General features: G+C 55.8%; 202 protein-coding genes, 8 tRNA genes and 1 pseudogene (2 of these 211 only partly in view). 64 read left to right on the top strand and 147 right to left on the bottom strand.

The window, feature by feature from the left end:
• Positions 1-932, bottom strand: the 5' portion of a protein-coding gene (locus F6Y09_RS12490; RefSeq protein WP_152207260.1) for an ATP-binding protein. The gene continues 142 nt to the left of window position 1, outside the view; only the first 932 of its 1,074 coding nucleotides appear in the window; it begins with the start codon at positions 930-932; its stop codon lies off the left edge, out of view.
• A 1,577-nt stretch (positions 933-2,509) separates the two neighbouring features.
• Here F6Y09_RS12490 and F6Y09_RS12485 point away from each other — a divergent pair.
• Both F6Y09_RS12485 and F6Y09_RS12480 read left to right on the top strand, forming a co-directional pair.
• Positions 2,510-3,457, top strand: coding sequence for an AEC family transporter (locus F6Y09_RS12485; RefSeq protein ID WP_152207259.1), 948 nt, complete (start codon positions 2,510-2,512; stop codon positions 3,455-3,457).
• A 68-nt stretch (positions 3,458-3,525) separates the two neighbouring features.
• Positions 3,526-4,125: a DUF938 domain-containing protein gene (locus F6Y09_RS12480; RefSeq protein WP_152207258.1), complete on the top strand. Its 600-nt coding sequence runs from the start codon at positions 3,526-3,528 to the stop codon at positions 4,123-4,125.
• 63 nt (positions 4,126-4,188) lie between these two features.
• Here the strand turns inward: F6Y09_RS12480 and F6Y09_RS12475 are convergent, their stop codons facing one another.
• Positions 4,189-4,725 (bottom strand): lipocalin family protein, encoded by a 537-nt coding sequence (locus tag F6Y09_RS12475; RefSeq protein ID WP_218944150.1) that lies wholly within the window; start codon positions 4,723-4,725, stop codon positions 4,189-4,191.
• A gap of 142 nt (positions 4,726-4,867) precedes the next feature.
• On the opposite strand from F6Y09_RS12475, the gene F6Y09_RS12470 reads away from it, so the two are divergent.
• Entirely contained in the window at positions 4,868-5,518 is a 651-nt protein-coding gene (locus F6Y09_RS12470) for a cupin domain-containing protein (RefSeq protein WP_152207257.1), read from the top strand.
• Positions 5,519-5,539: 21 nt separating this feature from the next.
• On the opposite strand, the gene F6Y09_RS12465 is transcribed toward F6Y09_RS12470, so the two are convergent.
• Together F6Y09_RS12465 and F6Y09_RS12460 are read right to left on the bottom strand one after the other, a co-directional pair.
• The gene (locus F6Y09_RS12465; protein ID WP_152207256.1) at positions 5,540-6,370 is read right to left on the bottom strand and encodes a CheR family methyltransferase; all 831 of its coding nucleotides are present in this window, start codon (positions 6,368-6,370) and stop codon (positions 5,540-5,542) included.
• Between the two features lie 43 nt (positions 6,371-6,413).
• On the bottom strand, positions 6,414-7,346 hold the full coding sequence (locus F6Y09_RS12460; RefSeq protein ID WP_152207255.1) for a chemotaxis protein CheV: 933 nt from the start codon (positions 7,344-7,346) through the stop codon (positions 6,414-6,416).
• A gap of 181 nt (positions 7,347-7,527) precedes the next feature.
• On the opposite strand from F6Y09_RS12460, the gene flgA reads away from it, so the two are divergent.
• The 6 genes from flgA (at position 7,528) to F6Y09_RS12430 (ending at position 12,722) form a co-directional block, all read left to right on the top strand.
• The gene (gene flgA / locus F6Y09_RS12455; protein WP_152207254.1) at positions 7,528-8,232 is read left to right on the top strand and encodes a flagellar basal body P-ring formation chaperone FlgA; all 705 of its coding nucleotides are present in this window, start codon (positions 7,528-7,530) and stop codon (positions 8,230-8,232) included.
• Between the two features lie 194 nt (positions 8,233-8,426).
• A complete protein-coding gene (gene flgM, locus F6Y09_RS12450) occupies positions 8,427-8,747 on the top strand; it encodes a flagellar biosynthesis anti-sigma factor FlgM (RefSeq protein ID WP_152207253.1) in 321 nt (106 codons plus the stop codon).
• 6 nt (positions 8,748-8,753) lie between these two features.
• Positions 8,754-9,224 (top strand): flagella synthesis protein FlgN, encoded by a 471-nt coding sequence (locus tag F6Y09_RS12445; RefSeq protein WP_152207252.1) that lies wholly within the window; start codon positions 8,754-8,756, stop codon positions 9,222-9,224.
• A 286-nt stretch (positions 9,225-9,510) separates the two neighbouring features.
• Positions 9,511-10,071, top strand: coding sequence for a peptidylprolyl isomerase (locus F6Y09_RS12440; protein WP_152207443.1), 561 nt, complete (start codon positions 9,511-9,513; stop codon positions 10,069-10,071).
• Between the two features lie 5 nt (positions 10,072-10,076).
• On the top strand, positions 10,077-11,987 hold the full coding sequence (gene mnmC1, locus F6Y09_RS12435; protein WP_152207251.1) for an FAD-dependent 5-carboxymethylaminomethyl-2-thiouridine(34) oxidoreductase MnmC1: 1,911 nt from the start codon (positions 10,077-10,079) through the stop codon (positions 11,985-11,987).
• A gap of 102 nt (positions 11,988-12,089) precedes the next feature.
• The gene (locus F6Y09_RS12430) at positions 12,090-12,722 is read left to right on the top strand and encodes a CBS domain-containing protein (RefSeq protein WP_152207250.1); all 633 of its coding nucleotides are present in this window, start codon (positions 12,090-12,092) and stop codon (positions 12,720-12,722) included.
• 70 nt (positions 12,723-12,792) lie between these two features.
• Here the strand turns inward: F6Y09_RS12430 and ligA are convergent, their stop codons facing one another.
• The 4 genes from ligA to F6Y09_RS12410 form a co-directional block, all read right to left on the bottom strand.
• Positions 12,793-14,835, bottom strand: a complete 2,043-nt coding sequence (ligA, locus tag F6Y09_RS12425; RefSeq protein WP_152207249.1) for an NAD-dependent DNA ligase LigA — start codon at positions 14,833-14,835, stop codon at positions 12,793-12,795.
• A gap of 73 nt (positions 14,836-14,908) precedes the next feature.
• Positions 14,909-16,006 carry a cell division protein ZipA gene (gene zipA, locus F6Y09_RS12420; protein WP_152207248.1) on the bottom strand — a complete coding sequence of 366 codons (1,098 nt, stop codon included), beginning with the start codon at positions 16,004-16,006 and terminating at the stop codon, positions 14,909-14,911.
• 142 nt (positions 16,007-16,148) lie between these two features.
• Positions 16,149-19,649, bottom strand: coding sequence for a chromosome segregation protein SMC (gene smc, locus F6Y09_RS12415; RefSeq protein ID WP_152207247.1), 3,501 nt, complete (start codon positions 19,647-19,649; stop codon positions 16,149-16,151).
• A gap of 61 nt (positions 19,650-19,710) precedes the next feature.
• Positions 19,711-20,394, bottom strand: coding sequence for a GntR family transcriptional regulator (locus tag F6Y09_RS12410; protein ID WP_152207246.1), 684 nt, complete (start codon positions 20,392-20,394; stop codon positions 19,711-19,713).
• A gap of 278 nt (positions 20,395-20,672) precedes the next feature.
• Between F6Y09_RS12410 and F6Y09_RS12405 the strand changes: the two genes are divergently transcribed.
• Positions 20,673-21,614: a GGDEF domain-containing protein gene (locus F6Y09_RS12405; protein WP_152207245.1), complete on the top strand. Its 942-nt coding sequence runs from the start codon at positions 20,673-20,675 to the stop codon at positions 21,612-21,614.
• A gap of 46 nt (positions 21,615-21,660) precedes the next feature.
• Here F6Y09_RS12405 and rluB read toward each other — a convergent pair whose 3' ends face one another.
• The 13 genes from rluB to sdhC form a co-directional block, all read right to left on the bottom strand.
• A complete protein-coding gene (gene rluB / locus F6Y09_RS12400) occupies positions 21,661-22,611 on the bottom strand; it encodes a 23S rRNA pseudouridine(2605) synthase RluB (RefSeq protein ID WP_152207244.1) in 951 nt (316 codons plus the stop codon).
• A gap of 33 nt (positions 22,612-22,644) precedes the next feature.
• Entirely contained in the window at positions 22,645-23,271 is a 627-nt protein-coding gene (gene scpB, locus F6Y09_RS12395; protein WP_152207243.1) for an SMC-Scp complex subunit ScpB, read from the bottom strand.
• 59 nt (positions 23,272-23,330) lie between these two features.
• On the bottom strand, positions 23,331-24,170 hold the full coding sequence (locus tag F6Y09_RS12390; RefSeq protein ID WP_152207242.1) for a segregation and condensation protein A: 840 nt from the start codon (positions 24,168-24,170) through the stop codon (positions 23,331-23,333).
• Between the two features lie 27 nt (positions 24,171-24,197).
• Positions 24,198-25,412 (bottom strand): tryptophan--tRNA ligase, encoded by a 1,215-nt coding sequence (locus tag F6Y09_RS12385; protein WP_179959407.1) that lies wholly within the window; start codon positions 25,410-25,412, stop codon positions 24,198-24,200.
• Between the two features lie 154 nt (positions 25,413-25,566).
• The gene (sucD, locus tag F6Y09_RS12380; protein ID WP_152207241.1) at positions 25,567-26,439 is read right to left on the bottom strand and encodes a succinate--CoA ligase subunit alpha; all 873 of its coding nucleotides are present in this window, start codon (positions 26,437-26,439) and stop codon (positions 25,567-25,569) included.
• Entirely contained in the window at positions 26,439-27,605 is a 1,167-nt protein-coding gene (gene sucC / locus F6Y09_RS12375) for an ADP-forming succinate--CoA ligase subunit beta (RefSeq protein WP_152207240.1), read from the bottom strand. Before sucC ends, sucD begins: the two co-directional genes overlap by 1 nt.
• Positions 27,606-27,688: 83 nt before the next feature.
• Positions 27,689-29,128, bottom strand: coding sequence for a dihydrolipoyl dehydrogenase (gene lpdA, locus F6Y09_RS12370; RefSeq protein WP_152207239.1), 1,440 nt, complete (start codon positions 29,126-29,128; stop codon positions 27,689-27,691).
• A gap of 36 nt (positions 29,129-29,164) precedes the next feature.
• Positions 29,165-30,412: a 2-oxoglutarate dehydrogenase complex dihydrolipoyllysine-residue succinyltransferase gene (odhB, locus tag F6Y09_RS12365; protein WP_152207238.1), complete on the bottom strand. Its 1,248-nt coding sequence runs from the start codon at positions 30,410-30,412 to the stop codon at positions 29,165-29,167.
• Between the two features lie 25 nt (positions 30,413-30,437).
• The gene (locus F6Y09_RS12360) at positions 30,438-33,275 is read right to left on the bottom strand and encodes a 2-oxoglutarate dehydrogenase E1 component (RefSeq protein ID WP_152207237.1); all 2,838 of its coding nucleotides are present in this window, start codon (positions 33,273-33,275) and stop codon (positions 30,438-30,440) included.
• A gap of 317 nt (positions 33,276-33,592) precedes the next feature.
• On the bottom strand, positions 33,593-34,297 hold the full coding sequence (locus F6Y09_RS12355; protein ID WP_152207236.1) for a succinate dehydrogenase iron-sulfur subunit: 705 nt from the start codon (positions 34,295-34,297) through the stop codon (positions 33,593-33,595).
• Between the two features lie 13 nt (positions 34,298-34,310).
• Positions 34,311-36,083: a succinate dehydrogenase flavoprotein subunit gene (sdhA, locus tag F6Y09_RS12350; protein WP_152207235.1), complete on the bottom strand. Its 1,773-nt coding sequence runs from the start codon at positions 36,081-36,083 to the stop codon at positions 34,311-34,313.
• Positions 36,084-36,086: 3 nt separating this feature from the next.
• The gene (gene sdhD, locus F6Y09_RS12345) at positions 36,087-36,431 is read right to left on the bottom strand and encodes a succinate dehydrogenase, hydrophobic membrane anchor protein (protein ID WP_152207234.1); all 345 of its coding nucleotides are present in this window, start codon (positions 36,429-36,431) and stop codon (positions 36,087-36,089) included.
• Positions 36,425-36,799: a succinate dehydrogenase, cytochrome b556 subunit gene (gene sdhC, locus F6Y09_RS12340; protein ID WP_152207233.1), complete on the bottom strand. Its 375-nt coding sequence runs from the start codon at positions 36,797-36,799 to the stop codon at positions 36,425-36,427. The genes sdhD and sdhC overlap by 7 nt, the downstream gene beginning before the upstream one ends.
• 607 nt (positions 36,800-37,406) lie before the next feature.
• Between sdhC and gltA the strand changes: the two genes are divergently transcribed.
• Both gltA and F6Y09_RS12330 read left to right on the top strand, forming a co-directional pair.
• Positions 37,407-38,681, top strand: coding sequence for a citrate synthase (gene gltA / locus F6Y09_RS12335; RefSeq protein ID WP_152207232.1), 1,275 nt, complete (start codon positions 37,407-37,409; stop codon positions 38,679-38,681).
• 127 nt (positions 38,682-38,808) lie between these two features.
• A complete protein-coding gene (locus F6Y09_RS12330) occupies positions 38,809-39,690 on the top strand; it encodes an NAD(P)-dependent oxidoreductase (RefSeq protein ID WP_152207231.1) in 882 nt (293 codons plus the stop codon).
• Between the two features lie 61 nt (positions 39,691-39,751).
• Here the strand turns inward: F6Y09_RS12330 and topA are convergent, their stop codons facing one another.
• The 3 genes from topA to fadB all read right to left on the bottom strand — a co-directional run bounded on the left by topA (position 39,752) and on the right by fadB (position 45,994).
• Entirely contained in the window at positions 39,752-42,385 is a 2,634-nt protein-coding gene (topA, locus tag F6Y09_RS12325; protein ID WP_152207230.1) for a type I DNA topoisomerase, read from the bottom strand.
• 252 nt (positions 42,386-42,637) lie between these two features.
• Positions 42,638-43,813 carry an acetyl-CoA C-acyltransferase FadA gene (gene fadA, locus F6Y09_RS12320; protein ID WP_152207229.1) on the bottom strand — a complete coding sequence of 392 codons (1,176 nt, stop codon included), beginning with the start codon at positions 43,811-43,813 and terminating at the stop codon, positions 42,638-42,640.
• 33 nt (positions 43,814-43,846) lie between these two features.
• Positions 43,847-45,994, bottom strand: coding sequence for a fatty acid oxidation complex subunit alpha FadB (gene fadB / locus F6Y09_RS12315; RefSeq protein ID WP_152207228.1), 2,148 nt, complete (start codon positions 45,992-45,994; stop codon positions 43,847-43,849).
• A 588-nt stretch (positions 45,995-46,582) separates the two neighbouring features.
• Between fadB and F6Y09_RS12310 the strand changes: the two genes are divergently transcribed.
• Entirely contained in the window at positions 46,583-47,341 is a 759-nt protein-coding gene (locus F6Y09_RS12310) for a hypothetical protein (protein ID WP_246180516.1), read from the top strand.
• A 188-nt stretch (positions 47,342-47,529) separates the two neighbouring features.
• Positions 47,530-47,961, top strand: coding sequence for a universal stress protein (locus F6Y09_RS12305; RefSeq protein ID WP_152207226.1), 432 nt, complete (start codon positions 47,530-47,532; stop codon positions 47,959-47,961).
• Here F6Y09_RS12305 and F6Y09_RS12300 read toward each other — a convergent pair whose 3' ends face one another.
• From F6Y09_RS12300 to F6Y09_RS12280, 6 genes and pseudogenes are all read right to left on the bottom strand, one after another.
• Positions 47,962-48,645: a DUF6901 family protein gene (locus F6Y09_RS12300; RefSeq protein ID WP_152207225.1), complete on the bottom strand. Its 684-nt coding sequence runs from the start codon at positions 48,643-48,645 to the stop codon at positions 47,962-47,964.
• Positions 48,645-49,922, bottom strand: coding sequence for an ATP-binding cassette domain-containing protein (locus tag F6Y09_RS12295; protein ID WP_425481850.1), 1,278 nt, complete (start codon positions 49,920-49,922; stop codon positions 48,645-48,647). The genes F6Y09_RS12300 and F6Y09_RS12295 overlap by 1 nt, the downstream gene beginning before the upstream one ends.
• A 159-nt stretch (positions 49,923-50,081) precedes the next feature.
• Positions 50,082-50,498, bottom strand: a pseudogene (locus F6Y09_RS20855) (ATP-binding cassette domain-containing protein); the annotation flags it as partial.
• A gap of 68 nt (positions 50,499-50,566) precedes the next feature.
• The gene (locus F6Y09_RS12290) at positions 50,567-51,367 is read right to left on the bottom strand and encodes an MOSC domain-containing protein (RefSeq protein ID WP_152207223.1); all 801 of its coding nucleotides are present in this window, start codon (positions 51,365-51,367) and stop codon (positions 50,567-50,569) included.
• Between the two features lie 175 nt (positions 51,368-51,542).
• Positions 51,543-51,617 (bottom strand) — tRNA-Gly (locus F6Y09_RS12285).
• Positions 51,618-51,746: 129 nt separating this feature from the next.
• Positions 51,747-52,352 (bottom strand): DUF924 family protein, encoded by a 606-nt coding sequence (locus F6Y09_RS12280; RefSeq protein WP_152207222.1) that lies wholly within the window; start codon positions 52,350-52,352, stop codon positions 51,747-51,749.
• A 104-nt stretch (positions 52,353-52,456) separates the two neighbouring features.
• Here F6Y09_RS12280 and F6Y09_RS12275 point away from each other — a divergent pair, with 104 nt between their 5' ends.
• From F6Y09_RS12275 to pta, 6 genes are all read left to right on the top strand, one after another.
• A complete protein-coding gene (locus tag F6Y09_RS12275; RefSeq protein ID WP_152207221.1) occupies positions 52,457-52,843 on the top strand; it encodes a sirohydrochlorin chelatase in 387 nt (128 codons plus the stop codon).
• Positions 52,844-52,854: 11 nt separating this feature from the next.
• Positions 52,855-53,772 carry a TIGR01777 family oxidoreductase gene (locus F6Y09_RS12270; RefSeq protein WP_152207220.1) on the top strand — a complete coding sequence of 306 codons (918 nt, stop codon included), beginning with the start codon at positions 52,855-52,857 and terminating at the stop codon, positions 53,770-53,772.
• A gap of 119 nt (positions 53,773-53,891) precedes the next feature.
• Positions 53,892-53,967 (top strand) — tRNA-Glu (locus F6Y09_RS12265).
• Between the two features lie 255 nt (positions 53,968-54,222).
• Positions 54,223-56,640: a bifunctional diguanylate cyclase/phosphodiesterase gene (locus F6Y09_RS12260; protein WP_152207219.1), complete on the top strand. Its 2,418-nt coding sequence runs from the start codon at positions 54,223-54,225 to the stop codon at positions 56,638-56,640.
• A 40-nt stretch (positions 56,641-56,680) separates the two neighbouring features.
• Positions 56,681-57,874: an acetate/propionate family kinase gene (locus F6Y09_RS12255; protein ID WP_152207218.1), complete on the top strand. Its 1,194-nt coding sequence runs from the start codon at positions 56,681-56,683 to the stop codon at positions 57,872-57,874.
• 38 nt (positions 57,875-57,912) lie between these two features.
• A complete protein-coding gene (gene pta, locus F6Y09_RS12250; protein ID WP_152207217.1) occupies positions 57,913-60,048 on the top strand; it encodes a phosphate acetyltransferase in 2,136 nt (711 codons plus the stop codon).
• 6 nt (positions 60,049-60,054) lie between these two features.
• Here pta and der read toward each other — a convergent pair whose 3' ends face one another.
• From der to trmJ, 12 genes are all read right to left on the bottom strand, one after another.
• Entirely contained in the window at positions 60,055-61,479 is a 1,425-nt protein-coding gene (gene der / locus F6Y09_RS12245) for a ribosome biogenesis GTPase Der (protein ID WP_152207216.1), read from the bottom strand.
• 57 nt (positions 61,480-61,536) lie between these two features.
• The gene (bamB, locus tag F6Y09_RS12240; RefSeq protein ID WP_152207215.1) at positions 61,537-62,700 is read right to left on the bottom strand and encodes an outer membrane protein assembly factor BamB; all 1,164 of its coding nucleotides are present in this window, start codon (positions 62,698-62,700) and stop codon (positions 61,537-61,539) included.
• Complete coding sequence (locus F6Y09_RS12235; protein ID WP_152207214.1) at positions 62,700-63,356, bottom strand: YfgM family protein; 657 nt, start codon at positions 63,354-63,356, stop codon at positions 62,700-62,702. Before F6Y09_RS12235 ends, bamB begins: the two co-directional genes overlap by 1 nt.
• A 46-nt stretch (positions 63,357-63,402) precedes the next feature.
• Positions 63,403-64,686: a histidine--tRNA ligase gene (gene hisS, locus F6Y09_RS12230; protein ID WP_152207213.1), complete on the bottom strand. Its 1,284-nt coding sequence runs from the start codon at positions 64,684-64,686 to the stop codon at positions 63,403-63,405.
• An 82-nt stretch (positions 64,687-64,768) separates the two neighbouring features.
• On the bottom strand, positions 64,769-65,887 hold the full coding sequence (ispG, locus tag F6Y09_RS12225) for a flavodoxin-dependent (E)-4-hydroxy-3-methylbut-2-enyl-diphosphate synthase (protein ID WP_152207212.1): 1,119 nt from the start codon (positions 65,885-65,887) through the stop codon (positions 64,769-64,771).
• Positions 65,888-65,926: 39 nt separating this feature from the next.
• On the bottom strand, positions 65,927-66,973 hold the full coding sequence (locus tag F6Y09_RS12220; RefSeq protein ID WP_152207211.1) for a RodZ domain-containing protein: 1,047 nt from the start codon (positions 66,971-66,973) through the stop codon (positions 65,927-65,929).
• Positions 66,963-67,769 (bottom strand): type IV pilus biogenesis/stability protein PilW, encoded by an 807-nt coding sequence (pilW, locus tag F6Y09_RS12215; protein ID WP_246180514.1) that lies wholly within the window; start codon positions 67,767-67,769, stop codon positions 66,963-66,965. The genes F6Y09_RS12220 and pilW overlap by 11 nt, the downstream gene beginning before the upstream one ends.
• Before the next feature lie 29 nt (positions 67,770-67,798).
• On the bottom strand, positions 67,799-68,911 hold the full coding sequence (rlmN, locus tag F6Y09_RS12210; protein WP_152207209.1) for a dual-specificity RNA methyltransferase RlmN: 1,113 nt from the start codon (positions 68,909-68,911) through the stop codon (positions 67,799-67,801).
• An 85-nt stretch (positions 68,912-68,996) separates the two neighbouring features.
• On the bottom strand, positions 68,997-69,425 hold the full coding sequence (gene ndk, locus F6Y09_RS12205; protein WP_152207208.1) for a nucleoside-diphosphate kinase: 429 nt from the start codon (positions 69,423-69,425) through the stop codon (positions 68,997-68,999).
• Positions 69,426-69,522: 97 nt separating this feature from the next.
• Positions 69,523-70,683 (bottom strand): IscS subfamily cysteine desulfurase, encoded by a 1,161-nt coding sequence (locus F6Y09_RS12200; protein WP_152207207.1) that lies wholly within the window; start codon positions 70,681-70,683, stop codon positions 69,523-69,525.
• A 21-nt stretch (positions 70,684-70,704) separates the two neighbouring features.
• A complete protein-coding gene (gene iscR, locus F6Y09_RS12195) occupies positions 70,705-71,202 on the bottom strand; it encodes a Fe-S cluster assembly transcriptional regulator IscR (RefSeq protein ID WP_152207206.1) in 498 nt (165 codons plus the stop codon).
• Positions 71,203-71,281: 79 nt separating this feature from the next.
• The gene (trmJ, locus tag F6Y09_RS12190; RefSeq protein WP_152207205.1) at positions 71,282-72,145 is read right to left on the bottom strand and encodes a tRNA (cytosine(32)/uridine(32)-2'-O)-methyltransferase TrmJ; all 864 of its coding nucleotides are present in this window, start codon (positions 72,143-72,145) and stop codon (positions 71,282-71,284) included.
• Between the two features lie 203 nt (positions 72,146-72,348).
• On the opposite strand from trmJ, the gene F6Y09_RS12185 reads away from it, so the two are divergent.
• Complete coding sequence (locus F6Y09_RS12185; protein WP_152207204.1) at positions 72,349-73,149, top strand: inositol monophosphatase family protein; 801 nt, start codon at positions 72,349-72,351, stop codon at positions 73,147-73,149.
• Positions 73,150-73,251: 102 nt separating this feature from the next.
• Here F6Y09_RS12185 and secF read toward each other — a convergent pair whose 3' ends face one another.
• From secF to F6Y09_RS12095, 18 genes are all read right to left on the bottom strand, one after another.
• Positions 73,252-74,208, bottom strand: coding sequence for a protein translocase subunit SecF (gene secF, locus F6Y09_RS12180; RefSeq protein WP_152207203.1), 957 nt, complete (start codon positions 74,206-74,208; stop codon positions 73,252-73,254).
• Complete coding sequence (gene secD, locus F6Y09_RS12175; RefSeq protein WP_152207202.1) at positions 74,201-76,078, bottom strand: protein translocase subunit SecD; 1,878 nt, start codon at positions 76,076-76,078, stop codon at positions 74,201-74,203. The genes secF and secD overlap by 8 nt, the downstream gene beginning before the upstream one ends.
• Before the next feature lie 73 nt (positions 76,079-76,151).
• A complete protein-coding gene (gene yajC, locus F6Y09_RS12170; RefSeq protein ID WP_152207201.1) occupies positions 76,152-76,511 on the bottom strand; it encodes a preprotein translocase subunit YajC in 360 nt (119 codons plus the stop codon).
• A gap of 67 nt (positions 76,512-76,578) precedes the next feature.
• Positions 76,579-77,691 carry a tRNA guanosine(34) transglycosylase Tgt gene (tgt, locus tag F6Y09_RS12165; RefSeq protein WP_152207441.1) on the bottom strand — a complete coding sequence of 371 codons (1,113 nt, stop codon included), beginning with the start codon at positions 77,689-77,691 and terminating at the stop codon, positions 76,579-76,581.
• Between the two features lie 23 nt (positions 77,692-77,714).
• Positions 77,715-78,791, bottom strand: a complete 1,077-nt coding sequence (queA, locus tag F6Y09_RS12160) for a tRNA preQ1(34) S-adenosylmethionine ribosyltransferase-isomerase QueA (protein ID WP_152207200.1) — start codon at positions 78,789-78,791, stop codon at positions 77,715-77,717.
• A gap of 40 nt (positions 78,792-78,831) precedes the next feature.
• Positions 78,832-78,918, bottom strand: a tRNA-Leu gene (locus F6Y09_RS12155).
• A 71-nt stretch (positions 78,919-78,989) separates the two neighbouring features.
• Positions 78,990-80,549 (bottom strand): flagellar hook-associated protein FlgL, encoded by a 1,560-nt coding sequence (gene flgL / locus F6Y09_RS12150; protein WP_152207199.1) that lies wholly within the window; start codon positions 80,547-80,549, stop codon positions 78,990-78,992.
• Between the two features lie 16 nt (positions 80,550-80,565).
• The gene (gene flgK, locus F6Y09_RS12145) at positions 80,566-82,602 is read right to left on the bottom strand and encodes a flagellar hook-associated protein FlgK (RefSeq protein ID WP_152207198.1); all 2,037 of its coding nucleotides are present in this window, start codon (positions 82,600-82,602) and stop codon (positions 80,566-80,568) included.
• 5 nt (positions 82,603-82,607) lie between these two features.
• Positions 82,608-83,612, bottom strand: a complete 1,005-nt coding sequence (flgJ, locus tag F6Y09_RS12140) for a flagellar assembly peptidoglycan hydrolase FlgJ (RefSeq protein ID WP_152207197.1) — start codon at positions 83,610-83,612, stop codon at positions 82,608-82,610.
• A gap of 8 nt (positions 83,613-83,620) precedes the next feature.
• The gene (locus F6Y09_RS12135; protein WP_152207196.1) at positions 83,621-84,718 is read right to left on the bottom strand and encodes a flagellar basal body P-ring protein FlgI; all 1,098 of its coding nucleotides are present in this window, start codon (positions 84,716-84,718) and stop codon (positions 83,621-83,623) included.
• Positions 84,715-85,404 carry a flagellar basal body L-ring protein FlgH gene (gene flgH, locus F6Y09_RS12130; protein WP_152207195.1) on the bottom strand — a complete coding sequence of 230 codons (690 nt, stop codon included), beginning with the start codon at positions 85,402-85,404 and terminating at the stop codon, positions 84,715-84,717. The genes F6Y09_RS12135 and flgH overlap by 4 nt, the downstream gene beginning before the upstream one ends.
• Positions 85,405-85,439: 35 nt before the next feature.
• Positions 85,440-86,228: a flagellar basal-body rod protein FlgG gene (gene flgG, locus F6Y09_RS12125; protein ID WP_152207194.1), complete on the bottom strand. Its 789-nt coding sequence runs from the start codon at positions 86,226-86,228 to the stop codon at positions 85,440-85,442.
• Positions 86,229-86,306: 78 nt separating this feature from the next.
• Positions 86,307-87,059, bottom strand: a complete 753-nt coding sequence (locus tag F6Y09_RS12120; protein ID WP_152207193.1) for a flagellar basal body rod protein FlgF — start codon at positions 87,057-87,059, stop codon at positions 86,307-86,309.
• 179 nt (positions 87,060-87,238) lie between these two features.
• A complete protein-coding gene (locus tag F6Y09_RS12115; RefSeq protein ID WP_152207192.1) occupies positions 87,239-89,113 on the bottom strand; it encodes a flagellar hook protein FlgE in 1,875 nt (624 codons plus the stop codon).
• 25 nt (positions 89,114-89,138) lie between these two features.
• On the bottom strand, positions 89,139-89,813 hold the full coding sequence (locus F6Y09_RS12110) for a flagellar hook assembly protein FlgD (RefSeq protein WP_152207191.1): 675 nt from the start codon (positions 89,811-89,813) through the stop codon (positions 89,139-89,141).
• 21 nt (positions 89,814-89,834) lie between these two features.
• Positions 89,835-90,284 (bottom strand): flagellar basal body rod protein FlgC, encoded by a 450-nt coding sequence (flgC, locus tag F6Y09_RS12105; RefSeq protein WP_152207190.1) that lies wholly within the window; start codon positions 90,282-90,284, stop codon positions 89,835-89,837.
• Between the two features lie 34 nt (positions 90,285-90,318).
• Positions 90,319-90,717 carry a flagellar basal body rod protein FlgB gene (gene flgB / locus F6Y09_RS12100; RefSeq protein ID WP_152207189.1) on the bottom strand — a complete coding sequence of 133 codons (399 nt, stop codon included), beginning with the start codon at positions 90,715-90,717 and terminating at the stop codon, positions 90,319-90,321.
• 238 nt (positions 90,718-90,955) lie between these two features.
• A complete protein-coding gene (locus tag F6Y09_RS12095) occupies positions 90,956-91,516 on the bottom strand; it encodes a nitroreductase family protein (protein ID WP_152207188.1) in 561 nt (186 codons plus the stop codon).
• Between the two features lie 311 nt (positions 91,517-91,827).
• Between F6Y09_RS12095 and F6Y09_RS12090 the strand changes: the two genes are divergently transcribed.
• On the top strand, positions 91,828-93,201 hold the full coding sequence (locus F6Y09_RS12090; protein WP_246180513.1) for an adenylate/guanylate cyclase domain-containing protein: 1,374 nt from the start codon (positions 91,828-91,830) through the stop codon (positions 93,199-93,201).
• A gap of 28 nt (positions 93,202-93,229) precedes the next feature.
• Here F6Y09_RS12090 and queF read toward each other — a convergent pair whose 3' ends face one another.
• The 5 genes from queF to F6Y09_RS12065 all read right to left on the bottom strand — a co-directional run bounded on the left by queF (position 93,230) and on the right by F6Y09_RS12065 (position 97,728).
• The gene (gene queF / locus F6Y09_RS12085; RefSeq protein ID WP_152207187.1) at positions 93,230-94,048 is read right to left on the bottom strand and encodes an NADPH-dependent 7-cyano-7-deazaguanine reductase QueF; all 819 of its coding nucleotides are present in this window, start codon (positions 94,046-94,048) and stop codon (positions 93,230-93,232) included.
• Between the two features lie 13 nt (positions 94,049-94,061).
• A complete protein-coding gene (locus tag F6Y09_RS12080) occupies positions 94,062-94,835 on the bottom strand; it encodes an ABC transporter permease (RefSeq protein ID WP_152207186.1) in 774 nt (257 codons plus the stop codon).
• Positions 94,832-95,770, bottom strand: a complete 939-nt coding sequence (locus F6Y09_RS12075) for an ABC transporter ATP-binding protein (protein ID WP_152207185.1) — start codon at positions 95,768-95,770, stop codon at positions 94,832-94,834. Before F6Y09_RS12075 ends, F6Y09_RS12080 begins: the two co-directional genes overlap by 4 nt.
• Before the next feature lie 192 nt (positions 95,771-95,962).
• The gene (locus F6Y09_RS12070) at positions 95,963-97,279 is read right to left on the bottom strand and encodes a cyclic di-GMP phosphodiesterase (protein ID WP_281348037.1); all 1,317 of its coding nucleotides are present in this window, start codon (positions 97,277-97,279) and stop codon (positions 95,963-95,965) included.
• 182 nt (positions 97,280-97,461) lie between these two features.
• Positions 97,462-97,728 carry a PilZ domain-containing protein gene (locus F6Y09_RS12065; protein ID WP_152207183.1) on the bottom strand — a complete coding sequence of 89 codons (267 nt, stop codon included), beginning with the start codon at positions 97,726-97,728 and terminating at the stop codon, positions 97,462-97,464.
• A 239-nt stretch (positions 97,729-97,967) separates the two neighbouring features.
• On the opposite strand from F6Y09_RS12065, the gene F6Y09_RS12060 reads away from it, so the two are divergent.
• Together F6Y09_RS12060 and F6Y09_RS12055 are read left to right on the top strand one after the other, a co-directional pair.
• Positions 97,968-98,981, top strand: a complete 1,014-nt coding sequence (locus F6Y09_RS12060) for a Fe(3+) ABC transporter substrate-binding protein (RefSeq protein ID WP_152207182.1) — start codon at positions 97,968-97,970, stop codon at positions 98,979-98,981.
• A 145-nt stretch (positions 98,982-99,126) separates the two neighbouring features.
• Positions 99,127-100,815, top strand: coding sequence for an ABC transporter permease (locus F6Y09_RS12055; protein WP_152207181.1), 1,689 nt, complete (start codon positions 99,127-99,129; stop codon positions 100,813-100,815).
• Positions 100,816-100,888: 73 nt separating this feature from the next.
• On the opposite strand, the gene F6Y09_RS12050 is transcribed toward F6Y09_RS12055, so the two are convergent.
• Together F6Y09_RS12050 and F6Y09_RS12045 are read right to left on the bottom strand one after the other, a co-directional pair.
• The gene (locus F6Y09_RS12050; protein ID WP_246180511.1) at positions 100,889-101,380 is read right to left on the bottom strand and encodes a YiiD C-terminal domain-containing protein; all 492 of its coding nucleotides are present in this window, start codon (positions 101,378-101,380) and stop codon (positions 100,889-100,891) included.
• Between the two features lie 177 nt (positions 101,381-101,557).
• Complete coding sequence (locus F6Y09_RS12045; protein WP_152207180.1) at positions 101,558-103,225, bottom strand: AMP-binding protein; 1,668 nt, start codon at positions 103,223-103,225, stop codon at positions 101,558-101,560.
• A 253-nt stretch (positions 103,226-103,478) separates the two neighbouring features.
• On the opposite strand from F6Y09_RS12045, the gene F6Y09_RS12040 reads away from it, so the two are divergent.
• The 5 genes from F6Y09_RS12040 to F6Y09_RS12020 all read left to right on the top strand — a co-directional run bounded on the left by F6Y09_RS12040 (position 103,479) and on the right by F6Y09_RS12020 (position 109,528).
• Entirely contained in the window at positions 103,479-104,459 is a 981-nt protein-coding gene (locus F6Y09_RS12040) for an ABC transporter substrate-binding protein (RefSeq protein WP_152207179.1), read from the top strand.
• Between the two features lie 76 nt (positions 104,460-104,535).
• Complete coding sequence (locus F6Y09_RS12035; RefSeq protein WP_152207178.1) at positions 104,536-105,438, top strand: ABC transporter permease; 903 nt, start codon at positions 104,536-104,538, stop codon at positions 105,436-105,438.
• A 9-nt stretch (positions 105,439-105,447) separates the two neighbouring features.
• Complete coding sequence (locus F6Y09_RS12030; protein ID WP_152207177.1) at positions 105,448-106,242, top strand: ABC transporter ATP-binding protein; 795 nt, start codon at positions 105,448-105,450, stop codon at positions 106,240-106,242.
• Between the two features lie 423 nt (positions 106,243-106,665).
• The gene (locus F6Y09_RS12025; protein ID WP_152207176.1) at positions 106,666-108,804 is read left to right on the top strand and encodes an adenosylcobalamin-dependent ribonucleoside-diphosphate reductase; all 2,139 of its coding nucleotides are present in this window, start codon (positions 106,666-106,668) and stop codon (positions 108,802-108,804) included.
• A 28-nt stretch (positions 108,805-108,832) separates the two neighbouring features.
• Positions 108,833-109,528: a TSCPD domain-containing protein gene (locus tag F6Y09_RS12020; RefSeq protein ID WP_152207175.1), complete on the top strand. Its 696-nt coding sequence runs from the start codon at positions 108,833-108,835 to the stop codon at positions 109,526-109,528.
• 82 nt (positions 109,529-109,610) lie between these two features.
• Here F6Y09_RS12020 and F6Y09_RS12015 read toward each other — a convergent pair whose 3' ends face one another.
• Both F6Y09_RS12015 and F6Y09_RS12010 read right to left on the bottom strand, forming a co-directional pair.
• Positions 109,611-110,585, bottom strand: coding sequence for an MBL fold metallo-hydrolase (locus tag F6Y09_RS12015; RefSeq protein WP_152207174.1), 975 nt, complete (start codon positions 110,583-110,585; stop codon positions 109,611-109,613).
• A gap of 118 nt (positions 110,586-110,703) precedes the next feature.
• Entirely contained in the window at positions 110,704-111,309 is a 606-nt protein-coding gene (locus F6Y09_RS12010; protein WP_152207173.1) for a cysteine hydrolase family protein, read from the bottom strand.
• 222 nt (positions 111,310-111,531) lie between these two features.
• Here F6Y09_RS12010 and F6Y09_RS12005 point away from each other — a divergent pair, with 222 nt between their 5' ends.
• Positions 111,532-112,278: a spermidine synthase gene (locus F6Y09_RS12005; protein ID WP_425481845.1), complete on the top strand. Its 747-nt coding sequence runs from the start codon at positions 111,532-111,534 to the stop codon at positions 112,276-112,278.
• A gap of 18 nt (positions 112,279-112,296) precedes the next feature.
• Here F6Y09_RS12005 and F6Y09_RS12000 read toward each other — a convergent pair whose 3' ends face one another.
• A complete protein-coding gene (locus F6Y09_RS12000; protein ID WP_152207172.1) occupies positions 112,297-113,193 on the bottom strand; it encodes an alpha/beta hydrolase in 897 nt (298 codons plus the stop codon).
• A 156-nt stretch (positions 113,194-113,349) separates the two neighbouring features.
• On the opposite strand from F6Y09_RS12000, the gene F6Y09_RS11995 reads away from it, so the two are divergent.
• The gene (locus F6Y09_RS11995; RefSeq protein WP_152207171.1) at positions 113,350-114,378 is read left to right on the top strand and encodes a GlxA family transcriptional regulator; all 1,029 of its coding nucleotides are present in this window, start codon (positions 113,350-113,352) and stop codon (positions 114,376-114,378) included.
• Positions 114,379-114,391: 13 nt separating this feature from the next.
• Here F6Y09_RS11995 and F6Y09_RS11990 read toward each other — a convergent pair whose 3' ends face one another.
• From F6Y09_RS11990 to F6Y09_RS11975, 4 genes are read right to left on the bottom strand one after another with little or no spacing between them, the layout of a single operon-like run.
• Positions 114,392-115,489 (bottom strand): carboxysome shell carbonic anhydrase domain-containg protein, encoded by a 1,098-nt coding sequence (locus tag F6Y09_RS11990; protein ID WP_152207170.1) that lies wholly within the window; start codon positions 115,487-115,489, stop codon positions 114,392-114,394.
• Positions 115,490-115,531: 42 nt separating this feature from the next.
• A complete protein-coding gene (locus F6Y09_RS11985) occupies positions 115,532-115,876 on the bottom strand; it encodes a YdbL family probable chaperone protein (RefSeq protein WP_152207169.1) in 345 nt (114 codons plus the stop codon).
• Positions 115,877-115,914: 38 nt separating this feature from the next.
• The gene (locus F6Y09_RS11980) at positions 115,915-116,139 is read right to left on the bottom strand and encodes a YnbE family lipoprotein (RefSeq protein ID WP_152207168.1); all 225 of its coding nucleotides are present in this window, start codon (positions 116,137-116,139) and stop codon (positions 115,915-115,917) included.
• 48 nt (positions 116,140-116,187) lie between these two features.
• Positions 116,188-118,818, bottom strand: coding sequence for an intermembrane phospholipid transport YdbH family protein (locus F6Y09_RS11975; RefSeq protein WP_152207167.1), 2,631 nt, complete (start codon positions 118,816-118,818; stop codon positions 116,188-116,190).
• Positions 118,819-119,030: 212 nt separating this feature from the next.
• On the opposite strand from F6Y09_RS11975, the gene F6Y09_RS11970 reads away from it, so the two are divergent.
• Positions 119,031-119,186 carry a DUF1127 domain-containing protein gene (locus F6Y09_RS11970; protein ID WP_152207166.1) on the top strand — a complete coding sequence of 52 codons (156 nt, stop codon included), beginning with the start codon at positions 119,031-119,033 and terminating at the stop codon, positions 119,184-119,186.
• A gap of 18 nt (positions 119,187-119,204) precedes the next feature.
• Here the strand turns inward: F6Y09_RS11970 and F6Y09_RS11965 are convergent, their stop codons facing one another.
• The 5 genes from F6Y09_RS11965 to F6Y09_RS11945 all read right to left on the bottom strand — a co-directional run bounded on the left by F6Y09_RS11965 (position 119,205) and on the right by F6Y09_RS11945 (position 123,415).
• Positions 119,205-120,170 (bottom strand): tRNA dihydrouridine synthase, encoded by a 966-nt coding sequence (locus F6Y09_RS11965; RefSeq protein ID WP_152207165.1) that lies wholly within the window; start codon positions 120,168-120,170, stop codon positions 119,205-119,207.
• Positions 120,171-120,247: 77 nt separating this feature from the next.
• Positions 120,248-120,469: a DUF2835 domain-containing protein gene (locus F6Y09_RS11960; RefSeq protein WP_152207164.1), complete on the bottom strand. Its 222-nt coding sequence runs from the start codon at positions 120,467-120,469 to the stop codon at positions 120,248-120,250.
• Between the two features lie 7 nt (positions 120,470-120,476).
• Positions 120,477-122,369, bottom strand: a complete 1,893-nt coding sequence (gene htpG / locus F6Y09_RS11955) for a molecular chaperone HtpG (protein ID WP_152207163.1) — start codon at positions 122,367-122,369, stop codon at positions 120,477-120,479.
• A 144-nt stretch (positions 122,370-122,513) separates the two neighbouring features.
• Entirely contained in the window at positions 122,514-122,948 is a 435-nt protein-coding gene (locus tag F6Y09_RS11950) for a PaaI family thioesterase (protein ID WP_152207162.1), read from the bottom strand.
• Positions 122,945-123,415, bottom strand: a complete 471-nt coding sequence (locus F6Y09_RS11945) for a PaaI family thioesterase (RefSeq protein WP_152207161.1) — start codon at positions 123,413-123,415, stop codon at positions 122,945-122,947. Before F6Y09_RS11945 ends, F6Y09_RS11950 begins: the two co-directional genes overlap by 4 nt.
• A 344-nt stretch (positions 123,416-123,759) precedes the next feature.
• Between F6Y09_RS11945 and F6Y09_RS11940 the strand changes: the two genes are divergently transcribed.
• The 4 genes from F6Y09_RS11940 (at position 123,760) to F6Y09_RS11925 (ending at position 127,916) form a co-directional block, all read left to right on the top strand.
• On the top strand, positions 123,760-125,040 hold the full coding sequence (locus tag F6Y09_RS11940; RefSeq protein ID WP_246180510.1) for a M48 family metalloprotease: 1,281 nt from the start codon (positions 123,760-123,762) through the stop codon (positions 125,038-125,040).
• A gap of 162 nt (positions 125,041-125,202) precedes the next feature.
• Entirely contained in the window at positions 125,203-125,748 is a 546-nt protein-coding gene (locus F6Y09_RS11935; RefSeq protein WP_152207159.1) for a hypothetical protein, read from the top strand.
• The gene (locus tag F6Y09_RS11930) at positions 125,748-126,935 is read left to right on the top strand and encodes an iron-containing alcohol dehydrogenase (protein ID WP_152207437.1); all 1,188 of its coding nucleotides are present in this window, start codon (positions 125,748-125,750) and stop codon (positions 126,933-126,935) included. The genes F6Y09_RS11935 and F6Y09_RS11930 overlap by 1 nt, the downstream gene beginning before the upstream one ends.
• Before the next feature lie 186 nt (positions 126,936-127,121).
• A complete protein-coding gene (locus F6Y09_RS11925) occupies positions 127,122-127,916 on the top strand; it encodes a substrate-binding periplasmic protein (RefSeq protein WP_152207158.1) in 795 nt (264 codons plus the stop codon).
• A gap of 108 nt (positions 127,917-128,024) precedes the next feature.
• Here F6Y09_RS11925 and F6Y09_RS11920 read toward each other — a convergent pair whose 3' ends face one another.
• Both F6Y09_RS11920 and F6Y09_RS11915 read right to left on the bottom strand, forming a co-directional pair.
• A complete protein-coding gene (locus F6Y09_RS11920) occupies positions 128,025-130,511 on the bottom strand; it encodes an ABC transporter permease (RefSeq protein ID WP_152207157.1) in 2,487 nt (828 codons plus the stop codon).
• Positions 130,511-131,209, bottom strand: a complete 699-nt coding sequence (locus F6Y09_RS11915) for an ABC transporter ATP-binding protein (RefSeq protein WP_152207436.1) — start codon at positions 131,207-131,209, stop codon at positions 130,511-130,513. The genes F6Y09_RS11920 and F6Y09_RS11915 overlap by 1 nt, the downstream gene beginning before the upstream one ends.
• Positions 131,210-131,286: 77 nt before the next feature.
• On the opposite strand from F6Y09_RS11915, the gene F6Y09_RS11910 reads away from it, so the two are divergent.
• The gene (locus tag F6Y09_RS11910) at positions 131,287-131,922 is read left to right on the top strand and encodes an arylesterase (protein WP_246180508.1); all 636 of its coding nucleotides are present in this window, start codon (positions 131,287-131,289) and stop codon (positions 131,920-131,922) included.
• Here F6Y09_RS11910 and F6Y09_RS11905 read toward each other — a convergent pair.
• On the bottom strand, positions 131,919-132,923 hold the full coding sequence (locus F6Y09_RS11905; protein ID WP_246180507.1) for a YheT family hydrolase: 1,005 nt from the start codon (positions 132,921-132,923) through the stop codon (positions 131,919-131,921). The two genes, F6Y09_RS11910 and F6Y09_RS11905, sit on opposite strands and share 4 nt — an antisense overlap.
• A 138-nt stretch (positions 132,924-133,061) precedes the next feature.
• Between F6Y09_RS11905 and F6Y09_RS11900 the strand changes: the two genes are divergently transcribed.
• Positions 133,062-133,137 (top strand) — tRNA-Asn (locus F6Y09_RS11900).
• A gap of 80 nt (positions 133,138-133,217) precedes the next feature.
• Here the strand turns inward: F6Y09_RS11900 and F6Y09_RS11895 are convergent.
• Positions 133,218-133,976, bottom strand: coding sequence for an ApeP family dehydratase (locus F6Y09_RS11895; RefSeq protein WP_152207155.1), 759 nt, complete (start codon positions 133,974-133,976; stop codon positions 133,218-133,220).
• 128 nt (positions 133,977-134,104) lie between these two features.
• On the opposite strand from F6Y09_RS11895, the gene F6Y09_RS11890 reads away from it, so the two are divergent.
• Genes F6Y09_RS11890 through darH form a run of 4 tightly spaced genes read left to right on the top strand, consistent with a single transcriptional unit; the run spans position 134,105 to position 137,643 of the window.
• Complete coding sequence (locus F6Y09_RS11890) at positions 134,105-135,025, top strand: dialkylrecorsinol condensing enzyme (RefSeq protein WP_152207154.1); 921 nt, start codon at positions 134,105-134,107, stop codon at positions 135,023-135,025.
• Positions 135,026-135,085: 60 nt separating this feature from the next.
• Positions 135,086-136,246, top strand: a complete 1,161-nt coding sequence (locus tag F6Y09_RS11885; RefSeq protein WP_152207153.1) for a beta-ketoacyl-ACP synthase III — start codon at positions 135,086-135,088, stop codon at positions 136,244-136,246.
• Positions 136,239-136,658, top strand: coding sequence for a DarG family dialkylresorcinol biosynthesis protein (locus F6Y09_RS11880; protein WP_152207152.1), 420 nt, complete (start codon positions 136,239-136,241; stop codon positions 136,656-136,658). Before F6Y09_RS11885 ends, F6Y09_RS11880 begins: the two co-directional genes overlap by 8 nt.
• A complete protein-coding gene (gene darH / locus F6Y09_RS11875; RefSeq protein ID WP_152207151.1) occupies positions 136,651-137,643 on the top strand; it encodes a BtrH-related acyltransferase DarH in 993 nt (330 codons plus the stop codon). The genes F6Y09_RS11880 and darH overlap by 8 nt, the downstream gene beginning before the upstream one ends.
• 14 nt (positions 137,644-137,657) lie before the next feature.
• Here darH and F6Y09_RS11870 read toward each other — a convergent pair whose 3' ends face one another.
• The 24 genes from F6Y09_RS11870 to F6Y09_RS11755 are packed head-to-tail and all read right to left on the bottom strand — an operon-like array spanning position 137,658 to position 159,274.
• Positions 137,658-138,557, bottom strand: a complete 900-nt coding sequence (locus F6Y09_RS11870) for a beta-ketoacyl synthase N-terminal-like domain-containing protein (protein ID WP_152207150.1) — start codon at positions 138,555-138,557, stop codon at positions 137,658-137,660.
• Entirely contained in the window at positions 138,554-139,714 is a 1,161-nt protein-coding gene (locus F6Y09_RS11865) for a beta-ketoacyl synthase N-terminal-like domain-containing protein (RefSeq protein ID WP_152207149.1), read from the bottom strand. Before F6Y09_RS11865 ends, F6Y09_RS11870 begins: the two co-directional genes overlap by 4 nt.
• Positions 139,715-139,747: 33 nt before the next feature.
• On the bottom strand, positions 139,748-140,005 hold the full coding sequence (locus tag F6Y09_RS11860) for an acyl carrier protein (RefSeq protein ID WP_152207148.1): 258 nt from the start codon (positions 140,003-140,005) through the stop codon (positions 139,748-139,750).
• Positions 140,006-140,039: 34 nt separating this feature from the next.
• Positions 140,040-141,209, bottom strand: coding sequence for an ABC transporter permease (locus tag F6Y09_RS11855; RefSeq protein ID WP_152207147.1), 1,170 nt, complete (start codon positions 141,207-141,209; stop codon positions 140,040-140,042).
• Between the two features lies 1 nt (position 141,210).
• Positions 141,211-141,942, bottom strand: coding sequence for an ABC transporter ATP-binding protein (locus F6Y09_RS11850; protein WP_152207146.1), 732 nt, complete (start codon positions 141,940-141,942; stop codon positions 141,211-141,213).
• Positions 141,943-141,979: 37 nt separating this feature from the next.
• A complete protein-coding gene (locus tag F6Y09_RS11845; protein WP_152207145.1) occupies positions 141,980-142,525 on the bottom strand; it encodes a methyltransferase family protein in 546 nt (181 codons plus the stop codon).
• A gap of 40 nt (positions 142,526-142,565) precedes the next feature.
• Entirely contained in the window at positions 142,566-143,795 is a 1,230-nt protein-coding gene (locus F6Y09_RS11840) for a beta-ketoacyl-ACP synthase (RefSeq protein ID WP_152207144.1), read from the bottom strand.
• Positions 143,795-144,520, bottom strand: a complete 726-nt coding sequence (locus tag F6Y09_RS11835) for a 3-ketoacyl-ACP reductase FabG2 (protein ID WP_152207143.1) — start codon at positions 144,518-144,520, stop codon at positions 143,795-143,797. Before F6Y09_RS11835 ends, F6Y09_RS11840 begins: the two co-directional genes overlap by 1 nt.
• Positions 144,517-145,002: a hotdog family protein gene (locus F6Y09_RS11830; protein WP_152207142.1), complete on the bottom strand. Its 486-nt coding sequence runs from the start codon at positions 145,000-145,002 to the stop codon at positions 144,517-144,519. The genes F6Y09_RS11835 and F6Y09_RS11830 overlap by 4 nt, the downstream gene beginning before the upstream one ends.
• Positions 145,002-146,198 (bottom strand): beta-ketoacyl-[acyl-carrier-protein] synthase family protein, encoded by a 1,197-nt coding sequence (locus F6Y09_RS11825; RefSeq protein WP_152207141.1) that lies wholly within the window; start codon positions 146,196-146,198, stop codon positions 145,002-145,004. The genes F6Y09_RS11830 and F6Y09_RS11825 overlap by 1 nt, the downstream gene beginning before the upstream one ends.
• Positions 146,195-146,860: a DUF3261 domain-containing protein gene (locus tag F6Y09_RS11820; RefSeq protein ID WP_179959406.1), complete on the bottom strand. Its 666-nt coding sequence runs from the start codon at positions 146,858-146,860 to the stop codon at positions 146,195-146,197. Before F6Y09_RS11820 ends, F6Y09_RS11825 begins: the two co-directional genes overlap by 4 nt.
• Positions 146,861-146,885: 25 nt before the next feature.
• The gene (locus F6Y09_RS11815; protein ID WP_246180506.1) at positions 146,886-148,121 is read right to left on the bottom strand and encodes an NAD(P)/FAD-dependent oxidoreductase; all 1,236 of its coding nucleotides are present in this window, start codon (positions 148,119-148,121) and stop codon (positions 146,886-146,888) included.
• A 22-nt stretch (positions 148,122-148,143) separates the two neighbouring features.
• On the bottom strand, positions 148,144-150,519 hold the full coding sequence (locus F6Y09_RS11810) for an MMPL family transporter (RefSeq protein ID WP_152207139.1): 2,376 nt from the start codon (positions 150,517-150,519) through the stop codon (positions 148,144-148,146).
• On the bottom strand, positions 150,516-151,118 hold the full coding sequence (locus F6Y09_RS11805; RefSeq protein ID WP_152207138.1) for an outer membrane lipoprotein carrier protein LolA: 603 nt from the start codon (positions 151,116-151,118) through the stop codon (positions 150,516-150,518). The genes F6Y09_RS11810 and F6Y09_RS11805 overlap by 4 nt, the downstream gene beginning before the upstream one ends.
• The gene (locus F6Y09_RS11800; protein WP_152207137.1) at positions 151,115-151,534 is read right to left on the bottom strand and encodes an acyl-CoA thioesterase; all 420 of its coding nucleotides are present in this window, start codon (positions 151,532-151,534) and stop codon (positions 151,115-151,117) included. Before F6Y09_RS11800 ends, F6Y09_RS11805 begins: the two co-directional genes overlap by 4 nt.
• A complete protein-coding gene (locus F6Y09_RS11795; RefSeq protein WP_152207136.1) occupies positions 151,531-153,090 on the bottom strand; it encodes an HAL/PAL/TAL family ammonia-lyase in 1,560 nt (519 codons plus the stop codon). Before F6Y09_RS11795 ends, F6Y09_RS11800 begins: the two co-directional genes overlap by 4 nt.
• Before the next feature lie 22 nt (positions 153,091-153,112).
• Entirely contained in the window at positions 153,113-154,054 is a 942-nt protein-coding gene (locus F6Y09_RS11790; RefSeq protein ID WP_152207135.1) for a lysophospholipid acyltransferase family protein, read from the bottom strand.
• A complete protein-coding gene (locus tag F6Y09_RS11785; protein ID WP_152207134.1) occupies positions 154,051-154,821 on the bottom strand; it encodes a glycosyltransferase family 2 protein in 771 nt (256 codons plus the stop codon). The genes F6Y09_RS11790 and F6Y09_RS11785 overlap by 4 nt, the downstream gene beginning before the upstream one ends.
• Entirely contained in the window at positions 154,818-156,605 is a 1,788-nt protein-coding gene (locus F6Y09_RS11780; protein ID WP_152207133.1) for an ApeI family dehydratase, read from the bottom strand. Before F6Y09_RS11780 ends, F6Y09_RS11785 begins: the two co-directional genes overlap by 4 nt.
• Positions 156,598-157,152 (bottom strand): COG4648 family protein, encoded by a 555-nt coding sequence (locus F6Y09_RS11775; RefSeq protein WP_152207132.1) that lies wholly within the window; start codon positions 157,150-157,152, stop codon positions 156,598-156,600. Before F6Y09_RS11775 ends, F6Y09_RS11780 begins: the two co-directional genes overlap by 8 nt.
• A gap of 8 nt (positions 157,153-157,160) precedes the next feature.
• Positions 157,161-157,421 (bottom strand): acyl carrier protein, encoded by a 261-nt coding sequence (locus F6Y09_RS11770; protein ID WP_152207131.1) that lies wholly within the window; start codon positions 157,419-157,421, stop codon positions 157,161-157,163.
• Between the two features lie 23 nt (positions 157,422-157,444).
• The gene (locus tag F6Y09_RS11765; protein ID WP_152207130.1) at positions 157,445-157,705 is read right to left on the bottom strand and encodes a phosphopantetheine-binding protein; all 261 of its coding nucleotides are present in this window, start codon (positions 157,703-157,705) and stop codon (positions 157,445-157,447) included.
• On the bottom strand, positions 157,692-158,459 hold the full coding sequence (locus F6Y09_RS11760; protein WP_152207129.1) for a lysophospholipid acyltransferase family protein: 768 nt from the start codon (positions 158,457-158,459) through the stop codon (positions 157,692-157,694). The genes F6Y09_RS11765 and F6Y09_RS11760 overlap by 14 nt, the downstream gene beginning before the upstream one ends.
• Entirely contained in the window at positions 158,456-159,274 is an 819-nt protein-coding gene (locus F6Y09_RS11755; RefSeq protein WP_152207128.1) for a beta-ketoacyl synthase chain length factor, read from the bottom strand. Before F6Y09_RS11755 ends, F6Y09_RS11760 begins: the two co-directional genes overlap by 4 nt.
• Before the next feature lie 254 nt (positions 159,275-159,528).
• Between F6Y09_RS11755 and F6Y09_RS11750 the strand changes: the two genes are divergently transcribed.
• Both F6Y09_RS11750 and F6Y09_RS11745 read left to right on the top strand, forming a co-directional pair.
• On the top strand, positions 159,529-159,969 hold the full coding sequence (locus tag F6Y09_RS11750; protein WP_152207127.1) for an excinuclease ATPase subunit: 441 nt from the start codon (positions 159,529-159,531) through the stop codon (positions 159,967-159,969).
• A 3-nt stretch (positions 159,970-159,972) separates the two neighbouring features.
• Positions 159,973-160,743: a 4'-phosphopantetheinyl transferase family protein gene (locus F6Y09_RS11745; RefSeq protein WP_152207126.1), complete on the top strand. Its 771-nt coding sequence runs from the start codon at positions 159,973-159,975 to the stop codon at positions 160,741-160,743.
• 71 nt (positions 160,744-160,814) lie between these two features.
• Here F6Y09_RS11745 and F6Y09_RS11740 read toward each other — a convergent pair whose 3' ends face one another.
• Positions 160,815-161,267 carry an Sbal_3080 family lipoprotein gene (locus F6Y09_RS11740; protein WP_152207125.1) on the bottom strand — a complete coding sequence of 151 codons (453 nt, stop codon included), beginning with the start codon at positions 161,265-161,267 and terminating at the stop codon, positions 160,815-160,817.
• A 240-nt stretch (positions 161,268-161,507) separates the two neighbouring features.
• On the opposite strand from F6Y09_RS11740, the gene F6Y09_RS20155 reads away from it, so the two are divergent.
• Positions 161,508-161,651 (top strand): hypothetical protein, encoded by a 144-nt coding sequence (locus tag F6Y09_RS20155; protein WP_179959405.1) that lies wholly within the window; start codon positions 161,508-161,510, stop codon positions 161,649-161,651.
• Between the two features lie 15 nt (positions 161,652-161,666).
• Here F6Y09_RS20155 and F6Y09_RS11735 read toward each other — a convergent pair whose 3' ends face one another.
• Complete coding sequence (locus tag F6Y09_RS11735) at positions 161,667-162,962, bottom strand: M18 family aminopeptidase (RefSeq protein WP_152207124.1); 1,296 nt, start codon at positions 162,960-162,962, stop codon at positions 161,667-161,669.
• 117 nt (positions 162,963-163,079) lie between these two features.
• Here F6Y09_RS11735 and F6Y09_RS11730 point away from each other — a divergent pair, with 117 nt between their 5' ends.
• Entirely contained in the window at positions 163,080-163,619 is a 540-nt protein-coding gene (locus tag F6Y09_RS11730) for a hypothetical protein (protein ID WP_152207123.1), read from the top strand.
• Here F6Y09_RS11730 and rlmKL read toward each other — a convergent pair.
• On the bottom strand, positions 163,602-165,782 hold the full coding sequence (gene rlmKL, locus F6Y09_RS11725) for a bifunctional 23S rRNA (guanine(2069)-N(7))-methyltransferase RlmK/23S rRNA (guanine(2445)-N(2))-methyltransferase RlmL (RefSeq protein ID WP_152207122.1): 2,181 nt from the start codon (positions 165,780-165,782) through the stop codon (positions 163,602-163,604). The genes F6Y09_RS11730 and rlmKL overlap by 18 nt on opposite strands.
• A gap of 325 nt (positions 165,783-166,107) precedes the next feature.
• On the opposite strand from rlmKL, the gene rmf reads away from it, so the two are divergent.
• The gene (rmf, locus tag F6Y09_RS11720) at positions 166,108-166,320 is read left to right on the top strand and encodes a ribosome modulation factor (RefSeq protein ID WP_152207121.1); all 213 of its coding nucleotides are present in this window, start codon (positions 166,108-166,110) and stop codon (positions 166,318-166,320) included.
• Between the two features lie 205 nt (positions 166,321-166,525).
• On the opposite strand, the gene F6Y09_RS11715 is transcribed toward rmf, so the two are convergent.
• Positions 166,526-167,548: a quinone-dependent dihydroorotate dehydrogenase gene (locus tag F6Y09_RS11715; protein WP_152207120.1), complete on the bottom strand. Its 1,023-nt coding sequence runs from the start codon at positions 167,546-167,548 to the stop codon at positions 166,526-166,528.
• A 409-nt stretch (positions 167,549-167,957) separates the two neighbouring features.
• Here F6Y09_RS11715 and F6Y09_RS11710 point away from each other — a divergent pair, with 409 nt between their 5' ends.
• Positions 167,958-169,127: a cation diffusion facilitator family transporter gene (locus F6Y09_RS11710; RefSeq protein WP_281348015.1), complete on the top strand. Its 1,170-nt coding sequence runs from the start codon at positions 167,958-167,960 to the stop codon at positions 169,125-169,127.
• A gap of 31 nt (positions 169,128-169,158) precedes the next feature.
• On the opposite strand, the gene F6Y09_RS11705 is transcribed toward F6Y09_RS11710, so the two are convergent.
• Complete coding sequence (locus tag F6Y09_RS11705) at positions 169,159-170,661, bottom strand: RimK family protein (RefSeq protein ID WP_152207119.1); 1,503 nt, start codon at positions 170,659-170,661, stop codon at positions 169,159-169,161.
• Positions 170,662-170,813: 152 nt separating this feature from the next.
• Here F6Y09_RS11705 and F6Y09_RS11700 point away from each other — a divergent pair, with 152 nt between their 5' ends.
• On the top strand, positions 170,814-171,932 hold the full coding sequence (locus F6Y09_RS11700) for a GNAT family N-acetyltransferase/peptidase C39 family protein (RefSeq protein WP_152207118.1): 1,119 nt from the start codon (positions 170,814-170,816) through the stop codon (positions 171,930-171,932).
• Between the two features lie 22 nt (positions 171,933-171,954).
• Here the strand turns inward: F6Y09_RS11700 and uvrB are convergent, their stop codons facing one another.
• Positions 171,955-173,976 (bottom strand): excinuclease ABC subunit UvrB, encoded by a 2,022-nt coding sequence (gene uvrB, locus F6Y09_RS11695; protein WP_152207117.1) that lies wholly within the window; start codon positions 173,974-173,976, stop codon positions 171,955-171,957.
• Between the two features lie 199 nt (positions 173,977-174,175).
• Here uvrB and F6Y09_RS11690 point away from each other — a divergent pair, with 199 nt between their 5' ends.
• Both F6Y09_RS11690 and F6Y09_RS11685 read left to right on the top strand, forming a co-directional pair.
• Complete coding sequence (locus F6Y09_RS11690; RefSeq protein ID WP_152207116.1) at positions 174,176-175,360, top strand: pyridoxal phosphate-dependent aminotransferase; 1,185 nt, start codon at positions 174,176-174,178, stop codon at positions 175,358-175,360.
• Between the two features lie 68 nt (positions 175,361-175,428).
• A tRNA-Asn gene (locus F6Y09_RS11685) sits at positions 175,429-175,504 on the top strand.
• A gap of 130 nt (positions 175,505-175,634) precedes the next feature.
• Here F6Y09_RS11685 and pyrF read toward each other — a convergent pair.
• The 13 genes from pyrF to F6Y09_RS11620 all read right to left on the bottom strand — a co-directional run bounded on the left by pyrF (position 175,635) and on the right by F6Y09_RS11620 (position 190,657).
• Positions 175,635-176,354: an orotidine-5'-phosphate decarboxylase gene (gene pyrF, locus F6Y09_RS11680; RefSeq protein ID WP_425481849.1), complete on the bottom strand. Its 720-nt coding sequence runs from the start codon at positions 176,352-176,354 to the stop codon at positions 175,635-175,637.
• 51 nt (positions 176,355-176,405) lie between these two features.
• A complete protein-coding gene (lapB, locus tag F6Y09_RS11675; protein ID WP_152207114.1) occupies positions 176,406-177,575 on the bottom strand; it encodes a lipopolysaccharide assembly protein LapB in 1,170 nt (389 codons plus the stop codon).
• Positions 177,575-177,877: a LapA family protein gene (locus tag F6Y09_RS11670; protein ID WP_152207113.1), complete on the bottom strand. Its 303-nt coding sequence runs from the start codon at positions 177,875-177,877 to the stop codon at positions 177,575-177,577. The genes lapB and F6Y09_RS11670 overlap by 1 nt, the downstream gene beginning before the upstream one ends.
• 88 nt (positions 177,878-177,965) lie before the next feature.
• The gene (locus tag F6Y09_RS11665) at positions 177,966-178,262 is read right to left on the bottom strand and encodes an integration host factor subunit beta (RefSeq protein WP_152207112.1); all 297 of its coding nucleotides are present in this window, start codon (positions 178,260-178,262) and stop codon (positions 177,966-177,968) included.
• Between the two features lie 130 nt (positions 178,263-178,392).
• On the bottom strand, positions 178,393-180,084 hold the full coding sequence (gene rpsA, locus F6Y09_RS11660) for a 30S ribosomal protein S1 (RefSeq protein WP_152207111.1): 1,692 nt from the start codon (positions 180,082-180,084) through the stop codon (positions 178,393-178,395).
• 130 nt (positions 180,085-180,214) lie between these two features.
• The gene (gene cmk, locus F6Y09_RS11655; protein ID WP_152207110.1) at positions 180,215-180,886 is read right to left on the bottom strand and encodes a (d)CMP kinase; all 672 of its coding nucleotides are present in this window, start codon (positions 180,884-180,886) and stop codon (positions 180,215-180,217) included.
• A 3-nt stretch (positions 180,887-180,889) separates the two neighbouring features.
• On the bottom strand, positions 180,890-183,115 hold the full coding sequence (locus tag F6Y09_RS11650) for a bifunctional prephenate dehydrogenase/3-phosphoshikimate 1-carboxyvinyltransferase (protein WP_152207109.1): 2,226 nt from the start codon (positions 183,113-183,115) through the stop codon (positions 180,890-180,892).
• The gene (gene hisC, locus F6Y09_RS11645; protein WP_152207108.1) at positions 183,108-184,241 is read right to left on the bottom strand and encodes a histidinol-phosphate transaminase; all 1,134 of its coding nucleotides are present in this window, start codon (positions 184,239-184,241) and stop codon (positions 183,108-183,110) included. The genes F6Y09_RS11650 and hisC overlap by 8 nt, the downstream gene beginning before the upstream one ends.
• A gap of 50 nt (positions 184,242-184,291) precedes the next feature.
• Complete coding sequence (gene pheA / locus F6Y09_RS11640; protein ID WP_152207107.1) at positions 184,292-185,389, bottom strand: prephenate dehydratase; 1,098 nt, start codon at positions 185,387-185,389, stop codon at positions 184,292-184,294.
• A 2-nt stretch (positions 185,390-185,391) separates the two neighbouring features.
• Positions 185,392-186,474 carry a 3-phosphoserine/phosphohydroxythreonine transaminase gene (gene serC / locus F6Y09_RS11635; RefSeq protein WP_152207106.1) on the bottom strand — a complete coding sequence of 361 codons (1,083 nt, stop codon included), beginning with the start codon at positions 186,472-186,474 and terminating at the stop codon, positions 185,392-185,394.
• Between the two features lie 87 nt (positions 186,475-186,561).
• Entirely contained in the window at positions 186,562-189,180 is a 2,619-nt protein-coding gene (gene gyrA, locus F6Y09_RS11630) for a DNA gyrase subunit A (RefSeq protein ID WP_152207105.1), read from the bottom strand.
• A 224-nt stretch (positions 189,181-189,404) separates the two neighbouring features.
• Positions 189,405-190,259, bottom strand: a complete 855-nt coding sequence (gene purU / locus F6Y09_RS11625) for a formyltetrahydrofolate deformylase (RefSeq protein ID WP_152207104.1) — start codon at positions 190,257-190,259, stop codon at positions 189,405-189,407.
• 56 nt (positions 190,260-190,315) lie between these two features.
• Positions 190,316-190,657, bottom strand: a complete 342-nt coding sequence (locus tag F6Y09_RS11620) for a 4a-hydroxytetrahydrobiopterin dehydratase (protein WP_152207103.1) — start codon at positions 190,655-190,657, stop codon at positions 190,316-190,318.
• Positions 190,658-190,810: 153 nt separating this feature from the next.
• Here F6Y09_RS11620 and imuA point away from each other — a divergent pair, with 153 nt between their 5' ends.
• Genes imuA through F6Y09_RS11605 form a run of 3 tightly spaced genes read left to right on the top strand, consistent with a single transcriptional unit; the run spans position 190,811 to position 196,061 of the window.
• Positions 190,811-191,515: a translesion DNA synthesis-associated protein ImuA gene (gene imuA / locus F6Y09_RS11615; protein WP_152207102.1), complete on the top strand. Its 705-nt coding sequence runs from the start codon at positions 190,811-190,813 to the stop codon at positions 191,513-191,515.
• Positions 191,516-191,517: 2 nt separating this feature from the next.
• Positions 191,518-192,945 (top strand): Y-family DNA polymerase, encoded by a 1,428-nt coding sequence (locus F6Y09_RS11610; protein ID WP_152207101.1) that lies wholly within the window; start codon positions 191,518-191,520, stop codon positions 192,943-192,945.
• Between the two features lie 8 nt (positions 192,946-192,953).
• On the top strand, positions 192,954-196,061 hold the full coding sequence (locus F6Y09_RS11605; protein WP_152207100.1) for an error-prone DNA polymerase: 3,108 nt from the start codon (positions 192,954-192,956) through the stop codon (positions 196,059-196,061).
• A 69-nt stretch (positions 196,062-196,130) separates the two neighbouring features.
• Here F6Y09_RS11605 and F6Y09_RS11600 read toward each other — a convergent pair whose 3' ends face one another.
• The 4 genes from F6Y09_RS11600 to dbpA form a co-directional block, all read right to left on the bottom strand.
• Complete coding sequence (locus F6Y09_RS11600) at positions 196,131-197,453, bottom strand: sodium ion-translocating decarboxylase subunit beta (RefSeq protein ID WP_152207099.1); 1,323 nt, start codon at positions 197,451-197,453, stop codon at positions 196,131-196,133.
• A 13-nt stretch (positions 197,454-197,466) separates the two neighbouring features.
• Positions 197,467-199,266, bottom strand: a complete 1,800-nt coding sequence (oadA, locus tag F6Y09_RS11595; protein WP_152207098.1) for a sodium-extruding oxaloacetate decarboxylase subunit alpha — start codon at positions 199,264-199,266, stop codon at positions 197,467-197,469.
• 41 nt (positions 199,267-199,307) lie between these two features.
• On the bottom strand, positions 199,308-199,559 hold the full coding sequence (locus tag F6Y09_RS11590) for an OadG family protein (protein WP_152207097.1): 252 nt from the start codon (positions 199,557-199,559) through the stop codon (positions 199,308-199,310).
• Positions 199,560-199,763: 204 nt separating this feature from the next.
• Complete coding sequence (gene dbpA, locus F6Y09_RS11585; protein WP_152207096.1) at positions 199,764-201,137, bottom strand: ATP-dependent RNA helicase DbpA; 1,374 nt, start codon at positions 201,135-201,137, stop codon at positions 199,764-199,766.
• Between the two features lie 107 nt (positions 201,138-201,244).
• Here dbpA and F6Y09_RS11580 point away from each other — a divergent pair, with 107 nt between their 5' ends.
• Positions 201,245-201,781: a DUF2058 domain-containing protein gene (locus F6Y09_RS11580; RefSeq protein ID WP_152207095.1), complete on the top strand. Its 537-nt coding sequence runs from the start codon at positions 201,245-201,247 to the stop codon at positions 201,779-201,781.
• Positions 201,782-201,814: 33 nt separating this feature from the next.
• Here the strand turns inward: F6Y09_RS11580 and F6Y09_RS11575 are convergent, their stop codons facing one another.
• The 7 genes from F6Y09_RS11575 to alaS form a co-directional block, all read right to left on the bottom strand.
• On the bottom strand, positions 201,815-202,324 hold the full coding sequence (locus F6Y09_RS11575; protein ID WP_152207094.1) for a BCAM0308 family protein: 510 nt from the start codon (positions 202,322-202,324) through the stop codon (positions 201,815-201,817).
• A 243-nt stretch (positions 202,325-202,567) separates the two neighbouring features.
• A tRNA-Arg gene (locus F6Y09_RS11570) sits at positions 202,568-202,644 on the bottom strand.
• Positions 202,645-202,746: 102 nt separating this feature from the next.
• Positions 202,747-202,823 (bottom strand) — tRNA-Arg (locus F6Y09_RS11565).
• A gap of 32 nt (positions 202,824-202,855) precedes the next feature.
• Positions 202,856-202,946, bottom strand: a tRNA-Ser gene (locus tag F6Y09_RS11560).
• 133 nt (positions 202,947-203,079) lie between these two features.
• Entirely contained in the window at positions 203,080-203,280 is a 201-nt protein-coding gene (gene csrA / locus F6Y09_RS11555; protein WP_152207093.1) for a carbon storage regulator CsrA, read from the bottom strand.
• A 183-nt stretch (positions 203,281-203,463) separates the two neighbouring features.
• On the bottom strand, positions 203,464-204,696 hold the full coding sequence (locus F6Y09_RS11550) for an aspartate kinase (RefSeq protein ID WP_152207092.1): 1,233 nt from the start codon (positions 204,694-204,696) through the stop codon (positions 203,464-203,466).
• 101 nt (positions 204,697-204,797) lie between these two features.
• On the bottom strand, positions 204,798-207,425 hold the full coding sequence (alaS, locus tag F6Y09_RS11545) for an alanine--tRNA ligase (RefSeq protein ID WP_152207091.1): 2,628 nt from the start codon (positions 207,423-207,425) through the stop codon (positions 204,798-204,800).
• A gap of 378 nt (positions 207,426-207,803) precedes the next feature.
• Here alaS and F6Y09_RS11540 point away from each other — a divergent pair, with 378 nt between their 5' ends.
• On the top strand, positions 207,804-208,301 hold the full coding sequence (locus F6Y09_RS11540; protein WP_152207090.1) for an RDD family protein: 498 nt from the start codon (positions 207,804-207,806) through the stop codon (positions 208,299-208,301).
• Positions 208,302-208,323: 22 nt separating this feature from the next.
• Here the strand turns inward: F6Y09_RS11540 and lptG are convergent, their stop codons facing one another.
• Positions 208,324-209,385, bottom strand: coding sequence for an LPS export ABC transporter permease LptG (lptG, locus tag F6Y09_RS11535; protein WP_152207089.1), 1,062 nt, complete (start codon positions 209,383-209,385; stop codon positions 208,324-208,326).
• Entirely contained in the window at positions 209,372-210,481 is a 1,110-nt protein-coding gene (gene lptF / locus F6Y09_RS11530) for an LPS export ABC transporter permease LptF (protein WP_152207088.1), read from the bottom strand. The genes lptG and lptF overlap by 14 nt, the downstream gene beginning before the upstream one ends.
• A 249-nt stretch (positions 210,482-210,730) precedes the next feature.
• Between lptF and F6Y09_RS11525 the strand changes: the two genes are divergently transcribed.
• The 6 genes from F6Y09_RS11525 to F6Y09_RS11500 all read left to right on the top strand — a co-directional run bounded on the left by F6Y09_RS11525 (position 210,731) and on the right by F6Y09_RS11500 (position 218,191).
• Positions 210,731-212,224: a leucyl aminopeptidase gene (locus F6Y09_RS11525; RefSeq protein WP_152207087.1), complete on the top strand. Its 1,494-nt coding sequence runs from the start codon at positions 210,731-210,733 to the stop codon at positions 212,222-212,224.
• Positions 212,211-212,696, top strand: a complete 486-nt coding sequence (locus F6Y09_RS11520; protein ID WP_152207086.1) for a DNA polymerase III subunit chi — start codon at positions 212,211-212,213, stop codon at positions 212,694-212,696. The genes F6Y09_RS11525 and F6Y09_RS11520 overlap by 14 nt, the downstream gene beginning before the upstream one ends.
• Before the next feature lie 106 nt (positions 212,697-212,802).
• Entirely contained in the window at positions 212,803-213,768 is a 966-nt protein-coding gene (locus F6Y09_RS11515) for a ribonuclease Z (protein WP_152207085.1), read from the top strand.
• Positions 213,769-213,869: 101 nt separating this feature from the next.
• The gene (locus tag F6Y09_RS11510; protein WP_152207084.1) at positions 213,870-216,722 is read left to right on the top strand and encodes a valine--tRNA ligase; all 2,853 of its coding nucleotides are present in this window, start codon (positions 213,870-213,872) and stop codon (positions 216,720-216,722) included.
• A complete protein-coding gene (locus F6Y09_RS11505) occupies positions 216,722-217,630 on the top strand; it encodes a ketopantoate reductase family protein (protein WP_152207083.1) in 909 nt (302 codons plus the stop codon). Before F6Y09_RS11510 ends, F6Y09_RS11505 begins: the two co-directional genes overlap by 1 nt.
• Before the next feature lie 12 nt (positions 217,631-217,642).
• On the top strand, positions 217,643-218,191 hold the full coding sequence (locus F6Y09_RS11500) for a cob(I)yrinic acid a,c-diamide adenosyltransferase (protein WP_152207082.1): 549 nt from the start codon (positions 217,643-217,645) through the stop codon (positions 218,189-218,191).
• A gap of 58 nt (positions 218,192-218,249) precedes the next feature.
• On the opposite strand, the gene F6Y09_RS11495 is transcribed toward F6Y09_RS11500, so the two are convergent.
• The 4 genes from F6Y09_RS11495 to F6Y09_RS11480 form a co-directional block, all read right to left on the bottom strand.
• Positions 218,250-220,247: a methyl-accepting chemotaxis protein gene (locus F6Y09_RS11495; RefSeq protein ID WP_246180504.1), complete on the bottom strand. Its 1,998-nt coding sequence runs from the start codon at positions 220,245-220,247 to the stop codon at positions 218,250-218,252.
• Between the two features lie 180 nt (positions 220,248-220,427).
• Complete coding sequence (locus F6Y09_RS11490) at positions 220,428-221,318, bottom strand: histidine kinase (RefSeq protein WP_152207080.1); 891 nt, start codon at positions 221,316-221,318, stop codon at positions 220,428-220,430.
• Entirely contained in the window at positions 221,318-221,944 is a 627-nt protein-coding gene (ampD, locus tag F6Y09_RS11485) for a 1,6-anhydro-N-acetylmuramyl-L-alanine amidase AmpD (RefSeq protein ID WP_152207079.1), read from the bottom strand. Before ampD ends, F6Y09_RS11490 begins: the two co-directional genes overlap by 1 nt.
• A 51-nt stretch (positions 221,945-221,995) precedes the next feature.
• Positions 221,996-224,284, bottom strand: coding sequence for a DUF1631 domain-containing protein (locus F6Y09_RS11480; RefSeq protein ID WP_152207078.1), 2,289 nt, complete (start codon positions 224,282-224,284; stop codon positions 221,996-221,998).
• A 322-nt stretch (positions 224,285-224,606) separates the two neighbouring features.
• Here F6Y09_RS11480 and nadC point away from each other — a divergent pair, with 322 nt between their 5' ends.
• Positions 224,607-225,461 (top strand): carboxylating nicotinate-nucleotide diphosphorylase, encoded by an 855-nt coding sequence (gene nadC, locus F6Y09_RS11475; RefSeq protein ID WP_152207077.1) that lies wholly within the window; start codon positions 224,607-224,609, stop codon positions 225,459-225,461.
• 109 nt (positions 225,462-225,570) lie between these two features.
• On the top strand, positions 225,571-228,321 hold the full coding sequence (locus tag F6Y09_RS11470; RefSeq protein WP_152207076.1) for a bifunctional diguanylate cyclase/phosphodiesterase: 2,751 nt from the start codon (positions 225,571-225,573) through the stop codon (positions 228,319-228,321).
• 24 nt (positions 228,322-228,345) lie between these two features.
• Here F6Y09_RS11470 and F6Y09_RS11465 read toward each other — a convergent pair whose 3' ends face one another.
• The 4 genes from F6Y09_RS11465 to F6Y09_RS11450 all read right to left on the bottom strand — a co-directional run.
• A complete protein-coding gene (locus tag F6Y09_RS11465; protein WP_152207075.1) occupies positions 228,346-228,672 on the bottom strand; it encodes a YqcC family protein in 327 nt (108 codons plus the stop codon).
• A 21-nt stretch (positions 228,673-228,693) separates the two neighbouring features.
• The gene (locus F6Y09_RS11460) at positions 228,694-229,488 is read right to left on the bottom strand and encodes a ParA family protein (protein WP_152207074.1); all 795 of its coding nucleotides are present in this window, start codon (positions 229,486-229,488) and stop codon (positions 228,694-228,696) included.
• Between the two features lie 67 nt (positions 229,489-229,555).
• Complete coding sequence (hda, locus tag F6Y09_RS11455) at positions 229,556-230,269, bottom strand: DnaA regulatory inactivator Hda (RefSeq protein WP_246180503.1); 714 nt, start codon at positions 230,267-230,269, stop codon at positions 229,556-229,558.
• Positions 230,248-230,686 carry the 3' portion of a CDP-alcohol phosphatidyltransferase family protein gene (locus F6Y09_RS11450; protein ID WP_152207073.1) on the bottom strand. The gene runs 119 nt beyond the window's last position, so 439 of the gene's 558 nt are visible here — the last part of the coding sequence; its start codon lies off the right edge, out of view — the gene reads right to left on this strand; its stop codon occupies positions 230,248-230,250. The genes hda and F6Y09_RS11450 overlap by 22 nt, the downstream gene beginning before the upstream one ends.

Genomic DNA, 230,686 nt, shown 5'->3' with positions numbered 1-230,686 from the left:
CGATTCTTGGCTTCGGGATCATCGGACCTGGCATCTTTCTTCCACCTTAGGGCGCCTTCCGTAACCTGCTGGCCAAATCTGGCAAACCAGCCGACGTTTTCCTCGTAAATCAGGTTTAGCCGGCGAAGCTCGTCCACCATCGAGTTCTTGAGCGATGCCAGGCCCGTTGCGTGGGCACTGTGCCCGGTCTGATTGAGCATTCTGAGGGTAGGAATGCTCAGGCTGGCTGGATTGCTGGTGTCGGAACGGATCTGCCGGACGAAGCGATTGGCCAGGGCGGTTTTACCCGTACCCGGCTCGCCCTTGACCAAAGCCCACGTCTGCTTTGCCGAGTTCTCTGGTTGTTCGCAGAGACTGTGCCAGTCCTGCCACAGGCTTTTGAGTTCGGTTTCCCGGCCCACGAAGGTGCTGGCACGAACGGCCGGCACGGGAATATCCGAGTCAAGCCGCTCCAGCAGGCTGTATCGAGAGGCCATCATGCGCAGCCTTGAGATCGCCCGCTGTTTTTCGGCGACGTCTGTGTTTTCCACGGTGTCGTGGGGCTGTGGTCCGGTGAAAATGAGCACCACGCTGATGCCTGCGGTCTGTGCCCTGCCCTGTTCTGGCGTTTCGGTGTGGTTCATCTGGCGCAGGTCCTTTTCCAGAGAGACCAGCATGGCCAGTAGAGCCAGGGACGCGTCGTCCAGGCGCAGGGGGTCTTTCACCACAATCACTTTGGAGGCGCCCTGGGCGGTGACCAGCAGCATTTCCAAAGTCAGCTGCAGGGTTTCGTGGCTGGTAGCCTCTTCACTCAGGCGAGGGGCGAGTTCTTTCAAGCGTTTGCGAGCCGGCCGGGACAGATAAATATTGTCGTCTGAGGAGAATTGTCCAGATATCGCTTCCGCGCCGGTTTCACCCATGGTTTCCAGAATACCGCCACTTTCTTCGGCCACCGCTTCGACACCCGCCTCAAAAAAGAGTTCAGGTAATCAGGCGCACTGCCTCTCCACTCGGCCAGGTAGTCCATCATTTTTTCGGCGCCGACGTTCAGATTGTCGCCCACTGCGTCGCCAACGATGCCACCCAGGGCCTGGTTCATCGTGATATTTTGAGTGAGTTCACGTTTTCTTCCTCATCTATGACGGTTTGGCGACAAAGCGTCTTTCCAGTTACCTAGTCGACTAGCTTTCGGAAAGTGCAAAAACAATGATGTTGCAAAGTGTTAGCAGATGCGGCTGACATGACGCTGCGTTACCGGACAATTCTGAATTCATGCTTGCAGCCTCGTACGTCTATCATGAGTTGTCCATGTTCAGAATCGGCGCACGGGAGTCTTGAGCGATTATCGATAGCGGTCGCAACGATGACAATTAACGACAGCTCTACTCCTATAATTTTTGCAAGTTAATACAATTGGGCGGGTACGCCTATTCTAGCAACGCGATAGAAAACAGTAGGTTTGACCAAGTTTGTCTCTAGCTTAACTCGCCCCTGGCAAAAGCTGATCCAGTTTTACGTCCACTAAAATTTCGACCGAGAGGCCAGGCAGGGACAAGGAGACAATAAACGGTAACTATCGTTAGCTCACTACAACAATAGGACACAAGCCGCCGACTGGTCTTGTCCGATTCCCGGACACTCGATACCTAACAGTTGCGGACGAATAATGGGAGTGTAAACTACCCATCACCAAGGCCAAAAGCCGGCTTGGGGCACCGATCAAATGTCCTGATCCCGGACATCCAAATCCTATCAACCTTGTGCCCAAAATCGGCGTTAATCGGTCAAGATACTGTTTTATTGGGATTTTTATAGTGTTTACTTTTGGAGTAAGTAATTGATCAGGCAGATTTTTGGTCGATTAAGACTGCTTGCTATCGGATAGTAACGGCGCCCTCCGGAGGCAGAAGTCTAAGGTCCGAACCTTACTCTGAATTCTACGGTGCTGGTCAGAGGACGAATAGTTGAAAAAATTTTTGAATAAGCTTTTACTAATTTGATACTCATAAAAGAATTTTTCAATTATTAAACGCTATTGTTTTTGTTGGGCCGATTTGGGGCAAATGTGGGCAAACATATATCCTAATCAGTCCTGTTAGGCCCAACGAGTGTTTTCTATCTAATTGATATTACGCCAATATCCGCTGTGTTCCAATTCGCTTTTAGGGTTCGACCGGAGCAGGCCCAGCCTGCGTAGGAACGTCAGAGCGAAGCGACGACGGCCCCGAAGGGGTGAGGACCGAAGGTCCGAATAATCCCTCTCTCTCCGCCAATACAAAACCCCAGCAAATGCTGGTTTTTTTTATTGCCCACCTCTACTGCACTCAAGCTCATTCATAACGATCAAGAAACTTTCGCTTCCCTAAACCGCCCACGGTACTTTTCGTCTCATGTGCCTGTGGCCGCGGGGCGAAATGAAATTCCGGATACCCGTAAAGCTTTTCTCCCAAGTTCCCGATTTTATTGGGCCGTGGTATTTTGTACTGCCCTGGCTAACATGTTAGCCGGCTCTCACTGACCATGGCGCGTGATGACTCTGTTCGACGTTTTTCTCAGCACACTTGAAACCACCCTCCCGGTTTTTGCCATGGTGTTTATCGGGCTGGGTCTCAGGCGCCTGGGCTGGATTGATCTCCCGTTTATCAATACCGCCTCAGCCCTGGTTTTCAAGGCAACCCTCCCTACCCTTATTTTCCTGAGCATTATTCAGGCTGACCTTGATACCACGCTCAATCCAGGGCTACTTGGGTTTTTCCTGCTGGCGACTATCGGCAGTTTTGTCCTGAGTTGGGTTTGGGCCACCTGGCGGGTTCCCTACGCCGACCGGGGGGTATACGTGCAAGGCGCATTCAGGGGTAACTGCGGTATCGTCGGGCTTGCCCTTGCAACTAACCTCTACGGGGATTTCGGTCTTTCTGCCGGAGGTCTTTTGCTCGGGGTGGTAATCATCTCGTACAACGCACTGTCCGTTGTAGTGCTGGCAGCGTACCAGCCCGGACAATCTCTTAGCTGGCAGAATATTCTCAGGGATATCGTGCGCAACCCCCTGATCATTTCTGTCATTGTTGCCGTTCCTGTCGCCTGGTCCGGCATTCGGCTGCCCGGATGGGTGATGATCAGCGGCGAGTATTTCGCATCCCTGACGCTGCCCCTTGCTCTGCTGTGTATCGGGGGCACCTTGTCGATTGCAGCCATCCGCACCGACAGTAAGACGGCCACCGGCGCCAGCATGATGAAAATGGTGGTACTGCCGAGCCTTTGCACCGCTGCTGCATGGCTGGCAGGCTTCAGTGGAAAAGAGCTGGGGCTGCTGTTCCTGTTCTTTGCCAGTCCGACGGCAGCAGCCAGCTTCGTGATGGTCAAGGCACTGGGTGGGAATGACCGCCTGGCCGCCAACATTATCGCCCTGACGACTCTGGTGGCGAGTGCGACCATCACGATCGGGGTATTTGTGCTACGAACCGGCGGAATTATCTGACCTCTGTTTCCAGCCCGAGAGACCGCCTGCCAGTCAGCGTAACTTCTCTAACTAAGGACGGCACTACCATGCATGATAGCAAACCCTTTTCCCAGGCCTGTGAAAACAACAAGCAGTGTATTCTTGATGTCCTCCGCACAGTATTTACCCAGCCAGGAATCATTCTGGAGATTGGCTCCGGAACGGGTCAGCACGCAGTGCACTTTTCCTCCGCCCTGCCTCATCTGACCTGGCAACCCAGCGACAAACCGGGCAATGCCCAACTTTGCCAGGCCCGTATCAAAGAAGCGAAACTTCCGAATATCCTGCCACCTCTGGAGCTCGATGTTAATCGCGCCCCATGGCCATTGCAGGTATTTGATGGCGTTTTCTCAGCCAACACAGCCCACATCATGGCGTGGCCGGAAGTGGCTGCCATGTTCAGGGGTGTGGCCGCGGGATTGGGAAGCGGCCAGCCATTCTGCCTGTACGGCCCCTTCCGTTACGGCCGACGCCACACCAGCGACAGCAATCACCAGTTCGACCTCCACTTGCGAAACCAGGCTGAGCACATGGGAATTCGTGACCTGGACGACCTGCGCCAGCTGGCCTCAACGGTAGGCCTCTCATTGGCAGACGACGCGGCTATGCCTGCGAATAATCATTTGCTGGTGTGGCGCAAACAATAGCGGACCAGCGGGGATGGTGAATTCTCAGCACGGGTCTGCCAAGCCCTGTGGTGCGGGAGATCATTACGGTCTATTGCGGCTCTGATCAACAATTATCAATTCATCCAGGTTGAAGCCCTCGGCTTCGGCCACGGCGCGGAAGTCATCCAGAGCTTTGTCAGTCACAGTCGGCGTGCGAGAAAGAAACCACAGGTAATCCCGGTCAAAGCCAGTAATAAAGGCATATTGATAGTCTTCACTGTCGAGACGGAAGATTACATAGGACGCATAGAAGGGACCGAAGAAGGATACTTTCAAATGCCCGGTACGGTTTTCATCCACAAACACAGCATGACCTTCCGCCTCCTTCCAGGTGCCCTCTTCAGTTGAATAACCACGATTGATAACCTTCAGACTGCCATCGTCCTGAATCTGGTATTCGGCAGATACATCCGAGAGGCCACGTTCGAAAGAATGATCAAGCCGGGCGATTTCATACCAGGTGCCGGCATATTGGTTAACATCCACCGTTTTGACCGGGCGGATCCCCTCCGGCAAACCGGTGCAGGCGGTCAGGAGCGTACCCACAGCAATTATTATCAGAAGGCGCATAGCTTTCATTAATCAGACCTTTAAAATGTGAGTAATTGGCATCGCGGAACCCTGGGGTGTATTCATTGTTCATTCAGGATACGTGAATGCAAAGCATCCAGCCCAGCCCGGAGATCGTAAAACGGGCTCTAATAACCTTATCGGAGCTCTCATGTTAAATATGGACTTTACCCGCAAAGTGGTCATCAATACCTCAGAGCTGGATTGGACCCCCAGTCCTGCCGGAGGTGTCCTGCGCAAACCGCTTGCCCGCGAAGAAGCTGAACGGGGCCATGCCACAAGCGTTGTGCGCTATGAACCGGGAGCACGCTTTCCACACCACTGGCATCCTCTGGGTGAAGAAATACTGGTGCTGGAGGGTGTTTTTTCCGATGAGAACGGCCATTACAGTGCCGGCACCTATCTGCGCAACCCACCAGGAAGTGGCCACGCCCCCTTCAGCGAAGAAGGCTGCACCCTGCTGGTAAAATTACATCAGTTTGATGAACGCGATAAGGCGACAGTGAGGGTTGATACCCACACGGCTGAATGGCTACCAGGGTACGGAGGGCTGCAGGTTATGCCGCTGCATGAATTTGAACACGAACACGTTGCCTTGGTGAAATGGCCAGCAAATGAAAAATTCCAGCCCCACCGGCATTTTGGTGGTGAAGAAATTTTTGTATTGTCCGGCGAATTCTGTGATGAGGACGGCCACTACCCGGCGGGTACCTGGCTGCGCAGTCCACACCTGAGCCAGCACCACCCTTTTGTAGAACAGGAGACCGTTATCTGGGTGAAAACCGGCCACTTGCCCATCTAAGGAGCCTCTGAATAACCCGGATTACTTTTTCCGGTAAATAATGCCCGGGTGACACTGGACCATTTCATACAGGTGGGGCAGGCCGTTTAGAGATTCGGAAGCACCCAGAATGAGATAACCGCCAGGAGTGAGTGTGGCGTGAATGCGGGTAAGGATGTCTTTCTTGAGCTCACCGGAAAAGTAAATCAACACGTTGCGGCAAAAAACCACATCAAATCTCCCTAACATGTAGCGCTCAAGCAGGTTCAGTTCCTTGAACTCCACCATCGTCTTCAACTGGGGTCGTATTTGCCAACCCCCGTTGGTTGATTGAGTAAAGAAACTCTTTTGCCGCTCCGGTGACAAGCCGCGGCCAATGGCCAGCAGTTCATACTCTCCACGTCGGGCCACATCGAGTACGCTTTTGGAAATATCCGTGGCGGTGATTTTGATATCCGCCTTGAGCTTGCCTGGTTTGAAGCGCCGATACTCATCCACGGCCATGGCAATGGAATAAGGCTCCTGACCGGTCGAACAGGCAGCAGACCAAAACCTGATCGGCTGCAACTGGCTGCGTTCCGCGAGTTCAGGCAGCAGTTTGTCACTGAGAATACGGAACGGGTGGTTGTCACGGAACCAGAGGGTTTCGTTGGTGGTCATGGCATCCACAACCACTTCCCGTAACGGACTCCTGTCGGGACGCTTCAGGTGTTCCAGCAACGCGCCGAGACCAGTCATCTGGTTATCTTCAAGAATACGTCGCAGACGGCTTTTAACCAGATACTGCTTGTTTTCGCCAAGCAAAATGCCACACGCATCCTGCAGGAATGTCTTGAAGGCTTCGTATTCCTGGGGTGTGATATCTGATTTCATTGAATCTCTGGCGTTTGAGCCTCTGGGGACCAACCTGTCTCATTCAGGCTTGATCGAGAATTTCCATTACCCGCTCAGCGAGTTCATCCGGACTGAACTTGGCCATGAAATCATTGGCGCCAACCTTCTGAACCATCGCCTTGTTGAATACACCACTCAGGGAGGTATGCAACATGATGTAGAGCGGGTCGATATTGGTATCGCTCTTACAACGGGTAACCAGCGTATAGCCATCCATTTCCGGCATTTCGACATCTGAAATCATCATCGAGAAATGATCGGTGGCCTTCGAGCCATCGGAGGTCATTTCTTTGAGCAGGTCCAGTGCCTGCTTGCCGTCGTTTTTGGAAACAACCTTAATGCCGATCGCGGACAGGCATCTTTCGATCTGGCGACGCGCCACTGAGGAATCGTCTACCACCAGAATGGGCAGTGATGCTCCCCGATCAGTCTCACTGCTACGACTTAAAACCGACTCGGTCAAATTCGATTCGAGCGGAGAAACCTCTGAAAGAACCTTTTCTACGTCAATGATTTCAATTATTTTATCATCGATTTTGGTTACTGCAGTCAGATAGACTTCACCGCCAGCGCCTTTGGGCGGTGGCAGTATATCCTCCCAATTCATGTTGATAATCCGGTCCACAGCGGTAACGAGGAAGCCCTGGGTTTTTCGGTTATATTCCGTAATTATTACGAAGCTTGTGGCGATCTCGTCTGCAGGAATAGGCGTCATCCGGATCGCGAGACCAAGATCAATAATCGGAATAGTCTCACCCCGAATGTGTGCCACCCCCCTTACCATGGCTCGGCTATTGGGAATGGAGGACAGCTTCGGGCACTGTAAAACCTCTTTTACCTTGAAAACGTTGATGCCGTATACCTGCCGCCCACGCAGGCGAAAGAGTAAAAGCTCAAGCCGGTTTTCCCCCACTAACTGGGTACGCTGGTTTACGCTATCGAGTACACCTGCCATTTACCGCTACTCCTGAATTTAGACCAACCGTTCACCCCGCCCGGCACACATCTTGCGTACCGATAGCTATCGGGCCTGGTGACTCTGGTTAACGGCAACATCCCGACAATATTTAATAGAAACCGGAATACCCGCCAGTGTATTGCCAGAGATACTCAAAGCATAGGACAAACTTACCCAAATGCGCCGCCTCACTCTTACTGGATTACTGCTCACAGCTGTCTTCAGCCAGACCGCCTTTCCCGTCGGCAATGGCTCGTCACAAGTGTTGGCAGCGGCTACACGTTTCCTCGATCAGTTTGTTGGGCAACAAGCTGCGGAAGGCTATGAGATCACCTATGAGCTAGGCAACCTGGACTCCCGGCTAAGGCTCGCCGATTGCGCTGGGGGCCCGAGTGTTGGCTTTAGTGGCGACCCCTGGCGCTCCATGCATCCAAGGCTGATGATATCGTGCGAGGGCGATCGACCCTGGAAGATTTTCCTCGCAAGCGCTGTGGAGATCAGAGGCGAGGCCTTTATCGCCGCACGGCCGCTTGGGCGTGGTGACCGCTTGAGAAAGGAGATGATCAACAGATCTCAAGTAGTTGTTAATTCAGTCCGTAGGGACGCCATAAAGGATCTCGAAAACCTGGTCGGCATGGAAATCAGCCGTCCTATTAGTGCAGGGACGGTTTTTACCCCTGATCTGGTATCAGCTCCGGACGCCGTCTCGCGAGGGGATCATGTTATTATTACTGCCCGTACTGGCAACTTCTCAGTCAAGTCCCGCGGCAAGGCGCTTGGCAATGGGCGCGTTGGTGAACAGGTCAGAATCGAAAACCTTTCGTCGTCCCGGACCGTAAGGGCACGAATCGTTGGCCCGGGACATGTTGAGGTGGTGATGTAGCACTTGAGGTGGTGGCGTAAAAACGCGCCGGGCAGAACCATGCCGGTAAGCGGCAGTTATTTGCCACATTACCGGGGCGTCATAAAATTTGTATGAAAATTGTTAAAGAAGTCGGCACTGCTGCCGATAGATAATCAAATAGCTCAGTTTTCCAGGATCAATACCGGCAACCCTTCAAGCAGGCAGGACATGTTATGACAGTTGACTTTAATGGAATTGGCCCCGGCCAGGTCAACACCCAAAAGACCTCGACCGACAAGTCACAGGCCAGCGGGACAACGCCACAGCCCTCTTCAGAACAGGCTAAGGCACCGGCACCCCGTGGCGAAAACGTCAGCCTCAGCGCTCAGTCTAAAAACCTGAAGCAACTGGAGCAGCGGTTGGACAGTTATCCCGAAATGGATGACCAGCGTATCGAAGAGATCAAAGCGGCTTTGGCGGATGGCAGTTACAAAATCGACGCGGAGAAGCTGGCCCAGAAAATGCTTGAGATGGATAATAGCATTTTCGGATAAACTATTATGGCCGCAATCGATGATCTCAAGCAGTTACTCAATCAGGATGTGAGCGATCTTAATCAGCTCGCTCTCCTGCTCGATGAAGAGAAAGCCAAACTTAAAAGTTCTGATATCGGTGCCATCGAGCCATTGACCCAGCAAAAAAATAGCATGCTGAGGCACATCCGCGAGCGAGCCAAGCGAAAGATTCATGTGCTCGTAGAGATGGGCTACCGGCCGGAACACGGCGAACCTTCCCGATTTATTCGCAGCGCAGGCCTATCTGAACTGACGTCACTCTGGCAAGCAGCCGAGACCGCCCTCAATGCCTGTCATCAGCGTAATCGGGTTAACGGCCGGATTATCAGCCATCTGCAGAATCGTTTAACCAGGCTCACGGATATATTCAGGGGTTCGGCAGGCCAAGCGAAACTCTATGGCTCCAGCGGCCAACAAACCTCGGTCGGCCAAAGGAATATTCTGGCCAGCGCTTGAGATGAGGCACGACAAAGCAGTAAAGAAAAGACCGGCATGGAGACACGCCGGTCTTTTTGCTTTCAATCTGCGCCAGGCGGCGAAGGGACGTCGGAAACTAACAAAAATTTAGTGTTTGGACCACGCTTCCTCAGCGCCTGGTGCGCACCAGTTCTGGTAGACTGCCGGGATTCTAAAAAAGAATAACCCTGACGAATGAATTCATGAGGCAAAACCCGTGACGACCAATCCAAGGAAAACAGCCGTAAAGAAGCCAGCACTTTTCACCCAATTGCTTCTGATCAGCTTGCTCAGCCTGATTCTCCCCGCTTTTTCATACGCCGAAACCGATGCCAATAAAGCGAATAGTGAGCTCCCGCGGGTATTGATACAGACCTCCGAGGGCAACGTCGAGTTGCAACTTCGCCCCGATCTGGCACCTGAAACCGTTGAAAACTTCCTGACCTACGTGGACAGTGGTTATTACGAAGGCACGATATTTCACAGGGTTATTCCCGGTTTCATGATTCAGGGCGGCGGCTTTGACGAGAACCTCAACCAGAAATCTACCCGGCCCCCGGTTCCCAATGAAGCCAAGCCCACGGCAAAAAATCTGCGTGGCACCATTGCCATGGCGCGGACCTCCAATCCGGACTCTGCAACGTCCCAGTTTTTTATCAACCTCGTCGATAATGCTTATCTCAATGCGGGTTCCCGCGGGCCGGGTTATACGGTTTTTGGCCATGTTACCGAAGGTATGGGTGTGGTTGACGGGATTGCCAACCAGCCTACCGGAACTAAAAATGGCATGGGTGACGTCCCCCGCGACGCCATCACCATACAGAATATCCGCCGGATGGAAGAGTGAATGCCATGGATTTGCCGCATTCACAAGCCTCGGTCAGGAATGATCTGGCAGAGCCCCGGATCAGGCCATTAGACCTTGACTGGGTTGAAGACCAGGCGGTTATCCCAACCTCCGGCCTGGTATACCCTCGCTCGGCCAGCAAACTCCTTGATGTGACCCGATCGCTTGCCGAAGGCAACCTTCTGCAGCAGCGGTTTCAAAAGCTCTCAGCAGGACAGTCGATCGTTGTCGCGGAACCGGCTTTTGGCGCTGGTCTGAGCTTTCTGGCTACGTGGCAGACCTGGAAGGAGTCCAAACCCGCTGCAGGTGCTGTACTGCATTTCGTGGCGGCAGAGCCGCGCCCGCTGAGTGTAGATAACCTCCGCCGGACACTGGCACGCTGGCCTCCCCTGAAACCACTTGCCGACGAATTGGCCGAGCACTATCCAGCAATGGTTGCAGGCGTACATCGGCTCGTGTTCGACCAAGGTCAGGTCCGGTTAACGCTGAACTTCAAGGAGCCGCTATCCGCCTGGGCCGACATGCAATTTATTGCCGATGCCTGGATCCTGAACGAAACAGAAGAGGCGGTTTTACCCAAACCGGTCATTGACGCCATTCGGGATCATAGCCGGCCTGGCACCACGGTATCAATCAGATGCGCTGATGAAAAAGACCCATTGGCAGCATTGGCTGATGCCGGCTTTGAGTTTTACAAGGTACCCGGCGAGGCGTGTGTCCCTGAAATACATGCAGCCAGTCTCCGCCCAGATGCAATTTCCGGGGATATAACTGAAAGCCACCCTCCTTCCACGACCATAATCGGCGCCGGGATTGCTGGCGCGCTGCTCGCCCGCAACCTGGCCGAGCGAGGCTGGCCTGTCACGGTATTGGAAGCAGCGCCCTCGCCCGCCGCTGGCGCCTCGGGCAATCAACAGGGCGCCCTCTACGTCAAATTGGGCGTTGATTACAATGCCCAAAGCCAACTGGCGCTTTCAGCGCTGCTCCATAGCCAACGCTTTTACCGCCAACTGAGCTTTTCATGCTGGCACCAAAGCGGCCTTCTGCAGCTAGCCTGGAGCCCGGAAGAAGCCGACAGACAGCGCCGTTTTTGTGAACGCAACGATTATCCGGGCGATATTCTTCGGCAAGTCGGCCCGGTTGAAGCCCGACAGCTCAGCGGCACAACCGTCACCACGGGTGGGCTCTGGTACCCTAACAGCGGCTGGCTTGAACCAGCGCGGCTCTGCGAACAGTTATTACAGCACCCGCTCATTACCCTTCGCTTCGGGTTCCAGGTTACCCGCCTGATGCCTTGCAACGGGCGCTGGCACGTGTCCGGCGACGGTGAGGCGGAGGTTGCGACAGAGCGAGTTGTTCTGTGTGTGGGGCATCAAACACCCGCATTGTTACCGGTTTTCGGTGATTTCCGGTTCAAAAGCATCCGCGGGCAAGTCACATCATTGGCAGAAAGCGTCCTGAATGCGCCAACCTCCGTGGTTTGTGGCCCCTGCTACCTGAACCCGGCTCATCAGGGCCAGTGTCTGACCGGTGCGACCTTCGACCTCCGCGATCCTTCCCCGGACCTGAGGACCAGCAGTCATGAGGAGAATCTGGATCAGTTGAGTGCCATAGTGCCGCAGCTATGGACAGACGTCCGGCCAGCATCCGACCAGTTGGATGGACGGGTCGCGTTCCGGTGTACCACCCACGACTATCAGCCTGCCGCCGGCCCCTTGACCGATCGGTCGGGACAGGTGCTCGAAGGGATAGATCTGCTGACGGGCTTTGGCAGCAAGGGTCTCGCTTATGCGCCATTACTGGCTGAATACCTGGCCGATTACATCACCGGACAGCCCAGTGCGTTACCGGTCTCACTGGCATGTCGAGTACAACCGGACCGGTGCCGCTCTCCGGCCCAACAGAAAACTGCCTGATCATTAAATTTTTGATTGTAAAAAATGGCGAACGAGAAAACTGTTTGAGTTTCACCCAGTACAGCCGATAACCTGTTATCAACCCCGTTGTGTGGATTTCCCATGCCGATTTTTGTCAGTGAACCCGGCCGACCCCAGGGGACCCGTTTGCCTGAGGCATTGCGCGGGTCCCGTGTTGGCGCTATCGATAGTAGCAGTAAATCCCATCGTATCGATCCAAAACACCACGATGTTACCGACCCCGCCTACCTGAATGCCCAGCAGCTGACTGCTAAACGCGCGTTTGCAGAATACAGCGAAACCATGGACACCGGGCCTGAAAGTGAGCGGGTCTACCTGCCGGTTTCCAAAATATGCACACCCACATTATTTACGCTACCGGCTTCCGCTACCATGGCCGATGCCATGACGGAAATGGACAAGCACGGGGTTCATCACCTGGTGATTCTCGCCGAGGAGTCAGTTGCCGGTCTGGTGGATCGGCGCTGGGTACTGGAATGGCTGCACAAACAGGGTGTTCAGGCCAAAAGCGAAAGCTTCACCCAAATTGAGTTGCCAGCCTTCCTGACCGCTACCCAGGAAACCGACGCCCATAAACTCGCGCGGTTGATGTTGGCACACAGACTGAATGCAGCACTGGTTGTTGATCATCAAGGCCAGCCCTTCGGAATTGTAACCAGCACGGATTATCTCAGGCTATACGCGGACGCAAGCCGCAAACAGGAAAGCGTATGAATCTTGTAGCTAACGCCTGAACTGCCGAGGAGGCTCTGAAGAATCAGCGGTCGACTTCTGGATTGTAGGGTTATTCAGAGGCGCCTTCGGCGACGCCATGACTTGCAAGGAACTTCACGAAGTCAGCCTCCTCCATGATTTTTACGCCCAGAGATTCCGCTTTGGTCAGCTTTGAGCCAGCAGCCTCCCCTGCCACCACACAGGTGGTTTTTTTCGAAACACTGCTCGCCACTTTGGCGCCCAGCGCTTCCAGCCTGACCTTGGCCTCATCCCTGGTCATCTCCGAGAGGCTTCCGGTAAGCACCCAGGTTTCGCCGTTCAGGGGCCGCTCTGATGCGGTTATGACTTCAGACTGCCATTCGACTCCAGCACTCTTCAGAGCGTCAATGATCTCCTGGTTGTGGGCCTGGTCAAAGAAGCTTCTAACATGCCCCGCGACAATCGGGCCCACATCCGGAACCGCTTGCAAGGCTTCTTCCGATGCCTCGCTAATCGCTTCCAGGCTGCCAAAATGACTTGCCAATGCTTTGGCTGTTGCCTCCCCTACCTCCCGGATACCCAGGGCATAGATAAAGCGCCAGAGCACCGGGTGGCGCGATGAAGCAATTGCACTGACCAGGTTGTCAGCCGACTTGTTGCCCATTCTGTCGAGGCTCTTCAGGTCATCCCTGGTGAGGTGGTACAGATCCGCCACCGTATTGACCATGCCCTTTTCAACCAGAATGTCGATCCACTTGTCTCCCAGCCCTTCTATGTCGAGGGCTTTACGTGAGGCATAGTGTTTGATTGCTTCCTTCCGCTGGGCGGCGCAATAAAGCCCCCCGGAGCAGCGGGCGACCGCCTCGCCCTCGATCTGCACCACGTCCGAGCCACAAACCGGACAATGGGTCGGACGCTGAATGATCTGGGCATTTTCGGGGCGGCGCTCGGTCAGCACTTTTACCACCTGAGGAATAACGTCACCGGCACGGCGTACGAACACGGTATCGCCAATGCGAACATCCAGTCGTTCAATCTCATCCATGTTGTGCAGGGTGGCATTACTGACGGTAACCCCTCCCACGAACACCGGATGCAGGCGGGCAACCGGCGTGACGGCGCCAGTGCGGCCGACCTGAAATTCCACCCCCTCTATCACTGTAAGCTCTTCCTGGGCGGGAAATTTCTGGGCAATGGCCCAGCGCGGTGCGCGGGAAACAAAGCCGAGGGCTCTTTGCAGAGCAAAATCGTTGACCTTGAAAACAATACCGTCGATGTCATAGGGCAGCTGTTGCCGTTTTTCCATAAGCGCCCGGTAGGCCTCAAGGCACTCATCGGCACCTAGCGCTTTGCGCATCTCGCTGTTAATCCGGAAACCCCATTGCTGAACGAGCTTGAGGCAATCCCAGTGGTTATCCGGTAAATCCTGCTCATCCAGTACAGCCACGCTGTAGGCGCAGAGTTCAAGTGGTCTGCGGGCTGTGACCTTCGGGTTCTTCTGGCGCAAACTGCCGGCTGCCGCATTGCGCGGATTGACGAAGGTTTTCTCTCCACGGTCTGAAAGACGTGAGTTGAGCGCAGCAAAACCTGCGAGCGGCATATAAACCTCACCCCTGACCTCTACCAGCTCAGGAAAGCCCTCGCCACGCAAACCCAGCGGCACGGACGGAATAGTACGGATATTGGCGGTAATATCTTCGCCGGCGTAACCATCGCCTCGAGTGGCTGCACGGGTCAGAACGCCCTTTTCGTAATGCAGACTGACCGCGAGCCCGTCAAGCTTGGGCTCGCAGACATACTCGATCGGGCCGTCCTTTTTCAGCCGGTCTTTCACGCGTCGGTCAAAATCCCGAAGCTCATCCTCGCTGAACGCGTTATCGAGGGACAGCATCGGCAGCCTGTGAACCACCTCATCGAAGGTCGTTTCAACATTGGCACCGACTCGCTGTGTCGGCGAATCCGGCGCCACAAGATCCGGATGCTCAGCTTCGAGTGCCTGCAACTCACGGAACAGTCGGTCGTATTCCGCATCCGGTATCCGGGGGTCATCCAACACATAATAATGATAGTTGTGATCGTTAATCTGCTCACGCAATGTCTCTATCCGTTGGACTACCGATGCGGTGTTAGCCATGTTCTCATGCGCCTCGCTCAACAAAAAAAATGCCCGGCGAACCGGGCATGACGGACTATCCTCTCCGGAGTGCTTACACCCGCTGGGCGTGATGCTTCCGCTCATATTCCCGGATTCGTTGACGGCAGTGCTCAATAGTTTGCGGTGTCATCACACTGCGACGCTCGTCTTTCAGTTCACCGCCCAGATTTCGCACCACGCATTGGGCTGTCTCAAGCATAAAATCAAATGCCTGCATGGCATTATTCGGTCCGGGGAGGCTCATGAAGAAACTGATACCCGGCGTAGAAATCCCCGCAATTTCATCGGGGCGGAATGTGCCTGGCTCTACGGCATTCGCGACACTGAACTGGACCGGGCTGTGAGTATCGGATGCCTCATGCCGATGATAAATGTCCATGTCACCGTATTCCAGACCACAGGCCTCAAACAACTTTTTCAGATCTGGTCCGCTGAACGCCTGGTTCGGCTTTGACAACACATTGATGACCACCACTTCCTGGGCGTCCGGGCGATTGGCCCCGGCCAGTGGCTGGCCGGATTGTGCATGGCTTGTTCTTCGAGCGGTGTCTTCTTCGACTTCCGAGGTAACAACCGGAGGCACTGCGTCACTTTGATCGTGGAACTCACCAGCACCCGGATTTGCTTCGGCTTCCTGCTGCTCGCCTCTTACCGAACGGGCTTCACCCAGCATGTCATCGTCAACATCAGGCTCATTGTCGTTAGCACCCCACCCAGACTCGACGCTCTCTTGCTGGAGCATGGTTTCAAACGCATCATCTTCCTGAGCGTATAAGTCCGCTTCAGTCTCTGTTTTTTCAACGACTTGGGGCACAGCCTCGACCGGCGGCTTCGCATTTTCCGGCCCGCGTTTTGAGGAGACCACCGGCCGGGTCGGCTTGGGCTCGGGATTGGCGAAACGGGTTTTACCGTGGCTTTTGAGATACCCCCTTTCCTGCAAAGTGTCCCGCGTAATCGGCCGAGCACCGCCATTCGGCAACTCGGGGTTAAACTCTTTCTCCAGCGGTGACTCTTCCAGCTCATCTGCACCCATACCGGACGATATCTCCATAGCGTCTTTGCGGGCACGCCGCATGCGACGGAGTCCATCAATCACGATGGCCAGAATAACCAGGGCACCTATGGCAATTAACCATTCCCTAAGAGACATAATCATGCAGTCCTGTGTGCGAATCGCGTAACGTTGTTACTCTATGCAAAGCTGCCGCCTAATACAACGCGGCGCCTGCTAACATGGCCTTTTTGTCACTTTTTGTACGAGCACCTTTACGCACAAATCAAACACTTACCGATCACATTTCAGCCAATGCGGCGGCTTCTTCAACATCGACCGAAACCAGTCGAGAGCAACCAGGTTCATGCATTGTCACCCCCATCAACTGGTCCGCCATTTCCATGGCGATTTTGTTGTGGGTGATATAGATGAACTGTACCTGACTGGACATCTCTTTCACCATGTTGGCATATCTCGCCACGTTGGCGTCGTCCAGCGGCGCGTCTACCTCATCCAGCATACAGAAAGGCGCCGGGTTAAGCTGGAATATCGAAAATACCAGGGCAATAGCTGTCAGGGCCTTCTCGCCACCGGACAGCAGATGGATGGTACTATTTTTCTTGCCCGGGGGCCGCGCCATGATGGTCACGCCGGTCTCCAGTAAATCTTCTCCGGTCAGTTCCAGATAGGCGTTCCCACCCCCGAACACTTTTGGAAACAGCGCCTGCAAACCACCGTTCACCTTGTCATACGTCTCCTTGAACCGTTGCCGGGTTTCCCGGTCGATCTTGCGAATGGCGTTGTCCAATATTTCCAGGGCTTCAACCAGGTCTTCGTGTTGGCTATCCAGGTAATTCTTACGTTCGCTCTGGACCTGATACTCTTCAATAGCCGCCAGGTTAATGGCGCCAAGGCGCTGGATACGGCCAGCAATCTTCTCCAGCTCATCTGCCCAGACTGGCTCACTGGCCTCCGGAGGCATGGTCTCAAGGACCGCTTTGAGGTTGGCATCCAGTTCCTTCAACTGCTCCAGATAGTTGCCTGAGCGAATCTCCAGCGCCTGGGATTCCATCTTGTACTTCTCGAGATTCTGCCGGATGTCCTGGATGACGTGCTCGGCCCTGCTCCGGCCCTGCTCTTTCTCACGAACCTCCCGGTCGGTGTCTTCCAGTGCATCCCGGGCAAAAGAAAGTTTTTCCTCTTCAGCCAGACGACGATCAAGAAGCCCTTCCAGTTGTGACTGAAGATCTTCCAAAGGCTCTTCAGCACTCTCCCGACCTTCCTGCAGGATTTCAACGCGCTCTTCAAGCCGCTCCCGCTGCAACTGCATGCGGTCAAGAGTCTGACGCAAACCGTCCCGCTGGCTGGTGAGGGTCTGTACCTGCAATTGCAACTGATGGGCATGGTCACGATCATGGCGTGCCTGCTGTCGCAAATGGTCCAGGCTCTCCCTCAGCGTGTCACGGCGAGCCAGCAGGCCTTCCTTCTCTTCGTCGTTACCCTCGGTGCGAGATAGCGCTTCCTGCCAGTCAAAACGAACCACAGCCAGCGATTCCTGCTGTTCTTTTAACTGATCACCGAGGTCGGTGGCGTCATCAACAATGCGATGCAGGCGCGCATCGATCTGTTCAGTTCGTGCCCTGAGACCGCTGATTCGTGACGTTAACTCGCCAAGCTCTCGTTCGGTGTCTCTCAGGGTTTTCCGGGCATCATCCTGTTCAGTTTCTGCAACAGCGGTCTGTTCTTCCAACGTTCCCAACCGGGCAAGTTGCTGTTCAAGTTCGCCTGCAGCAGCCTCATAGTCACCCTGCAGCTGCGATACCTTTTGCTGGCGTTCAAAAACTCCGATCTGGCCCGCGTCAGATAACGGCATTCGCAACCAGTGGCGCCCGAGCCACACCCCGTCGCGGGTGAGAATGCTGCCGGAGGGAGAGAGCTGTTCGCGACGGGCAAGGGCTTCGTCGAGGGACTCAGCCATCTCGATCGCCCCCAGAATGTCGCTGAGACCAGCAGCATTCTGCACCTTGGCCTGTAGCGATTTGCCGCCGTCTGCTGACAACTGATCGTTACCCGGTTCCACCAGCGACGCACCTTTCGGAGCATGGGAGAGGGCCTCACCCAAATCAGCAATGCTCGACACGCACAGACTCTGGGACAGATGGCCCAGAACCTGTTCAACGGCGAACGACCAATGCGGATCGATACGCATCTCTTTGGCGATACGGGGCTGCCCGCCGAGATCGTAGCGGCCCAGCCAGGCCTGGAGGTCATTATCCTGACCGCCCATTTGCTCATCAAGCATCGATTGCTGGGAGTCCATGCCGGCTTTCAGGGTCTGAACGTTCTGGCGCTGTTCGGAGACCAGTGAATCGACCTCTTTCTGGTGGTGACGAACGTCCTGCAAACGGCTCTGGATAGAATCAATACGCTCAGCCGCTTCTTCCCGTTGCAAGCGGGCAATTTGTTCCTGTTCGGTTAACTCATCCAGTTCCTCCCGATCCAGTTGCCCTTCTAACAGGGCTTTTTCATCATTGAGGCGATGTTGTCGATTGATCAGGCGCTCAATGGTTTCTTCCAGGGCGCGGATTCGGGACTGGGCGAGCTCAGCCTGACGGCGGGCATCCGAAGACCGATTGCTGAATAGCTCCCAGGTTTGCTGCCAGTCGTTCATTGCCTGTTCGGCTTGCTGCAGGTTCTCCGCCGATTGCTCTGCATGCTCTGCCAAAGCTTCCTGCTCTGGCGCGAGCATGGTGATCTCTTCCTGGATACCGTCCAGCTTGGATTCGTCTTGCTCAAGCTCGCGGGCCAACTCCCGCTGATTCGCCAATGCCTGATCAAGTTCGGCGGCCATCTGGCGGCTGCGCTCGCGCTGATGCTCAAGGCTTTGCTCAATGCGTGCGATATCGGCGCCGGCTTCGTAATAGCGAGCCTGGGCCTTGTTAAAATGGTCGGTCTGCTCCTGATGGCCTCCCCGCAGGGATTCCAGTGAGGTTTCCAGATTGATCCGCTCGGTCAATATTTTCTCAAGCTGTAGTTCTGTATCGCGGATTCGGGTGCGGGCGCTTTGAAGATCCGTATCCAGTGTCTGCCAACGCAGAACCGTAAGCTCAGCTTTCTTCTGACGCTCCTCCTGCTTGAGGGCTTTGTACTTCTCCGCAGACTGAGCCTGGCGCTGCAGATGCTGGAGTTGACGCTCCAGCTCTTCCCGCAGATCGGTCAGACGTTCCAGGTTTTCCTGGGTCCGGCGCATGCGGCTTTCAGTCTCTTTCCGGCGCTCTTTGTACTTGGAGATCCCGGCCGCTTCTTCGATATAGATCCGGAGCTCTTCCGGCTTAGCCTCGATCAACCGGGAAATCATGCCCTGCTCGATAATGGCATAGCTTCTCGGTCCCAGACCGGTGCCAAGAAATAAATCGGTGATGTCACGACGGCGACATTTGGTACCGTTCAGGAAGTAATCAGACTGGCCTTCTCTGGAGACACGCCTTTTTACTGAAATTTCGTTGAACCTGGCGAATTCGCCCGGCGCCGCGCCACTGGTATTATCGAAAACCAGTTCAATAAACGCCTGCCCGATTGGTTTGCGTGCACTGGAGCCGTTAAAGATAACGTCGGTCATGGACTCACCGCGCAGATACTTTGCGGAGCTTTCGCCCATTACCCAGCGCACGGCGTCGATGATATTGGATTTACCACAGCCGTTGGGGCCTACAACGGCGGTCATATTGGAGGGGAAAGGCACCGTGGTTGGGTCAACAAAGGACTTGAAGCCAGCCAGTTTGATCGATTTCAGGCGCATTGTAGGATCTGATCGTCCGCTCTACGGTTCCAAGAAAAACAGTTTATTCGGCCTGGCAATATCAGGCAGACTCCGCCTGTCTGAGAGTGCTGAGCACCTGACGGCGCTGATGTTCTCCAAATGCACGGATACTTACCTCAAGCGCTGCCGCATCAGAGCGCCTCACCGCTGAGGCCAGCTGCTGGAAAAACCGTTCGGTTTCAGCAAGTTCACCACGAAAACTCTCCAGCGCAACATAATACGTGCGGCTGATGGCCGGTTTGAAATTTTCCAGAGTTTCCTCCAGAAACGGATTATCAACCATGCGGTAGGCATGACGCATGACTTCAAACCCCGCCTCAATCACGCTCTCAGTGGGCTCATCACGACGGGATTTTCCGGGGTCAATAAGCGACTGTAACTCGCTGACCCTGGCCATCACCCCTGCCACCTCTGGCTTCGACCAGCGTTCAAGTACCTTGCGGCCAAGCATACACAAAAGTTCAATGTAAATGTCATACAGACTGTTTACCAATTTCGGTGTCAACTGGGAAACAACCGCTCCCCTTCGGGGGAAAATCTCTATCAGATGCCGCCGTTCGAGAATAAGCAGGGCTTCCCTTACTGAACCGCGGCTAACATCCAGCTCACCGGCAACCTTCAGTTCCTGGATACGCTCACCGGGGGGCAGCTGCCCGGTAATAATCCTCTGTCCCAAATGTTGAGCAATTTGCTCCGACAGACTTTCTGGTGCCTGGAATCTCATAGCTGCCTTCGTTCGATGTAATTTGGACATGACCATCAGGTCGCGGAGTGTACCACAACCGCCGCTGCACCCCAGCCATTGCCGGTAGCGACAGATGCGTGGATAAATCCGTTCGAGAACCCCCCGTCGCTTCAGTGACATAATATTGACAACCTGCGGGCTTACCTTAAAGCTGTATCGATTTTAAAGCCTTATAGTACTGATTAATATCTGATTTTAAACCATGGCATCATCCGTGCTTATAACCGTTCAAAGACGTTATAAACCGGAGACAGGCCATGTCAGGCAACACCACCCCTTTCACTGCGCGCAAAAGTGACCAGCCCCGCAAGCTCGCCGAATTGCGTAAGGCCAGCAACCAGTGGCAGGAAGCAGACGACGTTTTCAGCAGGTTGTCCCGGCGGATGACAACGTCGTTGTCACTGGAAGCTTTGGTGGCTATCTTTGCCGACGAACTTGCTCAGGTCATTCCCTACGACCACCTGATGTATCGCAATACCATCGGCTCCCAGGAATTTGTTTATGCTTCCGGTATGGGTGGGCAGCACCGTTGCGATTTCAGGCTTACGCTGGAGGGTACCAATTATGGGGGCTTGACTCTGACCCGCCGCAGCCGTTTTTCGGAAGAAGAACTTGAGGGCGTAGAGCGCTTGTTGGCCGTGGCGATTTGTCCCATTCGGAATGCCTGCCAATACACCACAGTGCAGCAGACAGCCCACACCGACGCGCTGACCAACATTCCGAATAAACGGGCCCTGGATAGCGCCCTGGCCCAGGGGTGCTGCCTGAGTGACCGACACGGCGACGATTACACCCTGATTTTGTGTGATCTCGACAACTTCAAGAAGGTCAATGACACCCACGGCCATGTCGTCGGGGATTATATTCTTCAGGCAGTTGCTCAAGAACTCGCCAAGGCGACGCGTAACAGCGACAGCATCTACCGGTTTGGTGGTGAGGAGTTTGCCATTATCCTGCCTCATACGGCAGAGACTGAGGCCCTCCAGGTCGCTGACCGGATTCGGGAATTCATCAATCGTATTTCAGTGAATTGTGGTGACACCAATGTGTCAACCACCGCAAGTGCTGGCGTCGCGATGCGGCAAAAGGGCGAGACACCTCTGGAGTGGATCGCCAGGACCGATGATGCCCTTTACCGCGCCAAAGACCAGGGCCGGAATTGCACCCGGGTTGCTGATTTCATCACCAACAGAGCCTGAACGCCGCCCGAATGCTCGCGCAGCGCCTCGGTCCAGGGTTCCGGATCTATTTCTTGCGGGCTGGCTTTTTACCCGCTGGAGGCTTGGTGCCACTGACCTGCCATTTACTACCACGACTTTTCTTCACCGGGTGAGAAGGTTGCTTGCGCTGTTTGCGCTCGTGTACCGCCAGCTCCCCCGGAGTCTTCTTCGGCAACGTGATAAAAGGCAAATCCACTGCTTTGCTTAATGCATCAACAGCTCGTTGATCCAACTCTTCCCATCGCCCGACGCTCAGTCGACTCGGCATGAATGCCGGCCCGTACCGAACCCGTTTGAGACGTGACACCTGGACTCCCTGGGACTCCCACAATCGCCGAACTTCCCGGTTTCGTCCTTCAAAAAGTGTGACGTGAAACCAACGGTTGATGCCTTTCCCTCCAGCAGAGGTGATGTCCGAGAAGCGCGCGATACCATCTTCCAGCAAAACACCTTCATGCATTCGCTGAAGCATTGCATCGTCCACTTCACCAAACACGCGGACAGCGTATTCCCGGTCGATCTGGCGGGATGGATGCATCAGCCGGTTAGCCAATTCACCGTCGGTAGTGAACAGCATTAACCCGGTGGTATTGATATCAAGTCGGCCAATCGCTATCCAGCGATGCTCTTTAAGCTTGGGCAAGCTGTCGAATACAGTAGGACGGCCCTCCGGGTCATTTCGGGTGGTAACCTCGCCCTCGGGCTTGTTATACATAAGCACTCTACGAACTGTCTCCGCGGCCGAAGCTGTTTCAAGCCTGCGACCGTCCAGCTCGATTCGGTCAGTCACAGTGACTTTCTGCCCCGGCTCGGCAACCAGCCCATTGACCGTCACCCGACCCGCCTCAATCCAGCCTTCAACTTCGCGACGCGAGCCTGCACCGGCACGGGAAAGCAATTTCTGTAAGCGCTCTGGCTCTACGTTAATAGCGGTCGCCGCTCTTCTCGGTCGACTATGTGGGCGTTCTGACGCCATTACTGTTTCCTTTTAGTTCAGCTGACCTACCGATCAGTGAAATGTTTGATCATGAGTATCATTGGCTGCCGATTCTGATTCGATCTCGACTTGCATGGTTTTTTCAATTTCGCGGCCGATTTCTTCCAGGTCCCTGACTTCTGACAGGGGTGGCATCTGATCAAGGCTGGACAGGTTGAAATAGTCCAGGAACTGCCTTGTGGTGGCGTACATTGCTGGCCGCCCGGGCACATCACGATGCCCTACAACCCGCACCCATTCGCGCTCAAGCAGCGTCCGCACTATATTGCTACTGACAGCCACCCCGCGAATATCTTCAATTTCGCCCCGGGTAATGGGTTGACGATAAGCCACCAGGGCGAGCGTTTCCAGCAGCGCCCGGGAGTAACGCTGAGGCTTCTCTTCAAACAGCTTGCCAACCCAGGGCGCAAACTCCCGGCGGACCTGAAAACGATAGCCGCTGGCAACCTTTTTCAGTTCAAACCCCCGCCCTTCACACGACTGTTCAAGCTGGATCAGCACATGCTCCATGACATGCCGCGCTGGCCGCTCATCATCTTCAAACAATTCGCGAAGCTGATCGATGGCCATGGGTTTGCCAGCAGCCAAAAGCGCAGCCTCGATAATGGCCTGGAGACGGTGGATATGTTCCTCGCTCATAACACCCCGGAGTCAGACAGATTCAGAGTTTGAACGCACCGGTAGCCGAGGAAACTTCCTCAACAAGCTGCCCGTGCCCTGATATGAATAGAGCCAAGCACGTCAATCTGGACAATTTCGATGAGTTGTTCCTTAATCAGTTCCAGTGTCGCGATAAACGTAACCACAACACCGAGACGCCCTTCTTCAACCGTAAACAGACTCTCAAAACTGACAAAGTGATCGTCACTCAGAGCCGCCAGAATGGATGACATGCGCTCCCGCGTCGACAACCGCTCTCTTTCCACATGGTGACTGGTGAAAAGATCTGCACGCTGAAGCACGCCCTGTAACGCCAGCAACATTTCCCGGAAATCCACATCCGGTGGCGCTTGAGTGGTCGCTAAGGTTGGCAATGCCGCACTTCCGGTGAACGTATCCCGTTCCAGTCTTGGTAAACTGTCAATATCTTCCGCCGCTTGCTTGAAGCGCTCATATTGTTGCAGGCGCCGGATCAACTCCGCTCGCGGGTCAAGGTCTTCCTCGTCGTCCGCCGCCTGCCTCGGTAACAACATGCGGGATTTTATCTCCGCAAGGGTGGCGGCCATAACCAGGTATTCAGCCGCAAGCTCAAACCGCATCGTCTCGACGGCGCCAATGTAGTCCATGTATTGGCGAGTGATTTCACTGACGTCGATATCCAGGATGTCCATGTTATGCCGGCGAATAAGGTACAACAATAAATCAAGGGGACCCTCAAAGGTCTCCAGAAAAACAGCCAGTGCATCGGGCGGGATGTACAGATCTTTCGGCATATCCACCAAGGCCTTGCCAGAGACCTTTGCAATCGGGGACACCACAGCAGGGACGACCACGCTGTCATCCGTATCCAGGGTTTCGCTGCGTGTGTCTTCCGTCATAGCTGTGCCTGTCTCAACCTTTGGGGCTCAACGATAACGAAGCCCCATTGCGGCTCTTACTTCCTCAAGGGTATCCCGGGCAGCATCGCGGGCTTGCTCACACCCCTCATCAATGATGGAACGAACCAGGTCCGGATTGCCCTCATATTCCCGGGCGCGCTCATGCAAGGGTCGTTGCTCCTCAACGATGGCGTCGATCACCGGCTTCTTGCAGTCCAGGCAGCCGATACCAGCACTGCGACAACCCTTTTGCACCCATTCCTGGGTGTCATTATCCGAGTAGACCTTATGCAACCCCCAAACCGGGCACTTTTCAGGCTCCCCCGGATCTGTGCGGCGGACCCGCTGAGGGTCGGTCTGCATGGTACGAATTTTCTGGGCGACCGTGTCCGGCTCTTCCCTCAAACCAATGGTGTTGCCGTAGGATTTCGACATTTTGTGGCCATCGAGTCCCGGCATCTTGGAATCAGGGGTCAGCAATGCTTGGGGTTCTGGCAGGATTATCTTGCCTCCGCCTTCGATGTACCCATAAAGACGTTCGCTATCGCCCATGGATATATTCTGTTGCTCTTTTAGCAGCGCGCGGGCGGTCTCGAGGGCTTCCATATCACCGCCTTCCTGATAACGCTTCTTCAGGTTGCGGTAGAGCTTCGCGTTCTTCTTACCCATTTTGACGATTGCAGCTTCAGCCTGCTCCTCAAAACCGGGTTCGCGGCCATACAGGTGGTTAAAGCGTCGAGCGATCTCGCGAGTGATTTCAACGTGTGAAACCTGATCTGCTCCAACCGGGACGCGGCCTGCACGATAAACAAGAATATCCGCACTTTGCAGCAAGGGGTATCCCAGAAAACCGTAGGTTGCCAGATCCTTTTCTCGCAGTTTCTCCTGCTGATCCTTATAGGTCGGAACCCGTTCAAGCCAGCCAAGGGGTGTAATCATTGACAGTAAAAGATTGAGCTCGGCGTGCTCGGGTACCCGAGACTGAATAAAAAGCGTGGCAGATCCGGGATTCACTCCCGCCGCCAGCCAATCAATAACCATATCCCATACGCTCGACTCAATCATCGACGGGTCGTCGTAGTTGGTGGTCAGCGCATGCCAGTCAGCGACAAAGAAGAAGCATTCGAATTCATGCTGGAGTTTAACCCAGTTTTTAAGCACACCATGATAGTGACCAAGATGCAGTTTTCCGGTTGGTCGCATTCCGGACAGCACCCGTTGCTGGGAATCTACAGAACTCAAAGCATGAACTCCTTTCGTTTCAGATCGTATGGGTCATCATAAAAGAGACTGAGCGGCGATTATAGACTCATGTGCCCGCAAGGTTAACGTAAAAACAAAAAACCCCCGTCGTCCAGCCAAACCGGACCCGGGGGTTTTCAACCGAAAGAGAGACTTACCAGCCAGTCACTTCCTTCAGCGCCTTACCAATTTCTGCAAGACTACGAACGGTTTTAACACCGGCATCTTCCAGAGCTGCGAATTTTTCATCCGCAGTGCCTTTACCACCAGCAATGATCGCGCCGGCGTGGCCCATACGCTTGCCCGGAGGTGCGGTAACACCCGCAATGTAGGAAACCACAGGCTTGGTGACGTTGGTTTTGATAAACGCAGCGGCTTCTTCTTCCGCATTTCCACCGATTTCACCAATCATTACAATGGCTTCCGTCTGCGGGTCGTCCTGAAGCAATTGCAGTATGTCAATGAAGTTGGAACCCGGAATCGGATCACCACCGATGCCTACACAAGTTGACTGACCGAAGCCAAAGTCTGTGGTCTGCTTGACCGCTTCATAAGTCAGGGTACCTGACCGGGACACAATGCCTACTTTACCAGGCTTGTGGATGTGGCCGGGCATGATACCGATCTTGCTCTCACCCGGTGTAATCACGCCCGGGCAGTTAGGACCAATCATCCTCACGCCTTTGCGATCGACATATTCCTTCGCGTAAAGCATATCGATAGTCGGGATGCCTTCAGTGATACACACTATCAGCTCGATACCAGCGTCCGCCGCTTCGATGATCGCATCTTTGCAGAAAGGAGCCGGAACGTAGATAACCGTTGCCGTGGCGCCGGTTTTTTCAACTGCATCACGAACGGTGTTGAAAACCGGAAGGCCAAGGTGTTCGGTACCGCCCTTACCCGGGCTTACACCGCCAACCATCTGGGTTCCGTAGTCAATAGCCTGCTCGGAATGGAATGTACCCTGCGCGCCGGTGAAGCCCTGACAGATTACCTTGGTGTCTTTATTGATCAGGATGCTCATTACTTACCCCCTGCGGCTTTGACGACTTGTTCTGCGGCATCCGCCAGGCTGGTGGCGGCGATGATGTTCAGGCCGCTGTCCGCGAGCACCTTGGTGCCGAGCTCAGCGTTGTTGCCTTCAAGACGGACCACAACAGGAACCTTGACGCCCACATCCTTCACTGCACCGATAATGCCTTCGGCAATCATGTCGCAACGGACGATACCGCCAAAGATGTTCACCAGAACTGCTTGAACGTTATCATCCGACAGAATGATCTTGAAAGCTTCGGTGACTCGCTCTTTGGTCGCTCCGCCGCCAACATCCAGAAAGTTGGCCGGACGGCCGCCGCTGAGCTTGATGATATCCATGGTGCCCATAGCAAGACCGGCGCCATTAACCATGCAACCAATGTTGCCTTCAAGTGCAACGTAGTTCAGTTCCCACTTGGCAGCGTCAGCTTCACGGGAATCTTCCTGTGAAGGATCGTGCATATCACGGAGCTTCGGCTGGCGATACAACGCGTTGCCGTCTACACCGATCTTGGCGTCCAGGCAATGGAGATCGCCTTTATCAGTAATGACCAACGGGTTAATTTCGAGCAACGCCAGATCGTAGTCTTCAAACAGTTTTGCCAGACCCATGAAGATCTTGGTGAACTGCTTGATCTGCTCACCGTTCAGGCCCAGCTTGAACGCCAGCTCCCGAGCCTGGTAAGGCTGAGCACCGACTAACGGGTCGATAGTTGCCTTGAGAATCTTCTCAGGGGTTTCTTCCGCAACTTTCTCGATCTCAACGCCGCCTTCGGTAGACGCCATGAACACGATGCGGCGGCTACTACGATCAACCACTGCACCCAGGTAAAGTTCCTGATCGATATCAGTCAGGGACTCAACCAGAATCTTGCTGACCGGCTGGCCATGCTCATCTGTCTGGTAGGTTACCAGGTTCTTGCCCAGCCACTTCTCAGCGAACGCACGGATGTCGTCTTTGTTGTCCAGCAGCTTTACACCACCGGCCTTACCGCGACCACCTGCGTGAACCTGGGCTTTGACAACCCAGCGATCACCGCCAATTTTATCAGCTGCCGCTGCTGCTTCGTCAGGGGTATCGCAAGCGATACCCTGGGAGACCGGCAAACCGTATTCAGCGAATAGCTGCTTGCCCTGATATTCGTGCAAATTCATAACAATTGTCCCGCTTGTAAATGAAACGTTCGTTTCCTTGCGAGAGGACGCAATGCCACATCCTCTCGTTTACCGGTTCTGTCTTATTTTTTTTTGCGACGGTTGGCGATGTGAATCGCACCGTCATTAACCGCCAGAGCCGCCTCATGAACCGACTCTGACAATGTCGGATGCGCAAAGCAGGTCAGCGCGAGGTCTTCAGCACTGGAGCCGAATTCCATGGCAATCACACCCTGAGCGACGATTTCGGACGCCTGGGGCCCCGTGACATGGAAGCCCAGAATACGGTCAGTTTTCTCGTCCGCGATGATCTTGACAAGGCCTGAAGCAGAGTTGGCTGCCATGGCGCGACCGTTGGCGGCGAACGGGAAGGTACCCACCTTGTAGGCCTCACCCTCTGCCTTCAACTGTTCTTCGGTTTTTCCCACCCAAGCAACTTCCGGGAAGGTATATATAACGTTAGGAATGCAGTCATAGTTAACCTGAGGTTTGTGACCTGCGATCCGCTCGGCCACCATAATGCCTTCCTCAGATGCCTTATGAGCAAGCATCGGACCGCGAACCACGTCGCCTACGGCCCAAACACCCGGAGCGTCGGTCTGACAGGTGTCATCAACGAAAATAAAACCACGCTCGTCAAGGTTGACACCGGCATCCGCCGCTAACAGGTTATCTGTGTAGGGCCGACGGCCGACCGCAACGACCAGCTTGTCAAACTTGGCCTCTTGCTTGCCGTCGGCATTCTCATAGTTTACATAAACCAGCTTTCGCTTAACTTCAGCACCGGTCATGCGGCTGCCCAACTCAATCTGCAGTCCTTGCTTCTTGAACTGCTTCAGAGTGTCTTTCGCAACCTGCTGGTCTACCGTAGGCAGAAACGAATCCTGAGCTTCGATGATGGTCACTTCCGAGCCCAACCGGGCCCATACACTGCCCAGCTCGAGACCAATGACGCCAGCACCGATAACGCCAAGACGCTTCGGCACTTCGTCAAACTCAAGCGCCCCTTCGGAATCCACAATGTAACCTTCCGTGAAAGGCGCAGGCGGAATCTGGATGGGTTTGGAGCCGGTGGCGATAATCACATTGTCGGCTTCGTATACTTTCTTATTGGCGTCACTGTCGGTCACTTCGACCTGGCGATTAGCCAGCAGCTTTCCGTGACCTTCAATAGTCGTAACGCCGTTGGACTTGAACAGTCCTGCAATACCCCCGGTCAGTTGGTCGACGATGCCGGTTTTCCGCTCCATCATCTTGGCGATATCAATCTTGACGTCCTTCGCCATAATACCCTGGTCCGCAAAGCCATGATTGGCTTCCTCGAACTTATGGGAAATTTCCAGCAGCGCCTTTGACGGGATACAGCCTACGTTCAGGCAGGTTCCGCCCAGCTTGTGTTTGCCGTCTTTGGAAACCCATGATTCTACACAGGCTGTTTTCAGACCTAGTTGCGCTGCTTTAATGGCTGCTACGTAGCCGCCAGGGCCAGCACCGATGACGATGACGTCGTACTTGTCAGACATGTTTTATCCCGTTTTCCGATTCGTTGAGTGGCAGATTCAAACGTCCAGCAGAATACGCGCCGGATCTTCCACCATATCCTTGATTGCCACCAGAAATTGCACGGCTTCTTTACCGTCAATCATCCGGTGATCGTAAGACAGCGCCAGATACATCATTGGCAGCACTACGACCTGCCCATCAACTGCCATCGGACGGTCCTGAATCTTATGCATACCCAGAATGGCCGTCTGCGGCGGATTAAGAATGGGAGTCGACATCAGGGAGCCGAATACGCCGCCGTTGGAAATAGTGAACGTACCGCCGGTCATTTCTTCAATGCCCAGTTTTCCGCCTTTCGCTTTGGTGCCGTATTCAACGATTTTCTTCTCGATATCCGCCAAACCCAGCGCGTCTGTATCACGAAGCACCGGAACCACCAGCCCGCGATCACTTGACACTGCAACGCCAATATCCTGGTAGCCATGATAAACCATGTCGTTGCCGTCGATCGATGCGTTGACCGCCGGGAAACGCTTCAGCGCTTCGGTGGACGCCTTGACGAAAAGAGACATAAAGCCAAGCTTGATACCGTGACGTTTTTCAAATCCGTCTTTGTACTGCTTACGCAGGTCCATCAAGGGTTTCATGTTGACTTCGTTGAACGTCGTCAACATGGCAGCAGTTTGCTGGGCGTTCACCAGGCGCTTCGCCATGCTTGCCCGCAGACGAGTCATCGGAACCCGTTTCTCAGGGCGCTCACCGGCAGCGATACTCACTTCCGGTGCCGCAGCAGCGGCAGGACTCGGCGCAGCAGGCTTGTTGGCGGCGCTGCTGTCGATATGGCTCTGAACGTCTTCCTTGGTCACACGACCATCTTTTCCGCTACCTTTCACGGAATCCGGGTCAATGTTGTTCTCGTCCGCCAGTTTGCGAGCTGCCGGACTGAGAATAGCTTCGCCTGTAGACTCGCTCTCGGCTTTGGAGGCATCGCTTCCTGATGTTTTCTCGGGCTCGGGTGTCTCGGATTTCGCCTCGCCGCTTCCCGAGTCTTCGGTCTCGCCTTTGGCGCCTGCCTTGAACTTACCAACCACTTCACCGCTTTCGACGGTGTCGCCTTCATTCTTGAGGATTTCCTCAATAACACCGTCAGCGGGTGCAACGACTTCCAGAACCACCTTGTCGGTTTCAATATCGACGATCAGTTCATCCCGGGCACAAGCTTCTCCAGGTTTCTTATGCCATGTCGCCACTGTACCTTCGGCAACCGACTCGGGAAAAACGGGGGCTTTTATCTCTGTTGACATCTCTGGTCCTTAGTTCGGTAGCTCGTCAAATTTCAAATGCAGCGTTGATCAGCTTCTTCTGTTCCTCGATGTGCACGGACAAATGCCCACACGCCGGGGCTGCCGAAGCATCGCGACCCGCATATTCGAGATACAGTTTCGGGTTGTGGCGATGCAGCGCATTGCGCATGTGGTGCTGACTGCAATACCACGCCCCCTGGTTCATGGGTTCTTCCTGACACCAAACCACGTTCTGCAGTTTGGTGTACTTGCTGATCAGTTCATCCAGGTCATCCGATGGAAAAGGATACAGTTGCTCAAGCCGCAGAATGGCAACATCCTCTCGCTCCTCTGCTTTCTTTTTTTCCAGCAGGTCAAAATATACCTTACCGCTGCACATGATCAGGCGGCGAACTTTCTTCGGATCGGATGGTTCTTTCTCTGGCAATACCGTTTGGAAGGTACCTTCCGTAAAATCGTCAAGACCTGATGTTGCTTCTTTATGACGCAACAGGCTCTTCGGTGTAATAGCTACCAAAGGCTTGCGAAATGCCCGCTTGACCTGCCTACGAAGCATGTGGAAGGTTTGCGCCGGGGTGGTCGGCACACAAACCTGAATGTTGTGCTCGGCACATAATTGCAGGAAGCGCTCGATGCGCGCAGAGCTGTGCTCGGGTCCCTGCCCTTCATAGCCGTGAGGTAACAGCAAGGTCAGGCCACAAAGGCGCCCCCATTTGTGCTCGCCACTGGTCAGAAACTGATCTATAACGACCTGGGCGCCGTTGGCAAAGTCACCAAACTGGGCTTCCCAGACAATCAACGCATCAGGCGTGGTGGTCGAATAACCGTATTCGAAAGCCATTAAGGCTTCTTCAGACAGAAAGGAGTCGTAGATCTCAAATAGCGGTTGTTTTTCAGACAGTTGCTGCAGCGGAATGTAGGTATCACCGCCCTTCTGGTTGTGAAGCACAGCATGACGATGAGAAAAGGTGCCGCGGCCAACATCCTGTCCGGTGATACGGATCGGGTGACCTTCGTTCAACAGCGTGGCATAGGCCATGACTTCGCCGTAGCCCCAGTTGATGGGCAGCGCACCAGCAGTCATCTTGTTACGATCATCGACGATTTTGGACACCTGGCGCTGAACAGCAAAACCTTCCGGCAGGTGTCCCAGCCTCTTGCCAAGACGCTGCAAGGTCTTCAGACCAACACTGGTCTTGCACTTCGCAGTCCACTCGTGGCCGAGGTAAGGTTGCCAATCGACATAAAGCTCTTTATTGGGCTTTTTGACCAGGGATTTAACCACGTGGTCGCCTTTATCAAGCTCATCCCGGAAGTCGAGTTCCATTTTCTTGGACTCATCTTCGTTCAGCAGACCCGCTTTGATCAGCTCATTTGCATACAGTTCGCGAGTTGTCTTCATCTTGCGGATTTTTTCGTACATGATCGGCTGAGTCGCGGATGGCTCATCAGCCTCGTTATGACCGCGGCGCCGATAACATACCAGATCAATCACCACGTCACGTTTGAACTCATGACGATAGTCCATCGCCATCTGGGTAACGAACAAGACGGCTTCAGGGTCATCGGCATTAACATGAAGGATCGGCGCCTGAACCATCTTGGCAACGTCAGTACAATATTCTGTCGATCGTGCATCTTCCTGGCGACTGGTGGTAAAGCCAACCTGATTGTTGATGACAATATGAATTGTTCCGCCAACCCCAAAACCACGGGTCTGGGAGGCCTGGAAGGTTTCCATCACCACACCCTGCCCCGCAAACGCAGCATCACCATGCATGATGATGGGTACCACCTGCGTGCCGTTGGAATCCTCACGACGTGTCTGTCGTGCTCTGACAGAGCCCACGACAACCGGAGAGACAATCTCGAGGTGAGAGGGGTTAAACGCAAGCGCCAGGTGAATCTCTCCACCTTCGGTCATAATGTTGGATGAAAACCCCTGATGGTATTTAACGTCGCCGGAACCAGTATCTGCCAGACGCTTACCCTCGAACTCATCAAACAACTCTTTCGGGTTCTTACCCAAGGTATTGACCAGCACATTCAGCCGGCCACGGTGAGCCATACCGAGTACGATTTCCTTCGCACCATAACTTCCGGCTCTCTGGATCAATTCGTCAAGGCACGGAATCAGGCTTTCAGCGCCTTCAAGGCCAAAACGCTTGACGCCCGGATAACGGGAGCCCAAGTATTTTTCCAGACCTTCGGCAGAGGTCAGACGTTCCAGAATATGGCGACGGGTCTTTTCTTCATAATTCGGGCGTGACCGAACCGGCTCCATGCGCTGCTGAAACCAACGCTTGATACGGGTATCAACAACATGCATGTACTCAGCACCGATGCTGCCACAGTAGGTTTGACGGAGCCCATCGTATATGTCACCGAGCTTCATGGTTTCAGCGCCAAAGCACAAAGACCCGGTCTGAAACTCGATATCACGATCTGATTCGGAAAGTTCGTGGAAACCCAGGTCGAGGTCTTCCACCTCCGGGCGGATCAACACGCCCAGCGGATCAAGCTTCGCTTCCTGATGGCCGCGGAAGCGATACGCATTGATGAGCTGTAGAACCCGAATCTGCTTCTTATCCGCATCCGATGTGGCGCTGGCGGGAACACCACCATTGGCAAGAAAACGCTGATTGCGGGAAATATGCTCAAACTGCTGGCGAATCGTCGAATGATTAACATCACGACCTTGTCGGCCGTCGACACTGGGCAGCTTGTCAAAATAGCTGCGCCATTCACCTGGAATGGCATTCGGGTCAGTCAGATAGGTTTCGAAAAGCTGCTCGACATAGGCCAGATTCCCCCCTTGAAGGTGGGAAGTCTGCCATAACTGCTCCATGATGCTTTCGTGCATTGTGAATAGCTCACCTTGGACTGGTGCGGGGGAGCGCGCTATGGTCGGCCACAGGTATATCTCAGTCAATACGGGTTTTTACAGGATCGACTGTTGCCGCCACCACAGTTTGCACGGATGTTTTCCGTTCCCCAGTGGTTTTTATACTCGATAAAACCGCGAGAAAGCTTTGTAGGCCTTCGTCACGGCTTTCGAAGTTTGCTCCGTCAATGACATTTTGACTATTGGCCATTGGTGGAAGCTCACAGCTTTGTGAGACTTCCCGAGCGATGTGCATACTGCCAGAACAGTATAGCTGTTCTGGCAGTTTTTGCTTATCAGGTGGCCCGTTGCAGCAAAAGGTTCCTGATATGTCCGATGGCCCTGGTGGGATTCAGACCCTTGGGACAGACACTGACACAGTTCATGATACCTCGGCAGCGAAACACGCTGAACGGATCGTCGAGGTGGGATAAACGCTCTTCCTGAGCAGTATCGCGACTGTCAGCCAGGAACCGATACGCCTGAAGCAGTCCGGCCGGTCCGATGAACTTATCGGGATTCCACCAAAAAGAAGGACAGGCGGTGGAGCAGCAGGCACACAGAATACATTCATACAAACCGTCAAGCTTCTCCCGCTCCTCCGGAGATTGCAGGCGCTCGATCGCAGGCGCGGGCTTGTCGTTCATCAGATAAGGCATGACCTTTTCGTATTGCTTGTAGAACAGACTCATATCCACCACCAGGTCCCGGATTACGGGCAACCCCGGAAGCGGGCGAAGAACAAGCTTGTTCTTCTTGACCACTTCCGAGAGAGGAGTGATACAACCGAGCCCGTTCTTGCCATTCATATTCATGCCATCAGAGCCACAGACACCCTCACGACAGGAACGACGGAACGCAATAGTCGGGTCTTTCTCTTTCAGAAGAGTGATGACGTCAAGCACCATCAGGTCTCTTCCTTCCGGAACATCCAGCTCAATGTCCTGCATATAGGGTGCATTGTCTGTTTCCGGATTATATCGATACAGGCTTACCAACATATCTGTGTCCCCCTTAATACGACCGAATCGTAGGCTGCATTGTATCCACCGTCTTCGGCGTAAAGTTGACATCACGCTTACCCAGACGCTTTTCCAGCGGGAAGTAAACTGAATGCTTCAACCAGTTTTCATCATCACGTTCGGTGAAATCGTTACGGGCGTGCGCTCCACGGCTTTCACGGCGCTCCATGGCAGAAAATGCCGTGGCATAAGCCACTTCAAACAGGTTTTCAAGCTCAAGCGCCTCAATACGCGCGGTGTTGAACGCGTTGCTCGTATCACCGATTTTGACATTGCGAGCGCGCTCTCCAATAGCGTCCAGCTTCTTCAGGCCTTCCGCCATACTGTCCCCATCACGGAAAACACCAAAATACAATTGCATGCAGTTCTGCAAGTCCTTGCGCACTTGCGAGACACTCTCGCCCTCGGTTGCACTATTCAGACGATTCAACCGAGCCATGGCACGATCAATATCAGCTTCCGTCGCGGCCGTGGTTTCGAAGCCAGCCCGCAAGCGCTCCTCAATATGCAAGCCCGCTGCCCGCCCGAAGACGATCAAGTCCAGCAACGAATTGCCACCCAGGCGGTTGGCACCATGTACAGAGACGCAGGCAGCTTCGCCACAGGCAAACAGACCTTCAATAACCTGATCCTTGCCGTCTTTATCCTGGGTTAACGCCTGGCCGCCGACGGTGGTCGGAATGCCGCCCATCATGTAGTGGCAGGTCGGTACTACAGGCACTGGATCCTTGACCGGATCTACGTGGGCAAAGGTTTTGGAGAGCTCACAAATACCCGGGAGGCGGAGATTAAGTGTTTCCTCGCCCAGGTGATCGAGTTTCAGCAAAACGTGGTCCTTCTCCGGGCCACAACCACGCCCCTCAAGTATCTCGATGACCATTGATCGCGCAACGACATCACGTCCGGCAAGGTCTTTTGCGTTAGGCGCATAGCGTTCCATGAAACGCTCGCCCTCGGCGTTGATCAAGTAACCGCCCTCACCCCGGCAACCCTCAGTTACCAGTGTTCCGGCACCATAAATACCGGTCGGGTGGAACTGCCACATTTCCATGTCCTGCACCGGGAAACCAGCGCGGAGGGCCATACCGATACCATCACCGGTGTTGATCAGGGCGTTAGTGGTAGATGCATAGATACGACCGGCACCACCGGTAGCCAGAACGGTTGCCTTGGCTTTGATGTAAGCCACTTCGCCGGTCTCGATTTCGATTGCAACAACACCGACAACCTGATTCTCATCATTCTTGACAAGATCGACGGCGTACCATTCGTTCAGAAAGGTAGTGCCGCCCTTAAGGTTAGCCTGGTAAAGCGTGTGTAGCAGGGCGTGGCCAGTCCGGTCCGCTGCCGCGCACGTCCTGGCTGCCTGCCCACCTTTGCCATAATCCTTCGACTGACCGCCGAACGGGCGTTGATAAATTCGGCCCTGCTCGGTGCGGGAGAAAGGAAGCCCCATGTGCTCCATCTCGAATACCGCCTGGGGGCCCACCGAACACATATACTCGATGGCGTCCTGGTCGCCGATGTAATCGGACCCTTTGACGGTGTCATACATATGCCAGCGCCAATCGTCGTTCGGATCCGCACTCGCTATCGCGCACGTGATACCGCCCTGCGCCGACACAGTGTGAGAGCGTGTCGGGAACACCTTGGTCACACATGCAGTATTTACACCGGACTCGGTGAGCTGAAGCGCAGCACGCATACCCGCACCACCGCCACCAATAACGATTGCGTCGTAAGAAATGGTCTTGATATTAGCCATTAATCATTGCCCCCAAAGAATCTGTACACCCCAGACCACATAAACAAACATGGTCAGACCACATGCTGCCTGGACAAGGAATCTCGGCGTTGCCGCTTTGACATAATCAGTTGTGACCGTCCACAATCCTATCCAGGCGTGTGCTCCGATCGAGAGCAGAGCTAACAGGCTAAAAACACGAAACCAGGTTTGAGCAAACAAGCCACTCCAGGTCTCGTACGTAACGTTTGTAAATAGAACGAAGCCCAACAGGAAGAGTGTGTATAAAGCCAATACGTAGGCTGAGACACGCTGGACCATCCAGTCCTGAACACCGCTACGACCAAAATTCGTGGCACTGTTTACCATATCCATACTCCTGCCAGGATGATGAGAACGCCCGAGATACCTATCGTTAACTTGGCTGCCAGGCGGCCGCCTTCCAGCGTTTCACCAATACCCAAATCCATGATCAGGTGCTTGATACCGGCGACAAGGTGGTACAACAGAGCAGAGATGATGCCCCACACAATCAGCTTCGCAAGGAAGCCACTCAGAATTTCACTCACTCGCTCAAAGCCCGCTTCCCCGGACAGGGACACATCAAGCCCGTACAACATGAAAGCAACACCAACAAAAATGATGATGCCGCTTACGCGATGCAGGATTGATGTAATAGCTGGCAGCGGAAAATGAAACTTGCTGAGATCGAGATTTACTGGTCGTTTGCTATTCACAGCGCTCTCACACTCTCTTTTTTGGTCCGCAATTCCGACTGGGCCGGCAGCAGATAGTTGGTAAGTATCGTTCAGCGCACAGTATTTCCCGATGTACGCTGACGCCAGGCGAGAACATTATCGCTAACGTCGCTAATGGCGCGCCGGACTGACATGTCCCCGATTCCGGGCTAAGGAGTATAAGGAGTGGACCCCGGAATTACAAACGCGCAACCCCCAAAAAGCCCGCCATATCAGCGACTGCAGACCGCTATAATGCTAATTGACAAAATCGATTTTGAAGCGCAGAAAGCTCTGTGTAAAGCCAGCTTCCAGATCATACCCACATCAGTGCCACTCACCTTTTCTGGGTTCGTGCATTGACAAAAAAAGCCAACTACCTATATTTTGCGGCCAGCTTTCATAACAACCAGAGTGGAGAATATAGCGGGTGCGAGCAACACACACCGGGAAATTTTCAGCCACCCCATTGAATTATCGAAAGAATTCTAGCCTGAAGGCACGCTAGCGCAACCCCGTACCTACCCTACAGTGACGGAACGTGCGCAACCTGTGCAATAATACGCGCCACTTCGCGCTTTAAAAATGCTGAAAATAGGAGAGCCCCATGACCGACAGAACAGCCACGCTTTCGGTGGGTGACAAATCAATTGAGCTGCCGGTTTATTCAGGCACCACCGGTCCCGACGTTATCGATATTCGGGCTTTGGTTCAGGAAGACGTTTTCACCTACGATCCCGGCTTCATTTCGACTGCGGCCTGCGAATCAAAAATTACTTATATCGATGGCGCTAATGGTGTTCTCCTCCACCGGGGTTACCCTATCGAGCAACTGGCAGAGCATTCTGACTATCTGGAAGTCTGTTTTCTGCTACTGCACGGAGAATTGCCGACCCCTGAGGAAAACCAGCTTTTTCGCGATACTGTGAAAAATCACACCATGATCCACGACCAGATGCGCAATTTCTTTAACGGCTTCCGTCGTGACGCGCATCCGATGGCGATCATGTGTGGCGTTGTAGGAGCCCTCTCGGCTTTCTATCACGACCAGATGGACGTCACCGATATCCATCAGAGGGAAATTACCGCTCACCGGCTGATCGCGAAAATGCCCACGATTGCGGCCTGGTGCTACAAATATGCCAATGGTCAGCCCTTCATGTATCCGCGGAATGACCTGTCTTACGCCGAAAACTTCCTGTACATGATGTTCGGCACTCCTTGTGAAGATTACAAGCCTAGCCCGGTGCTGGCCAAGGCCATGGATCGTATTTTCATTCTGCATGCCGATCATGAGCAAAACGCCTCAACCTCCACAGTGCGGTTGGCGGGCTCCACCGGTGCTAACCCCTTCGCCTGCATTGCCTCGGGTATTGCTGCGCTCTGGGGACCAGCCCACGGCGGCGCCAATGAAGCCGTGCTGGCTATGCTCGCCGAGATTGGCGACGAAGCAAATATCGAGAAGTTTGTTGCCAAAGCAAAGGACAAGGATGACCCGTTCCGCCTGATGGGTTTCGGTCACCGGGTATACAAGAATTTCGACCCGCGGGCGAAGGTCATGCGCCAAACCTGTCACGAAGTGCTTTCAGAGCTCGGGCTTGAAAATGATCCTCTGCTCAGAATCGCCCAGCGGCTGGAACAGATTGCCCTGGAAGACGACTATTTTGTCGAGCGCAAGCTTTACCCCAACGTGGATTTCTATTCCGGAATCATACTGAAAGCCATGGGTATTCCAACCTCAATGTTCACTGTGATCTTTGCATTGTCACGGACCGTTGGCTGGTTCTCCCACTGGAACGAAATGGTCAGCGGTGATTATCGTATTGGCCGCCCTCGCCAGCTATATACTGGCGAAACGGCTCGCGATTTCCCGAAGAAGTAGCATCCGGACGACGCCAAAAGAAGGGCCGCTGACATCAGCGGCCTTTTTTTTTGTTTCGCCTCCACCACAAATAATTGTTAAAAGTACTACACGGGCACCCTCCAACAACAACTAACTGGAGTTTTCAATGAGCACAACTGTCACATTTCTCGGACTGGGGGTTATGGGCTTCCCCATGGCCGGCCATCTGGCCCATGCGGGTTTCAACGTCAGGGTTTATAACCGCACGGCAGCAAAGTCACAGCAGTGGGCCGAACAGTATGCAGGAACCGTCCATGCAGATGTGCCGTCCGCCGTTGCAGGTGCGGAGGTCATTCTCACTTGCGTAGGCGCAGACCCGGATTTGATCAGTCTGTATGAAGGGCCAGACGGGATCATTGCAAACGCAGCCGCTGGCGCGGTTCTGGTAGACCACACCACGGCCTCAGCAGATGTGGCTGAACATCTGGCTGCCAAAGCCAGGGAAGCGGGTCTCGGTTTTGTCGACGCTCCGGTTTCAGGTGGCCAGCAAGGCGCCGAGAATGGCCAGTTGACGATTATGTGCGGTGGCAGCGATGCCGATTTCAGCCGGGCCAAACCGGTGATGAACTGCTACGCGAAGGCCCTCAACCTGATGGGGCCCGTAGGCTCCGGCCAAAAAACCAAAATGGTCAATCAGATTGCTATTGCGGGCTTGCTGCAGGGTCTGTCAGAAGCGCTTCATTTTGCTGAACGGGCAGGACTTGATGCGGAAAAAGTCGTGGAGGTTATATCCCAGGGTGCGGCCCAATCCTGGCAGATGAACAATCGCGCCGGCACCATGCTGGCCGGAAAGTTTGATCACGGCTTCGCCGTAGACTGGATGCGCAAGGACCTGTCTATTTGTCTTGATGAGGCAGAGAGAAACGGCGCGGCCCTGCCCGCAACGGCCTTAGTGGACCAGTTTTACGGAGATGTCCAGGCCATGGGTGGCCGGCGCTGGGACACCTCATCACTGCTTGAGCGGTTACGGCGTATCCGTCCCGTCTAGGCATAACGCCGGGAAGCCTCGAAGCGCCCCGGCACCAACGCAAGGTGCCGTGGCGCGCTCATCAGGCGTCTGCAGTCCATTTACCTTTACTGTAATAAGCCCGCCAGCCCGTAGCCTTGCCATCCTTCTCGCTCATTACGTACTGCTCTTTCGTCTTGCGACTGTAACGAATGATCGCCGGGTTTCCTTCCGGATCTTTTTCCGGCGCTTTCATCAAAAACCCATACTTCGGATCGATCTCATCCTTGTGAGGTTTGATTTCCTTGACCAGAGGAGCCCGGGTTTCCCGATTCTTGGGGAATTTGCTGGCCGCCAGAAACAATCCGGAAGCACCATCCCGCAATACGTAAATGTCATCCACTTTTTCGCATTTCAGCTCCGGCATCGGAACCGGATCCATTTTCGGAGGAGCTGGCTCACCACTTTTCAGCAATTTACGGGTGTTTTTACAGTCATCATTGGTGCAGCCAAAGTATTTCCCGAAACGCCCGGTTTTAAGCTGCATTTCGGAGCCACACTTGTCGCATTCCAGTGTCGGCCCATCATAGCCCTTGATTCGGAAGGTGCCTTCTTCGACTTCATAACCCGAACAATCGGGATTGTTGCCACACACATGCAGTTTGCGGCCTTCATCAACCAGATAGCTGTCCATCGCTGTGCCGCACTTCGGACACCTGCGTTTTTTGCGCAGCAAACGGCTCTCACCCTCGCCCTCGACATCATCGTCGGCACTGACCACTTCATCGCCGGAGGTAAGGTTAATCGTGGTCTTACAACGCTCTTTCGGAGGCAATGAATAGCCTGAGCAACCCAGGAATACCCCGGTACTGGCAACCCGGATCTGCATCGGGCGCTGACAGGTCGGGCATGGAATGTCGGTTTCGGTGGGCGTGTTGCCGCGCATACCTTCTTCGTCCGAGCCACTGGCTTTTTCCAGTTGCTTACTGAAGCGTTTGTAGAAACCATTCAGCACATTTTTCCAGTCCACGTCACCGGAGGCAATTTCATCCAGTTCTTTTTCGAGCCGTGCGGTAAAATCGTAATCCATCAGATTGGAGAACGACTCTGACAGCCTTTCAGTGACGATATCGCCCATTTTCTCAGAATAGAAACGGCGGTTCTGGAGCTTTACATACCCCCGGTCCTGAATGGTTGAGATAATGGACGCGTAGGTCGATGGCCGCCCGATGCCCTGTTTCTCCAGCTCTTTTACCAGGCTCGCTTCCGTGTAGCGTGGCGACGGCTTGGTAAAGTGCTGGGTGGGCTCCAGCTTTTCCAGGGTCAGCGCCTGATTCATCTTGATATCCGGCAGCGCAATGTCCTCGTCTTTCTTGGCAGATTGGGGTGCTGCCTTGAGGTGGCCATCAAATTTCATGATGCGGCCACGGGTACGAAGCTCATAATCACCGGCAGCAACCGCAATAGACGTACTCAGGAATTCGGCATCGGCCATCTGGCACGCCAAAAACTGACGCCAGATCAGGTCGTACAGCTTCTCAGCGTCTTTCTCCAGCCCACTTATATCCGCCGGCCTGCGAGCCACATCGGAAGGCCGGATGGCCTCATGGGCTTCCTGAGCGCCTTCCTTGCTTCCATATACCCTGGGTGCCTCGGGAAGATAGCGCTTATCAAACTGCTTCTCGATATATTCCCGGCACGAAGCGACCGCGTCCAGACTCAGATTGGTGGAATCCGTACGCATATACGTAATATAGCCGGCCTCATAGAGCCGCTGGGCCAGCATCATGGTTTTCTTGACGCTGAAGCCTAACCGATTGCTGGCAGCTTGCTGCAGCGTCGAAGTGATGAACGGTGCGCCAGGCTTTGAGCGGGTCGGTTTGTCCTCGCGCTTTGATACCTTGTACTGGCTCCCTTGCAGGCGATCAACGTGGGCCTTGCTCTCAGCTTCACTGACCGGCCGGTAAGCCTTGTCGCCGTATCGGGTGACTTCAAAACGCACCGGTTGCGGACTGCCCTCTGCACCGAGGTCTGCATGCAATTGCCAATACTCTTCTGGTATAAACGCCCGGATTTCACGCTCGCGCTCAACAATCAACCTGACCGCGACAGACTGTACCCGCCCTGCGGACAGACCTCGCGCGAGTTTTGCCCAGAGCAGCGGTGACACCATATAACCCACTACCCGATCCAGAAACCGTCTGGCTTGTTGGGCATTGACCCGATTGGTATCCAGAGTGCCGGGGTCTTTAAAGGCTTCATTAATCGCCCGCTTGGTGATTTCGTTGAATACCACCCGCCGGTATTTTTCGGGTTCCCCACCAATGGTTTCCTGAAGGTGCCATGCGATGGCTTCCCCTTCTCTATCCAAATCCGTAGCCAGATAAATGTGATCGGCAGATTTCGCTAACCGGACCAGCTCGTTAACGACCTTCTCTTTGCCGGGCAAGATCTCATAACGAGCGCGCCAGTTCTGGTCTGGGTCCACACCCATGCGCGCAACCAGCTGCTCACGGGATTTGCGCTTTTTATAAGCGGCCTTTTCTTCCGGATCCATTTTCCGGGTCAGGGCGGCCAGCCGCGCCCTTTCTTTCGGGTCACTGGTGGAGCCGCTGCCACTGACTGGCAGGTCACGAATGTGCCCGACACTGGATTTCACAATGAAGTCGGAACCCAGGTACTTGTTGATGGTCTTCGCTTTCGCTGGTGACTCGACTATGACGAGACTCTTACCCATATCGGAGATCGTATCCTTGGAGATGATCGGTTTAAAACCGGCGAACCATAAACTTGCTGAGAATCAGACTGCTAGAAAAAAGTTTAGCTGCCACTGTATATAGGAGGTCTGTTTTACAGGGTCAAGATAAGCAAAACAACCCATTATTTAACGCAGACAGGGCTTTTGTCCCGCGCTGTTTTGGTGTGCAACCCTGTTTTCAAAAAAAAAAGCCCGGCGTCGCCGGGCCTTCTGGTTATGCACACTGACGGATCAGATGCGCTCCCAGACTGTCGCAATACCCTGACCAAGACCGATACACATGGTGGAAACACCCAAGGTACCGCCTTTGGCTTGCATCACGTGCAGCAAGGTGGTGGAAATGCGTGCTCCCGAGCAGCCCAGGGGGTGCCCAAGTGCAATCGCGCCACCATTCAGGTTGACCTTTTCTTCCATCACATTCAGAAGCTTCAGATCTTTCAGCACCGGCAAAGATTGCCCTGCAAACGCCTCGTTCAGCTCCCAGAAGTCAATGTCGTCAACTTTCAGGCCTGCCCGTTTGAGCGCTTTTTTGGTAGCAGGCACCGGACCGTAACCCATGATTGCAGGATCACAGCCAGCAACCGCCATACTGCGAATCTTTGCAATCGGCTTTAGACCAAGGGCCTGCGCCCGCTCGGCGGACATCAGAACCATGGCAGCCGCACCATCCGTCAGCTGAGACGAGGTACCCGCTGTGACTGTACCGTTCTTGGGATCAAACGCAGGGTTCAACTTGCCCAGGGACTCTACCGTTGTGTCTGGACGAATGGTTTCGTCGTTTTCGATCAGGACGCGAAAGCCGTTTTCATCATGCCCTTCGATGGGGATGATCTCGTTCTTGAAACGTCCTTCTACCGTGGCTTCGTGAGCCAGGCGGTGAGAGCGTGCCCCGAACTCATCCTGCTGCTGCCGATTGATGCCGTGCATCTTGGACAGCATTTCGGCTGTCAAACCCATCATGTTTGACGCCTTGGCCGTGTACTTGGAAGCCGCAGGGTTGTGATCGAACCCTTCGGTCATCGGTACGTGGCCCATGTGCTCAACGCCACCGATAACAAAGGTATCGCCGTTGTTGGTCATGATTGCCTGCGCCGCCGTGTGAATCGCTGACATGGAAGAGCCACACAAGCGGTTCACGGTTTGCGCCGCAGCCTCATGGGGGATGCGCGTCAGCAATGAAATCTGACGCGCGACGTTGAAGCCCTGCTCTTTGGTCTGGTTTACACAGCCCCAGATCACATCTTCAACATCTTTCGGGTCGAGCTTCGGATTGCGCTCAAACAGCGCTTCAATCAGGACGGCCGACAGGTTTTCTGCACGTACATTGCGGAAACACCCGTTTTTGGCACGACCCATCGGACTCCGTACGCAATCGACGACGACAACGTCTCTCGGATTAAGGCTCATAGATCTTTCTCCGTTCGGAAATCTCGTTCAGGATCAGCCAAAGAACTTTTCGCCAGTCTTGGCCATTTCACGCAGCTTTTCGGTCGGATGATACAAAGGACCTAAATCTGCAAACTTGTCTGCCAGTTCGACGAATTCGGCAACGCCCGTATCGTCGATGTAACGCAGTGCACCACCTCGGAACGGCGGGAAGCCGATACCGAAGATCAGACCCATATCGGCATCTGCCGGTGCTTCCACGATGTTGTCTTCCAGGCAGCGAACGGTTTCCAGGCACAGTGGGATCATCATCCGCGCGATGATATCCTCATCGCTGAACTCGTTATTGGACTGGACCACAGGCTTCAGCAGCTTGTAGGTTTCCTCGTCCACAACTTTCTTCTGCTTGCCTTTACGATCCAGCTCGTACTTGTAGAAGCCCTTATCGTTCTTCTGGCCATAACGATTGTTATCGAACATCACATCAATAGCCGTGGTGCCTTCATGCTTCATTCGGTCCGGGAAGCCTTCGGCCATAACGTCGCCAGCATGCTTGCCAGTATCCATGCCCACCACATCCAGCAGGTAAGCCGGGCCCATGGGCCAGCCGAATTTTTCCATCACCTTGTCTACGTGCTGGAAATCAGCGCCGTCACGGACCAGATTAACGAAGCCGCCGAAGTATGGGAACAACACGCGGTTAACCAGGAAGCCCGGGCAGTCGTTGACCACGATGGGCGTCTTACCCATAGCTTTGGCATAAGCCACTGTGGTCGCGATAGCGCGATCACTGGTCTTCTTGCCACGGATAACCTCAACCAGAGGCATCATGGGCACCGGATTGAAAAAGTGCATGCCACAGAAGTTTTCAGGACGCTTGAGATTAGCCGCCAGTTTGTCAATGGAGATGGTCGAGGTATTTGATGTCAGGATGGCGTCCTCACGGATGGCGTCTTCCGTCTCGCGCAGTACCGCGTCCTTCACCTTAGGGTTCTCAACGACAGCTTCAACAACCAGGTCTACATTCTTGAAATCTCCGTAGTTCAGGGTCGGAGTAATGCTGTTCAGTACGTCAGCCATCTGGGCAGGCGACATCTTGCCCTTATCCACCCGCTTGGTCAGAAGCTTCTTGGCTTCTTTCAGGCCCAGGGCAATACCGTCCTGGTTGATATCCTTCATGATGATGGGCGTGCCTTTCAGTGCCGACTGGAAAGCCACACCGCCACCCATAATGCCAGCGCCCAATACGGCGGCGAGCTTCACATCATTGGCCTCTTTTTCCCACGCCTTGGCCTTCTTTTTCAGCTCCTGGTCGTTCAGGAACAGGCCAACCAGACAGGCAGCAACGTTGGTCTTCGCCATTTTGGCGAAGCCTTTGGCCTCAACCTCGATCGCTTTGTCGCGGGTCAGGCCGGCATGCTTTTGCATGACCTTGATGGCTTCAACCGGCGCCGGGTAGTTGCGACCCGCTTTACCCGCCACAAACGCTTTGGATATCTCGAACGCCATCATGCTTTCCATGGCATTCAGTTTGATCTTGCCTTTCTTCTCTGCCCGGCGTGCGTGGTAATCAAATTTGCCTTCATTGCACTCATTGATAATGGCAACAGCGGCTTCTACCAGCTTGGCGGGCTCCACAACAGCATCGACGGCACCGACTTTCAGGGCGTCATCGGCCCGGTTTTCGGTTCCGCCGCAAATCCATTCGACCGCATAGTCCACACCCACCAGGCGTGAAAGGCGAACGGTACCACCGAAGCCCGGGAAAATACCCAGCTTTACTTCCGGCAGGCCGACTTTGGCTTTCGGAGCCATAACCCGATAGTCCGTTGCCAGACACATTTCAAAGCCACCACCCAAGGCCATTCCGTTGATGGCCGTAACGGTGGGGAAAGGCAGATCTTCAATGGCACTGAAGACTGCGTTGGCCTTGAGGTTGTTGGCAACCAACTCTTCTTCTGAACCTGCAAACAGCTCGGTGAACTCGTTAATATCTGCACCGACAATAAAGCTGTCTTTGGAGCTGGTGACGACAAGACCCTTCAGGCCTTTTTCAGCTTTCAGCTTCTCGGCTGCGGTGCCTAGCTCTTCGATAGTAAGGCGATTGAACTTGTTTACTGACTCGCCTTGCAAGTCGAAGTCCAGCTGAGCGATTCCGCCTTCGATCTTTTTAACCGTGATGGCTTTACCTTCGTAAATCATCAACTGATCTCCAGTCTGTGTTGGGAACTGCGTGCGGTCACCGGGAGAAACCTGGCCGGTGATCCGATTAAGCAGCGATTTCGGTCACTGCCCGGTCATTCGATTCAGAATTCATACAGTCGTTTGAATCGAGAGGGGCACACGATGAAAAAAAACGGTCCGTTTGTCAATTTGTTTCTTACAAGCCCGGAGAGACAACCTGAACGCCAGCCTGCCTGCAAGCACCGGAAACTAGCAAATTAACTAAAATTATTCAGCGGGTTAATGCATAAATGTTAGAAACTACTGTCATTTTGAAGGCTACCCGTAAAACTTCTTTACAATTTATACCACCGTACCAAACAGAAAACTGCTTGATTGGGCGACCTACTTACTTTACCTTCATCATCGAACTTTAGTCTAACAGTCTGGCATCCGTTTTAAGGTGGCCGCAGACAAGATCGCCCGCCATGACCGGAAAATGCAGGCGATACCGCACTTGGCCGGTTTGGCGGGGCTACAATAACAAAATCGCACCAACGGAGAACCTATCCGATGAAAAACGCTCGACTCGGTAACCACTCATTAATCGTCGGCGTTGTCCTGCTGTTGCTCGCCTCTTTTGGCACAAGAGCTGATGAATCAGTTCTGCTGACAGATCTTCATACCTTTCGCATCAGTAATTTTGTTGGCCTGGCAGCCTACTACCAGTTCAGTGCAAGTGGTGACACGGTCATCCTCAACGAAGTAGTTGCAAGCGTTAATAGTGCCAATAATTCCATCAATGCAATTAATGAGAACAACTCAGAGGTGCTGACAGAAGCTCAGCTAGCCGGATTAACCACTGAGTTCGACAAGTACAAGGAACTCATGAGACAGAATATCAACGATGTCCGGCAGCAAGGTTATCCGGATATGCGACTGATGTCTGAAATGGCGAATCAGGCCCAGGCTCTCAGTACCATCTCGACCAAACTGTACACGCGTGCCCGTGAGAGTTCCCGGACCGATAGCGACCGGCGTATTGAAGCGGCTCGTTCAGCGGCCGTTCTGATGGCCCAGATGATGTCTAAATATTCTGCACGTTCCAATTCTTCAGTAGCCCAGACTTTTCAGGGAGCGGATACAGAGGTTCCACTTGATGAGCAAGCAAAGGTTTTTGATGCCCTGATGGTTGAACTGAAGGCCGATGACAACGCGGGCGGCCTTAAGCAAGCCATTGATGGGGTATCATCAAAATGGCAGTTCATTCGCAGTTCCTACATCAATTACAACGACGACAACGTGCCCTTCATTATTGACCGTTATTCAAAGGGTATTCTCGAAGGCCTCAGCGAAACCATCGGACTGCTGCATCAGCCTGTTTGACGTATAAAGGACGTAGCCCAAGCTGCGTCCTTCTACTGCTTATTTGCCAATCTCTCCCGCTCCCTGTCTCTTCAATGTTCTGATATTTCCCCGAAAATTTGACCTGCCTCCATGTGAGAATAACGAAACTGGCCTAAGATTAAGAATGAAATACGTGACTCACTATCATTTAATGAAGGAGAGCAGGCATGGCCGTATACGGTAAAATTCTTGTTGCAATTGATCTTACGGAAGAGGCTCCTCAGGTGCTGGAGAAAGCGAAGGCGATAAGAGAGTCCAGCGGTGCGGAAATTATACTTGTGCACGTGGTAGAACCCGTTGGTTACGCTTACGGCGGTGACATACCGATGGACCTGACCGAACTGCAAGAACAGCTCGACAAAGCAGCCAAGGCTCAACTGCACTCATACGGTGTCGAGTACGGTGTACCGGAATCAAACCAGATTGTTACGGTTGGGCGGCCGGAATCCGAGATTCACAGGCTGTCTGAAGAACTGTCGGTTAATTTGGTGATTGTAGGCAGCCATGGCCGCAAGGGCTTTCAGCTACTGCTGGGGTCTACCGCGAATGGAGTACTTCACGGGGCCATCTGCGACGTGCTGGCGGTCAGAATTCACTGATCAGATCCGGGTATCGCCCTGCATACGCGCGTCAAGTTTGCGAAGCTGACTTTCAAGAGCAAAGCTCACGCTTGAAGCCATCGAGAAAAAGTTCAGCAGGGCCTTGAGATTGCTGTCGCCTTGGCAGACGGAGTGAATCCGCTGCCAGAGTGCCTGATTGACCAGTTGCAGCCGTTGATTGCGCTCAACCAGCCCATTGAGCTCCCAGTCCGGTTGGCCGCCGCTACGCTTGTCAAAATACTGTTGCAGCAAATAGTGGGAAACGCTGCGCATGATAAATTCGTCTGTGGTGGCAAACGGCAAGTGATGGATAGCCATGGGCTTGAGTTCTGACAGCAATGGGCAACTACTCATTGCCATTTTCAGGCCCAGCAATGAACGTAATGCCTCCTCCAGAGTCGTGCTCTTCTGATAGCTGCGACGCTCGTCTTTCACTGTCACGCTAACGTCCTGATAGGCATCCTCAGCCTGAAAAGCCTCTACTACTGGCAGCATTTCCACCGCCGCAGGACAATAAGCCCCCGGGGAAGGTTTGAGGGGGCAGTTCGAGCACTTGCAATGTTCCAGGCGAGTCCATTGCGGAGCCAGCCCAACCCTTTCTGGAGCCGTGCTCCCCGGCTGATCGCTTACCCGAAATTCAAAAGACCGGTTATCCGCTAACCGGAATGAATACAAGATATTCATCAGGAATCCTGTTCTTCCAGCGCCATCCACCGCTCGATGGTTTGTTCCAGCCGGGCTTCAACTTCAGCCAGCCGATCCAAAGCAGCAGTCACATCTCCAGATGGCCGTGAGTAAAACTCGGGTGCAGAGACTTCCGCACGTATCGCCTCAGCCTCACCTTCCAAGACCTCTATCTTGCCTGGCAACTGCTCCAACTCATGTTTCATCTTGTAACTGAGCTTGGCCTGCTTCTCGGCTTTCGGCGCAACAGGTTTCGGAGCCTGCCCCCTGGCTTTTGGTGTTCCGGTCGATGCCTTACCACTGGGTTTGCCAATTTTCTCTTCAGCGGGAAAGCGCCCCTTCTGCCTACGCCAGTCACTGTAGCCACCGACAAAGTGCTTTACCTCACCGGTCCCGTTCAGAAACAGCGTATCGGTCACCACATTGTCGAGAAATTCACGGTCGTGGCTGATAACCACGACGGTGCCTGCAAATTCGACAAGCTGGGATTCCAGTAGCTCAAGGGTCTCGACATCGAGATCGTTGGTGGGCTCATCCAGTACCAGTATGTTGGCAGGTTTGCTGAAGAGCTTTGCCAACAACAACCGCGCCCGCTCGCCACCGGAGAAAACGCTGACCGGTGAACGGGCACGTTCCGGGGTAAACAGGAACTCCTGCAGATAACCCAGGACATGCTTGCTCTGACCATTGATATCAATGAACTCCCGCCCTTCGGCGAGGTTATCCAATGCGTTCAGGGAAAGATCCAGCTCTGCTCTGAGCTGATCGAAGTACGCAACTTCCCGGTTAGTACCCAGACGTATGATTCCGGCTGTCGGCTCCAACTCACCAAGAAGCAGGCGCACGAGCGTGGTCTTCCCCGTGCCGTTTTCACCGATGAGACCAATCTTGTCACCACGCATCACGGTCAGATTCAGGTTGGAAACAATCGGGGTGTCGGCGTCATAGCCAAAAGCGGCAGCTTTTGCCTCCACCACCAACTTACCGGATCGCGCAGCATCCTCAACGGCAAAGTTTGCAGTCCCAGTGCGCTCACGCCGCTGCTGGCGCTCTTCGCGCATGGCCTTGAGCGCCCTCACACGGCCCATGTTCCGGGTTCGTCGTGCTTTGATACCCTGCCTTATCCAGACTTCTTCCTGCTTCAGACGCTTGTCAAAAAGCGCATTCTGTCGCTCCTCCTCTTCCAGCGCTTTTTCCTTCAAGTCCAGATACCGATCGTAGGTCGCGGCAAAACTGATCAGATGGCCGCGATCAAGTTCTACCACCCTGGTCGCCATACGCCGAATAAAGGCTCGGTCATGACTGACAAACAGCAAGGCTCCACGAAACTGGCTCAGGGCCTCTTCAAGCCACGCAATTGCTGGCACATCCAGATGGTTGGTGGGCTCGTCCAGCATCAGGATATGGGGTTCGCCAACCAGTGCACGAGCCAGCAGTACTCGTCTCTGCCAGCCGCCAGACAGTGTGTTCAGGGTTTGGTCAGGGTCGATACGGTACTGCGCCAGAATAGCGTTCACTTTCTGATCGAGGCGCCAGCCATCCAGTGCTTCAAGTCGCTCCTGAACCTTCATCAACTCGTCAAGGCTGCGCTCGTCCGCTGATTGCGACAACGTATGAAACTGTGCCAGCAAGCTGCCCGTTTCCGGAAACGCGCTGGCTACGACCTCATAGGCCGTTCTCCGATCCTGGGCCGGAAGGTTCTGCGGCAACACGGCTAGCACCGCGCCTTCGTCCAGCCGAACCCTGCCCCCATCCGGTATAACCTCTCCACTGACAATTTTGAGCAGCGTGGACTTGCCTTCGCCATTCCGGCCCAGCAGACAGACCCGTTCGCCAGGGTCAATCGTCAAGGATGCATGATCCAGTAACGGCTGCAGGCCAAACGACAGGGACAGATCATCCAGGGTCAACAACGGCATTATTACTTTGCTCCAAATTCATCAATCGATACGGCATCACCCGGAGAGATCGGGCCTTCACCATCGTGTAGTGCGTTCATTCCAAATATCACACCGCCGGGTTGCAGGCGGTAGCTCCCAAGGGTACGAAGAGGCTGCTGGTCAGCCGCTTTGATGCCCATATCGGGATCCACTGTCGTCATCACGCAACGGGAACAGGGCTTCACCAGGTTGAATCTGGCCGACCCAATTACCAGTGTCCGCCAACGATCTTCGGCCCAGGGCTCAGAGCCTGTAACCACAATGTTGGGGCGGAACCGGCGGATATCGACTTTATGCCCAAGACGGGCGTTAAGCTCATCGAGCGAGGCCTGGTTAACGACGAGAAAAGGAAACCCGTCTGCAAAACCTACCCGGCGACGCTGCCTGACCCATACCCGGTCGACAGCGCGAAAAGTCAGCTCCGTCATAAAGACCACATCCACTGCCACGCCGAGAAAATTGCTCAGGCCTTCCGCCGGCCCGGCTTCTGCACGTTGGGCGGCAACCCAGTCCTCCCAGACCATAACGTTACGGGCTTCGGCACTGGCAGCGAGCGTGAAGCGCCCCTGTCCCGGCACCTCAATCGACACCACTCCAGCCTCCACGGAAATACCGACGCGCGCGAGTGCCGGATAATTACGCTGGGTAATAAACTGTCCGAACTGGTCGGTAATCATCCACCGACGGTCGCCCGCGGGACCGAAATCATCGAGCTCCATGCGTTCAAGTTTAATGCCGGGAAGCGATTTTACCGGGTAGTAGTACAGTGACTGAACCTGCATGGCTCACCTGCCTCATCAAGTCCGATTATGGATCCGTCTGGAGCACGCATTTGCTTTTTGGCATTATGGCGGCGACCTTTGCGAGCAGTATACGCGAGAACGGGCGCCAGTTGGGTGGCAGGCAGTCGACCCTTAACGAAAAAACCCAGCCGTTTCGGGCTGGGTTTCCGGAATCTGGAGCGGGAAACGAGATTCGAACTCGCGACCCCAACCTTGGCAAGGTTGTGCTCTACCACTGAGCTATTCCCGCAATTCTGGCTGTCGATTGGCGGTGTAGCTCGACAACGGAAACGGAGTATACGTAGCCCGTTTAACCGGTGCAACACTGATTTCATCAATATGCTCCTCGCCTGCCAAATACTTCCCGGGCAATGGTTGTTTACTGACCGAAACGCTTTCCATGCCCCGCGAGATAAGCCTGTTCTTCAGCCGAAGAGCGTCGCTTCAGGGCGTGGTTCCGGTGTGGGAAACGACCGAACTTGTCAATGATATCGTGATGATCACGGGCCGACTGGAGAAAGCTCTCGAGAAAGACCCTCAAAATTCCTTCAGAGGACGCCACTAGCTGCTCGTATCGTTCAATGGCGATATGATGATCTTCCAGCCGTTCGGAATGCTGAAGTGGCATATAGAAGAAGCCGCGACAAACGGGGGGCAAATCAAGGTCCTGGGATTTCTCCATAGCCTCTTTACAAATCCTGATCGCCAGTTTGTCATTGCCAAACGCCAGGGAAGTCCCCCTGTAGATGTTTCGCGTAAATTGATCCAGTAAAATGAGCTCCGCCAGGGTACCGCCGGATTCCTTGCGCCAATGCGCCAACCCCCCTTCCGAAGCAAGAAGCGTCATGGAAAGAAACCGGCGGCGAATCTCCTGATCGAAGGCCTTGCTGGACCGGAACCAACGGTTACGGTGGAATTCGTCAGGCAATCCCATGTCATCAAATTCACCGAACCAGAAATCCAATATTTCCCGCCATCCGAACATATCAGGTAGACCTCCGGGTTCCCTCGCGCAAAACGCGTTACAATTATTAAACGACGAAGCGGCCCATACGGCTCAATTCAAGTAACCAGGGAGTTAAAGGGTTCATGTCCGAGCAGCATATAGTGATCTTACTCGCACATGGTAGTAGCGATCCAAAGTGGTGCGAAACCTTTGAAAAGCTGGCAGCCCCCACCATTGCCGCTGTGCCTGACTCGATTGTTGCCTACATGGAACTTGCAGAGCCCTCCATGGCATCCATTGTTGCGAATGCTGTCAAACAAGGCTGCAATCAGTTTACCGTCATGCCTCTTTTTCTTGCTGTGGGCAGGCACCTCCGTAAGGATGTCCCTGAAATGATCAGCGCCATGGAGTCAGAGCACGGGGTTAAAATCAATCTGGCGCCGCCAGTCGGTGAGAACCCGCAACTCGGGATCGCAATCAGGGCGGTGGTCGAAGAGACCCTGAAATCATCTCGCGCAGGAAGATCCTAAAGTGAGGCATCATGAGTAAAACCATTCTGATAACCGGTGGAACCGGGTTTATCGGGCAGCGGCTGTGCCCCACTTTACACGCCAAAGGCTACGACATCACGGTGCTCAGTCGGCAAGCAGTTCCGGATGTCCTGGCCTTGTGCGGGCGTGTCTCGGCGATACAGTCGCTGGATCAGGTGAAAGGCCACAGAGGATTTGGCGCAGTGATCAACCTGGCCGGAGAAGGTATAGCGGATAAACGTTGGACGCCGCAGCGTAAACAAGCATTGCGGGACAGTCGAGTAGCCCTCACCGCTGAACTCGTCAGTGTCATCCGCTCATGGAAACAATCCCCGACTGTTCTGGTGTCCGGCTCCGCGGTGGGTTTCTATGGGGCGCAGGAATCTGAACCCGTCACCGAAGACACGGCTCCCAAGGACGAGTTTACTCATCAATTATGCCGGGATTGGGAGCAGGCAGCGCAAGAGCTCAGCGCGGATGGAGTCAGGGTCTGTCTATCCAGAACCGGGGTGGTTGCCGGCCCGGGCGGTGGTTTTCTACAGCGAATGCTGACCCCCTTTAAACTGGGGCTTGGAGGTCGCCTTGGGCATGGCAATCAATATATGCCGTGGGTTCATCGTGACGACGTGGTCGGTGCACTGGTCTGGATGCTTGAGAGGGAGTCAGCCCAAGGCCCTTACAACGTTGTCAGTCCCAATCCCGTCACGAATCGTGAGTTTACTCATACCCTGGCAGAGGTCCTGCACCGACCAGCCATCTTCCCGGCGCCCGCTCCAGTACTTAAAATAGCACTAGGAGAAATGTCGCGCCTGTTACTGACTGGCCAACGCGCGATCCCCTCTCGACTCTCCTCCGAGGGTTTTGTGTTCGAGTATCCTGACCTTAAACTGGCCCTCGAGGATGCCACTCGCCAACACACTATTCGATAAACTGAAGTTCTGTATAAAAAACAACCTGTAACAGAAGTTTTTCACAAAAAGGTTTGACAGCCCAAAGTACCTTACTTACTATACGCGCCACCTCGACGAGGCAAGTTTTCGAACGATGCGTCCCCTTCGTCTAGTGGCCTAGGACACCGCCCTTTCACGGCGGTAACAGGGGTTCGAACCCCCTAGGGGACGCCACTATCATGAACGTTCACTCTGCAACTCCCTTAGCTGGCCTCTGAGCCGGCGTTTCTGTTTACAGACTTCTCCTTTCCTTTTTTTCAAATTTTTCAGCTTGTTAAACAGCGTCTGGCGTTAAGTACTGCTATAGTTCGGTGGTACCTAACCTACGGTTAATTGTTGCCGTTCAGAGTATACAAAATTACGCAACGGGACACCTTCGACCCATACACTCACCGGCTCCGGTGAAACAGGCTGACTGAAATTCGCAGTATGCAGAAACTGTCAAAACGCTTGCAACAGTTCCGTTCCAGCTCGCCGCTGTCATTCAGGCTATTGGCTTACATCCTTCTATTCAGTTCACTGTTCACTCTGGTAGCTTCAGGCATCCAGATTTACACCGACTTCCGAAAAGACGTCTCACTCATTGACGAGCGCATGTCGGTTATCGAAACAAGTTACGCCAGCAGCTTATCCCGCAGTTTATGGGCGCTTGATCAAAAACTGCTTCAGGTCCAGATGGAAGGCATCCTCAGCCTACCTGACATCATCCATCTCCGATTACGGATTCTCCCGGACTCGGAACTGGTCATGGGAGAAAAACCGCGGGATATTGCCACCAAAGAACGCACCTTTACTCTCTCCCATGAGGGCGATGCACGCTATGACCTTGGTGAATTGACGATCACTGCCAGCATGGAAGAGATCTATACCAACATGCGCCGCAAGGTACTGGTCATACTGACCACTCAGTTTTTCAAGACCTTCCTTATTTCTATACTGATTGTGTGGATATTCCAGTATTTCGTGACCCGTCACCTCTCTGCCATGGCGACCTATGCCCGGAACTTTTCACTGGATAGCCTCGACGAACCGTTGAAGCTTGATCGCGCGAATACGCCAACCAATCTCCGGGACGAGCTAGCCCAGGTTACCGATGCCATTAACCAGATGCGTGAACGACTGAATCAGGACATTGCACGACAAGAACAGGATGCTGCCCAGATCCGCAAGTTGTCCATGGCCATAGAACAAAGCCCTTCTTCAGTGTTGATCTGCGACCGGCAATGGCATATCGAGTTTGTGAATCAAAAGTTCTCCCAACTGACTGGCCACCAGGCATCCGACATCAAGGGCAAGCACCCGGGCATGCTGACCGAGGAACCCTTCACTCAGCGGGAGAACAAACAACTGTGGCAGACAATTCGTCTGCAGGTACAGCGTGTCGGTGTTTGGCAGGGCGAGGTCAACAGTGTCCGTAAAAACGGCGAGCGCTTCTGGGAGCAGGTGGTTGTCACGCCCATCAAGGATTCAGAAAGCAAAGTTACCCACTACCTGATTCTGGGTGAAGACATCAGCATTCGTAAGCGCTACGAGCAGCAACTGCTTCGCCAGGCAAATTACGACATCCTGACCGGATTGCCGAACCGGATGCTGGCACTTGATCGCCTGAAGCTCGCCCTTGCCCAGGCCCGAAGGGAAAACACGCTGGTTGGCGTAATGTTCCTGGATCTGGACAATTTCAAACACATCAACGACACCATGGGCCATGACGCCGGCGATAACCTCCTGATCGAAGCAGCCCGCCGTATCTCCAGCTGTCTTCGTGGAACCAGCACCGTAGCGCGCCTGGGGGGTGATGAATTCCTGGTGATCCTGCCGGGATTGGCAGGGCCGGACTCTACTGAGCAGGTCGCTGACCGGATTCTCCATACCTTTGTACCCCCGTATCTTGTCGGCGGGCAGGAAGTGTTTGTTACGACCAGCATTGGCATCGCCATTTATCCAACGGATTCCGACAACAGTGGCACCCTCCTCCAGCATGCCGACGCCGCAATGTACCAGGCCAAGAGCAAGGGCAAGAGTGCTTATGAGCGGTTTGCACCAGAGATGAAAGAAGTCTCCCACGAGCGATTGCAAATTGAATCCCGTATGCGACGCGCCCTTGAACTGAATGAGTTTGAGCTCTATTACCAGCCTATCGTTGAAACGGCTAGCGGTCTGCTAACCGGCGCGGAGGCACTGATTCGCTGGAACAGCCCCGCCATGGGGATGGTCATGCCCGACAAATTCATTCCATTGGCAGAAGAAACCGGCCTGATCACCCCGATCGGACAATGGGTTCTGGTCGAAGCCTGTAACGCCGCCGTGCGCTGGGAAAAATCCACAGGGCATAAACTCAATATTGCGGTGAATGTCTCCCCGAGGCAGTTCAGGGACCCCGGGTTCGTAGAAGCCGTCATGAGCGCCATCCAGGATTCGGGCCTCGAACCCCGTCAGTTGGAACTGGAGATAACAGAGCGGCTTATTCTCGACAACACCATTGAAACGGCGGACATCCTTCGTCGGCTTGATCACGAAGGTGTGCGCCTGTCCGTTGATGATTTCGGTACCGGTTTCTCAGCGCTGAGCTATCTTAAAACCTACCCTTTTGACACCCTCAAGATTGACAAATCATTTGTCCGCGACATCATGACCGAACAGGATGACGCCTCCCTCGTCAAAGCCATTATTAACATGGCCCACAGTCTCGGACTGAAAGTAATTGCCGAAGGTGTCGAGGAGGAGACTCAAACTCATTTCCTGCAGCAGGAAGGCTGCGATTACGCTCAAGGTTATTTTTACAGCCGCCCGGCACCAGAGAGTGAGTTTGAGAACTGGATTCGCACCAACCAACGCGGCGAAATCTGAGCGACATCCTGAAGCAACCCAATAACAGACCAGGAACCTCATGGACCGATGCATCCTAGTTATTAACTGTGGCAGCTCATCCCTGAAAATGGCGATTTTTTCAAGCAAGTGCGAATTCATTGCCAGCGCTATTGCTGAACGCTTGGGGCAACCAGGGGCCAGCGCAAGTGTTAAAGGTAGACGGACCGAAGTGACTCTCCCCCAGCATGCTACCCATGCGGACGCCCTGTCGGCGTTGATCGAATGCTTCCACGAAAACAACACCATTACCAACGGCCTGCTCGCCATCGGGCACCGGGTGGTCCACGGCGGAGAAACCTTCAGCCAGCCCGCGTTAATCGACGACACCGTCATCGAAAGCATACGGGCATGTGAGAATCTGGCGCCGCTCCACAATCCGGTGGGCCTTGCTGGCATTGAAGCCACCCGGTCCCTATTCCCTGATGTGCCTCAAATTGCCGTGTTTGATACCGCGTTTCACCAGAGTCTCCCGCCGGTAGCCTACCTGTATGCTCTACCTCGATATCTTTATATGGAGCATGGTGTCAGACGATACGGTTTTCATGGCACCAGCCATCGATTCATGCTGACCGAGGCTGCACGTATACTGCAGAAGCACGAGGCCGATACCTCAATTATCTCAGCCCATCTCGGAAACGGCTGCAGCGTCACGGCGATCCGCAACGGCAAGAGTGTCGACACCAGTATGGGACTGACCCCATTGGAGGGCCTGGTCATGGGGACACGAAGCGGAGATGTTGACCCCGGTCTGTTCGATTATCTGCGCCGCAAAGGATTCAGTGCCGAGACGGTCCATAACATTCTCAATCAGGAAAGTGGTTTGCTTGGGCTCTCGGGCATCACAAACGACATGCGCACCCTTATTGAACAGGCAGACGATGGCAGCGAAGCAGCACAGCAGGCACTTGATGTGTTCTGCTTTCGGCTGGCTCGCTACATCGGCGCCATGATGGCATCACTGGAACAGCTCGACGCATTGGTTTTTACCGGAGGAATAGGTGAAAACAGTGAACGGGTCCGTGCCCGGACTCTGGACCATCTTCTTTTATTGGGTTTTAAAATAGATACTCCGGCGAACAGAGTTCACGGCGACGCCTCAGGCGGCCACATTGAAGCCACAGCCAGCCGATTCCCGATACTGGTCATCCCTACCAATGAGGAGCTGGTTATCGCACAGGCTGCCCTCAAGGGCGCCAAAAACGTGCATGACTGATTTCAAATTCTGACGCCCGGCACATAAAGGACCTCTCCATGGCCAAAAATCTGTTTATCGCACCCACGGCCCCGAATTCAGGACTTACCTCTGTTTGCCTTGGCCTCGTTCGGGCACTGGACAGGGTGGGCGTGCGCGTGGGATTTTACAAACCGATTGGGCAGTACTCTGACAAGACCGGTGATGAAGACCCCTCTATTGCATTCATCAAGGCCACGACCGACCTGACACCGCCCGCTCCCATAAGCCTTCAACATGCACAGACTCTGCTGAACAAAGAGCATTCCAATATGCTGATGGAAGATATTGTCGGCCATTACCATAAAGCGGCTGACGATCTTGATGTGGTTATTATCGAGGGCCTGGCGCCGGACCGTCTTGAGGCATATACGGCCCGACTGAACGTCGAGATCGCCAGGAACCTGGGTGCAGAGGTAGTGCTTGTTTGCGCTCCCGAGAACCGCAGTGCCGGCGAACTTGACGAATGGCTCGACTTTTCCGCCCGCCTGTTCGCCGATCCCGAAGACCCGGATGTCATTGGCGTCATTCTCAATAAGGTCGGAGAACCTGTACGCTCCACCTTTGCCCCCCTTACCGGCACCCAAGTTCTTCCCGAACCCCCTGACTATGCCCGGGAATGCAATGTATTCAGCGAAGGCGCACTAAGGCTTCTGGGAACCATTCCCTGGCAGCCAGAGTTGCTTGCCCCCCGAGTATCGGATATTGCCCGCGGCATCAATGCCGAAGTACTCAATGAAGGCCAGATCCTCGAGCGCAGGGCTCAGAAGGTTACCATCAGCGCCCGCACCATTCCGAATATGGTCGAGACTCTTGGCCCCGGCACCCTTGTGGTGACTCCCGGAGACCGGGAAGACATCCTTGTGGTGACAGCTTTGGCAGCCCTCAATGGCGTCCCCCTGGCCGGACTGTTGTTTACTGGCGGCCTGTTGCCGGACAAGCGCACCCTCAACGCCTGCCAGGGTGCGTTTAACACCGGCTTACCGGTGCTTCATGTCTCCACCAGCACCTATGAGACCGCCAGTTTGCTGGCAGGTTTGCCGACGGCGGTACCTGCTGATGACCTGCCTCGTATAGAGAAGGGTATGGAGGCGGCTGCAAAAGAAATCGACACCGATTGGTTGCAGAATCACCTCAAAATTGAGCGCGCGAGGCGGCTCTCACCACCGGCATTCCGCTATCAGTTATCCGAGAAAGCCCGTGCTGCAGCGAAGCGAATCGTCTTGCCCGAGGGCAACGAACCCCGAATTGTGCAAGCGGCCATCATCTGCCACCAGCGCAAGCTGGCTGAATGTGTGCTGATAGGTGACCGTAGTGACATTGAAACCGTAGCCCGCTCCCATGGCTATACCCTGCCCGAGGAACTGGAAGTGATTAACCCGCAGGAGGTTCGTGGGGATTACGTTAGTGCGATGGTGGAGCTGAGAAAACACAAAGGGCTTGCACCGGACATGGCTGCCGCCATGCTGGAAGATAACGTCGTACTCGCCACCATGATGGTGGCCCTGGATGAGGCTGACGGACTGGTGTCCGGTGCTGTTCACACCACGGCTAATACCGTCAGGCCCGCTTTACAACTGATTAAAACCCACGATCATGCCAAGGTCGTTTCGTCGGTCTTTTTTATGCTGCTGCCCGAGCAGGTGCTGGTCTACGGCGACTGTGCCATTAATCCGGACCCGAATGCGGACGAGTTGGCGGATATCGCTATCCAGAGTGCTGATTCAGCCGCGGCGTTTGGCGTAACTCCGGTTGTTGCGATGATCAGCTACAGCACCGGTGAGTCAGGTAGCGGGCAGGATGTCGACAAGGTGCGGGAAGCCACCCGGATTGCCCAGGCTCGACGGCCGGACCTGTTGATCGACGGCCCTCTGCAATACGATGCGGCAGCCAACGCTGATGTTGGCAAAAGCAAAGCACCGGACAGCAAGGTAGCGGGTAAGGCGACAGTCTTCATTTTCCCGGACCTGAACACCGGGAACACAACCTATAAAGCCGTGCAACGCAGTGCGAACGTTATCAGCGTCGGCCCTATGCTGCAGGGTCTCAGAAAACCGGTGAATGACCTGTCTCGGGGGGCAATGGTGGAAGACATCGTGTTTACCATTGCGTTGACAGCCGTTCAGGCCCAGCAGGCCGAAACCAACGTTTGTTAAGGGACACTAGAATTTCTTTTTACTTTTCATCCTTGGCTTTTTAAGCGGTTTGCCCTGCTTGATATCTTTATCCTGTTTGACCTTCTGTCGGGGTGTCATACGGTTAACCCGATTGGCATAAGGATTCTCGCTGGACTTGAACTCAAACCGTATAGGGGCACCCCGGACTTTAAGGACACGCCTGAAAGTATTTTCGAGATAACGTTTGTAAGCCCCTGGCAACGATGCCGTTTGGTTGCCATGAACTACAATGATTGGGGGGTTTGAACCACCCTGGTGCGCATAGCGGAGCTTGATGCGATGGTTGTGAACCATGGGCGGCTGATGCTGGGAAACCGCATCTTCGAGAATAACCGTCAGTTTGTTGGTCGGCCATTTGGCCATTGTCGACTCATAACAACTGGCGATCGAATCGTACATCACACCGACGTTCGAGCCATGCAGGGCCGAAATATAATGTTTGTCTGCAAAGTCGAGGAACTCCAGCCGTCTCCGGACCTGCTCCTTCACTTTGTCTTTATCATCAGGATCCATACCATCCCATTTGTTGATCGCTACAACCAACGAACGTCCGGCTTCCAGCACAAAGCCGATCAGATGCAGGTCCTGATCCACCAGTCCTTCCCGGGCATCCAGCACCAGAATTACAACATGGGAATCTTCAATCGCTTTCAGGGTCTTGATGATCGAAAACTTTTCAACGGTTTCGTGAACATTCTTCCGGCGACGAACGCCCGCCGTATCAATCAGCGTGTACTGTTCCCCATGGCGTTCATACGGGATATAGACGCTGTCACGTGTGGTTCCGGGCATATCGTAGACCACAACGCGCTCTTCGCCCAACATCCGGTTTACCAATGTGGATTTGCCAACATTGGGACGTCCGACAATACCGATTCGAATACCTGGGTAAAGATCGGCACGGTCCTGTTCCGCCATATCTTCGGCAGATGGCAGCAGGTCTTCCAGCATGGAACGGATGCCACGATTGTGGGAAGCCGCTACCTGATACACCGAATCAAAACCCAGACTGAAAAAATCACTGCAGGCGATGTCCGGATCCATACCGTCGGTTTTGTTGACGACCAAGTGCGCCCGTTTGCCTGTGCGGCGCATTTGGTCAGCAATCAGCTCATCACCGGCGGTTAGGCCGGCTCGGCCGTCGACCAGAAACAGCACAATATCTGCCTCTTCAATCGCCAACACCGATTGCTTCGCCATCTCGGCGTCCAGACCCTGCTCGTCGCCCGTCAGACCCCCGGTGTCAATCACGATAAATCGCTGGCCTTCGAAATTGCCTTCTCCGTATTTGCGGTCACGGGTCAAGCCTGGAAAGTCAGCAACCAGCGCATCCCGCGAGCGGGTCATTTGATTAAATAGCGTTGATTTACCGACGTTAGGTCGGCCAACCAGGGCAATTACTGGGGTCATAGGGTTCCACTACCAAAGGAAATCGGGGCCGAAAATTCCGGCCCGGTCTGAATATTTTTAATCGCGCTGACGAAGTTCCAGCAGGGAAAGCCGGCCACCGTTGCTGTACACGAAGAACCCGTCCTGCCAGGGTTGCATGGGCACCCGCAGGCCTTCATCGTCAAATTCAAGCTGCCCCTGCAGGGAGCCGTCCAGCAACGAGAGTGCATGGATATAACCTTCAAAATCACCTACCAGCAGATAGTCACCTTGTACCAACGGTTGGGTCGGCTGACGCCATGACAGTTTTTCCTGGTTCCAAAGGACTCTGCGCGTGGCGCCTTCCAGTGCGACGACATCGCCATTAGACTCGGAAAGGAAAATATTGCCATACGCAATTGCCGGGGTTTGAAGGCTGGAGGTACGACGGCTCCATATTTCCTCGCCGTTGCGCAGGTCAACAGCGGCCAGTTTACCCTGATATCCGGTGACCAACACGGCGGTGTCGAGAACCAACGGCTGACTCGCAACGTCTACCAGTCGCTCAAGCTCGGTCCGGCCCTTCGATTCACCGACGGTGTATTGCCAAAGGGGCTGGCCGTTCTCCGAGGACAAGGCAAAAAGCTGACCATTGGCGAACGATACCAGGGTTAATTCATTGCCCACCAAGGGTTTGGCGGTGGCCCGGAGAGTAAGTACCGGCACCACGCCATCGTACTGCCAGCGTTTTTCGCCATTCGCAATATCAAAAGCAAGAACCTTCCCGTCAATGGTCTGGACAACCACTATAGAGCCATTGGACTGCGGCGCCGCCAGAACCTCATTGGGCAGGCGAACTTCCCAGCGTGTCTCGCCCTCTTCCTTGCCAAAAGCAACCAATTTAGCGTCGCGGGAGACCAGATACAGTTGGTCCAGATCCCCCCCTACACCGGCCATAATTTCCTGGTCCAGTTCCTGCCGCCAGTTGACTGCACCATTCTCGGGATTAACCGATACAAACATGCCATCGGCTGAAGCCGCAAAAAGAACATCGCCTTGAATGAGCGGCTCCAGGTGCAGGTGCTGTTCATCATGGCCTTCGCCGACAGTCATCGTCCAGATATAGTCAAACTCCACCGACTCCACTACGTCCGGCACCGGATCTGGCTGTTCAAAAGGCTCATTGGTGCTGCATCCGACGATCATCGCTGATAGCGTCAGGAAAGCAGCAAAACGCCAAACTGAGTGGGCGCCAAAAGGCATTAAAGGTTCTCCCCCGCCGCGAGATCAGACAATTTGAGCTCCAGGAGGCCATTTTGTCCGCTAGTCGATGCTTCCCTTGCAGAACGATAAGCCTCTTCAGCTGCCGCCCGCTCGCCTTTGGCCAACAGGATGTCGCCCTCCAGCTCCAGGTAAATCTCGGCGAATTCACCGGTCTCATCCGCTCCATTTAACGTTTCCAGAGCGTCATCATGCCTGCCAGCAGCAAACTGGGTCTGGGCGAGCCGGCTTCTGACGATCAACTCCAGCGCGCTGCCCTGCTCGACACGAGCATGAGCCCATTCCAACGAGGCTTCCGCCGCTTCGGGATCAGATTGATCCATCAATTGTTGCTGTGCCAGGATCAATGTGGCGTAGATGGCATAAGCACTGTTTTCAAAGTTTTCCTGAAGTTCTTTGGCGAGGTACCCTACCGTTTCTAAACGCTCTTCGTCGTTGTTTTCGCTGAGTGAATTCACCAGATTGCTGAATTGGGCGGCGGCCAGGCTGCGTTTTTCAGCCTGACTGTCTTGCCAGGCCTGCCATCCGAAGACGATTGCCAGTGCCGCTACAATACCGATCAGGAGTGAGCTGCCATTTTTCTTCCACCAGTTCTTGATCGCTTCAACCTGTTCTTCGTCACTACGCAACTCAGCCATAATAACTCCTGAAAAATCTGAATATTCGTTTTTGTAAAGCAGGCCGTCAGCGGCTGCCGAAAAATTCGCTCAGCACCCGCGGTAATTCGGACTGGTTGACCGCCTTTTGCGGCTCATCTGATCGCAATGGTTTCACCGATGCGGTACCAGAAGCCAGCTCGTTCTCGCCCACAATGATAGCGAGGCTGGCGCCACTGCGGTCAGCTTTCTTCATTTGACTCTTGAAGCTTCCACCACCGCAGTGCATCACAACTATTTTACCCGAAAGGTCGGCGCGAATGGCCTCACTCAGCGCCATGGCAGCGGCAAGCGCACCATCCCCCATCGCCATTACATAAACATCGGCATCGTTGGTGACGTAATCCGGAACCAGTCCGAGAGTCTCCAGCAGCAGCACTACTCTTTCAATGCCCATGGCAAAGCCAACCGCTGGGGTGGGTTTACCACCCAATTGTTCTACCAGACCATCGTAACGACCCCCTGCACAGACGGTGCCCTGGGCACCAAGACTGTCCGTGATCCATTCAAATACGGTTTTGCCATAGTAATCAAGGCCTCGGACGAGGCGCGGGTTGACGGCGTAGACTACACCTGCCGCATCAAGCAAGGCCTTTAGGCGAGCAAAGTGGGCAATGGATTCCTCATCCAGAAACGCGTCCAGGACCGGGGCTCTCTCCAGAATGCGCTGGGTGTCAGGGTTCTTACTATCCAGAATGCGTAACGGGTTAGACTCCAGACGACGGAGGCTGTCCGAATCCAGCTCCGCCTTGAAGTCACTCAGGTAGTTAACGAGTGCTTCGCGGTAATTCCTGCGGGCCTGGGCGGTACCGATAGAGTTTATTTCCAGGCGGGTATGGGACTGCAAGCCAAGAGCAGACCACAAGCGTGCCGTCATGATCAGAAGCTCGGCGTCAATATCCGGACCACTCATGCCAAAACATTCCACACCAATTTGGTGGAACTGGCGGTAGCGACCCTTTTGCGGACGTTCGTGACGGAACATCGGTCCGGTGTACCACAGCCGCTGGGTCTGGTTAAACAGCAGACCGTGTTCTTCCCCTGCCCGCACACATCCCGCTGTACCTTCCGGACGAAGTGTCAAACTGTCGCCGTTGCGATCATCAAAGGTGTACATTTCCTTTTCAACAATATCAGTCACTTCACCAATGGAACGCTTGAACAGCTCAGTTTGCTCCACGATCGGCATACGGATTTCCTGGTAACCATAGGACCTCAGTACCTGACGAACGGTGTTTTCAAGAAACTGCCACAAAGGAGTCTGGTCGGGGAGGATATCGTTCATTCCCCGGATCGCCTGAATTTTTGCCAACGTTGAACCCTAACCTTACTAATAAATGCTGAATTTGGACGCTTATCAAACGTGCCCCGGGCCCCCTGCGGACCCGGTTAAGTCAGGCTTCCGAGCGCGCGATGATCTGGTCTTCCTGTTCTTTACGGCGGGCGAGTTCTTCACGAATAAGCCGCTCAAGGTCATCTGTCAGGGTTGCGTTGTCCAGCTTCTGGTTGGGGCGGCCGGCCAGGTAAAAGAGATTCTTCGGGCTTCCCCCGGTCAATCCGATATCCGCTTCTTTGGCCTCACCGGGACCGTTTACGATGCAACCAATAATGGCAACATCCAGCGGAGCGTGTACGTCCTCCAGCCTCGCCTCCAGATCATTCATAGTCTGGATAACGTCGAAATTCTGTCTGGAGCAGCTTGGGCAGGCGATAAAATTGATGCCACGACTGCGCAAACGCAGGCTTTTGAGGATGTCATAGCCGACTTTGATTTCCTGGACCGGGTCCGCCGCCAGGGACACCCGTATGGTGTCACCAATACCGTCCATCAGGAGCATGCCGAGACCAATAGACGATTTGACCGTGCCGGATCGAAACCCGCCAGCCTCGGTAATGCCAAGATGCAATGGCTGGTCAATCTGGGTAGCTATCTGACGATAGGCGGCGACCGTCATGAAGACTTCTGACGCTTTCAGGCTTACCTTGAAGTTCTGAAAATCGTGCCGGTCGAGAATATCAATGTGCCGCATGGCAGACTCAACCAGAGCCTCGGAGGTTGGTTCGCCATATTTTCGCTGCAGTTCCTTTTCCAGCGAACCGGCGTTCACACCGATCCGGATCGGAATATTCTTGTCACGGGCGGCAGAGATAACAGCGCTGACCCTGTCTTCACGACCGATATTGCCCGGATTGATACGGAGACAGTCAACACCAAGTTCGGCAACTTTCAGTGCAATCTTGTGGTCAAAGTGGATGTCCGCTACCAGTGGTACGTTGACCCGGGATCGAATTTTTCCAAACGCTTCTGCTGCATCCATGCTGGGCACCGAGACCCGGACAATATCCGCACCTGCCTGTTCGAGATCATTGATCTGCCCGACCGTGGCATCGACATCACAGGTATTGGTGTTGGTCATGCTCTGGACTGCAATCGGTGCATCGCCACCCACGGGCACGTTACCCACCATAATCTGGCGGGAAATGCGTCTTTTAATCGGAGATTCCTGCTTCATAACCTTTCAACCAGACCTCAAAGAGGCTCAATGGAAACTTTAAACATCAAGGGTAAATTCTACCCGGTTGTTAACCGCCCGGTAAGAGGACAAGTCCACCGACTCCCCAGCAAACTCAAGTTGCTCAACGGCATCGGCCGCACCCAGCACTATCCGGAGTGGTGGTGTGCCCTCGACCGAAATGCGCTCACCCGCCCGACGTATTGCCGCGACCAGCGTCCGGCCGCGAGCGTCTGTAATCTGCACCCAGCAATCATCGGAGAAGCTCGCGGTAAAAAGATTCTGGGCCACAACCTCCATATCACTGTTTTGACTCTCACTTGCCGGCTGAGCCCTTTTATCAACTTCAGCGCCAGTCTCAGTATCGCTAACTCCTGTTACATCATCGCTACCGGGAGACTCGCTTGCAGCCATATCCCCTGCACCGTTGTCAGCTCCATCCCCGGTACCGTTGTCAGCTCCGCTCTCAGTAGAAAAATCCGCTCTTGGGGCATCAGCACCGGGAACAATGTCTGCCAGCTCACCGTCGCCATCGCTCCCCCGTTCCGGGCTGAGATCTTCAACTTCCTCCGACGGCTCTATGCGGATACCCTCTTCTGCCGGTGATGGTTGATCTTCAACGGCCGGCCCGGATTCGCCGGACGGCTCAGAAACCGCGCCGTCCTCCGACAGTGGAATAAAGCGATAGGCCAGAAGCCCCAGCACCACGATCGCCAGAATAAAAGCAATACCCTTTGCGATTCGCGCTTTCTGACGCTTGCGTCGTTCGATGTCCTGTAACGGATTGACGTCTTCTGCAGCCGCTTTCTCCCGACGCAGGGGCTCAAGCTCTTTGTCCAATAAGGCAACCATTTTGTCCGGGTTAAGACCCACCAGGCCAGCGTAAGTTCGCACATACCCCTTGAGAAACAATTCGCTGCCGATCTGACGGTAGTCACCCTCTTCAATTGCCTGGATAATTGACGGGCGAAGATGCTGATTTTCTGCGACCTGCGCCAACGTCAGTCCGGCGGATTCCCGGGCCTGGCGCAATTGCTTCCCTGTATTACCCTGATCGACAGATGGAGAGGTCTCTTCACTGGTCATTGGAAATCAGCGCCTTATATTGTTGATATTGGTCTGACTCTGGGTATTGATTCTTAAGCACCAGGGCCAGACTCGCTTCCCGATCCCATTCGTTGAAAAACCTTGCGATCTGTATGCCCGTTAGCAGGCTTTCCGGAGAGTGTTGCATCTGACGGTTGCGCTGCATGGCCGTCATCAAACGGCTGTAGTAACGCGAAGCCTCGGTGTAAGCGTCGGTTTGAACCAGGCTTGTTGACAGTGCCAGCAGCGCACTCGGTTCTCCACGACTAAGCTCCACGGAACGCTGGAATGCATCAATCGCGTTTCCCGTTTCACCGAGCCGTTGGTAGATCCTGCCCAAATTGAAAAAAACCGAACCCCGATCTTCATACCCCGTGTCCGCTGAAGCTTTAAGAAATTGCTCCTTTGCACCCTCAAATTCTTTTTGGTCGTATAAAAAGGCGCCATAGTAAACGCGACCTCGAGTGTAACTGCCATCATTACCAACGGCCTTACTGAACGACTCCCTGGCCAATTGGGAGTCGCCTTCTCTCTGGTAAATCAGCCCCATTGCCGCCAGGGCGCTGGGACTATCCGGCTTTATCTCCAGAGCACGCTCAAGGTGATTTCTCGCGCGATCGAAATTACCCTGACCAATATAAGCCGTTGCCAGTTGCACATAATTTCTGACGGCTTTGTCCTCGTCAGCCTCCCGGGCAAAACGGCTATCTGAGGAGGTCACACAACCTGACAGTAAAACAACCACTCCCAGGCAGATAAGAACGTTCCTAAGTCTGGACTTCTTGCTATGGGTCACTGGTTTTTCCTGTCGGTTATTTCCAGCCATCAGGGAGTCATCTGATGAACGGGAATGTACCGCTGGCTTCTGCGGGTACGATCTTCAAACTGCCCAACCAGTTGGCCGCAAGCAGCGTCAATGTCATCCCCTCGGGTGGTGCGAATCGTCGAGATATAACCCGCCTCGTTAAGTACGCTCTGGAACCGGCGGGTTGCTGATAACTTCGGCCTCCGAAAATCACTTTCCGGGAACGGATTAAATGGTATCAGATTGATTTTGCAGGGCAAACCGCGCAATAACTCCGCCAACTCCGCTGCAAGCTCCGGGCTATCGTTCATCCCCTCGATAACGGTGTACTCAATGGTTACCTTGCGTTTGTCAGGCAAGCGCGCAAGGTAGCGCCGGGTAGCTGCCAGAAGCTCGGCGATAGGATACTTTTTATTCAAGGGAACCAACTGGCTCCGCAATTCATCATTGGGCGCGTGTAGCGAAATAGCCAATGAGACATCAGTAACTTCGCCCAGCCGGTCCAGGGCAGGAACAACACCAGACGTACTGATGGTAACCCGGCGCTTGGAGATGCCGTAAGCCAGGTCTTCCATCATCAGGTTCATGGCATCAACCACGTTCTCGAAGTTGAGCAGTGGTTCACCCATCCCCATCATAACCACGTTCGTAATGGGACGATCGGGACCTGGCGCAAACGGCATGAAAGCTTTGCGTGCGACCCACACCTGACCAATAATTTCTGCGGACGTAAGATTGCGGTTGAAGCCTCGCTTGCCAGTGGAGCAGAACGTACAATCCAGGCTGCAACCGATCTGTGAGGACACGCAGAGCGTTCCGCGCTGGCCATCAGGAATCAGCACGGTCTCGATACTGTTGCCGCTGTCCATCTCCATCACCCACTTCCGGGTGCCGTCCTTTGATGTTTCGTCAAAGATCACCTCAGGACCCCGGACTTCTGCAACCTCTTTCAGTTTTTCCCGCAACACCTTGCTCATGTTGGTCATCTGATCAAAGTCGTCAACACCCCACTGATGAATCCACTGCAGTACCTGGGTGGCCCGAAAACGTTTTTCTCCCAACGTCTCGAAGAACGCTTCGAGTTTGGGCTTGGGCAGCCCCAGGAGATTGATCTTTTCAACGGGCGACGTCATGACAGAACCTCAGTAAGCACCTGGATGCTTATAAACACAGGAAACCCGGAGGCCTTCAGGCGCCCGGGCTTGATCAACAACTGAATCAGCCGCGCGGGCAGATCTCGTTGTCGTTAAAGAAATATGCAATCTCACGCTCGGCAGAAGCTGCGGAGTCCGAGCCGTGCACGGCATTGGCATCAATAGAGGACGCAAAATCGGCACGGATGGTGCCTGCTGCCGCTTCCTTCGGATTGGTCGCGCCCATCAGGTCACGGTTTTTCAGGATCGCACCTTCACCTTCAAGAGCCTGCACCACAACCGGGCCGGACGTCATGAACGCAACGAGATCAGCAAAAAACGGACGCTCCTTGTGCTCTGCGTAAAAGCCTTCAGCCTGGTCCTGGGTAAGGTGCATCATCTTTGATGCGACGATGCTCAGACCGGCTTTTTCAAAACGGCTATAAATTTCCCCAATGACGTTTTTGGCAACGGCGTCAGGCTTGATGATCGAGAGCGTTCGCTCGTTTGACATGGTTAATCTCCAGTTTATGGTCAGGGAAAAATTCAGGCTTGCGATTATACGCAGTCGGGAGGCAACTTCCTACCGGGGCCGATTGGAACGCTGATCATCAGGCAACGGTTCGGCGCACAGCCCGTAAACGCGGAACGACGTCCATCAGCTGCTGCGCTGCGAAATCAACTTCTTCTTCGGTGGAGAACCGCCCCATAGAAAAACGTAATGAACTATGCGCCCCAACATCGGAAAGCCCGATCCCCTTCAATACATAGGACGGGTCCAGTGTAGCGGATGCGCAAGCCGAGCCTGACGATACCGCCAGCTCTCTCAGGCCGAGCATCAAGGATTCCGCCTCAACACCATCAAAGCGAAGATTGATGATCCCCGGGACCCGGTGTTCGCGGCTTCCGTTGAAAGCCACTCCTGGCAGGCTATCCATTTGCGTCATAAAACGGTCGCGCAACGTCTCAAGGCGTTCATGCTCCTCCTTCAGTTGCAGTTTCGCCAGCTCGAAAGCCTGCCCCATTCCCACCAACTGATGGGTGGGCAAGGTACCGGACCTCATGCCCCGCTCATGACCACCGCCATGAATCTGAGCCTCTAGCCTGACCTCTGGACTCCGACGGACATACAGAGCACCAACTCCCTTTGGCCCATACACTTTATGGCCGGACAGCGACATCAAATCCATTGGCGTCGTCGAGACATCTATGGGCATTTTGCCTGCCGCCTGGGCAGCGTCAACGTGAAACGTAACGCCCTTTTCGCGCAAAAGCGCTCCGATAGCCGGGATATCGTTGATGGTTCCCAGCTCATTATTGACCAGCATCAGGCTGACCAGCACCGTATCAGCTGTAAGTGCCTCAGCCACCTGCCTCGCCGATATCCGGCCAGTCGGGTCCGGCTTGAGCCAGGTAACTCGGCAACCTTGGGATTCAAGCCAGACACAGGTGTCGATAACCGCTTTATGCTCAATGGCGGAGGTAATGATATGCGAGTTCGCACGCCCGGCCACCACGCCTTTTATCGCAAGGTTATCGGACTCGGTCGCGCCTGAGGTCCAGACAATTTCACGGGAATCACTGTTTATAAGACCGGCCACCTGTCGCCGAGCAGCCTCCACAGCGGCCTCTGCCTGCCAACCAAAGCCGTGGGAGCGGGAGGCCGGGTTGCCGAAAACACCCCCTATTGTCAGGTGCTTCATCATTGTCTCAGCAACCGCCGGGTCTACTGGTGTCGTCGCGGCGTAGTCGAGATATACAGGTGTTTTCATAGCATCACGAAAGGTCAAAGGTCAGACCGGCGCCTGGCTGGAGAGGCGCTCGGTATTGATGTTTTGGGAGCGGGCATTTCCATGCTGTCGGTTCTGGCGATCCGCGACAATCTGAATCTCTCGTTTCTTGATCAGGTCCGCCAGGCTAATATCACTCAGGAACTGGTGAATCTGATCACTGAGATCGGACCAGAGATGGTGTGTCAGGCACTTCTCTCCGTTCTGGCAATCGCCCTGATTCTTACACCGGGTTGCATCCAGCGACTCATGCACCGCATCTACAACCTCGGCTATGAACAGTTGATCATTGCTGCGGGCCAGGCAATAGCCCCCACCTGGACCTCGCACGCTGACCACCAGTTGTTCTCGGCGCAGCTTGGCAAAAAGCTGCTCAAGATAGGACAGCGAAATGCCTTGTCTGCTGGAGATATCCGCCAGACTTACCGGCCCTTCATCAGAATGAAGCGCCAGGTCCAGCATCGCAGTGACTGCATACCTGCCTTTGGTGGTCAATCGCATAACACAAGACCTCGACGTTGCGAGAATTCAGAAAACTCAAAAATTAAGTATGAATTGACCAAGTAATTCAGTCAAGTATTCAGCCTGGCTCGACATCGCCCGAAGGCGGTTCAGAATGTCTCGATCCGGCCGCACTACCCACCTCACTACCTACTGATTTCTGAATCGCTGAAAGAACACCCCGAAGAATGTTGATTTCCATCTGATCCGGCTGCGCCCGTTGAAGTAAGCGTCGTAATCTTGCCATCAATTGCCGGGGATTATCCCGGCGGTGAAACTCGATCTCCACTAACACTTTTTCAAGATGCTCAAACAGTCCCTCGACCTCTCGGACCGGCGCCAGCGGCGAGTCCCATCCCGGATCACCGGGTGTCACCATAGGGGTCAGCTGAGCACTACCCTCGCCGTCTTCCAGGCTGCGAAGATAATGCATCCGGAGTTCATAAGTCACTACCTGGACCGCCATCGCCAGATTAAGAGAGCTGTAATCCTGATTGGAGGGAATGTGAATATGAAAATGGCAACGTTGCAGTTCATCATTGCTCAGACCGTGGTTTTCCCTTCCGAAAACCAGCGCTACCGGCCCCTGAGGCGCGTGTTCAAATGCTTTGTACGCAGCATCAGGCGGTGGAATGACCGGCCAGGGTACCTTTCTGCCCCGGGCACTGGTTCCCATCACCATGACGCAATCATCAATTGCCTCGCCCAGAGTACCCACCACCTGTGCCTTGTCCAGCACATCGGAGGCTCCCGCCGAGCGAGCGTAGGAGGTTTCATCAGGAAATGAGGCCGGGTTTACCAACCAGAGATTGGAAAACCCCATGTTTTTCATAGCTCTGGCCACAGCGCCAATATTGCCGGAATGGGATGTCTCTACCAGCACCACACGGATGTTGTCCCAGGAGGGCGTGTTTTCTGTTATCGGCGTTGCCGCTTTTTTCATAACCGGGTTTCTCTGATGTTCAAAAACAGGACGCGACATAATAGCAGAACAGGAAACCGCGTCCGAGCACCCCACGCCGATAAAGCCAGTTATCCCGATCAAATAGGCAAGTCAGGGACATTGCGCATCCAAAAAACATATAAGCGAAAACGTCATTTTGATATGATACGCGACCTTTTCTCAGCCAGGTGACGAATAGTCCGATGCAACCAGCAATCAAAATGGCTCTGCGCGTTGCGCGCCAGGGTTCAGACTTTCTGAAAGCCCACTTCGAACGCCAGGAGCTGTCTGAGCGAGACCAGACTGAACTGCAAAGCCAGCTCGACCGGGTGGAACATTCGCTTTACGAAAATTTTTCCGAGCAGCTTCAGAAGGCTTACAAGGATCACGCCATTGCGGCCAGCGGAGAATCCGACGCTGGCGAGCACACCAGGAGCTGGCACATTTTCCCGCTCCTGGGCCGTGAGAATTTTTTGCGCGGCATTCCTGATTTCGCGCTGGCACTGATGCAAAAGAAGGATAACCGTGCGGAAAACCTGCTGTTGGTCAATCCCGTCACGGGCGAAGAATACTCTGCCAGCCGAGGCCACGGTGCCGGGCTTAACAGCCGGCGTGTCCGGACCGGAACCGTCAAGCATGTGGAAGAGGCCGCAATCGTGACCAACCTACTTGACCAGGCTCGCGGCGCAGATGATCCGCTGCTCTGGGGCGAGCTGGCCGCGACATTGGCGCAGCAGTCCAGCCTGATCAGAACCACCGGCTGTGTTGCTCTCGATATGGCACGGGTGGCAGCTGGCCATCTGGATGCCGCCATTATCTTCCGCCCCCAGGCCGCCGACCTGTCCATCGGCCTTATCATTGCCAACGAAAGCGGCTCGCTCACCGGCGATTTCTCGGGTAACCCGTCAACAGATCAGGCGCGTCAGGTTGTCGTCGCCAATCCGAAACTGTTTAAAGACATCCTCAAGGTACTGCAGCCCTTCCGGGGCCGCCTGCCTCGTTGATCCGGTATCGACCACCCAGATGTGCCGCCTGACACATAATCGGCGGGCACAAAAAAGCCGCGTAGACACCATGTTGCGCGGCTTTTTTTTACCCTGTACAGACTACATCCTGTTTAACCACTCAGGTGGCTGCTCTTCCTCTTCTTCCTGCCCGGCCAGACCTTCCTTTGGAGGCACAAGCATGTCTTCTCGTGTGACCCCTAATACGATAAGCAGGCTCGCTGAAACATAAATGGATGAGTAGGTACCGACCACCACACCAATAATCAATGCTATGGCAAAGTTATTGATGGCCTCGCCACCGAAGAAATACAAAGCCAGCAGCACAGCCAACGTGGTCCCGGAAGTATTCAATGTCCGACTGATGGTCTGGTGGATCGATTCATTGATAATGTGCTCGGAATCCCCTACCCGCATTTTACGGAAGTTTTCCCGGATACGGTCCGCCACTACGATAGTGTCGTTGAGTGAATAGCCGATGACGGCCAGTAGCGCAGCCAGTACACTCAGATCAAAGGTCCACTGGAACAGCGAAAAAATGCCGAGGATAATGATGACGTCATGGGCAAGCGGCACAACCGAAGCAATGCCGAACTTGAATTGAAAGCGCATGCCCACGTAGATCAGCACTACAGCAAGGGCCAGCAACAGACCAAGACCGCTGTCCTCCTTGAGCTCCTCACCAACCTGGGACCCGACGAAAGCCGAGCTGACCAGGTCAAGTTCATCACCGGACGCCCGCAGAGCATCGGTCACACGACCGGCAAGCTCATCGTCGAACGCCTCTGAAAGCCTCACCAGTACTGACGTTTCATTACCGAAATTCTGGACCACAAAATTTTCATAGCCGGCTTCGGAAAGCGTAGAACGGATCTCGTCAAGCTCAGGGGGTTTATCGTACTGCAGCTCAACCGACGCTCCACCGGTGAAATCAAGCCCCTGGTTTAGACCGTTAACAGCAATACTGATAAACGAGGCTACGACGAGAATAATCGAAAATACCGCTGCGGATTTTCGAATCCCCATGAAATCAATAGGTTTCTTCTCGACTTCAGACATTGGACAGCTTCCCGCCGATAGACAGATTGTCGACCTTACGTCCACCGTAGGTCAGGTTGATCAAGCCGCGGCTGACCAGCAGAGCACAGAACATGGACGTCAAGATGCCGATACATAAGGTGATCGCGAAGCCCTTAACCGGGCCGGACCCCATAGCAAACAGGATGACAGCGACCAGCAACGTGGTGATGTTTGCATCCACAATAGAGACAAACGCTCGGGAATAACCCGCACTGATCGCCGACTGTGGTGGCATGCCCGCCTTGAGCTCTTCTTTTATACGCTCAAAGATCAGAACGTTCGCATCCACCGCCATACCCACCGTCAATACGATGCCGGCAATGCCCGGCAGCGTCAGGGTGGCTGACAGAATCGACATGCAGGCCAGTAACAACATCAGGTTGATGGTCAACGCCACGTTAGCGACCAATCCAAAACCCCGGTAGTAAATCAGCATGTAAACCAACACCAGGATGAACCCGAGGGAAACCGACATGAAACCCGCGTCAATGTTCTGCTGTCCAAGGCTCGGACCAATCGTCCGCTCTTCCACAAAATACATCGGAGCGGCCAGAGAACCGGCTCTTAACAGCAGCGCGAGCTCAGAGGCTTCATTGATCGAATCCAGCCCGGTTATTCGGAAACTGGCGCCCAGGGCCGACTGAATAGTCGCCAGGCTGATAATACTTTGCTCTTCAATCCGGTTTTCGACAACGGTCGGCTCGCCATCGACCATCAGCTCTTCCGTTTCAGTACGGAACTCGATGAAGATGACGGCCATCCGCCGCTGGATCGCGTTTCGGGTTGCGCGGTTCATCATATCGCCGCCCGGGCCATCCATGGTGATGTTTACCTGCGGCTGACCATTCTCATCGAACGCCTGCTGAGCATTGGCTACGTTGTTGCCGGTAGCAATAACCTCACGCTCCAGCCTCGCGGTGCGGTTCGGCTCGTTGCGGAAAGGCAGAACTTCGGTTGCTCCGGAAGGCGCATCCTGGCGGGCTTCCAGACGAAACTCGAGGTTAGCGGTGGCACCAAGGATACGTTTTGCTTGAGCGGTATCCTGCACACCCGGGAGCTCCACAATAATTCGCTCACGCCCCTGGCGCTGAACCATTGGCTCCGCTACACCGAGCTCGTTGACCCGGTTACGGATGGTGGTCAGGTTTTGCTCAACCGCGTAATCTTCAATCTGGCGGATTTCCTGCTCCGACAACGTCAGAACGAGCTCGAACTCCTCTTCGCCGGGACTGCGTTGATCAAGCACAAATTCATTGTACTGATCCCGGACCTGGTTGAATGCCTCTGCACGTGCCGCCTCGTCCCGGAATGTCAGAACAATGCTGTTGTTATCGGCAACATCCCCGCCACGATAACGAATTCGCTCTTCCCGCAGTTCCCGCTTGATTTGACTGGAGTAAGCCTCAAGTCGCTGCTCAAGGGCGCTTTCCATATCCACTTCCAGCAGGAAGTGCACACCACCACGGAGATCCAGTCCGAGTTTCATCGGACCGGCGCCAACACTACGGAGCCAGTCCGGAGTGGACGGAGCCATATTCAGCGCGACCAGATACTCATCACCCAATACTGACTGAACGAGAGGCCTGGACTTGAGCTGGGCTTCAGCGCTTTGCAGTCGGATCAGGCCATTACGTTCGTTGATAGACGCCGCTTTGACCTCGAATCCGGCCTCCTCGATGCTCGAAACTGCGCGTTCCAACGTGCGCTCATCGACCGCGGTGCTGCTTCGGGCACCGGTTATCTGAACAGCAAAATCGTCCGGGTAAAGATTGGGCAGTGCATAAATGAAGCCAATCACTACAGCAATCAGAATGACCAGACTTTTCCAAAGTGGATATTTATTCAGCATGCGGTGCCTTTTTTGAGCAGCAATCCCGTTTGCGCGTATCAGGGCGCTTGAGAAAAATCGGTTAAATCAAAGATCAGATATCTTTCAGCGTGCCTTTCGGCAAAGCTGCGGACACTGCCACTTTCTGAACTTTGACTTCGACGTTCTCCGCAATTTCAACCAGAATGAAGTCGTCGGTCACCTTGGTGATTTTACCTGCGACACCGCCGGAGGTAACGATCTCATCACCCTTATCAAGACCGGACATCAAGGCCTTGTGTTCCTTGGCGCGCTTGGACTGTGGACGCCAGATCAACAGGTAGAAAATCAGGATGAAGCCCGCGAAGAATATAACCTGGCCGATTACACTCATGCCCTGGCCCGCGTCTTGCGCGAAAGCCAGCCCGGGTACCAGTGCCAGCAAGGTAATAAAGAGGGTCTGGATTGCTTTCATTTTTAGATCTCCGTTGATCTTGGTTTGGTCGGCGGCTCTGCCCTTGCGGTAAAGCCTTCCGAATTACTTACAACGACGGCACAGACTCACCGCGCTGGGCATAGAACGAGTTAATAAAGTCGCACAATGTACCTGCTTCAATGGCCCCACGCAATCCAGCCATCAGGTTCTGATAATACCTCAGGTTGTGAATGGTATTGAGCTGTGATCCAAGCATTTCTCCGCATTTATCCAGATGATGGAGATAACTCCGGGAAAAGTTCTGGCAGGTGTAGCAGTCACATTGATCATCAAGGGGTGCGGTGTCATGTCGATGACGGGCATTGCGGATTTTAACCACGCCCGTCCTGGTAAACAGATAGCCATTGCGAGCGTTTCGGGTGGGCATGACGCAATCAAACATATCGACACCACGGCGCACCGCCTCCACGATGTCCTCGGGCTTGCCAACCCCCATCAGATAGCGGGGCTTGTCGTCGGGCATTTTAGGTGGCAGTTCGTTGAGGATGTTCAACATGTCCGCCTTGGGCTCACCAACTGATAAGCCGCCAATGGCGAAGCCATCGAAGCCGATATCCACAAGGCCTTCGAGGGATCTGTCCCGCAACGATGGGTACATGCCGCCCTGGACGATTCCAAACAATGCGGCTGTATTGTTACCGTGGGCGTCCTTGCTGCGCCGGGCCCAGCGCAAGGACAGCTCCATTGATTCCCGGGCCTGAGTTTCGGTGGCCGGGTAAGGTGTACATTCATCGAAGATCATCGCAATGTCAGAGCCCAGGTCACGCTGTACCTGCATGGCGATTTCCGGCGACAGCTCCACCGGCGAGCCGTCGATCGGTGAACGAAAGGTAACGCCCGCCTCAGTGATTTTGCGCATTTCACCAAGACTGAAAACCTGGAACCCGCCCGAATCCGTCAGGATCGGCCCCTGCCACTGGGTGAAGTCATGAAGATCCCCATGGGCCTTGATCACCTCGGTACCCGGGCGCAGCATCAGATGAAAGGTGTTACCCAGGATGATTTGAGCGCCAATGCCTTCAATATCCCGGGGCAGCATGCCCTTGACAGTGCCGTAGGTGCCCACCGGCATAAAGGCCGGAGTTTCGACTTTGCCCCGAGGAAAGGACAGACGCCCACGCCGGGCCTTGCCGTCTTCCCCGAGCTTCTCGAACGACATCCGGCAATGGTTTTCACTAGCAGTCAAAGTGTGCCTCCTGACTCGGTATTCGCTTTGGCAGCCCCCAGGCTTGGGACCTGCCCTGTGATGAACATGGCATCGCCATAACTGAAGAACCGGTAGCGTTCGCGTATGGCCTCGTCATAGGCCGCCATCACATGATCCTGCCCGGCAAAAGCGCTAACCAGCATGATCAGGGTCGATTCCGGCAAATGGAAATTGGTCACCATGGCATCCACACACTGAAACCTGTAGCCGGGGAAAATAAAGATGTCGGTCTCACCGCGAAAGGGCGCCAGCTCGCCTTCTTTTGAGGCAGACTCCAGGGAACGGACCGAGGTCGTTCCCACTGCAATGACCCGCCCGCCCCGGGCTCTTGTGCGCTGGACCGCAGCCACGGTCTCACCGGGAACATGGGCGATCTCACTGTGCATGATATGGTCTTCAAGGCGATCAACCCGCACCGGCTGAAAGGTGCCGGCGCCCACATGAAGCGTTACGAACGCGCTTTCGATGCCCTTCTCTGCCAAGGCTGCCAGCAAGGGCTGGTCAAAGTGCAACCCGGCAGTAGGAGCCGCAACCGCACCGGACTCCCGGGCATAGACCGTCTGGTAGCGTTCACGGTCATTGGATTCATCAGGCCGGTCAACATAAGGGGGCAGCGGCATATGACCGATACGCTCAAGCAGATCGAGGACCGGTTCTCCTGACTCACTGACCAGCTCAAATAATGCGTCCTGCCGACCTTGCATCCGGAGTACCGACTGGTCTTCCAGAATGATCACCTGCCCGACTTTCGGAGATTTGGACGCCCGCACATGAGCAAGCAACCCGTGCTCGCCGGTCACCCGCTCGACCAGAATTTCAAGCTGACCTCCGGTTTCCTTGCGACCAAACAGACGAGCAGGTATGACACGGGTGTTGTTAAAAACCAGCAGGTCGCCGGGGACAAGAAAGGACGGAAGATCAAAAAACTGATGGTGTGCTGTCTTGCCACTCACGCCGTTTAACGCCAGTAACCGGGAGGCACTGCGCTGCGCCAGCGGGTATCGGGCAATCAGCTCGTCAGGTAAATCAAAGTGGAAGTCCGAGACGTTCATTGGAAATGATATTCGCTGAAACCGCAATGCGGCCAATACATGGTGCCGAGGGTCGGACTCGAACCGACACGCAGTTGCCTGCACGAGATTTTGAATCTCGCGTGTCTACCAGTTTCACCACCCCGGCATCGGAGAGTGGAGGCGATTATACTGAGGTTATCAGTGAAAGCAACCGCTTAAGCAATCCGGAACGGCAGATTACAACCTGTCGAACAGGGACAGTCTTGAAACCTGGGCAAATGACAGCTGAGCCGCCTCCAGAACAAAGCTTTGAAAGCTCAAACGACTGACCGCTTCGGCGTAATCCACGTCTCTGAGTTCCGAGCGGATTTGGTCGGTGTAAACCGAGGAATCCGCCAGAAACTCCCGAGTGGATTCAAGGGCGTTAAGACGCCCACCAATCTCGGTTTGGGTAACGAGAACTTTCTCAAGAGCGTTGTCCAGGTTGACAAGTGAGCTTGAAATCAGGTTTTCAAACGCCTGCTGACCACTGGCAACGGTGGCATTGGTTGCGCCGCCAAAAAGATCGAGATCATCGAAACGGGCGCCTTCCACTGTAATCTGTCCGCCCACAGTGCCGTTATCATCGGCCGCGAAATTCAGGTCACCGTTCAGCGAAGTGATTTCCAAGTCGCCATTACCGTTCAGCACTGCAGAAACGTTTTCAAGTTCTGGAGCATTACTGGCGTTAATGGCATCCCTGAGACCCGCCAAGGTGGTCAAGCCAGTAAAATCGACGGTATTGATCGTCACTATGTCATCGGCTTCCGGCGAAAATCCCGCTGTTGGCAATGTTGCCACAGCCGGCGTTTTACTCAGATTCTCAAGCCCATAAATCAGCTTTTCGATGCTGGTGAACATTGATTGCTTTTCAGAGGTCTGAATTTCAAAACGGTCACCGGCCTTGGCGTCTGTTATTTCAAACTGAATACCCGCTACACGAATACTCTCGCTGCTTTGATAAGCACCGGCTGCGATGGGGGTGTATCCCACATCGGTCGGGTCATCGGAGCGAAAGCGCAACTCATACTCCAGGCCACCCGCGCCATCATCATTGATATCGACCACCACGTCATCGGTGTTGCCCGCGTAGAAACCGTTAAAAATATCCTGATCCAACACCATGCCGGTACTGATACGCCCGCCAGAGTTGTTGGCGGAGCTGGCACTGGCAAAAAACGTTGGTTCGCCGGTGGCAATGCCGGTAAAGATCTCTTTGCCGGTGTCACTGATTGCCACTTTCACGCCGGTATCAATTTCCAGGGAACGCTGGCCCTCATCACCCTGATAGACCCAGCCACCCGAGATGTTCTGACCAAACGCAGGTGTATTACCTTTGAATCCGCTGAAGATGTATTCACCGGACGCATCACGGGAATTGCCCAGAGTGGCCAACTGATCCAGCCGCTGGCGCAGTTCCGAAGCGATAGAATTACGGTCGTCGGCGGACAGCGTGCCGTTCCCCGCCTGAACAGTCAGTTCCCTGACGCGCTCGATCAGATCGGTCACGTCTGACAGCGTGCTCTCTTCCTGCTCCAGCCGGTTTTCGGCCAAGTCGACATTGCGCTGGAACTGACCGATCTGGGCGGTCTCCTGATCCAGTTTAAGAATTCGCGCAGCCGCCACCGGATCATCCGAGGGGTTAATCACCCGCTTACCGGTTGAAATCTGTTGTTGCGTCTTCTGCAGGCCGGAGTTGAGGTCCTGGAGCCTGTTAATACCACCCTGGAAAACCTGCTGAGAAGAAATACGAACCATGATCAGTTACCTCAACTTAGCGAAAGGTATTCAGAAGTGTATCGAACAGGTCCTGAGCGACACTCATGACCTGGGCCGAAGCATTGTAGGCAGCCTGATACTGGATCAGCCGGCCGGCCTCCTCGTCCAGGTTGACCCCCGACATGGACTCACGCTGATTGGTGGTCTGCTCCAGCAAGGCCTGGCCCGCATCCACATCGAGCTGGGCCTGACGTGTGGTCACGCCCACCTGCCCTACCAGGCCACCGTAGGCTTCGGTGAAACTCTGGTTGCCGCCGTTCATGGTGTTCGCCGTGGCCAGTCCACCCAGAAACTGGGCGTTTCGGTTATCGGAAATGCCGTCAGTGTTGTAATTGATCCGGAACACGTCATTGGCCTGCGGGTTACCACTTATCACAAACTGGAACCCCCGATAGTTAGCATCCTGGGGGTCTTCCGAGAATAACTTGTTGGAAATCCCGTTCTGGAACGTTTGCCCGGTAACTGGCGGATCCAGAGGTTGCGGATTGGTTGAGTCAGAAGCATCAAGAATGGCGTATTCCGTGGCGCTGGTGAAACGCACAATCAGCGGCGGCGACAGCTCACCCCGGGTAGTGAACCCGGATAATGGAACATTCGTCAGCGGATTTCTGATATCCAGCATGGTGCCCTGTGAAACAACCCCATTGCCTGCGTTGCCGCTGCCAGCCTCGGCTTTGATCGGGCTTGCGAAGGCCAGCTCTTCTTCCCGCTCAACTATCAATGCGATATCTGTGGCAGCTGACCGCGTGGGCCGAACCAGAAAACTGTCGCCCTGTTCAAAGGCTCCGGACTCAATACGCACGTTAAATCCCGGCATGGAGATGTCTGCCGGTAGTGGGGTTGGCAGCGCGCCCTGTCGGACCACCTCACCGCTGGCACGATCAATCAGTTCGAAATTGGCACCATTATTACCGGTAAACTGAAGCGTGTAGGCGCCTGCCGTAAGTGCTTTACTGTCGCTTATTTCCACCGCGACCACGCCGTTTCTTGGTGGCTGATTGTCGGCATTCGGGGAGACACGATTAAGCTGAGCGCTGCGACTGTTTATGTCGGTAAAGAACAACCCACCCAGGTCGCCTTCGAGGTCCATACCGATCTGATGCTGATGGTTGATCTGGTCCGATAATGCCAGGGCGATGCGGCCAAGTTCGTCAAACGCCGGCTCCAGGCCCTCGGACATGAATTGGCGCAGTCCGCCAAGTTTGCCGCCGACGATCTGTTCAGTGACGTCCCGTGCCCGGCCACCACTGGTCAGGGTAAACTTCAGCGTTGAGGAGTCCTCGTCGCTGGCCTCCGTCGAGAGCGTTGAAGCCTGATTGCCCACCACCAGCGCCTGGCCGTTGGTCATCTGCACGTTGATCTGCCCGCCCTCGGCGGGCACCACGCGAATTTTCATCAGCTCCGACAATTCCCGGAGCTTTTCATCCCGCTTGTCCAGCAATGCGTTCGGCTCGTTGCCCTGGGCGAGGCCCGGGGTCTCGGAGATCGCCAGGTTCAATTCAGCAATGCTGACAAGCAGCGCATTGGCGTCAGAGGTGCTCGCCTTCATCTGGGAATTAACAGACTGTTGCTGCTGGATAAAACTGGAATTCAGCGCCTGGAAACGATTGACCAGTCCTTGCGCCTCACTCAGCACCAACTGGCGCTGAGGCAAAGCCGCAGGGTCTTCGGCAGCGCTCTGGATACTGGCGAAGAAATTATTAAGGGCATTGTTCAGCCCGGTACTTTCACCACCCAGCAGGTTGTCGAGACGGGACAATTCCTTGTTCAGGGTGTCTTGCTCATTGAACAAAGAAGAATCACCGCGAAGCTGCTCGCTGATAAACGCATCGGCTATGCGACGGATATCAGTGACATTGACGCCACTGCCCACGTTGCCAGCACCGGTAGCACGACCCGGCTGGGTCTCGAAAATCACTTCCTGGCGGCTGTAGCCCGGCGTATTTGCGTTGGTGATGTTGTTGCCCGTGGTATTGAGAGCCGCCTGGTGACTCAGAATGCCTGTCAGACCGATGCCAATCAGACCTGCCATAGCCGTTACTCCCCAGAACCAGACAAGATAGAATCGGGAGCAGCCGCCTCGAGCAGGCTACCATCCATAATCCGGCGGATTTTCGCGCCGTATTCAGGGTCCGTGGCATAGCCGGCGGCTTGAAGCTTGTTAGCAAACTGATCGGGCTTGTCCGCGGCCGCCAATACCTCACGGTATCTCGGGTTACTCTCAAGAAAACTGACATAGTCCCGAAAGCTTGCCTCGTAATTGGGATAAGCCCGGAAGGCGGCCCGCTCCCTCATGGGAACACCTTCACGGTATTCAGTCGTGGCAATATTGACGGACTCGCCCTGCCACCGGCTGTCAGCCTTGATACCAAACAGGTTGTAACTGGACCCGCCCGCGCTGCTTTCAATCATATGCTTGCCCCAACCGGTTTCCAGGGCCGCCTGGGCGATCATGACCCTTGGGTTGAGCCCGCTTTCACCGGCGACCTTTTGCGCCAGTGGCAGCAGTTCGCGAACAAAGGCCTGAGGAGAGGCAAACCTGGCTGTAGGCCCGGACCCAGGCGCTACTTCATCTCGGGCTGGCTCAGCTATGGCTGCCTCTACCACCTCATCCACTTGCCTGACATGGTCTGGCAGCCCGGGAGACAGTTTGGGCAAACTGCGATCATAATCCGACAGTGCGCCTTTATGCCCGGTCAGTTTCTGGCCCTGGTCGCTCATGCCCGGAATCTGTTGGCTCAGTTGCCTTACCAAGGCCTCAGACAGGCCCAGACCACGCTGTTGTGACATGCTCAGACTCAACTGGCTGTCGAACATGTCCTGATAAAACTCCGACTGACTGCTGTTCAGGAAATTGCCTTCCGACAGAACCTTGTTGGCCGCCCGCATGGATTTCAGCATCTCCGATACAAACAGGCTTTCAAACTGCTTGGCCACCTGTTCCAGAGCGCCTTTTTTATCCGTGCGCGCTTGGGTCTTCAGGGCATTCAGTCCGCTGAATTCGGTGTATACCTGGGCCTGTTGGAGACGTGAATCCTGCATCACTTCACCTATATGACAATCAGTTCAGCGCGAAGGGCGCCAGCCTGTTTCAATGCTTCGAGTACCGCCATGACATCACCAGGGGCGGCACCTACCTGGTTAACGGCCTGCACAATTTCATTCAGGGTGACGGCCGGGCCGAACTGGAACATCCGGGCCGGCTCTTCCGTGATAGCGATCTGTGTATTGGGCGTCACCACGGTGTCACCATCCGCAAACGGGTTGGGCTGGTTGACATCAAAATTTTCTTTAATCGTAACCGTAAGACTCCCATGGGTGACAGCCGCCGGGCTGACACGGACATTCTGGCCAACCACGATGGTTCCGGTACGGCTATTGATGACCACCTTGGCGGACTCCTGGGCGGGATCAACTTCAAGGTTCTCGAGAATGGACAGGAAGCTGACCCGCTGGGAGGGATCCCGGGGCGCCTTTACCGATACCGACGTGGCATCATGTGCGTAAGCCATCCCTGTTCCCAGAGTTTCGTTAATCACCTCGGTTACCCGGCGCGCAGTGGTGAAATCAGGACGCAGCAGGTTAAAGGTAATGGTGTCGCCCTGGGCAAATGGCGACGTCACTTCCCGCTCAATGGTCGCGCCATTGGGAATTCGGCCAACGCTCGGCACATTGACGGTGATTCGCGAACCATCCGCGCCTCCCGCGCCAAAGCCACCCACCACCAAACTACCCTGAGCTATCGCGTATACCTGCCCATCAGCACCTTTCAGTGGCGCCATCAACAAGCTGCCACCCCGAAGACTGTCGGCATTGCCAATCGAGGAAACGGTGATATCGAGTTCCTGTCCCGGTTTCGCAAACGGTGGCAGGCTGGCGTGGATTGTAACCGCGGCCACGTTCGCCAGTTTCGGATTGGTGCTTTCCGGCAATACGATACCGAACTGGTTCATCATGTTACGGAAGGTCTGGTTGGTGAACGGCGCTTTGTCCCCGGTGCCATCAAGACCCACTACCAGGCCATAGCCGATCAGCTGATTGGAGCGCACGCCCTTCACCCGTGCCATATCCTTGAGGCGGTCAGCCAATACCGGCGCTGCAACCAGTGCAAACACGAGCGCAATAACTGACAATCGAATTCGGCTCATAATGGCCACCACTCACTGTTGAAGAACCGGGCCAGCCAACCCATCTGGTTAGCCTGGTCGAAATCACCGGTGCCACCGTAGGAAATGCGGGCATCGGCAATGCGATTTGAAGCAATGGTATTGTTCGGAAGAATGTCCTGGGGGCGAACCAGCCCGGTCAGCCGGATAAATTCATCACCGTTAGTGAGCGACAACCATTTCTCGCCGCGAATCATCAGCACACCGTTTGGCAGAACTTCGGTGACTGTGACAGAAATACTGCCCGCCAGCCGGTTGCTCTGATCCGCTTCTGCTTCACCTTCAAAATCCCGCTCCATGCTGAGATCAGTCCCAAGGTTCAAACCGGTATGGCCCAGAATGCTGCCCTCAAGGAACGAGACTTCGTTGTCCTTGGTAATACTGCTGCCAGCATTCTTGCTTGCCTGCGTGGACTCTTGCAGTGTCACCAACAGAACATCGCCGACGTTCAGGGCGATCGTGTCGCCATACAAATTGGTATTTCGGTTGGTCTGGTAGATGGCACCGGAGTTGGGGTCGCGCTGCAACATGGTCTGGGCCCGGACCGGAGCAAAGGCGGGATCATCGGGCATGGCTCTGGGCCGGCTCATGGCGGTGCAGCCTTGCAATAGAACCAGGGTGGCAATAAGACCCAGAAGCCAGGGGGAGCGTCTGTTCAGTTCGCTCATGATGAATTCCTCATACCCGAGAGTCGGCTAACCATTTAGCCGATGTTATTGGTGATGAACTGGAGCATCTGGTCGGTGGCGGAAACCACCTTCGAGTTCATCTCATAGGCCCGCTGAGTGGTGATCATATTGACCAGCTCTTCCACCACCTCAACGTTGGAGGCTTCTGTCATGCCCTGTTCGATGGTGCCAAGACCGGCAATGCCCGCCTGACCCTCGATTGGATCGCCACTGGCGTTGGTTTCACGATAAAGGTTGTTACCCATGGCCTGGAGACCCTGCGGATTGATGAAATCCACCAGAGGAATTTCACCCAGATTCACCGGAGCGGCCTGGTTATCGACCACCGCTGATACCGTGCCATCTTTACCGATGGTAACGGTGGTGGCGTTTTCAGGAACGTTGATGTTCGGCTCCAGCAAGTAACCTTCCGGGTTCACAATGTCACCGTCAGCGTTGAGCTGGAACTGGCCGTCCCGGGTGTAGGCAACATCACCGTCGGGCAACAGCACCTGGAAGAAACCGCGACCGTTGACCGCCATATCCAGAGGCTGCTCCGTTACCTGCAGGTTGCCCTGGGTAAACTGCTTGGCCGTACCTACAACCCGGACACCGGTACCGAGCTGGAGACCCGAGGGCAGTTCCGAGTTCTCGGAAGAAAGCCCGCCAGGCTGCCGGTTGATCTGATACAGCAAATCCTGGAACACCGCGCGGTCTCGCTTAAAGCCCGTTGTATTGACGTTGGCCAGGTTGTTGGAAATGGTCGTCATGTTGGTGTCTTGCGCACTCAATCCGGTTTTACTGACCCATAATGCTGGATGCATGATCCTACTCCTCGTTGAAACCCGGTAGCGGCGAAGCTTTGCCGCTATTGCCTGTCAGGCCGGTTTTCCGTGCTTTAATTAAAGGTTTTGCAACAGCCGTGCCGTAGCCTCGGAATTTTCCTCTGCGGTCTGCATGACCTTTACCTGCATCTCGAACTGCCGGGACAGCTGCAGGTTCGAAATCATTTCTTCTACCGCGTTTACATTGGAGCTTTCCAGAAAGCCTGACGTGATCCGGATATCCGCGTCCGGTGTTTCCGGGCCGATAATCGCCTCGTCCGTTTTGCGACGCATAAAGCCGTCTTCGCCTTTCTCGAGAGTTTCCCGAGGTGGATTCACCAGCTTGATGCGGTCAATTTCTGCAAGCTGATTGGGGGGGCCGCCGACCGGAATAATCGAGATGGTGCCGTCGGAGCCCACCAGAAGTTTTTCGTAGGGCGGCAGAGCGACCGGACCGCCATTGCCAAGAACGGGTTCACCACTCCCCGTACGCAAAAGACCGTTAACGTCAACCTGGAGGCTGCCGGCGCGGGAAAAAACTTCTTCACCGTTGTCATTCTGAATGGCCATCCAGCCTTCACCATTTATGGCGATGTCCAGATCCCGACCGGTCTCCATCAAGGCGCCGGACTTGAGATCGGTGCCGGGACGTTCCGTCATGGCGTAGGCGCGGGTCGGAAAATGCTCGCCATATACCGGCATACTCCGGGCCTGGGCAAAGTCACGTTTGAACCCGGTGGTGGTGACGTTGGCCAGGTTGTTGGCATGGGCCTGCTGCGCCAACATGGTCTGCTTGGCGCCGGACATCCCAATAAAGATCGACTTATCCATCGGACAACTCCTGCCGGATTTTTGACTGATACAATAGATTATGCAGAAGTTGTGCCATAACGACACGGTTAAGCGAACAGCGAGCAGTATGAGGAGTGCAAGGCGCGGTGATAGTCGGTTTAAACTGGCTTGCTCAGGTGCCGGGAGGCAGCAAAGAAGGCTGCCCCCAGACGGTCTGATTAACGGAGGTTGATGATGGTCTGGGTAACGGCATCCGAGGTTTCGATGGTTTTCGCGTTAGCCTGGTAGTTTCGCTGGGCGATGATCAGGTTCACCAGTTCTGCGGACAGATCAACGTTGGACTCTTCCACCGAACTGGCCTTGATCGAACCCAGGGTACCGGTATCCGGCTGGCCTACTATCGGCTGTCCGGAGTCAAACGTTTCCACCCAGCTGGTCTCGCCCACCGGCGCCAGTCCATCGGTATTTCTGAAAGAGGCCAATGCTACCTGCCCCAGGGTATCGGACTGGCCGTTGGTATACCGGGCAAACAGCACGCCGGTATCGGATACATCCAGGCCCGACAAACGACCGGTGGTATAGCCGTTCTGACGCTGGTCAGTCACCCCGAAAGCACTGCCAAATTGTGTCGTCTCAGCCAGATTTATCGCGAAGTTGGAACTGGTCGGGGGTTGCGGGACCGGGGTCGCGCCGCCGTTAGCCGTCAGCAATGGGCCATCTGCGCCGTTGGGGGCCCCCTTGGAATCCAGCGGGGTCCAGTTTGAAATAAGCACTTCGCCGTTGGGGTCGCCATCGACACTCTGAAGCGTACCGTCAACGTTGAACTGCAGTTCATAGCGGGCGCTTGAGGCTTCGCCATTGGCAGTGGGGGGATCGCCGACCTCTTCACCATCAATTTGAACGTACATGGCCCAGACATTACCGCCGCCTGAAACCGGCTCTTTGACAAAGTACTGTGTCAGTTCATGGGAGTTACCCAGGCTGTCAAACACATTAAACGAGGTGGCGTGGTTATAGGTACGCTGGTCGTTGGGGTCAAACGTGTTGGTACGGAAGGTGTCAGTGGTGGCACCCGTCAACAGCGCGCCATCGGATGTCAATGACGCATCCACTGGCAGAGTCGTGTTCAGGCTGCCAACCTGCACCTCACTGACAGTGCCGGCGGCGGCCTCATAGGCCACACTCAGGTTATTACCCCGACTCTCGATCAAGCGCAGGAATTCAGGGGTGCCACCGGCACCTTGGGTGATCGTCGCATTGACACTGCTGTTGAGGGGGGAATTGTTGATAGCGTCACGAAGCCAGCCGACAGGGTCGGCTTCACCGGCAGGGATGGCGAAATCGGTACCCTGAACAGACACCGTCTCACCTGCCTGAATTTCGCCTACCGGGACAGTGTACTCTGTTCGCGCAGAAGCACTGACGTCGTCCTGCTGGTTCAGCAGCTCCGCTATATCCCGCGCTGTGCTGCCGGCGGGAACAGTGATGTTCGTGCTCGTGCCGTCTGCACGCGCAATGTTAAGAATCTGTTCGCCCACAGTTGCGGTCGGCGCGGGCTGCAGGGTTTGATAAGTGGTGCCGCTGACCTCCAGCACACCTTCCCGAGAATCCAGGTTGAGCTCGGACTGGACATCGGTGGTCCGGCGGGGCGCCAGGTTCGATGCATCCACCTGCAGGTCACCACGAATACCGGAGAGGTTGCCGTCTTCATCGGCCTGAAAACCCTGCACACGCATATTCTGGTTGTTGGTGACGAAGCCGTCCTTATCGATACCGAACTGGCCGGCCCTGGAATACCTCACCTCACCGCCGTTGTTCAGCACGAAGAAACCGTCACCGTTGATGGCAAGGTCAAGACCATTGTCGGTAAAGCTGATATTGCCCTGAGCAAAGCTCTGCTTTACGTCCTGAACCCGAACACCGTCACCAATGGGGTTGGTCCCGGAGCTCAGGAAGCCGTTGGCATAAAGATCCCCAAACTGAGCCCGGCTACCCTTAAAACCCACCGTGCTGGCATTGGCAATATTGTTCCCGGTGACATCCAGGTCTACCGATGCAGCGCGTAAACCGCTAAGTCCTGTATTGAACGCCATACCACACCTCTGTTTCTAACCTGGTTTAATTGATTTGCTGAATCTGGGACAGAGCAACAGAACCCATACCCGCAAGATTCAACGTAATACCACCACCCTGCCCGAGGGACACACTGTCCACGTTGGCGCTGAGCACCGTTGCTAACTGTTCAGTGCCGGAGGGATAGGCACCCTGGGCGACTACCTGGTAGGTCCCGGGCGGCATGGCGCTGCCGTTGCCATCCTTGCCGTCCCACACAAAACTGGTCTGACCGGGCTGGCTCGGCCCCATATCCATCTGGCGAACCGTCTCGCCCGCCTGATTAACAATCGACACCCGCAAATTTGAAGTGGATGCCGGTATATTCACAGCGCCCTTGATTTGCCCATCAACCCCGAGCAACCCGTTCTCGGAAGGTACCAGTACGCTGCGCCCAACCATGGCTGAAGCCTGCAACGCCTGGGTTGAGCGGAACTCCCCCACGACGTCGTTAACGTTGCCGGATAATTTCTGCATTTCCTCAAGGGAGCTGAACTGGGCCAGCTGAGCGATGAATTCGCCGTTGTCCTGGGGCTCCAGCGGATTCTGGTTCTTGAGCTGGGCGATCATCAGCTCCATAAACTCATTCTTGCCGAGTTCATCTTTCTGAGCCGCCCCCGGACTCTTTAGCTGATACTGACTCAGTACATCCGACGCTGCGGTACCGTTCACCGTGCTCATGGCTTATTCCTCAATGCTTTGTTACTGCTGCCCAAGGGTCAGGATGCGCTGCATCATGGATTTGGCCGTATTCATCACATCCACGTTCATCTGGAAGCTGCGGGAAGATGACATCATGTCGGCCATCTCCTCCACCACATTGACGTTAGGATAGAAGACATAGCCGTCCTCATTCGCGGCCGGATGTTCCGGCTGATAGCGCATCTGAAGCTCCGCATCGCTTTCAACAATTCCTTCAACCGTTACACCAACACCTGAGCCATCCTGGCTGCCCATACCAAAGCCTTGTGGTGACGGGTTCATCATGCTGTGCTGAATGGCAGCGAAAACCGGCTTACGGGCACGGTAGGTGGTATCCGTGCTCGAACTGGCCGTTTCCGCATTGGCGATGTTGGAGGCGGTGGTGTTCAGCCGCAGGGACTGCGCAGTCATTCCTGAGCCGGCAATATCAAAAATGCTACCGAGTGACATGATGAAGCTCCTGTCTCACTTTAATGTGGTTGCCCTACTCGCCACTGATGGCTTTGCTCAGGCCGGAAAATTTGCTGCTCAGAAACTGGAAGCTGGCCTGGTATTCCATGGCATTACGCATGAAACGGCTCTGTTCCTGCTGGGCATCAACCGTATTGCCATCAACAGCAGGCTGGTGAGGGACACGATAAAGCAGCTCGCCACCCTCTGCTCCGCTGCCCGCCAGATCCATGTGCCCACTGTGGGACTTGGTCATTTTCATATCCTGGGCGGATTGCGCCTGCTGCAGCATGGCCTGGAAATCAACATCCTTCGCCTTGAATCCCGGGGTGTCCGCGTTGGCCAGGTTGTTGGACTGAACTTCCGCCCTTCTGACCCGGGCATGCAACGCCTGTTCATGAATACCGAGCGCTTTATCGAATGTGATTGCCATGCGGGCCTCCAAAGCTCTGATCCTGCTTGCCGGTGGATTTATGCCGGTTCCAAGCGTCGTTAAGCAGACTGAAGCAACAGCGATGCCAGTTTTACAAAAGTGCTGTTTTTCGGGGGTGAGATGGGTGCCGCAGGTGCGGAAGGAAGCATCAAGAAGCGGTTAAAGCGGCAACAAAAGGGAAAAGCGGCAATCACTTTCCCCATGGTATCCTTGAGCCTGCCAGAGGCGTGAGACCACTTTACTTCGGCCAACGACTCACAAAATCGGCGGTATCCGGTCTCGGAACTTCCGGTTTATGGGAGTCCACGGTACCAACATACAAAAAGCCGGCCACAGACTCATTTTCAGCTAAACCCAAGCCGCTTGCGACCTGGGGGTGGTAAGCAACCGCGCCGGTACGCCACATTGCTCCGAAGCCTGCAGATTGGAGCGCCAGCAGCATGTAACCCAACCCCACAGCGGCAGAGGCGTGCTGTTCGATATCAGGCACTTTCGGGTGCGGCTTATGGCAGACAATACCCACAATGATCATCGGCGCCCGCAACGGCGACTTTCTGAGCTTTTCCTGTTTGCCCGGCAGCCCTTCTTCTTCATCGCCTGCCGCCTGTGCGAACAACTCCCCCAGTTTTGTCCGTCCCTCTCCCTCAATGACGAGGTAGCGCCATGGCCGAAGCAAGGCGTGGTCTGGTGCCCTGGCAGCACATTCAAAAACCTTCTGCAGCACCTGCCTGTCGGGAGCGGGTGCAACCAATCTGGGCTCAGAAGCTCGCTTCATTATTGCGTCGATAACATCTGTCATGGGTGATCCTGATTATTCCGGTAAGCCGGATGACGGTGTCACCATCTTCCGATCCGCATTAAAATTGAGACTAAGTATTAATACTGTTAATCTTTAATCGTATATGTGTCTACCCTAAAACAACAAATACCCGGTAGTAAGTCCATGAGCACAGACGATCTGTCTGGCGGTCTTGACGGCCTCCAACACCGCTGCGCCGATGATAATAGAATCAACTCTATAGGCGCCGGATCGAGGGATAACCCTCATCAGGGGCGAGGCCTCGCAATAGCATGATGAATGCCTCGCTATCGGTGAGCAAATCCATTGTTATGGATTCACAGAATAACCCTATCGCCATTCCCTCAATGCCCGACTACAAGGGCCGGATTCTTGCTTACAGCGCAACGGCTGCCATCATCGTTACCGGTCTGTCCCAGGGCATCTTTGCAGGCTGGATGGCCTGGCTGTTGGCTGGCGCGCTTATCTGGCCCCACGTGGCCCATTATCTGACCCGGCGAACATTTCTTCGTCTCTCCCCGCGTATCCGTCAAAAGATGCAATTGGCTGATTGCGCCATTGGTGGCTCATTTGTCGGTTTGATCGGATTAGTGGCCGTGCCGGGTATCGCCGTGATTCTCATGCTGATGTTCAGTTGCCTGATAGTCGGGGGCATACGGCAGTGGCTGTGGGGCGTTCTGCTTCTGATCATAGCCATACCTGTAGGCTGCAGCATCAACGGGCCTTCCGCCTCGCTTGAGTCTCCGCTGGTGCTCAGTATCGTCTCCATCCTGGCCACCGGTCTGTACATCTGTGTGACAGCATTTTATGCGCATCAACAGGCTCGGGCCTTGATGTTGGCAAAAACCCAGATACAGAACCAGCGTGAACAATCCATTGCACTATCCCACAAGCTGTCCAAGTACCTCTCACCCCAGGTATGGCAGTCCATCTTCACCGGCGAGCGCGATGTGCGTCTGGAGACCCAGCGCAAGAAGCTGGTGATTTTTTTCTCCGATATCAAAGGCTTCACCGAGCTGTCGGAAGAGATGGAACCGGAGGCCCTGACGGAATTACTGAATCACTACTTCAATGAAATGTCGGAGGTGGCGCACCGATATGGGGGCACCATCGATAAATTTGTCGGCGATTCCATCATGATTTTTTTCGGTGATCCCACCAGTCGCGGTCAACGCGAGGATGCCTCCGCCTGTGTCTCCATGGCTATCGATATGCGAAAACATATGAAAATCATGCGTCAGCAATGGCGCAGCCAGGGCATCAAGACACCGCTTGAAATACGAATGGGCATCAGCACCGGCTATACAACCGTTGGTAACTTCGGTGCCGAAAACCGGATGGACTACACCATCATTGGCAAGGAAGTGAATCTGGCCAGCAGACTTGAATCCCTCGCGAAACCGGGTGAAATACTGATCTCATACGAGACGTTTTCGCTGATCAAGGACCGCATCATGTGCCGTGATAAAGGCGAAATTACCGTCAAAGGGTTCGGGCGCCCGGTGCCGATCTATGAGGTCGTTGACTTCCGTCGGGACCTCGGGCCAAACCGCAGTTTTCTGGAGCATGAACACAGCGGCTTTTCCATGTACCTGGATTCCGAGAAAGTCACGGACAAGGAACGGGAAGCCATTCTGTCGGCGCTGGAAGACGCCGCCGACCGACTGCGCCGGGAAGATGCCTGACATCTGGCGGGCGCTTGAACTCGCGCTGCTATTGCCTGATCAGTCTCATGCTGGGCACCTCGCCGGCGGAAGTGCTACGCCAGGGATTAATATCCAGCCCTCCGCGTCGCGTGTAACGGGCACACACTGTCAGGTGCTGCGGGTCGCAACGCTGAAAAATATCATTGAATATTGTCTCCACGCAGTGCTCGTGAAAATCCTGCTGTTGTCGAAAACCAACCACATAGCGCAACAACCCCGCCCGGGATATCCGCGGCCCGGTGTACTCGATCAATAGTGACCCCCAGTCCGGCTGGCCAGTTACCGGGCAGTTGCTTTTCAGCAAGTGCGAGCACAGGCGTTCGGTGACCCCCTTGCCACCGGCCTGTAGCTCATCCGGGCAATAGGCGTAACCGACATTCTCCAGGGGCTCATCGTCGATCAACTCAAAGTCTTCGGGATGACCAGAAATCATCATCGGCTGATCGACGTCATAAAGCGTTACACTTACCGCTGACCCGCTGGCACTGGAAAGGTCTCGCTCGATTACTTCCGCGGCTTGCGCAGGTGTTGAGAACACCATCTGATTGAGCGAGTTCAGGTACAGCTTGAGAGACTTTGACTCAATCAACGAGACCGACGCCGCCGGCACCCGGATTTCGGCCCAGGCCACCGCCGGTACACCGCTGGGCCGCAACCATGACAACTCCCAGGCTTGCCAGAGATCTTCTCCAAACCAGGGCCAGCGGCCATCCTGAAAACCGATACGGCGCCGATTGTCGTCTCTCGGGACCGGAAATAAAAGCTCCGGGCTGTAACTGTCCGGGTATTCGCTGGCTTTACCCAGCGGTGCATCATTCAATGCCATATAAATTCCTGATTCAGTGCCTGATCCCTTTACCGCGCTTGAGCAATCGCAGGGAAACTACAGAGAGAATAGCAATAAACAATACAATCATCCCGAGGGAAACACCGACATGAACGTCGGACACCCCCAGAATTCCGTAACGAAATGCATTCACCATATAAAGTATGGGGTTTGCCATAGACACCGCCTGCCAGAACTCCGGTAACATCTGAATCGAATAAAATACGCCACCGAGGTAAGTCAGCGGGGTCAGGATAAATGTCGGGACGATGGATATGTCATCAAACTTTGTGGCAAGCATGGCGTTGATAAATCCGCCGAGGGAAAACAACGCTGAGGTCAGAAACACCGTCAGAATCATTACCGGTAAATTGTGAATATCAAGACGGGTAAACGCCAAAGACAGGAGCGTGACGATCAGACCAACCCCCAGCCCACGAGCCATACCACCCGCCACGTACCCCACCAGGATAACGCTGTTGGGGACCGGAGACACCAACAACTCCTCGATACTGCGCTGAAACTTCATGCTGAAAAATGACGACACCACGTTGGCGTAAGAACTGGTGATCACCGACATCATGATCAAACCTGGCGTGATAAACGACATATATTCAAAGCCGCCCATATCGCCAATGCGCGATCCGATAAGGTTGCCAAAAATCACGAAGTACAACGTCATGGTGACAGCGGGCGGCAACAGCGTTTGCGGCCAGATCCGGGTAAAGCGGCGGACCTCACGTAACACAATCGTTGCGAAGGCGGTGAACATTGCATGGGGGCTCATGCCTGTGCCTCCCTGTCCCGGGCATTGTCTTCAACCAACCGAAGAAATAACTCTTCCAACCGGTTTGCCTTGGTTCGCATACTTAGAACCTTGATTCCGAGGCGTTCCAGCTCCACGAACACCCCGTTCAGGCTTTGGGCTTTTTCCACATCCACTTCCAGCGCCCCCTCCTCATTCAGGCGGGTGGCAAAACCTTGCAGTTGCGGAACTTCCTGGCTGGTCAGGTCGGTGTCGAGAATAAATGTCTCTACACTGAGTTGCTGTAGCAGCGCCCGTTTGCTGGTGTGTTTGAGAATTTTGCCGTGATCAATGATGGCGATATTTCGACACAGGGCTTCGGCTTCCTCGAGGTAATGGGTCGTGAGGATGATCGTGGTGCCCTGTCGGTTCATTTCCTCGAGAAAGGTCCACATTGAACGCCGCAATTCGATATCCACACCTGCGGTGGGTTCGTCCAGAATCAGCAGCTTTGGTTCATGCACCAGCGCTCGTGCAATCATCAGACGACGCTTCATACCACCCGATAGCATTCGCGCCGGGGAATCGCGCTTTTCCCAAAGGCCCAGCTTACGCAGGTAACGCTCGGCGGACACCTTTGCCCGGGCTAGCGGAATGCCGTAGTAACCCGCCTGCGTGGTGACAATATCAAACACTTTCTCAAACTGGTTGAAATTGAATTCCTGCGGCACGACACCGAGGTTCAGCTTTGCAGCCGAAAGCTCGGTATCAATATCATGACCAAATACCTTAACGCTCCCCGACGACTTGTTTACCAATGAGCAGACAATGCCCAACGTGGTTGATTTACCCGCACCGTTCGGACCCAACAAGGCGAAAAAATCCCCTTCTGCCACATGCAGATCAATACCCCTGAGGGCTTCAAAACCGTCGCCGTAGGTTTTCACCAGCCCGGTGATTTCTAATGCATTGCCCATAAAACCTCTCCGGGAAACCGCGTGCCATCCGCATTGGCCAGGTCCCGCCTGTTGGTGAAAAGTAAATCTGGTAAGTTGTGGCGGAACTTCGTGAATTCAAGAGGCAGGGATTAGAGGTGATGGGGGGAGGTGCTTGTGATTTTCAAGCCCCGGCGGTTACCGCCGGGAAAAGCAGATCAGGGTCGTTACTGACTAACCACCGATGAACCGCTTCAGGTTCCAGCGGGACTCACTGCCGGTAACGTCGAACTGGTTTGGCTTCAGTCCGTCGGTCCCGAACGGTAAACACCCTTCAATTCGCAGCATTTCCTGAGGTGTTCGGCCGTCATTGAAATTGGCCAGGTTGACCACTTTCGCCGACCGCAGAGGCTGCTGCTGTGAGTCTGTCATTACCATAATCCGCGGCCACAGACGACGGGATGGTGAATGGGATACAACCACTCCACGCTCTCCACTATTGAGCTCAACCAACGTGCCGGTGGGATAAATACCAATAGACTGGATAAATTTTTCCACCAGATCTTCCTGGAATTCAATATTGCGCTGCTCGAACAACTGACTGACCGCTTGGGCTGGGGTCAGAGGCGTATGACCCTGACGGGGTTCAATCAATGCTTCATAGTAATCCACCAGGCCGGCAATTTTCGCAAGCAGCGGGATGCGATCCCCTTTCAAGGCAGCGGGAAAGCCAGAACCGTTATGCCGCTCCCGGTGGCCACGAACAATACTGACAACGGCACCGGAAAGACCAGCCTCCTGAAGCCGGGAAGCACCCCTCTCGACATAGGTTTTGAATTCGGCAAACTGCTCAAAATCCAGGCAATGCTCGTTGGTGATCAGCTCCTTCGGCAAATCGGCCTTGCCGACATGAGCAAGCAAACAGCCCATCGCCAGGTGATTCAGCAAGCCCTCATCCAGCCCCAGATGGCGACCACAAACCAGTGCCCAAATTGACGTACTGAGGGCATGCTGGTAGGTGTATTCGTCGTTATCACGCACGCGGGCCAGCCAGAGCAAAGCATCAGGGTTTCGAACAACACTCGATGTCATACTGCGGGTCACGCGGGACAGTGCCTCAAAGTCCGGCACACGGCCGTCACGCACACTCGCCTTTACATCATCAATCGCTCGCTCGGCATCGCCGAGCAGCAGTTGACTGAATTTCAGTTCTTTTTTCATCGTGGAGGTGATTTCGTGCTGCACCGGATTCTTGATATGCAGCGGGGGCAGCTGGAGCGTTTCCTCAGAGTTACGCTTGGCGTTCCGGCGGGTAAATACCGGAGCCTTGGCCTCGTCATATTCAGTTGAGTCACGTTCCTCCGCCACATCGATTTCAATCCATTTACAGTGGGAAACCAACGCGCGTATCTCTTCCTGTGAGCGTATGTAGAAGCCCTGAATCGGAAACGGGGTCATGTGCCACGGACGATCCAGATCAGACACAAACATGCCGATCTCCAGATCATGTACTGCCACTCTTCTCTGACGAACGCCCACGGTGCACCTCATTTACGGTTTTGACAGGTTTCCATTCTGACTAACGAGGAAAAAGAGTCCATTACAGTTTCGTATGCAGTGGTTACCAACCGACTACAGTGCGTTACCAAACATGTCATGAGGAAACATAATGTAGCAACGTGACGGCCGTCACACTAATTTGCAGAGGGATTCGAATTACCCATCACCGCCTGTCAATCCGAAAATTGAAGCCCGAAACCATCCACGGTTTTTCGCACCACCACCATTTCCAGCACCGGCGCAGGAATTGGCAGCCCTTGCACCTGTACCTGCACCCGGTCTCCGAGTTGGGGCGAGAAATCCTCTTCTACCACAATGAAAATGCCGCCATCGGATATATCGCGGGTCGAGAAAATTCTGGAGCCGATGTCCGGATGTGTCACGCTGACCTTTGCGTTCAGCGCTGTCCTGATATGTTCTCTGCGATTCTCTGAGCTCATTCAGCTTCGCCTGTTCTGCTTTTTTTCCAAGCCCTTAGCAGCTGGCTCCGGACTCTCTGCAAGTTCTTCAAATCGTAGGAATCATAGCATTGTTTGATGAAGCTGGAATTCTGGCCCGGAATAATTGACACTTTATTTAATTTGAATGAGAATGGTTTGTGTTTTCGATATTGATTCGACGTTAAGCGAGACAGTTGTCCGCCCACTCCCCGCTTATATAACTGATCAGGACGATGATTATGCGAATGAAGTTTGCTGCAAGCGCGCTACTTGCACTTTCCGTGTTACCGATCAATGCCAGTGCTGATGGCGAAGTTAACATCTATTCCTACCGTCAGGCCTTCCTTCTCGAACCTCTTCTGAACGCCTTCACCGAGGAAACCGGTGTGAAGACCAACGTGGTTTTCGCAAAAAACGGTCTTACTGAACGACTTGAGCGTGAAGGTGACAACAGTCCCGCAGACCTCGTGATGACAGTCGACATTTCGCGACTAAGCGAACTGGTCGAGAAAGATCTGACCGCGAGCGTAAGCAACCCGACACTTGAACAGAACATTCCTGAATACCTTCGCCACCCAGACGGCAAGTGGTTTGCACTTACTACCCGAGGGCGGATGATCTACACCTCGGTAGATCGCGTTGAAGAAGGGGAAATAACGACTTACGAGCAGTTGGCAGATGACAAATGGAATGACCGTATCTGTACCCGCAGCGGCAAGCACCCGTACAACATCGCGCTGATTTCCTCCATGATTGCGCACCATGGCGAGGAAAAAGCCCAGGAGTGGCTGCAAGGGGTCAAAGATAATCTGGCCCGTAAACCCCAGGGCGGTGACCGCGACCAGATCAAGGCAATTTCTGAAGGTGTCTGCGATGTAGCCATTGGTAACAGCTACTACTACGGCGCCATGCTGGAGGATGAAAACCAGCGACCGGCTGCTGAAAAGGCCCGCATGGTGTTCCCGAATTCCGACGGCCGTGGCACACACATCAATATCAGCGGGGTTGCGCTGACAAAGAGCGCTCCCAATCGGGAAAACGCCATTCAGTTAATGGAGTTCCTTTCAGAGCAAAAAGCTCAGCAGATTTACGCCGAAGCCAATACCGAATACCCTGCTAATCCAGAGGTTGAAGTAGCTGGCATAGTGGCAAATTGGGGCGACCTGAAACCGGATTCCCTTTCGCTGCAGGAAATTGCAGACAATCGCGACACTGCGGTTCGCATGGTCGATCGGGTAGATTACGACAACTAATGGATAGAGACAGTTAGCGGATAACTGAAGCCGCCGAAGCCGATTTCTTCGGACGTCGGGTGGCGGTTTTCAGGTTGTTTCTCCATTGCAGTTGAACGTACCCCTGTTTACACTTGCCGCGCTTCAGACCCTCCAACGGAAAACTATGAAACAGGCCGTGGACAGCACCGAGTATCAGACACACCAACCGTTACTTGCAGGCCATACCTCCCGCCGCTGGCTGTTTTCTGCCTGCGCTACCACGTTCATTGTCGCGTTGCCTGTATTCGCGGTGTTTTATCTGGCGTTGTTTCCGGATGAGAATATCTGGCCTCATCTGATCGACACCACTCTGCCCCGGTATCTCGATAATACCATTCGGCTGATGCTGGGTGTTGCACTTATCACGCTGTTTATTGGCGTCTCCACTGCCTGGGCGGTGACCGTATGCGAATTCCCCGGCCGCCGCTTTTTCGAATGGGCATTGTTGCTGCCGTTTGCCGTACCCGCGTATGTCATTGCCTACGTTTATACAGACCTGCTCGATTATGCGGGGCCCATTCAGATTGCCCTGCGGGACTGGTTTGGCTGGAACAGTGCCCGGGATTACTGGTTTCCGCAAATAAGGAGCCTGGGCGGCGCCACCCTGATGATTGGCCTGGTGCTGTACCCCTACGTTTATCTGCTTTCCCGTGCGGCATTTATGGAGCAATCACCGTCACTTTTTGCGGTCAGCCGTAGTCTCGGGCACTCCGCGCTGAGTACCTTTTTCAGGGTCGTACTCCCCATCGCCCGCCCGGCGATTGCAGTCGGGCTGTCGCTGGTATTAATGGAAACCCTGAACGATTTTGGAACCGTCGATTTTTTTGCAGTACAGACCTTGACTGCTGGCCTCTTTGATACCTGGATGAACCTTGGCAATCTGGGCGGCGCCGCCCAGATTGCCACCGTCATGCTGTCTTTCGTGCTGGTTCTGGTAACGCTGGAGCGATATTCCCGCCGGCGCCAGAAACAGTTTTCAGCACGGGACAATCGCCAGCCCGTCCACCGTTTCAGGCTCACGCCAGGCCGCAAGGCGCTTTGCATCATTGTGTGCGCGGTACCCGTGGTGTTCGGCTTTATCATACCGGCCCTCGTGCTGGGCTATTACGCGGTGGAATATTTCGAACAAAGCTGGAACACCGAGTTCTTCAGGAACACCGTTAACAGCCTGTTTCTCTCCGCTACCGCCGCACTTACCACCCTCGTTATCGGCCTGACACTTGCCTACAGCCGACGCCTTCACGACACACCGGGCATGCGGGTTCTCATGAGACTGTCCAGCCTGGGTTACGCCATGCCTGGCGCGGTGCTAGCTGTGGGTGTCATTGTTCCAATGGCGGGCTTTGATAACTGGCTCGATGGGCTCATGGAGTACTGGTTTGGCTGGAACACCGGTCTGTTGCTCAGCGGTACTACGTTCGCCCTGGTGTTCGCCTACACGGTGCGTTTTCTTGCGGTCTCGGCAGGTAGTGTTGAAAGTGCCCTGCAGAAAGTAACCCCCAGCATGGATATGGCGGCCCGATCACTCGGCCAGGGACCAGGCGGCACGCTCATCCATGTGCACTTGCCGATACTCCGGGGAACGCTGCTAACAGCCGCACTTGTGGTGTTTGTGGACTGCATGAAAGAACTGCCCGCCACTCTCATACTGCGACCCTTCAATTTTGACACTCTGGCAACCTATGTATACCAGTTTGCCTCCGATGAAATGCTCAGCCGTAGCGCTTTACCCGCATTGATTATTGTACTTGCCGGGATTGTTCCGATCATTCTGATGAGCCGGTCAATCGGGCAGTCCAGAAGCTTCAACTGATACCGGCCAACACCCGTCACAGCGATCAGAGCGTGCAGAAATCAGAGACTTCAGAATTGAACGTTTTCAGAAATCAGAGCCTGCAGAAATCCGTGCGAACTTCCTGAACTACAAAACGTCCCCGAAAGGCCGCCAGAGGTCTGGTATCCGGCGTCAGGGTAGCCTCTCCGCGAAAAATCTGGGCCGTCAGATTCAGCCGGCCTTTTCCAAGCCGGGCCAGACTCTTGTGAAACCGGCGCATGAGGTCCTCATCGGTCAGAGTACAGAGCGCGTAAAAATCTCCCTCAACCGGCCCCAGGTAATCCATTTCACCGCTCTGAATCAGAATGCTGCCCGTCAGGCCGGCGTCCGCCAACTGAAGTTCCACCAGGCCCCAGGCCGAGACCACCGCTACCGAATAAAGACTGCCACCAAAAGCCGTACCCTGGTGGTTATGGTTCGGTTCCAGCGGTGCACTCACCAACAGTTGCCGGCCATCATAGGCCACCAGGTCCACCGCCAGGCTCCTGGTCAGTGGAATAACATCATTGATCCGTTTCTTGAAGCGAGCAAGCTGAGTCATCATTTGTCCATCCTCTGGACTCAGTCTAGTAGTCTCACGCAGCTTTCCCTATGCGACTAACGTCGGCTTTTGCGATATATGCATCAACAGACCCGCGCCACCAAAAAAAACCCCGCCAGTCAACGCTACGGGGTTTTATGCTGCCATCGCCTGGCCGGCTTTATGGATCAGCTTTGAGTGCTATTGCCAGATCACCTGCTGGCGCTTGGAGTACCAGGTGTCCAGGTCCACTTTATAGGCATCCTCCACCACATTGCGCTTCAGCTTCATGGTAGGGGTCAGAAAGTCGTTATCGATACTCCACTCGTCCTTTACAACAACCAGGAACTGGAGCTGCTCATGGGGATCAACGGTTTTGTTCACATCGTTCAGCAACGATGACAAACTGGCGTCGAGTTCCTTGCGATAAGCTTGATCGGCTGCCCGACGCCGGGCGTCTTCCGACAACATCACCAGACAATGGGGCTGGGGATAATTTTCGCCGGAAACACACACCATTTCGATGTCGGGATGGCTCATCAACTTGTTCTCGATGGGTGCGGGAGCGACGTACTTGCCCTTGCTGGTTTTAAAAATCTCCTTGAGCCGTCCGGTCAGCTTGAGCCGACCTTCATTATCGATTTCGCCTTTGTCACCGGTGCGCAGGAACCCGTCCTCAGTAAACGCCGCCCGGGTTTTTTCCTCGTCTTTGTAATACCCCATCATGGTGGCCGGACTTTTTACCAGCACTTCGCCCTGCTCGCTGATTTTGACTTCCACCCCCGGCAACGCTTCTCCTACGTACCCGGTACGAGCCCGCCCCGGCTTGTTCATATGGGAATAGGCGAAGTTTTCAGACATGCCATAGCCTTCTAACAGCTCAAGCCCGAGGCCGCGATACCATTCCAGGATGTCATGGGCCAGGGGGGCGGAGCCACTGCCGGCGAACCTGACATGCTGCAGCCCAAGATTGGTAAGAACCTTCTTTTTGATCAGCTTGTTCAGCACAGGCACCTTGAGCAGCCGCTGGAGCTTTTTCCTGGGCACTTTCTGGAAGACGCCATGCTGGAACTTGATCCAGATACGGGGTACCGCCAGGAACAGAGTTGGCTGGGCACGCTTGAGGTCATCCACAAACGTATCGAGGGATTGGGCAAAATACAGGGTGAAACCCTTGTTCATGGAGCCAAGTTCCACCACAAACCGCTCGAATACGTGAGCAAGCGGCAAATAAGACAGCATGCGCTCGTTGGTTGTCACATCCAGCGCTTCCGTGCCACCGGCAGCCGCGTACGCAAGATTGTCGAAACTCAGCATCACACCTTTGGGTCGCCCGGTGCTACCGGAGGTATAAACGATAGTCGCCAGCTCGTCAGCGGCGCGGTCAACCTTTTCCGCCAACGGTGGAAATTTGGCCACGATGTCATTCCAGCTCTTGAAATCGTTGGGCGGGCTGAGCGGGTATGAAATGCAGGCTAAAGTATCGGGAACCCCCGACTTCATGCTGTCCCAGTCATCCAGTTTGCCGACGAACAATACTTCGCAGCCGCTGTGCTCAAGAATATAGCCAACGGTGGTTGCGTTCAGGGTTGGATAGAGGGGCACAGAGACATGCCCTGCCATCCAGATGGCCCAATCCGACATGATCCAGTGCGCACAGTTCTTGGAAATAATCCCGATCCGGCTGTTGGCGGGCAGATCCAGGGACTTCAGGTAAGCGGCCATACGCCTGGCTTCACCCACTGCGCGGCGCCAGGTGTACTCCACCACTTTGTCACCCCCCATCGGCTGTACCATATAGACCGATTCAGCCCGGGCAGATTCCCAGTGATAAATCATCTCAAGAGGGAGCTTATATTTCGTGTCCATGGACCTTCCTTTGTTTGTATTTTTTGGCCGATACGTTCCTGAAGATTATTTCATCACACACGTTGTCGTCAAAATGTGACGCAACCAGAACCATATCTACTGACTCCATATAAACCGCAATTTTTCGGGCAGTTTATGGCACGTAAAATAGTGGAGTGCGGCAGCAGACCTGGGTAGCTCCGGCGAGGCATGCGCCCCATCCCTGTGATAAACTTGCGCGCTTTGAACTGACTCACCTTCCGGAGACTGATTTATGGCCAACATCGTGATGCATGCATTCATCGGTGTCCTGCTTATGTTCAGCATGACTGCGACTCAGGCCGAAGAACCGCGGCTGATTGCGGTTACCCAGATTGTCGAGCATCCCGCCCTGGATGCTGTCCATCAGGGCATCAAGGATGAACTTTCGGAACGCGGCTTTACGGATGGCGAAACGGTCCGGATGATGTTCGAAACAGCTCAGGGCAACACTGGCATTGCCGCACAGATTGCCCGCAAGTTTATCGGAGAGGGCGCCGATATCATTGTCGCTATCGCCACGCCATCCGCCCAGACCGTGGCCGCTGCTGCCCGCAATATCCCCGTGGTGTTTTCCGCGGTAACGGACCCTGTCGACGCCAAGCTGGTTGCCAGTCTCGAGAGCCCCGGAGCCAACATTACTGGCGTGACTGATATGCTGCCCTTGGCACAGCACATGGACATGCTGCTTCGCATGGTCCCCAACGCGAAACGTATCGGAACGGTTTATAACCCGGGTGAAGCCAACGCAGTTGCTCTGGTGGAGGCTCTGGAAATCGAACTCGAGAGCCGGGAGATCAAGCTGGTCAAGGCCGCAGCAACTAAAACCTCCGAAGTTCTCGGCGCTGCGCGCTCCCTGACTGACAAGGTAGATGCGATCTATCTCACCACTGATAACACCGTTATCAGTGCTGTCGAAGCCGTTATTTCAGTAGGAGAACGGGCCAAAATTCCGGTATTTGCGGCGGATACTGCGACAGTTTCCCGGGGCGCGGTCGCGGCCCTCGGCTTCGATTACTACGACGTCGGTCGCCAAACCGGCGCCATGGTTGCCAGGATTCTTGAGGGTGCCGCACCCGGTACGCTGCCGGTTGAAGGCGTCGAAAAGTTGTCTCTGTTCGTCAATCCGGATGCCGCCGGGCGTATGGGCATTACGATACCGGCCGATGTCCTGGCCGAAGCAGAAGCAATCGTCGATGGCGCTGCCCGTCGCTAGTATTGATCACAGGTAGCAATCGGGCAGCGGACACCAGTCCCTGCCCCGTTCACTCCCATAACCAGAAGCCCTCAACATGCTTAGTGAAATAGCGCTTTACGGCGCCATTGAGACCGGTCTGATCTATGGCCTGGTCGCGTTCGGGATTTATCTTTCGTTTCGTGTGCTCCACTTTCCGGACCTCACCGTGGACGGCAGTTTTCCCCTTGGCGCGGCCGTTGCCGCTGTTCTCATTATCGATGGCATCAACCCATGGGTTGCTACCGGCGCCGCTGTTCTCGCCGGCATGGGAGCTGGCGCAGTAACCGCGTTGCTCAACGTCAAGCTCAAAATTCTGAATTTGCTGGCTTCGATCCTGACCATGATCGCTCTGTACTCCATAAACTTGCGTATTATGGGCCGGCCGAACATTGCGCTGCTTTCAGAGGAGACCGTATTAACTCCCTGGTACGAGTTGGGGCTTGCCTATCAGCAGGTGCCGGTGCTGCTGTTTTTCATCATCGCAATGATTGCGCTGGTGCTGTTGTGGCGCTTCATGAAATCAGAAACCGGCCTCGCCATGCGGGCCACCGGAGCCAACCCCAGAATGGCCCGAGCCCAGGGCATTGCAACGGGTGCCATGGTGATACTCGGGGTCGCGCTGTCTAACGGGCTGGTGGGGCTGGCAGGCGCCCTGTTCGCCCAGAGCCAGGGCGCAGCAGATGTAACCATGGGCGTCGGGGTTATCGTGATCGGATTGGCGTCACTGATCGGTGGCGAAGCCGTGGTCACCCCCCGTACGGTGTTACTTGCCCTTGTCGCCTGTATCGTCGGCGCTATCCTTTACCGCCTCGCCATCGCCTTTGCGCTGAACGCCGACTTCATTGGTCTGAAAGCCCAGGATCTGAACCTGGTTACAGCGGTATTGGTGACCCTCGCCATCGTATTACCCGGCTCTAAAGCCTCCGTCCGGGCCTACTTCGCCCGCCGCAGCCAATAAGGAAAAGCGATGATCACCGCAAAAAATCTGAGGCTCACCTTCGGCCAGGGCACACCGCTGGAGAACCCTGCCCTCAGAGGTATGAGCCTGACAGTTAACCAGGGCGAATTTGTCACTGTAATCGGCAGCAATGGCGCGGGCAAATCCACATTTCTGAACGCCCTGGCCGGAGAGGTGCTGGTAGACAGCGGTTCTATTGTGGTCGATGGGCAAGACGTTACCCGTCTGCCAACCCACAAACGGGCGAGCCGGGTAGCGAGGGTGTTTCAGGACCCTTTGGCCGGCACCTGTGAGGATCTGACCATTGACGAAAATCTGGCGTTAGCAATAAAACGCGGTCAACGTCGCGGGTTGTCAGCGGCAGTAAAGGCCCGTTATACCGATCAGTTTCGCAGCAGCCTGGCCTCACTGGGCCTTGGGTTGGAAGACCGGCTAGGGGACAAAATGGGACTTTTATCGGGTGGCCAGCGGCAAGCGGTCAGCCTGTTGATGGCGAGCATGACGCCTTCAAGCATTTTGCTGCTAGACGAGCATACCGCCGCTCTCGATCCTAAAACGGCTCGCTTTGTTCTGGCACTGACCACCAACATCATCGAGCAACAAAGCCTTACTGCGCTAATGGTCACCCACAGCATGAAACAGGCTCTGGAGGTGGGCACAAGGACGGTTATGCTGCATCAGGGAGAAGTGGTCTTCGATATCGCCGGAGAGGACCGAAAAGGTCTGGAGGTTAAAGATCTGTTGGATCTTTTCGAGAAACAACGGGGACTCGAGATTACCGATGACAGTCTGCTGCTGGGATAGCACCCAACCCCTACATGTTGTGTTGTCGTGCAAGCCCCTGAAACCCGCTGCTCGACGAGCTTGATGGATATTTCAAGTCAGTTTCAATTGATTCTCCTTACAGAAACCAGCCATCCTGATAGTTCCCCTCATCTTCACAGACCACAATATCCTGTTATACTCGAACGACTGACGCCGATATATTGGGTTTTGAGCGAAAAACGACCAAATAATAACAACGCGTTTAAGGGCTATACTCAGGCGCCTCCAGTGACCCTTTCCGGGCGGCTCAAACGCTTTAAACCGATTGGCTTTCAGGATTGACCTGCATCTCCTGACACACCAGATGTAGTGGTCACTGGACAACTAACATATTCTAGGAGGATGACGCCGGCTCAAGCGCAGCGTCGTTCATCAGCAACATCTGAAATCCCGAGGGTGGCAATGAACGCTAAGGCAAAGGCACTGACAACAACGATTCCCATGCAGGACGCATCGCTGGATATCTGGAACAGCAAATACCAGTTGAAAACAAAAACTGGCGAACCTGTAGACGCAACCATTGAGGCGACCTACGAACGCGTCGCCGTTGCCCTGTCCCAGGTTGAGGCGAAAGCAGATCGCGCCAGGTACATGAAAGATTTTGTCTGGGCCCTCAAAAATGGCGCCATTCCGGCTGGCCGCATTATTTCCAATGCCGGTGCAGAAGCTCACAAACCGGCTACATCGACTATCAACTGCACCGTGTCCGGCAGCATCAATGACTCGATGAACGACATTCTCGAGAAAAACCATGAAGCAGGCCTGACACTAAAAGCCGGCTGTGGTATCGGTTACGAATTCTCTACCCTGCGCCCCCGGGGCGCTTATGTCGCAGGCGCCGGAGCGACAACTTCCGGCCCACTGTCGTTCATGGATATTTTTGATCGGATGTGTTTCACCGTATCCTCTGCCGGTGGCCGCCGTGGCGCCCAGATGGCGACCTTTGATGTGCACCATCCGGATGTACTGGACTTTATTCAGGCCAAGCGTGAAGACGGGCGTCTGCGCCAGTTCAATCTGTCTTTGTTGATCACTGAAGATTTTATTGAAGCGGTCAGGAATGACGGGGACTGGCAGTTGTCCTTCCCTGTCACCCAGAAAGAAGTGGCCGAGGAACAGCTCGACCTGACTGACGGCAGCCTGTTCGTTTACCGGGACTTTCCGATTCAGACCGGTTATGTCACCGACGAGGAAGGCAAGGTCGCCTGCCGTATCTATCGCACGCTTAAGGCCCAGTTCATCTGGGACAGCATCATGACGGCTACCTATGACTATGCCGAGCCCGGTTTCATCCTGATTGACAAGGTCAATCAGATGAACAACAACTGGTTCTGTGAAGACATCCGCGCCACTAACCCATGTGGTGAACAGCCGCTACCACCCTACGGCAGCTGCCTGCTCGGCTCCGTCAACCTGACCAATTTTGTGGACAACCCGTTCACCGACAAGGCGAGCTTCAACTACGAGAAATACCGCAAGGTTGTCGCTATTTTCACCCGTATGCTGGATAACGTGGTGGAGATAAACGGCCTGCCGCTGGAAGAACAGCGCCACGAAATCAATTACAAACGCCGCCATGGCATGGGCATCCTGGGTCTGGGTTCAACTCTGGCTATGCTGCGCATGCCTTATGGTTCGGAAGAGTCGGTAACGTTTACTGAAGAAGTAGTTCGGGAAATGGCAGTGGAAGGCTGGCGCCAGTCACTTGCTCTTGCAGGCGAAAAAGGCCCCGCGCCCATCATGAATGATGAGTTCGAAATTACGCCAAAAATGCTGTCCAAGTGCCCGAAACTCAAAGCAGATGGCTACACTATGGGTGACAGGGTCAAAGGCCGGATACTGCACGCAAAATACAGCCGTTACATGGAACGTATTGCAGACGTTGAGCCGGAGCTGGTTGCCGCCCTGGCAGAGCAAGGTGGTCGGTTCACCCACCACACCTCCATTGCCCCGACCGGCACCATCAGTCTGTCTCTGGCAAACAATGCCAGCAACGGGATCGAACCCAGCTTCTCTCATCATTATGCCCGCAACATTATCCGGGAAGGCCGCAAGACCAAGGAAAAAGTGGACGTGTTTTCCTATGAGCTGCTGGCCTATCGGCATCTGGTGAATACCGGCGCCATGCCGTTCTCAACCGATGAAGGCACCCGTCTGCCGGAGTATTTCACAACTTCCGATGATGTATCGCCGGACCAGCACGTGGACATACAGGCCGCCGCGCAAAAGTGGGTAGATTCATCCATCTCCAAAACAGCCAACGTGCCTACGGACTTCGCGTACCCGGACTTCAAAAACATTTACATGTATGCCTACGAGCAGGGTCTGAAGGGCTGCACCACATTCCGCTTCAACCCTGAAGCGTTCCAGGGTGTACTGGTAAAAGAATCAGATCTGGAAAATACGCTGTATGAGTTCACCCTGGATGATGGCAGCAAAATCACGCTGAAAGGAAACGAGCAGGTGGAGTATGACGGCGAGATTCACAATGCCGCCAACCTGTTTGACGCTTTGAAAGAAGGCACATACGGAAAGTATTGAACCGGAAAACCGACACAGGACAACGAACATGACCGTTAAAATCAGCAATAAAATCGTCGGCTACCGGGTGGTCAAAGCCGACAAAGCAGACGAAAAACTCGCGGAGCCGATCGCTGCGGTGCCCTCGCCGGTAAAAATGAACGAGTACATCGAACGGCCGGATTTCTTGTTGGGCACCACCTACAAGATCAAGCCACCGATTGCCGAACATGCGATGTATATCACCATCAATGACATCTTGCTCAACGAGGACACCGATCACGAGAGCCGTCAGCCTTATGAGGTGTTCATCAACTCCAAATCGATGGAACACTTCCAGTGGGTGATCGCCCTTACACGGGTTATTTCCGCGGTGTTCCGCAAAGGCGGTGATGTCACTTTCCTGGTGGAAGAGTTGCGGTCCGTATACGATCCCAACGGCGGCTACTTCAAAAAAGGCGGTGTCTTCATGCCCTCCCTGGTGGCGGAAATTGGCGCTGTTATTGAAAAGCACCTGAAGGCCATCGGGTTGATCGAAAGTGAAGAAATGAGCGAGGTCACCAAGCGTATTCTCGCTGAGAAGCGTGCGGAGTTTGAAGCCAGCAAGGCCGCTGCGAATAACGATGACACCGTCGGTGATTTCCCACCCAACGCCTCCATGTGCGGCAAGTGCAGCACCAAAGCCGTCATCGTGATGGACGGCTGCGCAACATGCCTCTCATGCGGTGACAGCAAGTGCGGATAAGCGTTTGCTGAGGTTCGAATTGGTGTTGATTTCAAAGGGGTGCCCATCAGGCACCCCTTTTTTATTTTCCACCACGACACTATCAGGAACAGCCCTTCGTGCAGCTCGCCTCACCGTCAAATGACATGGTGACACCGCTTAAAGGCACATGAACCGGAACATTGGTTGCCTTGATAAAGGCCTCGGTTTTGGTACCAGTCACCACTTTACCGTCCTTGGTGGCAACTTCGTTGGCATGGGACGCAATAACCGATTTCGGCTGCACAAGCTCGTTGATCACGTAAGCAGCTTCATTCGGGCCAGTGGTAAAGGTGTTGCCGATGTTAATCACTGCCAGGTTGGCCCCGTAGTAATCCTTAACAACCAACTCCTGCTCTGCGGTGATGCCTGTGTCCCCCGACAGATAAACGACAAGGCCATTGGTGAATTTCAGTACGTAGCCGGTTGGTGGCCCAACGGATGCACTCAGACCGGAGCCTTTCAGGTACTCGGCAAGCGGGCCGGTGATGAACCCCGCCCCGAGACCATTACTGTGGGTTGCCGGTACCGTGGTGATCTCGACTCCCCCCATTGTGACAAGTCCGCCAAACCTGACCAGTACTGAATCCGAGCTATCGCCTCCGGCCGCCTGCATCTTGTTCGCAAAGAAAGCGGGCATATCGCTACCGGTGACCATCTTGGCGCCTTTTTTTACGGCGATGTTGACGGAGTTAGAATTCGGCATCGCATCCACGGAAGAGTCCGCGGAGGCGCAACTGCCGGCGTTCGCTGCGGGAATATGCTGGTCACCGACATGGTCACCGTGTACGTGGGATACCAACACAATATCGATGTTGCCAAGCCGCGGGTCATCGGGCCCAGCCACCGTACGTCCGGCATCGTACAAAATACGGGTACCATTCGGATCTTCAAACACCAGCGCTCTATCCCGGGCACAGAATTCTCCATCCTGCCCACCAATAGGCGTTACCGTCACCAAGCCCTCCGCTGCAGTTGCCCCGGTCATTGTCAGGGAACCTGCAATTCCAAGCGCCCATATCCATTGCTTTGCTATCATGGCCCTGCCCTCTTGTTGTTTAGCCACTTTATCTTACGGCCAGTGTCGGAAGATGTCTCTCAAGTGAGGGCCGGATTGGTAGATTGGCAGGGCTTGAAAGTGTCAAGGCCAGGAACGGTCAGATTTTGAGGTCGTCAACGGTCTCTACTACAGCCGCATAGAGGTCACGTGTCGATGCCAGCGCGCCGTCGTGAACATCCTGGGCACTCAGCACCCGTCCACTTGCAGTTGCCAGCGGACGGGTGGCCGTCGCGCTGGCCACCACGGTTGGCGCGTATCCCAGATTAAATCCCCCATGGGCGGTGGAATTTACGCACATGTGGGTCATGAAGCCGGCCAGCACAATGTTTTTGATACCGAGGGCTTTCAATTGCGCATCCAGATCCGTTCCAACGAACGAGTTGGGTACGTTTTTCGTGATTACCGGTTCGTCCCCGACCGGTGCCACTTCCTCGGAGATTGCACCCAGGTCATCAGTAAGATCATAGGGGCTGCCCTCACCACCATCATGACGAATGTGAAATACCGGTACATCGTTCTGGCGCGCCAGTTCAAGCAATTTCTTTGCTTCAGCGAGCGCTTCCTCAACGCCCGTCAACTGCATGATGCCGCGGCGGTATGTATTCTGGCAGTCAATCAAGATCAGCGCGGACTCAGTCAGCGGGGCCGGTTGATGCTGTCCCAGTCCGGAAATATCTCTCAGGGTTTTGGCAGCGGTTGTCATTGTGGGTACTCCTGAATGAATGGGTGAACACTGTCTGGCGCATTGCAACATGTAAGACAGCTCCGGCTATACAGTACGAACGATGTATTCTTATCGTTCAGAAGTTTCAGGCACGGTCCTTTCTGGAATCAGCGCATGATCGTTCGACGGAGGATATCGGGCACCTGCTCATGTAAACTTCACGAAACAGCAACAACCATTGGAAAATCAGGGCAACTACAAATGAGTTTGCGCCTCCGTGGCACCGTAATCCATCAAACCGAAGACGCCCTCGGCAATATCCTGGTGCTTGACCACGGCAAACACCGGATCCTGAGCTTCGATTCGATCTTCGAGCAAAGCAAAATTGCCCGCAGCAAATCCTATTTGCCAGTGCACGAATACAACCGGGCGATGCTGCTGCCTATTGCCTTCAGCCTGCCTCGGCGGGCAACCATTCTGGGGTTGGGCGGAGGGGTATTGGTAGGAGCGCTGCACCATTTGCTTCCGGAATGCGAACTCCACGCCGTGGAGCTACGCCAGCAGGTCGCCGAGGTCGCCCGGCGTTTTTTCAACCTGCCAGAAGCAGACAAAATCCGGCTGACTATTGCAGACGCCCGACCCACCCTCCGAGACACTCCGACCGCAAGTACCGATCTCATTCTGACCGACCTGTACGGGGCGGACCGCATGAGTCCGGCCCAGTCACAGCGCCGATTCATCGACGAATGCGAACGTGTACTGAGCCCCGAGGGCTGGCTGGCGATTAACTACCACAGAATGCCAACCCTCGACGGCCGCCTGTTTGCCCACATTCGCCGACTCTTCGCCTGCGTGTTGCTTTTCAAAAGCAAGACTAACAACTACGTTCTGTTCGCCTGTAAACAATACTTCGAACCGCTTGCCGCCGATGACCCGCGGCTCAGGGCGTTGGAGCGACATCTCCCCATTGCCTGGTCAAACCTTATGGCCAGGCTCACATCAGCCTAGGGCTTCAAGCCCGCCAGCTTACCCGTCCAGAAACGCCGACAGCTCTTCAAGAACCTGGCTGTCCTTCAGAATCCGGTAATGACCCAGATTCCGGGTCTCGAGGAACCGGCATCGCTGCCAATGGCCGGCAATCAGCTCACCGTGCAGGGAGGGAATCTCGACATCATGAATGTCACTGACAACCAGCCCATCGATTTCAAGCCGCCTGACCAGTTGCGTCATATCCAGTCGTTGCCAGAGCTCAGCCCCAAACTCCTCCTCAAGCAGGCCGGCGTGCACATCAAGAACCGGTTGCGGGATAGCGAGTTGTGAGCCGAACAAATCCACGACATGATCGAGGTTTAACGGAGGCGCCATCAACGCAAGCCGGTTGACCGGCAAGCCTCCGGTAGTGGCCAGCACCGCCGCAACAGCCCCCAATGAGTGCCCGACGATGCCGTGGATCTGTCCAAACAGATCCGCAACCTGCGCGACGGCCTCGCTCATTTCAAAAATATGCGTGCGTTCGCCCTGCGCCCGTCCATGGCCGGGTGCATCAAACACCACCACGCGATAGCCACGCTGCACCAATGGCTCGATCATCGGGCCGAACTGAATGCCAGCGCCAGACCAGCCGTGAACCATTAACACAACCGGGCCACTGCCCCAGCTGTAGACTGGCAGCTCAGAGGTTCCGAACCTGAGCCGGGTGTAACTGTCGGCGTTATCCAGGAGATACTCGAACGTTGCTCCTCCACCGGTTCGCGTAGGCGTGAACCAGAGCCGATTAACAAACCGGCCGGCTTTTTCAGCAGACAGCAGACTGTATATCCTGATCGCCGATCTCAGCACCCGCATGGCCAAAGGTACTTTCATCGGCTTTACGGCAAGAGTGACGGTATTTTCTGAATCGATCCATTGCGTGTGAATTGACATAGCGAATTCCTCCCAGCGGTGCCCGAATTAGGTTGACGACAGGATTACTTTAAGACTTGCGCAGGTAGGCCGGGAGTGTCATATTTGACATATTAGGTGCTGAATGCGCCATTCAGCCGTTTTATGGCTGAGCACCCGATACCGGAGATCGTTATTATGGAAGTTGCCGTGCTCGCTCTGCCTTATTGTGCAGCGGCATCAGTTCACGGAATGCTGGATATACTGACCACGGCAAATTACTGCCACGGTTTGACCGCAGTTCGGAACGCGCCACCGCTGTTTAATCTGAATGTCATTACTCCTGACGATGCGCCAGTGCGGGCGTACAACGGCTCGAACATTGCACCGACCAGGGGACGCGAAGATATTCAGCCGGATTTACTCGTCGCAGCCTCGGCAATCGAATCCTTCTCGGAAGCGTCCTTTCTGGATCAACATCTGGCCTCCCAGACAGCGGTGCAAGCCTGGCTGCGAGCATTGTTTGAGAACGATGTCATTATGGCAACGGCTTGTACCGGAAGCTTCCTGCTCGCAGAAGCAGGCCTGCTGACCGATAAAACCGTCACTACCCACTGGCGCTCGGCAGGTCATTTTCGGCAGCGGTACCCGCATATACATCTTGAAGCGGATCGGATGCTGATCGACAACGGCAACGTTATCAGTGCCGGCGGGGCAACCGCTTTTATTGATCTGGCTTTCCACCTCATTGGACGTTTCGGCAGCCCGGCACTGGCTTCAGCGTGTGCCAAGCTGCACGTATTCGACAACAACCGTCAAAACCAGACGCCGTATCGGATGTTTGAAGGCAGTAAAGCCCATAAAGATGAACGGATACAGCTCGCGCAGGAATGGATAGAGCAGCATCATGCGTCACCCATTTCCATTGATGACATAGCAGACAAAGTTGGACTGGGGGCCAGGACATTCAAGCGGCGCTTCAAGGCCGCCACCGGCGAAACTCCCATTGCGTACCTGCAACAGGTTCGCATAGAAGTCGTAAAAACCATGCTCGAAACAACCCTGAAGTCGTTCAGCGAAATTGTCTGGGAAGCAGGCTATGAGGACGTCAATTCTTTCAGGCGTCTGTTCAAACGCGAAACCGGTTGCACCATGGAGCAATACCGGAGGCGGTTCAGCTATACCGTACCTCGGGAAATTCCGGTCCCACTGCCCGCCTCCACCTGAGACCCACCTAACTTCAGCAACGCTCCCCTATCCGATCACCTTGCGGATCTTCCTGCAAAACGTCCAGTCGGCGCTCAGGCCAGTTCAGGGTTGCTGTCCGTGTGATCATGCCCGCCATGAGGTCTGGAAATTCCTCCCGAATGACGCTGGTTGCAAACCCGGCCAGGAAACGGGATTTGAGTGCTGCTCTGGCTTGCTGGGGGCCAGGCTCATGATACGGTGATGACGATAACAGCAGGAAGCCGTCATCGGGTATACGGCCACTCTCCATATTAGCCCGGATAATGGTGGCCGCTTGCCGGATCGGGTGTGCAAGATCGGGGCTGTAAGGGCCTATAATGAGCGCCACGTTGGGCACGTGGAGAAAGTCAAAGCCCCGCCCGAGACAAATTACCCACTCCCGATGCTCTATATCCAGTTCCCGTTCACTCTGACGAATCTCTGCAATGTGACGGATATTCCCACACACCAATGGCAGCAAATCGCCACGAACCTGGGCGGGCATATCCGGATACAATGCGGACAACTGCGGTATGAGTGCGTCCATTTGCTTCTCAGGGACCACTGAAAGGTCATACTGCCTGTCATCGAGGCCGTGAAGAATCAACGCATCCTCGTCGGTCTCAAAACCGCAAACCATGGGATAAACAGTTTGGTGCCCCCTGCCAAAAATCTGTTCAACCTGGCTGCGGATACCATACGCGTGGGCTATGGCTGCCTCACGGTCGCAGGCAAAGCCAGCGCAGCCACGAGCCTTCAAGCCCTTGGAATAATGGTAGGTAATAATAATCAACACCCGGCGCCCTTCCCGCACCGCCTCGCCGACAGCATCCGCCAGCATATCGCCAAGGTAAGGCCAGCCCAGATCAAAAATACCCCCCAGGTTCCGGAAAGGACGAATGATGCCCAGAGGGGTCTGAGTGACATAGGGCAGATGAATGCGTCCATCCATACATTTGAGCGCCACGATCAGCGTGCTGTGCTCAGCCAGATAACGCTGCCTCGCCAGATGGCTTTCTGGACTGCAGAACTGTGCAGAATGGGTCCGGCTCAAGTCCATTAGCCAGTTCATTCGCTCCTGAATCGGGCGGATATGGATTGCGGTACTCATGCGGGGTCGCCTCGTCTCATCTGCTTTCTTTCTTGATGCACTTTACTTCTTGACCCACTGCCCTTCGATCACAACAAACTGGCCAGCTGGCGTCTTTTCTATAGCCTTTTTACCGGCGACGGTTTCTACCTGAGTCACCGGGATGTTGTGCTTTTGTGCAATGCGCGCATATTCCTGGCGACGGGCTTCATTAATAGCGTCCACAATCTCCCGCGCGCGCTCATCAGACCCCACCACATCGAGGTAGCCGGTCGGAGTCTCGCCCACCTGCCCCTCCTGCTTCACAGTCTCCAACTGGTTTTTTGCTTCATTCAGGCTAATGCCGAAGGCTGGCAAACTCAGGCACAATGCCAGCGCCAGGGTAGTGAACTTCGCAGATCGTTTCATTCGATGCTCCTTACAAACCTGAAAACGTTGCCCTGAGGTTAAAACAGGCCTTTTTCACTGAACAGCTCGTCCACATCCTTGTCTACTTTTACATAGATTTCATGCTGAATTTTGACGTTCAGATTGACGGTGATGGGCTCCTTTGGCGCAGCCATCTGGACTGTCGGCGTGCAAGCTGACGTCATCAGAAATGTCAGCAAAATTGCCGTTATGGCAACTTGAAGTCGTCTCGGGGACTTTATTCCCGGACTGTATCCTTTCATTGGGTTTGCTCCTCTCGGCGGCCGCACCACCCTTGGCCCAGCCATTGGTTAATCCTCCGCCTTCGGGTCGCCTTGCCCGCCTTCGCGCTTCTGCATCAGCTCGCGAACTCTCTCAGTCACCGCTTCATTGACCCGGCCACTGAGCTGCAGGCTGGTTAGCAATGCGGGTATGTCCTCTTCGAGATTGATGTTGAGCACAATCGGATGACCGTCCTGGATATCGGGATTACTGCCCTCCAGATGAAGCCCGAGAAACAGTCTGCCGTCCTGATCATAGTCTATGGTGCTATTAAGCACCGAATAGTGAAAGTTTTCCATCGCGCCTGCCACCAGCTCCATCGCCTGGTTGTTCTGCGCGATCCCCCGCAGCCGATCGGCTGGAAGTCTGAGCGTGCCCCCGGGTTTGATGGCGGTCACCGTACCCTGCTCTATGCGAATACCTTCCCGGCCAATCAGCAGGGGTACCTGCCCGGTTAGTGTTCCCGTTCCGGCCAACCCTTCCGCCGGGTACACACGCATCAGTTCGGAGAGCTCGACCTTGCTGAGTTCCAACGGGACTTGCAGTGGCAAATTGGCCAGACTCCAGGTGCTCGGCGAGACTTCCAGGGCACCTCCGAGAAAGTCCGCTGTTGCTCGATCGAGTTTTAACTCGCCGCTACCGGAATTGTTGGTTGAGCCGCGATAGCTGCCACCCAATTGCACGGGGCCAATAGCAACGCCCGGGTTAATCTGCTCCAACGTCAGCTCCGGTACCTCGATGACCAACTGCGGACCCCGTAGGCCGACATCGAAATCCCCGTCAAGCGCTGTCCAGGCAGTACGATCAATAACCCCGGACACCGCTTCCATGGTTACCAGTGCATCCAGCTCTGTCGGCCCCGCCGACGGTAGCCTGAAGTTGGTGTTCGCCCTGACGAGACCGCTGGTAATCCGCAGACTCTGCGGCCAGATGGCAAGCGTATCAGCCAGTGCCGTTGTGGAGGTTTCTCCGTCCATCACTAACGTCCCGGTCATGGTAAGGTCACCACCGAACGGATACGCCAGATCAATATTCGCTGAGGCCCCGGCTTTGGAACTGAGCTTGCCTTCCATATTGAAATTCCGGGCGCCACTTTCCAGTCCACTGTCCAGTACACCAGCGAACCGCCATGACTGGGGCCGCAGCAAAGGCTGACTCACCTCAGCACTGGCCAGGCTCAAGGGGCCCTTGACGGACAGGCGTTCCAAGGCATTGTCTTCCACGCTGAAGCCTGCCGTAACAGACAGTTGGCTGAAATCAGCCTGCACACGTTGAAGCTGGAGCGTGCTGTCGACACCGGGCTTGGTCATGGCACGAATTTCAAGGCTGGATGTGGGGCCAAGCACCAGCGCCAGTTCATCTTCATCCATATGACCGGAGACCGAGATACCGGCTGCGATGTCCCGGAATACCCACCCGCCGGCCTTCAAATCCGGCGTACTGGCGTTGATTCGGGTCTGGCCTATCTCAAGCGCCCAGGGGCCGTTCATTGCAACCGCGAGATGACTGTTGATGTCAACCCGGGCCTGCCCGCGGCTGACCATCGCCAGATTGAGAGCAAGAAAACGTTCGCTCTGGAGTATGCCGGGCATAGCTTCCGCAGGACGAATCTTTAGCTCCAGGGTATCCGGGCGCAAGAATTCCGGGAGTTGCCGGGCCCAGCTCCCCGGGTCCTGGAGCTGCAGGTCTGCCTCAGCCGCCTTCGCTTGCCAGTGGCCTCCCGTTGTTTCGAGTTCCAGCTCAATGCGGCCCTGAGCTGCGCCGATGCCCGGAAGAAGCCAGGGTTGTGGCAGGTTGGCTGAAACTGTCAGATCTCCGGATAAGCTCTGGAAAAAGCCAGACCCGGCCGGGCCGGTCAGCGCCCAACTGGCCCTCATGCTGGCCCTGTCAGGTTGCGGGGGCAGGTCACTCACCGATATCGGATGCCAATCTTGCAGCCAGGCCAGCAGCCAGTCAGCCCGGGGTAATTCGGGCATTACCACCGATCCGCGCCAGTCTGTTTGCTGATCTTCGGATGCAGTCCAATAATCGGACTGGAGTTCCATATGAGATTTGCCGTCAATCGCCAGGGTTGCGTTGAGGCGGAACTGCTCCGAGGATTGACCAGCCAGACGGCTTTCAATCTGAACCCGGTGGCCTTCATGCTCAAAATCAAGGCTGGCCACAACGGGTAGCACATCAGGCCCCCTGGTAGCGCTCAATGCCCCGTCCAGGTCGCACTTCCCGGTTGCACAGGGAACCGTAGCATGGAAGGCGCTTATGGTCAGGTCATAGGGTAGCCAGCGCAATGGAATTTGCGGTAATTCCAGTGATTCGCTCGGGTCCGGATTGGCAGCCGTGTCATTTCCTGTCTGCCGGTCAATATGCAGCGTATCGAGAGACAAGCTGGTTAGCTGAGGCCCTCTCCATTGCCATTGCCAGTCCAGCGAAAGCGCGCTTGCTTCCACCCTCAGTTGCCGTTCACGTTGTACCTGTAACACCTCCAATCGCTCAATGGTCAGGCCGCTAAAAGAGAGATCCAGGTCCTCCCACTCCACAATCTGGACGCCATGGGTGTGCATAAACTGCTGCCAGATCTGCCGCAGGTAAATGCCGCCGGCCATAACCGCCAGAATTACGGATACAAGCATGACAAAGCCGATGGTGCGGCGACGTGACATAGCGGTCCTTGAAGTGTCCTCCTGCAAGGATACCTTTATAACCTCTGGGCAAGTCAAAGGTGAGTCAGGACTCGTTCAGAGGCTACCTCTTGGGAGTTCTGCGTATAGCGAGCCATTGCAAAGGTCAATAGAATGATAGGCAGCTACTTAATAAATTGATTTATCTGTTAAGTAACAAGCTCCTTCTAACTCCTCATTGTAAGAGTCCATACGTGATCAAGATCCTCAAAGCCAAGCAGCAACTCTGGCAAACCCGCATAACCTCCCGCAATCATTTAAGACAGATGGATAAACGTCTGTTAAAAGACATTGGTATAACCCAGGTAGATGCACTCAACGAATTCCGCAAGCCGTTCTGGCGCGCCTGAAACCAGGCGCCAGGAAGCTCACGCCGCTCGCTGTTTCGTAACCGCAGCTTCGAGACAGCCAAACAGCGCAGCGACGTCTCGGATCTTGCGAGCCTGAGGCCATACAGCCTCGGCTTCAACGAACCCCCGTCTCAGATAGTTCAGCCATTGTTTGATACGGCCCGTAACGTACTTGTCTTCCAGGTGGCCCTGTAGTGCCCGGCCGTAATCTTTGACCAGCCCGACCACTTCTGCCCAGCTCATGGGGGCCAGCACCTGCCCGCTCTGACTGGCTCTGATTTGCACGGCCAGATCCGGCCTGGAGATCAGACCACGACCAATCATGACATCATCGCAGCCCGATACCGCGCGACAGCGCCAGTAATCCTCCACACTCCAGACATCCCCATTGGCGATAACCTGCGTATCGACCGATTCCCTCACCAGCGCAACATCTTCCCAATAGGCCGGAGGCTTGTAACCGTCCGCTTTGCTGCGGGCGTGAATAACGATCTCCGCCGCACCCGCAGCCTCCAGCGCCTGCCCACAGGCTATTCCCATGGAACGGTCTTCATAACCCAGGCGCATTTTTGCGGTCACCGGTATGTCGGCGGGGACGGCCTGCCGAACCGCACTGGTAATCCGGTACAGCAGCTCGGGCTCTTTCAACAACACCGCGCCGCCTTTATGTTTGTTCACAGTTTTCGCGGGACAGCCAAAATTGATATCCACCTGAGGCGCGCCCAGTTCCGCTGCGCGGGCGCCATGGAGTGCCATTTGGCCAGCGTCCGAGCCGAGCAGTTGCACCGCCACCGGGACACCTGCCCGGGTCTGGCATCGATTGTGGAGCTCCGGGGCGTATTTATAGAAAATTCGCGGCGGTAACATGCCGTGAGTGACGCGAATAAATTCTGTCACGCAACGATCAATACCCCCGACCTGTGTCAGGCATTCACGAATGGGTGAATCCACTAACCCCTCCATGGGCGCAAGAATAATTCGCATGACCTAATTCCAGACAGAATAATTAATAATTAGCAGGAAGATGCACCGTGAGTCGAAATAAAACCCGGACTTTCAGTTCAGCCAAGTCGCTCAATACGGGCAAATTTGCCGGCATCATCGAACACTATTCGGAAACTGCCACGCACGCCATCGCGGAGATAAAAGCGGGAAAGGATACGGGCCGGGAAGCGGACACTGCGTCCGTCCCGGCTCGTGGTGTGAACATCACGAGCAATGCCCTGGTAAAGCTTTAGCCACTCATCGGAACTGATGGTGATGTCCACAATAATCTGCTGCATGGTTGGATCAGTTACTCAGGTCCAGCAACAGACGGTTCAGCCGGGTAACGTAAGCACCCGGATCTTTCAATTGCTCACCACTGGCCAGCGTGGCCTGGTCAAACAACACCGCGGAGAGCTCCCTGAAACGCTCTTCCTGTTGTTCGCTCTCGAGGCGCTGGACCAACGGATGCTCAACGTTGATCTCGAAAATTGGCTTGCTGTCGGGCATTTTCTGACCGGCCGCTTCCATGATCTTGCGCATCTGCATACCCATGTCGTGGTCGCCGACGACCAGACAGGCAGGCGAGTCGGTCAGACGGTTGGTGACCCGGACTTCCTGGACGTCAGTATCAAGAGCGGTCTTGATCCGTTCCAGCAAACCCTGGTGGGCTTTGGTCGCTTCTTCCTGCTGCTTTTTATCTTCTTCGGTTTCAACATCGCCCAGATCCAGTTCGCCGCGGGCGACATCCTGCAGTGACTTGCCGTCATACTCACTGAGGTAACCCATCATCCACTCGTCAATACGCTCGGAGAGGATCAATACTTCCACGCCTTTCTTGCGGAATACTTCCAGGTGCGGGCTGCTCTTGGCGGCCATGAAGTTGTCGGCGGTGATGTAGTAGATCTTGCTCTGGCCTTCCTTCATCCGGCCGATGTATTCATCCAGCGAGACGTTCTGGGTGCTTTCACCGGTATGGGTCGAGGCAAAGCGCAACAATTTGGCGATCTTCTCGCGGTTGCTGTGGTCTTCTGCCGGGCCTTCTTTCAGTACGCTGCCGAATTCCGTCCAGAACTTCTGATATTGCTCAGGCTCTTTCTTGGCCAGCTTGGCGAGCATATCCAGCACCCGCTTGGTGACGGCGGAACGGATGCTCTCCACGGTGCTGTCGTTCTGCAGAATTTCCCGGGATACGTTCAGGGACAGGTCGTTGGAATCAATAACGCCCTTGGTGAAACGCAGATACAGCGGCAGAAACTGCTCGGCATCGTCCATGATGAAGACCCGCTGAACATACAGTTTCAGGCCCCGGGGCGCTTCCCGGTTATACAGATCAAACGGCGCACGGGCAGGCACATAGAGCAGGCTGGTATAATCCAGTTTGCCTTCGACCTTGTTGTGGGACCAGGTCAGCGGGTCCTCAAAATCGTGACCGATGTGCTTGTAGAATTCCTTGTACTCTTCGTCCTTGATTTCGGTACGAGGCAAGGTCCAGAGGGCCGTGGCTTCGTTGACCGTTTCATCGGTGTCTTTTTTGTCTTCCTCATCGGATTCCGCCTTCATCACGACCGGGAAGGAGATGTGGTCCGAGTACTTTTTGACCAGATTGCGCAAGCGGAAACCGTTGGCGAACTCGCTTTCGCCTTTTTTCAGGTGCAGTACGATCTGGGTACCACGCTGCTCTCGGCTAACCGGCTCGATGGAGAATTCGCCATCACCTTTGGACTCCCAATGCACGCCCTCTTCTGCCGGGGTACCGGCTTTGCGGGTAAACACTTCAACACGATCGGCGACGATAAAGGATGAATAGAAACCGACACCAAACTGGCCAATCAGCTTGCTGTCTTTTTTCTGGTCCCCGGTGAGCTGGCCCAGAAATTCCGCGGTGCCGGAGCGTGCAATGGTGCCGAGATTCTGGATGACTTCCTCACGGTTCATGCCAATACCGTTATCCGTCAGGGTAACGGTATTGGCCTTCTCGTCGTAATCAAGGCGGATTTTCAGTTCCGGGTCGTTCTCGAACAGGCTGTCATCTTTCAGGGCAGCAAAGCGCAGCTTGTCCTCGGCATCCGAAGCGTTGGAGATCAGCTCGCGAAGGAAAATTTCCTTATTGGAATACATGGAGTGGATCATCAGATGAAGCAATTGCTTCACTTCGGTCTGGAAGCCTAGGGTTTCTTTCTGTGATTCGACCGTCATCGGGGAGTCTCTCCTGCTGCTGATTTTGGAACTTTCTATGAAACTTTTTTAGAACGTTGCGGCGTCGACTCGCGATTGGCAGAGCAAACGCCGGATTGTCTGGCTGTTGCAGTAAATGGGGTTCAGAAGCGGGTTTTCAAGTCTTCAGTCGGCCAAAAGGAAATGCGCCCTGGCGGTGGCAATGGGCTGGCTGCGGGATTTCTGCCAGGCGTTGATCATCACGTTGGCCACGCGGTTCCCCTGCCGGGTAAGATGACATTCGGCAAAGGTTTCCCGATCGAGACCGGCGCGCAGGTAGTCGAGGGAAAAATCGATGATCTTCGGCATCCGCAAGGTCTCTTGCGACATCATCAGATAAATCGCTGCAGACAACTCCATGAATCCGCCAATGACCCCACCATGAATTGCCGGCAGTATCGGATTGCCAATATTCTGATTTTTGGGTGGCAGACGGAATATCAGGTCATCACCGAAGCGGTCGCACTGCAGACCGATAAAGCCAGCGTAGGGAATGCTCGCAATCATGCGCGAGAAATCACCGGTTTCACGGGTATATCGAAGGATATCCGGAGTGCTCATTCGGCGTCTCCCGCGATCAGATCACGGAAGGATTTCGGAGTGGCCTCCCGGCCGATACGCATGAAGGTACCAACGCACTGGGCAATCACGTCGCCACTGCCCTGAAAAGCCTCACAGCGGGTAAAAATAATGTTCCGGGTAACCCGATAGGGTTCCGCCCGGGCATACACCGGTTGATTGGGCTCGGCCGGGCGCATGTAGTCCACTCTCAGATCAAGGGTCGGGCACAGCTCGAAGTCGTCAAAAGCGCAGATCATCACCGAACCGGAGGCCGTATCCATCAGGGTGGTAATAGCACCGCCATGAATGACACCGGTGTCAGGGTTGCCAATAATCCTCTCACTGTAGGGCAGGCAAAGCGTCAGGTGACCTTCGGAGGCCTCGGTCACAGTCAGACCCAGCTCCCGGGCCTGGTTAAGGGTATTAATGAAACGGCTTACCCGCTCCAGTCTTGCGTTATTGGCCATTGGTTTTGTCCGGGGTCGGTGTGTTTGTCGCGGCCGCCTTGTCAACTTTGTCCGTCCTGTCGGTTTTGGCCACCGGATCCTCAAAGACTTTACCCGAGCGCAGGGCAAGGTAGTGAAATAGTTAACGCGGAGCTTCTGACGGCGCGGATGATACCTGATCAACCGGGGCTGCTCCATCCAGCAAACGTCACGTAAAGTATCTGACCTGCCGATAACTCTCTGCTGCCATATGGGCGCTATGATAGAGTAATTCGCGGTTGGCGGCAGCAGCTTGATGCTGACCACGGTCTTCTGGCCGCCAGGATTGATGCCATCAAACAATGGATTCGTTTCAGGAGTTTACTGTGAAGCACACCCCGGGTTTTCGCGCCTTGATCTTACTGACCCTTCTGGCTGTTCTGGCTGGCTGTTCGGTTAACCCTGTTACCGGCGAGCGGCAATTGTCGCTGATCCCGGAGAGTGAGGAACGCAGCATTGGGGCTGAACAATACAAACCCACCCAACAGATGCAGGGTGGCAAGTTTTACCTCGACCCGGAGCTCAGCCTTTACGTCAGTGACGTTGGACAGAAGCTGGCGGCAGTCAGCGACCGCCCTGATCTGCCTTACGAGTTTGTCGTTCTCAACAGCAGCGTGCCCAATGCGTGGGCGCTTCCCTCAGGCAAGATTGCGATCAACCGGGGCCTGCTGGCGGAATTTGATGACGAAGCCCAGCTGGCGTCGGTTCTCGGTCACGAGATTGTCCACGCGGCCGCACGTCACAGTGTCCAGCGGATGCAACAAGGGATGCTCTTAAGCGCAGGAATGGCGGGGCTTGGACTGGCGCTTTCAGACAACGAGTTTGCCGGTATGATCATGGGGGGCGCGGCGGTTGGCAGCCAGATCGCCCTGGCGCAATACAGTCAGGGCGATGAGCTGGAATCCGACCACTATGGTATTCGTTATATGAAAGAAGCGGGTTATGACCCGCAGGCCGCCGTCGAGTTACAGGAGATATTCCTGCAATTGTCGGAGGGCCGGAAGACCGGTTTCGTTGAAGGGTTGTTCGCGTCTCACCCGCCGTCACAGAAGCGGGTCGACGAGAATCGTAAGCTTGCACAGAAGCTTGGAACCGGCGGCTACCGTGGCCGGGAAACCTATCAGAAGAAAATCGCTTACCTGAAGCGTATACAGCCTGCCTACGATGCCCAGGATGAGGCAGCCAGCCTGCTTAAAGAGGAAAAGCCCGAGGCGGCTCTGAAGAAAATTAATGAAGCCATCAAGATCGAGCCTGATGAAGCGTCGTTCTATGCTCTGCGAGGGCACATCTTCCGGCTTCAGGATAGTGAAAAGAAAGCCCAGGCCGATTACGACAAGGCAGTCTCCTTGTACCCGGAGATGTTCTCCTATCGCCTCCAGCGTGGCCTGAATGCCCTTGAACTGAACAACCTTACTCAGGCTAAAGAAGACCTGACAGAAGCCAATCAGGTCGTACCCACATCCATTGCATTTCTGCGCTTGGGCGATATCGCAGTCAAGGAAAACCGGCGTGATGAGGCCATCCAGTATTACCGGACGGCTGCCGGTGCCCAAGGCGCCGTAGCAGTAGAAGCCCAGCGCAAACTGGCGGCGTTAACCCGGGGGTAACCCGGCAACTACCTGGTCAGGCGGCTTCCTGGGACGGACGCAGACTGCGCCCCATAGAGAATATTTATCCGCATGACGCACTTCCCGCGGCGGCAATTACATTGACTTTTAGAGCAATAACTCTAAAAATTGAGCCATTGCACTAAAACGCGGGAAATTTCCATGATAAACAGACTTATCACACCAATGGCGCTCCAGGCGCGCGGCCTCTATGTAGAGCTCATGTTTCAGGTGATGGGCCGGGCCCTGCAGGCGGTCAGCGAGGTAGACCGGGATGTCCGATCCGAAGTCAGTGCATTGCCTGAGGGTTTCCTGTTCGAAATGATGGTGATGCCAGATGGTTCCCGGTTCATTGTCGAGCACATCGGCAATGGCCACCTGCACTATCATGGCGACAACGCTTCCCGACCTGTCGACTTGTCAATCCAGTTCAAACACGTCGCCCACGCTTTTCTGGTGCTGTCGTTCCAGGAGAAAACCTCTGTGGCGTTCGCCAATGATCGCATGCTGGTTGATGGCGACATCAGTTACGCCGTTCGCATGACGCGGGTCCTGAACCGGCTGGAAGCTTTCATCCTGCCCCGACTGATTGCCAAACGAGCGGTCAAGGAATATCCGGCCAATCTGAATCTGCCGAAGAAGGTCCTCAGCGCAGCCCGGATTTACCTGAAAGTCGCCAACCATTTTGTAGCCACGGTGAGAGCATGATGAAAAACAGTTACTACGAATTTTTCTGTCCAGTCAAAGTCATCGCTGGCAAAGCAGCACTTGAACACATCCCCTATGAGTTAACCGGCCTGGCGGCCAAGCGACCGATGATTATCACGGATAAGGGTGTGCGGGCGGCCGGTCTGTTGGAGCCGGTGATTTCTGCCTGCGAAGAGAGTGGACTCGATATCATAGCGATCTACGATGACGTGCCACCGGATTCTTCTGTTGGTGTAGTGAAAGATATTGCCGGAATCTATCGCTCTGAGAAGTGTGACTCGATCATTGCTGTTGGCGGTGGCTCTGCCATCGATACGGCTAAAGCAGTCAATATTCTGGTATCCGAAGGTGGAGACGACATAAGTGTTTACGTTGGCGCAGGTGTACTCAAACGTCCGTTGAAGCCCTTTTTTGTGGTGCCAACGACAGCGGGCACAGGCTCGGAAGTCACTGCAGTGGCGGTGATCTCTGACCCTGCCAAGTCGGTCAAGCTGCCATTTACCTCATCTTTCCTGCTGCCAAACGCCGCCATCATTGACCCCCGGATGACACTTACCCTGCCACCGCATATCACGGCAGCAACGGCGATGGATGCCCTGACCCACGCCACTGAAGCGTTCACCTGTATGGCGAAAAACCCGTTAAGCGATGCCTTTGCTACTGCGGCCATAAAGAAAGTCAGTACATCGTTGTTAACGGTGATGGATAACCCGAAAGACGCTGAAGCCAGGCTGGAACTTGCCCAGGCGTCCACCATGGCGGGTATCGCGTTTTCCAACTCCATGGTGGGGCTGGTACATGCGCTTGGGCACGCTACCGGGGCGTTGTGCCACCTGCCCCATGGTCTTTGCATGAGCCTTTATCTTCCCTATGTACTCGAATATAACCTGGAGTCCATACGCGGCCCACTGGGTGAGCTGCTGCTCTACCTGGACGGCCCTGAGGCTTACGCGACAACTCCGGCGGACCGTCGGGCCGAAGCCTCCATATCAGCCATTCGCAGTTTGAGAGACGCACTCTATAAACATTGCAAGCTACCCAGAACCCTCAAAGAAACGGGCAAAGTTACCGAAACTCAACTGGATAGAATTGCATCTATCGCACTGGATGATGGCTCGATCATGTTCAACCCGAGAGAAGTCACGCTGGCAGATGCAAAAGCGGTACTGAAACGTGCATGGGCCTGAAAATAGCAGACAGGTAATACTGGCCGAACTCAATATTTTGCAGTGATTTGACTCTTTGTCACATTTGGTTCGTTGAAAACCCATTAAAAACAAGTAACAATCAGGCCCGATGTTTACCTGCATCAGGCCTTTTTTGGGCATGGGCGCCGGTCTTCCCAAGTAGTCGTTTTTCAGAGGCAGTCGTCTATGTGCCGAACCCATCGCCAGTATCTGTCCGCTATTTATCTGTTTGGCTTGCTTCCTGGTCTGCTGGCAACCCTAGCGTCAGCCGAGCCTGGATTGGAAAGTTACAAACCGGGGGGCCCGGGTGTTTTCCAACTCAACGTCTCTCCTAACGGCTACCCTCCCTACATTATCATTGAGGACGATGATCAGTACTCTGGCATTGTCTGGGAGGTGGTGAAGACCGTCTCCGAGCGGCTTAATTATAAGGTCCAGCCGAAGAAAATCCCTCGCAAGCGAGTGGACAGCATGTTGCTGGACGGCCATATCGATGGCACTCCACGCGCCATTGAATGGACAGACAATCCAGACAAATACGTCTTTACCGACCCGGTGGTCAGAATCAGGGAAGTGTTCTTCACGCGCAAAGGCGAAGAATTCCGGTACCAACAACCCAGCGACCTTGACTCCTTGACGGTGGTAACACACCTGGGCTACCGCTATCCCGAACTGGCAGAGATCTTCGAGTCCGGTAAGGCCAAGCGCTTTGATGTTTCACAGGACAGGGACCTGCTCAGTTTTCTGCTCAATGCGGACCACTTCCATACCGCCATTGCCGATCTTTCGGTCGGGCAATGGATCATACGGGAAAATGGCTGGCAGGATGCATTCAGCTATACCGAGAACGGTATCAGCGATTTCGGCTTCCGCCTGATGCTCAGAAAAGACTGGGCCGGCTTCGCCAAGGATTTTAATGGCGAGCTGGCACAGATTCGGGAATCTGGCGAACTGGACCAGATTCTGGATCGTTATCGCTGATATCGCTCCGCTTCCACATACTCTCATCAGAAGCTTGGCTGGCCCCGGGCCGCTCGTGCCCCGTCTGGCTCAGTAGCTTAACGAATTAGCCAGACGGGGCACTAGGGCCTACTCGAGGCGCCTCAGCAGCAACATGGGAGACACCTCAAGGACAGGCCGGAGCTGCAAGCGACCAAATACCGACAGCAATACTGCACTGATCAACGGAATCGATAATACGACATTCCAGTGCCACCGGAATTCTCCTTCAAACATGCGATACTGAAGTGCCCACACCGCAGCTTCTGCAGCCGCGACACCCAGAACACCGGCAAAGAATCCCAAGAGAGCGAATTCCACCATGGTGCTACGCACCAGCAGAGACTGTCGACCCCCGAGCGTTCTGAGCAACGCACCTTCACGTTGACGGTCCTGCAGAGTAGCACTGACTACTGCCGCCATGACCACCAGAGCGGCCGCAAGTATCAGCACCAAAATGGCTTCAATGGCTTGAGTTACCTGCTGTACGATGCTCCGGATCCGCTCGATAATGTGATCCACTTCCAGCACGGAAATCGTCGGAAATTTGCGAGAGAACTCATTTAGCTCCGATTTCTGTTCTGCTGGCAGGTGAAAACTGGTAATCCAGGTTGCCGGCATCGCGTCAAGCGCCCCTCCGGGCGGGAAAGCCATGTAGAAATTAGGTTTCATGCTGTCCCATTGCACCGTTCTGATACTGGTAATCTCCGCACTCACCTTGTCAGAACCGATGGTAAAGCCGAGCTTGTCGCCCAACTTGAGGCCAAGCTTTTCAGCCAGCTCCGCCTCCACCGACACCCCCGAGCGTTGCCCCTCTTCGAACCACTCACCGTCAACTACACGATTGTCCGCAGGGAGCTGATCCATCCAGGTGAGGTTCAACTCCCGGTTGAGCGCCCCTACCCGTTCGTCCTTGCTCACTGTCTCTTTTACCGGTTGGTCATTGAGTTCGGTCAACCTGCCTCGGACCATGGGGTACAGCGTATCCAATGGCAGGGATCGTGTTTGCAGAAAGTCTTCCACATCATCCACCGCATCCGGGGCGATATTGATCAGAAAGTGATTAGGCGTATCCTCAGGCAACTGGGCCTGCCAGTCATCCAGCAGCGACGACCGGACCAGCACCAGAGTGCAGGCAAGCATCAGCGTCATGGAAAATACGGCGATCTGGGAAAGGCTCGCCCGGCGATGTCGATACAGGGCAACCAGGGCAAGGCGCCAGGCATTACCACCGCCGGAGACGCGGCGCAGGCCAATCACCATCAGCCAGCCAAGCACCATCAATATGCCGAGCAAAGCTGCCAGACCACCCAGGAGTGCGAGCACCAAACTGACTTCCCGGGCATACAGCCATACCAGGCCAAACACCGCGACCACTGCAATCCCGATATCCAACCAGGCCTCTCGACCCGATTCCCCCGGTTGACTCCGCAACACGCGCATAGCGGGCACGTTTCGAAGCCGGCGAATAGGGGGATAGGCAAAAGCGAACAGTGATACCACTGCCGTCATCAGAGCGGGCGTCAGCGCCAGAATATCCAGTCTGAAGTCCACGGGGCGTTCCAGCAAGTCGGCGACCAGACTGTTCAGCATCCATACGATGGGCAGGGCAATGAGCAAGCCACCGACAATTCCGACCAGGCCCCACAACGCCAGACGGCCAATGTACAACTGACCAATACCGTGACTGCTCAGTCCAAGGGTTTTCAACAAAGCCACAGTGTCGCGTTGGTTCATCGCGTACTGACGGCTGGCCACCGCGACAGCAACGGCTGCCAGCAGAACCGCAAGACTTCCTCCCAGCAACAGGAAGCGCTCGGCTTTCAGCAGCGACTGAGACAATGCTTCACCATCGCGGATGCTTTCCCATTCATGGCTGGGCTCTAAGCGCGGCTCCAGCCAGCGGTAAAAGGCATTCAGATCACTTTCTTCGCCCGCATAAAGATAGGAATACTCCACGCGGCTGCCCTGCTGAACCACGTTCGTCGCTGCCACGTCATCCGAGTGCATCATCACCCGCGGGGCCAGAGCGGCCATACTAAAGCCACCGTCGGGCTCGCGAATCAACAGCCCCGAAACGGTCAGGGCCTTATTGCCGATTTCCAGGCTGCCGCCAATTTCCACATCCAGCAGCCGCAACAATCTCGGGTTAATCCACACGTTTCCCCGATCAGGCCCTCGGGCCGAGACTTGCCTGGGGGCATCTTCCCCGAGTTGATATTCGACTTCGCCTTTCAGGGGGTAATCGTCGTTAACCGCCTTCGCTGCAACCAGCTGGAAATTATCATTGCCGAATACCATGGTGCTGAATTCAATCATCTCGGCAGTTTTCAGGCCCCGCCGTTCAGCTTCTTCACGCCACTCAGGGGGCACGGGGATGCCGTTTTCCGCCTCCAGCTTGCGATCAGCCGCCAGGAAGCTACTCGCAGACGAAATCAGCGTGCTTTGTAACTGACTGGCGAACAAAGCGATGGTCGCGACCGTGGCGACCGCCACGATCAGCGCGGCCAGTACAACCCGCACGTCCCGCTCACGCCAGTCACGGCGTACTGAGGACAATTTTTTGGCAGCACCCATCAGGCTATTGACTCTGCTTGCGGGGCGTTCTGTGTTGCAGGCTCCGACAACTCACCCGCTTCAATATGCAATTGCCGTTTGCAGCGCGCGGCCAAGTGTTCATCATGGGTCACCATCACCAACGTGGTGCCCTGCTCCCTATTCAGCGCCATCAACAGGTCGGAGATCGCCTGGCCGGTATGGTTGTCCAGATTACCCGTAGGCTCATCGGCAAACAGCACAATCGGATCTGCGGCAAAGGCCCGCGCAATAGCTACCCGTTGTTGCTCGCCTCCCGATAGCTGACGGGGCGTATGGTGCAGCCTTTCGCCCAAGCCCACCCGAACCAACAAATCCTTGGCTTTTGCTTCAGGGTTTTCATGCCCGCCAAGCTCCAGCGGCAGCATCACGTTTTCAATTGCTGACAAGGCAGGCAACAACTGGAACGACTGAAAAACAAACCCGACCCGCTGCGCACGAAGCCTGGCGCGATCGTCTTCGCTCAGCGAGCTGATTGTCGCACCGTCCAGCTCCACCGACCCCTCTGAAGGCGTATCCAGCCCCGCCAACAGGCCAAGCAACGTGGTTTTACCGGAGCCGGAACGCCCCACGATAGCTACCGACTCTGCACGCTTGATTTCAAGGTTGACCCCCTGCAAGATCGTCAGCGTATCATCAGCCAGATCAACCCGATGACTCAGGTTGGTTGCTTTGAGCATGATCCCGGCAATATCAGATGTCGTGGTCGTTTGATCTTTCACAAGTTCTCCAGCAAACGGTTCGGAAACAGATGTCTATGGATACGGTATTTTCACGTCTGAGATCAATAGTTTTTGTGGTTTGTCTCGTCGCCCTGAGCCAGGCTTACGGTGCCTCCGGCACGGTGCTGGTCATGGGCGACAGCCTGAGTGCCGCCTATGGCGTGGAGACTGACCAGGCGTGGGTTGCGTTGCTCGAAGAGCGGCTGGCCAAGGAAAACCTGTCAGGGTGGACAATCGTTAATGCCAGTGTCAGTGGCGAAACCACCGACGGTGGCTTGCGACGCCTGCCGGATCTGCTCTCACGACACTCACCCGAGATAGTAATCCTTGAGCTTGGGGGCAACGATGGCCTGCGCGGCTTCCCACCGGGCGTCATTGAGCAAAACCTGCAAGCAATGATCCGGCAATCGCAAGAGGCCGGCGCACGAGTGCTACTGTTGGGTATGCAGATACCACCCAACTACGGCGAACGCTACACCAAAGCCTTTGCCAACATATATCCGCAACTGGCTGCATCAGAGTCCACCGCCCTGGTGCCGTTCTTTCTTGACGGTATTTTCGAGGGCGAAAACCTTATGCAGGATGATGGCATTCACCCCACGCAGGAAGCTCAAGCTATTCTGCTCAGGAACGTCTGGCCCAAACTGGAATCGCTTATCAACGGCGGTTAAGCCAGCTGTTCCAGAAAAGCCACCGCCCGCCGCTCGGACCAGTAGTAGCCATCACGGGCATGTTCGACAAAACCAACGTGCCCACCCCACTTCGGGGTCTCCAGTATGACGTTCTTGCCCAGTAGCTGCCTGCTCTCCGGAAAACAGCTCGAGGATAGAAACGGATCATCAGCTGCGTTCACCATGAGGGCGGGCACGCTGATGCTCCTTAACTGACCGAGCGCCGAACAGCGGGCCCAATAATCAGCCGCGCTTTTGAACCCATGGAGCGGCGCCGTGTAACGGTCGTCAAACTGGTGGAAGTTGCGAATCGATTCAAACCCGGAGACATCAATGAGATCCGGAAACAGCCGTGCTTTTTCAGACATTTTCACGTGCAGATCCCGTAAAAAACGCTGCATGTAGATTCTACGGCTGGGGCGGGCCAGCATATCGGCGCTGCCGGCCAGATCGCAGGGCACAGAAAATGTGACCGCACCGCGAATCCTCGGGTCCAGGTCACTGCCCTGCTCTCCGAGATAGAGCAAGCTCAGGTTGCCCCCCATGCTGAAACCCGCCAGTGCCAGGGATTGATAATCCTGTTCTAGCCCGTGACTGATTATGCGACCCAGATCTTCTGTAGCACCGCTGTGATAAAACCGGGGCTGTCGGTTCATTACCCCGCCGCAGGAGCGAAAATTCCACGCCAGCACATCCCAGCCTGTTCTTAGCAAGGCCCTGGCGAGCCCCCGAATATAGGGCCGACGACTATGGCCCTCCAGCCCATGACAGAGCACAGCAAGACGCCGACCGCCCTGGCGATACCAGTCAAGGTGCAGTTCGTCGTCGTCGGCCGTTTTTATGACCTCTGACACTGGCGCTGCCAGCGTCACACGCCGAAACAGCGAAGGCCACACAGACTGCACATGGCCACTGCGGAGCCAACGGGGCGGACAGTAAGCTTGAGCGCGCTCACCAATACCGATCGGAAGTGGATGTGGCTCAGAGGCAAACCGGCTCACTTCTGACACCATCCCAACTGAGAGGCCAAACACCCGGAGGTCGTTATAATCATTGCATTGATCACTCTTTAATCATTTATTTCAGGCTCTTGACCGATGTCACCAAAGCACCTATCATGCGCGTCATTGCACTGCTGTTCCCTGATAGCTCAGTTGGTAGAGCAACGGACTGTTAATCCGTTTGTCGCTGGTTCGAGCCCAGCTCGGGGAGCCATACTCAAGAAAGCCGCCACCTTTTACAAGGTTGGCGGTTTTTTTATGCTTGGGCTGCGGACGCGCCTTCCCGCCCCCCGCCTAACGGCCGGACACCACCGTGAACTCACCTCTACTCACTATACCGCCATCCGACCGCGCGTCGAACTCACATTGCGCCGCGTTGCCCTGCGCACTCACCACCTGCAGCCCAAGCTCAGCCCTGCGGCCTCCACCCGGTTGCCAGTCGGCATTAACCTGCAGCGATCTGACCATCACGATAAACGCACGATCCATGGGATCCGCCGGTGATGTTCCATCCACATCCAGCAGCGTCCGACAGCCATATAACTGGGCGGCATACTCCAGAGCAACCCAGGGTGCCAGATGCCCTGACTCCTCAAGGGGATGTCCGGTGGCGTGACCGATTGAGGTATACACCCTGCCGGTGTCATCGGTTTCAAAGGTATCTATCAACGCCATGTTGCCCGAATGTGGCAGCACCCGGTAGGCGGCGGCCCCGTTCCGCCGTGTCCTGTACCCGGCCGGTCCGGTCCCGGGAGCCGGCAGTGGGGCGGTGCGCTGCCCGAAGGTGCCCCTGGCTATCAAGGTATCCCCTGCCTTGAGGGTGACCCGCCAGGCGTAAGGCGCCCTGGGCTCGCAGCTCATGGTTAGCGGCTCCCCCGGCAGCAGCGGATGCTGGAACCGCAGCTGCCTGACCTCGTCAATCCGGGTACCGGTCACTTCACCAAGACGGCGGACCACTGCCTGGATAATCACCACTGCAGGCACAATGGGATTGCCCGGAAAGTGCCCCGTAAGCGCCGGATGATCGGGAGAAATAAAAAGTTCAATGTCCATACAATTCACTACATTCGGGCCGCTCAGACAGGGAAGTACCTATGGTATGATCCCGCGCTTAATTTATTACCGATTGGTTACAGGTAATTAACGGACGCGATTCTGGCACAGCTCTCTGGACGGGTAAAATGAATAAGGTGTTGGTAGTCCACTATTCCCAGACCGGGCAGTTGGACAGCATTACGAAGCAGTTCACCCAGCCACTGGTGTCAGCGCCGGACATTGAGGTGACCTTTGAAAATCTCTGCCCGGAACAGCCGTTCCCGTTTCCATGGCCGTTCCTGACGTTTCTCGATACGTTTCCTGAGTGCGTCTATCGTGACCCACCAGCGCTGAAGGAACCCATCGTTTCCGCAGATGACGATTTTGATCTGGTGGTGCTGGCTTACCAAGTATGGTTCCTGTCGCCGTCGATGCCTATGACAGCTTTCCTGCAACATCCCCGGGCTGCCAGCCTGTTGAAGGACAAGCCGGTGGTTACCCTGATTGGCTGTCGCAACATGTGGCTGATGGCCCAGGAGGACATGAAGCAGATGCTCGATGGCCTGGGGGCTCGACTGGCCGGCAACGTGGCCCTGGTGGATGAGGCCGGCAGCTTCCTGAGTTTTTTCGCCACCCCCCTGTGGATGCTGACCGGGCGTCAGGGCCCGTTCCTGGGTGGCCGGATACCCCGGGCCGGGGTATCGCAGCGTGACATAACCGGTTGCGACCGTTTCGGTATCCGCATCCGCGAACGCTTGCAGGCCGGCAACGCCCTGGATGAGACCCTGCTTCGAGGCCTGCATGCCGTTACTGTTGACGACCGTCTGATCAGCAGCGAGCGTACCGGGAAGCGGGCCTTCCGCCTATGGGGACGGTTGCTGAGGGCCGTGGGGCCCGCCGGTTCCTGGCAGCGCCGGCCTGTGCTGGCGTTTTATTCCGTTTTCCTGATCGCCATGATCCTGACGGTGGTACCCCTGGGTGTGCTGGTGCGTAAAATCACTGCCCCCCTCACCCGTAAACGTATTGCCCACCTGCGGGCGCGGTTCGCCGCACCTTCCGGTGAATAACATTGCCAGCATTGCTGCGACTTCCCGGAACAAACTTCAAGAACTGAGCTGTCACACCCCATGAACCAGGTTTACATCACGGAAATCGCCGCCGTCCTGCCCAACGCCCCCGTCGCCAACAACGAGATGGAAGCCGTACTGGGTCAGGCCGGACTGAGTCCGTCCCGGGCCCGGCGAATCATTCTCAAGAGCAACGGCATCCGCAACCGCCACTACGCCATTGATCCGGAGACGGGCGAGCGTAGCCATACCAATGCCCAACTGACCGCTGAAGCGGTCAGGGCGCTGGGCAAAGGCACTCTTGAACGCATGGACTGCCTGGTCTGCGGCACCAGCCTGCCGGACCAGTTGCTGCCTAATCATGGTGTCATGGTGCACGGCGAACTGGGCTCCCCTGCCTGCGAGGTAGTAGCCACCGCCGGTGTCTGCCTCGCGGGCATGTCCGCCATGAAGTACGGCTGGATGGGCGTCGCCAGCGGGGTCCATGACATGGTTGTTGCCACCGGCTCGGAAGTCGTTTCTGCCATTATGCGAGGCAAGTTCTTTGCACCGGAAGCCGCAGCCAGCCTCAATGCCCTGGACAAACGCCAGGAAGTGGCATTTGAAAAGGATTTCCTGCGCTGGATGCTGTCCGATGGCGCCGGCGCGGTGAAAATGGAAAACCGACCAGCCACTGACGGCCTCTCGCTGCGTATTGACTGGATTGATATCCGGTCCTACGCCAACCAACTGGAGGCCTGCATGTACGCCGGCGCGCGCAAGCGCGAGGATGGTACCCTGGAAAGCTGGAAGGATTTGCCCCCGGAGGTGATTCAGGACGAGTCCGTGTTTGCTATCAAGCAGGATGTGAAGCTGCTCAACGAGAACATCGTCACCGCAACGGTGGAACAATTTCTGCCGGATATTCTAGGGCGCCGCGGCATTTCCGGCGACAACTACGACTGGTTCCTGCCCCATTACTCGTCAGGCTTCTTCCGCCAGCGCCTTTATGACGGCATGGAACGGGTAGGCTTTACTATCCCCTTCGAGCGCTGGGCCACCAACCTCACCGACAAGGGCAACACCGGCTCCGCCTCCATCTATATTATGATGGAGGAACTGTTCCATTCCGGCCGGCTGAGCCAAGGCGAGAAGATTCTCTGCTATGTACCGGAAAGCGGTCGTTTCTCTTCCTGCTTCATGCAATTGACCGTGTGTGGTCCCGGAGCCGGCGATGCGTGACCGGGACGTGCCCCAGGACAGGGCCCGCTCGCTGGGAGGTCAGCGCAAGCGGCTCTATGCTCGGGACGAGTCCGGGCGCTATACCACCGTACTGTCCAGCGGCTGGGAGGCAGAGGAGGTGGTGCTTGGCCAGGCTGTGGACGAATTCCGGCGTCAGGCCGCGGAAGCCCGGCAGCGGGTCAAACAGGGTCTGTCCTCGCCCCTGGAGTACCACATGTATGCCCGGCGCATGGACCTGACGGTGCTGGCACAGGCCTCCGGGCTCTTCCGCTGGCAGGTTCGCCGTCACCTCAAGCCGTCCGTTTTCCGTCGTTTGCCCACCACTAAACTGACCCGTTATCAGCAGGCACTGCAACTCGGCCACGACGAACTCACCTGCCTGCCACCAGACCATGAGCCAAGCCATGACTGATTTCCGTCACCAGCAAACCGCCCACTGCGAAAGCGGGGCCGTGGCCAGCCTTTTGCGCCACAGTGGGCTGGACCTGTCGGAGCCCATGGTGTTCGGCTTGTCGTCGGCCCTCACTTTCGCCTACATTCCGCTGATCCGGGTAGGGGGCATGCCCATGCTCGCCTATCGGATGCCGCCAGGAAGGATAATCCGGGGGCTGAGTCGACGGATTGGTGCCAGCTTCGATTTCCAGCGCTTTCGCACCCCGGAAGCGGGGCTGGCGGCCCTCGACGGACACCTGGCCGACGACCGCCCGGTGGGCCTGCAGGCGTCGGTGTACTGGCTGCCCTACTTTCCGGAAAACATGCGCTTTCACTTCAACGCCCACAATCTGGTGGCCTACGGCCGGGAGCAGGACGACTACCTGATCAGCGACCCCACCTTCGAGGAACCGGTCCGGGCCGATGCCGAAGGCCTGCAGCGGGCCCGGTTCGTGAAAGGCATGCTGGCTCCCAAGGGATTGCTTTACTATCCCACCCGGCTACCGGATTCAGTGGATTACGACTGCGCCATCCCGGCGGCGATCCGTAGCACCGTGAACATGATGCTGCGCACGCCCCTACCCATCATTGGAGTGAAGGGCATCCGCCATGTAGCCCGCCGAATCGGTCGTTTTTCCCCGGCCAACGAGCACTTCAACCGGCTGTTTATCGGCCACATGGTGCGGATGCAGGAAGAGATCGGCACCGGTGGCGCGGGCTTCCGGTTCCTGTTTGCGTCCTTCCTGCAGGAATCCGCTACCCTCATCGACAAACCCCGACTAGCCCGCTGTGCCGACCAGGTGACCGATGCCGGCGACGAGTGGCGGCGATTTGCCCTCTATTGCGCCAAGATGCTCAAGGGCCGCATGACCCTGGATTACCAGAAACTGGCCGATCAGCTGATGAAGGTTGCCGCCATGGAAGAGGCTGCCTACCGGCAACTGATGACGGGCCTCCCGGAATAGCGTTGCGCTGGGGGTTACCGGAAACGGTCGAGCCGGACCCCGTGGAACCGGTTGGCACCGTCGGGTGCCAGCAGCAACAGCGGTTCCACATGGTTACTACCCAGATAGCGGATCATGGCGCCGCCCATGGCGGCGGAATAGCAGGCCAGGCCGGCCCGATATCGTGGTAAACCGGCCAAAGCCGCCGGGAGTTCGGCATCTTGCTCTGGCCACCAGACCCTGGTCCCGGCCGCGCCCACTTTCTCAACCCAGTCCGCCAGCGCTTCCCCATTCGCCAAGGTGGCAAGATGGGTCAGCGTCGCCAGTGCAGGCTGGACGTCGGCCGTTGTTTCGTTGCCGCCATCCAGGCTTACCGTGAACCAGTGGCTGCCCTCTCCCAAAGAGGTTTCACCGGGGACATCCAGCCGCCGGCAGTGTTCCTCCAATGGCATTGAGGACTCATCCACCACCCCGATCAGGGCCTGCCGGACAGCGCCAGCCCTTAGATCCAGCGCTGCCAGCTGCAACGCGGCAATCAATGAAGCATCCTGACGGGACACGAACAGGTTGCGACCACCTAGCCCCAGGCTCCTGGCCACATAATAGCCGGCAGAGTTACTGAGAGTATTAATGAAGTTGGCCGGCTTGGGCACGCTGCCGCCAGCGACCATCTGTTCATGCACCTTGATGGTATTGCTCAGGGAAGCGAATCGGGAACCGATGTACAGGCCGGTATCCCGGGCCGGCAGGCTGTCCCCGACACAGCGCCCGGAACCGATCAGTGCCAGTTGGGTGTAGCGGTCGATGCGCCGGAAACGGTCACGACACACGGCCGCCAGAGCATCCTTCAGCGACGCTGGACCCCGGCCAGGGTCCACTACCTGATAATGATCCCCGGTGGACCGGATGGTCAGTACCGGGCTGAACAGGCTCATGGACGACTCTGCCTGTTCAACACCAGGCTGGCGTTGTTGCCGCCAAATCCGAAGAAGTTCAGCAGGTAATAGCCGTCAGCAGCAGCCCGAGCTTCGGTCACGGGGGAAACCTGAAGGTCGCTGTCCGCCTCCGCAAACCCGGAGCTGGCCGGAAGCTGGTTCTGAGCAAGGCATGCGTCCATCAGGATGGTTTCCATCACCCCACAGCTGCCCAGGGTATGACCGAGCAGGGATTTCAGGGAAAAGAAATCCGGCACCGGATCGAACAGCCGGCGCATGCCGGCAGCCTCGCTGTTGTCGTTCAGGGGCGTGGCAGTGCCGTGGGCCTTGATAGCCGCTATCTGATCCCGGCTGATACCAGCGTCCGCCAGCGCCTCGGCCATCACTGCGGCGATAGAGCTGCCGTCGGGGTGGGACGCGGAGATACTGTAGGTATCACAGTTGCTGGCACCTCCGCTCAGATAACTGCCCCCAGCGCAGCCATTGTCCACCTCCAGCAGCAATACTCCGCAGCCTTCCCCCAGAATCAGGCCATCCCGTCGCCGGTCAAAGGGGCGCATGGTATTCGCAGCCATCAGCTGCATGCCGTGGAACCCGGAGAGCGTGGTGAGGTTGCGGGCTTCCAGTCCAACAATCAGAGCCCGGTCGCATTGCCCGTTACGGATGGCGGTCATCGCGCTGATCAGCGCGTTGGCGGTGGCGGTGCAGGCCGTGTTGAGAGAAAAATCCGGGCCCGTGAAACCATGGCAGGTCTGCAGGTGATGACTGATCTGGCCGAAGCCATCCAGTGGCAGAGGCATCGCCAGCGCCGGGCTATGGGTCAGCTGCTGCCGGTAGACGGCTTCTCCGATGCCGATACCGTAACATGACGAACCGATAAACACCGGCATGCTGGCCCGTTCCGAAGCCTCCAACTGCACGCGTGCGAACAATTCCGCCAGTGCCTCGTCCAGCAACCAGTTCAGCCTTGCCCCGGCATCCTCCGGGCCGCCATTCACACCATGATAGGGGACGGACAGGGGCTCCGCGAAACCTTCGAGATCCAGGTAGCGGGCAGTTCGCTCAGGTCCCGCTAATAATGCCCGTGCGGCCTGAGCGACACCGCCGTCCAGGCTACTGATCATACCCGTGGCGCTGATTCTGGCTTGCCGCCCCATCACGTCCTCCAACCTTTACCGAAGCCTTGCCACTCAGTCCGCGACAATGAACGCCGCCAGTTTTTCCACCGAGGTCAGAGCCAGCCGGGTTTCGTTCCCGCTGTCGATGTGCTTGCCAAAGCGCCGCTTGACCTCCAGGGAGATGCTCAGAGCATCCAGGGAATCGAGATTCAGGCGGCTCTCAGGGCCAATCAGGAACTCGTTGTCCTGGATTTCACCCGCCTCCACATCCACGTCGCATTCGTCAATGATCAGCTCTTTGAGTTCAATTTTCAGATCTTCAATGTTCATACAACGGCATCTTCCAGCGGGTCATATCAATAAATCAGGCGCTCGCGGAGCGAGGGGAAAAAACAAAAGTGAGCACCAGCATCAGCGCAGCAAAGCTCACCAGGCCACCGGTTTCCGGCAACACATCCACCACGGTGCCGTTGCGCAACAGGATGTCGAAAAACCCCTCAAGGCCCCAGGCCATGGGTGAGAAGTCCCCCAGCTGGCGCATGGTTTCCGGCATCAGAAAACGGGGCACCATGACCCCGCCGATGGCCGCCATGATGATATTGCACACTGCTGCGACAATGGTCGCCTGCTCCACGGTGGCGGTGATCTGGGCGATAAACAGGGCGTAACAGACCGCCGCCAGACTGGCCGCCACCGACACCAGCACCAGCCCTGTGGAATGGTTACCCAGGGTCAGCTTGTCCCCGCCCAGTAGCGGGATCAGGTACAGGCCAATCAGAAACAGCACCAACACCTGCATCAGGTTAACCAGCAAATAGGGTACCACCTTGCCCGCTAGCACCCGGGCCCGGGACACCCCCATGGTCTGCAGTCGCATCAGGGTGCCTTGCTGACGTTCGTGAATCAGGGTGGTGGACAGCGGTACAGCGATAAAGAACATTGCAAACAGCAACCAGGCCGGCACATTGTGCTGCACGGAAGATGGCAGCATACCGCTGTCATCAAACAACGACTCCGATGCCACCATGGAACTACTGGTATCCAGGGCACCGGCGCTGATGCCCGGCAGGAACGCCATGCGGTACTGCAGATAGAACCGGTTCAGAAGCTCGGTCACCCGACCCTCCGCAATGCCGGCGAAAACCGGTGACGTGCCGGGGGCAATCAGCAGACGCACCGCCTGTCCCCGGTCCGCCAGGTTGCTTTCGAAATCCGGCTGTACCAATACCAGGAACATGACCTCGTCCGCCCTGGCCCGCTGGCGCAACGTCTGCTCCGGGGCCTCAGCCGACACCCGGTTGAATGGGCTAGCCGCTCCCAGTTCCCGGGCAAATGCGGCACTCAGGGAACCGCCGTCCTGGTTTACCAGGAAGAAGTCCAGTCGTGTTTCTTTGTTCATGGCGTACTGGTTCTGCAACGCGAAGGTCATGATCAGCACGAACACCGCCGGCATGACAAACAGCAGCAGTAGACCGTGAGGGTCTCGGCTCAGCAGCAGGAATTCCTTGCGAATGAGGGCGCGGTACAGAGCCATATCAGTCCCTCAGCTGTCGGTGAGTCAGGTTCAGGAACAGGTTCTCCAGGCTACCCTCGCCCGCGCTGAGCAGCTCGGGTAGCGGCCCTTCCCGCAGCAGGCGACCGTGGTCCATTATAGCCACGCGGTCACAGAGCTCTTCCACTTCCTCCATGTAATGGGAGGTGTAGATGACGGTAGTGCCCTGCTGGTTAAGATCCCGTATGGTCTCCAGGATGAAGTGCCGCGAGTGGGGATCGATACCCACCGTGGGTTCGTCCAGCAACAACAACCGGGGCTCCGTCAGCAGCCCGATGGCCAGATTCAGGCGCCGTTTGAGGCCACCGGACAGCCGCCCTGCCCGCTCCTGCAAGCGATCCTGGATGCCGGTAAGGCGGGCGCAATGATCAACCCTTTCAGCGATTTTCGCCTTCGATATCCCTTGCACACCGGCAAAGAAGCGCAGATTCTCGCCCACGGTCAGCGGCAGGTAGAACGCGTAGTCCTGAGGTACCAGCGCAAGGCCCGCAGCGATCCGGGCGCCAGGCATGGCCACGTCCTGACCGTCAACAAAGATCGTGCCTGGCTGACAGGGCAGCAGACCGGTGAGCATTGACAACAGCGTGGTCTTGCCGGCGCCGTTGGGGCCCAGCAGGCCGAACAGGGCACCGTCGGCCACGGTCAGACTGATACCGTCCAGTACCGGCGCGCTTCGGGAAGAATACTGGTATGACAGGGGCTCTATGGTAACCAAAATATTTCAGTCCGCTGAGCGACCGCCGGGGCCGTGATTAAAGTACAAATGGGATGAATAACCGGCTCTGTTGTCGATAACAATCATAGTCGTCGCCAAAGAACTCGCGGTTCTCGCCTTCTTCTACCCGGGCCGTAACAAACAACGCCACCGATACCCCGAGCGCCACCAACAGGCCACTGCCCGAGGTCTCCTTCAGATAGCTACCCCAGCACAGGAACAGCAACGAGGTATACATGGGGTGGCGAACGTAACGATAGATACCCGCAGTCACCAAACGGGCGGTATTCTCGAAGGCAAAGTTTTCCACCGGCTGTTCCCGGTGTCGGCGACCCCCTTCGCTTCTGAGCCACCACAGCGCGCTGACCATGAAAACCCCGGCCAGCACAAGCAGCAGGGTTGCACCAACCTGGCTTAATGACAGCAACTGCTCGTGCCATCGGGGCACGGCGCGTACCAGAATCCAGAGGATGCCGGCAAAGGCAAAAAACCGGTAGAAGCCGTGGCACCTGGGATTCAGTAGTTGTCGACGGCAAAACCACATTAGCGCCAGCAACAGAGTCAGGTAGATCAACGCCTGCATGCCGTCCACTCCCGACCGTCAGGTACCTGGTGGAAATCCATCAGGACACCCAGCGCCTGAAGATCAGCGAGGTGTTGATGCCGCCAAAGGCGAAGTTGTTGCTCATCACGTATTCGCAGTCCAGCGTCCGGACTTCACCGGTGATGTAATCCAACTCGGCACATTCCGGGTCCACTTGTTTCAGGTTGGCGGTGTGGTGGAAGTGACCCTGGTTCATCATCTCCACTGCCACCCAGGCTTCCAGCGCGCCGCAGGCACCGAGGGTGTGGCCGGTGAAGCTCTTGAAAGCGCTGATGGGCACCCGGTTGCCCAGAATATCGGCGGTAGCATGGGTTTCCGCTACATCACCACGGTCGGTGGCGGTGCCATGGGCGCTGACGTAGCCAATGGCTTCCGGGGCCAGTCCCGCGTCCTCGAGGGACCGTTCCAGCGCGTTGCGCATAGTCTCTCGGGTGGGCTGGGTGATGTGGGCGCCGTCAGAATTGGTCCCGAAGCCGGCGATTTCGCCGTAAATAGTGGCGCCCCGGGCTTTGGCGTGCTCCAGTTCTTCCAGGATCAGCGAACCGGCGCCCTCGCCCACCACCAGGCCGTCCCGGTCAGCGTCGAAGGGTCGCGGGCTCAAGTGTGGGGTGTCATTAGCAGTACTGGTGGCGAATAGGGTGTCGAACACCGCCGCCTCGGTGGCGCACAACTCCTCGGCGCCCCCCGCGACCATCAGGGTCTGCTGGCCATACTTGATAGCTTCGTAGGCGTAGCCGATGCCCTGGCTACCCGAGGTGCAGGCGCTGGATGTGGTAATCACCCGGCCCTTGAGCCCGAAGAAGACACCGATGTTCACCGGCGCGGTATGGGACATCATGCGGATGTAGGTAGTAGCATTAAGACCGTCCACCGCCCCGTGGATCAGCATGTTGGCAAACTCCGCCACGGCGCTGGGTGAACCGGTGGAGGAACCGTAGGAAACCCCCATGCGACCGTCGCGGATGCGCTCGTCGTCCAGCAGCCCGGCTTTCTCCAGGGCCAGCTCCGACGCCCGGGTGGCCATCAGGGCAATACGTCCCATACCCCGGACAGCGCGCCGTGGGTAATGGGCGGGCCGCTCGAAGTCCGTGACCGGCGCTCCCAGTCGGGTATTGAGACCGGAATAACGGTCCCAGTCTTCCATCCGGCGGACACCGGTGCGGCCGTTCTCGAGGTTGCCCCAGACGGTCTGCCAGTCACTGCCGATAGGGGAAATGCCTGCCATACCGGTTATTACGACCCGTCTCATCAGCACATTCCCCCGTTTACCGAAATCACCTGCCGGGTGATATAGCCGGCGTCATCGGACACCAGAAAACTGACAGCGGCCGCGACCTCCTCCGGCTTGCCCAGACGCTGGCTGGGGATGAGTTTCATCGCCTCCTCCACCGGCACATCCGCCAGCATTTCGGTTTCGATCAGCCCGGGGGCGACGCAATTGACCGTGATCCGGCGTTTGGCCAGCTCCACCGCCAGGGCCTTACTCGCACCGATGATGCCCGCCTTGGCGGCACTGTAGTTGACCTGGCCACGGTTGCCGATCAGTCCTGACACTGAGGACAGGGTAACAATACGACCGGGCTTGCGGCGGCGAACCATGGGCATGATGAGCGGGTTGAGCACGTTGTAGAAGCCATCCAGGTTGGTGTGCAAGACCGCGTCCCAGTCTTCCCCCGGCATAGCCGGGAACGCGTTGTCCCGGGCCACACCGGCATTGCAAACCACACCATAGTAGGCACCATGGGCTTCCACATCTGCCAGCAGGGCGTCGGACGTCTGCTGCCGGTTGGCAATATCGAATTGCAGGATGCGGGCATTCCGCCCCAGCCCCTCGATGTCCCGAGCCACTACCTCGACCTGCTCCCGCTGGCTGCGGCAATGCAGCACCACGTCGTATCCATCCCGGGCCAGGCGCAAGGCCGTTGCCCTGCCGATGCCCCGGGAAGAACCGGTTACCAGAACTGTTTCTGTCATCTCTCCACCTTCAACAGGTCGTCAAATTCTTCGGGCTGATAAACATTCAGTCGGGCGTGGGCTTCGAAAGACTCGCCTCGGGGATCGCGACCGCGGATCCAGCAATCGAAGACACCCAGGCCACTGTCACCGGCCATCTCCTGCTCCACCCGGATTCGCATAGTACACCCTTCCGGAAATCCAGCGACGCTGCTCTCATAACGGCGACTGCCCAGAAGAAATCCTACTTTTACCTGTCTGCCCTCAACACGGGCCCGGGTTCCGGCCCAGGCAGCCACCGCCTGGGCCATATATTCGATACCGAGCCAGGCAGGCACTTCACCATGCTCCAGGAACAAATTGTTACGGGTCACCACGGCACGGGCTTCCAGCCAGTTATCCCCATACCCCAGTATCCGGTCCAGCAGGCTGATGTCTCCCCGGTGCCGGACCAGTTCGTCCACGGTCCATTCGGGATGTGATGAATCCATGGCAAGGGTCATCAGCGACGTTCCTCACCGGTGGCACTGAGCACCAGGGCGATATTGTTGCCGCCGAAGGCAAAGGAATTGCTCAGCACATGCCGGGGCACAGTACCCCGCTCGTCCTCGCCGGGCGACACCAGCTTGAGGGCCGGCATGTCCGGATCTGCCTCGCCATCCCACCAATGGGGCGGCAACTGGCCGCTACCGGTGAGGCTCAGCCAGCAAAAGGCCGCTTCCAGGGCGCCGGCGGCGCCGAGGGTATGGCCAGTCAACGGTTTTGTCGAGCTGCATGGCAGACGGTCACCGAATATCGAGGTTACCGCCAGGCTTTCCATGCGGTCATTCTGGGGGGTGGCGGTGCCATGCAGGTTCAGATAGCCGATGTCACCGGGCGCGAGGCCGGCGTCTTCAAGGGCGGAAGTCATTGCGCCGCGAGCGCCCCGGCCTTCCGGATGGGGCGCAGAAATATGGTGTGCATCAGAGGTTTCGCCGGCGCCCGCCAAAACCACCGGGCTACTGTCGCGACTCATCAGGAACAGGCACGCGGCCTCACCGATATTGATGCCATTGCGGTTGCGACTGAAGGGATTGCAAGTGCTCTCGCTCACCGAATCCAGGGCACTGAAACCATTGACGGTCAGCCGGCACAGGGTATCAACGCCACCACAGATCACCACATCACAGATGCCGGTAACGATCAGCCGACGGGCGCTGGCCAAGGCCTTGGCTCCGGACGAACAGGCAGTAGAGAGGGTGATGGCTGGACCGGATGTACGCAGGTAACGGGCCAGGAAGCGTGCCGGCCCACCCATTTCCTGTTGCTGGTAGTGGTACCAGGGCGGCAGCGGGCCATCCCCCTGACGCTCGACAAACGCTTGTTCGGCATCGCCAATACCGGAGGTGCTGGTACCGAGGACGATTCCGATGCGGTGAGCCGGATGCCGATCCAGCGCTTGTTCCACCTGAGCCCGTATCTGAGGGAGGGCTGCAAGCAACAGACGGTTGTTGCGGCTGTTTTCCCGCACATCGGCTATCGCAAAGGCGGTCAGATCAGCGGGTACTGCGCCCAGGGGAAGAACCCGCCCGGGGGTATACTGATCCGTCCTGGTCAGAGGCCGGGGCTCACCGGCAAACAGGGCGCAGGCCACCTCGTCCGTACTGTTGCCCAGGGCACAGAGAATCGCTGGCTTGTGCAGATAGACAGCTTGCATCATGGTCGACTGCGCTCTGGCCTTTCGGCCGTCAAGGGTCCTGTCGCTGAAGAGTGCCCGGAAGCGTCCCTGTTCAGCACTTGCTCCACCACCTTGAGCGTGTCCACCCTGATGAAGAGGCCCGACCGGTGGTGATCAATCAGTACCGAGGTACCCGGTACCAGGCAATTCCGCCCGACCGACCTTCCACCCGATAACGGAGCGCGACAGGTTACAGTAATGTTACTTTCTCCCTCAAGCAGGAGGTGTCGCTTTCCGGTATCGGTCTGTAACGACCAGTTACCGTGGTAATATTTACGCAACACCGGTTCTGGCAAATACGCCAGCTGGATCTGCGCCAGCAGCCATTCAGCGGGCAGGGTCTTTTCCAGACCCGGCGCCTGCCAGGTATCCAGAGATTTGCCGTCCCATCGGATCTCCAGCAGCCGCTGGCCGGTAACACTCAGGCCGTTCAGCTGCATCCGGTCCGGTGCCAGGGTGGTAATCGCCAGCATTCGACGGGTCTCACCATCGGGCGTGCGGATCGTTAGCCGTTGGTTGAGCTGAAGGCTTGCCATGGCCTTCTGCGGCGGCACCAGTGGCGGTGCCTCCGGCGCCGGCGCCAGCCTCAGCGTCTGGCAGCCCGGGAGGACCAGCAGGAGCAGGCTCAGGACAGTGATTCGCACGGTCATCCTGATCAACGGCACCACACTATTCCCTGCACAGTTCCGTCAGCACCCGCAGGCGCCGTCGGCTTTCGCTGACGTAAGGGTTGGCGGTGTCCCAGGCGTAGCCGGCCAGAATCGAGGAGACCATTTCCCGCACCGGAACCGACGGATTTTCAGCGAAGATCACATCCTGGAAGCTGCCGTCGTACCAGCCGTCGACATAGGTACGGAAGGTGTCCACGCCCTTCTTCAGCGGCTCGGCGAACGAAGCGTCCCAGTCCACCGATTCGCCCCGGAGCTGACGATCAAGGGATTCTGCCGCCAGGCTGGCGGACTTCATGGCGATGGTGACCCCGGAGGAGAATACCGGGTCCAGAAATTCTGCAGCATTGCCCAGCAGAGCGAAATGACGCCCCCACAGCTGCTTCACATTGGCGGAATAGCCCCGGATCTCACGGACCGGCGTATCCCACTGGGCGTTGGCCAGCAACCGGGCCAGATTAGGATCTTCATCCACCACCTGTTTCAGGCGTTCCCCGGCGTCGCCCTGATAGCGCCCCATGAACTCGGGACGGACCACTACACCAAGAGAGCTGCGACCGTTGCCAAAGGGAATCAGCCAGTACCAGACGTCCCGGTGCTCGGGATGCACCGTGATCAGAATCTTGTCACGGTCATAGTCGGCAGCGTCGATACGGTCCGCCACATGAGTGAACAACGCCATACGAACTGGAAAGGACGACGGAGTTTCCAGCTCCAGAAGACGCGGCAGCACCCGGCCAAAACCGCTGGCATCCAGCACGAAGCGGGCGCTGACCTGGTAGGCATCGCCCTTATCGGTGCCTACCTCGACAAGGGGGACGTCGCTCTCGAAATCCACCGCCAGGATTTCATGCCCGAAGCGGACATCGACCCCGGCCTTTTCCGCCTCGGTTGCCAAAATATGGTCAAACTGCCCCCGCTCCACCTGGAAGGTGGTGCCCGGCCCCGCCGAAAACTTCTCCCGGAAATCAAAGGCCGTATCGCGGCCCGCATGGTGGAAGGCCGCGCCATTCTTGTACTGAAAACCGCCTGCCTCCACGGCTTCGGTCATCCCCGCCTCGGCCACGAACGCCATGCATTGGGGCAACAAACTCTCACCAATGGAAAAGCGGGGGAAATGCTGTTTCTCCAGCACCAGCACACGCCAACCTTTCTTTCGCAACAGGCCGGCCGCCACTGCACCGGCAGGCCCGGCACCGATAATCAGTACATCCGTAGTCAGTTCCGATGAATTCAAGACACTGCACTCCTCTAAAGACCTATACATCATGGACTTCACCCACCCCGGATCTTGCACCGGGCGGAGACACAACAAACACAATCAGCCAACAGAACAGCAGCCCCGGCAGTACCGTTACACCAAAGTGATGCAATACCGGCGTATCACTCAGGGCCAGCAGGCCGAACGCCAGCACCGAGGTGAGTGCCGACAGGGTGACCGCTTCCCAGGCGTGGGTCTGGCCGTCGCTCTCCCGCAGGAAAATGCCCATATCCAGGCCAATGCCCAGGATCAGCAGGGTGGCTAGCTGATGGAACAGCGTCAGTGGCTGCCCCGCCAGTGCCAGTAAGCCGAAGGTCATGCCGGTGGCGATCACCGGGGGCAACAGGACCTGCCAACAACGGCTGCGGTAACGTCCCAACAGGATCAGGGCCACCAGCCCGCAGGCCACCGCCAGCCACAGGCCAACCTGCACCCGGTAGCGAGCCAGCAGACCGGATATGTCAGCAACACGGTCGACAAAACTCACGCCTTCGTGGGCCTCTGCCAGGGTTTCAATGTCCTGGTAGATCGCCGGACCGGAGACTGCGCCAAGAGCGATCACCGAGGCAGCCCCCGGTCCGTCAGCCGCTTGCTCACCCAACCAGAGATGTGCCAGATAACCCCCCACTCCTGCTGATTCGGAAGTCGAAAGCCCGGGCGCCAGCCAGTTGGGGGAGTGGCCGCCCAGCAGTTCCCGACTCCTGGCCGGCAACGACTCCGGCAGACCGAGATCCGCGGCCAGCCGCTCCAGCAGATCCGGTTGCAGCAAGGTCTGCCGGACCTGATCGTAATCTCCCTGCTGCCGGGCCACGGACGGAATCAGCTGTGACATGGCCTGGAACGAGCCCAGACGATCTTCCGCAATCCATTTCTCCAATGGCGCGCGCAGGGTCTCCTCCCGCTCCAGTACCTGTTGTTCGTCGGCACCGGTCACCAGCAGGAAGCGGCTGGACCCGGCACCACCGCTGGCCACCTGGACCAGTTGTTCCGAATCCAGCAAGGCCCGGGGCGATGACTGCAGATCCCCCAGATGGTCGCGGAACTCCAGCTGGAACCACCCTGCCACGGCCGCCACCATCGCCAACACCAACCCACCGGCCACCAGCGGCCGCGCCCGCTGGCCGAGCCATTCCAGGCTCCGCCCCAGCGGGCGGACAGTGGTCCCCCCGGGATCCTTGAGACCACGAAGGCCCGCCACGGGGAACCAGAACACCACTGTCAGCCAGGCCCCGATCAGACCGAAACCGGAAAACACGGCAATCTGCCGCAACCCCGGGAACGGGGTAAACCATTGGGCGCCATAAGCCAGCACGCTGGACACCAGGCCCAGGGTAATGCCCGGGAGGATACGCCGTAACGGAATTCGCCCCATTGCCTGACGGGCACACAGATAGTGCATGGCGTAGTCCACCGAAACCCCTACCAGGCTGGCCCCGAATGCCAAGGTGACCACGTGGAGGCGTCCGAAGATCAACAGGCTCACCGCGACCGCGACGCACAACCCCGCGCCAACGCTCAGTACCGGCAGGACCAGGGACCAGGCCGAACGAAAATGCCACAACAACAATACCACCACCGCTGTCAGCGACCCGAGCCCGATGGTGGACAGCTCCCGGCGGGCCTGCTCGGCACCGGCTGCGGCATGGAACACCAGTCCGGATCGATGGACACTGGTGGACCGGTCCAGTCCGGCTTCTGCCGACTCCACAGCCGCCAGCACCTGCTGCTGGGTAGTGGCGTCAAAGGGGGCGCCGGCAAAGCGCACCAGTACAACCCGGTAGTGGCGGTCAGCCTGTTCAGTGTAGAAACCCTTGCTGTCCTGGCTGAACCCGGCGCCCGTCGCCCGGGATGCCAGCCAGTGACCGAGCAGGTTCAGGGGGTCCTCAACCAGGGACGCGGCCCGACCGGCAGCGGTAGGGTTCACCAGCTCGCGGACCACACGGCGGATCAGCGCCCCGCCGTTGCCTTCTGTTAAAAGATGGCGGTCTTCCTTCGCCAGTAGCTGGTAGCGGTAAGGGCGATAGTCGTTCCGCAGGGCCTCCAGCAGTCCCGGATCGGGCCCGAGGCGAACACTCTCGAAGGAACCACTCTGCACCAGCGCCTGCCGGAACCTATCGGCCTGCGCCTGAAGCCCCCGGCGATATTCCTGTTCACCCCCGATCAGTAACAGGGCCCGGTGAGCCACTTCCTCTGACAGGGATTGCGCGGCCAACTCCATCACCGGATCCTGGCTTCCTGCCGGCAACAGGGCCAGGACGCTGGTATCCAGGGTACGGCCGGACAGCAATTGGTCGGCGCTCCACGCCATAATGGCCGCCAGCACTACCAGCCATACCAGTGCCACCAGGCGTTGCCGGACTCCCACTCCGGTCACGGCTGCGAGAGTCTCACGTCTTCCAGTAGAATCCGGGTCTTGTCCCCATTGGTCTCCTGAAGGATCATCTCTTCCACTGTCTCGGCACCCTGCAACTCGATGGACGCCATCACCGAGGCCACGGTGTCATCCACCGGACTGAGTTGCAGCGTCCACCGATCCGCCGACCCACTTTCAGTCAGCTCGAAATAGGTTTCCAGCGCGACCCGGTCACCGGTGAACATGGAGAAGAAAATCTCGCTGATGACACGGGTCATGGGCTGGTCCTCGGTCGCCATGCGCATCACCTCCTCACCGTCCTGGATCTCGACGATTTCCTCTCGGGTGATGCGCAGCTCGGTGGCCACCGGCTCACGCACCTGCCAGTGCAGACCCTGCTCTACTGAGAATGAAAAAACACCACCGGATTCGAGGGTTGCGCCAAGATCTTCCAGTGTTTTCTGCTGTCGGAAGTACCCCTCCAGACGGGCGTCTGGCGCTGGCATCATGGTATTGAACAGGGGATGATCTTCACTGACGGTGGCAGCGGAGTCCCCGGCCCATGCCGGTGTCGCTGAAACGACGAGCAACATCAACAGCAAACGAAGGAGAGTTTTCACGCCTGAGCCTCCCCGGCCTTGCGGATTTTATCCAGCAGCACGTCCGGTGATACGAAACACATCTCCCGGGTACGCATGTCCAGGGCTACCTGGATGGTGTGCCCCCTGGTCAGTCGCTCTCCCGTCTCGGCATCGGCGATCAGGTATTCCACCTTCAGACGGTTCTCCCATTCCTTCAGGGTGGCGGTCACATCCAGCATCTGGTCAAACCGGCTGGGCCGGGCATAACGTACATGCAGGTCGATCACCGGCCAGGCATAACCGGACTCCCGCATCGCCAGGTGATTGTATTCCAGCTTCTCGAACAGCTCGCAGCGGGCGATCTCGAAATACTTCACGTAGTGCCCGTGCCATGTGATCTCCATGATGTCGATATCGTGAAATGGCACCTTCACCTGAGCAGTGGCCTTGATCATGGGGCGGTCTCCTCCGGGTATGTTTCGTCCGGGTACAACGTCCAGTGACGATTCTGGATCTGGTCGATCAGTGCTCTCAGGTCCCCTTCCAGAGCACGATCCTCCAGCAGATGAGGGCTGGTTTCGCGAATAGCAGCCACCATGGACTGCAATGCCTCACCCAGGCCTTCGTGGGTGATATCACCCTGGGCCAGGCGCAACTCCAAGCCCTGGCTTACCGCCAGCAGTGACGCCGCGGCCACCTGCTCGGTGAGCTGCAGTATCCGCAGGCAGTCCCGCGCAGCGATGGTGCCCATGCTGACCTTGTCCTGGTTGTGGCACTCGGTGGACCGTGAAAATACGCTGGCAGGCATAGTGAGTTTGAGCGCTTCTGCCGTCCAGGCCGACGCGCCAATCTGTACCGCCTTGAAGCCGTGGTTGATGGCTCGGCGTTCGCCCTGGGCGCCGGACAGGTTGGCAGGCAGGCCGTGATTGAATTTCACGTCCATCATCTGGGCCAGCTGCCGGTCCAGCAGATCGGCGATATTGGCAACTGCTGTTTTCAGGCAATCCATGGCAAAAGCGATGTGACCACCATAGAAGTGCCCCCCGTGGAGAACGTGGCGTCCTTCCGCGTCGATGATAGGATTGTCGTTGGCACTGTTGAGTTCGTTCTCGATGAACTGCCGGAACCAAGGCAACGCATCCTCCAGCACGCCGATCACGTGGGGCGCGCAGCGTAGGGAGTAACGGTCCTGGAGCCGGTCTGGGTTGCGGGGTGGTTCGCCGGCGTGCAGATCTTTCCGCAGCCGTGCGGCCACTGCCTGCTGGCCCGGGTGGGGTTTGACGGAAAACAGGGTTTCGTCAAAATGGTGAGCATTGCCATCCAGCACCAGTGTCGCCATGGCAGTGATGCGGGTGGCCAGGCGAGACAGGTATTCCGCCCGCTCCCAGGCGACACAGGCCAACCCGGTCATGACGGCGGTGCCGTTCATGATGGCAAGTCCTTCCTTGGGTTTGAGCCGCAATGGCCGGATGCCCTCCGCCTCGAACACCTCGGCGGTGTTTCGGCGCTCACCCTGATAATAGACTTCCCGTTCACCGCAGAGCACCGCTGCCACATAGGACAGCGGCGTCAGGTCGCCGGAGGCGCCCACGGAACCCTCTTCCGGGATCACCGGCAGGATATCGTTGCGCAGCAACAGAGTGAGCTGCTCAAGCAGCCCCTCGGTCACACCGGAGTAACCCATGGTCAGGGAGTTAAGCCGCGCCGCCACCACTGCCCGGCTATGTTCCGGCGGCAGGACATTTCCCAGGCCACAGCCATGGAAGGTGTAAAGTCGGTGGGGCAGCTCCGCCACCAGGTCAGCGGGAATCATGGTGGTGCAGGAGTCCCCATAGCCGGTGGTAACCCCGTAGATGGCACCGTCTTCCTCGAGCAGCTGCTCGAGAAATCGGCTGCCACGGCTGATTTGCTCACGGAAGTCGGCGGCGTCACTGAGCATCACCATCACTTCACCACGGGCGATGGCATTGACGTCTTCAATGGAAATGGGGCTATGGTCGAATAGAATCATCAGGTCACATCATCTGGATAGGTTATCTTCCGGGCCGCGCCCAGAAGTCGTAGAAGTTGTACCACTGTAGCGGGGCGATGGCACAGTAGCGTTCCAGGCATCCTGCCCAGCGCTGGACATAGCCCTCCAGCGCTGAATGACGATCTTTCCGGGGCAGATGGATACGCTCTGCGAAAGGCTCCAAACACAGGTCATAAGCGGGTTTCCCGCTCTGTTCCTGCCGCAGACAGAAAATGCTCAGCACCGGGCAGCCCAGAACCGAGGCCAGGATAAAGGGGCCAATAGGAAAGCGGGCGGTTTCTCCCAGGAACGAGGCTTCGCTGGTGTTCCCTTCATCGGACACCGGCGTGCGGTCACCGGCAATCACCAGGAACTCTCCGGCGTCCAGCTTCTGCTTCAATACGATGGCGGTAGCCGGGTTGATATCGCTTACCTGAAGGATGTTGACGTGACTGTCGCCACTGACCTGGCGCAACATTTCATTGAACCGGGAGGCATGGGCGGTATGCATCAGCACGTTGAACGTCATGCCGGTATTGCGCTGGGCCAGGGCGCGGCATATTTCGAGATTACCCAGGTGGGAACCGATCAACAGGCCACCGCGACCACTGTCCGCCAGTTCATCAAAGGCCTGGTGACCGACAAAGCGGATATCGTCGAGAACAATGTCCCCCTGCCATACCGCCAGCTTGTCCAGCATGCTCTCACCGAAGTTGAGGAAATGCCGGTAACTGAGTGCCATCAGGGATTGACCATCCGGTAACAAACCCCGCTGGTCCAGGTGGTTCAGGTATTGCTGCGAGGCCTGTCGGGCGCCCCGGTGCACCAGGAAGTAATAGAGGATCACCGGATACAGGCACACCCTGAAAGGCATTCGTCCCAGCCAGCGATACACCTGTAACATGAACCGGAGCCCCCACAGGGCCCCCGACTCGCCAATGGCGGCCCAGTGCAGTGGCTTCACGAGCGAGCCCTCCACTTTTCCGGGCTACTGGTGCGACGTCGCCGACCCAGCAGCCCTGGCAGGCGCACCAGCATGCCGAAAAACAGCCGGGTATGCATGCGAGTAATCAGCCAGTTGTCTTCCCAGCCACGGAAATGAGACACCCCGTCAACCGGATAGCGCACTATCACAGGCAGTTGGTGGATCTCACCTCCGGCCCATTGCCACTTCACCAGCACCTCCGTATCGAAATCCATGTAATTACCGGTGAACCGGCCCTCAAGGAACCGACAGCAGGACGCCACCGGGTAGACCCGAAAGCCACACATGGAATCCTCAATTTTCAGCGACAGGGTGTTGATCCACACCCAGACATGGGTCAGATAACGGCTGTAATAGCGAAGCGCGGGAACACTGTGGTCGTATTCCGGCCGGCCGGAAATTATGGCCTGGGGATGACGACGACCAAAATCCAGCAGCCGGGGTATGGCCCCGGCGTCGTGCTGGCCGTCAGCGTCGATCTGCAGGGCGTGACTGTATCCCAGTTGGTGAGCAGCCCGCAGTCCGGCTTTCACCGCACTGCCCTTGCCCTGGTTTTGTGGCAGATGATGCAAATGGATGCGCGGATCATCGGCGGCCAATTTCACCAGCACATCACGACAGGCCGGCCCCGAGCCATCGTCCACCAGGATGACCGGCAGCCCGGCGGCCAGGACACCATCGACCACACCACCGATGGCATCGGGGTGATTGTAGACGGGAACCAACCCGCAGCAGCGAAACGTCATGAGTGGCTTCCTTCAGCGGCAAACAGCAGTCGCCCCGAGGAAAACCCGGCGTCGCCGTCATGGAACCGGAAAGCCAGCCGGCCCCTGTCCGGATCCAGCGACAGGTGCACGGTCACCTGCTGACCCGGCTGGATCACCTGCTGGAACTTGACCACTTCCATCCGCAGGAAGCGCTCTCTGGAGGGCACCACCTCACCCAGCAACGACCTGGCGAAGTGTTCCGCCCAATGGACCTGAACCACCCCCGGCAACACCCGGACTTCGGGAAAGTGCCCCTCAAAATACACCAGCTCCGGCTGAACATGGATTCTGAGGGTTGCCTCAAGGCCTCCGGATTGAGCCTCGAGGACCTCTGGCAGGCAAGGGCCGGAGCGGTCAGTGTTGTCTGTGGCAAACAGGGCGACCAGCAGTGGCTGGGGCACCTTGCCCTGGGTGTTACAGGGTAATTCGTCGGGGAACCGCCAGTGGCGGGGCAATACCGGCGTCTCGAAACTCGTCGCCAGTCGCACCCGCAAGTCCCGACTGAAAGCACGGCGCCCGGCCTTATCCAGCGCATCAATGCCCGGATGAGTCAGGGTAGCCACCACCGCGCAGCGGGTGCGGTGACCGCCCAGCACCACTACCCGGGCTTCACGGATCCACTCGTGATGCTGCAGGCACTGCTCCATGGCGGTGAGCGAAACCCGCTTGCCTTCAATCTTGGCAATCCGATCCACTCGGCCCAGCAAGCTAAACCGCTCGCCGGATTCGACCCGGGCCCGGTCGCCGGTGGCAAACCAGCTTTCATGCCCCAGCAGCGGTGAACGAATAACCAGAGCACCTTCCCCTGCGCCGGAAGCGGTTGGTTCACCATCGTCGTCTGCCAACACAGCCACGGTAATGCCCGGCAGCGTCCGCCACACCGGGTCCTGTTGCTGCTGGCGCCAGGCGATGCCCCCGGTTTCGGAGCTGCCAAAGATCTCGGTAACACCGACGTCAAAGCGCTCTCCGGCGGCCAGACTGTCTTCCCGACCCAATGGCGCTGTGGACGACACCACCATGCGCCAGGCGCCCCTCGCCGCTGCCCAGTCCGCCCGGGCAGGCAAACGTCCCAGGTGACTCGGCGTAGTCACCAGCACCAGGTTCCGGCAGTCATGGGCCCAAGCCAGTACGTCTTCCAGATAGTGAGAGTGGTGGCGGGCGAAGGGGCGCTGTCCCGCCAGGGGCCAGAGCACCCGCCAGATCAGGCCGTATACGTGCTGGTGCGTCACCGTACCGATTACCAGTGCCCGACCGGTAACCTGACCCCACCGGGTTTCGTGTATGGCCACTTCGTCTGCCAGCTGGGCCAGCTGCATGGTTACAGGCCGGGGCTCCCCGGAACTGCCGGAAGTTAGGACAATAACGGCTGCATGGTCCCTTGCCACAGTGGTGAATGGCGCAGTCGCCACCCTGGCCTCCGGAGCTGGTTCAGACAGCTTTTCGAGTGGAGTGGGCACGGGGAAGTCCCCGACGAGGGCGCTGACATGAGCCTCCAGCCGGGCGACGGTGGTCGGCAGATTATCGCCGGCCAGCAGGGGGGTCTTGCCACATTGCCAGAGGGCCATCACCAGGGCGGCGAATTCACCGGCGTCATCCAGGTAAACCCCGAAAACCCGGGCCGGGTGGGGAGCCAGGACCTCCATCCATTGCCGTACCCGGCGCTCGAACGAAGTACGGTCCTGCCTACGATTGCCGTCCGTCGCCACCAGTGCAGCGGGATCCTGCTGACGCGTCATCACCGTGGCCAGTGAGCATTCAGTCATTCTGTCGCCTCCGGTAACGTTGACGGAACAGGAACTCCCCGAGGAACAGCGCACCCATCAACAGGTAACTGATCAACCCGTTGTAAAGTGCCCAGACGTAATCCTCAGCCCAGAGTGTCGCGGCGGCAATACTGCCGTTGATAGCAAAGAACCCCACCCAGACCCAAGTGACATGACGGGTGTAACGCACGCCGGATGGCGGCAAGGCCGGCTCCCGTAGCTTGGCCAGCCGTTCAATGGCTGTTGGCGGATACACCAGCGTCCAGACGAACACCAGCAGCAGACCGCCACTGACCAGTACCGGATAGGCCTTGACCCCAAGCGAGCTCTGGGCAAGCCAGGTCCACGCCCCCAGCATCAGGCACAGGGCAAACCAGACCCAGGACACGGCATTCCCCTGCGCTGCACGCACCAGGTGTATGACCGCGATGGGCACCAACGCCAATACCGCCATGGACACCCCTCCCCTGGTAAGGGCCCAGTACACTGCAAGCGGGTACAGCAGCGTCAGGCCGCCGATAAGCAACCGGCTCAACCATAGCAGCATAACGAGCCCTAACGGCTCAGCAGCTGATCTACCGCGTCCACAACATCATTCACGGTGCGCACGGTCTTGAAGGCTTCCGGCTGGATCTTTCTGCCGGTCCACTGCTTGAGCTCCACCACCAGGTCCACGGCGTCGATGCTGTCAATGTCGAGATCTTCGTACAGGTGCGCTTCTGGCGTAATGGCCGCACGGTCCAGCTCGAAAAGCCCGGTCAGTACACCAGCAATATGCTCGAAGATCTCTTCCCGTGTTTTTACGAATTCCGTCATGTTCATCTGCTCCTTGTTCTTGACTAGGCCGGCTGGTGACGGGCAACCAACCGCGCCAGTGCCTGGATACTTGCAAAATGCTTCCGGGTTTCTTCGGAATCCGAATCTAGCTTGATGCCGTAGTGCTTCTGCAGCGCCAGCCCCAACTCCAGGGCGTCAATGGAGTCCAGGCCGAGCCCTTCCACAAACAGCGGTCCGGATGCGTCTATGTCGTCCGGTGTCATGTCCTCCAGATCGAGGACATCTATTACCATCTGCTTGAGTTCCAGCTCAAGGTCGTTCATATCGGGCTAACTCCGTGGTGAAGTAATCTTTAATCGTGTCAGTCAGGCGCCGGGACATCAGCGCCGGTCGCTGCTGGAGAAACGGCTCTACCTCGATGTCATCCCCTACCGAGAAAGTCATGTGAAACCGACGATCCGGAACCTGATACCAGGGTGTTTGCTTGGTCAGGGTCGGGGGTGAACAGGTGATGATAACCGGTGTCAGATTCTGGCCCGCCCGTATGGCAATGTTCGCCGCTCCCCGCTGCAACGTCATTTCCCGTCCTGGTGTGGAACGGGTACCTTCCGGAAATATGATCAGGCTATTGCCCCGTTCCATAGACCCCCGGGCAGCTTCCACCACTGCCGCGGGATCGTCGTTGGCGATATACTGCCCAGCCTTCAGGGGGCCCCGGGTAAACGGGTTTCGCATCAGCGCACTCTTGATCACGCAGTCCGCATTGGGAACCAGCGCCATCAGGAATACCACGTCGATAAGCGTAGGATGATTGGCAATAATCAGACGGCCCGGCTCTCGCAACCGGTCCAGGCCCCGGATGTCGTAAGTCAGGATGCCCAGGCTTTCCATCAGCCTGACAAACGTCCAGAAACAGCGGCCAATCAGCTGCTTCACCCAACGTTCTCGCCGGCGATCGTTGCGCAGTATCGCTGAAGCAGGAGCGATGACCAGAGGCAGCAGCAGGCCGCCCAGACCGAACACCACAAACGAGAAGCCCGTGGCCAGAATGCGCCACAGCCGGTTCAGCGTGTTCATGAATGGACCTGTGGCGCTCCGCCTCCGTGCTTGCCCCAGCTCCAGGTACGGCCATCGCCCCGAAAAGCCATGTTGCGGGAAGTGTTATCCAGCAGGAATTTCAGCAAGGTATCAATGGCCGCGCCCTCAGCCACAGCTTCGTCGGCACCGGGGTCATCCGCCAGAGTAAAAGACAGCGTCAAGGCGTCACCCGCCTTCTGCTGAGATTCCCCGCAGCTGACCAGTAAGGCTATGGCCTGGACATCCCCTCTGCGATTCTCGGGGTCAGCCACATCTTCCGGCAGAGCGTCGTCATAAATCACACAGAGGGCCCGCTCAGAACAGCCACCGTTCAGTTGCCTGAACTTCAGTTGCGACCAGGCCTCGAGCAGTGCGGAAAACGGGCTGTCCGGCCCTGCGGCAATGGCAGTAACAGGCTGCTCTACATCACCGGCAATGGAGTGAATACCGCCGATGGCATTATGCACCGACAGGCTGAACGAGGCGGGCGACAAGGGTGACTGCTCGGCCAGATCCTTGAGCAGGGCAACGGTCCGGCTGACTTCACCATGCTGCGAACAAAATATACGGGTTACAGGCGCCGGCCCAGTGTTCGCATCCAGCACCTGGCCCGCGCACCACAATGCCGCCTTTCCCATACCACTCAGCCGACGCCTGAGCATTGCCGGCACCCCGGGGAGCTCAGCCTTGTAAGGCACTCCCGAGGACCCGGAGGCCCGAGACTGACCGAGCGCCCATGCGACCCATTCGCCGAGCTCCTTGCGGTCAGGTGAAAACGCCGCCCAATGGTGGAACGTGAGGTAATCGGTGTGCATGATGGATGCCTGTCCTGGATAACCCGCAGCCCGCCGGTACGCTCTTCATCTGCGTCAACACCAACAAGAGAAAAACCACGGCCACAAAAAAGTAAATTTCTGGTAATAAACTCGGCGCGATTCTACCTCTCTCTACGGAATTGCCGCAAGATAATGCTGCCTGGAATGACAAAGTGTTACATTTGATTGACTTATCGCAGAAAGCTACACTTGCCCTAAGCTCTTGGAGCAATTAAACGATTAAGGATACTGACTTGAAAAAACTGCTGATTTTTTCCGCCCTTGTGGCAACTATTATTGCCTTTCCAGCCCATAGTCGGGACACGGTGCATATGCTTCCCCTTGAAGACGCCCTGAAGATGCCGGATGCCCAAGCCAAGCTGGATGGCTCGGTCGAGTTCTATTTCGCGGGGCAGGACCACCCACCGATTGAACGCTCCCTGGTCGAAACCTTCACCAACAAGAAGACCAATGCCTTCGGCAAGTCTGACGAAGACGCCTGCAACTGGGTGTTTCTGTCAGCTATGATCGCCCTCCAGGACCGAGCTAAACGGGAAGGAGCGGACGCCGTGGTAGACATCGTGAGCTATTACGACAAGCGTGAGATTGCCAGTGCTACCGAGTTCGAGTGCCATGCCGGGGCCATCATGGCCGGCGTTGCTCTCAAGGGCAATTTTGTCATGCTACAGGACTAACAGGTGGCACCTGACGAACCCCTGCGGGAACAGTTGGCAACCAGGCTTTTCCTGTCCCCGCCTCCTGCCACGCTACCCCCTCTGGCATCCCGAATCACGGACCGTTGGATATCCTTCCTTTCAGATGCAGAACGAGACTACCTGGAACGCCAACGCGGCAAACGCTACCGCGAGTATCTGCTAAGCCGGGCGCTGTTGCGGCAGGCTCTTTCCCTTACCCTGTCTCCGCAGGTGCCACCGTCGTACTGGCAAATCCGGTACGGCACACAGGCACCCCCCGCTATTGAGGGACCAGGCGTACAGGGCTGGCACTGCACCCTCTCCCACAGCGCCGGTCGAGTGGCCATCGCCCTCAGTAACCAGGGTGCCTGCGGAGTCGACACCGAGATTCATCGGTTTCGCCGTAACCGATCACAACTTGTAGACAGTTTCTTCACTGCCGGCGAGCGGGCATTGCTTGACCGAACACCGGAGTCCGAAAGGGAGACCGTCTTCTACCGGCTGTGGACGTTGAAGGAAGCCTGGTACAAAACCGGAACGCAAGACAGCTTTTCAGAGATCCTGAGTGGACTGGACTTCAGCACACCAACGTGCTCTTCCCGTGCAGGGTCGGATGGGCTAAAAGTCTGGTGGCAGGAAGTCGACGGGTACAGTCTGTCCTTTGCCGGCCACCATAAACCGACGACGCTGACACAACTGCTCCCTGACGAAGAGGGTGTGGATATCACCAACCAGCTGCACGAGTTCATTGCCAACCCGGGACCGGCGGAATAAGCCCTTGCGCCAACGCTGCAGACTTCCGATTGCCTACAAAGCCCGGGGAACCTGCAACGTCGAGCGCGTAATCAACCGCTAAACACCCGGTACAAGGCTGCCGATTCAACACCAAACAACTCGTTAACCAGCTCGCGGATCTTGTCTTCCGCACTAATAAACTTGTTCATATTGGCTCCGCCACGCATGGCATCGTAGGTGGCACTGCCCATCAGGCTTCGACCTTCAAAAACCTTGATTTCAGCATAGGCCATGTACATAGCCAGGTCCCATCGCCAGTTAGCGGTATAGGTAAGGGTCCAGCGACAGGCTTCCGGTACAGTCCGCTCATCCACCACTGTGTAATCAACCCGTTGGCCAGTCAGACTGCTTTCCAGCGCGTCGAGGAAACCTTCCCTCACGTCGCCATTCTCAACCACGCAAAGATTGTCGCTATCGTATGAGGAGACAGGTTCGACGGTCTGGTTGATGGAGCAACCCGACAAAAAAATGAGCAATCCCAATACTGCAAACTTTCGAATCACTTTTTACTACTCCCTTGAAATCAGAGTCCGATGGACCGTTGAACTGACGGGAAATCCACCCGCAGGCTATGCAGCCTAATGAATAGGCAGGGAATTACCAGAGGAGTTTGCAACAATTTACATGTATTGTGCGGTGTCTTTCCTGACAGTGGCAGTACCAAGACTCGGCGTGACCTTTTCAGGCACTAACACCGCCAAAAGATTGTGCGAACTTGGCTAACGGCAGACTGACAATTTGTAATGAGCCTCCAGAATATAGGCCTTACCGGCAACGACATATTGCCCTGCATCGATGACCTGATCCGGATTCGAATCGAGGTATTCCACGCCTTCACAGGGCACACCGCCGAACCCATGACCTTCTGGATCCGGGAATTGGACTGACGAACGTGGCCCGCCTCAGTTCACCTCCGGCCAGCCCATAAACGCCTTGAGCACCTGGTACAGCGTATGGCCGTCTTCACAGCCCACCATCTCGCGAATCGAGTGCATCCCCAGTTGAGGCACCCCGATGTCCAGTGTGGTCACCCCGAGATTGCCTGCGGTAACAGGACCAATGGTACTGCCACACCCCATATCGCTGCGGACCACAAAGGTCTGGCTCGCCAGGTCGAGTTGTTCACTGATGTGGCGGTAGAGCGAGGCAGACCGGCTGTTGGTAGCATAGCGTTGATTGTGGTTTACCTTGATGACCGGTCCGGCATTCAGCACCGGACCGTGGTTTTCATCATGCCTGTCAGCGAAATTCGGATGTACTCCGTGAGCATTGTCCGCTGAGATCATCATTGAGCGTGCCATCACCCGGCCGCGTTTTTCAGCGCCATACCAGCGATCCAGTACCGACGACAGGAAAGGCCCCCGGGCGCCCTCTGCCGACATGCTGCCGACCTCCTCGTGATCGTTGCAGACCAGCAGCGCCGGGTGGGTACCGGACGTATCCAGGAGGGCCTGCAAACCAATATAACAGCTCAGCAGGTTATCCAGCCGGGCTGAGGCGATGAACTCATCCTTGAGACCCACGTAAGCTGGCTTCTGAACATCGTAAAGACTTAACTCGTAGCCGAGCACGTGCCGGATATCCAGATGACGGTCTTCAGCTTTCATTTGCTCCAGGAGCAGGTCCTGGAAGCAGGTGATGTCGTCCTCCGGTGCCAGCATGATAACCGGCGGTAAATCCGTCTGCGCATTCACTGAGCGATTGCTGTTGGCTTCCCGGTCCAGATGAATGGCAAGGCTCGGGATAAAAGCGACTGCTTTTTGAAAATCCACCAAGGCATCTTTGACCGCGCCCTGACCATCCTCATAGGTAACCCGGCCGGCAATCGAGAGATCGCGATCAAACCACGGGTTCAGCAACACACCACCGTAAACTTCGACACCCAGCTGGTAGCAACCCTTGCGACGAAGTTCGGGGTTGGGTTTGATTTTCAGGCAGGGGCTATCCGTGTGGGCGCCCACCATCCGGATACCGGTCTCAACCGGGTCGGTTTCACCGGTTCGGAACGCTACCAGCGATGAGCCGTTACGGACTGCATAGTAACCGCAGTCCCTGGCAAGCGACCATTCATCCCGTTCATCAAGTTCCGTAAATCCGGCCTGGTCCAGAATGGCGGTCATCTGGCGAACAGCATGCCAGGGGGTCGGGGAGTCAGCCAGAAAATCAAGCAGGCCCTGATTGAATTGCGTGTGTTCCATAGTGTCCTTGCTAGTCTGATAATATTGGCGCCAGTATGGCATGATGCGACCGATTTCATAAGCCGCTACTGTTGGGCCGATACCGATAAACACGATTTGTAACGCAGGAGTTTCGCCTTGCCCCAGACCACCTCCGTCCCCTGCTTTCTGGACATCGAATTTTGTCAGTCCGAAGATTGCTTTTTCCCGTTTGCCATCGCCTGGTCGCTTCCTGACGGGCAAATGAAAACGGTGATGATCGAGCCGGACGATAGCTGGCTACCTGACGAGGGAGATCCGCCGGACGTTGACCTGCGCTACCTTCGTGAGCAGGGCGTTCCGCTGATCGAACTCGCCCAGGTACTCCATGAGGACCTCCCGGACCAGACCGTGTACGTGGACGGCCTGGACCCGGACGAATCCCTGGTCGATTTGATTTTTGATGCGGTGTCGATGGATGCGCCGTTTGAGGTAGCACCGGTCAGCGAACTGATTACGACCTTGAGCCTGGCTGACCTTGAAGACTGGCGCCGCAGCCTGATGTTTCAGCATGGCCTCGAACCCCAACTACCTGAGAACGGCGTCTACGCTCTGCTCATGCTCGCCCAGCAGGAAGGTCTGGTGGAACTGTCGGGACCAGCCGATGACCCGAGCGATGACCTAACCGAGGAAGTCTGACCCATGCCGGATATGCCAGCACCGGTGTATCCGGGCATTGCGCTGGAAATCCTTGTCGATCGTCGAAGCTGACACCTCTTCGATAGCAAACGCCGACTCCAGCGCCCGGTCCAGTTTGAAGCGACGGAAATTATTGGAAAAAATCAACAAGCCATCAGGCGCCAACCGTGCCATTGCCTGCCTCACCAACTGAGCGTGGTCCCGCTGGATATCCAGCACACCCTCCATTTTTGCGGAATTGGAGAAAGTCGGCGGGTCCATGAAAATCAGGTCAAACCGGTCCCCGGGGTCAGCTTTCGCCGCCAGCCACTCCAGACAGTCCGCCTGCCGAACCACATGTTTTGAAGCGGGCACATGGTTCAATGCCAGATTCTCCCGCGCCCAATTCACGTAGGTGTTGGACATATCGAGACTGAGAGAGCTGACTGCGCCACCGACTGCGGCATGCACGGTCGCCGCCCCGGTGTAACAGAACAGATTCAGAAACCGCTTGTCGTCCGCATGCTGTTGAATCCAGCGGCGCACGGGCCGATGGTCCAGAAACAGCCCGGTATCGAGATAATCCCTCAGGTTGACCTTAAGTTGGCAGCCATATTCCTGCACAGTGAAAAATTCACTGGTATCCGCGTGCTTTTCATACTGTTGCGTACCTGTCTGCCGTTGCCGCTGTTTGCACACCATCTGAGCCGGCTCGATATCCAGCGCCTCCGGAATAACCGCCAGCGCTTCTGCCAGTCGCTCCCGTGCAACACGGGCATCAATGGTCTTCGGTGCCGCATATTCCTGCACATGGACGCGGTTGCCATAGATGTCGATGGCCAGAGCGTATTCAGGCATATCCGCATCGTAAAGCCGATAGCACTCGATTCCCTGCTTGCGCGCCCACTGCCCGATCTGCTTTCTGTTCTTGCGCAGACGGTTGCCCAGCATGGCAGCCCGTTCCGGATGGCTGATTTTCGGAAACAGCTCACCGGTTTCGGTGCGCTCACGAGCAACCGTTTCGCTGGCCTTGTCGATATTAAACAGCAGCAACTGGGCGGGCAACTTGCCGTTAAACAGTTTGTACTGTTTATAACTCCGCAAGCCAATGGCGTGACCGACCTCCGGAGCGCCGGTAAAGACACCCAGGCGCCAGCCCGGTAATGCCTGTTTCACCGCTTCGCCAAGGGACTGGTAAAGCGGGCCCAACGCCTTTCGTTCGCTCAGTCGCTCACCGTATGGCGGGTTTGTGAGCACCAGTCCGGCTTTCGAAACCGGTTGGGTCGGATCGAACTCCTCTATTGAGCGACAATTGAGCACGACGAACTCTTCGAGTCCTGCCCGCTCGATATTGCGCTGCCCGGTGGCAACAACGGATTTGTCCTGATCGAAGCCGGTAAAGCTCAACTGATTGGCCGCTTTGCCAGCAACGGCCCGGGTGGTGGCCTCCTGCAGCAGGGGCGCCCAAATATCCGGTTGATGACCAAGCCAGCGGCTGAAACCGAACTGCTCGCGAAGCAAACCGGGAGCCTGATCCATAGCCATGAGCGCAGCTTCAATCACTAGGGTGCCGGAACCGCACATCGGGTCAATGAAGTTTCCGCCATTCGCCGCGAGCTCCGGCCAGCCCGCCCGGATAAGCAAGGCCGCAGCCAGATTTTCTTTTAGCGGCGCCGCGCCCTGCTCTGTCCGGTATCCGCGCCGATGCAGACTGTCACCACTGAGATCGATACCGACCTGGAGGATGCCCCGGTGCAGACGCGCAGATACAATCAGATCGGGCGCCACGGTATCGACAGAGGGTCGCGCCCCTTCAACTGTGCGCAGACTATCCACGACGGCATCTTTGACTCTCTGAGCTCCGTATTGGGTATTCCGGATGGCATCATTTTGCCCGACAAAAGCCACCTTGAATCGACCTTCCAACGCCAGATGATCACGCCAGGAAATGGCGCTCACACCTTCGTAGAGCATGTCTCCGCTGGTCGCGTTGACCTCGGCAAGATGAAGGATGACCCGGTTTGCCAACCTGGACCACAAGCAGGCGCGGTAACCGGACTCCAGCGAACCCTGAACCCAGACCCCGGCCGGCGCATTACGAACGGGCTCAAACCCGAACCCTTTTAGCTCATCGGCTAACAGGTACTCGAGCCCTTTTGGACAGGTTACAAAAAACATAAGCATGGGAAAGCTTTACTCCTGCAACAGGTCGGTTGCGTTAAGGTGCGTGGTCACTGGACTCGTAGTCTACGCGAGACGGCGTTATTTCACACAAACATAAAGAACGCGTCATCTATATTAAATAAATAGTGTACAGCAGCCAATATTTCGACTTATCTTACAAGTGACGCGTCGTTTCAAGGGCAGCTCGGCTGTCCACTCAGGTTCCTGAAATGTTATGGCTGGCTCAGGCAATACAGTGTAAATCCCCGATGGGTAATGTTTGCCGCTTCAGTTATGGCACGTGTGCACACGCTTGTTCTGTTTAATCCATGAAGTGAGGAACAGCATGAAGAGACAGAAAAGAGATATGTACGCTCGTGCATTTAAACGGGGTTATCTGGCCGGTGTGTCCGGGAAATCAAAAGATAGCTGCCCTATCGATCAGGTAGAAGCCAGACAGGAATGGCTCAGTGGGTGGCGAGAAGGTCGCACTGACAATTGGGAGGGAATGACCGGCGTTTCCGGGATTCACAAACTGTCAAATGTAACCACGGCATAAACGCAGAAGGACGAAAAAGTCTTCGGCCATATGCCGACGCGGCGAGAGACTCCTAACTGTCTCTTAAACTCTCTTGAAGAAGAAGCAGCAACAAAGCAAACCAAACGGGTCTACCCGACCCGTAACATGCGATGATGCGCCACGGGGTTTATTCCCCGCAAGGGCCCGCTTGGCGGGCCCATTCTTTTTGCCCGAGAACACTGGGTTAATCTCGTCCCGCCTCGATCGCCCTGATCGCTTCAGCAATAATCTCCGGGCCCCGGTAAATAAACCCGGTATATATCTGAACCAGAGTTGCCCCTGCCTCGATTTTCTCACGCGCACTTGCGCCGTCCATAATACCGCCCACCCCGATGATCGGCATTGCCGACCCCAGTTCTGCATGCAAGCCACGGACAACCCGGAGCGATGGCTCCCGCACTGGCTCGCCGCTAAGCCCACCCGCTTCAGCGGCCAGCGGGTGGCCAGCGACCGCATCGCGGGAAACCGTGGTGTTGGTGGCGATCACACCGTCCATGCCGGTGTTCTTCAAGGCCTCTGCAACAAAGCGGATACCATCATCGTCCATATCCGGCGCTATTTTGACGGCAACGGGAACATAACGGCCATGACACCCATGCAGTTTGCTCTGTTCGTCTTTAATGGCCTCAAGCAACCTTAGCAGGGGGTCACCGAACTGGAGATCCCGCAGGCCCGGGGTATTCGGAGATGAGACATTAACGGTAATGTAGTCCGCCCGACTGTATACAGCCGCGATGCCTTTGCGGTAGTCGGATTCGGCCTGATCAACCGGCGTGACGGCATTCTTGCCAACATTGATACCGAGAATGCCTTTGTAGGTCATGCGATCAATTCGGGCCAGCATGTGATCGAGACCGTCGTTGTTAAACCCCATCCGGTTAATGATGGCCTTGTGCTCGGGTAACCGAAACATCCGGGGTTTTGGATTTCCCGGCTGGGCCAACGGAGTCACCGTGCCGACTTCGATAAAGCCAAAGCCAAGGGCTCCCAAAGCATCCACATGATCGGCATTTTTGTCGAGACCAGCGGCCAGACCTACGGGATTGGGAAAAGTCAGCCCCATTGCCGTTACCGGCGTTGCTGACACCGATGGCGATAAACGTTGTGCCAGGCCCAGCTTTTCAAACAGGTCGAGACTTTTCAGCGCCACATTGTGTGCCAGCTCAGGAGGCAACCTGAAAAGCAGAGACCGGATAAAACCGTACATTACATAACTCCTTGCTATGGTTAAGCTACGGGTATCGAACGTTCACCAAGGGCGGCGAAGTATAGCGAAAGTTTTCCACAGACGCTCCTAGACGGTTTAGATGACGGGTAAATGACTGTCCTGTTAAGGTCTTGTGATGTTTTCCACGGATTCTGTGGATAACTCTGTTGAAAATGCCTCATTACATTTGGTTAGCCCTTGGGGAGCAAGCCGATCTACAGATTGATCATTTTTTGATCAGTCTGTAATCCACTGAAATTAAATGAAATATAAAGGTTAACCCGGCACAAAATAACAAATGTTAATATCAAGGTGTTGAAACGCGGTGATCCGAAATTGTGCATAAGGTAAACAAGAAACCAAAATATAAATTGCGCTTTTCCTCTTTGTCTGGGCAGGGAGCGACACGTTGAGTTTCATTCAGCCCGAATTTGACCGTGCTAACAATCATTATTCCGAATTCAGGAGCGCTCGCCGAGTAACCCTGATCGGCATGGTGCTTGATGCGGTGCTCGGTCTGATAAAGTGTGTAGGGGGTCTGCTGTTTCACTCCCAGGCGTTAATCGTCGACGGTATTCATTCCTTCACTGATGTGGCATCGGATCTGGTTGTTCTGGCGGTGATGAAAGTTTCTCGTCAGGCGCCGGATCAGTCTCATCCCTACGGCCATCAACGAATCGAAACCATGGGAACCATGCTGTTGGGAAGTCTGCTACTGGTTGTTGGTGGCGCCCTGGCCTGGGACAATCTGCAACGCTTGTTAGCCCCCTCTGCTGATCGTCTGCCGGAGTGGCCGGTATTGGTAGCGGCAACGGTGTCGGTGGTCAGCAAGGAGTGGATCTTCCGTTATACCCGCCACGTGGGCGAAGCCATTCGCTCCGATTTGATCCTCGCCAACGCCTGGCACAGCCGTACTGACGCGTTTTCTTCCGTTATCGTCCTGCTTTCCACCATCGGCGCAATGATGGGCTATATCTGGCTCGATGCAGTCGCTGCGGTGGCTATCGCCTTTATCATATGCCGAATTGGCTGGCGATTTGCCTGGGATAGCGTCAAGGAACTGGTGGATACCGCAGTGAGTCCGGAGGACACCGAAAAACTGACTGATATCGCCAAGCAAACCGAAGGTGTTCTCGATGTCCACGAGTTACGTAGCCGGCGCATGGGCCACGATATCCTGTTGGACATTCACCTTCTGGTGAAACCGGAAATCAGTGTTTCTGAGGGCCATCAGGTGGGGTTGCACGTTGTGGCGGCCATGCGGGAGGCCTTCCCGGGGCTGAAAGACATCAACTTCCACATTGATCCCGAGAACGATGAACTTGTTCAGCATACGACAGACCGTTTGCCCAGCCGAAAAGAAATCCGGGATTTGCTTGGCGAGATTATCGAGGAGATGCCTCTAACCACGCATTTGCGACTGCACTATCTGAGTAACCGTGTACACCTGGAACTATTCGTTGAACACCCGACTGGGCACTCCCTGGCCGCATTTGAACAACAACTCCGGGACCGGCTTGAGCCCCGGGCCTGGTTTGGCAGCCTTCGCATCTGGTATTCCGCCGGTGGCGCACGCTGATAGGTGCGCCCTGATAGCACGAAACCGGCGCTTAGCGGCGACGATTCTCTTCCATGCGGGAAAGGAATTCCTGCATGATCAGAGTATAAAGCTCTCCCCCCAGGAAGCGATCTTCGACACCGGCATCCACGTTCGGGTTGTCATTGACTTCAATCACAGCCACCCGATTGCCCGCTTGCTTGATGTCTACACCGTAAAGGCCGTTGCCGATCAGACGCGTGGCATTGAGTGCCGCCTGAATCACGTTACGAGGTACCTCATAGGTCGGCAGAGTATCAAAACTGCCGCTGTCGACTTCCTGGTTTTCACCGTGCTGGTAGATCTGCCAATGCCCCTTTACCATGAAATACTTGCAGGCAAAGATAGCGCGACCACCCAGAACCCCGATGCGCCAATCGTATTCCGTGTAAAAGTATTCCTGGGCCAACACCAGTGCCGACTGTTTGAAGAGTGTTTTAAGTGCGTCCTTTAAGCCTTTTTCATCCTCGGCCCGCAACACCCCTTTGGAAAAAGCACCATCGGGAATTTTCACCACCACCGGGAAACCCAATTGATCGATAACCTGATGTACCGAATCTTTCTGGTCCTTGGACAGAATGAGGGTTTTCGGAGTCGGTATCTTGTTGTTCTTCAGCAGGTCCGCCAAATACACCTTGTTGGTACACCGCAAAATTGAAACAGGGTCATCAATGACCACCATACCTTCGGCTTCCGCTTTGCGGGCAAACCGGTAGGTGTGGTGGTCGATCGCCGTGGTCTCGCGAATAAACAGCCCGTCGTATTCCGGTAGCCGCATATAATCGCGCTTGGTAATCTGCTCGACATTGATACCGAGTTTCTTGCCCGCTTTTTCAAAACACTCCAAGGCCTGTTTATCACTTGGGGGCAACTGTTCTTCCGGATTGACCAGTATTGCGAGATCGAACCGGTAACGACGACGGGATTTCGGGCGACGCCAGACAATGCTGCTGAAACGATCGAGGGCAGCGGCAAAGGCATCCTGTTCGTGTTCCTCCAGGTCCGCCGGGGAGGCAGGCTTCATCGATTCGATCTGCCAGCCTTTGCGCCTTTTGAACACCACTTCCAGAATTGGCGACGGGAAACGTTCGAATAACGCCCGGGCAACCGGCTTTAACGCAGCATGCTCCGCCTGTCCAAAATAGGTTTTGATACGGACCTGATGAGTCGCATCCCGATCATCTTCCCCCGGTTTTACAGCGGCACCAGAAGCTTCCAGCCATTCAAGCACACTGGAGTCAAGCTCTTCGAGTTCCAGCGAGAACAGGCCCTTGCGACTCAGGTCGTTAAGAGTAATGACCGATGGCACCACATGGTGGCCCCGGGCTTCGGCGAGCAATGAGCAGTAATAGCCCCGGCTGAGGTATTTTGCACTCTGGCAAAGATTGATCACCCGGACCCGGCTGGAGGCCGGCGCGGTAAACTTAAGATATTCATCGAAAGTCAGAACGTCGTCGCTTGGGTAATAGGGCGCCCAATCCTTAGCGCGGTCGACGACAATCAGTAAACGTGACATGTATGGCGATCCTCCATGAGATCTCTGGCTGGCGCTGTTCGCGCAATTATCCGGAAATGGGTGATTTTACGCACTATTCTTTGCTGTTAACTATACTGGACGTCTCTCATAATAGATGGTGTTTTCACTCCCTGCCCAAGGCCCCTGACGGTATGACCGAAACGAGTTTCCGACTGGCGGTCAGCGCCGACATTGATAATCTGGTTACTCTCGAAAACCGGTGTTTCAATGACGATCGAATTTCCCGCCGCAGCTTTCGACGCTTTATCGAAATGCCACGGGACCGTGTTGTGGTCGCTGTTGAGGGTGACCAGATACTGGGCTACAGCCTGGTGCTCATGCATGCCGCCACCCGGCTTGCCCGAATCTATTCTATCGCCGTATCACCCCAAGCCCGCGGCCGGGGACTCGGGGAACAACTGATTCGCCAGTCCGAGCAACAGGCGGTGGAAGCTGGACGCATCATCATGCGCCTCGAAGTACGCGAAGATAACACCGGTGCCATTGCATTGTACCGTCGTCTCGGCTATCGGGTGTTTGGCACCTATCGCGATTACTATGAGGATCATGGCAACGCCCTGCGGTTTGAGCGACGGATACTTTTCTATGAGCCTTCCCGGGAGTTTCCTGCCGTTCCCTATTATCCGCAAACAACAGACTTTTCATGCGGACCCGCGGCACTGATCATGGCAATGGCGACACTGGATGACCAGCTCTCGCTCACCACCCTGGAGGAGCTGAAAATCTGGCGGGAAGCGACCACTATTTTCATGCTGGCCGGCCACGGCGGATGCGGGCCTCACGGCTTGGCTCTGGCTGCCTGGCATCGCGGGTTTCACGCCACCGCTTACATCAGTAAAGAGGGCGCGTTGTTCAAGGACACGGTCCGGAACGATGACAAAAAACGGGTACTTGAACTGGTGCACGAGGGTTTTATGCATGACCTGGGGCAGACCGGTATTGAGCTCCACCACGACCCCCTGACGCTGGACAAGATGGCGCAGGCCCTCAAAGGGGGACAGGTGCCGATTATCCTGATCAGTACCTGGCAGCTTAATCGCAGCCGAGTGCCCCACTGGGTGACCGTCTGTGCCATGGATGACCAGTTTGTCTATCTGCATGATCCGGAAATCGACACGGCCGAGGGTGAAACCGTCGCGGACAAACAGTACCTGCCAGTTGACCGGCGCATTTTCGACCAGATGGCGCGATACGGTAAGAATCAGCCGCTACAGGCCGCCGTTATTGTCGGTCCCCGTCGCACAGATTGACGACTGACTGATTCGCCCGCCCTCAGGCAGTTCTGAGGGCGGCTTCTTTCAGCCCGGCAATATCGTCACGCAAACGAGCCGCACGTTCGAAGTCCAGCTCTGAGGCGGCCTTGTACATCTCGTCTTCCAGCTTGCTCATGTCCTTGAGCAACTGTTCCGGGGTACGACCCCCTGCCCGGGCCCGGTACTGCTCTGCTTCCTCTGCGGCTTTCTGTCCCGGGCGCTCGGCGCCCCTGCGACCGGAACCGCCGCTGGAGGCGCCTTCCATGATGTCAGAGACTTTTTTGGTCAGACCTACCGGCGTTATGCCATGCTCGATGTTATGGGCAAGCTGCGTCTCACGTCGCCGTTCGGTCTCATCCATTGCCCGCTGCATTGAGCCGGTAATCCTGTCCCCGTATAGAATGGCCCGGCCGTTGAGATTGCGGGCCGCACGACCGATGGTCTGGATCAGCGAGCGCTCGGATCGCAGGAAACCTTCCTTGTCAGCATCCAGAATGCAGACCAGAGACACTTCGGGCATATCCAGCCCTTCCCGCAACAGGTTGATGCCGACCAGCACGTCAAATACTCCCCGCCTCAAATCCCGGATAATCTCGACCCGCTCGACGGTATCAATATCCGAGTGGAGGTAACGCACCTTGATGTCGTGTTCCATCAGGTAATCGGTCAGGTCTTCCGACATACGCTTGGTCAGCGTGGTCACCAATACACGCTCCTGAATCACAACCCGCTTATGAATTTCGGAGAGCAGGTCATCAACCTGGGTTGAAGCCGGTCGCACCTCGATCTGCGGGTCCAGCAAGCCGGTCGGGCGCACCACCTGCTCGACTGTCTGTCCTGCGTGGTCAGCCTCGTAATTGCCCGGTGTCGCAGATACAAAGATCATCTGGGGGGCAATACGTTCCCACTCGTCAAAGCGCATGGGCCGGTTATCGAGGGCCGAAGGCAGACGGAACCCGTACTCGACCAGGGTTTCCTTGCGGGACCGATCCCCTTTATACATTGCTCCGATCTGGGACACAGTCACGTGAGATTCATCCACCACCAACAGCGCATTGGGTGGCAAATAATCGAACAGCGTCGGAGGTGCTTCACCGGGACGGCGGCCGGACAGATAACGGGAGTAGTTTTCGATTCCGTTGCAGTAACCTAGCTCCAGCATCATTTCAATATCATAGCGGGTGCGTTCTTCAAGGCGTTGGGCCTCTACCAGACGATTATTATCCCGCAGCAGGGTCAAGCGGCCGTCCAACTCCAACTTGATGTGTTCAATCGCATCCAGAACGGTCTGACGGGGTGTGACGTAATGGGACTTGGGGTATATGGTCACTCGCGGCACACGCCGCAGGTGTTCGCCGGTGAGCGGGTCAAAGTAGCTCAGGTTTTCCACTTCGTCGTCGAACAGCTCGATGCGAATGGCTTCTTTCTCGGATTCCGCCGGGAAAACATCGATCACATCCCCTCGCACCCGATAGTTGGCTCGATGAAATTCGATATCATTACGGGTGTACTGAAGTTCTGCAAGGCGACGCAAAATATGGCGCTGATCAATCTTGTCGCCCCGATCCAGATGCAGCATCATTTTCAGATAGGACTGGGGATCCCCCAAACCATAAATAGAAGAGACCGTCGCCACAATAATGGCATCCGGTCGCTCTAGCAGCGCCTTGGTCGCCGACAAGCGCATCTGTTCGATGTGTTCATTAATGGACGCATCCTTCTCGATAAACGTATCCGAGGACGGCACATAGGCTTCCGGCTGGTAATAATCGTAGTAGGAAACAAAATATTCGACTGCATTGTCCGGAAAGAACTCTTTGAACTCACCGTAAAGCTGGGCGGCCAACGTCTTGTTGTGGGCCATAACGATGGTCGGGCGCTGGATCTGCTCGATCACCTTCGCGATGGTAAATGTCTTACCGGAGCCAGTAACACCCAGCAGCGTCTGGTGAGCCAGACCGGACTCAATTCCATCAACCAATTCGGCAATGGCCTTGGGTTGATCGCCCGCTGGTTCGAATGGTGAATCGACTTTAAACATACTGATGGAACGTCCTCCGGAATTTATTGGTCACACCTGTTCTGGCGTATGGATTCGTGCATTACGTTGGTTGCCAGCCTTATCCTGCAGTCAGCTTCATGATAACATCAGAACCTTTGATGGCAGGCGTCCGGCGGCTATTGTCCAGACGCCCCATGCCGCCAGAGCTTTCTCAGACGCATCTTTAAGGAGCGCAAGTTTGGACCTTCAACTTTCCAGCCGTGTACAGGCCATCAAGCCGTCGCCTACCCTTGCCGTTACCAACAAGGCCGCAGAACTCCGGGCCGCGGGCCAGGACATTATCGGCCTTGGTGCGGGCGAGCCCGACTTCGACACCCCGGACCATATTAAAGAGGCGGCTATTGAGGCCATCAGGGCTGGCCAGACCAAGTACACGGCAGTTGACGGCACCCCTGCCCTGAAAAAAGCAATCATTGCCAAGTTTAAACGGGACAACGGACTGGATTACGAACTCAATCAGGTTCTGGTATCCAGCGGCGGTAAACAGAGCTTTTTCAACCTGGCACTGGCCACTCTGAATGCTGGCGACGAAGCCATCATTCCTGCCCCCTACTGGGTCTCTTACCCGGATATGGTGTTGGTGGCAGAGGGTAAACCGGTTGTTATCGAAACTTCGGCACAAACCCGCTTCAAGATTACCCCTGAACAGCTCGAAGGTGCGATTACAGATCGTACACGGTTGTTTGTCATCAACAGCCCCTCCAACCCGAGTGGCATGGCGTATACACTGGACGAGCTCAAAGCTCTGGGTGAAGTACTCATCCGTCACCCTCACGTGATGATCGCCACCGATGACATGTACGAACCCATCCTCTGGACAGGTCAGCCGTTCTGCAACATTCTGAATGCCACACCGGAACTGTATGAGCGTACCTTTGTTCTGAACGGGGTATCCAAAGCCTACTCCATGACGGGATGGCGTATCGGTTATGCTGCAGGCCCCGCAAAAATTATCGGTGCCATGAAAAAAATCCAGTCCCAGAGCACCTCCAACCCTGCATCTATCTCCCAAGCCGCCGCTCAGGCAGCACTCGATGGCTCGCAGGATTGCATTCAGCCCATGGTCAAAGCCTTCAAGGAACGCCATGACTATCTGGTAAAAGCCCTGAACGAGCTGCCCGGCGTGGAGTGTCTGGCCGGAGATGGCACGTTTTACGCGTTCCCGAGCTTCCAGGGTGCGATTGAAGCGAACTCTGCGGTCAAGGACGATGTGCAGTTCGCAGAATGGCTGCTGAAAGAAGCCGGTGTCGCGCTGGTGCCAGGATCCGCCTTTGGTGCTCCGGGGCATATGCGTCTGAGCTTTGCCACCAGCATGGCCAACCTGGAGCAAGCGATCGCCCGTCTGAAAAAAGCCCTGGCATAATACTCTGGCAGGGTTGACGAGACGGGGCGCCCACCGTAACATACGCGCCTCGTTATGACTGACAATGTTCCCCGATAGCTCAGTTGGTAGAGCAACGGACTGTTAATCCGTTTGTCGCTGGTTCGAGCCCAGCTCGGGGAGCCACTATTCAAAAAAAGCCGCTGGTTCAATGAGCCAGCGGCTTTTTTTTGGCTGAAAGAACGCAAACCGTAGGAGCGGTTTTAACCGCGACCGTGTGCCGGCCGTGCCAAGGGCTTCGCGACTGAAGTCGCTCCTACACTGATGCGTTGATTTCATTGTGGATGGATTGTAGGGCGGCTAAGGGGTCTTCAGCCTGGGTAATCGGACGACCCACCACAAGATAATCACTGCCGGCCTTTATGGCATCAGCGGGAGTCATGATCCGCTGCTGATCGCCTTTTGCCGCGCTGGCCGGGCGAATGCCCGGAGTAACCAATTTAAAGTCGTTGCCATGATCGCGCTTCAGCAGTGGAGCTTCCTGAGCGGAACAGACCACACCGTCCAGACCACAGCTGCGGGTAAGGGTCGCGAGCCTTGAAACCTGCTGTTCGGGGCTGTAGTTAATACCGACTCCTGCCAGATCGTCGGCACTCATACTGGTCAGTACGGTAACGGCAATCAACAACGGCCGATCTTTACCAAAAGCTTCCAGGCGTTCCCGACAAGCCTTCATCATTTTCTCGCCGCCAGAGGCATGGACGTTGACCATCCAGACTCCCAGATCCGCCGCAACCGCCACCGCGGCGGATGTGGTATTGGGAATGTCGTGGAACTTGAGATCCAGGAAGACTTCGAACCCTCTCCTGTGGAGTTCACGAATCAGGCCTGGCCCGGCTCGAGTAAATAACTCCTTGCCAACCTTGAGGCGGCACAAAGTCGGATCCAGAGCGTCCACAAATGCCAATGCAGAATGCTGCGAGGGAAAATCCAGCGCGACAATCAGTCGCTGTCCGAGAGTTGTTTGCACGTTCAGATATCCTGCTTTCTTGAGTCAAGGTTCATTCGCCGCAAACAGTGAGACTGACTATTCTGCTTCCACACCCTGAATCGGGCGTACTGTTTCCCACTGCTTACAGCTTGGGCATAACCAGTGAAGCTGTTGACCGGAAAAGCCACAACTGACGCAACGATAGATCGGGCGATTAGCTAACAATAAATGCCCGATACGACTCACCAGTCGCCCTTCATCGGTAGTCATACCCTTTTCGTAGCCCGCCATTTCAACCAGCCGCAACAGCCCCCTGACGCTCGGCCTTATTTCCAGTTCGGCACGGATGAGCTCTATGGCGGCAGGCCGACCGGACGAGCGCTCGACAGATTCAACCAATGCCAATAACAAACTGGTGCTTGGCCAGGCCTGATAAAGCTTCTTTAAATTTTTTCCCAACCTGGCAATATCACCGTGCTCTTTTTCGAGCTTCATCAGTCGATCTACAGCTTCTGGGCCAAATTCAGGGTTTTGATCAAAAACCTTCAATAATGTTTGAGAGGCGTCCCGGAAATTGCCGCTCCGACGTTGCAGACTGACGAGAATCAAAGTGGCACGGATACAGGACCGGTCGTGCTGCAGAGCCTCTTTGGCGAGTTTTTGCGCATTCCAGCGATCGTCGTCTCGCAGTGCCTGATCCGCCAGTTCACAGGTAATGTAGGCAAGCTGTTTACTGAGAGCCAAGTCTGGCACCGCAGTGACCAGAGTAGCGGTTACCTGCGCGGCTTTATCCCACTCTTTTTCTCGCTGGTACAGCTCGATCAGTTGAGCGGAAGCCTTGCGGCCGTATTCCCGATCGCCCATCAGCTCATGAAAAAGCGCCTCGGCTCTATCAAGCAAACCGGCCGCCAGGTAATCAAGTGCCAATTCGAAGGTAACCTTAGGTGAAAAGCGCGGCGGCAACTCCGGTCGCGCCAACAGATTCTGGTGTATTACGATCGCCCTGTCGGTCTCACCTTTGTGGCGAAAATGCGCTCCGATCGACAAATGGAGACTGACCGTATCGGGGCTGACCGCCAACGACTCGACAAAATTCTCAACGGCCTGGTCTGAATAATTGGTAAACAGAAACTGGAGACGGTCCTTCACTGATGTTTCGTCAGAGATAACCGTAGTTGAGCGCTCGGATGAGCGACCAGAGCGGCCTGCAAACCAGCCAGCAGCTACTGCAACCGTCAATAGCAGCCACTGAAAAACGATATCCATCAGGTGGTCCGATCAGTGGTATTCCTGGACTTCTCCAAGGCCTGCTCTGCCTTGTTCAACTGCTTTTTAAGCTGACGGCGGGACACCGATGTGCGCACGGTTGCCAGCATGGTCAACAAAACACCGGTCAGTGCGCCAACCACGAAAGACAATATTATCCAGATTGCAACGCCATGGGGAGCAGTTTCGAAGAGAAGAAAATTGAGGGAGACGGCCATCTGATTGTTGAGCGAAAAGATCAAAGCCAACAACACTAAAAACAACACCAGAAGAATGATCAGTATTTTCTGTAACCCGGCCATAGTCCAAAACACTCCTGAGTCATTCATCCACTGAACACAGTACCTAACCAATAGTACCTAGATTACCCGTCGTTGTCCGGGCAGAAAATCAATAGCCTTTCTTCATGCTGTCGTTTACCTGCTCACGGAGCTCTTTTCCGGGCTTGAAGTGCGGGACAAACTTAGCGGGTAACTTGACCGCTTCACCGGTTTTTGGGTTTCGCCCCGTACGTGCGGCCCGATGATGCAGAGAGAAACTGCCAAAGCCACGGATCTCAATACGCTGACCTTCCGCCAACGATTGGGACATATGCTCAATGACGGTTTTTACTGCGAGTTCAACATCTTTCAGGGAAAGCTGCGTTTGCTTAGACGCAATTAATTCTACCAACTCGGACTTTGTCATGAGGCTTATCCTTTTTTTCATTCTTATTGCGAAGCTGATGCCACCGCCTAAAACGTAGTTTAGCTAAACCCAAAAAAAACACAAAAAAAACGGGCTGTTACAGCCCGTTTTTTTATCACCAACCAGACATTCAGTCTTTATTAGCGTTTTGCTGCTGCATCTGCTCTTTAATCAGGTCACCAATGGTGGTGGCGCCAGAGCTCTCTGCAGTTTTCTCGCGAACAGTTTGCAGCGCCTGTTTGTCGTCTTCAACGTCCTTGGACTTGACTGACAGGTTGATCACGCGATTCTTGCGATCAATGCTGATAATCTTCGCTTCAACTTCATCTCCCTCATTCAACACATTGCGCGCATCTTCAATGCGGTCACGGCTGATTTCAGAGGCTTTCAGAATCGCTTCAACTTCATCGCTCAGAGTAATCGTGGCAGATTTCGCGTCGATCGCAGAAACCTTACCTTTAACGATTGAGCCTTTATCGTTCAGTTGCACAAACTCGGCGAACGGATCGCTTTCCATCTGTTTGATACCAAGAGAAATACGCTCACGCTCAGGATCAACCGAGAGGATAACAGTCTCGACTTCGTCGCCCTTCTTGTACTCACGAACGGCTTCTTCCCCAGTCTCGTTCCAGCTAATGTCGGACAAGTGAACCAGGCCGTCGATGCCACCGTCCAGACCAATGAAGATACCGAAATCGGTAATCGACTTGATCTTGCCAGAGATGCGATCGCCTTTATTGAAGTTGCTGGAGAAATCTTCCCATGGGTTGGTCACGCACTGCTTGATACCCAGGGAAATACGACGACGCTCTTCGTCAATATCCAGAATCATCACACCAACTTCATCACCGACCTGAACCACTTTGGAGGGATGAATGTTCTTGTTTGTCCAGTCCATTTCAGACACGTGGACCAAACCTTCAACACCTTCTTCCAGCTCGGCAAAACAGCCGTAATCTGTCAGGTTGGTGACACGAGCTGTGACTCTGCTGTTCTCTGGGTAGCGCGCCTTAATCTCGACCCAGGGATCTTCACCCAGCTGCTTGAGACCCAGGGAAACGCGGTTACGCTCGCGATCGAATTTCAGAACTTTGACACTGATCTCGTCGCCCACATTCACGATTTCGCTCGGATGCTTGATACGCTTCCAGGCCATGTCCGTGATGTGCAGCAGGCCGTCAACACCGCCCAGATCTACGAATGCACCGTAGTCGGTCAGGTTCTTGACGATACCCTTGATTTCCATTCCTTCGGTCAGCGTTTCAAGCAGTGCATCACGCTCGGCACTGTTTTCAGCTTCCAGAACGGCGCGACGGGAGACCACAACGTTGTTGCGCTTCTGGTCCAGCTTGATGACCTTGAATTCCAGTTCCTTGTTCTCCAGGTGCGCGGTATCGCGAACCGGACGAACGTCAACCAGGGAACCCGGAAGGAAAGCACGGATGCCGGCCAGGTCGACTGTAAAGCCGCCTTTAACCTTACCGTTGATCACACCTTTGACAACTTCTTCGGCTTCGAAGGACTTCTCCAGAACCTTCCACGCTTCTGCACGCTTCGCTTTTTCGCGTGACAGTCGGGTTTCACCAAAGCCGTCTTCGACCGCATCGAGAGCCACATCGACAGTGTCGCCAATCTGGACTTCCATCTCACCCTTTTCATTAAGGAACTGTGAGGCAGGAATGACACCCTCGGACTTCAGGCCGGCGTTAACCGTTACCCAGTCGCTGTCGATATCAACCACGGTTCCCTGGACGATGGAACCCGGTTGCATGTCAATTTCTTTTAGGCTTTCTTCAAATAGATCCGCAAAGCTCTCGCTCATTATGTGTCCTATGTGATCAACGCAAGTTTACTCCGTGCTGCCAGCGACACGGTCTGTGAATCGTGATCCGGATACGGCCAGGGCTGGCTGTTAACGCAGCATCCGGTTTCCAACAACAAAAAAGATGCGCTCAGGCCTGACCTGCCAAGGCCATTACCTGATCCAACACCTCTTCTATGCTTAAGCCTGTCGAGTCAATGACTTGCGCATCTTCTGCAGGCTTTAGCGGGGCGGCAGAACGATTCATATCTCGCTCATCACGCGCCCTGATCTCTTCTAAAAGGGCGTCAATGTTAACACCGACACCAGCGTCCTTCAACTGGCGATATCGCCGTTCTGCTCTCTCTTGCGCGCTGGCAGTAAGAAAAATCTTGACCGGTGCATCCGGGAACACAACGGTTCCCATATCACGGCCATCCGCAACCAACCCGGGCATTTTCTGAAAATCTCTCTGGCGCTGCAACAACGCGTCCCTTACGGGCTGGATAACGGCTATTTTGGAGGCGTCATCACCACAACTTTCGGTGCGAAGGTCTCCGGTTACATCCTCGCCGGCCAGCAAAACCCGAACCGGCTCACCCGGCGCGGTCGGCTCAAAAGCAACATCCAGATTGAGCGCAGCGGCGACAAGTCCCTCCTCATCATTGAAAGAGATACCCTGACGTTTTGCTGCCAGCGCCGTCAAACGATAAAGCGCGCCGCTATCCAGTAAATGCCAGCCCAGTCGCCGTGCCAGCATCTGGGTGATGGTTCCTTTGCCAGAACCACCCGGACCGTCGATAGTGATGACTGGTACGGTCATGGATCAGGCCCCCTCGGCTGTTATATGAATGCCCGTCTGTTGTGCAAGCTCAACAAATCCGGGGAATGAGGTGGCCACATTGGCGCAATCGGTGATCGTAATCGCACCCTCTGCCCGCAACGCTGCCATTGCAAAAGCCATGGCAATCCGATGGTCTCCGTGGCTGTCCACGGTCCCGCCACCCAAGGTCTGGCCGCCCACGATCTCGATCCCGTCCGGTGTCACGGTGGTATGCACACCCAACTGTTCAAGACCATCAGCCATGACCTGTATGCGATCACTTTCCTTGACTCGAAGCTCCTCAGCACCCCGTAAAACGGTTTTACCTTCGGCGCAGGTGGCTGCGATGAACAGCACCGGAAATTCGTCTATCGCCAGTGGCACTTCCGCTTCCGGTATATCAATACCGTGCAGCTTGGCTGACGTCACACGCAAATCGGCGACCGGCTCACCGCCAGCCTCACGTTCATTGCTGACTTCAATGTTTGCGCCCATCAGGCGAAGGATATTGATTACGCCAACCCGGGTCGGATTCATGCCGACATGTCGCAGTGTCAGGTCCGAGCCCTCGGCGATAGTGGCCGCGACCAGGAAAAAGGCCGCCGACGAAATATCGGCCGGCACATCGATGGCGCTTGCAGCCAGGCGGCCGCCGCCGACAACACTCGCGGTTGCCCCGGTCCGCTTCACCGGGTAACCAAAACCGGCCAGCATACGCTCCGTATGATCACGGGTTGGGGCAGGCTCGGTCACCGAGGTTGTGCCCTTGGCGAAGAGGCCGGCCAGCAGCAGACAGGATTTGACCTGAGCACTGGCAATCGGCATATCGTAATGAAAACCTTCAAGGACCTGACCACCTTTGATTTTGAGCGGCGGCCTACCCCCCTCTGCAGTCTCGATTATGGCTCCCATTGATCTCAACGGATCCGCTACCCGCCCCATCGGCCGACCAGTAAGGCTGGCATCACCTGTCAGTTCAGAATCAAACGCCTGGGGCGCCAACAACCCCGAAAACAGGCGCATAGCCGTTCCGGAATTACCCAGATACAGCGGTCCGCGTGGCGCCTGCAGGCCATCAATTCCGACTCCGCGGATACGCACAAAACCATTGTCCGGGCCTTCGATAGTCACGCCCATATCACGAAACGCCTGCAGGGTCGCAAGACTGTCCTCGCCCTCAAGAAAACCATTCACTTCCGTGATCCCATCCGCCAGCGCACCAAGCATGATGGAGCGGTGGGACATGGATTTATCGCCGGGCACACGGATATCGCCGGTCATCTTACCGCCGGGCTGAACATTGAAGGTTACCTGCTTCTGCTTGTTGGTCGTCACGTAGGCCTGCCCTGAAAGCATTTTTGAAAAGTGTTCCCGTGCCGCCTTGGCACGACTGAAAACCCTGAGCAGTGTGGCTCCATCCTGCTCTGCAATGGCTGTTCGCAGCTGGTCCAGGTCATGGGTAAAATGATCAATAACCCTCAGCACCGCTTGCTGGTTGGACAGAAAAATATCGTGCCACATCACCGGATCGCTGGCGGCGATACGGGTAAAGTCACGGAAGCCGCCCGCCGCGTAACGGAAAATATCAAGATTCTCGTCCTCTCCTGCCAGCGTATCCACTAATGAAAAAGCGATGAGATGAGGCAGATGACTGGTGGCCGCCAGCACTTCGTCATGATATTCCACAGCCATCGTCAGCACCCGGGCACCACAACCTTCCCACAGCGCGCTGAGCCTGGCGAGCTGGGTGGCATCAACATCGTCCGGGGGCGTGAGGATTACCTTGTGTCTGGCAAAGAGTTCCGGATTAGCGGCCGCAATACCACTCTTCTCGGAACCGGCAATCGGATGACCCGGAATACACGCTGGCAGCCGCTCACCGAAAACGGAGCGAACGGCGTTTACAAAGCTGGCCTTGGTGCTGCCCACGTCAGTCAGCAGTGCCTGCGCCCCGAGAGCGGGCTTTACCTGCCGCAAAACAGCTTCGGTTGCCCGCACCGGCACAGCGATCACCACCAGATCCGCATCTTTGACAGCCTCGGCAACCGAAGCTGCCGCCTCATCAATCACCCGATTTTTCAACGCATACGCCAAGTCACTCTGACTCTGGTCTGCGCCGACGACCATGGCAGCCAGGTTGTGCTTCTTGATGGCTGATGCCAACGAGCCGCCGATCAGCCCCAGACCAATAATGGCAACACGCTGGAAGACCGGAACGGTTTCACCCATGGGCCGATTGGTCCTCTGGCATCTCGAGAGCGTGGGTTAACGCCTCAATAAAACGTTGGTTCTCTGCCGGCAAGCCAACTGACACCCGCAGATGCCGTGGCATGCCATAACCGGCTACCGGCCGCACAATGACACCCTGGGCCAACAACTGGTTAAAGATAACCGGTGCCTGCTCCCCCACATCCACGGCTATAAAGTTGCCTGAGGAAGGGATATAGGAGAGCGACAGTTCATCAAAAGCCTGCTCAAGCTGTTTCAGCCCGGCAGTGTTTACCTGTCTCGAGCGGACGAGGTAATCATCATCGTCCAGCACTGCTGTCGCAGCTGCCTGGGCGATGGCGTCCACATTAAACGGTTGACGCACACGGTTGAGAATATCGGTAATCTCTGCCGATGCAATGCCGTAGCCTACCCGCAAAGCAGCCAGCCCCCAGGCTTTCGAGAAAGTTCTGGAAATAATCAGGTTCGGATAACGGGACAACAGAGCAAGGCTGCGCTGGTGTTCGTCACCTTCGAGGTATTCACAATAGGCCTCGTCGAGCACCACGATGACCCGCTCAGGCACTGCTGCCAGGAACTTCTCCACCGCTTCGGCGCTTTGCACGGTGCCAGTCGGGTTGTTGGGGTTGGCAACAAAAATCAAACGGGTTTGGTCGGTGACAGCCGCTGCCATGGCCGCAAGGTCATGCCCCCAATTTTTGGCGGGCACTTCCACGCCACGGGCACCAATGGCACGGGTCACTAACGGATACACCGCAAAGGCATACTGGGAATAAATAATATCGGTGCTGGCGTCGGCAAAACTGCGAGCGATCACTTCAAGCACGTCGTTGGAGCCATTGCCAAGCGTAATCTGCGCTGCAGACACACCGAGCTTTTCAGACAATTTCGCCTTCAGCTTGAAACCGTTGCCATCCGGGTAGCGACATAACTCACTCAGGGCTTTGCGGGCAGCCTCCAACGCAAGGGGGCTGGGACCCAGGGGGTTTTCGTTACTGGCCAGTTTTACAATACCTGAAGGATCAAGGCCAAGCTCCCGGGCCAGCTCATCAATTGGCTTGCCGGGCTGGTAAGGCATAAGGCCCTGAACACCTTGTACTGCAAGCGCTTGATAATTAATCGGCATTATCTATTCCTCCGAACCAGGGACCCGGCCAGCCAAACAGTGCACGGCCATCAAAGCACACCAATGGGATAAGAGCCCAGACGCTTCAACTCAACTGCTTCCTCATCGACTTCCGCCAGAACTTTACTGACCTTCGGGTCGTCCATATGGCCTTCGAAATCGATATAGAAGACATAGGCCCAGGTACCGCTTGGCGATGGACGGGTTTCGAGGCGTGTCAGACTCAGGCCATGGCGATGGAAAGGTTCGAGCAGCTGGTAAAGCGCCCCGGGCTTGTTGCGCATTGACACCAGAATGGACGATTTATCATGCCCGCTCAGGCTGACCGCTTCCCAGCCAATAATCAGGAACCGGGTGGTGTTATCGGGCCGGTCTTCAATGCTATTAGCCAGCTTTTCAAGCCCATACAACTCTCCTGCCATATCACCCGCAATCGCCGCCGTGCCCGGCTCTTCCGACGCTCGACGGGCAGCTTCAGCATTACTGCTGACGGTGACTCGCTCAATGCCGTACCGGTTGGCATCCAGCCACTGGCGGCACTGGGCAAAAGACTGCTGGTGTGAATAGATCCGGCTGATATTTTTCTCGTCGGTATCTGGCGCGCACATCAGGTGGTGATGAATCCGCAACTGCACTTCACCGCAGATTTTCAGCGGCGACGACATGAACATATCAAGGGTATGGTTGATCATGCCTTCGGTAGAATTCTCCACCGGCACCACGCCATAGTGGGCTGCACCGGATTCCACTTCACGGAAAACTGCATCGATGGCGGGCAGCGGAACACTGATCACAGAGTGGCCAAAATGCTTGAGCGCTGCGGACTGGGTAAACGTTCCTGCTGGCCCGAGAAAAGCGATATGCATGGGCTTTTCGAGAGACAGACAGGCGGACATGATTTCCCGGAACAGCCGGGCCATTTCCTCGCCGGACAGGGGCCCCGGGTTCTGCTCCTTGATCCGGCGTAATACCTGGGCTTCACGTTCCGGGCGGTAGAAGAACACATCTTCACCAGGATGGGCCGCCAGTTTTACCGCTGCGACCTCTTGGGCACAGCGGGCACGGGCGCTGATGAGGTCCATAATCTGGCGGTCAAGCTGGTCAATTTCGTCACGCAGCTCACCGAGCCGGGTCTGCTCGTCGGTCATGGTCAGGCCCGCTCCTTCTCGAAGGTGGTCATGTAATCAATCAATGCATCCACACCGGCTTCCGGCATGGCGTTATAGATACTTGCGCGCATGCCGCCCACTGAGCGATGGCCTTTCAGGTTGAGCAGCTTGCGCGCCTCGGCACCCTTGAGGAACGCGTTATTCAAAGCGTCATCAGCCAGCGTGAACGGGACGTTCATCCGGGACCGGAAACGCGGGGTAATCGGGTTGGCGTAAAAATCACTGGCATCGATAAAACCGTAGAGTTTTTCCGCCTTCCGGGCATTGACCTGCCCTATAGCCTCAACACCACCCTGGGCTTTCAGCCATTGGAAAACAAGGCCAGCCAGATACCAGGAGTAAGTTGAAGGCGTATTGTACATGGAGCCATTATCCGCTGTGACCTTGTAATCCATCATGGTCGGAATTTCCTTGCGGGCGCGGCCCAGCAAGCTTTTATGCACAGCGACCACGACCAGGCCGGAAGGACCGATGTTTTTCTGGGCGCCAGCGTAGATGACACCGAACTTCGAGACATCGATCGGGCGGGACAGAATGGTGGATGACATATCGGCCACCAGAGGCACATCGCCGGTTTCGGGCACGAAGTCATATTCCAGGCCGCCGATGGTCTCATTGGGCGTGTAATGCAGATAGGCCGCATCAGGGTCACAACGCCAGACAGAAGGGTCCGGTACCTCCAGAAAGCCAGAGGACTCGCTGCTGGCGACCACATTTACTTTGGCGTACCGGCGGGCTTCGGCAATTGCTTTGGTGGACCAGATACCGGTGTTGACGTAATCCGCAGAGGATTTCTCACCCAACAAGTTCAACGGCACGGTTGCAAACTGGCTGCTCGCGCCCCCCTGCATGAACAGCACGGCATACTCGTCCGACACGCCGGCAAGATCCCGGAAATCCTGCTCTGCCGCGTTGGCGATGGCCACATACTCATCACTGCGATGGCTCATCTCCATCACTGACATGCCGGTTCCGCGCCAGTCCAGCATCTCATCCCGCGCCTGCTGAAGTACACTCTCCGGCAGCATCGCCGGACCTGCACAAAAATTATACGCCCTGGTCATTGCCACTGATCTCTCGTCTTTCAACTTTAGAGCCTTTGCCTCCGGGCCCGCTAACGCCTGGAGACAAAGACATACCGGCAAGCAAACTCACTCTTCGCTGGCACCCTCACCTGCGTCGTCAGCCTGCTCGTTGTCGGCCGCTTCTTCACCCTCGACATCGGGTGCCTCTTCGCCGGTATCCGCAATCCGCTCAACACCGACCAACCGTTCATCTTCCTGGCTCAGCTTGATCAGACGAACACCCTGGGTATTACGGCTCAAGACCGACACTTCGTCAGTACGGGTACGAACCAGCGTACCTTTGTCAGAGATCAGCATCATCTCGTCGCCGTCGAACATCTGCAGCGCCGTAACCAGACGGCCATTACGATCAGAGCACTGCATCGCAATAACGCCCTGACTGCCACGACTGTATGTGGGGAACTCGGAAATCTGAGTCCGCTTGCCGTAACCGTGTTCGCTGGCAGTCAGGATAATGCCATCATCATCCTGCGGAATGATCAGCGAGACAACGTGGTGCTCCGGCGGCATACGGATACCGCGTACACCGCGTGCAGTCCGACTGAGAGGACGAATGGCATCTTCGTTGAATCGCACTGCCTTGCCAGCCGTGGAGAACAGCATTACTTCTGCATCACCTTTGGTAATGGCGGCACCGATCAGAGTGTCTCCTTCATCAAGGGACAGCGCAATCAGACCACTACTGCGTGGCCGTGAGAAGTTCGGCAACGGTGTCTTCTTGACGATACCGGCAGAGGTTGCCATCAGAACAAAGTGATCCTCCGGGTAATCCCTGACCGGCAGGAAGGTTGTAACGCGCTCGCCCTCTTCCAGCGGAAGGATGTTGACCATAGGCCGTCCGCGGGAGGCACGGCTGGCCCTGGGAATCTCGAACACCCGCAACCAGTACACCTTGCCCCGACTGGTAAAGCACAGGATGGTATCGTGGGAATTGGCGACCAACAGTTTCTCAATGAAGTCTTCTTCCTTCATTGATGTGGACGCTTTACCACGACCGCCACGACGCTGGGCCTGATAATCTTCAATAGCCTGCGTCTTGGCGTAACCACCGTGGGAAATGGTGACAACCAGATCTTCTTCATCAATCAGATCGGCAATGGTCAGGTCGCGCTTGGAGCTGGTGATTTCGGTAAGACGCTTGTCGCCATATTCTTCAACAATGGCCTGCAACTCTTCGCGAATAACCTGCAGCAAGCGGTCAGGATCTGCCAGAATCTCCAGAAGGCCGGCGATTTTCTCAATGATCTCGCGGTACTCGTTCTGGAGTTTTTCGGTTTCCAGACCGGTCAAACGGTGCAGACGCAGATCCAGAATGGCCTGGGCCTGGTCCGGCGACAGATGATAAAGCCCGTTACGGAGACCGTAGATTTCCGGCAGGTCATCTGGACGGCAGGCATCTTTGCCTGCTTTCTCCAGCATCGCCATAACGCCTTCCGACCCCCAGCCCTGTGCGATCAGTTTTTCTTTGGCCTCGGCGGACGATGGCGACTGCTTGATCAACTCGATAATTTCATCGATGTTGGCCAGCGCAACCGACAGACCCTCCAGAATATGACCCCGTTCTCTGGCCTTGCGCAGCTCATAAATGGTTCTGCGCGTTACTACTTCCCGGCGGTGACGGATGAAGGCATCGAGCATTTCCTTCAGGTTCAGTATCCGGGGCTCGCCATCTATCAACGCAACCATGTTGATACCGAACACCGTCTGCAACTGGGTGTGAGCAAACATGTTGTTGATGATCACGTCGGGGTTTTCACCACGACGCAGCTCAATAACCACCCGGATGCCTTCCTTGTTGGACTCATCCCGCAGCTCGGTGATGCCTTCCAGGCGCTTCTCTTTCACCAGCTCGGCAATCTTTTCAATCAACCGCGCCTTGTTAAGCTGATAAGGCAGCTCGGTGATGATGACGGCGTCTTTACCGGTCTTGTTGTCATGCTCGATTTCATGACGGGCGCGGATATAAATGCGGCCCCGACCGGTGCGGTAGGCTTCCACGATGCCTGCCCGACCGTTAATGATGCCTTCGGTAGGAAAGTCTGGGCCGGGAATGTATGCCATCAGCTCGTCGACAGTCATATCCGGGTTATCAATCAACGCCAGACAGCCGTTAACGACTTCGGTCAGGTTATGAGGCGGAATGTTGGTCGCCATGCCCACCGCAATACCGGAAGAGCCATTAACCAGCAGGTTAGGCACCCGGGTCGGCAGCACTTCGGGGATCTGCTCGGTGCCGTCGTAGTTGGGCACGAAGTCGACGGTTTCCTTGTCCAGATCGGCCAGCAACGAGTGGGCGATCTTCTTCATCCGGATTTCGGTATAACGCATGGCTGCGGCGTTATCACCATCGATGGAACCGAAGTTGCCCTGGCCGTCCACCAGCGGATACCGCAATGAGAATGGCTGGGCCATACGTACGATGGTGTCGTACACCGCAGAGTCACCGTGGGGGTGATACTTACCGATCACGTCACCGACCACACGGGCGGATTTTTTATAGGTCTTGTTCCAGTCGTTACTCAGCTCGGACATGGCGAACAGAACGCGGCGGTGTACCGGCTTGAGGCCGTCCCGAACGTCCGGAAGCGCCCGGCCGACGATGACGCTCATGGCGTAATCGAGGTAGGACTGTTTAAGTTCGTCTTCAATATTTACCGGCAGGATCTCTTTGGCTAATTCACCCATCGAGAAAGGTTCCTTTGCGTTTGCTGGAAGTCGTCGTTTATATGGAGCAGATCAGGCCCGCTCTTGTCTGTCTGGGCGGGCCAAAGCAATGTCTGAACGCCCCCCTGTCAGCAGGCAAAAAGGGTCCCGACACAGCCTCTCATGCCGGCCATTAACAAGCGCATAATACTAACACATCCGAAGCCTGAAAGGGTGGCTTTGGGCTGGCAAACAATGACCGTAAATCAACCAAATACCACGGTTTTGTTTTCGTAGGTGATTACCCGATCCTCAATGTGCGCCCGCAACCCTCGGGCCAGCACGTTTTTCTCTACGTCCTTGCCCAGCCGCACCAGATCTTCAATGGAATCACTGTGGTTCACCCGAATGACGTCCTGCTCGATAATCGGGCCTTCATCCAGATCCTGGGTGACGTAGTGACAGGTAGCTCCAATCAGCTTTACACCACGGCTGTAAGCCTGGTGATAAGGGCGGGCGCCGGCAAAAGACGGCAGAAAACTGTGATGGATATTGATTACCCGTCCGGCGTAACGCTCACACAAGTCCGGCGGTAATATCTGCATATAGCGGGCAAGCACCACCACATCGGTCTCGTAGCCATCAATCAGGTGACTGACTTCTGCAAAACTCTCCTCCCGGTTGTCTTTCGTCACCGGAATATGATGGTAGGGAATATCGTGCCAGTCGACCATGCGGCGAAGATCATCATGGTTAGAGATAACCGCGACAATTTTTGTGTTCAGCTCCTTGCTGTGCCAGCGGTGCAGCAGGTCAGCCAGGCAATGGGATTCTTTGCTGCACATCAGCACCACACGCTTGGGCTTGGCGGAATCGGCCACATGCCAGCGCATATCGAATTCCCGGGCGATAGGTTCGAAAGCGGCACGGAACTGGTCAAGCCCGAAGGGTATCGAGTCGGCCTTGATCTCATGCCGCATGAAAAACCAGCCGGCCTGACTGTCGGAATGGTGGCTCGCTTCGGTAATCCAGCCGTTGTAGGTGGTCAGAAAGTTACTGACTTTAGCGACGATGCCTACCCGGTCAGGACAGGAAATCACCAGACGGTATGTATGCTCCATGGGACTCTTGCTGCTCTGTAACGTGATTAACAATGACAGCGCATGATAGCCGATTGTCAGGACTCGTGTAAGGCGTCCGTTCTGGCGGCCATGATGAAATCGTTCCGGTGAAGTCCGCCGATTTTATGGGTCCACCAGTTCACCGTCACCTTGCCGTATTCCACCAGAATAGCCGGGTGATGACCCTCCGATTCCGCCAACTCACCCACCCTGTTGGCAAACGCCAGGGCCTCGGCGAAATTTTTGAGCTTGAATAGCCGTTCCAGCTGTTCTTCACCGTTACGCTCTACTAGCGTCCAGAACGGAAGTTGCTGAAGCAGTTCGTTTTGCTCTGCCGGTGAGAGTTTCGGCGCATCAGAACTGCACGCCTCGCAGGCCTGCTCTGTCAGATTACTCATATCAAATCTCCCGTGTGATCAACAGTTACCAGCCTGAACTCCCCCACGGCTGGAATCAAGCCCGCCATAACGTCTGCCCAAAGTGACCGCAGTTGAAATTCCGGAGAACTCAATATACTGTATATTTGAACAGTATATTGGAATGAAGCCATCATGAAAGAATTACTGGACACCCTGCTTCAGGATGCCCGCGTCTGGCAAGCCGGGCACCAGGCCCGCCCTCCGGAGCCTGAAGAATCCACCGGTTACGAAGCCCTGGACTACTGTCTTCGGGGTGTGGGCTGGCCCCGGAGTGCGCTGACGGAATGCCTGCTGGATAACGCCGGCATTGGCGAACTTCAGCTATTGTTACCACTGATTCGGCGCCAACTCGCTGCTGATCGCATGGTGTTCTGGATCAACCCACCATACACACCCTATGCCCCCGCCCTGGAACGGGAAAACCTGGATTTGTCACGCCTGGTGGTGGTGCAAACGGAAAAGTCAGCCGACACTTTGTGGACACTGGAGAACTGCCTGCGCTCAAGCGTTACCGGCCTGGTGATGGCCTGGCCGGGGCCACTGAAAATCCGGCACATACGCCGGCTTCAGCTGGCCGCTGAAGCCGGCGGCGGGTTATGCATTCTTTTTCGGCACACTCGGGCGGGCGAGGAAAGTTCACCGGCAGCTTTACGCCTTCAGTTGTCTCCGGCGCCCGACCGACAGCTGAATGTCCGCATACTGAAACGACGGGGCGGATTGCAAGGCAGTGATTGCACGCTGTCGCTGCCCGGGCGGTTTCCGGAGCAGGCGCCCGGCAGTGACCGGGTGATTCGCGGCCCCTGGCCGGATTCTAACGCCACGGCGCAGACTCCCTGACCATGCTATGGCTGTATATTCATCTGCCCAACCTGTTACTGGAGCATATCAGCCAGGACCAGGCCGGAAAAACGCCCCTGATTGTGTCAGAGCCCGGCCATGGGCTTGTTTACCAGGCCAATCGCGCAGCACATGAGCTTGGGGTACGCGCCGGCATGCGGTTAAAAACAGCGGTCAACCTCGCTCCGGAACTGGTTATTGCCCGCATGGATAGCGGACGGGAGCAGCGGGCACTGGCACAGCAAGCCCGCTGGCTTTACCGGCTGGCCGACTACATCAGCCTGTATCCGCCCAACGGTTTACTGACCGAAGTCAGTAGTCTGAAACGCCTTTACGGAGGGCTGCCTTCCTTATGGCAGAAGCTGACAGAAGAACTGAAAAGTCGCCAACTGACCGGCCAGATGGCTACCGCCCTCACCCCTTCTGCAGCCCGCTACCTGGCACAAATCAACCGTGGTCAGTGCACCGATTGTCCGGAAATCCTAAAAGGCCTGATGCAGACTCTGCCGATTGAACAGGTTGATTTACCTGAGCGTACCGTGAAGCGACTGGGTAAACTCGGTCTTCTTAACCTGAACGATGCTCTGTCATTACCTGCCAATGAAATCGCCCATCGCCTAGAGCCGGAAACCCTGCAGCGGTTACAGCAAATACAGGGCACCCGCCCCGACCCGCAAACACCCTGGCAGCTTCCCCACCACTTCCGTCAACGGATGGATTTTGTCAGCGACATTGAACAAATGGCCGGCTTGCTGTTTCCCTTGCAAAGGGCATTGGGAGAACTGGAATCAGACCTGCAATGGCGCCAGCAGGACACCGATTATCTGAAACTGACTTTTCACCACCGGGACCATGCCGAAACTCACCTGGCCATTCGTACCGCAGGCCCTGAACATCAGGCGGCCGCGTTCATGGCCCTGGCCAGAATCCAGCTGGAACAACAGCAACTGGCAGCTCCGGTTATGGCCATGACCCTGACAGTGAGCCGGCTCATTGCCCGGGGCCAGCCTGCCGGCACCGACCTCTTCGGCACAGAGTCAGACCCGGACGAGGCCTGGCAGACCCTTATCAGCCGGCTTCAGGCCAGGCTCGGAGAATCCGCTATAAACACGATGGTTTCCCATCCGGATCACCGGCCTGAAAAAGCCTGGATGCAACGGGCCCTGGCGAAGCCCGGGAAAACAGCACCGAACCTGGATGTCCGCCTTTCCCATCTCCCCCAGCGCCCCCTGTGGCTGCTGCGCGCACCACAGGCCGTCCATCACCTCCCGGAGGCCTGGCTGGCCGGACCGGAGCGTATCAGTGGTGGCTGGTGGGACGGCGAGCGTGTACAGCGGGATTACTATATTGCGCAATTAAATACCGGCCAGCTTGGCTGGCTATTCCGGGATGTCAGCGGTGGCTGGTACATTCACGGCTGGTTCGGGTAGGCCCCCTCATGTCTTACGCCGAACTGCACTGCTTCAGCAATTTCACCTTCCTGACCGGAGCATCTCATCCGGAGGAGCTTGCAGCCCGGGCGCTTGAGCTGGGCTATACGGCACTGGCTATAACCGATACCTGCTCCGTCGCCGGTATTCCCCGAGCCTGGGCCGCATTGAAAAACAGCCCGGTGAAACTGATCACCGGCAGCCATTTTGCGGTCAGCGAAGATCCCGACAGTCTTGCCACCGAAATTATCCTGCTGGCCCGGGACCGGATCGGTTACGGTCAGCTCTGCCAGTTGATCACCACAGCCCGGCGGCGTGCTCCCAAGGGTCAGTATTATCTGAGCGGTGAAGATCTGACAAAGCACGGACTGGATCATTGTCTCTGTCTGTGGGCCCCGAAAAAGCTTTATCAGGTGGCCTTCGAGGATGCCCGCCAGTGTGGCCAATGGTTGCGCGATATTTTCGGTTCCCGTTTTTGGCTGACGGCGGAGCGAACACTGGAAAACCGTGAAGAAGAGCACCTGCAACAACTGGACGCACTGGCCCGCGGTCTACAATGCGCCATTACCGCTGCGGGTCATGTTCACACCCACCGCCGGGACCGCCAACCGTTGCAGGATGTGCTGACCGCTATCCGTCACCGCTGCACCCTGGAAACCGCCGGCAAACACCTGTTCCAGAACGGCGAGCGCTATCTGCGGCCAATACCGGTATTGCAGCGCCTGTACCCGGAAGCCTGGCTGAAAGAATCGATAACGATCGCAGACTTATGCAGCTTTGATCCCGGTTCGCTGAAATATGAGTACCCACCAGATCTGGTTCCGGAAGGAATGAGCCCAGCCCGTTATCTGGCCCAGCTGACCCGGAAAGGCGAAAAGACCCGCTTTCCGGAAGGGACTCCGCTGCCCATTCAGGCACTGATCAAGAAAGAACTCGCGCTCATCTCTGAGATGCGCTATGAGCATTACTTCCTGACCATTCATGACATTGTCAACTTCGCACGCCTTCAGGGCATTCTCTGCCAGGGCCGGGGCTCAGCAGCCAACTCCGCCGTGTGCTATTGCCTGGGAATCACCGAAGTAGACCCGCGCAAAGTCGAGCTGCTGTTCGAGCGCTTTATCTCCAGGGACCGGAACGAGCCACCGGATATAGACGTCGACTTCGAGCACGAACGTCGCGAAGAGGTCATCCAGTATATTTATCGTCGTTATACCCGTGAGCGTGCCGCTCTTGCCGCCACAGTCATCCGCTACCGCCCCCGCAGTGCCCTTCGGGACGTCGGCAAAGCCTTGGGGCTTGATGCCACCCTGGTGGAACAGTTGCTCAACGGTATTGACTGGAGAGACCGTGAGACAGACTGGCGTCAGCAGATCCTTGATAAAAAGCTGACCCGCAACCCGAAAGTGGCTAACCAGTTTTTTACCCTGGTCAACACCTTGCTGGGATTCCCTCGACACCTGTCCCAGCATGTGGGCGGCTTTGTGATCAGTGCCGGCCCGCTGGCCGAACTGGTGCCCATTGAAAATGCCGCCATGGCTGACCGTACCGTCATTCAGTGGGACAAAGACGACCTGGAGAGCCTGGGGCTGATGAAAGTGGACGTGCTGGCGCTGGGTATGCTGTCGGCGATCCGTAAATCCCTGGGGCTGATCAGCGAACAGCAAGGCCACACCGTCCGCATGCAGGATATTCCTTCGGATGACAGCCACGTCTATGGCATGTTGCAGGCAGGCGACAGCATTGGCGTCTTCCAGGTCGAATCACGGGCACAGATCAATATGCTGCCCCGCCTGAAGCCGGAGAAATACTACGACCTTGTCATAGAGGTGGCCATTGTTCGCCCCGGCCCGATTCAGGGCGATATGGTTCACCCTTACCTGCGCCGGAAACACGGGCTGGAAAAGGTTGAATACCCAAATGAGGCTATCCGCGGGGTGCTTGAGCGCACGCTTGGGGTACCCATATTTCAGGAACAGGTCATCAGGCTTGCCATGGTTGCCGCTGGCTTCAGTGCGGGCGAGGCCGATCAGCTTCGTCGCGCCATGGCGGCCTGGAAATCTCATGGTGACATGACGCCATTCCGGGACAAACTTCTTCACGGTATGCTGGAACGGGGACACAGCGCCGACTTTGCCGAGCGGATATACAAGCAGATATGCGGTTTCGGCGGCTACGGCTTTCCCGAATCCCACGCCGCCAGTTTTGCGTTGCTGGTGTATGTTTCCGCCTGGATCAAACATCATTACCCACCGGCTTTTTATTGTGGCCTGCTCAACAGCCAGCCCATGGGCTTCTACTCCCCCTCCCAACTGGTACAGGACGCAAGACGCCATAACGTTGAGGTGCTCCCGCCGAATGTGAATATCAGCCGATGGGATCATACCCTGGAGAACCGGTATCAAACCCTGCGACTCGGCCTGCGCCTGATTCGGGGGCTGTCCAGGCAGGCAGGACAAAAGGTGGTCAGCCAGCGACCCCCAAACGGCTACCAGAGCATCGCCCACTTCAGGCAAACCACCGGGCTGGACCAACAAAGCCTGGAAACCCTGACGGCGGCCAATGCCCTGTCCGACTTCAGTGAGAACCGGCGTCAGGCATACTGGCAATTACTCGGACATACCGCGCCGGCAGAACTGTTCGTGGGCGAAGCCCCGGCCAGTTATCTCGAAGACGTCCCGGTAGCGCTGACACAGCCCAGCGAAGGCCAGGACACCCTGGAAGATTACGCCACCCAGGGTCTCACCCTGGGGCGGCATCCGGTTGCGATACTCAGGGCGCAGGGGCACTTTCGCCAGTGCCTGAACGGCCGGGAATTACTCACCGCCGAGCCGGGCCGGCCGGTCCAGGTGGTCGGCCTGGTAACCGGCCGGCAGCGACCGGGCTCAGCCTCCGGTGTCACCTTTGTGACTCTGGAAGACGAAACTGGCAACATTAACGTGGTGGTCTGGCTCGATACTGCCAGACACCAACGCCAGCCACTACTGACTGCTCGTCTGATGCATGTGAAAGGTATTCTCGAACGGGAAGGCAATGTTGCCCATGTGATGGCAGGCAAGTTGTCGGATCTGAGCCATCTGATTCAGACCATGCAGGTGCCTTCAAGAGATTTTCATTAATGAGACGCTCATAAAAAAGCCCCATCCGGCAGTAACCGGATGGGGCTTTTGAACGCGATCAGGCTAATCTTATCCCAACAGCTTGATCATCACGCCCGCAGCAACCGCGGAGCCGATAACACCAGCCACGTTCGGACCCATGGCATGCATCAGCAGGAAGTTGTGGGGGTTGGCCTCCAGACCGACCTTGTTGGATACTCGCGCCGCCATCGGCACGGCCGATACACCGGCAGACCCGATCAACGGATTGATAGGCTCCTTGGTGAAGCGATTCATCAGCTTCGCCATCAGAACACCGCAAGCGGTACCCACACCAAAGGCCACGATCCCCAAGCCCAGAATACCCAGCGTTTGGGCGTCCAGGAACTTGTCCGCCATTAGCTTGGAGCCAACAGACAGACCCAGGAAAATGGTCGTGATGTTGATCAACGCATTCTGGGCAGTGTCGCTCAGGCGTTCGACTACCCCACACTCGCGCATCAGGTTACCGAAGCAGAACATACCCAACAGGGGCGCTGCATCTGGCAGAAACAGAACGACCGCAATCAGCACCACCAGCGGGAAAATGATCTTCTCTTTCTTGCTCACCGGGCGAAGCTGGGACATTTTGATGGCCCGCTCTTTCTGAGTGGTCAGCGCCCTCATGATAGGAGGCTGAATCATCGGCACCATAGCCATGTAGGCATAGGCGGACACAGCAATCGCACCGATCAGGTGGGGAGCCAGAACACTGGACACATAGATGGATGTCGGGCCATCCGCACCACCGATGATACCAACAGCGGCAGCTTCCAGAATGGTGAAATCAAGGATACCCAGCCAATCAAGCAGTGCCGCACCCAATACGGTCCCGAAGATACCAAACTGGGCCGCCGCACCCAGCAACATCGTCTTCGGGTTCGCCAACAGCGGTCCGAAATCTGTCATGGCACCAACGCCCATGAAAATGATCAGGGGCCCAACGGTGCTGCCAATAACCACTGTGTAGAAATTGTATAGCATGCCATTCCCATAACCGTAGTTCTGGGCAGTGAGATTGACAGCACTGATTGCGCTTGCACCAGCGTCCTTATAGGCTTCCTTGAAGACATCTTTAATCTCCGGTGTGACCGCCTGACCGAGCTCGAATGGCACTTCGAGAATTCCGGCCAAGGCCGCCAACACCTCTGGCTTGGCAAAATGAATGGCATTTTCTGCCGCCGAGAGCGCCAGGCCGGCCTCCGGAATATTCGCCAGAATGCCACCAAAGCCAATCGGCACCAGCAGCAATGGCTCAAATCCCTTGCGAATGGCAAGAAACAGAAGCAACAGACCAACCAGAATCATGACGACCTGGCCGATTTCAATATTGAACAGACCACTGCCCGTCCAGAGTGTCAGTAATTTATCCATGGAATGCTGGCCCTTATGCGATTGTCAGCATTTCATCATCAACAGCGACGGCATCACCGACCTTGATGAAGATTTCGCCGATCGTGCCGGCTTTCGGTGCGCGGATCTCGGTTTCCATTTTCATGGCCTCGAGAATAATCAGCACATCGCCCTCTTCAACCGCATCACCCGGTGACACCAGAATCTTGAAAATATTGCCCCCCAGCGGCGCCGGAACGACTTCACCTTCACCCACCGCAGGTGCTGGTGTTGCCGAAGCCGCCGGAGCGCTTGCTGCCGCGCCACCTTTGGGCTCTATCTGACTGATTTCGCCGCCCTCGGTTACCGCCACAACGTACTCTTTGTTGTCGACCGTAACGGTGTAGGTCTCGGGGCCAGCCTTTTTGGCCGGCGCCTTGCCAGTGGCGGCATCTTCTGCGGTCGGAACCGGCTCGAATGCGTCCGGGTTACCGCGATTTTCCAGGAATTTCAGGCCAATCTGCGGGAACAACGCGTAAGTCAGCACATCGTCCACTTTCTGATCGGCAAGCTTGATGCCTTTCTCTTCTGCCAGTTTTGTGAGCTCTTCGGTCAACTTGTCCATTTCCGGCTCAATCAGATCCGCCGGACGACAGGTGATAACTTCTTTGCCTTCAAGCACACGTTCCTGCAGCTCTTTATTAAAGGGGGCCGGAGCAGAGCCGTATTCACCTTTCAGAATCGCCGCGGTTTCCTTCGAGATAGACTTGTAGCGTTCGCCCGTCAGCACATTCAGCACAGCCTGGGTGCCCACAATCTGCGAGGTCGGAGTTACCAGGGGAATAAAGCCAAGGTCTTCCCGGACCTTCGGAATTTCTGCCAATACTTCATCAAACTTGTCGCCGGCGTTCTGCTCACGCAACTGGCTTTCCATATTGGTCAGCATGCCACCTGGAACCTGAGCAATCAGAATGCGCGAGTCGACCCCTTTCAGGCTGCCTTCAAACTTTGCGTACTTCTTGCGAACTTCACGGAAGTAGCCAGCAATCTCTTCCAACAGATGGAGGTCAAGCCCGGTATCACGGTCCGTTCCTTCCAGAATGGCCACTACCGCTTCGGTGGGTGAATGACCATAGGTCATACTCATGGAAGAAATCGCCGTGTCAACGTTGTCTATGCCAGCCTCAGCCGCTTTCAAAGCGGTCGCGGTAGACATACCGGTGGTGGCGTGACATTGCATATGAATGGGCACTTTCAGCTCTTTCTTGAGCCGGGTAACCAGATCGAACGCCACATAGGGCTTCAAAAGGCCAGCCATATCCTTGATGGCAATGGAGTCAGCGCCCATGGATTCAATTTCCTTGGCCAGCTCTACCCACATCTCAATGGTGTGGACGGGGCTGGTGGTGTAGGAAATAGTACCCTGTGCATGCTTCCCGGTCTTGCGAACTGCCTTGATGGCGGTGTCGAGGTTCCTGGGATCGTTCATCGCATCAAAAATACGGAACACATCAACGCCATTCTCTGCAGCCCGGTCCACAAAGCGCTCAACAACATCGTCTGCGTAGTGGCGGTAGCCCAACAGATTCTGTCCGCGCAGCAGCATTTGCTGTGGCGTGTTTGGCATGGCTTTCTTGAGCTGCCGAATGCGATCCCAGGGGTCTTCGCCCAGATAGCGGATGCAAGCATCAAATGTCGCTCCGCCCCAGGATTCCAGTGACCAGAAACCGACCTTGTCGAGTTTCTCGGCGATGGGCAGCATGTCGTCAAGACGCATGCGGGTGGCGAGGATAGATTGGTGAGCGTCACGCAATATGACGTCCGTTATCCCCAGCGGCTTCTTTGTGTCTGTCATCGTGTCAGCCTTCTGTTAAAAGGTTCTATTCGTTTGCCGGATCACTTCTTGTGGCGTGACCGGTATTGTGCAATTGCCTTTTTGATGGCTTCAGCCGTACCGGGGTCAACCGGTGACCGGGCTGGTTGTTTTGCACGTGATGAGCGTGCCGGGGTTACCGGCTCCGGCGCTGAGTACCGGATAACGATCTTTGACATGAGCAAAGTGGCAAGCACAAGGATTATCAGGAATACAAAAACAAATCCCATACCCGCGACCATCAGTTCGATGGCTTGTGACATCAGCTCATTCATAAATGGGCTACCTGTAAAGTTGTTCGATTCTCCCCGACCTGACAGGCCCGAAATGCGAAACCCCGTCAGAATCGGGGGGCAAAATCCTGCGTAATTTACCGTTTTACCGATTTATGAGCAACCAAATCAAATAACATAATGCTCATTTCACGCCACCAACTGTGCATTTTTATACACCCACTCCCATCTGCTCCAGGTGTTCCTCTATACCATTCGAACCCTGAATTTCCGTCCTTTTATCTTACCGGCTTCCAGTCGTTTGAGTGCTTTCCGGACAACATCGCGGTTTACGGCCACGTAACATTGAAACTCAAACAGATCGATCTTTCCTACCGCAGTCCCCGCAAGGCCAGCATCTCCGGTTAAGGCGCCCAGTACATCCCCCGGACGAACCTTGTCCTTGCGCCCCCCGGCGATACACAGCGTTTGTCGTGCAGGCTGAACCGGGTGGTCCGGCGTTGCCAGCAGTACCGGAGTATCGCCCCACCCCAGAGGCTTTCCGGCAACAGCTTCAAGCCGCGACACTCTGTGCCCCTGGGAAGGAGTGCAGAATGTCACAGCGACCCCCTTCTCACCTGCCCGACCGGTGCGGCCGACGCGGTGGGTATGGATCTCGGGGTCACGGGCAGGCTCCACATTAACCACCAGAGGCAACGCCTTGATGTCAAGGCCCCGGGCTGCCACATCCGTGGCGAGAAGTACGGCACAACTCTGGTTGGCAAAGCGGGCGAGAACCGCGTCGCGATCCCGTTGGTCCAGATCACCATGCAGCGCCAGCGCACTGAAGCCCCGCACGTTCAGAGCGGCTTCAATCTCGTCGCATTGCTGTTTGGTGGTGCAAAAAGCAATACAGGACGCAGGCTGATACTCTGATAACAGCGCAGCCAGGGCATCGGTCTGCTGTCCGGGCTGGATCTCGTAAAACCGCTCTTCGATATCCAGCTCGGGCTCGGTATCCGCCACGCGTACATCCACCGGGTCGACCTGAAAGGCCTCACTCAGAGTGCGGATGGCATTGGGCCAGGTGGCTGAAAACAACAGCGTCTGCTTCTGTGCCGGTGTTTGGGCAAGTATGTCGTTGATGGATTCACTGAAACCCATGTCCAGCATCCGGTCTGCCTCATCAAGCACCACTGTCAGAAGCTTATCCAGCGAGAGGGTACCTTTGCGCAGATGATCCTGGACTCGTCCTGGCGTGCCGACAACGATATGAGCCCCATGGCTTAGGGAGCCAATTTGAGGGCCAATGGCTACCCCGCCACACAAGGTCAGGATCTTTACGTTATCCCTCGCCCTCGCGAGCTCCCGCAGCGCCTTGGCGACCTGGTCGGCCAACTCGCGGGTGGGACACAGTACCAGACCCTGAACCGCAAAATGCCGGATATTAAGCCGTTCGATAAGACCAACACCAAACGCCGCGGTTTTCCCGCTCCCGGTTTTGGCCATGGCGATGACATCCCTGCCTGCGACAGCGGGTGGAATGCTGGCTACCTGAACCGGCGTAGGCGACCCAAAGCCCATCCGGGTAAGATTGGCAAGCATGGCAGGCGAAAGCCCGAGTTGGTCAAAAGATGACATAAACAATCCTGAACATTGATACGGTTGGCCCCGAAGGACATTATCTGCGCGTATACTAACCCATCAAAGCCAAAGCGTCCGGCATAAACACGAGGAAGCATCTGATTATGGCATCACTGCAGGAACAATTAATGAAGGCTGGCCTGGCTGACGAGAAAAAGGCCAAAGCCCTGAAAAAGGAAAAATACAAGCAGCGCAAACAACAGCCCAAAGGTACCACCGAAGTTAATGAGACCCAGCTTCGGGCACAGCAGGCCCAGGCAGAAAAGGCAGACCGCGACCGGCAACTGAACCGGGAGCGTCAACAGATCGCTGAACGCAAAGCTGTGCAGGCCCAGATTCGCCAGCTGGTGGAGTCAAATCGGCTGGATCGCAAGTACGGCGAAACCACCTACCAGTTCGTTCATGACAAGAAGATCAAGAAAATCTTTGTGGACGACACCATGTTGGACCAACTGTCACGCGGCCGGCTGGCCATTGTGTGCGTCAACGACAGTTATGAGATCGTGGCTGAAGGCGTTGCCAAGAAAATTATGGAGCGCGATGAGAATGCCGTTGTTGTCCTTCATGACCGCAAGAAAGACGACCTTGGGGAAGATGATCCCTACGCCGGTTATGAGATTCCTGATGATCTGATGTGGTAAACAAATAACCGCACTCAGGCGCGGAGCTGCCCATCACTCATCCCGGTTCCAGTAGACCCGGACCAGATTCGATGCCTTGGTATACTGGATTTCCAGCTCGCCATCATAGGCCCGCTCAATAGCTTCCCCGGTGCCCCGGGGAAGATGAAGGTCAGTGAATTTGACAATCAGCGCCCCTTCCGGACCATCCTCGACTCCCATCATCCGCTTCATGGGGTGCTGAGCCTTCTCCTCCTCGACCTTATTCTGGATAAGCCTCAGGATTTCATCCCTGTGCTTACCGAGAAACCCGCCGGACAGTGTAAGGATACCACCAGGCATATCGTCCCGGATTCGCTCACACGCAGGGCACATCACATCATTTGCCTCACCGACCAGCTCCGCCGGCCACTGCCAGCGACCTTTTTGAAAAACAGCTCCGCACTCCGGGCACGCGGCGGGTTCTTTGGGCTTGCTTCGGGCCATATACGGATCGTGAATTTCCTCCTGGATAAGCCTGTCACGACGACCACGCCCGGCTACATCACCATCTTTTCCGCTCATGTTTTCGCTCCCTTTCCTGTTTTACGGAGCGCCCAGTCTCAACGCAGTTGGTGCCGCTCGACGATTTACTTTGCTTCACGCCCGGCTAGTTCAGGCTCGAAGATCTTGAGCAGCCTGGCCGAAGGATTTGCTTGTAGATTTAAGCATAGGCTGGAGGGCGAGAATTGTGCAAATAGCGATCAACAGGAAATTGACGGAGAGCAAACAAAAAACCCCGCACTTGGCGGGGTTCTTTGTTTGATATGGTGCGGCTGGGAGGATTCGAACCTCCGACCGCTCGGTTCGTAGCCGAGTACTCTATCCAGCTGAGCTACAGCCGCAAATTTCTTTTGTGCTTTGTTTGAACCTCTTCAGGTTCCCCTTCCGTCTGGCCTCAGAGTGTAGCTCAAGCTCCGGGTTCACGACAGAATGTACTTAAATAATGGTGCGGCTGGGAGGATTCGAACCTCCGACCGCTCGGTTCGTAGCCGAGTACTCTATCCAGCTGAGCTACAGCCGCACACTAGTCTCTTTTCTTCACCAAAATGAAGATGGCGGAGAGGGAGGGATTCGAACCCTCGATACGCGCAATGCGTATGGCTCCTTAGCAGGGAGCTGGTTTCAGCCACTCACCCACCTCTCCTTGAGACGCGGCGTATAGTACCATAATTTTTCTGTTTTCATAGCGTTGACTCCGGGTTTTTCTTACCGATTTCGATAGACAGAAAAACCGAAGCCAAAAAAAACCGCCTGTGTATTCTCAGACGGCTTCATATTTAGCTATTGCCAGGCTCAGGCCCATCAGAGTCGCCTTTCTCACTCTGGATGCGCTGATAAATTTCTTCCCGATGAACAGCTACCTCTTTAGGAGCGTTAACACCTATACGCACCTGGTTTCCTTTCACGCCCAGGACAGTTACGGTAACTTCATCACCGATCATCAGGGTTTCGCCTACACGACGAGTCAAAATCAACATTTTCTATGCTCCCTTATCAAAGCTACCTGTTCCGACTTCAGCGGCACGCTTAATATTTAAAGTGGGGCCACGCACTAGACGTTGAGAGCAGAACAACCACTTACACTGACTGCTCTGGCGCCTAGCACGGGAATGGTTCCCTTTCTTACAAGAGCTGGACGAATCGACCTGTGCTCCGCCGTATCAGGCCTCGATCTGAGGCTTATGCAGCTCAAAAGCACTGTGAAGCGCCCGAACCGCCAGCTCAAGATACTTCTCGTCGATCACCACCGAAATCTTGATTTCCGAGGTGGAGATCATCCGGATATTGATACCTTCGTCTGACAGCGCCTCAAACATCTTGGTGGCAACGCCAGCGTGAGAGCGCATACCCACACCCACAATACTCACTTTCGCTATCTTGCTGTCACCACTGACCTCCCGAGCCCCCAGCTCACCAGCAACACGCTGAAGCACTTCCTGGGCACGCTTGAAGTCGTTCCGGTGCACGGTGAAGGTGAAATCAGTCCGATTATCAGCGCCGACGTTCTGGACAATCATATCAACTTCGATATTTGCGCTGCTGATCGGCTTCAGTATACGCAAAGCAATGCCCGGTGTATCAGGCACACCGGAAATAGTCAGTTTGGCTTCGTCCCGGTTAAACGCGATGCCGGAAACCAGTGGTTGCTCCATGACACTTTCATCCTCAAAAGTAATCAGTGTGCCCTCGCCGTCCTGGAAACTGGAAAGCACTCTGAGAGGGACATTATATTTGCCTGCGAATTCAACAGCGCGAATCTGTAGCACTTTAGAGCCCAGACTCGCCATTTCAATCATTTCTTCGAACGTAATGCGATCCAGCCTGCGCGCACTGTCCACCACTCTGGGATCCGTGGTGTAAACGCCATCCACGTCAGTGTAAATCTGACATTCATCCGCTCTGAGCGCCGCCGCTAACGCCACTGCCGTGGTATCCGAGCCGCCACGACCCAGAGTGGTAATGTTGCCAAGCTCATCGATGCCCTGAAAACCTGCCACCACGACCACACGACCTGCTGCCAGGTCTTCCCGCATGCGCTGCTCATCAATCTGACGGATCCGGGCCTTGGTATGGGCACTGTCTGTCAGTATGCGCACCTGGGCGCCGGTATAAGAGCGGGCTTCACAGTTGCGTTTCTGTAAAGCCATAGACAGCAGAGCAATGGTAACCTGCTCTCCTGTTGAAACCAGCACATCCATCTCACGGGGTGTCGGTTCCTCCATGATCGCGCTCGCCAGCCCGATCAGCCGGTTCGTTTCGCCGCTCATGGCAGAGACAACCACCACAATGTCGTGCCCTTCCTCGCGGAAGCGACAGATTTTTTCTGCAACCGCTTCGATTCTGTCCGTGGTACCCACGGAGGTACCGCCAAATTTCTGAACCAACAGAGCCATGGTCTTCCCAAAGTCCAATCAGGGGGCGTTCGATGACACCAGGTGTCACCCTTTTTTTAACCGGCGGATTATAGACCGCTCATTCTCCAGACAACAACGCTTTAGGCAGTAGCTTTGGCTACCCAGTCCGACACACCTTTAAGCGCCTCAGCCAGCCTGGAGGGATCGTTGCCGCCGCCCTGGGCCATGTCGGGTCGCCCGCCACCTTTGCCATCGACGAGACTGGCAAGGTGCTTCATCAGATCGCCGGCCTTGACCCGATCAGTCGCCGATTTGGTAACACCGGCAACCAGCGTAATTTTGCCATCCTCGACACTGGCGAGGACCACAACCCCTTCACCGAGCTTGTTCTTGAGCTGGTCAGCAGTTTCCATCAAAGCCTTCTTGTCAGCCCCGGCAAGTTCGGCGGCGACAACTTTCAAGCCATTGACTTCAACGGCGGAACCAGCCAGATCCGTGCCAGCAGAGCTTGCCAGTTTTGATTTCAACTGTTCAAGTTCTTTCTCCAGCTGCCGTGTACGCTCCAGCGTGGAATGCACTTTCTCGACAACGGACTCGCGCGAGCCTTTGACCAGTCGTGCAAGTTCACGCAGCGACTGCTCGGCCTGATCCATCCACTGCAAGGCGCCCTCCCCGGTGACCGCTTCAATACGACGGACACCGGAAGAGATACCGCTTTCAGAGGTGATTCTCAGCAGGCCGATATCCCCGGTACGGGATACGTGGGTGCCCCCGCAAAGCTCAACGGAGTAATCGTCCAGCCCCATGCTCAGAACGCGGACAGTGTCGCCATACTTCTCCCCGAACAGAGCCATGGCGCCTTTGGCCTGAGCCTGCTCCATATCGGTCAATTCCGTCGCAACCGGCGTATTGCTGCGAATCTGCTCATTCACCTGACGCTCAATTTCACGTAACTCTTCCGGTGTGACGGCTTCAAAATGCGAGAAGTCAAAGCGCAGTTTGTCGGGATCCACCAGTGAGCCTTTCTGGGTCACATGATCTCCCAGCACCCGGCGTAGCGCCGCATGCAACAGATGGGTTGCCGAGTGGTTTAACGCTGTAGCCTGGCGGCGAGCATGATCGATACGGGCATCCACTTCCAGCCCGGGAAACAACTCACCCTCAAGCACGCTACCGATATGAAGGTGATGATTACCGTTTTTGCGGGTATCTGTTACCTGGAACCGGCCACCACTCCAGGTTAGCAGGCCGGTGTCCCCGACCTGGCCGCCGGATTCAGCATAAAACGGGGTACGCTCCAGCACCACGATAGCCTCATCGCCGGCCTGGGCATTTTTCTCTTCACCGCCGACAATCACCGTCCGGATGGTTTCGTGGCCGTCGATGTGCTCGTAACCGGTGAATTCGGTCCGGCCTTCAATGGTGAGGCCATCATTGTAATCAATGCCGAATTTGCTCGCCGCCCTTGCGCGCTCACGCTGGAGATCCATGGCCTTTTCGTAGCCTTCGTAATCCAGCGTAAGCCCACGCTCCCGGGCAATGTCGTTGGTCAGATCGACTGGAAAACCGAAAGTGTCATAGAGCGTAAAGATGGTTTCGCCAGGTATTTCAGTGCCTTTCAGCTCATTGATATCCTGCTCCAGCAGCCGCAGGCCCTTGTCCAGCGTTTTGGCGAACTGCTCCTCTTCCTGTAGCAACACTTTTTCGATCTGGGCCTTGCTACGCACCAGCTCTGGAAAGGCATCGCCCATGAGTTCCACCAGAGCTGCGGTCAGTTTGTGGAAAAATGGCTGAGTGGCACCCAGTTTGTTGCCGTGACGTGCGGCCCGACGAATGATCCGGCGTAACACAAACCCCCGGCCTTCGTTTGATGGCATCACTCCGTCTGCAATCAGAAAGGCGCAGGAGCGAATGTGATCCGCCACGACGCGCAGCGATGCTTCCGTGGTACTGGCGCCGCCGAGAATATCCGAAGCCGCCCGGAGCAGGTCCTGGAAAAGATCGATTTCGTAGTTGCTGTGCACACCCTGCAGCACGGCGGTTATGCGTTCAAGCCCCATGCCAGTGTCCACTGAGGGCTTGGGCAGAGGCTGCATCTCACCATCTGACTGGCGATTGTACTGCATGAAGACCACGTTCCAGATTTCGATGTAACGATCACCGTCTTCTTCCGGACTGCCCGGCGGCCCACCGGCTACGTCCGGGCCGTGGTCGTAGAAAATTTCCGTGCAAGGTCCGCAGGGCCCGGTGTCGCCCATTTGCCAGAAATTGTCGGACGCATAGGGCGCCCCTTTGTTATCGCCAATGCGGATAATGCGTTCAGCTGGAACACCAACTTCCTTGTTCCAGATATCGAAGGCTTCGTCGTCGGCGGCATAAACGGTTACCCACATCCTCTCCTTCGGCAATTTGAGCCAATCGTCGCCGGTCAGGAATGTCCAGGCATAGTTAATGGCTTCGCGCTTGAAATAATCGCCAAAACTGAAATTGCCCAGCATTTCAAAAAATGTGTGGTGACGTGCGGTGTAACCAACATTCTCAAGGTCATTGTGCTTGCCGCCGGCTCTGACACACTTCTGGCTGCTGGTCGCCCGATTGTAGTCCCGCGATTCACGGCCCAGGAACACATCCTTGAACTGGTTCATACCCGCGTTGGTAAACAACAGGGTCGGGTCGTCCGCCGGTACCAGCGAACTGCTCGGCACAATGGTATGACCCTGCTGTTTGAAATAATCCAGAAACGCTTGTCGCAACTCTGCGGTTTTCATAACCCTGCCCTGATTTATCGACCAGTCTTTCAATGAGAAATCCGATAGCGGGTTCGGCTGGACATTCTGAATATCCCCACCAAGCCCCACAAGGCCGCTACTCTAGCATAGGCGCCGGAGAGGAAAAATGAGAAAGGTGGGCGGGGGCGTCAATGGTGTTAATAAAGTAAGCAAATGACGGGTGACGTGGGATCTAGAGGTGAAACCATGACAAGCCCCAGATGTTCGCCAGGGCCCTGAAAAATGCCAGGGACAGCTCTGGTCATCGGTCCCGGGCACGCAAACTTTAGCACGAATACGCTATACTCGGCGCCGGTTTCATTGCCTGTTTACTATCCCGGGGACGTCCGGGCCGTCTTCCGCCAGTCTGGAGTTAATATGCCACGCCGTTTTCACGAAGGTAATGAAGTCCTTCCTCCCGCATCCCTCATCAAACGTCTGCTGGCGATGCTTTACGACGGCCTGATCTGTATTGCGGTGCTGATTGTCGTAACCTGGGGCTACACAATGCTCGCAGCATGGGTGGTGGGATTTGACCGCTACATGGATTTGGCAGAAGCTGGAAAACTCAACACAGATCCCCTGCTGTCTTCCCTGCTGTTTATTATCCTGTATTTATTTTTTGGCTATTTCTGGACCCGCACCGGTCAAACCCTCGGCATGCAGGTTTGGAGAATCCGGGTGGAGAACAGTAACGGGGTATCCATCAGCTGGGTTCAGGCATTGCTGCGGTTCATGATGGGGTGGGCAAGCTGGATTGCATTGGGGCTAGGGTATTTCTGGATGATCTGGAACAAGGACAAAATGACCTGGACCGACAAGTTCTCGGAGAGCCGGGTCGTCTATGTTGCGCCGCCCGAGAAACAAAAATCCTGAGCTTTGCTCCAAGGCAGGAGAATTACCCGGCCCGGCGCATAAGCACGATCCCGACGACCGCGTTAATCGCAATCGGTACCAGGATCGCCAGTACCGGGTTGAACCCGAATACCAGACTCATCGGGCCGAGTAAATCCTGCATGTATTTGAACAGCAGTCCGACGATCAACCCGGTAAACACCCGGAACCCCATTGTCACTGAACGCAGTGGCCCGAAAATAAACGAGATTGCCACCAGCACCATAACCCCTGTACCCAGCGGCATCAGAACCTTTTTCCAGAATGCCAACCAGTACGACGCTGCGCTGAGCCCCTGCTCATCAAGGTACGTGGCATAGGTGTAAAGGCCAGTCATTGAGAGGTTCTCGGGCTTGACGATCAACACACTCAAAACCTGGGGCGTGAGGCCGGAGTCCCAGCGTAATCGTTGATTACTTTCCTGGGAGGTTTCCTGCTTCGACAGTTTTGTGGTGGTGACATCCTCCAGAATCCAGTGGTCCCCCTGAAACACGGCTCGCTTGGCAAATGTTGCCGTTGCCATCCAGCGTTCATCCGTAAACTCGAACAATGACACCCCAAAAAGTGTCCCGCTCGTCTGAACCGCATTCAGGTGGATAAACGTGTCTTTTTCCCGGTGCCAGACGCCGGATGCCGACGCAATGTTCTGCCCCGCCCCCTGGGCCATAGCCTTCTGGCTTTGGGCCATCCGTTCAAACGGCGGCGCCACGTATTCACCGATCAGCAAACCAACAATTACAATAACCAGAGTGGGTTTCATGGCAGACCAGACGATACGCCGAATGGACACACCGGCTGCGCGAATCACCGTCAGTTCCGATGAACTCGCCATCGCACCGAGCCCTACGAGACAGCCCATGAACGCGCCAAGCGGAAGGTAGTCGTAGATGCGCCGGGGCACCGTCATGAATACATAGCCCAGCGCCTGAACCATCTGGTAGTCATTGCGGGTGGCATCCAGCTCGGCAATAAAACCGAAAATAAGGTCCAGCGACAGCACAACCACCATCACCAGGAACATAGCGCCACCGACAGTACGCATAACGTAACGGTCAAGCTTTTGCACCGGGCCTACCCTCCTTCTGAAGTCGGCGCTTACGCAGCCAGGCGGGACCGAGATGGAGCCAAAGGCCTAACGCCAGGAACAGCCCATGGACCCAGAGCATACCCAACCATTCCGGCACCTTGCCATTTTCGAGTGCATCCCTGGCAACAATCAGCAAACCAAGGTAAAGAATGTACAAGAGCATGGCGGGTAGCAGATGAAAAAACCGACCCTGGCGGGGGTTCACGCGGCTGAGCCTTACCGCGAGCAATGTGACGATGGGGACAATCAAAGGCAGCGAGAACCGCCAGTGCAGCAACGCCCTCGCCGCCGGATCACTGGATGCCATCAGCTCCCGCGTGGTGAGTGCCTCCTCCAGCGTTTTGTCATTTCCGCTTGAGCCCTCAATGCGCAGTCCGTAGGCTTCAAATTCAGTGACGGCGAAATCAAGCTGACCGGGTACCCCCTGAAACTGATTACCCTCTTCAAGAACCAGGAACCGGCTGCCGGTGTTTTCGTCAATAAACTGGGAACCGGTGTTGGCAGAGACCAGCGTCAGACTCTCGCCCCCATCGGAAAATTCGGCAATGAACACCCCCCTCAATTCCCGCTTATCATCACTCAGTGATTCGGTATAAGTGACCCGCCCGCCGGACGCCAGACTCTGGAAACGGCCCGGCGCAAGCAATTCAAACTCGGTGGCTTTGCGCTGTTCATTGAAGATGGCCTCTACCTGTTTCATTCCCCAGGGCGAGATGTAGAGACTCAATGCGCCCACGACCAGCATAACGAGGAGACTGCCAACCAGAGTCTGTGTAAGTAACTGCCGCTCACTGAAACCACAGGCCGACAGTACGGTCATCTCGCTCTCCAGGTACATGCGACCGTATGCGAGCAGGATGCCAATGAAAAATCCCAGGGGGAGAATCAATTCCAGAAAACCCGGAAAACGATAGGCCATGATCTGAAACAGTACATCGCCGGCCAGTTCTCCGGCGGCGGCGTCCGCCAGATATTTTATGAACCGGCCACTCATGAAGACCATCAGCAGCACGCCAGACACCGCCAGCATGCTGATCATCACTTGTCGGGTCAGATAGCGGAAAATGATGCTCAAAGCGATCTCGGCCTGAAAAACACGATGAATAAAACGGCGGACGTTCAGTGACAGCCCGGCTGCGTGATGGCTATTCTATGGAACCTGCATCACGAATGACAGCGCCCACCCCCGCTCTGACACATCAGGCGCTTGATATAGTGAGCCTTCACCCTAAGATAGAGCGTAAATCAAAGCATTATCGTCAGCTTTCAAGTACCAGCCCGAGACATCCTGGCTTACTTTTGTTACTAACCGTCCGGAGACTTTATGAACATTACCCTCAGCAACAAACCTCTATCCACCGAGAAAGCGGACTGTCTTGTAGTCGCATTGCCGGAGAAGGGCGATTTGCCGGAATCCACCCGGCTGGCAGACGAGGCGCTGGGCGGTTTGATCAAGAAGCTGCAAAAAAGCGGTGACCTCTCGGGCAAGAATGCGACTACCTTGATGATTCCGACACCGGGCCAGGCCTGGGATCGACTGTTAGTAGTGGGTACCGGTGCAGACAAAAACCGCACACCTGCCCTGTTTCGCAAAGCCCTGATCGCTGCGGTCGGCCAACTGAAAGATGGAGTATCCAGGCATGCACTGTTTGCCCTGCATGACAGCCCGGTAACCGGCGATGACAGGGCCAGCTCTGAAGCGGCAAAACTCAGTCTTATCGGCCGCACCCTGGAAGATCAGCTCTACAGCTTTAACAGCTATAAGAGCGAGAAGCCGGCAAACAGCAAGCTCAACAAGGTCACGGTAACAGCCTCCGCTGCCGGCAAAGGCCTTAAAGATGCCTTTAATCTCGGGCTTGCAACCGGCCGCGGCATGAACTTCACCAAGGATCTGGGCAACACTCCACCCAATATCTGCCACCCGGTATGGCTGGCTGAGCAGGCGAAGAAGCTGGCAAAGGAGCATGAGGTCATCAAGACCGAGGTGCTCGATGAAAAGCAGATGGAAAAACTGGGCATGAACACCATTCTGGCAGTCGGTAAAGGCAGCACCGAGCCACCGCGTTTCATCATCATGGAATACCGTGGCGGTAAGTCCAAGGACAAACCCCATGTGCTGGTTGGCAAAGGCATCACCTTTGACACCGGCGGCATCAGCCTGAAACCGGGTGAAGGCATGGACGAGATGAAATACGACATGGGCGGGTCTGCGAGCGTGCTTGGGGCGATGCAGGTCATTGCTGAGGTTAAGCCCAGGATCAACGTGGTCGCCGTCATCGCCGCTGCGGAAAACATGCCGGATGGCGGTGCTTCGCGCCCGGGCGATATCGTCACCACGATGTCCGGCCTGACCGTCGAAATTCTCAACACGGATGCCGAAGGCCGTTTGGTACTCTGTGATGCCCTGACCTATGTCAAGCGCTTTGACCCGGCTTCCGTGGTGGACCTGGCAACCTTGACGGGCGCCTGTGTTATTGCCCTGGGGCATCATGCCAGCGCTGTATTCAGCAATGACGAAGGCCTGTCGGAGGAACTGCTGGCAGCCGGCGAGCGTGCAGGTGACCGCGCCTGGCCCATGCCGCTCTGGGATGATTACCAGAACCTGCTCGACAGTAATTTTGCAGACATGCAGAACATCGGGGGCCGGGCAGCAGGGTCCATCACCGCAGCCTGCTTTCTGTCTCGCTTTGCCAAGGATTACCGCTGGGCTCACCTGGATATCGCCGGCACCGCCTGGAACTCCGGCAAAGCCAAAGGCTCAACCGGCCGGCCAGTACCGCTGCTCGTAGACTACCTGATGTCCCATGCCGGCAAGTAACACCGACCACAATAAAGCGAAGGATGCGCGGAATCAGTCTTACTGGTTCCACATCCTGGCTCAAACTGCCCCTGCTGCCCGTAACCTCCACGCAGTCAAACTTGTTGATAAGGCGTGGCAGCAAGGTGATCGTGTATGCATTGTCTGCGATAGCGAGAACCATGCTCGCGAACTGGACGATCTCCTCTGGAACACAAGCCCCGAGGGGTTTATTCCCCATAGCATCGTGTCCGGGAACGGGCCCCCGTGTCCGGAGTCTGTGGGCATTCTGGTAGGCTCGCCCGTCGCCACCGAATGGGACACGGTGATCATCCTGTCAGCTACGCTGCCGGCTGAGGCTGATCAGTTCAAGCGCCTGGCACTGGTAGCCCACAATGACGCGGTCACTCTTGATCAAGCCCGATCACACTTCAAGCAATTAAGGGCATTGGGTATCGAACCAAAAGTCCATGATCAGAGAAAAACCCTGTAACCCGTCTCCTTGAGCTGGATCTGCACCAATAAACCGGTTCGATAACCTCATCGATATTTTTTGCTATCTTTGAACCACATTCCCAATTTGCTGACCAAGGCACATCATGGAATTCACCTTTATGGGCACCTCTGCCGGCACACCGACCAAGGCCCGTAATGTGACCGCGCTTGCACTTCGACATGGCGGCCCAAAAAGCTGGTATCTGATTGACTGTGGAGAGGGCACCCAGCATCAGATATTGCATACCCGCTATTCTTTGATTCAACTGCAGGCAATCTTTATCACCCACGTGCACGGCGACCACAGCTTCGGACTACCAGGTCTGCTGGCCAGTGCCTCAATGGCCGGACGGACAGAACCACTGCCCATCATTGCGCCCACAAGACTTCGCCCATTCATTGAAACCGCTATGGAACAAACCGATTCCAACCTGGGTTTTGAGCTGCAGTTTATTGACTCAGAAGCAGAGGGTTTCCAGTGGCAAGACCACGCCTTCGAGGTTACCACCGCCGCCCTCTCCCACCGGGTGCCCTGCCGCGCGTTCATCTTCACCGAGCGCAATCTTGACCGCCAACTGCTGACCGACAAACTTCGGGCCGATGCCATCGAACCCGGGCCGGTTTGGGGCCAGTTGCAACGGGGTCAGGATGTAAAACTCGAAAATGGCAAAATGCTTTGCAGCGACGACTACGTCACTGCCCCCCGACGACCACGGCGTATTGTGGTGGCAGGCGATAACGACACGCCTGAGTTACTTAGCACGGTATGCCAGGAGGCCCAGGTACTCATTCACGAAGCCACCTATACCCGGGAGGTCTCCGAGCGCGTTGGCCCCGCGCCCCAACACAGCTCCGCCGCTCAGGTTGCCAGCTTCGCCGAAGCTGTGGGCCTGCCCAACCTGGTGCTCACCCACTTCAGCTCCCGATACCAGTTCAGCCACGACACCGCCCCACTGATCGACGACATCGCAGTCGAAGCCAGCGCATTCTATCGCGGCAACCTCTTCCTGGCCCGGGACTTTGCGGACTACCGGTTGAATCGGGATATGACGTTGGAGGTCATCACCTGAATCACTCTCGCCCTGGTTCGCTGCAACCGTGACGACCATGTATAATTGCCGGTCTCAAATTACCCCTGTAAACAACACAACCGGCTACCAGCAGAAACCCCATGGAAAAAACCTACCAGCCAGAAAACATTGAGCGCCAGTGGTACGAAAACTGGGAAAAGAAAGGCTACTTCCGCCCGTCCGGCGAAGGCGAATCCTTCAGCATCGCCATTCCGCCGCCGAACGTTACCGGTAGCCTGCACATGGGCCATGCGTTCCAGCACACCATCATGGACACCCTCACCCGTTTCAAGCGCATGCAGGGCCGTAATACCCTGTGGCAGGTCGGTACCGACCATGCCGGTATTGCTACCCAGATGGTGGTCGAGCGCAAACTTGCGGTGGAAGAGAACAAGACCCGTCACGATCTTGGTCGGGACGAGTTTATCAAGCGTATCTGGCAGTGGAAGGAGCAGTCGGGCGGGACCATTACCGGTCAGATCCGCCGGTTAGGCAACTCGGTGGACTGGGACCACGAGCGCTTCACCATGGATGACGGTTTCTATAAAGCCGTGCAGGAAGTGTTCATCCGGCTGTTTGATGAAGGTCTGGTCTACCGCGGCAAGCGCCTGGTGAACTGGGACCCTAAGCTCCACACCGCCATCTCCGACCTTGAGGTAGAAAACAAGGAAGAGAAGGGCCACTTCTGGCACCTGCGATACCCCTTGGCGGGCGGCGCCAAAACCAACGATGGCAAGGATTATCTCATCGTCGCCACCACCCGCCCGGAAACCATGCTGGGCGATACCGCCATAGCCGTGCATCCGGACGATGAGCGCTATCAGCACCTGGTTGGCAAGACTGTGCGGTTACCGCTGGTGAATCGCGAAATCCCTATTATCGCGGACCCGCACGCGGATCCCGAAAAAGGCAGCGGTTGCGTCAAGATTACCCCCGCCCATGATTTCAATGACTACGCCGTGGGCAAACGCAACAACCTCACCATGATCAACGTGCTGACCCAGGATGCCTGTGTCCGCGACGTGGCCGAAGTATTCAACGCTGACGGCACTGAAAACACCGAGGTCGACGGCAGCTTGCCGGCAGCCTACGCTGGCCTGACCCGGGAAGAAGCCCGCAAGCAGATCGTCGCCGCCATGGCGGCGGAAGGTCTGGTGCACCAGGTGGAAGACCACGTGCTGAGCGTGCCCAGGGGGGATCGCTCCGGCCTGATCATCGAGCCGATGCTGACAGACCAGTGGTTCGCCGACGCCAAGACGCTTGCCAAACCCGCCATTGAAGCGGTCGAGGATGGCCGCATCCAGTTTGTGCCAAAGCAGTACGAGAATATGTATTTCTCGTGGATGCGGGACATTCAGGACTGGTGCATTTCCCGCCAGCTCTGGTGGGGCCACCGTATCCCGGCCTGGTACGATGTCGACGGCAATATCTACGTCGGACGCAGCGAAGAGGAAGTTCGGGAAAAATACAGCCTGACCAGCGACCTGGCCCTGAAGCAGGACGACGACGTACTCGACACCTGGTTCAGCTCCGCCCTGTGGACCTTCGGCACCCTGGGCTGGCCGGAAATTACCGAGCGTCTGAAAACCTTCCACCCTACCGATGTGCTGGTCACCGGCTTTGATATTATCTTCTTCTGGGTCGCCCGCATGATCATGATGACCATGCACTTCATGAAGAACGAAGACGGCAGCCCGCAGGTTCCCTTCAAGACCGTCTATGTCACCGGGCTGATCCGGGATGAGCAAGGCGATAAGATGTCCAAGTCCAAGGGCAACGTCATCGACCCGCTGGACATGATTGACGGCATCGGCCTGGATGACTTGCTTGAGAAACGCACCGGCAACCTGATGCAGCCGAGGCTGGCCGAAAAAATCAGCAAACGCACCAGCAAAGAGTTTCCCGAAGGCATTGCCGCTCACGGCACTGACGCGCTGCGCTTTACCCTCGCTGCCATGGCCACTACCGGCCGTGACATCAACTGGGACATGAACCGTCTGGAAGGCTACCGTAACTTCTGCAACAAGCTGTGGAACGCCGCCCGCTATGTACTGATGAACACCGAAGGTGAAGACTGCGGCGTCAACAACGAGCCGGTGGATTTATCGTTGGCGGATCGCTGGATCATCAGCGAATTGCAGCAGTGCGAACAGGATGTCATCCGTCATCTCGACCAGTACCGGTTTGATCTGGCCGCTTACGCACTGTACGAGTTTATCTGGAATGAATACTGCGACTGGTATCTGGAGCTCTCCAAGCCCTCTTTGAGCGATGAAAACGCCAGCGACGAGGCCAAGCGCGGCACCCGTCGCACGCTGGTCCGCGTGCTTGAAGCCGTGCTGCGGCTGGCTCACCCGATGATGCCGTTCATTACGGAAGAGATCTGGCAGCGTATTGCACCGTTAGCAGGCAAGCAGGGCGACAGCATCATGCTCCAGCCTTTCCCCGCGCCAGACGCGAGTCGCCAGGACCCCAGCGCCAGCGCCGATATTGAGTGGGTAAAAGGGGTCATTGTAGCGGTGCGAAATATCCGCGGCGAGATGAACATCTCTCCGGCCAGGAGAATCCCGGTTCTGCTGCGCGGACAGAACCGGGACGACCAGCGTCGGATGACAGAGAACCGCCAGTTCCTGAGTTCCCTGGCAAAACTGGACAGCCTTGACTGGCTGACAGAGGGCGACGCCCCCATGTCGGCCACCCAATTGGTGGGCGACACCGAGGTGCTGGTTCCCATGGCCGGGCTGATCGACAAGCAAGCCGAGTTGGCCCGTCTCGACAAGGAACTGGACCGGCTGAATAAAGAAATGACCCGGCTGCAAGGCAAGCTCAATAATGAAAAATTCACCGCCAAAGCGCCGGCCGAGGTGGTTGAGAAAGAGCAGGAAAAACTCCGGGATGCCGAGGGCGGCCTCAGGCGTCTTGGCGACCAGCGGAAATCCATCGAGGCCATGTGATGGCCAGTGGCGGCCTGATACTGGGGGCCGGCTCACTGGGCCGGCTCTGGGCCGCCTGCTTGCCCCCGGGCGCGGCTGCCTTTGTGTCTCGCCCGGGGCAATCACCCTCCCTCTACTGTGAATACCGACTACAGACCTTGCAGGGCTCATCAGTCAATGTGTCGGTGCCGTGGCAGTCACTGCCTGCGCCCTACACCCCTGCCGCCCTGTTAGTTGCGACCAAGGCAATGCACGCATTACCTGCCTTGAAGGGCATTAGCGAGTCGCTGCCAAAATCGACGCCCATTGTATTATTCCAGAACGGTCTTGGCAGCCAACAGGCAGTAGCCGAAGCTTTCCCGAAGCGCCCGGTGATCGCAGCCACAACCACCGAAGGTGCCAATCGGCCACAACCGGATGTCGTTGTGCATGCCGGGCGCGGAACCACCTGGGTCGGGAGTTTGAATGCCGCGGGCAACGAGGCGTTGACGCCTGTAGTGGAATTTCTGTTTAACAGTGGTCTCCAGGTCGAAGCAACGGCGGATATCACGCTAAGGCTCTGGCAGAAACTGGTCATCAACGCCGGCATCAATCCCTTTACCGCCCTGCTGGACTGTCCGAACGGCCAGATTCTGAAGCAGCCCCTCTATCTGAAACATATCGATGGCGTCTGTGAGGAACTTGCGCGCTTGATGAATCATGAGGGTATGCTGACGAACGCAAGCAGATTGAGAGCAGATATCGAGGTAGTGGCACGGGCAACCACCCATAACACCTCGTCCATGCGCAGCGATGTGCAAAACGGTCGAGCGACGGAAATTGATTTTATCAACGGCTACGTGGCGCATCGGTGTGAAGCTCTGAATTTGGCCGCCCCGGTGAACCGTATGCTGACTGAACAGGTACATTCCATCACCAACAACCATTAACGGGGATGAACTATGGGCAATCGCCTGTCGAAAATTTACACCAAAACTGGAGACGACGGCTCAACCGGCCTGGCGGATGGCAGCCGAATTGCCAAGAACGCCCAACGCGTGGATGCCATGGGTTCCGCTGACGAGCTTAACTGTCAGATTGGCGTACTGATCGAGTGCCTGAACGATGATGATGAGATGGCCCCACTTCTGAAACGCATCCAGCATCACCTGTTTGATTTGGGTGGCGAGTTTGCGATTCCCGGCAGCCGGGTTATCGGGGACGGACATATTGATTGGCTTGAACAGACCCTGGACCAGTACAACGAAGCCCTGCCCCCGCTGAAAAACTTCATCTTGCCGGGTGGGTCGCTGGCCGCAGCGCACTGCCACATGGCGCGGGCTATCTGCCGTCGTGCCGAGCGAGTTGTGGTGGCATTGGGACATGAAGATTCCATCAATCCCGCAGCCCGGCATTATCTGAACCGGCTATCCGACCTGTTGTTTGTGCTGGCGCGCTGCCTGGCGCGGCGCGGCGGCGCCCAGGAAGTTCTCTGGGAACAAGGCCAGTAATGACAATCCAACGCCTTCAGCAGCACGCTGTAGATCAAAGAATCAGCCAGGCAGGACACTAAACCCTGAAAGCTTCAACCAGTCTCTGCAAGGATGTCGTCAGGTCTGACATCTGACGGGAGGCCTGCAAGGTCTCGTCGGCATTACCGGCAGTCTCCTGGCCAAGAACGCTGATCTGTTCGACATTGGAATTGACGTTCTTGGCCACTGCAGCCTGCTCTTCCGCAGCCTGGGCAATCTGGTGACTCATATCAACAATGGTAGCGATGCCGGTGACGATGCGGTCCAGAGCTTCACTTACATCGGAAGACTTCTGTACGGTTGCCTGGGTGGCTTCATGGCTGTTGGTCATGGCAGTTACAGCGTCTTTGACACCGCTTTGCAGACGGGAAATCATACCTTCGATTTCTTCCGTGGATTTGTGGGTACGCTGAGACAGCGACCGCACTTCGTCTGCAACAACAGCAAACCCACGGCCCTGCTCTCCCGCTCGTGCCGCTTCGATAGCTGCATTCAGGGCAAGCAAGTTGGTTTGCTCGGCAATTGCCTTGATCTCCACCAGAACCTGGCTGATGCTTCCGCTGTCAGCACTGACCCGGTTAATAACTTCGACCGCGCCGGTAATTTCTGTGGACAATTGATTGATGGTGGCCACGGTCTCAGCCACTACTTCGCGTCCTTTGTCCGCATCCTGCTCCGCCTGTCCGGCCGAATCAGACGCCCGGTGGGCGCTCTCCGCGACTTCCTGTACTGTATCTACCATCTGGTGCATGGCATCGGCGATCTGTTTGGTTTCATCCATTTGCCGAGAGACCGCATCACGGTTTGAGGTGGCGGTCTCTTGCACCCGGGTGGCTTGCTGGTCAACATCGCTGGTAGTTTGGCCAACGGAGCGAATCAGCTCCGCCATTTTTGAAGTCATGTTATTGAATTCGCCAGTCAATTCGCCCAGCTCGTCCCGGTTTTCGAGATTGATCCGAACCGTCATGTCGCCTGCGGCAACTTCCCGGGCAGCCCTGCTGAACGAGCTGATCGCAGTCCGTACCGACATAAAGAAACCGATGTAGAGATACACTACGATCGCAAGTACTGAAATCAGGGCAATGAAGATCAGTCGCCGCTGAGTCAACTCATCCGCTAAACGACCATCAAGATTGTTTGCGATAACGTCAAAAATAATCTCATTCGCCGCCCGTATGTAGTCCATCTGCGAGACCATCTGATCGTTGTAATCTGACCAGGGCATCTCGAGACGCATAGGCGTTACGATGTGCTCATCAAGCAGACGCTGCACCGCAGAAAGACTATTTGAAACGCCTTCGATAGCGTCGGCGCCCTGAGCACTGAACTCGGGCGAACCACTGGCAGCCACTCTGAGCGCCGGTTGCAGAAGGGTATCGAGATTGGTCAAGCCATCATAGATTTCGTTGACGGTGTCCCCCAGCGAATAACCAAGCTGGCCATCCCGTAGCGCGAACAGGCCATATGAACGCGCCTGTCCGATAACGTGATAAGCAGTGGGCAAGGTATGTGTCGACAATTCCAGCAGTAGCTGGTTTTCCCGGGAGGCATCCCGGGCCAGGCCGGAAATCTGGATCGTGGCTGACAGTAAGGCGCGGACCTTCTGCACAAACTCCTGATAATATTTGAACTGCGGGCCCATGGTTTGCTGGTAAAGGTCCTCGCTTTTGAGGGTCTCCCAGTCCGTCTGCAGTGACACTACCTGCCCTTTCCAATGACCGTTGGTATCGAACATGACGTCGGTTTCAGTAAAGGCCGTCAATAGTTGATCAACATCATCCCGGGCAGCATCCGCCCGTGCCAGAATTTCCGGATCTTCTTTCAGTTTTCCTGGCGCCCGATAGTCGCGATAGCGGTAGGCGGCATCAAGCAGATGATTAACCTGCTCGAGGCGTTCGGTGCCCTCAATACCCCTGGTAATGGTGTTGACCGAGCGGTTGAGCTCACCGACAACAAGGAAGGATAACGCCACAATCGGCAGCAGGAACAGAATGCTGATCAAGCTGAATTTGTAGAACATCGGTAGCCGGTTCATCAAAGCTACTGCTGGACGGATAAGATGGCTCAAGGAAACCCCCGATAAATACGACAACCGATTTTTCGTGCTTTATACAGTAGTTATCGGACTCTTCCTTCAAAAATTGAGGAAAAATTGGTATTTATTTGTAATTATCGAGTTCAGTTCGAAGATTTTCCGACTTCCGGCCAACGCTGGTCACACAATAATTCCCGCAATCACCAGCAATGCCAAGACGCATATCCAGACCAGCATGCTGCGATTCAGAAGATCACGAATAGCGAAAAAACTGCGCCCGCCATACTCTGACCACTCGCCAGGGTGCAGTTTCTGAAATCTCGATGGCTCGAGCGCGTAACCGGTCAATGCGCTGTTTGCAGCCTGCAGAAGCACGGCAGATGGCGACTCTGAGTAAGTGGTCATACTGCTACGCCCGGTCCGGAGCCAGCCGGTAAGGTCCCCGGCCAACCCGAACGTGAAGGAGAGTATCCGTACGGGAAGCCACGAAAGAATGTTGGCGGCCACTCCGAACGCGGGCCGCGCGGCGGCCTGGGGCCAGTGATCACGCAAGGCGAGAACGGCCCGCACCAGAAAGGCCACCGCAATGCCCCCCACCACGTACCAAAAGATAATCAGAAAATAGCGCTCAAAAATCATAACCATAAACCGGCAGGAGACCGACAGGTGCAAATTTTCGGGGGCCGAAGCCGCTCCCCGCTCCCTCGCCGGCAGGCTGTCCTTGACGTGATACCATGCGCCTTGCATATCGCCTCGCTGCCATGCCTCTGTATAAGCCTTGAGACGGGGTTTCCAGCCAGGAGCACCCATCAGAAGTACCAGCATGAGATAATCAACCAGCGCCGTTAAAACCATCACTGAAAACATCCGCAATGCGTAATCAATGACAAGCAACACCAGTGCCGGAATGGCGACGATGACAATTCCCGGCCATACCCGGGCTTCCCGGCCGGACGGTGCGCTTGCACCCCATCGGAAGGCCTGCCGCCAAACCGATTCGGTGTTAAGGCTGTCGGTGCTGTCAAGACTCCGGCGGGTCACGTAGGCCAACAACATGATAAAGAATGGCATCAGCTGGCACTCCCTCTATTGCCTGCACCATTGGCCAAAGCCCGCACGGACAGGCACTGTCGATAATGGGACCAGTCAAACGCCGGGCCAGGATCGGTTTTCCGGCCCGGCGCGATATCACTGTGGCCGGCGAGTCGTTCGAGGGTTATGGCAGGCCAGGCTCTCATGATGCCCATGGTCACCTCCGCAAGTGCATCGTATTGGGCCGCCGCGTAGGGCTCATCATCGGTACCTTCCAGCTCGATACCGATAGAGAAATCATTACACTCCGGACAACCGTCGAAAACAGAGCGTCCCGCATGCCAGGCCCGCTCAAGCAGACTGACAAACTGAACGCAATGACCATCCCGCCGGATCAGCACGTGGGAGGAAACCCGCATGTCTGCAATCGTTTTAAAATAGGGATGGTCGTCAGAGTTCAGTCGGTTACAGAAAAACTCTTCTATGGCAGGGCCTCCGTATTGGCCGGGCGGCAAGCTTATGTTGTGCACCACCAGCAATGAAATCTCCGACCCGACCGGACGGGAACCGAAATTTGGTGACGGACACCATCTGGCGGACGGCAGGCGCCCGGTTTGCCGCAGGGTGGTGGCCTGATCAGCAAGAGAAAATTTTGTTTGGCTCATCCGATGGATTGAAGCACATAGGCCAGGAAGTCGCCAGCGGTCGGACCCGAGTCAGTCCTTCCGGCTATGGCGCAAATTGTCGATGATTGACTCCAGGGCCCGGTCAAAAATAAGACCGTCATCCAGCATTGTCATTTCTCCACTGGCGAGCGCGCATGCCAGTTTATCCCGCTGGTACTCCGCCACCTTGGCACCATTACGATTGACGAAGATATACTTGCCGGTTGCCTTGATAAATGCCGCCAGTTTGCATCGGACTTTCTGGACCCCGTTGGTCATCTCGATCCAGGAACCTACCCGCATAGTTTCTGCCTTGGCAAGCCACTCCTCTGAAGCCTCGGTAGTAACAACATCGATAGCAACGGCGCCGGGTGAGGCTGAAACCTCGGTTACAGCACTCGGGGCAGGCTCCGCCAATGAGCTGGCGTGGGCCTCAATGACAACCATGGTTGCAGCCGAACCTTCCGATGCGGGACTTGGCGTGTGCTCCTCCGCAGGCGCCGCCCTGGTCGAGTCCCGATAGGTAACGAGTCGCTGCATCACGTCAACATGAGCAAGCTCGAGGTCCCTTATCACCGAGTCTATTGCGAACGGGTCCCAGGAGATGCTCTGTAATGCGGATCTCAGGGAATCCACAATAGCAGGAATAGCCCTTAGCAGTTCAATGCGGGTGTCAGCCCCGACCGGCGCCGGGTCCACGCTCCAGATCAGATCGCCGGTCAACCCGGAGGCCCGCTGCCATAGCTCACTTTCAGCCCCTGCCCGCAAAATGACCCACTGCAGGTACTTTCTCCAGGGGCCTGCCAGCAAGGTTTCCACCGATGGTGGCACGCTACGGTCGGCCAGGGCCTGCTCCACCAGGGTATCGACGGACTCTTTCGCACGCTCCTGCCTTGCTCGCCCTTCCTCTGCGTCCCTCAGACGTTGCTCAACCAACTCACGACGGCGGCGGTCAAGGTCCATGAAGTGGCTGAAGTCCTTCAGCAGCTCCGAGAACAAATCGACGTTGTCGGTGAATTCGTTGAGTAGCCGGTCGACCACCGATTCGACCTTCTCCCGCAGCGGGTCACGCTGGCCAGCAAGCTTTTCATTCCAGCCAATACCGGCCATTGCCAGTTCGTTCAAAAGCTTACGGGCAGGATGCCCCCCACGATTGAAAAAACTGCGGTCACACAACGCGACTTTCAGGACCGGAATCTGGAGCCGTCCAATCAGCGCTTTCATGACCGGCGGTAACTGGCGGTCCTCAAGAATAAAGTCAAACAGCATGGTGACCAGGTTGATCACGTCATTGTCGACCTGTTGAACGGAGTAGTTCTCCACTGATCCCGAGTCCAGAACACGCTTGAGCTGCATCGGCAACGACATAGTGATAGCGCCATTGACGACATACTCTTCGGCCTGAATTTTACCCAGCCGGCTCATCAGCGCACTGGTGTTTAATTGTCGGCTCCCCGTAAACCCGGGCTGATGAGCCCCCCCCGAGTCCTCCCGATGCAGCAACGCGCTAAGCTCAGAGAAAGTCCCCTGGTCGCCTCCGCTACTGGCATCCAGTTCAACCGACTCGCCTTTTTCATCTACGGAACGCCTGGGTGGAATCGCTCCCCGGAGGCCCTTGGGATCGAGGGGCTTCGCCCCGTCGTTGCCTGCTGGCGGCCGTTTCATCTCGGGCAGAACGCCCTCCGATACCAATAAACGATTCGCATCCTGATAAAGCGACTCCAGCCTGCTGATCAACAGCTTGTCGAACAGCTTCAACACCACAAGCTTGGCGCGAATATCGATATCAAGCTCACCGCATGCTTCTCCAAGACCGGTGCAAATCACTTCAGGGCTGAGAGGCATCTGGCGATCCTCAAGCCGAACACCCGCAGCCACATGGGAAACGCGCACTTCAAGCAGGCGGATCGTATCGCTGTATCGATTACGGAGTTTGGTGATCAGATTATCCAGAGCAACTTTCTGCTCAAGATCCCCATGATCCTTCAGGGTGAGGGAGTCCTGATCGACCTTTTCCAAGGCATTATTACCTGGCTTCGGATCAAACCGGCCCAGTTCGTTGAAGGCACGCCCCTGCCACTGTAACACTGACAACATCATGCTCTTGCGACGCATCCGAAGCTCACGCATGGCATCAAAATATGCGGTCTGTTCCTGGTTTGACCCCGCCTTATCAGCCATGTTGAACAGCGCATCATCGGCACCGTCGAAAAATTCCGACAACAACGTTTTTAACGACTGACCGGACGCATCCCGCAACCTAACCAAAGTCGCGGGCATGGTAAAACGGCCTAACCCCCGCTGCCCTTTCAGACTGACGACCTTGTTATCCTGCGCCATAAAGGCTTACTCCAGTTTAACATCAATTAACGCATTCATCGCCCATAGTAGGCGCTTGACGCGTCACCTTGTGTCAGGATTTGTCAGCTTTTGTGTTTGTAGGAACAGGTTCACATATTACGCCGAATATTAACGCCATAGTGAAGCGGACGGACCTTGCTGGCATGACAAAATTGACGAAGCTCTCTAAGCCAAGTGACAAAAACTGACGCGTTTTGTCACCTGCGCAACAATTGTGTAACAGGATTAAGTTGGCCCCGGCTTGAACAAACTATAGAATCGAGGATCATTTTTCTGTTGCCAGCCAGAGCTTTACTTGACCATGAACCAAATACCTCCGGACCTGCTCAGACAGGCGCGAATTGAAGGCGTTGCACAAAGCCTGATAGAAGATATTGGTGACGGGGATATTACCGCGGCGTTGATACCGGCGGGTAAAACCGCAACGGGACGCGTCATCACTCGGGAGCGCGCCATCATCGCGGGAGCGGCCTGGGTTGAAGAGGTTTTTCGCCAGGTTAATCCCTCCCTCTCCCTGACCTGGTACGTCCAGGATGGTGATGAAGCGGCACCTGACCAGGTCCTGTTTTCATGCGAAGGCAATGCCCGAGGTCTGCTCACAGCAGAACGGGCGGCTCTGAACTGGCTGCAGACATTGTCGGGAGTTGCAACCCGCTGTGCGTTCTATGCGCGCCAGGTGGAACACACCAGCGTAAAATTGCTGGACACGCGTAAAACCCTGCCAGGGCTGAGACTGGCTCAAAAGTACGCCGTCACCTGCGGAGGCTGCCACAATCATCGCCTCGGGCTCTATGACGCCTTCCTGATCAAGGAAAATCATATTGCCGCGTGCGGATCTATTGCAGCTGCTGTAGAGACCGCGCGTGAAACGGCACCCGGAAGGCCAGTGGAAGTTGAAACGGAGAACCTGCGTGAGCTTGAGCTGGCTCTGGCGGCCGAAGCAGACGTCATCATGCTGGATGAGTTTTCACTGGTTGACATGCGTGCCGCGGTTGCGCTGGCAAGCGGAAAGTCAAAACTGGAAGCGTCCGGTGGCATAAACGCTGACACGCTGGTAGCAGTGGCTGAGACCGGTGTTGATTTTATCTCGATCGGAGCGCTGACAAAGGATGTCACCGCGATAGACCTTTCCATGAGGCTTGGCGCGTCCGTTTGACAGACTGGCGCATTCACCGAACGTTGGTCACAGACAACGACCAGGAAAGATAACCGGAGGCCGGAAATGGGTTGGCATCAACTCCGCCACACCACAGGTAGGGACGCCCTTGAACATCACTGATTTGAAACTCCGGGGATTACCGTGGCGAAGTGGGCTCGGGCATCTGACGATGTTCCTGATACTCGCTGCGGTAAGTTCAGCATTTAATACGCCCGCCACCTATGTTCCCGCGCTTTGGTTACCTTCAGGCTACGGACTTGCCCTGCTGTTCATATATGGCCCACGGGCCCTCCCGATAGTATTCGTAGGCGCCATGGTTTCCGCCTGGATCCAGGCCCTCATGCCAGTGGCCGAATCCATAAAAATGACGCCGGTGATGCTCGCAGCGCTTTCAGCCTACGGCTTCATTGTGCCAGCCGTCACCTGGTGGAGCTATCACAAGACTTCCCGTTATCCAGCGCCTCTGGTGAGTTACAAAGCCTTTATCTGGTTACTGGGTACCCTGACGCTCGCCTCCGTCGTGGCCACGCTTCCGCTAGTATTCCACACCCTCGCCTCCCGGTCTGAACTGGCAATGGCTGGCGACAGCCTGTTGCTGAGAGGTTCTTTCAGTGCTTTTCTTGGCAGCCTGATCATTGCGCCTGCAATAATTGCCATAGGGAAGGGTTCTTCTTTTCCAAGCCGGGTCCACCGACCCGCTGAGTGGTTCGTGTGGCTTCTCGCGCTCGCATTTGTCGTCACGATGGCAAGCTATGAGCCTATCCAGACGTTGTTTTTGCTGCTGCCACTGATGACCTGGGCCGCTACCCGGTTTTCCTTGCCCGGCGCCATGCTCGCCATCGGTATCGCAGCACTGAGTGGACTCTCCTGTTCCTTTATTGCGCTACCTCTGGGTGAAAACGGCAACCTTTACCTGCTGGCCGAAACGCTGATCGCCATGATGGTGGCCGCGTCCTGTTATGTCCGGGTTTTGCTGGAAGATCGAGAGCGCATCGAAAACGGGCTTGAAGCCGTGGTTGAAGAGCGCACAAGGGAATTGCAGCTGACCAATTACGAGTTGAAGGACGAAATATTTGTTCGCCAGCAGGCCGAGAAATCCTTTCGCCGCTCCTCAAGACATTATCGGGCGTTGTTTGAAACTGCATCGAATCCGATTGTCGTGATTGACGACCGCATCCGGATTCGTCAATGGAACGGCGCCGCCGAAACCCTGTTTGGTTACAGCCGTGATGAGGCTGTTGGTCGCAGTTTGACGGATGCTTTTATTCCCCGGGAGCAAAAGGACGAGCTGGCCTGGAAAATTCTGAAGGTGCTCAACAGTGGGCTTACCCAGGACACCATCGAAACCCGGATCAAAAGTTACAGCGGCAACATTCACATAATTCTATGGAACCTGAACCGGCTCCACGAAGACGAGGACGACGGCCGGGCCCAGTTGATTCTGATTGGCCAGGACATTTCAGAGATTCGCCGTACCCAGGATCAGCTTCACTACCTCGCCCATTACGATGTGCTGACCGACACGGCTAACCGCCGCCTGTTCGAAGACCGCTGTCGCCAGGCTATTACCAGTTCACTACGTTATGGTCATCATTGTGCACTGATCGGGCTCGACATCGACCACTTCAAACGCATTAACGATACCCTCGGCCATGATGCCGGCGATCACCTGCTTCAGGAGATCGCCCGTCGTCTTGGCGAGAATCTACGGGAAGAAGATACCATTGCCCGACTCGGAGGCGATGAGTTCGCGGTGCTGCTAAGCCAGGTAAACGGCGCAGAAGGCTGTGAAAAAGTGGCCAGAGGACTTCTCGATGCCATGACCCGGCCAATTAACATCCCGGGCGGGGAAGTCGTTATCACCTCCAGTATTGGCATCACCCTGGCACCGGATGACGGGCGCAGCTATGAGCAATTACTGAAAAATGCAGACATGGCTATGTACCGGGCAAAAAAAGCCGGTCGTAACAACATCCAGTTTTTCTCCTGTGATATGAACGAGGACATGCTGCGCCAGATGTCTCTTGAGCAAGAGCTTCGTGAAGCCATCAGAGAGAATCAGTTTGAGCTCCATTATCAACCGGTTCTGAATGCCAAAAGCGGCAGTATCGTTGGGCTTGAGGCGTTGCTGCGCTGGCATCATCCGGAAAAGGGCACACTGACACCGAACGATTTCATTGATGTTGCAGAGCAAACTGGCCAGCTGCAGGCATTGGGTGAATGGGTATGCCATAATGCTTGCCTTCAGGCCCGCGCTATTCAAGCGATGAGCGGCTATCCGGTCCCCATCAGCATCAATTTGTCATCGCGTCAGTACAATCATCCCAGACTGACCGAGCGGCTTGGCCGGATTATTGGGGAAACCGGACTGGATCCGGCGCTCTTGCTGGTTGAAATTGATGAACGAATTCTTTCAGATCGCCTGGAAGAAACCGCCAAGACCTTGGCTCGCCTGAAAGAATTGGGGATAGGCCTGGTGCTTGACCGGTTCGGTAGTGGTCTGTCGTCACTGCGGCTACTGCGGGAGCTACCGTTCGACCAGGTTAAAATTGACCAACACCTGTTGCATCATGCCACTATCGAAGAAAATACCGGCGCCATCGTACACACCCTTATCAATCTGGCCCGACAACTTTCCCTGACGGTGGCGGCAACGGGTGTCGAAACTGCGGATCAGGATTCTTTCCTGCGCCAATCCGGGTGCCACCTGCTTCAAGGTCACCGCTTTTGCCCAGCTATCTCAAGCGAAGAACTTGCCGCCCTGTTTCAACGGGTCAGACAGGGTTACACGCTGTTGCCAGCCGACCAATTCAGCTTGCCTTTGTCGAATGACTCACCTCACGCCGGAGACAACTGAGGCCGCCTGACCACGCAATGGCAGTCATACTTGCCCGCTCAACAGGCAGTCAATAACCTGAAGTTCCCGAATCAACACCTCCCCAGACCCGGCTTTGCCCTGAAAATATTCTTCGGCCATGGGCGCCATGCCCGATACCGCCGGCAGACACTGCCCCTGCTCGACCAGGACCTTCATTTTCGGCAAAAAGACAAACTGAAGCCATTCAACAAACTCCAGAGTGTCAATACAGAATGGTTGAGCGCTTTGCAGGGCGTCGGCCGGTGGTAGCTTGTCGGACCAGACGGAGAGTCGGCGCAGCTCAATTTCAATGCGCAGCAGGCTGTCCGCCACTTCTGAATACTTTTCCACGTTTCACTCCGGCTTACGGATTCATGTCAAAGGCGTGAGCTCCACCGACTCACCCTGCAACAGCCTGAAAAGGTCTACGTACTGTACCGTCAGTGCGTGTTTGGGGGCAAAATGAATCAGCGGTCGCCCGGCCTGATGGGATTCCTTCATTTTTACTGAGCTGGAGAGCCGGACCGGCAACACCGGAAGCCCTTCTTCCATCAGCTCAAGAACCAGCTGCCGAGGCAGCGATGCCCGGGACTGAAACTGATTCGCAATAATGCCTTCGATAGCGAGACCTTCATTATGGTCTTCTTGCAAATCACGAATTTCGCCGAGCAGCCCATACAGCGCCTGCCGTGAAAAATCATCACAGTCAAACGGAATCAGACAGCGCTCGGAGGCAATCAGTGCAGACCGGGTATAAAAATTGAGCGCAGGAGCGGTATCAATATAAATTTCGTCAAAGTTTTCACCGAGTTTCTTGAGCGCTTCGCGTAGCTTGTAGATCTTGTGTTTGGCTTCAAGCTTGCGCTCAAGAAAATCCAGTTCCGGGCTCGAAGGGAGTACGAAAAGGTTATCGTAGGGCGTTGCATGGACGAACTCGTCCGGGCGCCGGTTGAACACAGTGAAAGACACGGTTTGCTCAAGCAAATCCGCGACGGTGTCGTGCAGTTCAGTGGCAGGCTTGCCCAGCAGATACCGGGTTGAATTACCCTGCGGGTCGAGATCGACAACCAGCGTCCTGTTACCCCTGGCGGCGCTGATCGCGGCCAGGTTACAGACAATACTGGATTTACCAACACCGCCCTTTTGATTGAATACCACTCGTCTCATATCGCCCTCTGGCATTGTTTCCCTGAGAAAAACCCAGACGCAGCGGCCCCCATCGACCCTCGCCGCGTCACCAAGCCATTACCGACTTTACGAACGGAATGGTTAACTTTCGCTGTGCACGTAAAGAATTCTCGTCAAGCCGGTCCAGTATCTCCAGCAGGGCGGCAAGTTTCCTGGGCGCCCGGCGCAAAATAAATACGGCCACCTCGTCACTCATCACAAGACCTCGCTGCTCGGCCCTTGACTGCAGTATGGTCATGCGGTCGTCATCCCGGTATATGCCAAGTTGTATGACCAGACCATGCCGAAGCCGGGAGACCAGGTCCTCAAGCTCAAAAGTCAGGGCACCCGGAAGGTCCCTCAGGCTGATTAACAGAGAATGCCCTTGATCAGTCACCCGATTGTACAGGTGGAAAACTGCCTCTTCCCAGCCCGGGTTGCCGGCAATGAGGTCAAGATCATCCAGCGCCACCAGACTCGGTGAATCCAGACCATCCAACGCTTCCGGTCCGAAGCGCAACAATTCTTCGATGCTCATGCACACGGAGGTTCGGCCCAGCTCGTCAACTCGCCTGCAACCTGCCTGTAAAAGGTGACTCTTGCCGGTATCTTTGTCCCCGCACACCACCGCCATAAATCGGTCCGTGGACGCGCAGAGACTGACCAGATGCGCAGCTGCACCCGCGTTGCGTTCACCGTGAAAGTTCTCAAACCGGGCATCATCACGAAGCCTGACGCCCAAGGCAAGCTGCGGACCACTCATCCTCGTTTTGTCCGCCATGCCCTGCCCGTCCAGATAATGACATAGTGCAGACCGCTGGCCACAGCCGACACCGCCACCAGATCAACACCCAGAGGCAATACCCAGGGGGGCATGGGCAATCCGGCAAGCAAAATGATAATTGCCAGTACGACCAGAATCTGGACGAAGGTATTCAGTTTGCCCAGGAGGCTCGGCTGTAGCTCGAATCTACCCACAGTGTAATGAAATACCAGACCCCCCAGGACAATCAACACATCCCGGCCCAGAACAACAAGAAACAGCCACAACGGCAATACGCCGGTCCAGGTCAGCATCAAATACGCTGTAATCAGAAGAGCCTTGTCCGCGAGAGGATCGGCGATCGCGCCCAGCCGGGAGCGCCATTCGAAATGGCGGGCCAGAAATCCATCGATACCGTCTGTGACGGCAGCCACG

Source organism: Marinobacter changyiensis (genome assembly GCF_009193265.1).
GTDB classification, from domain to species: Bacteria; Pseudomonadota; Gammaproteobacteria; order Pseudomonadales; family Oleiphilaceae; genus Marinobacter; species Marinobacter changyiensis.
Note: the sequence above shows the minus strand (reverse complement) of the source record. Positions and strands in the feature narration are given on the sequence as shown.

Bases quoted from the DNA above. Each gene is read 5' to 3' on its own strand.
- F6Y09_RS12485 (WP_152207259.1), top strand. From the start codon at position 2,510: ATGACTCTGTTCGACGTTTTTCTCAGCACACTTGAAACCACCCTCCCG.
- F6Y09_RS12480 (WP_152207258.1), top strand. From the start codon at position 3,526: ATGCATGATAGCAAACCCTTTTCCCAGGCCTGTGAAAACAACAAGCAG.
- F6Y09_RS12475 (WP_218944150.1), bottom strand. From the start codon at position 4,725: ATGAAAGCTATGCGCCTTCTGATAATAATTGCTGTGGGTACGCTCCTG.
- F6Y09_RS12470 (WP_152207257.1), top strand. From the start codon at position 4,868: ATGTTAAATATGGACTTTACCCGCAAAGTGGTCATCAATACCTCAGAG.
- F6Y09_RS12465 (WP_152207256.1), bottom strand. From the start codon at position 6,370: ATGAAATCAGATATCACACCCCAGGAATACGAAGCCTTCAAGACATTC.
- F6Y09_RS12460 (WP_152207255.1), bottom strand. From the start codon at position 7,346: ATGGCAGGTGTACTCGATAGCGTAAACCAGCGTACCCAGTTAGTGGGG.
- flgA (WP_152207254.1), top strand. From the start codon at position 7,528: ATGCGCCGCCTCACTCTTACTGGATTACTGCTCACAGCTGTCTTCAGC.
- flgM (WP_152207253.1), top strand. From the start codon at position 8,427: ATGACAGTTGACTTTAATGGAATTGGCCCCGGCCAGGTCAACACCCAA.
- F6Y09_RS12445 (WP_152207252.1), top strand. From the start codon at position 8,754: ATGGCCGCAATCGATGATCTCAAGCAGTTACTCAATCAGGATGTGAGC.
- mnmC1 (WP_152207251.1), top strand. From the start codon at position 10,077: ATGGATTTGCCGCATTCACAAGCCTCGGTCAGGAATGATCTGGCAGAG.
- F6Y09_RS12430 (WP_152207250.1), top strand. From the start codon at position 12,090: ATGCCGATTTTTGTCAGTGAACCCGGCCGACCCCAGGGGACCCGTTTG.
- ligA (WP_152207249.1), bottom strand. From the start codon at position 14,835: ATGGCTAACACCGCATCGGTAGTCCAACGGATAGAGACATTGCGTGAG.
- zipA (WP_152207248.1), bottom strand. From the start codon at position 16,006: ATGTCTCTTAGGGAATGGTTAATTGCCATAGGTGCCCTGGTTATTCTG.
- smc (WP_152207247.1), bottom strand. From the start codon at position 19,649: ATGCGCCTGAAATCGATCAAACTGGCTGGCTTCAAGTCCTTTGTTGAC.
- F6Y09_RS12410 (WP_152207246.1), bottom strand. From the start codon at position 20,394: ATGAGATTCCAGGCACCAGAAAGTCTGTCGGAGCAAATTGCTCAACAT.
- F6Y09_RS12405 (WP_152207245.1), top strand. From the start codon at position 20,673: ATGTCAGGCAACACCACCCCTTTCACTGCGCGCAAAAGTGACCAGCCC.
- rluB (WP_152207244.1), bottom strand. From the start codon at position 22,611: ATGGCGTCAGAACGCCCACATAGTCGACCGAGAAGAGCGGCGACCGCT.
- scpB (WP_152207243.1), bottom strand. From the start codon at position 23,271: ATGAGCGAGGAACATATCCACCGTCTCCAGGCCATTATCGAGGCTGCG.
- F6Y09_RS12390 (WP_152207242.1), bottom strand. From the start codon at position 24,170: ATGACGGAAGACACACGCAGCGAAACCCTGGATACGGATGACAGCGTG.
- sucD (WP_152207241.1), bottom strand. From the start codon at position 26,439: ATGAGCATCCTGATCAATAAAGACACCAAGGTAATCTGTCAGGGCTTC.
- sucC (WP_152207240.1), bottom strand. From the start codon at position 27,605: ATGAATTTGCACGAATATCAGGGCAAGCAGCTATTCGCTGAATACGGT.
- lpdA (WP_152207239.1), bottom strand. From the start codon at position 29,128: ATGTCTGACAAGTACGACGTCATCGTCATCGGTGCTGGCCCTGGCGGC.
- odhB (WP_152207238.1), bottom strand. From the start codon at position 30,412: ATGTCAACAGAGATAAAAGCCCCCGTTTTTCCCGAGTCGGTTGCCGAA.
- F6Y09_RS12360 (WP_152207237.1), bottom strand. From the start codon at position 33,275: ATGCACGAAAGCATCATGGAGCAGTTATGGCAGACTTCCCACCTTCAA.
- F6Y09_RS12355 (WP_152207236.1), bottom strand. From the start codon at position 34,297: ATGTTGGTAAGCCTGTATCGATATAATCCGGAAACAGACAATGCACCC.
- sdhA (WP_152207235.1), bottom strand. From the start codon at position 36,083: ATGGCTAATATCAAGACCATTTCTTACGACGCAATCGTTATTGGTGGC.
- sdhD (WP_152207234.1), bottom strand. From the start codon at position 36,431: ATGGTAAACAGTGCCACGAATTTTGGTCGTAGCGGTGTTCAGGACTGG.
- gltA (WP_152207232.1), top strand. From the start codon at position 37,407: ATGACCGACAGAACAGCCACGCTTTCGGTGGGTGACAAATCAATTGAG.
- F6Y09_RS12330 (WP_152207231.1), top strand. From the start codon at position 38,809: ATGAGCACAACTGTCACATTTCTCGGACTGGGGGTTATGGGCTTCCCC.
- topA (WP_152207230.1), bottom strand. From the start codon at position 42,385: ATGGGTAAGAGTCTCGTCATAGTCGAGTCACCAGCGAAAGCGAAGACC.
- fadA (WP_152207229.1), bottom strand. From the start codon at position 43,813: ATGAGCCTTAATCCGAGAGACGTTGTCGTCGTCGATTGCGTACGGAGT.
- fadB (WP_152207228.1), bottom strand. From the start codon at position 45,994: ATGATTTACGAAGGTAAAGCCATCACGGTTAAAAAGATCGAAGGCGGA.
- F6Y09_RS12305 (WP_152207226.1), top strand. From the start codon at position 47,530: ATGGCCGTATACGGTAAAATTCTTGTTGCAATTGATCTTACGGAAGAG.
- F6Y09_RS12300 (WP_152207225.1), bottom strand. From the start codon at position 48,645: ATGAATATCTTGTATTCATTCCGGTTAGCGGATAACCGGTCTTTTGAA.
- F6Y09_RS12295 (WP_425481850.1), bottom strand. From the start codon at position 49,922: ATGGCGACCAGGGTGGTAGAACTTGATCGCGGCCATCTGATCAGTTTT.
- F6Y09_RS12290 (WP_152207223.1), bottom strand. From the start codon at position 51,367: ATGCAGGTTCAGTCACTGTACTACTACCCGGTAAAATCGCTTCCCGGC.
- F6Y09_RS12280 (WP_152207222.1), bottom strand. From the start codon at position 52,352: ATGTTCGGATGGCGGGAAATATTGGATTTCTGGTTCGGTGAATTTGAT.
- F6Y09_RS12275 (WP_152207221.1), top strand. From the start codon at position 52,457: ATGTCCGAGCAGCATATAGTGATCTTACTCGCACATGGTAGTAGCGAT.
- F6Y09_RS12270 (WP_152207220.1), top strand. From the start codon at position 52,855: ATGAGTAAAACCATTCTGATAACCGGTGGAACCGGGTTTATCGGGCAG.
- F6Y09_RS12260 (WP_152207219.1), top strand. From the start codon at position 54,223: ATGCAGAAACTGTCAAAACGCTTGCAACAGTTCCGTTCCAGCTCGCCG.
- F6Y09_RS12255 (WP_152207218.1), top strand. From the start codon at position 56,681: ATGGACCGATGCATCCTAGTTATTAACTGTGGCAGCTCATCCCTGAAA.
- pta (WP_152207217.1), top strand. From the start codon at position 57,913: ATGGCCAAAAATCTGTTTATCGCACCCACGGCCCCGAATTCAGGACTT.
- der (WP_152207216.1), bottom strand. From the start codon at position 61,479: ATGACCCCAGTAATTGCCCTGGTTGGCCGACCTAACGTCGGTAAATCA.
- bamB (WP_152207215.1), bottom strand. From the start codon at position 62,700: ATGCCTTTTGGCGCCCACTCAGTTTGGCGTTTTGCTGCTTTCCTGACG.
- F6Y09_RS12235 (WP_152207214.1), bottom strand. From the start codon at position 63,356: ATGGCTGAGTTGCGTAGTGACGAAGAACAGGTTGAAGCGATCAAGAAC.
- ispG (WP_152207212.1), bottom strand. From the start codon at position 65,887: ATGAAGCAGGAATCTCCGATTAAAAGACGCATTTCCCGCCAGATTATG.
- F6Y09_RS12220 (WP_152207211.1), bottom strand. From the start codon at position 66,973: ATGACCAGTGAAGAGACCTCTCCATCTGTCGATCAGGGTAATACAGGG.
- rlmN (WP_152207209.1), bottom strand. From the start codon at position 68,911: ATGACGTCGCCCGTTGAAAAGATCAATCTCCTGGGGCTGCCCAAGCCC.
- ndk (WP_152207208.1), bottom strand. From the start codon at position 69,425: ATGTCAAACGAGCGAACGCTCTCGATCATCAAGCCTGACGCCGTTGCC.
- F6Y09_RS12200 (WP_152207207.1), bottom strand. From the start codon at position 70,683: ATGAAAACACCTGTATATCTCGACTACGCCGCGACGACACCAGTAGAC.
- iscR (WP_152207206.1), bottom strand. From the start codon at position 71,202: ATGCGATTGACCACCAAAGGCAGGTATGCAGTCACTGCGATGCTGGAC.
- trmJ (WP_152207205.1), bottom strand. From the start codon at position 72,145: ATGAAAAAAGCGGCAACGCCGATAACAGAAAACACGCCCTCCTGGGAC.
- F6Y09_RS12185 (WP_152207204.1), top strand. From the start codon at position 72,349: ATGCAACCAGCAATCAAAATGGCTCTGCGCGTTGCGCGCCAGGGTTCA.
- secF (WP_152207203.1), bottom strand. From the start codon at position 74,208: ATGTCTGAAGTCGAGAAGAAACCTATTGATTTCATGGGGATTCGAAAA.
- secD (WP_152207202.1), bottom strand. From the start codon at position 76,078: ATGCTGAATAAATATCCACTTTGGAAAAGTCTGGTCATTCTGATTGCT.
- yajC (WP_152207201.1), bottom strand. From the start codon at position 76,511: ATGAAAGCAATCCAGACCCTCTTTATTACCTTGCTGGCACTGGTACCC.
- tgt (WP_152207441.1), bottom strand. From the start codon at position 77,691: ATGTCGTTCGAGAAGCTCGGGGAAGACGGCAAGGCCCGGCGTGGGCGT.
- queA (WP_152207200.1), bottom strand. From the start codon at position 78,791: ATGAACGTCTCGGACTTCCACTTTGATTTACCTGACGAGCTGATTGCC.
- flgL (WP_152207199.1), bottom strand. From the start codon at position 80,549: ATGGTTCGTATTTCTTCTCAGCAGGTTTTCCAGGGTGGTATTAACAGG.
- flgK (WP_152207198.1), bottom strand. From the start codon at position 82,602: ATGGCAGGTCTGATTGGCATCGGTCTGACAGGCATTCTGAGTCACCAG.
- flgJ (WP_152207197.1), bottom strand. From the start codon at position 83,612: ATGCAGGATTCACGTCTCCAACAGGCCCAGGTATACACCGAATTCAGC.
- F6Y09_RS12135 (WP_152207196.1), bottom strand. From the start codon at position 84,718: ATGAGCCGAATTCGATTGTCAGTTATTGCGCTCGTGTTTGCACTGGTT.
- flgH (WP_152207195.1), bottom strand. From the start codon at position 85,404: ATGAGCGAACTGAACAGACGCTCCCCCTGGCTTCTGGGTCTTATTGCC.
- flgG (WP_152207194.1), bottom strand. From the start codon at position 86,228: ATGCATCCAGCATTATGGGTCAGTAAAACCGGATTGAGTGCGCAAGAC.
- F6Y09_RS12120 (WP_152207193.1), bottom strand. From the start codon at position 87,059: ATGGATAAGTCGATCTTTATTGGGATGTCCGGCGCCAAGCAGACCATG.
- F6Y09_RS12115 (WP_152207192.1), bottom strand. From the start codon at position 89,113: ATGGCGTTCAATACAGGACTTAGCGGTTTACGCGCTGCATCGGTAGAC.
- F6Y09_RS12110 (WP_152207191.1), bottom strand. From the start codon at position 89,813: ATGAGCACGGTGAACGGTACCGCAGCGTCGGATGTACTGAGTCAGTAT.
- flgC (WP_152207190.1), bottom strand. From the start codon at position 90,284: ATGTCACTCGGTAGCATTTTTGATATTGCCGGCTCAGGAATGACTGCG.
- flgB (WP_152207189.1), bottom strand. From the start codon at position 90,717: ATGGCAATCACATTCGATAAAGCGCTCGGTATTCATGAACAGGCGTTG.
- F6Y09_RS12095 (WP_152207188.1), bottom strand. From the start codon at position 91,516: ATGACAGATGTTATCGACGCAATAATGAAGCGAGCTTCTGAGCCCAGA.
- F6Y09_RS12090 (WP_246180513.1), top strand. From the start codon at position 91,828: ATGGATTCACAGAATAACCCTATCGCCATTCCCTCAATGCCCGACTAC.
- queF (WP_152207187.1), bottom strand. From the start codon at position 94,048: ATGGCATTGAATGATGCACCGCTGGGTAAAGCCAGCGAATACCCGGAC.
- F6Y09_RS12080 (WP_152207186.1), bottom strand. From the start codon at position 94,835: ATGAGCCCCCATGCAATGTTCACCGCCTTCGCAACGATTGTGTTACGT.
- F6Y09_RS12075 (WP_152207185.1), bottom strand. From the start codon at position 95,770: ATGGGCAATGCATTAGAAATCACCGGGCTGGTGAAAACCTACGGCGAC.
- F6Y09_RS12070 (WP_281348037.1), bottom strand. From the start codon at position 97,279: ATGAGGTGCACCGTGGGCGTTCGTCAGAGAAGAGTGGCAGTACATGAT.
- F6Y09_RS12065 (WP_152207183.1), bottom strand. From the start codon at position 97,728: ATGAGCTCAGAGAATCGCAGAGAACATATCAGGACAGCGCTGAACGCA.
- F6Y09_RS12060 (WP_152207182.1), top strand. From the start codon at position 97,968: ATGCGAATGAAGTTTGCTGCAAGCGCGCTACTTGCACTTTCCGTGTTA.
- F6Y09_RS12055 (WP_152207181.1), top strand. From the start codon at position 99,127: ATGAAACAGGCCGTGGACAGCACCGAGTATCAGACACACCAACCGTTA.
- F6Y09_RS12050 (WP_246180511.1), bottom strand. From the start codon at position 101,380: ATGATGACTCAGCTTGCTCGCTTCAAGAAACGGATCAATGATGTTATT.
- F6Y09_RS12045 (WP_152207180.1), bottom strand. From the start codon at position 103,225: ATGGACACGAAATATAAGCTCCCTCTTGAGATGATTTATCACTGGGAA.
- F6Y09_RS12040 (WP_152207179.1), top strand. From the start codon at position 103,479: ATGGCCAACATCGTGATGCATGCATTCATCGGTGTCCTGCTTATGTTC.
- F6Y09_RS12035 (WP_152207178.1), top strand. From the start codon at position 104,536: ATGCTTAGTGAAATAGCGCTTTACGGCGCCATTGAGACCGGTCTGATC.
- F6Y09_RS12030 (WP_152207177.1), top strand. From the start codon at position 105,448: ATGATCACCGCAAAAAATCTGAGGCTCACCTTCGGCCAGGGCACACCG.
- F6Y09_RS12025 (WP_152207176.1), top strand. From the start codon at position 106,666: ATGAACGCTAAGGCAAAGGCACTGACAACAACGATTCCCATGCAGGAC.
- F6Y09_RS12020 (WP_152207175.1), top strand. From the start codon at position 108,833: ATGACCGTTAAAATCAGCAATAAAATCGTCGGCTACCGGGTGGTCAAA.
- F6Y09_RS12015 (WP_152207174.1), bottom strand. From the start codon at position 110,585: ATGATAGCAAAGCAATGGATATGGGCGCTTGGAATTGCAGGTTCCCTG.
- F6Y09_RS12010 (WP_152207173.1), bottom strand. From the start codon at position 111,309: ATGACAACCGCTGCCAAAACCCTGAGAGATATTTCCGGACTGGGACAG.
- F6Y09_RS12005 (WP_425481845.1), top strand. From the start codon at position 111,532: ATGAGTTTGCGCCTCCGTGGCACCGTAATCCATCAAACCGAAGACGCC.
- F6Y09_RS12000 (WP_152207172.1), bottom strand. From the start codon at position 113,193: ATGTCAATTCACACGCAATGGATCGATTCAGAAAATACCGTCACTCTT.
- F6Y09_RS11995 (WP_152207171.1), top strand. From the start codon at position 113,350: ATGGAAGTTGCCGTGCTCGCTCTGCCTTATTGTGCAGCGGCATCAGTT.
- F6Y09_RS11990 (WP_152207170.1), bottom strand. From the start codon at position 115,489: ATGAGTACCGCAATCCATATCCGCCCGATTCAGGAGCGAATGAACTGG.
- F6Y09_RS11985 (WP_152207169.1), bottom strand. From the start codon at position 115,876: ATGAAACGATCTGCGAAGTTCACTACCCTGGCGCTGGCATTGTGCCTG.
- F6Y09_RS11980 (WP_152207168.1), bottom strand. From the start codon at position 116,139: ATGAAAGGATACAGTCCGGGAATAAAGTCCCCGAGACGACTTCAAGTT.
- F6Y09_RS11975 (WP_152207167.1), bottom strand. From the start codon at position 118,818: ATGTCACGTCGCCGCACCATCGGCTTTGTCATGCTTGTATCCGTAATT.
- F6Y09_RS11965 (WP_152207165.1), bottom strand. From the start codon at position 120,170: ATGCGAATTATTCTTGCGCCCATGGAGGGGTTAGTGGATTCACCCATT.
- F6Y09_RS11960 (WP_152207164.1), bottom strand. From the start codon at position 120,469: ATGCAGCAGATTATTGTGGACATCACCATCAGTTCCGATGAGTGGCTA.
- htpG (WP_152207163.1), bottom strand. From the start codon at position 122,369: ATGACGGTCGAATCACAGAAAGAAACCCTAGGCTTCCAGACCGAAGTG.
- F6Y09_RS11950 (WP_152207162.1), bottom strand. From the start codon at position 122,948: ATGAGCACTCCGGATATCCTTCGATATACCCGTGAAACCGGTGATTTC.
- F6Y09_RS11945 (WP_152207161.1), bottom strand. From the start codon at position 123,415: ATGGCCAATAACGCAAGACTGGAGCGGGTAAGCCGTTTCATTAATACC.
- F6Y09_RS11935 (WP_152207159.1), top strand. From the start codon at position 125,203: ATGATAAACAGACTTATCACACCAATGGCGCTCCAGGCGCGCGGCCTC.
- F6Y09_RS11930 (WP_152207437.1), top strand. From the start codon at position 125,748: ATGAAAAACAGTTACTACGAATTTTTCTGTCCAGTCAAAGTCATCGCT.
- F6Y09_RS11925 (WP_152207158.1), top strand. From the start codon at position 127,122: ATGTGCCGAACCCATCGCCAGTATCTGTCCGCTATTTATCTGTTTGGC.
- F6Y09_RS11920 (WP_152207157.1), bottom strand. From the start codon at position 130,511: ATGGGTGCTGCCAAAAAATTGTCCTCAGTACGCCGTGACTGGCGTGAG.
- F6Y09_RS11915 (WP_152207436.1), bottom strand. From the start codon at position 131,209: ATGCTCAAAGCAACCAACCTGAGTCATCGGGTTGATCTGGCTGATGAT.
- F6Y09_RS11910 (WP_246180508.1), top strand. From the start codon at position 131,287: ATGGATACGGTATTTTCACGTCTGAGATCAATAGTTTTTGTGGTTTGT.
- F6Y09_RS11895 (WP_152207155.1), bottom strand. From the start codon at position 133,976: ATGGACATTGAACTTTTTATTTCTCCCGATCATCCGGCGCTTACGGGG.
- F6Y09_RS11890 (WP_152207154.1), top strand. From the start codon at position 134,105: ATGAATAAGGTGTTGGTAGTCCACTATTCCCAGACCGGGCAGTTGGAC.
- F6Y09_RS11885 (WP_152207153.1), top strand. From the start codon at position 135,086: ATGAACCAGGTTTACATCACGGAAATCGCCGCCGTCCTGCCCAACGCC.
- F6Y09_RS11880 (WP_152207152.1), top strand. From the start codon at position 136,239: ATGCGTGACCGGGACGTGCCCCAGGACAGGGCCCGCTCGCTGGGAGGT.
- darH (WP_152207151.1), top strand. From the start codon at position 136,651: ATGACTGATTTCCGTCACCAGCAAACCGCCCACTGCGAAAGCGGGGCC.
- F6Y09_RS11870 (WP_152207150.1), bottom strand. From the start codon at position 138,557: ATGAGCCTGTTCAGCCCGGTACTGACCATCCGGTCCACCGGGGATCAT.
- F6Y09_RS11865 (WP_152207149.1), bottom strand. From the start codon at position 139,714: ATGGGGCGGCAAGCCAGAATCAGCGCCACGGGTATGATCAGTAGCCTG.
- F6Y09_RS11860 (WP_152207148.1), bottom strand. From the start codon at position 140,005: ATGAACATTGAAGATCTGAAAATTGAACTCAAAGAGCTGATCATTGAC.
- F6Y09_RS11855 (WP_152207147.1), bottom strand. From the start codon at position 141,209: ATGGCTCTGTACCGCGCCCTCATTCGCAAGGAATTCCTGCTGCTGAGC.
- F6Y09_RS11845 (WP_152207145.1), bottom strand. From the start codon at position 142,525: ATGCAGGCGTTGATCTACCTGACTCTGTTGCTGGCGCTAATGTGGTTT.
- F6Y09_RS11840 (WP_152207144.1), bottom strand. From the start codon at position 143,795: ATGAGACGGGTCGTAATAACCGGTATGGCAGGCATTTCCCCTATCGGC.
- F6Y09_RS11835 (WP_152207143.1), bottom strand. From the start codon at position 144,520: ATGACAGAAACAGTTCTGGTAACCGGTTCTTCCCGGGGCATCGGCAGG.
- F6Y09_RS11830 (WP_152207142.1), bottom strand. From the start codon at position 145,002: ATGACCCTTGCCATGGATTCATCACATCCCGAATGGACCGTGGACGAA.
- F6Y09_RS11825 (WP_152207141.1), bottom strand. From the start codon at position 146,198: ATGATGCAAGCTGTCTATCTGCACAAGCCAGCGATTCTCTGTGCCCTG.
- F6Y09_RS11800 (WP_152207137.1), bottom strand. From the start codon at position 151,534: ATGATCAAGGCCACTGCTCAGGTGAAGGTGCCATTTCACGATATCGAC.
- F6Y09_RS11795 (WP_152207136.1), bottom strand. From the start codon at position 153,090: ATGATTCTATTCGACCATAGCCCCATTTCCATTGAAGACGTCAATGCC.
- F6Y09_RS11785 (WP_152207134.1), bottom strand. From the start codon at position 154,821: ATGACGTTTCGCTGCTGCGGGTTGGTTCCCGTCTACAATCACCCCGAT.
- F6Y09_RS11780 (WP_152207133.1), bottom strand. From the start codon at position 156,605: ATGACTGAATGCTCACTGGCCACGGTGATGACGCGTCAGCAGGATCCC.
- F6Y09_RS11775 (WP_152207132.1), bottom strand. From the start codon at position 157,152: ATGCTGCTATGGTTGAGCCGGTTGCTTATCGGCGGCCTGACGCTGCTG.
- F6Y09_RS11770 (WP_152207131.1), bottom strand. From the start codon at position 157,421: ATGACGGAATTCGTAAAAACACGGGAAGAGATCTTCGAGCATATTGCT.
- F6Y09_RS11765 (WP_152207130.1), bottom strand. From the start codon at position 157,705: ATGAACGACCTTGAGCTGGAACTCAAGCAGATGGTAATAGATGTCCTC.
- F6Y09_RS11760 (WP_152207129.1), bottom strand. From the start codon at position 158,459: ATGAACACGCTGAACCGGCTGTGGCGCATTCTGGCCACGGGCTTCTCG.
- F6Y09_RS11755 (WP_152207128.1), bottom strand. From the start codon at position 159,274: ATGCACACCGATTACCTCACGTTCCACCATTGGGCGGCGTTTTCACCT.
- F6Y09_RS20155 (WP_179959405.1), top strand. From the start codon at position 161,508: ATGAGCCTCCAGAATATAGGCCTTACCGGCAACGACATATTGCCCTGC.
- F6Y09_RS11735 (WP_152207124.1), bottom strand. From the start codon at position 162,962: ATGGAACACACGCAATTCAATCAGGGCCTGCTTGATTTTCTGGCTGAC.
- rlmKL (WP_152207122.1), bottom strand. From the start codon at position 165,782: ATGCTTATGTTTTTTGTAACCTGTCCAAAAGGGCTCGAGTACCTGTTA.
- rmf (WP_152207121.1), top strand. From the start codon at position 166,108: ATGAAGAGACAGAAAAGAGATATGTACGCTCGTGCATTTAAACGGGGT.
- F6Y09_RS11715 (WP_152207120.1), bottom strand. From the start codon at position 167,548: ATGTACGGTTTTATCCGGTCTCTGCTTTTCAGGTTGCCTCCTGAGCTG.
- F6Y09_RS11705 (WP_152207119.1), bottom strand. From the start codon at position 170,661: ATGTCACGTTTACTGATTGTCGTCGACCGCGCTAAGGATTGGGCGCCC.
- F6Y09_RS11700 (WP_152207118.1), top strand. From the start codon at position 170,814: ATGACCGAAACGAGTTTCCGACTGGCGGTCAGCGCCGACATTGATAAT.
- uvrB (WP_152207117.1), bottom strand. From the start codon at position 173,976: ATGTTTAAAGTCGATTCACCATTCGAACCAGCGGGCGATCAACCCAAG.
- lapB (WP_152207114.1), bottom strand. From the start codon at position 177,575: ATGGATATCGTTTTTCAGTGGCTGCTATTGACGGTTGCAGTAGCTGCT.
- F6Y09_RS11670 (WP_152207113.1), bottom strand. From the start codon at position 177,877: ATGGCCGGGTTACAGAAAATACTGATCATTCTTCTGGTGTTGTTTTTA.
- F6Y09_RS11665 (WP_152207112.1), bottom strand. From the start codon at position 178,262: ATGACAAAGTCCGAGTTGGTAGAATTAATTGCGTCTAAGCAAACGCAG.
- rpsA (WP_152207111.1), bottom strand. From the start codon at position 180,084: ATGAGCGAGAGCTTTGCGGATCTATTTGAAGAAAGCCTAAAAGAAATT.
- cmk (WP_152207110.1), bottom strand. From the start codon at position 180,886: ATGACCGTACCAGTCATCACTATCGACGGTCCGGGTGGTTCTGGCAAA.
- F6Y09_RS11650 (WP_152207109.1), bottom strand. From the start codon at position 183,115: ATGGGTGAAACCGTTCCGGTCTTCCAGCGTGTTGCCATTATTGGTCTG.
- hisC (WP_152207108.1), bottom strand. From the start codon at position 184,241: ATGCCGATTAATTATCAAGCGCTTGCAGTACAAGGTGTTCAGGGCCTT.
- pheA (WP_152207107.1), bottom strand. From the start codon at position 185,389: ATGACCGACGAGCAGACCCGGCTCGGTGAGCTGCGTGACGAAATTGAC.
- serC (WP_152207106.1), bottom strand. From the start codon at position 186,474: ATGACCAGGGCGTATAATTTTTGTGCAGGTCCGGCGATGCTGCCGGAG.
- gyrA (WP_152207105.1), bottom strand. From the start codon at position 189,180: ATGGGTGAATTAGCCAAAGAGATCCTGCCGGTAAATATTGAAGACGAA.
- purU (WP_152207104.1), bottom strand. From the start codon at position 190,259: ATGGAGCATACATACCGTCTGGTGATTTCCTGTCCTGACCGGGTAGGC.
- F6Y09_RS11620 (WP_152207103.1), bottom strand. From the start codon at position 190,657: ATGAGTAATCTGACAGAGCAGGCCTGCGAGGCGTGCAGTTCTGATGCG.
- imuA (WP_152207102.1), top strand. From the start codon at position 190,811: ATGAAAGAATTACTGGACACCCTGCTTCAGGATGCCCGCGTCTGGCAA.
- F6Y09_RS11610 (WP_152207101.1), top strand. From the start codon at position 191,518: ATGCTATGGCTGTATATTCATCTGCCCAACCTGTTACTGGAGCATATC.
- F6Y09_RS11605 (WP_152207100.1), top strand. From the start codon at position 192,954: ATGTCTTACGCCGAACTGCACTGCTTCAGCAATTTCACCTTCCTGACC.
- F6Y09_RS11600 (WP_152207099.1), bottom strand. From the start codon at position 197,453: ATGGATAAATTACTGACACTCTGGACGGGCAGTGGTCTGTTCAATATT.
- oadA (WP_152207098.1), bottom strand. From the start codon at position 199,266: ATGACAGACACAAAGAAGCCGCTGGGGATAACGGACGTCATATTGCGT.
- F6Y09_RS11590 (WP_152207097.1), bottom strand. From the start codon at position 199,559: ATGAATGAGCTGATGTCACAAGCCATCGAACTGATGGTCGCGGGTATG.
- dbpA (WP_152207096.1), bottom strand. From the start codon at position 201,137: ATGTCATCTTTTGACCAACTCGGGCTTTCGCCTGCCATGCTTGCCAAT.
- F6Y09_RS11580 (WP_152207095.1), top strand. From the start codon at position 201,245: ATGGCATCACTGCAGGAACAATTAATGAAGGCTGGCCTGGCTGACGAG.
- F6Y09_RS11575 (WP_152207094.1), bottom strand. From the start codon at position 202,324: ATGAGCGGAAAAGATGGTGATGTAGCCGGGCGTGGTCGTCGTGACAGG.
- csrA (WP_152207093.1), bottom strand. From the start codon at position 203,280: ATGTTGATTTTGACTCGTCGTGTAGGCGAAACCCTGATGATCGGTGAT.
- F6Y09_RS11550 (WP_152207092.1), bottom strand. From the start codon at position 204,696: ATGGCTCTGTTGGTTCAGAAATTTGGCGGTACCTCCGTGGGTACCACG.
- alaS (WP_152207091.1), bottom strand. From the start codon at position 207,425: ATGAAAACCGCAGAGTTGCGACAAGCGTTTCTGGATTATTTCAAACAG.
- F6Y09_RS11540 (WP_152207090.1), top strand. From the start codon at position 207,804: ATGCCACGCCGTTTTCACGAAGGTAATGAAGTCCTTCCTCCCGCATCC.
- F6Y09_RS11525 (WP_152207087.1), top strand. From the start codon at position 210,731: ATGAACATTACCCTCAGCAACAAACCTCTATCCACCGAGAAAGCGGAC.
- F6Y09_RS11520 (WP_152207086.1), top strand. From the start codon at position 212,211: ATGCCGGCAAGTAACACCGACCACAATAAAGCGAAGGATGCGCGGAAT.
- F6Y09_RS11515 (WP_152207085.1), top strand. From the start codon at position 212,803: ATGGAATTCACCTTTATGGGCACCTCTGCCGGCACACCGACCAAGGCC.
- F6Y09_RS11510 (WP_152207084.1), top strand. From the start codon at position 213,870: ATGGAAAAAACCTACCAGCCAGAAAACATTGAGCGCCAGTGGTACGAA.
- F6Y09_RS11505 (WP_152207083.1), top strand. From the start codon at position 216,722: ATGGCCAGTGGCGGCCTGATACTGGGGGCCGGCTCACTGGGCCGGCTC.
- F6Y09_RS11500 (WP_152207082.1), top strand. From the start codon at position 217,643: ATGGGCAATCGCCTGTCGAAAATTTACACCAAAACTGGAGACGACGGC.
- F6Y09_RS11495 (WP_246180504.1), bottom strand. From the start codon at position 220,247: ATGAACCGGCTACCGATGTTCTACAAATTCAGCTTGATCAGCATTCTG.
- F6Y09_RS11490 (WP_152207080.1), bottom strand. From the start codon at position 221,318: ATGCCATTCTTTATCATGTTGTTGGCCTACGTGACCCGCCGGAGTCTT.
- ampD (WP_152207079.1), bottom strand. From the start codon at position 221,944: ATGAGCCAAACAAAATTTTCTCTTGCTGATCAGGCCACCACCCTGCGG.
- F6Y09_RS11480 (WP_152207078.1), bottom strand. From the start codon at position 224,284: ATGGCGCAGGATAACAAGGTCGTCAGTCTGAAAGGGCAGCGGGGGTTA.
- nadC (WP_152207077.1), top strand. From the start codon at position 224,607: ATGAACCAAATACCTCCGGACCTGCTCAGACAGGCGCGAATTGAAGGC.
- F6Y09_RS11460 (WP_152207074.1), bottom strand. From the start codon at position 229,488: ATGAGACGAGTGGTATTCAATCAAAAGGGCGGTGTTGGTAAATCCAGT.
- hda (WP_246180503.1), bottom strand. From the start codon at position 230,269: ATGGCGGACAAAACGAGGATGAGTGGTCCGCAGCTTGCCTTGGGCGTC.